This is a genomic window from Aeromonas sp. S8(2024) (assembly GCF_041403085.1).
Lineage (GTDB): Bacteria > Pseudomonadota > Gammaproteobacteria > Enterobacterales > Aeromonadaceae > Aeromonas > Aeromonas dhakensis.
Genome location: NZ_JBGLRF010000001.1, coordinates 1 through 230,686 on the forward strand (window position 1 = coordinate 1; position 230,686 = coordinate 230,686).

The following is a 230,686-nucleotide window of genomic DNA, read 5'->3' on the forward strand; positions in this document are numbered from 1 at the left end:
AGCGGGCAAGCACCGCATCGTGTTTGCCGACGACGCGGCTGCCCTGACTGCCGGCCCCGAGCTCTTCTTCAACCTCGGCAACCGCTCGCTGGAACAGGGGCCCTATGTGCGCCAGTTCCACTACCGGGAGGCGGTGCGCCCCTCGGATGTGGAGCTCAAAGACTACAGCTTCAAGACCCCTGCCTACGGTCTCTCCCACAAGAAACAGGGCGCAGAGCTCGAGCATCAACGGGATACCTACCAGCACTTCGATTTCCCGGGCCGTTACAAGCAGGATGGCAGCGGCAAGGCCTTTGCCCAACATCGGCTGGATGCGCTGCGCAACGATGCAGTGGCGGGCCAGGCTAAGTCCAACTGCGCGGCCTTGCAGCCGGGGCAGAGCTTCTCACTCACCGAACACCCCAACGGCAGCCTCAACACCGACTGGCAAATCGTACGCATCCAGCACACCGGTTTGCAGCCCCAGGCCTTGGAAGAAGAAGGCGGCAGCGGCCCGACTGTCTACCACAACGAATTTGGCGTAGTGAAGGCGAGCACCACCTGGCGGGCACGCATCGGCAGCCCGGAAGCCCCCCACAAGCCGATGGTGGATGGCCCGCAAATTGCCGTGGTGGTGGGACCCGAAGGGGAGGAGATTTACTGCGACGAACACGGCCGGGTGAAGCTGCAGTTCCCGTGGGACCGTTACGGCAGCTCCAACGACCAGAGCTCTTGCTGGGTGCGGGTGAGCCAGGGCTGGGCCGGCGGTCAATATGGCATGATGGCCATCCCGCGCATCGGCCACGAAGTCATCGTGAGCTTTTTGGAAGGTGACCCCGACCAGCCCATCGTGACCGGCCGAACCTATCACGCCACCAACCGCCCGCCCTACGAGTTGCCGGCCAACAAGACCCGCACCGTGCTGCGCACCGAGACCCACCAGGGGGAGGGTTTCAACGAACTGCGTTTCGAAGACCAGGCGGGGCAGGAAGAGATTTATATCCACGGTCAGAAAGATCTGAACGTGCTGATAGAGAACGATGCGGCCTGGCATATCAAACACGACGAGCATCGTGACATCGACAACGAGCGGGTGACTCGTGTCAGAAAGGTGCCGGGTGAGGAGGGGGCTCCGCCCAGTCTTGGCAACGATCATCTGACCGTTGAAGGAGAGAGGCGGGATCATATCAAGGCTGACTACTCGCTGACGGTGGATACCTCCATGCATCAAAAACTGGGTGACAGCTGGCTCACCCAGGCGGGGCAGGAGGTGCACGTCAAGGCCGGTGCCAAGGTGGTGCTGGAAGCGGGTTCTGAAATTACCGTCAAGGTCGGCGGCTGTTTTATCAAGGTCGATGGCGGGGGGGTCACCCTGGTGGGGCCCACCATCAAGATGAACTCGGGTGGCAATGCAGGCTCTGGATCCGGTTGGGCTGGCAAGGTACCCAAGAGTATTGAGGGTATGTTGGATAGCCCTCACACGCACTGGATGAAGTTCTATCACCTCGACTCCGAGCTGATGCCGCTGGCGGGCACTCCCTACAAGGCCGTATTGAGCGATGGTTCGGTGCGGGAAGGCACGCTGGATGGTGATGGCATGGCGCTGCTCGAGGATGTGCCTGCTGGCACCGCTTCAGTGACCTATGACCTGCAGGACAATTTTGTCGATCTGCCCCGTGAATCCATCTCGGCCCTCACCGGCCATCTCGACAGTCTGAGCGACGAGGGCTGATATGTTCGGTAACGATCTGTTTGAGCAGCTCTATGACCACCTGGATCAGGCTGTTTCCGGTGGGGCTGCCTATGTCAAACAAAGTGCTGAGGCCGTCAAAAAAGGGGTTGCCTCCAGCTTGCAGTGGATCTGGGAGGCCCTGCAGGGGGATTTCAACCCCAATCAAAGCGCAGGACAGATCGCCGCCAATGCGGTGCTGGGTCTTATTCCCGTAGTTGACCAGGTGCTGGATTGTCGCGATCTGATTGCCAATGCTCGGGATATTTCCCGTGATCCCAAGCAGCCGGATAAGTGGGTTTTCTTAAGCTTTACCCTGATAGGGCTGATCCCGTCGCTGGGTTCAGCCCTCAAGGGGGTGTTGAAAATCATCTTCCTGTTTGTCCGCAAGGCGGGTGGGGATGCCACCAAGGCGATCAGACCTGCAATGGCGCCCGTGCTGACGTTTCTCAGTGATCCCAAGGTCAAGAAAGTGCTGGGTATCTCGCGCCTCGACAAAGTGCTAAAAGAATTTGCCGGTCAGATCCGTGGGTTGAGGGGACAGATTGCGGTCAGTGTGTTGCTGGGTTATCTGAACGATGCCGTCAAGTCGCTGACCAGCTTGATCGGCAAGATAAAGGGATTGGCTCCTGCTTCAGTCAGGATCTGGCTTGAGCAATCCCAGCGTCTGGTGTTGCAGATGCAGTCACAGGCGGGTCAGATGCTGCCTGTCGCCATGGGGCCCGTGCTCAAGTCCCTCGATGAGATAGCCGCTGGATTGGAGAAAGAGGCGGTCAAGCATGCCCCTGGTTACAAGGCCATGCCCGGTGGTACCGTTATCCACTCGTTGCCGGACGATGTTGTCAAAGTGGATCTCAAGATCCTGAGCCGCTCCAAGAAAGGGATTTACGGCGAGATCATCAGTGACAACTGGATGGCGAATCACAAGTTCGAGAACCTGTTGCCAGAACATCGCCGGGTACGTAGCCTGAATGACAAGCCCAGAGGGCGGGGCATCGATGGTATCTACAAAAACACCAATCCTCCGCCTCCCTACGTGGTGACCGAGACCAAGTTTCGGACGGCAGGGGGGGAGTATATCGATGGGGATGGCACCAAGAGCACCCAGTTGTTGTCGATGACCAAGGGGTCGGGCAAGCAGATGAGCAATTTGTGGATAGAAAGGCGATTACCGGATGAAATAGCAGATAAAAAGCTATTGGCGGATATCAGAAAACAAAAATATGAATCTTGGTTGATGATCGTCGATGAGTCTGGTGAGGTGATTCAGATCACCAAGTTGAATAAGAATGCCGATGCTATCGGTACTATCCCGGTCAAGTAGGAGTAGAGAATGAGTTCGTTTATTGAGCAGCGTCGAGATCCACTATTATCTGAGGATTTCTTCTTGGTTCAGCTAGAAGACTACAAAGAATCGCTCTATTTTGACCAGGAGTGGTGGAGTTGGATAAATGATCCTCACCATGAACGCTGGAGTGACCCAGCAGGATTGCCTACTCGCTCTGGTGCCAGTGCGGGCATGTTTATGGATAATCTTGAACATCTGATCTTGCTTTATTCTGGCGGAGTCTCTCATGAAGAGGTTATTGCTCAGCTAGGCGTCGTCACTAAAGAGTTTTTACGCCATAAAAAAGAGTTTCCAGATGAACAGTTTTATTACTGGGAGCAAGATGCTTATCAATATCTGCTCTGGATGATCTCATTAAGCATCCTCTATGGCCAGGATGAGATATTGCCCGAGTTGGTGCGTTATATCAGTAAGAATCCGGAAGGGGACGACGACCCGCTGTGGAGCGTACTGTTGGCCCGCCTGGGTTATCCTGGCTTCCCTCGAGGTCCAGAATCCTATATTCCAGAGGTGTACCGCCCGCTATTTGATGCCATCAAGGGAGATGGTGTGAATCCCACCAAGGTTGAGCGTCAGGCGAGCATCAAGCAATATCTCAAAGGATGGTACAAGGGGTGTAAAGAGTGCTATTGGCACGACAGGCACAAGGCAAAGCATGCCATCTACTTTGGCTATTGGGCTTTTGAAGCGGCGCTGGTCACCCTGCTTTATGAGCTGGATGACAGCAGCTATCGAGACATGCGCTATTACCCCAAGGATCTGGTCGATTATGCCAGAGCCAATGGTATTGCAGAGAAATGGCAGGCATTGCGCGTGGTTCAACACCCCATTGCCATGCCGGGTTCCGTGGTGGAGCAGGATGGCAACTGGCGCTGCAACCTGACCGATGAGCAGTGGCAGCTTCGCAAAGGGCAGCGCTTACCTTCCCAATCTCATGTCAACAAGGATGACATGTTGTTCTGGATACAGGAGTAGTCCGCAGTGTATCGATCATGCATTGTCTGCGTGATCGATACATCGCGAACCGAACATCGTTTTGGTGCTGCCGTGGTATTGCTTGGCCCCTTTGGCTCTGTATGAAAAAATCGGGAAAGAAAGGTGAAGGCGATAAAAAAACTATTTCTGCTCCTATCCGTCATTATCTTGTCACCCCTGTTGATTCCCATGGTCTATGTCGAAAGACGAAGAAAGAAATGGCTTCTATCAATTTTACTATCTCCTCTGCCTGAAGAGATCAGAGTCGGCAGATTGAACGCGCTGATGAATACCCATACCGATGAGCTACAGGGTGGCATTGTGTCAGCACTTGTTGAATTCAACTCTGATGAGCATTGGGTGTGTCTCAATATTGACTGGCGAGACGTCGAGGAAGTTTAGTTGCAGGGCAACGCATTGGCGGATATTCACGGTATCAAGGAACATTTTATTTGCTCCGAACCGGGTGAGGATACATCGGTTTGGCGCCTGTTGGTGCTTTATGACTTATGGCTGCAAGCGCGAGGATATGAAGTCGTGCTTTGGTATATAGATGCAGACCAATATACAGGGTTTATTTGTCGAACGGATGTTCTCGATAAACTGTTAAACGAGGGGCGCAAGCTGGGTCTGCATCTGGTCAAGCTGGACCATGTGAACGAACAATAGCGCCTTGTATCAACCGAAAAAGCCCTATACCGGTATTTATTGAAACAGAGCCAACGTGAAATAGTAAATACAGAAAGTAGTTAGAAAATGTCATGTATGCAGTTCTCCCTCCCATCTTAATTAGTCGCAGATATCAATGATGACATACCGCACATTATGCTTGGTGCTGGCGAGCCATTGGCTGGCCGCTTGTACAACCACGACGTCACAGACGGAATCCGAACTCTTGCAAGCCGCACAACAAGGGCAGGGCAAGGCCCAATATGAATTGGCCAATCGTTTGGTGGCCAAGCCCGATTACCCGCAGGCGATGCGCTGGATGAAGCAGGCCGCCGATCAAGTCGGTCCGTTGGCGGCTGATGCCGGACTGCGGGGAAAGGCAGCCCTGCAAGTAGGGAGTTGGTATCAGGCAGGGTTGGGGGAACCAAAGAACCCGATGCTGGCCACGCAATGGTGGCAAAAATCAGCCAAGTTGGGCAATGCCGAAGCCAGCTATCAGTTGGGTCAGGATTGCCGGCAACGGCACAAGGACAAGCTGGTCAGTGAGTGCCTCGACTGGTTCGAGCAGGCAGCCAAGCGCGATCATGCGAATGCCCAGTTGGTTCTGGGGCAGTGGTATGCAGGCCAGGCTGGGGCCGATGAAGATGCCGTCAAGTGGCTGGAGAAGGCCGCGGAGCAGGGTAATCGCGATGCTCAATATCAGCTTGGTGCTCGCTATGAGCAAGGGAAAGGGGTGAGCAAGCGCTCCGATCTTGCTTTGCACTGGTATGAGAAAGCAGCCGCGCAGCAACAGCCGGATGCCTTGTTGGTGCTGGCCCGCAAGGCGCCTTCTGAAGAGGCATTCAGCCTTTATCTGCGAGCCGCCAATGCGGGCTCTGCACCGGCCCAGTTGTGGCTGGGGCAGGCCTATCTGGTCGGCAAACAGGTTCACCAGGATCTTGCACTTGGCCGCTATTGGCTGGAGCTGGCGGCAGGAAGTGGCTCCCATGAGGCCGAATATCAATTGAGCTTGCAGCAGAGTGGTGCCGCAGAACGAGAGTATTGGTTGACGCGTGCCGCAGAAGGGGGATTCAGTCAGGCTCAGTTTGCATTGGCTCAATGGCAGCAAGAGCAAGGGGACCTGGTGACCGCTCGCCACTATTTTGCACTGGCGGCAGCACAGGGCAATGTCAATGCGCGTTACGCCTATGGCGAGATGCTGCGGCTCGGGTTGGGTGGCAAGGAAGACTACCCGCAAGCACTCAAACAGTATCGGCTGGCGGCCAATGCCCGACACCGATTGGCCCAATATCGCATGGGGATCATGCGTGAACAGGGGTTGGGAGCTCCACGCAATAGAGTGCATGCTTATGCATGGTATCTGTTGGCGGCAACCGAGGGTAATCAAGAGTCAGCCAAAGCGCGTGATGAGCTGGAGAAAGGCATGACGGAAAAAGAGAAAAGTGTCGGACAGAAATTGGCGCAGCATTGGTTCTTACAGCAATCTAGTCAGAATTATGATCAGCCTGGCTGATCAATTGTATTATTTTTTAGAGGGTTAGCGTTTTTCATGTGAGGTTGATACAACAGAACTCTTATTAACTTTCTTATCTGTTATTCGCGTAGATGAAAACAACCTTTATCATGTTTTCATGTATGAACAATCCCTTTCTTCTTTCTCGCGTCATAACCTGGCGCATTACTATCTTGACTCAATCAGTCAATAATTGACGCACAACAGCTGGAGTTTGGCGTGATGGGGTATGATAACAGTTGAAAGTTATAGGTTTGTTTTTTGTTAATATATCAATCCTCACCTTTCAAGATTTAAGTGGTTGCAGTTAAACTGTTGTTTTAATTGGTTTTTTATTTTTGTAATTTCTTTTTCACGGATATTTCATTGACGGTAGCTCATCTATAAATATACCATTAATTATAAATGGCATTTAAGCCAATATGACCTCTAACGATAGAGTAGAGGCACTTCGGGTTGTTATGAATAAACAAGTGGGTATTGTGCTTTTGATAATTAGAGCTGTTGCTCTTTTTGGTCGAACGCATATCTGTTGGCCAGTGGATTGGTCTCTTGCCAACCGGCAATAGCGTCAACTGTCATTTTTGACAGTTGTTGGCTAAACCACCGGCTATAAGCTTTTGGGTCTGGATAGACCCACAACTTGGTATTTAGAGCATGGGAAAAAATATTGATGGGGCCACTGTTGCACCCAAGGAACGTATTAATATCAAATATGTACCGTCGACCGGAGGTCAACAGGGAGAAGTAGAACTTCCCTTGACCATGATGGTGGTCGGCAACATGAAGGGACGCACCGAAGACACCCCCATCGAGGAGCGTCAGACCGTCTCCATCGACAAGAATAATTTCTCTTCCGTCATGAAAGAATCTGCACTGGAACTGAATTTTTCCGTTCCCAATCGCCTGGAGGAAAACAGCCAGGACGAGTTGCCGGTTTCGATCAAGATCCAGTCTCTGGAAGACTTCACCCCTGACAGCGTGGCCCAGCAGGTGCCCGAGCTGCGCAAGCTGCTGGAGCTGCGTGAGGCCCTGGTTGCCTTGAAGGGGCCGCTCGGCAATATCCCCGCCTTCCGCAATCGTTTGCAGGAGCTGTTGTCCAGTGATGAAGCGCGTGAGCAACTGCTCAAAGAGCTGGATTTGATTAAACCTGCCGAGTGATCGCCGGGTTGGATTGATTGACGAGAAAAGGAAAAAACATGTCTTTGGTCGAAGAACAGGTTCAAGCGGGGGCGAGTGCCGCCTCCTCGTCCTTGCTGGACGAAATCATGGCGCAGGCTCGCATCACCCCGGTGGATGAGGGTTACAGTGTCGCCAAGCAGGGAGTAGCTGCCCTGATTGCCAACATCCTGGATAGCGGCACTGCCAGCAGTCCGGTCAACAAGGCCTTGGTGGACAGCATGATTGTCGAGCTCGACAAGAAGCTCGGCAAGCAGATGGACGTTATCCTGCATGCCAAGGAGCTGCAGGAGATGGAGTCCTCCTGGCGCTCCCTCAAGCTTTTGGTGGATCGCACCGATTTTCGCGAGAACATCAAGATCCAGGTGCTGCATGCCACCAAGGAAGAGCTGCTGGAAGATTTCGAGTTTTCACCCGAAATCACCCAGTCCGGTCTCTACAAACATGTTTATTCCAGCGGATATGGCCAGTTTGGTGGCCAGCCGGTGGGGGCCGTGATCGGTGATTACGCCTTCACCCACAGCTCTCCCGACATCAAGCTGATGCAGTATGTCAGCGCGGTAGGGGCCATGTCCCACGCCCCCTTCATCTCTTCCGTCGCACCCGCCTTCTTCGGGGTCGACAGCTTTACCGATCTGCCCTCCATCAAGGATCTCAAGTCCGTCTTCGAAGGTCCGGCCTACACCAAGTGGCGTGCGTTGCGTGAATCGGAAGATGCCCGCTATCTGGGGCTGACCGCACCGCGCTTCCTGGCGCGTCTGCCCTACGATCCGACCGAGAACCCCATCAAGGGCTTCAACTATCATGAAGATATCAGCTCGGATCACGACCACTATCTGTGGGGCAACACCGCCTATCTGATGGGCACCTCCCTGACCGACAGTTTCGCCAAGTATCGCTGGTGCCCGAACATCATAGGCCCGCAGAGTGGTGGTGCCATCCACGATCTGCCGGTACACGTCTATGAAGCCATGGGCCAGCTGCAGGCGAAGATCCCGACCGAGGTGCTCATCACCGATCGTCGTGAATACGAGCTGTCGGAAGAGGGCTTCATCACCCTGACCATGCGTAAAGACAGCGACAACGCCGCCTTCTTCTCCGCCAACTCGGTGCAAAAACCCAAGGTATTCCCGAATACCAAGGAAGGCCGGGAGGCGGAAACCAACTACAAGCTGGGTACCCAGCTGCCCTACATGTTCATCATCAACCGCCTGGCGCACTACATCAAAGTGCTGCAGCGCGAGCAGATCGGCTCCTGGAAGGAGCGTCAGGATCTGGAGCGTGAGCTGAACAGCTGGATCCGGCAGTTTGTTGCAGACCAGGAAAACCCGCCGGCAGAGGTGCGCAGTCGCCGCCCGCTGCGTGCCGCCCAGATCAAGGTGCTGGACGTGGAAGGGGAGCCGGGCTGGTATCAGGTGGCCATGTCGGTGCGCCCGCACTTCAAGTACATGGGGGCGAGCTTCGAGCTCTCTCTGGTAGGTCGTCTGGACAAGGAATAAGGCCCGATGCCGCATCTCTCTTCCTGGGATAGAGGAAATGCGGCCAGTCTGTTTGATCGCATCAGGGGGGAGGGGCTTGGCTCCTCCCCCCGTACGGAGTCTGAGGAACTGATCGCGTCTGTTAAACGGCAGCTCGAACAGGTACTCAACACCCGTCCCGGCAATTGTCGCAGCGCACCTGACCTCGGGGTCATCGATTTCAACGATGCCACCCAGGGCAGTGCCGACATCAAGGGGCGGATCCGGGAGGCGATCCGGCAATGCATCCGTCGTTATGAACCGCGGATCGTGCATGTGGATGTCCGTTCACCCGACCATCAGGCGAGTCCGCTTGAGATGTCGTTTCAGGTGACGGCCCACGTGCGGCTGGAGCATATCGAGCAAGTTACCTCGTTCAACGTCCATATGGACAGTCATCGTCACTACCGCATGGTCTGATCAATGTCGCTGGAACATTACTTCAGGGATGAACTGGCATTTTTGCGCCTGCAAGGGCGCGAATTTGCAGATAGCCATCCCGAGCTCACCCGCTTTCTGTCGGAGCAAAATAGCGATCCGGACGTGGAGCGCCTGCTGGAGGGATTCGCCTTCCTCACGGGCAACCTGCGCGCCAAGATTGAGGATGAGTTTCCCGAGCTGACCCACGGTCTGCTCAACATGCTCTGGCCCAACTACCTGCGTCCCGTGCCCAGCATGACCATCATGCAGTTTTCGGTCATTCCGGGGGCCATCGCCCAGCCGGCGCTGGTCAGGCAAGGCTGCCAGCTCGACAGCCTGCCCATGGACGAGGTGACCTGCCATTTCCAGACCTGTCACGATACCTGGGTCTATCCGGCCGATATCCGTCATATTGCCGCCCAGAGCGGCAACGATCTCTCCACCATCTCGCTGGATATCGCCCTGCATGCCCCTCTGCCGCTTTGCGAGTTGCAGCTGGACAAGCTGCGCTTCTTCCTCGGTGGCGACAGCTACACCGCCTATGAGCTCTACTTCTGGCTCTCCAACCAGCTCTCCCATATCGAGCTCGAGATCGACGGCAAGCGCTTTCGTCAGGAGGCCAAGGCCCTCAAACCGGTCGGCTTCGAGCGCGGTGATGCGCTCTTGCCCTATCCGAACAACGTCTATTCCGGCTACCGGATCCTGCAGGAGTATTTCTGCTTCCCGGAAAGCTTCCTCTTCTTCGAACTCGCCGGTGGCGACTGGCCCAAACAGCCGCTGCCGGTGAGCGAATTCAAGGTGCACTTCTGCTTCGACCGGCCGCTGCCGGCAGAGCTCAAGATCCGTCCCGACTCCTTCATGCTCAACTGCGTGCCGGCCATCAATCTGTTCCAGCACGACAGCGAGCCGGTCAATCTGAATGGCCGTCAGGCGGAGTACCCCCTCAAGGCGAGTTATCGCCATGCCGACAGCTTCGAGATCTTCTCGGTGGATCAGGTGGAAGGCTGGGTCGAGGGGAACCTGGGCCGCTCCCGCGGCACACCGCGCATCTATCAGCCGTTTGAGAGCTTCCAGCACCAGATTGAGCGGGCCAAGCAGCGGCTGGCGCTCTACTACCGGGTGCGGGTCAAGGAGGCGGTGAGCGGGGATGGTTTCGAGCACAGCCTCTCATTCGTGCGCGGGGATGAAACCACCACGGTCGAACTGGATGAATCCATCTCGGTGACGCTCACCTGTACCAACCGCTCCCGCGCCGCCCGCCTCAAGGTGGGCAGCGTCTGCGTGCCAACCGGCAGCTCACCCTCGTTTGCCACCTTCCGCAACCTGATCCGGCCGACCCGGCCGCTGCGCCCGGCGCTGGACGGCAGTCTGCACTGGACGCTGATCTCCAACCTCTCCCTCAACTATGTCTCCCTGCTGCGCCGCGATGCCCTGGTGCAGGTGCTGCGCACCTACGATTTTCCGGCGCTGCACGACAAGCAGGCGGAACAGGCCTCGCGCAAGCGGCTGGCGGGTATCGAGGAGATCGAAACCAAGCCGGTGGATCGGCTGGTGCGCGGCATGCCGGTGCGGGGGCTCAAGTCGGTGCTCTCCATCCGCCAGTCCGCCTTTGGCAGCGAAGGGGAGCTCTATCTGTTCAGCACCGTGCTGGCCCACTTCTTCTCGCTGTACGCCAGCGTCAACGCCTTCCACCTGCTTGAGGTGGTCAATCTCGACAACAAGGAGCGCTATCAGTGGCCAGTCCAGATCGGTCAGCACTCCCTGATGTGACGTCCGGCAAGGACGCGCCCCGTTTCAACTTCTTCCAGCTGGTTGAGCTGCTCAACCGGCTGGATGGTGCCGATCAGGAGCGAGGGCTCGACTACCTGCCCGGTGACGAGAACATCCGTTTCAAGGCGACCGCCTCCCTGGGGTTTCCCACCAGCGACGTGTTGCAGATTGGTCGGGATGGGCAGGGGCGCCACGAGCTGGAAGTGGCCTTTCTCGGCCTGCATGGCAGCCAGTCGCCGATGCCCGGCTATTACCTCGACTCGCTGGCATGGGAGTACGCCCAGGGGGAGCAGAAGCTCGGCCTGTTCCTGGACTTCTTCCATCACCGTCTGCTGACCCTGCTGCACCGGATCTGGCGCAAGTATCGCTACCACGTCCGGTTTCAGGACAACGGCGAGGATGGTTTCTCCCGCCTGATGTTCGCTCTGGTAGGGCTTGGCAACGAGGCGGTCTGCCAGAGCCTGCCGGTCAACCGGGCCAAGATGCTCTCCTATGCGGGCATGCTGGCCAGCCCCAGCCGCTCCCCCGAGGTGGTGGCCGGTCTGGTGGCCCACTGTTTCGATCTGACGGACGTGGAGGTGAGCGCCTGGCAGTGGCGCAAGGTGCCTATTCATCAGGATCAGCAAAACCGCCTCGGCGGCGCCGGTACCACCCTGGGGGATGACTTTGTCATCGGCGACAAGGTGAACGACTGTGCCGGCAAGTTCTTGTTGAAGATCAACAACCTGAGTTTTGGCCAGTTTCTCGGCTTTCTGCCGAACGGGGAACACTTCCATGCCCTGGTGACCTTCGTCTCCTTCATCCTGCGCGATCAGCTGGCCTGGGATCTGCGGCTGGGTTTCGGCCAGGAGCAGGCGAGGGGACTGAGACTCGGTGAAGAGCAGAGTGCCCGTCTGGGGTGGAGTACCTTTCTCGGTCAGCCGCCGAGCGATCCGTTCGTGACCATTTGTGTGCAGGAATAAGCGCAGAAATACGCTGCGCAGAACATTTAAGTACAGAGATCAGTGCAGGAGTAACCGTGGACGATTTTAACCAGCAACTTTCCCTGGTGGTGCTCAACAGCGAACAGCTCGACGGCAGCCAGCAGGTGCAGTACCGCTTCGACGAGATGGGGGGGACCCTGGGGGCCTCCGAGCAGGATGATTGGCAGCTGCGGGACAGGTTGGGGACCGTGCTGCCCGCCCACGCCCGCATCGAGCTCAACGACGGTCGCTTCTGCCTGTGCGATCTGAGCGGCCAGACCTATATCAATGGCGCCACCTCACCCATCGGGCGGGCCCGCAAGGTGCATCTGGAGCAGGGGGACGAGCTCATCGTCGGCCCGTTCCGGTTGCGTACCTACCTGGGGGCCATCACCCCCGAGCAGAGCCTGCAGCAGGTGCTGGGCAATCGTGCCACCGAGCAGCTCGACGAGTGGCTGACCGGTGATGAGCCCACCGCCCGGGCCGATGATCCGCGCACCCTGGCGGCCGATCCCCTGCTGGCACTGCAACAGGAGCGCCGGACCCCCAATTCGTTGATGGATGGCTTGCCAACTGCTGGCGTGCCGACGGATGGCCCGCTGACGGATAGTCGCCTGCAGGCTTCACCGCGTTCACAGCCGGATGTGGACGTTTCCCCTCTTGCCCCCTTTTCTGCTGTCGAGAACACCATGAACCAAGAATTTCTGGATATGCCCAGCATCGAGAACCACCCCGATTATCAGCTGTCGCTGGACGGCGTCGATCACGTGGCCCTGACCCCGCTGATGCGCGGCCTGGGTCAGCCCTTGCAACTGCAGGACACCCAACAGGCCCACGACATGCTCGAAGAGATGGGCAAGACGGTGCGGGCCATGGTGGAGGGGTTGCTGCAGTTGCAAACCGAACAGGCGGCGCTGGCGGACAAGCACCTGCGCCCCATCGAGGACAACCCGCTGCGCCTGGGCCTCGACTATGACGAGACCCTGGCGGTGCTGTTTGCCGAGCAGAAGAGCCCGGTCCACCTGAGTGCGCCGGCGGCGGTGGCCGAGAGCCTGCACAATGTGCGCATCCACCACGTGGCAAACCAGCAGGCCATCGGCGCGGCGCTGGACAGCATTCTGCAAGCCTTCTCGCCCGAGGCGCTGATCGGCCGGTTCGAACAATACCGCCGCAGTGGCGCGCCGGGCATGGCCGATGAAGGCTGGGCCTGGAACATGTACCAGCACTACTACCGCGAGCTCACCTCCGCCCGCCAGCAGGGGTTCGATAAGCTGTTCCACCAGGTGTATGCCCAGGCCTATGACCAGGCCGTTCGTCAGCAACAGGGACTGATTTGATGATACGTGCGCTGATGCTGGGGGCGGCTCTGCTGGCCCTGGCTGGCTGTACCACCATGGGCAAGATGGCCGACGTCGCCATGAACCCGGATATCCAGGTGGGCAGCAATGACAGTCAACCCTCCACCCTAGGGCTGAGCCTGCTGGCGGAGCCTGACGTCAATCCCAACGAGAGCGGGGAGGCGGCGCCCATCGAGTTTCAGGTGGTGCTGCTGGCCGAGGATTCCAAGCTGCTCGCCACCGACTACGACCAGGTGACGGCAGATGTCGAGAAGGCCCTTGGCAAGAACTACCTCGACCATCAGGACTACACCCTGCTGCCGGGCCAGTTCAAATACCTGCCCCCCGTCAAGCTCGACGAGAAGACCCGTTACATCGGCGTGATCGCACGCTACGCCGACCCGGACAGCGCCGAGTGGCGCAAGGTCATCAAGATCAAGAGCAAGGGTGCGGCTTATCAAATCCTGGTGCACCTGCGCCTGGATGAAGTGGAACTGCAAAAAGAAGAAGAATAACCATGTCGAGTCGAAATCGGGTTATCTGGCGTGAGGGGCTGTTCATCAAGCCCCAGCACTTCCAGCAACAACAAAGGCATTCGGATTACGCACTGCACGCTCGCCTGAGCGCGCTGTCCGACTATTTCTACGGCTTGCAGTCGCTCGCCATCAACGAGGATTACCTGGGCTTTGGTCGCATCGCCCTGGTGGGGGCAACCGGCATACTGCCGGACGGAACCGTGTTCAACATCCCCAACGACGACATGCTGCCGACCCCGCTGGAGATCACCGACGCCTCGGTGGCCAACCAGAAGGTCTATCTGGCGCTGCCGCTCTCGGTGAGTGGCGTCAACGAGGTGGGGCAAGGAGGCTTGGTGGCCACCCGGCTGCAGGCTCACCGCCACGACGTGCGTGACCTGCACAGCGAAGGAGGGGACGTGGTCTCCCTCGAAGTGGGGCGGGTCAGCCTGCGGCTGATGCTGGAGCGTGAAGATCGCAGCGCCTACGCCTCCTTGGCGATTGCCCGCATTCTGGACAAGCGTCCGGACGGCGGTCTGGTGCTGGATCCCAACTTCATGCCCTGCAGCATCAGCGTCTCCGCCATCCCGACCCTCAAGCGCTTCCTCGGCGAGTCGGCCGGCCTCGTGGCCGAACGGGCCCGCAGCCTCTCCCAGCGCATCGCGGCGCCCGGTCAGCAAGGGGTGGCCGACGTGGCCGAGTTCATGATGTTGCAGCTCCTGAACCGGGCTCAGCCCCAGCTCTCTCATCTGGCGCGCCTGGGTACCCTGCACCCGGAGCGGCTGCACGAGGCGCTGGTCCAGCTCTGTGGCGAGCTGATGACTTTTACCGACGAGTCCCGCCTGCCGCCGGAGTTTCCCGCCTATCGTCACGACGATCAGCAGGTGAGCTTCGAGCCGGTGATGCTGGCCCTGCGCCAGGCGCTCAGTACCGTGCTGTCGCCGCGCGCCGTCTCCATCCAGCTGCGCAAGCACCAGTACGGCATCATGGTGGCCATGGTGAACGAGAGCGAGCTGATGAAAAGTGCCGACTTCGTGCTGGCGGTGCGCGCCCGCATGCCGCAGGAGCAGCTGCGCAAGCAGCTGCTGCAGCAGACCAAGGTGGCCTCCAGCGACAAGATCCGCGAGCTCATCAGCCTGCAACTGCCCGGCATTCCGCTGCTGCCTCTGCCGGTGGCGCCGCGCCAGCTGCCCTATCACGCCGGTTACAGCTACTTCCAGCTCGACCGGCAGAGCCCGGCCTGGCAGATGCTGGCGGTCAGCAACACCCTTGCCTTCCACATCGCCGGCGACTTCCCCGAGCTCGACATGCAGCTCTGGGCCATTCGCAGCCAGTGATCGCACCAAGGAATAAGCAGAGATGACCACGGACATTATCAAGAACGAGCAACTCAGCGACCTGCTGTTCGATCACGCCGAGCAGCTGGACATGGATTCGGATTACTGGTTCCGCCTGCGCGGCCAGAGCATCAACCCGATGATCGATGCGGTGACCCCCTTGCTGGGGCTGGTGCAGCGGGTACGGCTGCTGTCGCGCTACGACCGGGTGCCCGAGCTCTATCAGCGGGTGGTGACCGAAATCCAGGCCATCGAACAGGAGCTGATGGCCCAGGGGTACGAGAACGGGGTGGTGCTGTCGTTTCGCTACATCCTCTGCACCTTCATCGACGAGGCCGTGATGGGGCGCGACTGGGGCAGCCAGAGCGAGTGGTCCCAGCACTCCCTGCTGGCCCGCTTCCACAACGAGACCTGGGGCGGCGAGAAGGTGTTCGTGCTGCTGGCGCGCCTGCAGGAAGACCCGGTGCGCTACCGCGACATTCTGGAGTTCATCTACCTCTGCCTCTGCCTCGGCTTCGAGGGGCGCTACAAGGTGATGAGCCAGGGGCGGGAAGAGTTCGAGCGCATCGTGCGCCAGCTGCACAAGCAGTTGGCGCACGAGGCAGGTGGTGAGGCGCCCAGCGTGTTTCACCTCGATCTGGGGCAGCAGGCCTCCCGCTATCAGCTGCGCAAGCAGGTTTCCCTGCGCAGCCTGTTCATGGGCGGGGCGCTGATCCTGGCGCTGATCTTCGGCCTCTATCACCACCAACTCAATAACCAGACCCAGGACGTTCTGCGTCAACTGGGCGAATTATTAAAATAAAATACTAAGGAGAGCACGCCTTGATTCGTATAGAGCTACCGGTACTGGTGGAAAGACTCAACCCCATCTGCCGTCACATGCTGGAGGAGGCTGCGGCCCTCTGTGTCAATCACCAGGGGGCCGAGATCCGCATCGAGCACCTGCTGCTCAAGATGCTGGAAACCCCGCTGAGCGACGTGCGCCAGATCCTGAAGGTGGCCGAGGTCGACGTTGAAGAGCTGAAGACCCTGCTGCAACCCTCGCCAACTGACAACGGTTATGGCCAGGGTTACCCCTCCTTTTCGCCCATGCTGGTGGAGTGGCTGCAAGACAGCTGGCTGCTCGCCTCCGCCGAACTGCAACACGCCCAGCTGCGCAGCGGCGTCATGCTGCTGGTGCTGCTGATGACCCCGCAGCGCTATTTGCCGGGCTCGGTGACCCGCCTGCTTGCCAAGGTCAATCGCGAGCTGCTGCGCCAGCAGTTTGACGAGTGGGTCAAGGAGTCTGCCGAGACGCAAGTGACCACTACCCCCGGCGGCAAGACGGCCCAGGTCGCGCTGCCGGCCGATGCCAGCCTGCTGGCCCGCTTTACCGTCAATGTGACCGAACAGGCCCGCCAGGGCAGCCTTGACCCCGTGCTCTGCCGGGATCACGAAATCGACCTGATGATCGACATCCTCTCCCGTCGTCGCAAGAACAACCCCATAGTCGTAGGGGAGGCGGGGGTCGGCAAGAGCGCCCTCATCGAGGGGCTGGCTCTGCGCATGGTGGCGGGCCAGGTGCCCGAGAAGCTGCGCGGGGTCGAGCTGATGACGCTGGATCTCGGTGCCATGCAGGCCGGCGCTTCGGTCAAGGGGGAGTTCGAGAAACGCTTTAAGGGGGTGATGCAGGAGGTCAAGGACGCCGTGCAGCCGGTCATCCTCTTCATCGACGAGGCGCACACCCTGATCGGGGCCGGCAACCAGGCCGGCGGGCTGGATGTCTCCAACCTCATCAAGCCGGCGCTGGCCCGGGGCGAGCTGCGCACCATCGCCGCCACCACCTGGGGCGAGTACAAGAAATACGTTGAAAAAGACGCGGCCCTGTCGCGCCGCTTCCAGCTGGTGAAAGTCGGTGAGCCCGATGCCGACGAGGCCACCGTGATCCTGCGCGGCCTGCGCAGCATCTACGAGAAGGCCCACGGGGTGCTGATCGACGAGGAGGCGCTGCAGGCCGCCGCCCAGCTCTCCGCCCGCTATATCTCCGGCCGTCAGTTGCCGGACAAGGCGATCGACGTGCTCGACACCGCCTGTGCCCGGGTGGCCATCAATCTCACCACGCCGCCGCGCGCGGTCAGCCACCTGCAAAACGCGCTGCGCCAGCGCGAGCTGGAGATCCGCCAGCTGGAGCGCCAGAGCCTGATCGGCCTCGGTGACAACGCAGAGCGCCTGGCAGAGTTGCAGACGGCCCAGCAGGCTTGCCGTGAAGAGCTGGCCGAGCAGGAGGCCCGCTGGCAGCAGCAGCAGGGGCTGGTACACCAGATTGTCGAGCTGCGCGCAGCCCTGCTGGCCGATCAGCAGGATGAGATGCTGGCCAGAGAGGCGCTGGATCTCGCCGATGCGCCGCTCGATCCGCAAGCCGCAGCCGAGCAGCTGGCCACCCTCGAGCGCGAACTGGCCGAGCTGCAGCAAGGAGAAGTGCTGGTCTCCGCCCACGTCGACAAGACCCAGATTGCCGCCGTCATCGCCGAGTGGACCGGGGTGCCCCTCAATCGCATCTCGCAAGGGGAGCTGGACGTGGTGACCCGATTGCCGGAATACCTCGGCGAGCTCATCAAGGGGCAGGATGTGGCGGTGGCCCACCTGCACAAGCATCTGCTGACTGCCCGCGCCGATCTGCGTCGCCCCGGCCGCCCGCTCGGTGCCTTTCTGCTGGTGGGGCCGAGCGGGGTCGGCAAGACCGAAACCGTGCTGCAGATCGCCGAGCTGATGTTCGGTGGCCGCCAGTATCTGACCACCATCAACATGTCCGAATATCAGGAGAAGCACACCGTTTCGCGCCTGATTGGCTCGCCGCCCGGCTACGTCGGTTTCGGCGAGGGGGGCGTGCTGACCGAGGCCATTCGGCAGAAACCTTACTCCGTGGTGCTGCTGGACGAGGTAGAGAAGGCCCACCCGGACGTGCTCAACCTCTTCTATCAGGCGTTCGACAAGGGCGAGCTGGCGGACGGGGAAGGGCGCATCATCGACTGCAAGAACGTGGTCTTCTTCCTCACCTCCAACCTCGGTTTCCAGACCATCGTCGATCATGCCGAGCAGCCCGACGTGCTGCTGGATGCCCTCTATCCGGAGCTCGCCGCCTTCTTCAAGCCAGCGCTGCTGGCACGGATGGAGGTGATCCCCTATCTGCCGCTCGGTCACGATACCCTGGTGCAGATCGTCGGCGGCAAGCTCAACCGGCTGGTCAAGTTGCTCAAGGAGCGTTTCGGCGCCGAGGTGGTGCTGGACGATGAGGTGGCCGAGGAGATCCTGCTGCGGGCCAATCGCAGCGAGAACGGCGCCCGGATGCTGGAATCCGTCATCGATGGGGCCCTGCTGCCGCCGGTCTCTCTGCAACTGCTGCAGCGCCTCTCGGCCGGTGAGCCCATCAAGCGCGTCCACTTTTCCGTGGCCGATCACCAGTTCGTGGCCGAGGTGGGGGCTTGAGTATGGAGCAAGCCCTCGCATTTGCCCTGGCCCTCACCGCCCAGCGCGATGAGCCGCATCTGTGCCACTGGTGGAGCTCGACCCTCCATGCCAGCTTCCAGCCCAGGGGGCTGCTGCTCGGCATGCTGGATGTGAGCGGCCGCCAGCTCGAATGCAAAGGCTGGGTCAGGGGGAAGGAAGTGGCGCTGGGGCTGGCGGTGGACGATTTTTCCCACCCGCTGGCCTATGTGCTGCACAAGGCCCAATCCCGCACCTGGGACTCCCTCTATGGCGGTGCCCGCATCGAGCACGCCGGTTTTCGCGCACTGCTGGCCGACCTTGGCCAGCAGTGCGGCCTGCACGCCTATCCGCTGCTGGATGGCAACGGCAAGCCGTTTGCCGTGCTGGCCCTGATGGATGAGGGGGAGGTGCTGCGGGCCTGGGCCGATGGCCCCGAGCTGGCCCAGCTCTCCCAGGTCTTTTGCAATCAGCTCACCCTCATTCGCGATCTCGGTCGCAGCCGACGGGATCAGGGGGTACTGCGTGACTCCCTGCGCCAGATGAAGGGAGAGGGGGAGCGGCTGCGTCAGCACGAGAAGCTGCTCGGCGATCAGCTGGTCGGCCAGTCGGCGGTGATCCGCGGGCTGCGCGAGCAGATCAATCAGGCCGGTCAACACAAACTGACCGTGCTGATCCAGGGTGAGACCGGCAGCGGCAAGGAGGTGGTGGCACGGCTGGTGCACCAGTGCTCCGATCGCGCCAACAAGCCGTTTGTCGCCATCAACTGCGCCGCCATCCCGGAGAACCTCATCGAGAGCGAGCTGTTCGGCTACCAGAAGGGGGCCTTCTCCGGCGCCCTAGCCAACAAGACCGGGCTGGTGGCCCAGGCCAACGGCGGTACCCTGTTTCTGGACGAGGTGGGCGACATGCCCGCCGCCATGCAGGCCAAGCTGCTGCGGGTGCTGGAAACCCGCAGTTACCGGCCGCTCGGGGCCGAGCAGGAGTATCACTCCGATTTTCGCCTCATCGCCGCGACCCATCAGCCGCTCACCCGTCATGTGGAGGAGGGGCGGTTTCGGGCCGACCTCTACCACCGTCTCTGTCAGTGCCTGCTGCTGATCGCCCCCCTGCGCGAGCATATCGAGGATGTGCCGCTGCTCTGCCAGCACTTCATGGCCCAGTTTGCCGCCCAGGATGGCAAGGCGCTCGCTGGCTTGCAGCGCAAGTTCTTGAAACAGCTGCAGACCTATGACTTCCCCGGCAACGTGCGCGAGCTGCGCAACCTGCTGGAGGTAGCCTGCGCCCATACCCGCACCGGGGAGGAGGTGGGGCTGGAGGCGTTGCCGCCAGAGCTGCGTGAGCGGGTCTGCGTCGAGCTGCCCGGCTACATGGACGATTACAACCACATCCGCGATCTGCGCCGGGCCATGCAGCAGTACGAGGCCTCCGTTATCGAGGCGCGGCTACGCCACTTCCACGGCAACCGGATGCTGGTGGCCGAGAGTCTCAACATTCCCAAGCGCACCCTGGATCACAAGTGCCAGAAACTGGAGGTGAACTGATGAGCCTCATCGCCCTATTGCCTCTGCTGCTGGCCACCAGTGCGGCTGAGGCACCGCTGGACATGGCGCGCTGGCAGGCCTGCCGGCAAGAGCCCTCGCCGCTGGTGCGACTCGCCTGCTACGACGCCATCGGCAATGGCGCGGCCAGTGCCACCGAAGGGGATTCCCCCAAATCGGCGGCCTGGCAGGCCATCTGGGCCCAGGAGCAGGCTCGCACACCAGCGAGCGCCCCCTTCCTGTTGCAAAGCGATGAGGCGCGCGGCAGTGAAACCCTGACCCGTCCGGCGCTGCGCGGGGCGACGCTCTCCATCGGCTGCGTCGACAGCATCACCCATATCCGGCTGCGGCTGGATCAGCCCTGGAGCGGCGAGAAAGTGCAGGTCGAACTGGATGGTCAGCCGAGTGCCGGCTCCCAGAGCTGGTTTATTCGGGATCAGGGATTGCTGCTCGAGTATGGCCGCGGTCTGCCCGCCATCGAAGAGCTCAAACGCTGGCTGGGCCATCGCGAGCTGCAGGTGCGGGCCGACAACGGTGCCCTCTTGCGGGTTGACTTGAGCGGCCTGAAAGAGGCGCTGGTACCGCTGCGTCAGCAGTGCCGCTGGTAGGGGGGAAGATGAGCTATCAACACCCCTGGTGTGCACGCCTGCTCACCAGCCTGCCGGATGAACAGATAAGAGGCGCGGTGCTGGCCGATGAGCCGCGCTGGGACTATGTGGAGACCGAGCTGGTCAAGCTGGGCTCCCTCGCTCACAGCCAGGTCGATCTCAATGCGGTGGCCGAGGCCTGCCTCGGCTTGCTGGAGAGCCGTACCAAGGACATGCGGGTGCTGGCCCAGCTGCTGCGCTGCCTGCAGCACCCAGCCAAGGCAACCCCGCTGGGGGCGGCGATCAGCCTGTTGGAGGCCTGGATCCAGGCTTACTGGCTGCTGGCCTGGCCCGGCAATGCCAGCCAGAAACAGCGGCTGATGGTGCAAATCGTCAAGCGATTCGAAGGGGCCCTGCCGCGCATTTGCGAGAGCGCCTCGGCGGCCGAGCTGGCCCAGTTGCTGGCCCAGGCCGAGCAGCTGGAGCGGGTCTGGCTGGCGCAGTGTCCCGACAAGGGGGAGCTGCTCGACCCGTTGGTAATGGGGCTGAAACGGGCCCAGCGCCAGCAGGTGGCACAGGCGCAGGCTGATGCTGCTGGGCAGCCTCAGAGCAGCGGCGCGGCGGCAACGGGCTCCCCGGCCTCGGTGGCGTCGACCGCCAGCGGTGCCGGCGCCATGGTGCTCAGCGGCGGTGGTGGCAGTGCCGGCATCGACGTCGACAGTTCCAACGATCGCGCCTGGCGCCAGACCCAGCTCAAGGTGGCTGAGCTCCTGATCGAGCGCCAGCCGGAGGTGGCTGTGGGCTATCGGCTGCGCCGTCATGCCGTCTGGGCCGGGATCACGGCGGTCCCCATGAGCGGGGCGGGCAATAAAACCCCGCTGGCACCCATGTCGGCGGACATGGTGGACGAGTATCGCGCCGCCATGAACGCCCCCGATCAGGGGCTCTGGCTGCGCATCGAGCAGAGCCTGACCCTGGCTCCTTACTGGTTCGAGGGGCACAGGCTTTCGGCCGAAGTGGCCCAAAAGCTCGGTTTCGGAGCGGTGGCCCTAGCGATCGCCGAGGAGCTCGGGACTTTTCTGCAGCGCCTGCCGGCCCTGCGGGAGCTCGCCTTCAGCGATGGCTCGCCGTTTCTCTCCCCTGAGTGCAGCCGCTGGCTGCAACCGGCCAAGGGCGGCAGTGCCGGCAGTGGCGAAACAGGGCTGGCCGAGGAGGTCGCCCAGCGTCACGGCGAGCAGGGGGTTGCAGCGGCGCTCGCCCTGCTCGATGAGCGGATTGCGCAGTTGAAAGAGCCAAGAGATCGCTTCCACGCCTTGCTGGTGCAGGCGGAGCTGTTGGCGCAGGAAGGCATGGAGGCGCTTGCGCGCCAGCACTATCAACACTTGTGGCAAGAGGCCAGTCGCCTCGGGTTGTCGCACTGGGAGCCCGGGCTGGTCAACCGCCTGGAGAGCCTGGCGGCGCCGTTGTCGACATGAGTGCCGAAATGAGTCATTGAGTCGGAGTTGGATCACATTTTATGTTCAAAACCATTTTTACTTTTCTGCGGCAACAGCTGCCGAAATTGAAACCCTCCTGGCCCCTGCTCGGTGCTGTGCTCTGGGGGCTCGCCCTCATCCTGGTGTGGTGGCTGGGCCCTCGTCTCGAGGTACGCGGTGCCAAGCCGTTCGAGCCGCTGTGGGGGCGGGTGGTGTTCACCCTGCTCTGGCTCTGGCTGCTGCTGGGGGTAGTCTCCTGGCGGGTGTGGCGCAAGATGCAGCAGTTCAAGGCCGAGCGTCAGCACGAGGTGGTGCTGGAGCAGGATCCGGTCAAGGGGCTCATCGACAGGCAGGCGATGTTCCTCGATCGCTGGCTGCAGGCGCTGAATACCCATCTGGGCAAGGGGGCGCTCTACGCCATGCCCTGGTATCTGGTGCTGGGGCTGCCCGGCAGCGGCAAGAGCAGCCTCATTCACCGCGCCAACCCGGCCAACAAGCTCAACCCGAGACTCGATACCGAACTGCGCGACGTGGCACAGGATCAGCTGGTGGATTGCTGGCTGGGGGAACAGGCGGTGATGCTGGATCCGGCCGGGGTGCTGCTCTCCCAGAGCGAGGCCGAACTGGATCCCCAGGCCCGCAAGCATGAGCGGCTCTGGCTGCACCTGCTCGGCTGGCTCAATGAACACCGCCGTCGCCAGCCCCTCAACGGCCTGGTGCTGACCGTGGATCTGGCCTGGCTCTCCCACGCCAGCGTGGCCGAGCGCAAGGCCTATGCCCAGCTGATGCGCTCGCGCCTGCAGGAGGTATCGGTCACCATGAATACCCGGTTGCCGCTCTATGTCACCTTCACCAAGCTCGATCTGCTGCGCGGCTTTGACGTGATCTACCAGCAGCTCGACAAGGAGGCCCGCGAGGCCGTGCTGGGGGTGACCTTCAAGCCGGGCGCCGACTGGCAGCAGGATCTGGCCCTGTTCTGGGATCAGTGGGTGGACAACCTCAACCAGAATCTGCCGGAACTGATGCTGAGCCGGCTCGATGCCGCCCAGCGCAACGCGCTGTTCTCGTTCGTGCGCCAACTGGCGGGCCTCAAGGATTACGTGACCAGCCTGCTGGCCGAGACCCTGGCCATCGAGGAGAGCAAGCCGCTCTTGGTACGCGGGGTCTATGTCAGCTCCGTCTATCAGCAGGGGGTGCCGTTCGATGCGTTTGCCCAGGCGGCCTCCCGTCGCTACAACCTGCCAGAGCCCATCCACTCGGCCCTGCGCGGGGAGTCCAACACCTATTTCGTGCGCCAGCTCTTCTCCTCCATCATCTTCCCGGAGGCCCATCTGGCGGGCGAAAACCGGCTGCACACCCTCTATCGCCGGCGCCGCATGGCCATTGGCATTGGCTGCCTGTCGCTCTTCTCGGCCGCTCTCATCGGTGGCTGGCACTACTTCTACCGGGTCAACGAGGAGGCGGGTCGCAACGTACTGACCAAGGCGCAGGCCTTCATGGAGACCAACGAGGTGGCCGACGCCCACGCCTTCGGGGTGAGCCAGCTGCCGCGCCTCAACCTCATTCGTGAGGCGACCCTCTCCTTTGGCAACTACCGCGAGCGGATGCCGCTGGTGGCCGACCTCGGTCTCTATCAGGGGGACGAAATTGGTCCCTATGTGGAAGGTTCCTACCTGCAACTGCTGAGCCTGCGCTTTCTGCCGGCCCAGATGCAGGGGTTGCTTGCGGATCTCAACCAGGCACCTGCGGGGAGCGAGGAGAAGCTCGCCATCCTGCGGGTGATGCGGATGCTGGACGATGCGTCCGGTCGCAACAAGGAGCTGGTGGCGCAGTACATGGCGAGCCGCTGGCAGAAGGCCTTTCCGGGGCAGGGGGCGGTGCAGGAGCAACTGATGGGGCACCTGGACTATGCCCTCGATCACACCAACTGGTATGGCGCCAGGGCAGAGCGGGATCAGGCCGCCATCACCGCCTTCGTGCCCTTCAAGGAGCCGGTCTACGGTGCCCAGCGCGAGCTCGGCAAGCTGCCCATGTATCAGCGGGTCTACCAGAACCTGGTGGTGAAGGCGAACGATGTGCTGGCGCCGGATCTCAACGTCCGTGACGAGGTGGGCCCCACCTTCGACACCGTGTTTGCCTTGCGCAGCGACAACGCCGGCCAGGTGCCGCGGCTGCTCACCTGGCCCGGTTTCAACGACTTCTTCCTCAAGCAAGACAAGGCCCTCATCGATCTCACCGCGATGGATGCCTGGGTGCTGGGCCAGCGCAAGCTGAGCCAGCTGAGCGAGGCGGATCGCAAGGAGATCACCCGTCAGGTCAACGACCGTTACGTCACCGATTACGTCAACCAGTGGCAAAAACTGCTGACCAATCTGGACGTGCAGACCCTGGAGAGCCCGGAGCAGGCGCTGGACGTGCTTGCTGCCATCACCGGCAACGATCAGCCGTTCCAGCGGGTACTGGCCTCGCTGGATGACAACACCCGCATTCGCAAGATCTCCGATGTGGAAGGGGATCCGGCCCAGGCCATCAGCGCCCGCATCGGTCGTCCCTTTATGGCCACTAATGGAGTATTGGCTGGACGTGGCGAGCAGGGGCCGCTCATTCAGGAGGTCAACCAGAAGCTGGTGGAGCTGCAGCACTACCTGGAGCTCATCGTCAATGCCACCGAGCCGGGCCAGTCCGCCTTGAAAGCGGTGCAGCTGCGCATGACCAACAAGTACGCCGATCCGGTGTTTGCGCTGCAGCAATATGCCCGCAGTCTGCCGGCCCCGCTCGATCGCTGGGTGGGTCAGCTCTCCGAGCAGAGCTCGCGACTGGTGATCGATCTTGCCATGTCTTCCCTCAATCAGGAGTGGCAGGACAAGGTGCTGGCCCCCTTCAACAGCCAGCTGGCCGGCCGTTATCCGTTTGACCCGAGCTCGAACAAGGATGTGCCCCTCTCCGAGATGGAGCGCTTCTTTGCGCCGGGCGGGACGCTGGACAGCTTCTATCAGGTCAACCTCAAACCCATGGTGGAGAGCGGCCTGATGGAAGGGGAGTTCAGCTCGCCCATCCAGGCCGAGCTGGTCAAGCAGCTGGAGCGTGCGGCCCGCATCCGCCAGATCTTCTTCAGCCAGCAGGGCAACCTGGAGGTGCAGTTCGCCCTCGAGCCCATCGAGCTCACCGCCAACAAGCGGCGCAGCGTGCTGAACCTGGATGGCCAGCTGCTGGAATACGCCCATGGCCGTCGTACCAAGATCCCGCTGGTGTGGCCCAACACCATGCGTGACGGGGCCGAAAGCAAGATCACCCTGGTGCCGGCCGCCCGCGAGCGTTCACCGCGCAGTGAAGGCTTCGTCGGCCCCTGGGCCATGTTCCGCCTGATGGACAAGGGGGAGCTGACCCAGGTCAATGACGCCACCTTCGATGTGCGCTTCCCGGTGGATCAGGGGGCCATGACCTATCGCGTCTACACCGACAGCGCGCAAAACCCCTTCACCGGCGGCCTGTTCAGCCAGTTCAGACTGCCCGAATCCCTCTATTGATCGCGTCGGGGGCACGTTGTGCCCCCTTCCTGCGTTGGAAGTTCATATGTCACAGAATCAACAAGGTCAGCAGGCCCTGAAAGTGGGGCGCGACCCCAGGATGTTGCCGGAGTACGAGGCGCTGCGGGCCGAGATCAACAAGCTCAGCCACGCTTCGCGCCCCGAGGTGGACTGGCAGCGGATCCATCAGCTGGCCAGCCTCATCTTCGAAAAACACGGGGTGGATCTGCAGACCGCCATCTATTTCACCCTGGCCCGTTCGCGCCTGCAGGGGCTGAGCGGTTTTACCGAAGGGTGTGAGTTTCTCGCCAACCTCATCGTCACCCAGTGGGAGAGCTTCTGGCCGCCGGTCCATCAGGAGCGGGCCCGCATCGAGATGCTCGACTGGTTTATCGCCCGCATCAGCGACGTCATTCGCCAGTACCAGATCAGCCACGAGGACAAGCGGCTGATCTATCGCTGCGAGCGGGCGCTGCAGCTCATCAGCGAGAAGTTGCACAACGCGGATCTGAGCCGCATTCCCCGGGTCGAGAATCTGGTGCACTTCATCGAGGGGTATACCCATCTGTTCGATGAGACCGAGATCGTCATCGTCTCCGACGAGCCGGGCCTCAAGGAGGATCTGCAGATCCCGCCCATGGTGTTCTTCAAGTCCGACATGGAGAGTGATCACGGCGGCACGGTTTCGGCATCGACCCCGCACCTGCCCCAGGGCAGCATTCTTGTGGGGCGCGAGAAGGGGCAGGTCAAGCCCACCGTGCTGAAGATTGAGCAGCACCGCCGGCAGCGCCCGGCCTGGTTCTGGTTTGGTTGCGGCCTGCTCAGCTGCGCTCTGCCGGTGATGGGCTGGCTCGGCTGGCAGCAACATCAGCAGGAGAAAACCGTGGCGGCCCAGCGTCTGGTGCAGCCGGCCGCCGAGCTGCCCCGAGCCCTCAGCTACGACGACATTCGCCAGGCACGCATCGTGCTGGGGGAGCAGACCCTGCAGAACATGGAGAGCGATCTGGTAGCCCGCTACCAGAACCAGTTGACCCGGCTCGAGCAGACGTCGCCGCTCTACTGGTATCGCTACGGCGAGGGACTGCGGAACTCGTTACAGATGCTCTATCCCGACTCGCTGGCGGTCAAGGCGCTGGACAAGCAGTGGCAGACGCAGCTTGGCGGTCAGCAGGGGGATGTCATCAGCGTGCCCACCTATCTGGATGCCCGCGCCGGGGTGGATGCCCTGCTTGATCAGCTGCTGGAGCTGGAGCGCCAGCGCAAGACGGTGACCATCTCCTACCTCAAATCCCAGCTCTACGAAGTGCAGAAGAACCTGATGCAGAACATCCCGTTCAGTCTGCGCCTGGATGAACTGGAGGCGAGAAAAGCCTCTCAGGAGCCCATCACGGCAGCGGAGCTCAAGAGCCTGGAAAATGATCTGAAAGCGCTCAACATCCGCCTCTATCAGCTGCAACAGGGCGCTTCTGGTAGCTGAAAATGCTGGTATGAGCAAAGAGTTGCGCAAGGCATGGTGAATTTGACTGGCAAGGCAAGGTTTGCCGGAAAACTTGCCCTGTCTTGCGCAATGGATTGCAGCAGATTTGTCAGACTCAACGAGATTGAATCGTAATTAGCTGATTTTTAATGTGATTGTGGGCGACCATGCCATGGCATGGAGGCTGCTGGGTCGCCATTCCAACTGTCTCTGCACCAGGCTGCGCTTGCACCATGGTTGCCCCACGGAGAATCCAGATGTGTCCTTCTATTGCATTGCTCGGTGATATCGGCACCGACCACGAGGGTTTCCACCCATCCCCCGTGATTGCCGCCAGCCCGGATGTGTTCCTCGATGGCAAGCCGGTGGCCCGCCAGGGTGATCCGCTGGCCCCCCACGACAAACCCAACAATCCACCCCATCCGCGCAGCATCTCGGGCGGCGTCGGCTCTGTGCTGGTCAACGGCAAGCCCATCGCCGTGACCGGCACCGCAGTCGGCTGCGGCGGCGTGGTGATTGGCTCGGGCAGCGGACAGGCAGGTTAAGGAGCGCTTCATGGCAGACAGCACAGGATTACAATTTACCGTCAAGGTGGGGGCCCTGCCCGAGAGCACCTTCGTGGTGGCCGAGTTTGCGCTTGATGAAGGGCTGAACCGGCCGTTCAACCTGCGCCTGGAGCTGGCAAGCAGCCAGCCCGACATCGACTTTGGCGCCGTGCTGGACCAACCCTGCGAGCTGCTGGTCTGGTACAACGGCGAGCTGCAGCGCCGGGTGTGCGGGGTGGTCAGTGACTTTGCGCAAGGCGACAGCGGCTTTCGCCGCACCCGTTATCAGCTGCTGGTGCAGCCGGCCCTGTGGCGACTGTCACTTCGCCAGAACTCCCGCATCTTTCAGACGCAAAAGCCCGATGAAATTCTCAGCATTCTTCTGCAAGAGCACGGCATCACCGACTACGCCTTTGCGCTCAAGAATGAGCATGCCAAACGGGAATATTGCGTTCAGTATCGGGAAACCGACCTCGATTTCGTGAACCGCCTCGCCGCCGAAGAGGGGATGTTCTACTTCCACGAGTTTGAAGTGGGCAAGCACCGTATCGTGTTTGCCGATGACGCAGCCGCCCTGACCGCCGGCCCCGAGCTCTTCTTCAACCTCGGCAACCGCTCGCTCGAGCAGGGGCCCTATGTCCGCCAGTTCCACTACCGGGAGGCGGTGCGCCCCTCAGATGTGGAGCTCAAGGACTACTGCTTCAAGACCCCGGCCTATGGTCTCTCCCATAAAAAGCAGGGCGCAGAGCTCGAGCATCAGCGCGACACCTACCAGCACTTCGACTACCCGGGTCGCTACAAAGAAGACCCGAGCGGCAAGGCCTTTGCCCAGCACCGGCTCGATGCGCTGCGCAACGATGCAGTGGCGGGCCAGGCTAAGTCCAACTGCGCGGCCTTGCAGCCGGGGCAGACCTTCTCGCTCACCGAACATCCCAATGGCAACCTCAACACCGACTGGCAAATTGTGCGTATCCAACACACCGGCTTGCAGCCACAGGCGCTGGAAGAGGAGGGGGGCAGCGGCCCGACTGTCTACCACAACGAATTTGGCGTGGTGAAAGCCAGCACCACCTGGCGGGCGTGCATCGGCAGCCCGGAAGCCCCCCACAAGCCCATGGTGGATGGCCCGCAAATTGCCGTGGTGGTGGGGCCCGAAGGGGAGGAGATTTACTGCGACGAGCATGGCCGGGTGAAGCTGCAGTTCCCGTGGGACCGCTATGGCTCGAGCAACGACCAAAGTTCCTGCTGGGTGCGGGTGAGCCAAGGCTGGGCCGGCGGCCAATATGGCATGATGGCGATTCCGCGCATTGGCCACGAGGTCATTGTCGAGTTCTTGGAAGGCGACCCCGACCAGCCCATCGTGACTGGCCGCACCTATCACGCCACCAATCGTCCGCCCTACGAGCTGCCTGCCAACAAGACCCGCACCGTGCTGCGCACCGAGACCCACCAGGGCGAGGGGTTCAACGAACTGCGCTTTGAAGACCAGGCGGGGCAGGAAGAGATTTACATCCACGGTCAGAAAGACCTGAACGTGCTTATCGAGAACGACGCAGCCTGGCATATTAAACACGACGAGCATCGTGACATCGACAATGAGCGGGTGACCCGCATCAAGGCCAACGACCACCTGACGGTGGAGGGCGAGAAGCGCGACCAAGTGAAGGCTGACTACTCGCTGACGGTGGATGCCAGCCTGCACCAGAAGTTGGGGCAGTCCCTGCTGGTGGAAGCCGGTCAGGAAGTGCATATCAAGGTGGGCGACAAGCTGGTGCTGGAGGCGGGTTCTGAAATAACTCTCAAAGGAGGCGGCAGCTTTGTGAAAGTGGACCCGAGCGGCATCAAGCTGGTCGGCCCTGCGATCAAGCTCAATGCCGGCGGCAGCGCAGGCTCAGGCTCTGGCTGGGGTGGCAAGGCCCCCGTGGTGCCCAAGGGAGTAGAAGTTGTCAAAGCTCCCGAACTGGTTGAACTGGTCAAGGCCATCCCCACCGAGAAGGCGATGGAGGCGTTGCTCAAGGTGCTGGAGCCCGATAGCGATTATCAGCCCTCTGCTTGATGTTCGACGAACAACTTAGGATTGAATGACAAAGATGAAAATCGTCTATCCCATGCAACTGGCGGGTGAAAATGGCTCCAGCGAGATTGCATCCCTCGATGAATTTATCAAGAAGATCAATGGTCTCAAGAGCGGTACCTTCCCGATAGGCCGCAACCGTATCTGGCACGGTGGTATCCACTTCAGTAAAAGCGGGGGCTGGCACCCGAGCGGCGCTGTGCGCGCGATTGCTGACGGGGAGATCGTGGCCTACCGACTGGCGACCAAACCAGCCAAGGCGATCCGTAGCTCCGAAGAGGGCAAGCCAGAGGGAAAGATTGACTTGTATACCTCCCCTTCGTTTTGTCTGGTACGCCATTGCTACGAAGCCGGTGAGCAGAGCAAGAATCAGCTGACCTTCTACAGCCTCTACATGCATATTGCGTGTGAGAACAGCTACAACAGTTCCGAGGCTGCGCGAGTAATGGTCAAGGGGACAGGTGTGTCCACCTATGAACCGGTGGTCGAGGGACATCCTCCCAAGCTGACACGTCGGCTGTCTGGCGATAAACCTATCTATGCGAAAAGAGGGGCTGACGTGAAGTTGGTCGGCCAGGAAGTGAAGAGCCTGCTTAACCACAAAGATGAGCCCCACGATTACTATTTGGTGCACTACGTTGATGACCCGGACAGCCTGTTCCATATTGCGGCAAGCCAATTACAGCAGGAATTTCCACAAAAGCCGAAGTGGATGACACCACCGGAAGGCAAACCGGCCCGCCATAAGATCCCTGGTAATACATGGCTACGTAAAACTGCTGGCACCACAGTGGGTAGCATGGGGCTACCTGCTGGCAGTGAGGTGGTGGTATCCAGTGAGCCACCACAGATGGTGAACCTCAATGGCGGCACGACTGAGTTTCGTAAAGTACAGGTGTTCAAGGCGGGTAGTGGTGCCGTCAAAGATAGCGCCAATCAGGTGATGATCAATGCCAGCAAAGGGGCTGTAGGCTGGCTGGCGAAAAGCAAAATGGGGGCTGAGCTGGCCGCCGAACCAAGTATCCCTGTCGAATTCAAAGAAGATGCGCCGGTTGTTAACCGCAGTGCAAATCCGATACCGGTGCAGGCCGGAGAGATCATCGGTCATTGGGGTGAGCATGAGCTAGCCACTGCCGGAGCCAGCGGTTTTGTGAAAGACGCAGACAGCAAAGCCGTGCATTTTGAGGTGTTTGTTGCAGAGAGCGACAAGCAGGCGCTTGAAGATTGCATCAATAACAAGGCGCGGGTAACCGGTGGCCAAGGCTACCTGCTAGTAAAGCAAGAGGTCACTACCTATCGTCTTATCAACGATAGCCAGCATGGTTTTCACGAGGTTGCCAATTTTGGGCCACAGGTCTTACCGTTAGCGGTGAAAGAGTCTGATATTGTCACTCACGGTGCCAACAACTTTGTGAAGGTGCGTGAACGGACGGCGGCGGACGGGGAGCTGGCGGGCGAGTTCGTATTGCAGGGTGGTGATGTCGAAGTGGTCAGTCAGCATGACTGGCACAAGCTGGGCGTCAAGCTGGTCGATGGCAGCAGTGATGACGATGGATTTTTGGACAAGGCTGATACCCAGAGTGAAGATCCGCAGCAGAAAGAGGCGAGCAAATTTTTTAGTACCCTCTATGACAAGCTGGTGACAGACAGAGACAACGATGGCACCCTGAGCGGCAATGACATCAAGGCCGCGATGGCCGATGAGGAGTTGGCGGGCAAGTTGCGCATGTTGTTTATCAAGCACAAAAGCGAATGGGTAAAGCCGGGAGATTGGCCGCGTCTCAAGCAGGAGTTGGCTGATCAACCGAAGCTCTATGAGTACGCAAAGCAGGTACACAACAATATGGCGTGGATGGAAGATGCCAGTAAGATATTGGGTGATATCAAGCCTTGGTTTATTCATCCTGCGGGGATGATGGTGCTGGTGGCTGACCCTATCTCTGATGATGAAATGGATAAAAAGTGGCTCACCGTACCCAAAGGACAACTCACATTTGATGCTGAAGGGAACGATGTTGATACGAGTATGTATTTTTCAAGACACCCACATGTCCCAAATAATAGAGGGGCTGTGATTGGTGCGTCTGGTGTTACTTATGGAAGAGGGCTTGATCTGGGCCAAATATCAATTGGCGAGCTGAATAAGTTAACAACAGCTATTTCTGATAATTGCAAACCGCTATCAAGTTCCATGTTGCAATGGCTCACTGGTGCAGTTGGTCTTCAGAGGCAGGCTGCATACGATTATACTATAGCAATAAATAACGTTGTCCCCAGAAATGAACAGACCCTTACGAGAAAACAGCAGCACTATTTGTTCAATGAAATCTATTTAAAGTTGGAAGCTATTGCTAAAATAACGATCGAAAATCCGAAAGGGACTCGCACAAGAGCTGCTCCAAATGGTATTGATTTAGATCCGGAAAGAATAATTTCATGGTCTGCACTTCCTCAAAACATACAAGATTTGCTCATTGACCTTACTTTTAGAGGTGATAATCGTCCTAGTACTAGAGAGTTTTTCATACCAGACCTCATCGAGAGCATAAAAAATAACGATGAGTTTTCAGCTTTAAAAGAAAATATAAAAAGTAACAGGTGGAAAGAAACTTATAATGTTCCACTCGATAGACATCAAAGAAGGTGTAACTATTTATGATTATGCTAGGATATTTTTTTGCTTCATCGATAGCAATGTTTGATGCAAGACAATGCGAAAACCTTGACTTAACAGCTAAATTTAAGTGTGTTGAAACTTTGTACAATAAATCAGATGCAGAGCTCAATAAGGTTTACAAAAACCTCTTTTCATATTTACAGAATGATTATGAAGGAATCGGTGAGCCTAGAACAAAATACTTGAAGTTGGCTCAACGTGATTGGATTAAGTTTCGTGATTCTAGTTGTAATTTTGAAAATCCACAAGGCATGGGCTCTGGAGGAGAGGGGTTTGGTGTGGAATACTTAACCTGTCAACTCAAAAAGACTGTAGACAGAATAGACTATTTAAATGGTTTTTTACCAGAATAAATACATCTATCTGCGATGTAATTTAACTTGACTAAATGCAGGGATGAATGGAGCTCCAGCCCTACTGATTATGAGTTACTTACAGTTTTCGTGGTGTAAAAATGGAAAAACATTCTATTTTATTTTTGAGTGTTTTTTTAGCTAACCAATATGCTGTTGCTAGTGGTGATTGTAACGATTCGTCAGGAGTGCATAAGGAGTGCATAAGGAAATGGTTTCCTGTATCCAAAAACAAACTGCTAAATATGAAGTAAATTTAAAAGACATCATTTCTTCAAAGTCTAGCGACTATGGTTTTTCGAAAATCTTTTACGACAAACAACGGCTTGCCATTCATTAAAAATGGATGCCTTATTCAAACGTTGGTGGTCAGCGTTGTGAGTTATTAATGGTTCAGTGTGAATTAGATAGTATCAAAAGTTTAAATGAGTACACCAGTCAACATATTAACTATGTGAACAATAGTTAACTCCTTTGTGTAAATTAAAGAGGGGCCTTTGAGAAAGGCTCCTTTGATTTCTTCATTAGAGACAAAAATATGCCGATTACATCCAAAACAACCCCTCCTTGAGCCAATATGAGCTAGGGCGTAAAAGAGCTAAATATCTAACTGGAGAATAACTTTGAAAAGACTGTCTTTTGCTCTTTTTTTTATATCATTGAATGTACTTTCAAGCACAGATAGTAATTGTGATATCTCTACGCCAGCTACCAATCTTGCTGCTTGTTATGAAAGTAAATCAAAACAAGCTGATGCTGAGTTAAACAAGATATATAATGATTTAAAATCTACATTGTTATCTAGCGGTTATGATAAGCAATCTAAAGAAAAATACTGGAGTCAACTGGTTCAATCCCAAAGATATTGGATTAATCTCAGAGATACTCAGTGTTACGCGAGGGGGGCTTTTTTTGAAGACAGTTCTATCGCTCAACTGATAGAAATTAAAAAATGCCTTATGAATGTAACCAAGGAAAGAGTGTTTTTTTTGAACAATGAGATTCAATTCATTCATGATTTACCTTGATAGGCAAGGTTGATGGCCAAGGAAGGCGCTGCATCAGCTTTGTGCCCATCAGATGGTTGTGTAGCATATTAGCTTTTTTACAAAACAACATATTAGGCAAAAAATATAGAAAGAAGTGGCCTGCTCAAGCCACTTCTCTTATTTTGTCGGTAGTTCTAAAGTAATAATTTCAGTCCAAAAAACCGTCATGGAGAGACGTAGAACAAGTAAGTCCTTGCGGTGGGGAAATTTGGGGCACCCAAGATTTTTGACCCTGCTAGAAGTATAACCATTTACTCCGCAGGAGACTGCTAAACATTGGTATGGACGGTTTTTAGAGATTGGCGAAAATTTGTTGAACTGAGTGTTGTTACTCTAGAGTAACTGAAATGAAAAAATATTTAGCCTTGATTTTTATTATGCTGTCTTCTGTCAGCCATGCTGAAGATGTCGGCGATAGACTATCGGTGCTTTGTTAGTACAGATGGTAAAATTAAAATGCGAATTATGTGGGCCTCCACTACAGGTTGGGTTGGAGGATATGTTCAATATGGGAAAAATAAAGATAAAATAACTATAGTCCAAGTAAACTATGAAGAAGAGGCGAGTGACGACGGTCGAGCATATGCTGTTAATAGTGACTGGGTTGAAATAATTGATGGCAAAGTTAATGGGCGGTGTCACTTCGGTTGCCAAGGTGCTAACTTTGACAAAGTTTTTATATAAATGTTTAAGGAAAGAAGTTTTATTTCTCTCAGGCATTGGGAAATTACGAGGGTTGTTTTTGATTGCGGTGGTTGTGAAATACTGAGGCGCCTTATTCATCGGGTCTACAGATCTAGTTATCACCTGACAGCGTTGTTGCCCAAATCAACCATCAAGTCATCACTTCCCCGGCCCCGAGTGATCGCTATACTCGGGGCTTTCTGATTGGCAGACCCTGGGTATTCATTTTTTTATGGCGCTTACATACTCTATGACTGGTCCCACTTGGCCGTTGTAGTTACGCAGACTAATTTTCCCGCCAGCAACAACTTGAACCGATATTACCCAGTAGGCATTGGTAATCGTGAATGGAAATTTGTGAGGTTATAATGAGGAAGTATGGTTTTTTCATTTTAAATTTAATTTTTCCCGCTTTTTTTGTGAATGCGGCTGATATTATTCAAAGACCCTATAGGATAAGTAATGATACAGTGAGCGTTAAAATTGAGAAAAAGGATGACATAAACTGTCCATTATCTATGGTCATATATGATAAATCATCACATTATGAGTTGGATAAAATATGTGAGAACGGTGATTACCCGAATCTCAGGAGCATTTTTTTCTTTACTCTGAAAGGTGTTAATTATATAGGAACTATAGTTTCATGGCATAATAAGCATCAGGCAGAAGGGATTGATGAGACTAATTTTGAAGTTAAAATTTATAAAAAGAACGCTGGTGGAGAATATACTGTTGATAAGACAAAGACTTTGGATCCAGTCTTAAGTGGCACAGAGGATGGGGCCGGTGATGGAACATATAAGTTTAACAATGCAATATCGGTAAAGAAGTATATGAAAGAAAGATATGGTTAAGAGTTTGGCAAGGTGCTATCAATCTCATTGAGAGAAGGTGTCGACCGCCACCAGTTCTTCGGTGTAGTGAATCTGATGTTCTCGAAACTCGGGGCTGAATCGCTCGAGCAGGCGCATTTGCTCGTCGTTGAGCTCAATCGTCTGCTCCCGGTGGGTTTTCTCGAGGCGCAACAAGCGGTCATGTTTGGAGAGCAAATCGTGACGTTGCCACACGTCACGCACGCTGCCGTTGATACCTTGCAGAGCAAGTTCTTGGCGCGACTCGGTTGGGATGAGCCCCTTTACTGCCGGGCAGTTTGCCGAGCAAGCCCTCGGCGCCATAGGTCTGGTAATTACGACGTGCTACTTTCTCGTTGGTGGTCATACGGTGACTCCAGATAACACGGTAGGGGTACCGTTTTGTTATCCGGTTTGAAGCCGTATAACCACTCCCTTTTGTGGGCAACTGTCAGGTGAATACCACCTCCATACAATCATATGCGATAGTATCACGTTATAGTAGTGTTGTTTTGATAAAAAAGAGCCTATATCTGTTTTGTTTAGTGATGGAACTAAATCAAAATATGGAACTTTTGATTTGGGAATTCTTGCTGATGATGACTATACCGATGTAATTAGCTACCATTGTCAATGGTGGGAAAAATGGGTTATTGGAGAGAAGAAAATATGTTGGTGCTCTCAAAGAGATATTTAAGTATGAACAATGTAAAAATAGAAAATAATAAAATTTATTTTTTATGGTTTCTTACATTATTGATACTGTCTCAGTCAGTGTTTTCCAATGTACTGACACCTGAAATTACTGACGGTAAATCATATTCAATAGATATCAAGAAGAATGGTGTTAGAGATAAAATAATTACAGAGGAAAATGGAGGGTTATTATATATAATAAGCGCTTCAGGAATGCCTCCTGTAAAGGGCTCTAATTTAACAGTTGACGGGTATTCTGTTTTTGATGACATTGCATCACTACCTGGTGATGAGAAAGGATTTATTATCATTAATAGGGGCGGGAATTTTGATGCGTATATTAAAAATAGAGTGTCACTAATCAATGGTAAATATTTTTTAACAGAGGTCACGGCAGAGACATCAAATAACATTGATGGAGTAGTATTTAGTGAAGTGAACTGTAAGTTAGATCTATACATTCCGTTTGATAACATTTCTTCCAGTGATGTCAAGCAGGTACTTCTCTCTCCAGATGAGAAAGATTTTTCAAAACAATGTCATGAAGTTAAAAAGTCTTATTTTATGTCCCAAGAGTTAGAAACTTTGACAAAATCAGGAAAAATATCATGGAGTCTTCAATCTGCCAAATTTTTCATAGAAAAAAATAACATCACAAAATATAATGTTGTGACATACAACAATATTGCATATTATATTTTCGAGTCGTCTCAAGATAACCCTGTTACTTTGTATGTTTTGGATGGAATTCTACGTAAGTTTCCCGATAGAGTTGTTGCTCATTTAAATAAAGCAGACTATTTAGCTGCACATTCTAAATGTAAAGAGGCTACAGAGTCGTATAATACATATATTATGTTGATGAAGAACAATGGGAAAGAGAGCAGAATACCGAAGAGAGTTATTGACTATCAAGCTAAAGGTGAGTGTGTATAATTTTTATGTACAGTTCTAGCAATCATTTGACACCGGTCTCAAGCCGGTGTTTTTATTACTTATCAACCATTATACCTTTGAATTTTACATTCGATTTTCTTGTTATTTTTAATAATATTAAGGTGAGAGTGTTAATGTAATTGAATGATGCTGTGATTTATAATGTTATTATATGGCCAATTATATATTCTGTATGCTATGGGTAATTAATGAAAAGTATTCTAGGTGTCGTATTTTTTATTTTCCCCTTTAGTGGGGTAACAGCATGTGAAAACATAAGGTTTAATGAAGTACAGAAGAATGAAGAAGTTTTTTATGATGTGTCAAATATTGTTGTTACAGCGAAAGATCGTACTTTTTTTAATGACCTTCCTCTTGATGAGTGTAAGTCGAAAAAATTCATTATTAATGGAGACAAGGCAATTTCATATGCATCATACAATGGATTTCAATATGTTAGTTATTTAGATCGAAAAGGTGAGGCTCATACAGGGTGGGTTGATTCAGCTCGTATCACCAAAAAAGAAAGACTACTTGAACATTTAAATGTACAAAGAAGTGACTTTGCCATCCACTTCAATGGTTATGACATAAAAGTTGGTGGTGATTACAGTGAAATTATCGAGGCCTTTAATGGGCTCACTGAAATGGATAGTGAAAATAGTTTTGTCGATATATTTAAAAACATTGACGGCATAGATTATAAATTTTTTCCTCATGACTTCGGTTTCATATATATAGAGTCGTCAAACTTTAACTACAATAAATTTAAAAGAGACTTTGATGATTATAGAATAGCTAAAATCATTCTTAAGAAAGATGTTGGGTTTAGTAGTAGAGGGATTTATGTGGGAAGCAAGATGCTTGATGTCATAAAAGTATATGGTGTACCTGCGTCTAAGAAAGATGGTGCTTTTACATATATAAGTGATAACTACATGATAAAATTCTCTGGTTCTGAGGTAGTCAATGAAATAGAGATATCTATCAATCCAATGTAAAAACCTTTAGTTAGTATGTCTGTACAGATCTAGTTATCACCTGACACCGGCCTCAAACCGGTATCTTTTTATGCGGCTTTAGTGTGCTCTTCTTTCGGTATCAAAATCAGAGTTTTCTTGAATATGTGGTAGGAGGGGAGGTTGTATTTCTATTATTCTGTTCTGATGTGGCCGCTGCTTGACAAGTCTTACTATATCAAGCTCCACCGATTCATGCCAAGTTGTCCTCCCTTTGATGCCCACAAGGTCTGGTACGGGTTACTGGCAACCGCCAGCACCAATGCTGATGCATTTTAGAGTGTCCCCTGTGCGACCCGTTGCGGGCATTTTTTCAGGAACAGGCAGGGCATTGGAGGGGCGGTTTATGTCTACCGGATTTAAATAGATAAGACTGGATGTCTTCTGAAAGGAGATATTGGGGTGGCTGATGGGGCTCGAACCCACGACAACCGGAATCACAATCCGGGACTCTACCAACTGAGCTACAGCCACCACTGAAGATAACCATCAATGCTTGCATCGGGGAGATGCATATCATCAATGGCGCGCCCTGCAGGATTCGAACTCTTATATGGTACACATAAAAGATCGAAAGTAAGGATTAACTTCCAGCAAGAAGCCAATAACCACTTATGCATTACGCGATAAAAATGCTAATTTTGTTTAAAATCAATACATTACCACTGTTAATGCATGACCTAACCAACTTACGCGAAGAGTAAAACATTCAGTCATGAATGTCAATCTTGTAATAAACTATTTGCGCACTAGAGTGCGCATGTAGATCGCTCAATCAGTGCGCATGAGTGTGTATGTGGGGCTATGAGCCCTTTTTCAGGAGCACTGATTATGCAAAATCAGCTGGCATCGCGCCCAAGGATAGAAGTCACGCACCAACACCGCGAAACTACATGACCTGCAAATGCCGGACATCTGGGGTCATGTAGTTGAAATCGACTTGTATAGAAGGGATGACATTAGCGGACTGACGCGGAACTCCCCAACGCCCTCAACACCTCCTCCACGGCTGCCAACCGTCCTCGTAAGGACAGAAATTCCTGACTGGTGTGCCTGAGCACACTATTAATGGTTGCCTCTAGCGCGGGGAAATCTGCTCGTAGCTCGTTGTATTCGGCGAACGTGGCCTGGTATTCCTGGAGCTCAAATCGATAAGAACGCGCCCTGGCCTCCAGTTCTTCCAACCCCTTTCGCACCTCATCCTTCACTTCCACGACAGGCTTATGCTCGACCTGAGTCACTGGAACCTGTGGGCCAAGTAGATCCTCCCGAAAGCTAACCTCATCAAACAGCTGCGCTTTGACGTAATTTGGACGAAACCATTTATTGCCCACACTGCGCCTATTCAAAAGACCCATACCGATCAACTTGTTCAGATGGCGGTATATGAGTCCATAGCATTTATGTTTTGATGGGCGCTTTAACTTGTCACCAAATACAGCGATTACGCACTCCTGTGCAGTGAAATCGTTCAGCTGTAACCGAATTAGTGCAGTGTAGAGTACGGTTGGAAGCCACACCGTTTGGGAGCCCATAGGTAACCCTCAGTCTCGAAAGACAACAATTAGTAGGAATCAAAATCAGGGTGAGGATTATAGTCCTCATCATTGGGTCAGACAACCTGAGAAATAATAGTAAGATCCTACGATGTTACTCATTGGCCCCATTGGGGCCATGGTTAAAGGAGGTAATATTTTTCGGGAAATTAATTGTTTGCCTAAACATAAATATATTTATATGCAAATTTGCTTATGTCTTTCTCTCTATCATATGGGTACAGGTCTCGATAAACAGAGGCTGCCAAGTCAGAAACTTCCTTGCTAAGAATCTCAAGAGCATCATCTTTTTCAAAATTATTGAAAATAGGCTGAACCTCATCTGGAGATTTTAGTGAATCTCTTAGAGTTTTATCATCTTTTAACTTTTGCAGCCAGAGATCAAGCCTGTGAAGAAGTAGCAGGGGAAAGTATTCAGGACATGTCAGTTGAGCATCCATGTGATACGCAATGCTAGTTAAGTCAAAGCTTGTAAGATTTTTGGCTACTTTCTTTTTATAATCTGGCATATCGGCCACAATATTCTTCATCAACCGAACGACTTTCTTAAGGCTTCCTCCATAAATAAAGTCCTTATCATCAACTTTCTTAATGTGGAGAAAAGGTTTGTTTTCGATAAACGCATGCTTTTCTTTATCATAAATTCTAACACCGCGATCATGTTGTTGACCTGAACGTTGATAATCATAAGTGTCATACCAACAACTTGGGACAATATCAACCTTTCGAGCAAGGCTGCCACCACTTATTGATATCGATTTTTTATTCGAGCAGTCAACAGTTGCTTGATGGTATCGGCTTGTCAGTTTAACTTCTGATGCCAAGCGGATTTCTTTAATTTTATCGAGCATAGGCCGCTTGTCAGAGGTATCTGTGTAGTTAGTTGATGGAAGTGCTGGTTGTTGGACAAGAACTACATCTCTTTTAAGAATCAACATATCGACATCGGAGTGTCCTTCAATATGAATATCTAAAGCGACAGAACCTTGAAGCCTGAATTCAGTATTTATATGGTCTGTTTCGAGCATGCCAACCAATGTATTAGCTACACGCTCCCCTTCATCTATTGAAACTTGAGTTGATTTAGCGCTCACTGGTGCCATCGCACCAATTACATACTTTATCGCATCACTGTCTTTGACCTTTTCATAGCTTTCTTGTGGGCGATAATCATATGCAGCAGATAATGCAGTATAACCTTGATCAAGTGCATAGCGCTGAGCCGTACCCTGACGCCTTTCCTTCAATTTTTTCAAACGGTCACTAAAGTTGATCATTTATCACCTCGCGTCAGGTACATTTTTCCGAAAGTTCGTCTTCCATTACTATTAAAATATGCAGCGTCACCAGAAGTTAGCTCCTTATCAAAGATAACTTCACAGTAACCTCTATGTGAGTTCAATTCGTGGAACTGAGATGCATCAGGAGAATTACTATAACTATAATGAAGAACCCAGCCACCACGGGTTCCTGATTTTTTAGCAAGAGTTGCCGTATAGCTTTCGCTGGAGCTTTGTTTGGTTTTTAAGTTTATAGATATCTTTTCCCAATTCTGCTCAATATCAATTTCAGCTGCCCAGTTATACTTTATCACACCGTCATCTTCGGAGAGCGTTTCACCTCTGACAGACCAAACACCATTTAAATCTGGAATTTTAAACAGTGGTACTTTCCATACATAGTTATTAAAAATCCAATGTAAGGAAAAATATACAACAGCAGTTGAAACTGTTGCTCCAGCCATAAAACTGAAACCATCTACTTGGTGCAACCATAGAATAACGCTTGATATCAAACCAGTAAGAATAACTGATGCTGTTCCGAGATATCGACCTATTGTCGCTCTACTATGACCAAAAACAGCGTAATCATGCATATGCCAATCCTTTCATGCGTAATAACATAATCCTGCTATTCATCGCTCTTTATTGGCTTGTGCCAAGATGCTGGCAGCCAGGGTCTTTGACGTTTCGCTGTACTTGCTGCTTTGTAGCACCATGGAGGCAAACGTCTCCATTTCAGCACCAGTTTGCTTCCCAGCCCTAGCCTGAGACAGCGCGGAAGCCGCAAGGGAGCGCGCAGTGGCAGAGGAGGTTGTATCGTTGAGCACCTGCCCAGCAAGTGTTGCGACTCTATCGGAAGTAGTTTTACTGTTCGTAGTCATGACTATATCCTGTATCAAATTACGTTATTCAACACTACATATGGTGCTGTATGTTTACACAGCATGAAGATATCCGATCCGATTGAGGCGATCAAGGAAAACGATTGATGTATCATCAAGGTTGTTTTTTGAACTGACTGGGGAGCTCAGCCACTGCCCATCAAGCCTTTGAGTTTTCTCATTTTTTATTGCCATTATCCTCAAATGGGGGCGTGTGATAACGTAATGTTCATGTATGGCGTAGTAAGCGCCATAGTTTCAGCGACCTGAAGATTGAGACAGGCTCCTGCTCATTCAGAATCAGTGTGAATGCATTTAGGGTTCTGGAACTTGGCTAGCGAAGCGAGCATTCGCTGAGAACTGAACGTGAACAACAACGGTGGATTGGCAATGGGTGGACACTACATCAACCTTTTCATGTGGGGATATCAAAGCCACTATAGGAACCAGATTCAGTGGTTAGCTCGCGATGTGCTTAAAAGACTGGGGGCTCCTTCAGAAGCGGAAGTGATTCTAGTTGGTGCTCGAAGCCCAAGCAGCGATAACCGGAATCCTGTGTGCATCGAGCCAGAAGATGGAAAATGGCCGCTGTCATTATTTGATAACCTAATTGATTCTATTGAATTTGCTTACAATAACCATGAAATGCAGAATTTGTGTTTTGGTGATGCTCCGAGTATGCGTGATAAGCCGGAGTGGATGCGCCAAGATTCAGTGCGTGCATCGGTAGAACAGGCATTAAAAAGCTTTGATGAAGAACATCATGTAACTTCGTTCTGCGGTGCAGTGAGGCGCATCGATGACCACTATGTAACTCCTGTTATACAGATCCCAAATAGCCTGTTCTTGCAGTATCCCCCGTTAGATCACCAGCCACTCAGAAAAGGCAATAATCAAAGTGGATATCGTAGTCTCATCCATTCAGCTATGGCGGCTGTTCTGCATGAGGCAACAGAGGGGTTAAACAAGCCTGAACCTGGACGTTATACACATCGCAGTATGAGAGATGCAGAAGAAATCGTCCGTATTGCTGCGAAAAATTTCATGCACACCCCAGGGTTATCAATCGAGCGGCAGTACATGCATGACGATCTGTTTGCTACATTAAATCTTGTTTCTTCCCTAATGTATGAAGGCTCGAAGGGAATTGGACATCTTATCCTTGTTGACCCCAAGAATGATGTAGTCGAATTTATGGTTAAGTTTGCTGAACCTGTGACGCTTCGTGAACCAAGGTGGGTTAGGAAAGTTTTACAGATGGCAACAACAGGTATTGGCATTATTGCGGACAGCCAGCGAATCTATGGACTGGGGAGGCTTAAGGAATGGTATGATCCCCGTAATCAAGATGCATTTTCAGTTGTGTTTATCGACCATTATCACTGGGAATTACGTTGTGGCAATCAAGCATTACTTCGCAGTCATTATGCTGAACCTAAATTACCTAAGGAACCTTTTGATAAGGCTGCATTCCTTGCAAATTATGCTCGACTCTTTCCTGAGACATCACATGAACATGGATTAAACCTGTGGCACCTGATGATGGCTCAAGTTCGCCAAGAACACGGGAGTATGATTATTGTTGCCAAAGATGCGGCTAGTGAAGCTCGTCGTCTTAGCAAGCAGGGTACATGTATTGAGCCAACACTTCTTTCTGAAGAATTACTCCGAAGTGTCAGTGGCATCGATGGAACCATAATTCTAGATCCTGCGGGTTTCTGTCATGCTATCGGGATCATTCTTGATGGCGAGGCGACCGAACAATGTACACCATCAAGAGGCTCTCGCTACAACTCTGGAGTACGTTATGTTCATAAAGGGAGTCATCGAAGACTAGCTATTGTCGTGTCTGATGACCGGACAGTTGATATCATCCCTATGCTCAGGCCATTGGTAAGTCGTAGCATGATTGAGCTGCATGTAACTCGGTTAGAAAATGCAACTATCGAAAATTTCCATGATCCTAGAAATTGGTTAGATAAACATCGTTTCTATTTAAGTCTAGACCAATGCTCTAGAGTAAATAATTCACTTGAACGACTAGATAATCTCCCGAAAGAATTTGGTCGTCTTTATTTTCCCACAGAGAGATTTGAAGTTCATCCCGAAATGGATGAAAGCTATTTAATTGATGTATAGCAAGAAAACAGTATTAAACAGTATTCTGTACATCATATGCTGACACATATTATATGTACTGCTAGGTATATGAATGAGCCGTGCTGTGTTAAACTACATGACCTAAAAATAACATACATCTGAGGTCATGTAGTTGAAATCGGCTTATACATAGAAGGGGTGATATTAGCGGCCAGACTCGGTGTTCCCCAAAGCCCTCATCACCTCCTCCACGGCAGCTAACCTGCCACGTAAGTCACTATATTCCTTATATCTATCCCTGAGAGCATGCTCAATAGCCATATCCAGAGCAGGGTAGTCTGCTTGCAGCTTATTGTATTCAGCAATTGCTGCCTGGCACTCCTGAATTTCGATGCGGTAGATATTTGCCTTCGTTTTTAACTCGTCTAAGAGAGCATCATTCGATACCTCTGTGTATTGCTGAGCCTCCTGAACCTCCGGAGTTTCCTGAACCTCTGGGTCACTCAATTCCTCCTGAAAGTTCACATCATGAAACAAAGGGGTTTTAACGAAACTTGGATACAATCGCACATCATCAACATTTCTCCGTTCCAGGAAACCTGCGTTGACCAGCTTCATCAGATTACGATAAACGAGGCCGTATCGCCTCTTATGGGCCTGATTGTACTCTGAGTCACCAAAGACTGCGTTCACGCACTCCGTTGTAGTGAAATCATCCATCTGCAATCGAATGAGTGCGGTGTAGAGTGCGGTTGGTAACCACACAGTCTGGGTGCTCATAAGCAATCCTTGGTCTCGAACGAAAACAATTAGTGGGGATCTAAACTCGATTGCGGATTATAGTCCGTGGCCGTAAGCCAGACAACCAGAGATAGTGCTCGCCAGAGAGAGGCGAGACATGCAAGAGCTAGCAAAAAAATTTGGTGATGCTGTACGTGATAGACGGCTTCAATTGGGCGTATCGCAAGATGCACTCGCACATGCGGCCGAAATTGATAGAAGCTACGTAGGACGAATTGAGCGTGGTGAGGTCAATGTCACCCTGGAAAAGGCTTATCGTCTTGCCAGGGTAATGGGATGTAACATTCGCGATTTGCTGCCATAGATATATTTGCCAAATAATTATCTCTTCATCCTGATAAAACTAAATTCCCCTATCATTATTCACAGTGATGGCAATTAGCATCATTGCCAGCTTAGCTATTAAGCCCCCCTGTTGCCTATTTATAGAAAGCGTCACAAACTGCCGTTTTCAGAAAATGCCTATATGGCCTCGATTGGCTCATTGATGATAAAGTGACCCTCTCACTACTCTTCATCGAGCCCTTTATACATGCAGAAACCAGACCTCAGAGACATCCACCAACTTACCAAGGACGAGTTCAAACGTATTCTAGGCCCTGTGGCTGGAAGCCTTGATGACGGTTCAAAAGTCGTATTGGGGATGCAATCTGATGTGTTTGCTTGCTGTACTATTCAGGGAGACCAAATCTCGGTGAGGGGGACGCCCAAGTTTGAGCAGGCCATCAAGTCGGCATATGCCCAGGCCAAGCCGACAATGTGGTTTGGTTCGGCAGAGAAAGAGCGCCCTAAGGCAGAAACCACTCCTCCTGCTCTCAAGCCAAAAACCGATACAACGTCAGCCACAACCTATCGTGTACCTGTGCTCATCTACAAGTCAAAGCGCGAGCCAGGTAAGAATGTTGACGGCAGCCCCGCTGAAGATATGACCTATGGCAGGATGGCGGCAGAGCAGATCAAGGCCATCCCCATGTTCGTGGGGAAGATGGGAGATGACGGCTTTATTGGCGATCTCGAAAAGACTGACCCCAAGGTGTTCTTTAGTAGCTTCCGCAACATGGCCACATTGTTTGCAACTGGCGACTTGAAGATGAACATTCTGGCCATGATCGCCAAATTCGAGAAATCGGAGGGTGGTGAATACCGGAACCAAGCGTTGACGAGAGCAGCGCGAGCTCACCCGACCACGATCAAGTTCTCAGATACCCTTATCAAGGAAGTGAAAGCAAAGCTGGCCGAACTTGATGGTGATGTGAACAAGCTTGTTCTGAGTGACTTGATGCAGCAATACAACAAGACCTCAGGCTTTCGGTTACCCATCTTCAACTCTGCGGCGGATAAGGTGCAGGGCCTCACAATTGCGGTTAACGATGTCTGGGCAGGCAAGGCGGAAATCACGACATATGAAAAGTTTGGCGATTTCTACAAGGGCACGATCAAAGTAACACTATATGACCACTTTGGTCTCGATTATCCTGACATTGGCCCTGACCCCACGACCGGAAGAGTCAAGTTCTACGGCCTGGCGTCCGGTTTCAGAAGCTGGTTTGTTCTTCAACACTACAAGCGTTTTGCCTACAAGCCATTTTTGACCGTCATTGAACTCAGCTATCCATTCCAAGGGGAACTAAAGTGAGCGCAGCCGTGAAGACAGAGAGAACATGGGTATTCGTGTTGTTCATGCTCTATCACCTCTTGAATGCATCGATCCTGTTCATTCAACCTGTCTATGATTGGTTCAACGATGAATACTCACTGACTGGCCTATATGTACTGCTCATGCCCTATCTCTGGGGTTTGATAACGATACTGGGGGCGATTTTGTTCTTGTCAGATCGCTCTTGGAAATACTTGGCAGGCAATCTACTCGGTGGTTCGATCCTTCTCTTCTGGTGGCTTAGACTGGCATCCCAATATTAGTGAGTATCGTCAGGCATATGAATGAGTAGACCTAATGGCATCTTCTTGGGCGTGGCTTCATGCAGCGCAAGCAGCAAGCTCACAAGGTCTATCCTAAACGGAAATGAGTTCCCGCCAGGTCTATCTACGAATTGCTATAGCGCATTCCAACAGCAATAAATCCAGTTTTTCGTCAGCTCCGGTCTGAGATTTTTCAGCCTGGAGCTGCCCCCCCCCTCATTACCGGCTCTTATGGTGAGCAGCATGTGATATATTCGGCTCTAAAAGTGAGCCGAATGATGGGCTGGTTCGGCTCATTATTGAAACCCTGGCACGTTGAATGAGGAAATAATGGAACCATTTTGGATTTGGCAACAAGCAGATTGGCCCCATTTTCGTTGGCAGGATAGCGAGATATTGCCCAGATTACGGCAGGTGCAACGCAGGTTGGGAATGCTAATAGGTAGTCATTCCAGATTGGGGAACTCCGACCAAACGTTGGATACGTTACTGGCTAACATCATCTCCTCATCCGCTATTGAGGGTGAGCGTCTCAATGCCCAATCCGTGCGTTCCTCCTTGGCTAGGCGGTTAGGGAGTTCACAAACTCAGTCCTATCCCGTGTCAGATCGCTCAGAGGGGCTCGCGGCCATGATGCTGGACGCCATCGACAACCATGAACAACAGTTGACGATTGAGAGGCTTTACCAATGGCATCGTTGGCTGTTCCCTGCCAACGAATGGTCGGTGCAGCCAGTGAATGTAGGACAGTTGCGAGGAGATGAGCCGATGCAGGTTGTCTCTGGGCGTGTTGATCGCCCCACCGTGCATTTTGAGGCACCGCCCAGAGCAGCTCTGGACGATCAACTGGCCGAGTTCATCCGCTGGTTTAACCAGACTCGGCATGACCCCACGATGGATCCACTGCTTCGTGCGGCGATCTGCCATCTCTGGTTTCTGACGCTGCACCCCGTTGATGATGGCAATGGGCGGTTAGCGCGGGCACTGACCGATCTTGCGCTGTCACAGGCTGACAGCCAAAGCATCCGTTTGTATACCATGTCAGTTGCTATGCTAGATCGGCGGGATCACTACTATCGGGCGCTTGAGTCAGCGCAGAGGGGCCCGCTAGATATTACCTCCTGGATCTGTTGGTTCCTCGACACACTGGATTACGCCATAGAGCTGGCATTACAGGTTATTGAGCGTTCTCTTGCCAAAAAACATTTCTGGTTGCAGCACTGTCATGATGGTCTGAGTCCAGAGCAAACCAAGGTTATTAACCGTTTATTGGATGGCGGCCAACAAGGTTTTGAAAATGGCATCAACGCCAGCCAATATCAAAAAGTCGCCGGAGTCAGCAAGGCGACGGCTACACGCCATCTGGCCGAATTGGTGGGTAGGGGGTGCATTGAGAAATTACCTGGTGGCGGACGCAATACACGCTATCAGATCCGCTTGCACACCGAGGGAGTTTGAAAAAGCATCGCCATGGGGCGTTAATTTCATCTGGTAGATGAAAGCTGCGATTGGTGTACAAATGACGCTATTTAGTTAAATGTTGACGCCATGATGTGTGCCGTCAGGCATATGAACGAATAGACTTAACCGACAGTCATGGCTCTCAACTAATCTTTTGAGTGATAACAAACTATCGAGAACATCGGGATCTATTGTAGGAACATCACCAGGCCCGAGATTTGAAAGCAGTTTGGTCACACTGAGACGTACCAGTTGCTCTTCGGCCAGAGCCTTGGCTCTCTGGACAACCTCGGGTGATTCGGATGAAATCATATCCTCCAATGTCCTCCCCATACGGTGCTCCTACTACAGATAGAATTAAAGGCCCACGCCGAGCTGGCATGGGCTCTCAGCACTAGATCAAAAACTCTTCCAATGCACGACCATTAGCCACTGCTTCTGCGATGGTCTTGGGCATGCGACCTTGGCCAGTCCAGGTTTTCTCCTGACCGTCTTCGGTGTATTTGTATTTTGCAGGACGAGGAGCGCGCTTGCTCTTTACTGTACCCTCTGCTTTTGCAGTGGTTGCAGTACCAACAAGCTCACTCGGATCTATGCCCGCTTGTTTCAGCAGCTCGGTAAACTCAGCCAGTTTTTGCAGGCGTTCAGCGGACTCTTCTCTCAATTTGCTCTCTTGCTGCTCACGCTCAGCAAAAATCTCTTCGAATTTTTCTCTGATTTCGACCAGCTGCTCGAAAGAGAGCTCGCGCAATGCAGCTCGCAGACTACGAATATTCATCAGTATTTTCAAAAAATCGTTCATTTTTATCCTCATGTATCACATTTTTATATCAGGAAAATTATCTCTCAATCCCAGCATCAGCTCCACTGTTTTTGGCACCAAGATGATTCGAAAAAGCATCATTTAAAAATCCTGAGCTAAATTGCGTTTGGATCTACTTATTGGCCTAGCTCCAATCTGCTATGAAAATATGTAGCTAAAAATTAAATCCAAGTGGCAGTGAGCGTTGAGACCACCTCACCAGATGAGCCGATGAAGGATCTTGTTCGGCTCACGAAATGAGCCGATAGGACAATATCATTGGCTCACAGAATGAGTCGATGATAAGAAATTTTAGATTTGCCCCTTGAGGATCCAGACACTTCGCCCCTCTTAACTTAAGAGGAAGTCTTGGATGACTAGGCCACTACACATCCATGTCTCCAGAAAGCAAAAAACCCCGCAACGAGGCAGGGTTTCAGCATTTTTTCAACTTCGCACTCAGGGTAGCGACTCTCCCTTGTTTCAACTTCGCACTTAGGGTAGCGAATCTCCCTGTGCCTTGATTCTATGAAAGGTGAAGCCGCTAGTCAACATTATTACTGGCATAACCAGCATTGAGCACTTATTTGATATGTTATTTTTGGATGCCTTTGCACTCAAATTTTGGAGGTGTTTTCCAACCTGTAACGCGCCCGCTGCGTTTGTTGATCCTGCGGTATTCATTCCCCAACAGGATTTCCCATTCAGAGCCGTTCTCCGATAGAACCTGAAAAGTAGTCCCCAGCTCAATGCCTAAACCTGGTTCAGTACAGACCAACTCGGTCATCAGCCCTCCTCAATGCAGGGGCATTTGGTTGTTAATTTTCCACTCAAAACGACAGTTTGGGGTAGGATAGCTCATGAGAGGTCGTGTTTGTACAATGAGGAGTGCTACATGATGCCCTATGCAACCTATCATCCTAGTAGTGACGCAGTTACTCCGAACCGTCTCCTAGAAGGTCTTGGTATTCCTCGTGACCCACTAGGAGCACATCTATGGATCGTGGCTGGCGTTGCTCCTGGCATCATTCATCGACTGGCTGAATTGATGAGTGCAGACATAGGTTTGATATGCCGCTTAGCAGGCATGAACCGGAGTACTGTTGCTCACAAGCTTAGGATTGGAGCTCTTCTATCAACCGCTCAGGGCGCCAGGGTATACGGCGTTGTGCAGGCCCTCGATGCGGCACTATCCCTCAACAAGAACGATACTGCCAAGGCGTTGTCATGGCTAAACAGACCAGCCTGGGGCCTCGGTGGCGTGGCTCCAGCCACATTGCTGAATACACCGATGGGGGTTCAGGCTGTTGTGAATTTGGTGGGACGGATTCAGCATGGGGTGTGCAACTAAATCGAGGGTTCTGATAGGCGAATCCCCACGGAATGCTTAAAAAACAATCAACCCCATCATTTTTTGAAATTTATTTCATTTACCCCACTTGAAAAATTCGGAAAACTGTCCATTTACTAATTATGAGAGCTTCAATGAAATTTAAGCAGCTCACCATTATTCCGCTGCTACGCAGCGAAGATAAACCAGTTTTGTACACCCACGGCTATTATTTCATCAACAAACACTCATAATTGAATGTCATAACAATCTAACAACGAATTCTATCGAAGGAGATACCCTTACAATAACTGGTTAAATTAGTGCCTAAGGCACTGAATAGTAAAACTTCAATTTAATTCTTGCACATATATCAATCATACGGGATTCACGCTACTTGGTGTCATGAACAGTGGTTATTGATATGCACTCGTAAATTCGATTCTTACCATCGCGTTTAGCGTTGTAAACCTGAATGTCAGCTGCATTTATAAGCTCTTTTGCACTAATATCTTTTTTACTAACAGCAACCCCACCACTGAGTGTTACTCGAAGAGCATCTTCACGCCAGTCCAGATGCTCAACACCATGCCTTAATGCCTCCAGTAAAGATATCGCCAAGTTCCCAGAGCCCACTTCAAACAATACAGCTAATTCTTCTCCACCATATCGACAGAACCAGCCATGCTCATAAAAAATTGAATTTCCAAGTTTCGCTACTCTTTTTAATACAGAGTCACCAGTTTGGTGTCCGAACGTATCGTTCACTTTTTTAAAGTCATCTAAATCTAACAGTGCTAAATAAAATGGCTCTTGCTTTTTTAATAGCTGAGAAAGCTTTATGTCAAAAAATCTACGGTTGTATAAACCTGTCAGTTGGTCAACATTAGCCTGTAAGCGAGCTTCTGATAATTCATGTGTCGATTTTGCCACTTCGTCATAACATGTGATAACTCAACCATTCTATTCTTAGGTGATTTTAATGAATTGTTACGACTTGACCTTATAACATTGTATAGCTCATTGAGCATGCGTTGAAAATAACGAGACCATGACAATGCGAGTAACAAATAAAGGATGCATGTTAGCGCGATGACACCTTGAACATTAAGCGACACACTCTCAATGACACCTTGTAATGTAGATTCTGGAACAACACTAACCAAGATCCAGTCTTGACCATCGACTTTGTTATATGCCACAAACATCCCAGATTCTTTATCATGGAATACGCCTTTTTCTTTTGTGAACTTTGAAAGCCAGGTCATATCTTTCATGGGAGTAAACATTAGTTCTTTATCAGGATGAACTAGCATCTTACCAGCCCCATTCACCAACATCTGATACCCAGCATCTTGCTTATAATTAAGCCACTTTGATATAGGTTGAAGTAATGTATCAATTGAAAAGACACCAACTAACTTCCCTGTCGGGTCTTCAATTGTTTTAGCTAATGAGAGTGATAGCGTTCCGTAAATGTAGTCGTAATATGGTTCAGTCCAAACCATCTTACCTTTATTTTTAACGGCAAGTTGATACCATGGCCTTATGCGTGGGTTAAAATTCGAGTCTGGTTGCCATTCAGGATGAACAAGTAATTGTCGATGCTCTGTGCCAACATAGATGTATTGTAGCCCAGCAGTTTCCTGATAACGCCGCCAGTCCTTTAAGTATTCAGACTGATGTTTGATCTTGTTATCTATAAAGTCTTTATAATCAACATTGCGATAGATAAGCTCAAACTGTGTTGTGAGGGTATCAATATATGGCTTAATCAAAACATTATGAAGTTGATCATTCTTGGATACTAACTGTTGCTGTAAATCACGTTGCAGAGTGACGGTCATATGATAGTAATAAATGGCCCCGAGAATTAATATGGGGACGAAAAGCAGAACTAACCCAAGACGCATGCGGGAAATCAATGACCATGTTTTCCACTGGGTTTTATCACTCATTACACCGACATCCTGTCTGAAAAAATCTGATGGGCTAACCATACCAGAAAGATTTAAATGAGCCCATCATTGTGATCACCCTCCTCGAACCTGAACGAGCCCCCTCAGGACGACTTGCTCGATAACTACTTACTACCGTTCATACAATCTGAACGTTAAGGTTTGTCTACGATGAAGACGATGGCCTGAGCTTTAAAGCCATAAGTGTCTGAATATATTATATTTTCAATGGTATGTGTCACACTGCATCAAATTTATAGTAACAATAGCCAAAGCCCCGAACACATCTACAGAGACACCTTCAGGCACAGTGTTCAGATCTAATCGCCTGGCCTCCCCAAACAACCTAGTGGTGTGCTGTTCGAGAATCTCATCCAGCTCTAAAGATGAGATGGATCTTCTCCAGCGAGGGTGAGCCTTAAAGTCCTCTATAACGCAGTGTTGCAAGCATAAATGTGGGACTTCGACCCACCCGCCTGAGTCAACGGAGGTATGTACCTTGGCTTGAAAAATGACTCTGACCATCGTGAAACATCCAGATGCAAAAACTGGGAGACTTGATGATATGAGGTTAGTTCATTAATGACAAACAAGTTAACTGCGGAATGACTTTTTGCTAGGATGGTCGAATAAAACTAGGGGGATTCTAGGCGAGCTCTTGTTTGTCGAGCGAGCGACAACCACGCTACCAAGAGTGCAAACACTGCTCCTGTCATCAAAGATGAGATGGCTCGAAATCATAGGTCTACCTACTGTAATATACTGTCAGTACATCAGATCTACAGATGCACAGTATATGTTGGCAGCGTACAGTGCCCACACAACAAGGAGATGTTGATGCAAAGCCCTGTAGTACCGGATAACGAACGGCTTCGCTTAGACGCATTGCGCCGTTTAGCGATACTTGATAGCCCCGCAGAGGAGCGTTTTGACCGGATTACCAGGATGGCTCGCAACATGTTTGATGTGCCCATCGCATTGGTTTCATTGGTGGATGAAAACAGACAGTGGTTCAAGTCATGTTGTGGGTTGCCGGTATTGGAGACACCGCGAGACATTTCTTTTTGTGGTCATGCAATTCTCGGTGAAGAACTGTTTGTAGTTGAAGACGCGGCCCAAGATCCACGATTTTCTGACAACCCCTTAGTCACGGGGGAACCACACATTCGCTTCTATGCAGGCCATCCACTAGAAGTTGGGAACGGTTTGAAGCTGGGTACATTGTGCATCATAGACTCTAAACCCAGGGGTTTTAGCCCACGAGACCAAGCGCTGTTAGCTGATTTGGCATCCATGGTTGAGAGTGAGTTACAAGCCGTTCAGAGAGCAACCATAGATGAATTGACGGGGATAACTAACCGTAGAGGATTCATGCTGCTCGCCGAAAAAAGTTTGAAATATGCATTTCGTGTAAAACACCCAGCGGCCTTACTTTTTTTAGATCTAAATCACTTCAAACTAATTAACGATAAGTTTGGTCATGACATTGGCGATGACGCGTTGCGATATATGGCCGAGTTGTTATGCCGAGTATTCCGCGATGCTGATATATTCGCTCGCCTTGGTGGGGATGAATTCGTTGTCCTTTTACCTGGCACTGGTAGTGAACATTGTCAGAGAATTAAAGAGCGGCTGAATCATGCAATAGATGACTTCAATAGTCATAGTGGTAAGCCATACCAGTTGTCATGCTCCTTAGGAATTGTGATTTACGATGCTAGTATGCCGCCTAATTTAGATCAACTACTGCGGCACGCAGATGAAGAGATGTATTCATGCAAAGTGAAACGATAAATAGCTGTCGCCAAAAATACAACTATCTGAGCATTTCTTAGAGAAATCATTATTATACTGGTAAAGAAGTAATTGACCGTATGAAACAAGATACCCTAATCATGGGGATCTTGTTTATTTTATTCAGTGTCTGTGTATAATTTTAATTACTTGTCTATGAATATGCATTGATGGCTTGCTACTCGAATTCCTATACATTAGCTTTCAGCAGAGCACACCATTTTGGAAGAAACACTATTTAAGTGGCGCGAGCCCATATCTCGTGAGAAATGTCACCAACAGTATTTTAATTTCATTTAGCATGGCTAATTTTTTAACGTGAGCTATATTAAAAGTGGGATGTGTCAATGTGGGGTATGTATGTTTTCACAATACAACATAAGAAACATATTGTTAATTTTCCTTGCGACACTTTCTTCATGCGCTATTGCTGTTGATACCAAAATTGTTCTAGTTAGTTCAGAGGACACTTATCATTCAAAGTATGGGTGCTGGTTATATAATATTTATAGCGAGGCATTTTCTAGATTGGGATATAAATTTCTATATCAGGGCGTTCCTGGTGGAAGAGCACCGATCCTCGCGGAGGATGGCAGTGTTGATGGTGAAATTCATCGGGCATTTGAATACCAACAGCAAACAACCAACTTGATCAGAGTGAATGAATCACATTTCAACGTGACTATTGAAGCTTATGTGTATGACAATAAATCAAAATATAATTCTTGGCATAGCCTAGATAAGGAAGGATTAAGAGTTGAATTCAGGCGAGGCTCAAAACGCGCCGAAGACGCACTTTCCAAGTTTATTACCTCCCCCCTGCCGACAGAGGTAAACACAACTGAGCAGGGATTGAAAAAACTGATAAAAGGACGCGTTGATGTATTTGTGGAGCAGACTCTGGTATTTGATAGGAGCAAGCAAGCATTGCTTGCGGAATCGACCGAGTATAATAAAATATATTCCGCAGGAATTGTTGATACCTTGGCAGGCTATGCGTATCTTAATAAAAAACACTCAAGGCTAGCGAAAGATTTGGCCTTAATGCTAAAAAAAATGAAAACCGAGGGTAGAGTAGAACAACTGCAAGAGCAGTTTTGCTATTATGATTAATTTAAAATCCAGTTCGTGCCACGGTGCTTTACAAGCGTCTGGGGTGCTCGACGATATCCTCGCCTTCATAGAACAACACGAATGAGTTTCGATTGCCTCCCCCTTAGTGATGGTCTCATTAGAAAACCAAATGTGTGTATTTTCGCATACCCGCGCTAAAAATCTGTCATCCGTAATCCAGCATTCTATTTAGTTATATCCAAATGAGTGTCATAATAGCATCGCTTCGGACACAACGTAAAAGGCCGCAAGGATGCAACCGTTCTCTGAAACCAGTGATCCCCACTTTCTTCGCTTAGATGCATTGCGCCGTCTCCAAGTGCTTGACTCCCCAACAGAGGAACGTTTCATTCGTATAACAAGAATGGCTCGCAACATGTTTGATGTGCCTATTGCCCTGATCTCATTCGAAGACAATGAACACGAGTGGGCCAAGCCTTGTTATGGCCTAAACATCCATGAACCTCTTCCTAATATCTCTTTTTGTAAAAATGGATTTCTCAAAGAACGCATGCTTGTTATTGAGGATGCAACCAAAGATCCTCTTTATTATAATAATCCAATGGTTCAAGGGGAGCCATACATCCGATTCTATGCTGGTCATTCATTAGTAATAACTGATGGATTGCATATCGGTTCGTTGTGCCTTATAGACCGTAAGGCTAGGTTTTTTGGAGACAAGGATAGAGCTTTATTTACTGACTTGGCATTAACAGTTGAAAGCGAGTTACGTGCAGTTCAAATGGCGACAATAGATGAGTTGACGGGGATAACCAACAGGAGAGGCTTTATTCTTCTGGCTGAAAGGTACTTGCAACATGCATACAGAACGAAAAGGGGCCTTTCATTATTGTTTATAGATTTGAATCATTTCAAATCTATAAACGATCGATTTGGTCATGATGTTGGAGATGATGCATTGTGCCAAGCCGCCAGCTTGATCAACTTGATTTTTAGAAATGCTGATATCTGTGCTCGATTAGGTGGTGATGAATACGTGGTTTTACTACCCGAGACCAATATGAACAATGTTGACTCTATCAATCAACGAGTAATTCAAACCTTCAATGAGTTCAATAAACATAGCGGTAAGGTATATACCCTTTCTTGTTCTATAGGCGTTGTGGAGTATGATGCAACTACACCACCAGACCTAAATATGTTACTCCGTTTGGCGGATGAGGCCATGTATCGTTGTAAGCATATTTGATAAATTATATGCACCCTATGGGAATATAATTAAAGAGTGTCGTTAACTAGAATTAGAATAAGATTCAACAATTAAAACATCCAGATAACTCATTATTAATGAAAATTTTGAAATTATCATCACTTAATGGTTAGATTATGTGCCCATACAGTAACTGCAACTCTAGACTTTAATTTTAGTTTTCTTAGGGAAGATGCGAACAAGTGGGGTAATTACCTCGACATAATGCTCAGGCAGATTTTTAACATGTCAAAAATCTCAAAACGCACCATTTCTCATCAATTATTTGCGTTATTGCTCAGACAGCGCCTCATTTCTGCTGTCATTCCCGGATTTTAGGCAGATCTCTCCTTCATTCGTATCAACTGATCCACTCGAAATAGGTTTGCCAAGGCAAATAGCATCGCCAGTTGGTTATCGTTTTTCATCAGCCCTTTGTACCGCGCTTTCACGAAACCAAATTGGCATTTGATGATCCGGAACGGATGCTCCACCTTTGCGCGCAGGCTGGCCTTGAGTCGTTCGAACTGGATGGTCGCCTTGTTTTTACGGGGGTGCTTCTTGAGTTCCTTGACCTTGCCAGGACGCTCGGCGATGTACCATTCGGCCTTCACATGGGCCAGCTCCTCCCGTTTCTCTGCCCCCTGATAACCGGCATCGGCCAGCACCAACTGCTCCTTGCCATGCAGCAAGTTTCCCATCTGGTTCAGGTCATGCTCATTGGCGGGCGTGGTGACCAGGCTGTGAGTCAGACCACTCTTGGCATCGACCCCGATGTGAGCCTTCATGCCGAAGTGCCACTGATTGCCTTTTTTGGTCTGGTGCATCTCGGGGTCACGTTGTTCACGCTTGTTTTTGGTCGAGCTCGGCGCCTCAATGATGGTGGCATCGACCAGCGTACCTTGGGTCATCATGATGCCCGCCTCGGATAGCCACTGGTTAATGGTCTCAAACAGCTGACGCGCCAGCTGGTGCTGCTCCAGCAGGTGGCGAAAGTTCATGATAGTGGTGCGGTCAGGGATGGGTTAGTCGAGTGAGAGTCGGGCAAACAGGCGCATGGAGGCGATTTCATAGAGAGCATCCTCCATGGCACCGTCGCTGAGGGTGTACCACTGCTGCAAACAGTGAATGCGCAGCATGGTCTCCAACGGGTAGGGGCGACGGCCATTGCCAACCTTGGGATAGAGGGGCTCAATGACGGCCAGCATTCTGGGCCAGGGGAGCAATTGCTCCATCCGTGACAGAAAAATTTCTTTGCGGGTCTGGCGGCGTTTGCCGTGGAACTCGCTGTCAGCGAATGTCAGTTGATGACTCACGTTGGAATTCGTCCCTGATACCAAGAGAGAGCTGATGATCTCACATCAAGGACTTGTTCGCACTTTCCTTAGGGTATATGTATTCAATGGATAGAATCACTATATACCTAACGCATATCATGGTTAGGTAAGTTACGCCACATATAGTTCTCGTTAATATATGCTGGATTAGATTTTAACTTTGATAGCGCTTCATTGATATCAGATATAACTCTATAACCCCACTCAGTTTTCGGTGCAGCAACATAAGTTGATATTTCTTTTGGCTGTCCAGCTATCGGAAGAACTTTGAACTTCCCTAGATAAGCCTTTTTATTTAAATCAGATACTGTTGATGAGCCATACCCAAACTTACTTTCTGTGTAATAGATAATTTCCTCTGGGTATGCGACGGTAAAACCATTTATATCTTTTAATAGCATATTCAGGACATTACCCATCGGAGCATTGAGAGAGTAGTTAACTCTCTTATTTGTTTTATCTTTAATTGCGAGGTCAAATTTACTTCCATATGAACGAGATGCTATGAAATAGCCAAGTTTATCCTTCGATTGAATCAACCGAAGCAAATCAACACCGTCTCCATCAATTATATACTGCTTATAAGTGTTAAGCTCACTGGATGGTATGATTACATGTGGTGCAGTTGATAGTGTTTTATGAAAAGTAGAAAATGTTTGATACTTCTCTCTTTCAGGTGTCTTTATCATATTTCCACAAACAACTTTCTGTCCTTGCTCCATCATATGCCGGATCCTGGCGATGTTAGCCCATATGATCACATGGTTATACTGGGGCAATTCAGCTCTGATCATAGCGTCAGTAACATCAACCACACCTCTACCTGAATAGCTACCATCCTTAATATAAAATGGAGGGATATCATATTGAACCCAATGGATTGTCTCTTTTGCAGTTACATCGACAGATATAATAAAAGAGATGAGTATTAGAAGAATCCTTTTCATGGCAATTTCACCTCTCTATTATACTGATATAAACCATAGTGCGGCGATTAGTCAGCAACACTAACATCTTCACAAGAAAATATTGGCATACGTATGCGCTTTCGTAAACCTACTAACGTAGAAATTTCTGGTTTTCTGTATCGTCAAGGATGGTGCTGAACGTTGATACGCCGAACTCTCCCGCTTGTCGCCATACACGGCAGCATGAGGCTTGATTGTTGCTGTCCCATAGAGCCCATAGAGCCCATAGAGCCCATAGAGCTTGTACGCTATGTGGCGTGCTCTTGAGATCAAGTGCTGTCAGTCAATGGTTAGATAAAAAATGGTTTTCAGGTGAGAACCACACCTACACAATCTGTATGGAGATGATTATCACCTGACATCTGCTCACTAAAGATTGTGGTCATACGGATTCAAGCTGGATGCCAAATGGTTCTCCTAGTGTGTTATCTGGGGTCACCGTATGACCACCGACAAGAAAGTGGCGCGTCTACTAGAGCTCGCCAAGGAACTCAATTGCGTCAGCCAAGCACGCAAACTCATCGGCTACAGCCGCCAGCAGTTCTACGAAATCTACCGCAATTATCAGACCTATGGAGCCCAATCCAGACAGATTGCTTGGTTGCAAAGGGAGTCCTCGATTACTCCCTCACCAGGCCAACTGATGGCGCTTTAGGGGACGCGTAGGAGCTGGCTGACCATCGAGTCAGGTTGATGGAGGACGCGTCCCTACAGCATGTTGAATAGGCTCTGGAATTGATACCAAAGGAAGGGCGCACAAACGTAGCGTAAGCAAGACACCGGTTTGAGGCCGGTGTCAGGTCATAACTAGATCTGTACACGCCTTTCTAGTCTCCTTATCTCTTGACTAAAAATGAACCCTGCAAGGCTATCACTAGGGGAGCCAGGCACTACGATAAATAAACCACAGTTTGGAGGATACAACAGACCATGTTTTTTACCTCGTTTATATATCCAGTTTCGTCTGATATATTCCCGCACAATATCATTTACTTCTTTAGAAGCTGAATATTTCATGACTCCCCCAATGAGGATGCGTTAGTTAAATCTACAGCTGTTTCTCCAGGTTTGGTTATTTCCTTAAAGTGAAGTTTTATTTGCTCATCATCAGAAACAAAATCTTCTGATGCCCATGTCCACTGTAATTGTCTTGTTATATTATTAGCGGCATCCTCAATGCCTTTTTTAGACCACGGTGCAGATCGATAGCTGCCATCAGGCATTAGTTCAACTAACGAAATAGTGTAACTTAAATTGTAAAAGCCAAGTTTTGCACGTTTTTCCGCAGATAACTTCCACGCGTCACAGGTTAAAGTAATTCTTCCATTATTAGCATCGACTTTCCATGAGACCTCTGGGAGATGAATGAGATGAGCACGCAACCCCTCTGCTAGACCACCAGTAAGCTTATTAACAATCCAGTAGTGAGCTCTACCACTAGCTAAAAAACTGTCAAACACCGAATCTTCTTGGTCAGTTAACCAACCCTCGGAATATGCAATCCTGCTCTTAGCATGATCAGTTATCTCAATGATTTTCAGTCTTAAATTTGTTATGTCTGATGGATAAAGAAAACCATCATTTAAGGTGACAAAATTAGCTTCATCAAATGCTATTCGGTCTAGCTCAGACAACATCCATTTATCAGCCTCACTGGGTGAGGCCCATTTTAGTCCATCAGGCTTCGGTAATGTCCTTGAGAAAATGAAGGTGGTTTTATGGAAGTCACTCATTCTGGGGTGGATAAGATCTACATGTATCCAGGGATATGCATGCTTAATGTTGACATGCATATCATCTGTATAGAAATGGCCCACCTTCTTGATGACATCTCGTACCTCCCACATAATCTCAGTAAGGCCATATTCCAAACTTGTACTTATTGAATCCATTACAGTCTTACGGATAAACCAGTGACCATGTACATTGGCAGGATTTAGAATTTGCTCGCTACTCCAACCTGTAATATCTCGAAGTTTTATTAACTCGTCAGGTTGTCCAATCAATTGAGCCAGTTCTATTTGGATGCCAAGATCTCTTGCAAAACCATAGATATTTTCGTTCATATCAGGACATTGACTATTATATTTGCTTTGCCACTCAGAAAACTCATTATTAAGTGCTTGGTTATTGCCAAGTTCCAGCTGTGCCTTTAGTTGCTTGACTAATTTATCTATATAGTGATAGGACTCGGGAGTGTCTTTTCCTTGTAATACCTCTACAGTTGTTTCAAGCGCTTGAGCTAGAGCATCAGCCAAAGCCTTGCTGGTATGTCCGTTCTTTTCTACTCGCTGGTAATGACCAATGAGGGTTTTTGGAGCGGCCTCTGGAGAGCGCCCCAAAATCTTGTAAGCCTTACTCATCAACATTTGTTGGGTCAGACCTGACTCAACGCGCAGACCTCTCAGTCTTTCAGGATTGATGACAAACGATGTTCTTCCCATATGAATGAGCTCCTAAGTGACGATGCACATATCATGGTGGAAATAATAAATGTTGTATATACATCATAAATACCACATCTATTTTTTTGCGTAAGCCGAGCAACAGGGTTCGCTGAGCTATACGCTTGGTCTTGGCCTTCGTAGGTGCGTGAGAGGTAACTGCGATAGTCAGCATCAGTTGCAATCTTCATCACTTGCTGTGAGCAGATAGAGCTTTACTTCGAGTGGTGAGAAGTAAGAGGTTTAGCCTGGTGTGCAGCCAGTTGGCTTCACAGGCGGCGTTGTTTCCCAAATAAGCCAGCAAGCCATGATTTCCCCAGCTCTGGGTGACCGCTACACTCGAGGCTTTCTGACAGGTAGGCCCAGGGTATTCAGTTTGTTTATGGCACTGACATACGCCATGACTTCTCCCACCTGGCCATTGTAGTTACGCAGACTGATTTTCCCCGTCAGCAACTGCTTGAACCGATACATCGCCGTCTCTGCCAGTGAGCGACGGTGATACCCCGATATCTTCTTCCAGTGCGCCAGCCCTTCCTTGCGTATCACCAGCACAGCGTCATTTCTTGGATGTCCTTTTTTCCATAACCCCGCGCTCTTGCGAGGTGGGATACAAGCTGTCGCCCCTTTGCGCGAGATAAGCTGATGGCTGGCTTTGCTGTCATAGGCGCCATCTGCATAAACTCGTCCCAGCTTGCGCCGCAGTGGATTGAGCAAGGTCGGCAACCCCTCGGCATCATGGACATTTTCCAATGACACCTCCGCCGCCACGATATCGTGGGTTACCGAGTCTACCGCCAGGTGCAACTTGCGCCAGACTCGCCGCTTCTCAGCGCCGTGTTTTCTGACTTTCCACTCGCCTTCACCAAACACCTTCAGCCCGGTTGAGTCGATAACCAAGTCGGTAATGCATCCCTTTGGGGGCTGTCGATAGGCCACTGTCACCGTGCGTGCTCGCTTGCTGACACAGCTATAGTCCGGTGCGCACAACGGCACATTCATCAATTCGAACAGGGAGTCGAGTAGTCCCTGGGTTGCTCGCAAAGTGAGGTTGAAAATCCCCTTGAGCATCAGGAAGGTGGCGATGGTTTGGTCGGTGTAGAGCTGGCTACGGCCCCGCCGTCCATGATGGTCGTGGTGAAACCAGTTGCTCATGGCCTCGGCATCAACCCAGAAGGTGAGTGAACCACGATTAATCAAAGACTTGTTGTATTTAGGCCAGTTGGTGATGGGGTGAAGCGACGTGCCCATAATGCAGACTTGAAGAGGATGGTGGTGATCAGATCACCAAGTCCTCAGTTAGTTCCATTCAAGCTGTATCGATTTGGGCAACAACGCCTTCACAGGCCCAAACCACAACTTAGATTCAGCTCGGTGTGATCGCCCTCTCATCTAGTTTTCTCTACTCATAGGTTTGTGACCAAACAACGCCTGTAATCTGTTACGATATCACTCATTTGGCACCACAACTTGTGGGCAAGTAAATAAGTCGCATGACGCATTAATTAGAGAGTTGTTAATGAATGATTCCATAGCCAAGCTCTCATTTAACTTCATTGGGAAAATCCTTGGCTCAGATACTATTGTTGTGCAGGGAGATAATTTAGTATCCTCAAAAAAAGATACTATTTTAGAAAATGACTCTGCATCCGATTTCAGGAGTTTTGCAACTTTTGAACGAAAACTCCTAGGCGGAATACTTACCTACAAAATTGGAAGTAAGACTAAGAAACACAAATTTATTAGATGCGCTGATTCAAATAGCTTCGTTGAGTCGCTAAATACTTTAATAGCAAAACACATTACAACAACAATAGAGCAGAAAGTTACTGAGTTTAATAGTCTTGCTTTTGACGAGTACCCAAGAGATTCTTGGGTGATCAATCTTGCTCAGATATGTATGTCATTGAGCCGCGACTATGAGGCCCAGAGCGAACAATGGGAAAGATATTTAAATCCTGAACTAATAGAGAAGGTAAAAAACCTAATATCATACCATCCTCTTAATATTGACTACATACGCGAGCAGCACGAAGAGTATCAACTTATAAAAAGAAAAGAGTTCTTTGATGTAGTAGAATCAAATCCATTAACTAATGAACAGCGTTTAGGCGTATTACGTTCAAATGATAGGAATATGGTACTTGCAGCAGCTGGTACTGGAAAAACATCCGTCATGGTTGCTAAGACCCTCGATTTGATAGACCGAGGATTAGCGAAGCCATCGGAGATCTTGGTTCTTGCATATAATAAGACTGCTGCGGGCGAACTAAGTGAACGCCTCGAAGATAAAGCTAAGAAGTCTAATATTGAGCTAGAATCGACACCAGAGATTGCTACTTTCCATGCGTTAGGCAGGATGATTCTACGTAATTCAAACGTTGATACCAACATATCTATTTTTACTGAGGATGACGTAAAGCTAAAACTATGGGTCACCTCATGGCTTGAAGAATATTTATCATCAGATATCGATAGAATTCATGACTTTATAAACATGTTCCCAGAACCCGTTAACCCTTTTGATTTTAAGTCAAAATCAGAATATGAAGCGTATATCAGGGACAACGAATTTAGAACCCTCAATAGTGATCTCGTTAAGGGCTATCAGGAACTCCTTATAGCAAATTTCCTCTATGAGAATGGTGTTGAGTATAAGTATGAGTCTCCATATGTGACCAAACGGCGTATTGATATTGGTTTTGACTATCGCCCAGACTTTAAAATCATAGAACCTGAACTTTATATTGAGCATTTTGGTATAGACCGTCATGGAAGAACCAGGCCAGATATAGATCGTGTTTCTTATAATCAGTCTATTAATAATAAAAGAATGCTTCATAATGAATGTGAAACTGTTTTAATTGAGACATTCCATTATGAATGGATAGAGGGTGTTTTACTGGAAAACCTCAAGAAAAAGCTGTTAGATAATGGTGTCATTCTTAATCCATTATCTCCTGATGAATTGTTCAGCAAGCTGCGTGATATGGGTCATATCACAGGCTGGGGTGAACTTTTGACAAAAGCCCTCCAATCAATTCGAGTTGAACGCCTCACGAAAGAGTCCATACAGAGTAGGTTCGATGCTACTGGTGTGCATCATTCCAAGAAGCTCTCAGAAATTTTGGATTTGCTTCATCATGCATATATCAGTGAGCTCAGAGAACAGAATGCAATTGACTTTGATGACATGATAATCAGAGCGATTCAGGAGGTGAATGCTGGAAAATATATTCCTGAATGGCGATACATACTGGTTGATGAGTTCCAGGATATATCAACAGCTCGAATGGAGTTCATTCAGACCATCATTAATAATGGGCCACAGCCATCACTAACTGTCGTTGGTGATGATTGGCAGTCAATTTATCGATTTAATGGTGGAAAGTTAGAGCTAACAACTCGCTTTGGTGAAATCGTTGGTAGCTACACGCTTACTAAACTACAAAAGACCTTCCGCTATAACAATAGCATTGCCGATACTGCTGGTCAGTTCATTATGGAAAATCCTGAACAGTATAAAAAGTATATAGAAACGCATACTGTGGTTGAAGATTCACAGATTTATCTGCTTGATGACAAATCCCCAGAAAAAGGAGGTTTGAATAAAAGAGTCGCTGAGGTTGTTCAAAAGATTAGAGAGAATGATGCGACTGGAAGCATTGCAGTTATTGCTCGTTATAACTATCTTTTAAATGAGGCTAAGAGTGCATTAAAACAGACTAATAGTTTGCGCAATGTTAACTTCTGGAGCTTTCATAAATCTAAGGGGTTAGAGGCAGACTATGTAATTTTAATCGGCTTCTTTCAAGGAAAGATGGGATTCCCTAATGAAAATAAAGACAACCTTATAGTTGAATCCCTGCTGCCATCTCTAGACCCATATCCTCATTCTGAGGAAAGGCGTCTCCTGTATGTAGGCATTACCCGAGCAAGGAAGAAAGTCTACATTATTGCCAATCCTACAGCACCATCCGATTTTGTGACGGAGTTACTTTCGCCAAAATACAAGATAAATGTTGTTTCAAAAGCATTCAGTGAGGAATCAAAAAAAAGGTTCAAGTGCCCATACTGTACAGATGGCTATCTAAGGTTGGTCAAGGGGCCGTATAGTGATTTCTATGCTTGTAGCACAGGTTTTGGCTGTCCTGTAGGAAAGGCTAGAGTGTGTGAAAAATGCCACTCACCATCAATTGATACAAGGAATGAGAGTGTTTGCAATAATTCTCTTTGTGGTTGCAAAATTAAAATATGCCCTGAGTGCGGACGACCAATGAAAATCCGTAATGGTCAGTATGGTGACTTTTGGGGATGTACTGGTTATGGGATTAAGGATGACCAGTGCAAGATTACCATCAAGGTCAAGGCAGGCTTATGATAGCTAATTTCGTGAGTTAAGGTAGAGGAACATATGGATACGTATTCCGAAATCATAAATGAATTTAATAGCACGTTTTCTACCAATACTAGCCTGTGTGAAGATTTAAAAATTGGGTGGGATCTGGGAAATTGTAGGTCTTTTGCTTTATACCAGTTAGTGGAAGACCAACGCAGCGCCCCCTTTGGTACGGTTCTATACCACCATATCGGCAGCTACAACACTGGTGAGGTATACGAGGCAGAGGGGACAGCTGGCTTCAGGCTCAGTTCACGACCTGATAGTATTGAAAAATTTTTCCCTTTGTCTTCAAACCAGGCGACTCGTAGATTAGATATTGGCTATCGATCACATTGGCTTGGCGGTAGTTGTGCATTTTCCTCTTTACCATTTAAGCGGTGGTGGGTCGATTCATTTAAAACCTTGTGTGCAAATGTTCCTGCCCAGGCAGAGCTGGTTAACTCATTCTTGACGCGAGAGATAGAGGTTCTTGCAGAGGCTGCCAGGAATAAAGGCCATAGGAGTGGCTGGGTTTACAATAGGTTCATTGATAAACTTGAATATCTCTCGATGCGAGTGAATCAAGAATTTCTTGAGCCAACACAATATTTATTTAAGCCTGTACTATTTTTCAATGAGTTTTCTCATAACTTGGTTAGTTTGAACGAGCAGGAGAAAAAAGAGTTAATGAACAAGGCTAGAATAGATAGCCATTTTGATGACCTATTTAGAAAGTGGTAACCACTTAGTTGATGATGGAGGTGATTTATTTTAACTTGGTAATTAAATCACCTTGCTTATGAATAAAGTGATATTTTTATTACATGGGAGCTGTATTAAATATATGGCTTCATCTTGATTTTTCTCTATACCAGCTAAAAAACAAAGGACATCTTGATTCATCCACTACAGTGATATCTCCACGGAGAGAAATTTGGGTGATTGAATCATTTTTTATCTCGAAACCGGAGGATGAGCGGCCTGCTTCAAACAATAACAGAATGGCTTTATAAGCCATGATCTCAGCATCAGAATATTTTGGTGTAACTCCCGATGCCGTGCGTGAGGTTATGCTATTTAATCGTTGTCGCTCTATTTCTTGATGAGCATTTTCTAGAGCAGCTTTTAGATTTTGGGATTCACTGCGCATTGCTGCTAACTCGCTGCGTAAGATTAAGTTTTCCTCGGCGAGTTGTGCCTCCTTAGAGCGTAGTTGGATTTTTATTCGCTCCTCCGTTTTATAAAATGATGCGACTAGCGTTCGGTAAGGACTGTTTTTTCGTCTTAATGTGGAGCCACTTAATAAATCTCTTCTAGGGTGGATCTCTGATGAGATATCCTGAGTTGAGTAAATCTCGTTATATCTTCTAGCTATTGCCTCAGTGAGGGCAGTTAGGGTGGGGTAGAGATCGCAATCGAGGCTTCTCAATATTTTCTCAATGCGATCTTTTCGAGTCTGAACCTTTCGCTCTTTCTCTATTAGCATTGGACTATATTTCATTCGCTCAAACAATTTTGAGTTCCTCTAGCAGGTTTATATCTAAGGTTTTCTGTTCCATACACAAATCTAGGAGCTTTTCTGGCGTCGTATTTTTTAACTCAGCCAATAAGGTCAGGTTTTGTACTACAAACCTCACAGGGTCATAATTCTGCATATTATCAAAACTAGGTAACGTCTCTCGCATAGCCATTACCTGAATTTTACCTGCGATCATGGAGGCCATGCGTTGTAAATAATTACTCTGCATTGAGGGTGCTCCATTGGTCTCCTGTAGTCGTGCAAATAGTTTATTGGATATATCGTCATTGGGGATTATCCTAAATTGTTCGATATTTTTAGCTCCTAATATCATGAATGAGCCTGGATTGTCCTCTATATGCCGTAATCTAACAAACCAACACGATGCTTTATATAAACTATTTGTTAACTGTATTCTTAGCGTATCTTGTTCTGCTTGATTAGTTGAATTCTTTAGCATTGCAGAAGCATCATTTATCTCATCTAGATTGCGTCTTATTACAGCCGAAATTGCCACTTTGTGATGCTCGCTAATACATGCTCGTGAACATTCATGACAGTTCATTCTACCATGTGTGTTAATTACTTCTTCTGGGCACTGGTTGTCATGCGGACAAATGTGAGTGTAGTTGAGAGCCAAACCACGGCCACCGGACTCTTTGAGTGCATTCAGCCCCACCTCAGAGCCTGCAAAAAATGGTGATGCATTACCATCGAGTCGAGTAACCGCATTAATGAGATCTTCTTCACGAACAACTGACTCAGTTACAGATGCTATTCTGTATTTTTCTCGAATTGGAGCCAGAACCTTATCTGTTTCAATGTCAAGTTTGGTATAAAAATTAATGGTGCCATCACTCTGCCCTGTAAACATCCTTACCGCCTCACTATCTCCAGTCGCGGCATGAATTACGGTTACAAGTTGTGTTCGCAGACTATGTATAGTTATTGCGGTTTTCTGGACGATTGGTGTAAACGGATGTGGTTCTGACTCATTACTATATTTTATTAAATAAGAAGGTGTATTGATTATTGAACCATGTTTTTTGGCGTGATCTAGGCTTCTAATCGTTGCATTTATTGGTGCGTAACTGAGTTTGCTGACAAATGGTATTCCAGTTTTTGTTAGCCAATCCTCAAACATTTTAATATAGGGAGATATAGAAAAATGATAATCTGAATTTTTTGATGTTGACTGTAGCAGAGGACGGAATTTTCCGTTCTTGGACTGCTCATTATCCTGATATGGGATCGGCTGTGTATATGCCTCCTCTGAGTAAAGCTGTCGAAGCGTTCTAGCAAAACGCAACATGACCATAACTTCTTCTGATATCATACTATCAAGGCCTGTTGGTTTGACCTTATCGGTTCGAATACGGAGTGGAACTAGTCTTTCACTGATCACTCCGTTGATGAGAGGTGTATAGTCAGAATCAAATGTATCAGCACATAAATATGCAGCGTTAGAGGCTCGTTGGCCTGCATAAGCAGCTATAACCAGGATCATAACATGGTGATAATTAGCTAACGGAACCATAGTAAGCGATTTACCCATTTTAATTTTTTTCGTTATGCCTTTACTATTGCTTGGGTATTCAATGGTTCCAATATCAAACTCCATACCACCTAGCGCAATAGTAGCTGGTATGAATATAGAGTTTGAGTCACTGTCTATAGTGTTCTGTAAATGTTCAAAACATGGAATTTGATGGATTTTATTTAATTCTAGCTTCAAAATATCAACATATTCTGACTCATCATTTTCTAGAAGTTTGCGTGCTCTCTTAGCGGAAATAATCAAAAGCGTTTTTGCTAGCTCTTTCAAAAAAACACGAAATATAACCCAATATCCCAAATGGAATATATCTTTGCTGCTTTTGCTTCTAGCTTTATATCCTACGTTTCGAAATGAACGGATAGGATTAGACTTTAGTTTATATCCATCGATTTCATGATATTCGTCAATTATTGTTTGAAAAAAACGCCTTAATGTTGCAATAGCTTCTCTTATCGTATTTCGTTCATTAAAATCCGTATCATCATCCCTGCTATTATTTTGTACTAAAGCGTCAATGAAATCGAAAAGTGAAACAGGATATATAACATCTTTTCCGCTGGCTTCAGCGGTTTTTTGATATTGATAGTCTATAACGGGATCCACGAGGAAAAACACAGAACCTATAAATTTACTCGGGGTGTCAGGATATTCAAATAAACAGTTTTCATTTTTTTCAAAAAACTTTGGCAAATAAGAATATAAATACGAATTCAGATATTGTAGTGCTCTTGCTCGATCTTTTGATGTGTTTTTCTCAATATGAGCGACATTACAGAATGCTAGCTGAGCTCGCTTCCATAGACCATCCATGATGTTGTTTGGAGCATATTCAGTGGTGCTTTTATTTATAGTAATATCTCCGAATTCAACAATGCCTTTGTTTACAATAGGGATTAGTACACGTTGGACGGTCGAGTTATGGCAGACCTCGCCTAATAACTTTATTTCCTCACTGCGACATACCTCTTTGTATTCAACATTTTTGTGTTGGGCATCCCTAGTGGAGAAAAGATTCTGGTCATTCAGCTTGGCTATTCGAGATTCTACAGGTCGTCTTGTAAAAAGTAACTCAACATCATTACACCACTCATGTGGAAGAACTCTGCCAACTTCTAATGCATAGCAGACCTGGCGCCATGCTATTGCGCTTGATGGCATGGCAATAGCGCTCTCAATCATAAACTGAGAAAACGACTCCGGTGTCATCTGTTTATATGAGGTAATACCATTGCAGAGTATATAACGGGCAATAAAGCTGACATTTGCTGTCAACGTTTTATGATTGAAATTTGTCCCTTTTAGAACTTCGTTTTTAATAAATGGTCTCAGTTCTGATTTTTTATCTGGGCGTTGTGATTCAGCAATTAAGTCTATAGCAATTCTAGGGAAATAGTGAAGCCATGTCCCATTGCCTAATAGCTCATTATGAATCTTTGCGTCTCCCCAACGGATTTCAGCAGGAAGTTTGCATCCGGACTGCGCAGCATTAGCCAGCAGAGCAAAAAAAATGAAGCGAACAGTTCCCTTGGCTTTACTATCAACAGCCAAATGCATTATGGATGGAAAGATACTATCAAAATTATCCTGCCACGCTCTTGCATCCGAGATTGTTTCAAGGATTTTTGTAACAAGTGATTCATTCCACTCAATTGGAACCAAGCTTAATTGATAGGCGAACCATTTTCTGGGGTCGTAGTTACGTGCTACACCCTTAAGATATGAGAAGGCATGAAGGTCTTCTGAGATTGACTGCCCAATGTCTCTGAGATTCTTATCATCTAACATAATTAACACACCTAAAAATTAGCGCCAAAGGACTCGGCTAGCATTTTCATATCCGTGGAATTTACAATGTTGGATGTGAGTAATCTCATTGCATCCTCAGCTTGAGTCCTGACCTTCTCTATGTCCGGCACAGCATAAACTAGAGTTGATTCGATAGATGAATGTCCCATTAATCTTTGGACAGTGTGCTCATTCAGCCCATGTTTAATATTTCCATTTTCTAACTGGATAGGAAGATAATTGAGACTGTACATGCCAAAAAAATGCCGTGTTGAATGAAGACCGAAATTTTTTGGCATTGGAGTCCCTCGTACTTTGTAAACTCTCTCAAGAGCAGCTCTGAAGGGATATAACCTAGTATTATGGTCTGAAAGAACCAAAGGGCGCCCTTCATAGGGTTTTTTAAGTACAACGAATAATAGCTGATGCCCACAGTGCAGGGGGGCTCGTTCCTCACGAAGATAACGTGGAAGAGTCTCAAAAAATATCGTACGAAAAGGTTCAATGAAAAACGTTTCTTCGGTATCACGTCCCTTGTATGCTGCTGATGAAAGTGCCTCTCCTGAAATCCTCTCAAATGTATTACCATATTCTAAGGGGCGTGTTATTGGATTGACACAACTAATCTTTTTTTCTTCTACGTTGATGTCTCTTAGCAAGAGAGCAAAGGCTTCAATACTTCTAAGACCAGTACCAAGCATCAGTGACCACAAACAGCGATCACGAAGGGTTTTAGCTGCATTGAGCAAGGGGAGGGTATCCTCAGGAGGAAGCCACTTTTCTCTACCACTTCCTTTTGCTGCATAATGAAATACTTTCTTGTACTTCAGAAGGCTGCCTTCAGCTAAACGAGGGCCATTGCATATTACCCCAGCAAACATGGATTTTTTAAATAGCTGTTTTCTTTCATACGGAGAGACTGCTTTGCTAAGCAATGCGTCTTTAAACATTGCTTCTGGAGCCAAATTAATATTGATCAGCCCCATATCTGCCACGGCTTGCATTTCTATGTGTTGTGTTGCTGATGCGCGGAGAAAGCCACGAACTGAAGAGATAATCCTTTCGTTTGTGTTGTTTTGAGTAGGACGCCTCTTTGTTGTAGCGGCAGCAAAGTAGGCCAGTGAGTCTTTGTTGTTTTCTGTGCCGCGAGCCAGGTAAAGCGGAAACTGCTTGATGATTTGAGTGAGTAGTGACGTTCCGGTGTACGTGCTCTCCAGACTGGAGATTTTGCTTAGGTCACTTAAAGCCTCTAGGTACACAAAAAAGGTTTTTAAGTCTGATGCAACGTTGACGGTTGTGCTCTTGGGGGCACTTCTAGCTAGATCGTTGACATAACAATTCAACGCTTCAATAGGCTTTCCATCGCTGTAGAAGGCGAACGATTTTTGACCAGTTGAGAGATGAAACGCAATCCTATCCAAGCTCGTCTCCATATGCACTGAATCCCTGTACATAAATCACACTATATTAGTGCATACGAGTGCGCAACTATTTCTTGAGAATAAAAAAAAGCCGCGACATTAAAATGTAGCGGCTTTCTTCTAACTTACTGAAAAGTATGGAAAATGGAGAGGATATCGGGGCTCGAACCCGAAACCTACGGCTTAGAAGGCCGTTGCTCTATCCGATTGAGCTATACCCTCAGAATCTCTTTTGCAGTGACTCTACGTATGCACTACAAATCTGTACCTTATAAGAACCTGCGACCCACGGCTTAGAAGGCCGTTGCTCTATCCGACTGAGCTAAGGGCGCATTGCCTCGACAAGCCTGGCGGCATGTCGAAAAACCTGGTCGGTGATAAAGGATTCGAACCTTTGACCCTCTGGTCCCAAACCAGATGCGCTACCGGGCTGCGCTAATCACCGAAAATCTCGTCTCCAGCATAGCGACAGCGGCTGTACTGGGCAACGGGCCGGCATCATACCCAAGCGGGAAAGCCAGCGTCAACGAATTTTTCCACCAATGAATTCAAATGCCTACTTATTGCCCTCCATGCGAGAGCCGCTAACACCCGTGGCAAAAAAATGCGACAATGCGCGGCAGTTGAACACATGGTGAGTGAAGAACGATGTCTGCCAAAATCATTGATGGAAAACAGGTTGCGCAAACGATTCGCAATCAGGTCGCAGCGCAAGTCCAACAGCGGTTGGCACAAGGAAAACGGGCGCCGGGTCTGGCGGTGATCCTGGTCGGGGTAGATCCTGCCTCTCAGGTCTATGTCGGCAGCAAGCGGCGTGCCTGTGAAGAGGTGGGCTTTATCTCCCGCTCTTACGATCTGGATGCGACGGCAAGCCAGGAAGAGTTGCTGGCACTGATCGATAAACTGAATGAAGACGCAGACGTTGACGGTATTCTGGTGCAGCTCCCCTTGCCGGCTCACTGCGATACGACTCAGGTATTGGAGCGTATTCGTCCTGACAAGGATGTGGATGGTTTCCACCCCTACAACGTGGGTCGGCTGGCACAGCGTATTCCGGCACTGCGTCCCTGCACGCCCAAGGGCATCATGACCTTGATTGAAACGACCGGGGTCAAGACACACGGCTTGCATGCGGTGGTGGTCGGTGCGTCCAACATCGTTGGCCGGCCGATGACGCTGGAGCTGCTGTTGGCCGGTTGCACTACCACTACCTGCCACCGTTTCACTCAGGATCTGGAAGAGCAGGTTCGCCGTGCCGACCTGCTGGTGGTCGCCGTTGGCAAACCCAATTTCATCCCGGGTGAGTGGGTCAAGCCGGGGGCACTGGTGATCGACGTGGGTATCAATCGGTTGGCGGATGGCTCTTTGGTCGGTGACGTGGAGTTTGAGACTGCCCGCAACCACGCATCCTTCATCACGCCCGTACCGGGTGGAGTAGGCCCCATGACGGTAGCCAGCCTGATGGAAAACACCCTGAGCGCCTGTCAGGACTATCACGACAACGCAAAATGATCTTTGCCTGACTGACCCGCCAGGAGAATGCACTTCTCCTCTGGCTCGCAGCAATAAAAAAACCGGCAAGCCGCAAGGTTGCCGGTTTTTTTATTTATCCAGTTCGACTCTTACATGTTCTGTGCTTCGTTTGGCACAATGACAGAGGCATGATTGCCTTTCGGCCCCTGCTGCAGCTCGAAGTTGACTGCTTGACCTGCTTTCAACGTCTTGTAGCCTTCCATTTGTATCGTGGAGTAGTGGGCGAAAATATCCTCGCCACCTCCTTCCGGACAGATAAACCCAAATCCTTTTGCGTTGTTAAACCACTTGACTGTTCCGGTTGCCATACATCTACATCCTTTTATTGATTACCTTGAAGTCGTTGAGTAACCTGCGCCAGCCCTTTATAACTAGTAACATAGCCCATAGCAGACGGGCGCCGATTAGCAAGTAACCAATCTAGTCTAACTTTTGAGCGAGTCAAGGAGTTGTTAACAACTGATGTGATCTGGTTAACAAGTCTATTGACCAATCTTGTGTTAGGCGGTAGTAATCTAGAGGTACCAAAGCGCGACTATGAGCAAGCAGAAAGAACTCTTTGCTAATGAAGAGATTGCAGAGGCAGAGAAAACCAAGCTGCAACCGCCACCCATGTACAAGGTCGTTCTGAACAACGACGACTACACACCGATGGAGTTCGTGGTGGAGGTGCTGCAAAAGTTCTTTGGTATGGATTTGGACAAGGCCACTCAGGTGATGCTGAGCGTGCATTATAGTGGTAAGGGAGTCTGTGGCACATTCACCGCTGAGATTGCCGAAACCAAAGTGGTCCAGGTCAACACCTATGCACGTAACAACGAACATCCACTGCTCTGTACCATGGAAAAGGCTTGAATCTGATGACTTGATGGCGATGACGACACCACATTGTTGCTGTACTAGGGGAGGTGCCTATGTTGAATAAAGATCTAGAAAAGACGCTGAACGAGGCTTTCAAACTGGCCCGTGACGAGCGCCACGAATTCATGACCGTCGAGCACCTGTTGTTAGCCCTGCTGGATAACAGCTCAGCCAATGAGGCGCTGAGTTCTTGTGGTGCTGACGTGGAGCAGATGCGCAAAGAGATCAGCGCATTCATCAGTCAAACAACCCCGCTTATTCCCCGTGATGATGAAGACCGCGAGACCCAGCCCACACTGGGCTTCCAGCGAGTGCTGCAACGCGCCGTGTTCCACGTTCAGTCCTCCGGCAACACCGAGGTCAGTGGAGCCAACGTGCTGGTTGCCATCTTCAGCGAGCAGGAGTCCCAAGCTGCTTACTTCCTGAAAAAGGCCGAGATCAGCCGGCTGGATGTGGTCAACTTCCTCTCCCATGGGGTACGTAAAGACAGCAAACCGGACAACAGCAACAACAACGTCGAGTCTGACGATGAGGTCTCTGCTGCCCAGATTGAGAGCTTTGCCACCAACCTCAATCAGCTGGTACTGGAAGGGCGTATCGATCCCCTCATCGGGCGCGACCAGGAGCTCAACCGTACGATTCAGGTGCTCTGCCGCCGTCGCAAGAACAACCCCTTGCTGGTGGGCGAAGCCGGGGTGGGCAAGACAGCCATCGCGGAAGGGCTGGCCTATCGTATCGTCAAGGGTGATGTGCCCGAGGTGATTGCGGGCAGTACCATCTACTCCCTGGATATGGGGTCGCTGCTGGCGGGGACCAAATATCGCGGTGACTTCGAGAAGCGCCTCAAGGTGCTGCTCAAGCAGATCGAGCGTCAGGAAGGGGCCATCCTGTTCATCGACGAGATCCACACCATCATTGGGGCGGGGGCTGCCTCCGGTGGTCAGCTGGATGCGGCCAACCTCATCAAGCCACTGCTCTCCAATGGCTTGCTGCGCTGCGTCGGCTCTACCACCTACCAAGAATACTCCCAGATCTTTGAAAAAGACCGCGCCCTGGCGCGTCGCTTCCAGAAGATCGACATCGTCGAGCCCAGCGTGGATGACACTACCCGCATCCTGATGGGCCTCAAGAGCCGCTATGAGGCGCACCACGGGGTACGTTACACCGTCAAGGCCATCCGTGCCGCGGTGGAGCTCTCCGCCAAGTACATCAATGACCGCCACCTGCCGGACAAGGCGATCGACGTGATCGACGAGGCCGGGGCGGGTCAACGCTTGCTGCCGGTGAGCAAGCGCAAGAAAGTGATCAATGTGCAGGAGATCGAAACCATTGTCGCCAAGATTGCCCGCATCCCGGAGAAATCAGTCTCCTCTTCCGACAAGGAAGTGCTGAAGAATCTGGAGCGCAATCTCAAGATGGTGGTCTTTGGTCAAGACAAAGCCATCGAGGTGCTGACAGACTCCATTCGCCTCTCCCGCTCGGGGCTGGGCAACGAGCGTCGCCCAGTGGGCTGCTTCCTGTTTGCCGGCCCGACCGGGGTAGGCAAGACCGAGGTCACCCAGCAGCTCGGCAAGGCGCTTGGCGTCGAGGTGCTGCGCTTTGATATGTCCGAGTACATGGAGCGCCACACCGTTTCTCGCCTGATCGGGGCGCCTCCCGGTTATGTGGGGTTCGAGCAGGGGGGCCTGCTGACCGACTCTGTTCTCAAGCATCCGCACTCAGTGGTGCTGCTGGACGAGATCGAAAAAGCGCATCCGGACGTGTTCAATCTGCTGTTGCAGGTGATGGACAACGGCACCCTGACTGACAACAACGGGCGCAAGGCGGATTTTCGCAACGTGATCTTGGTGATGACCACCAACGCGGGGGTACAGGAGACCCAGCGCAAGTCAATCGGCTTCCAGCAGCAGGATATGAGCCACGATGCTATGGCGGTGATCAACAAGACGTTCAGTCCGGAGTTTCGCAACCGGCTTGATCACATCATCTGGTTCAACCATCTGGACATGCAGATCATCCATCAGGTGGTCGACAAGTTCATCGTCGAGTTGCAGGTTCAGCTGGATGCGAAAGGGGTATCCCTTGAAGTGTCCGAGGGTGTCCGCCACTGGTTGGCCGAGAAAGGATATGACAGGGCCATGGGGGCAAGACCCATGGGGCGGGTTATCCAGGAACACCTCAAGAAACCCCTGGCCAACGAGATCCTGTTCGGGGCGCTGGTCGATGGGGGGGTTGTGAAGGTTGAGTTGATAAATGACAGCCTCAGCTTTGACTATCAGGTCAATGTTGAAGCCGTTTCCCACTAAGCATTGAACAGTTGAAAGACCACAAAAAACCCCAACCGAAAGGTTGGGGTTTTTTGCTGAATTCCTGGCTTAGCGAGAGCGGAAAACAATACGTCCCTTGGAGAGATCGTACGGAGTCAGAGCTACCGTTACTTTGTCTCCAGTCAGGATACGGATGTAGTTTTTGCGCATCTTGCCGGAAATATGAGCGATAACCACGTGACCATTTTCCAGTTCCACACGGAACATGGTATTGGGCAGGGTTTCGAGAATAGTGCCCTGCATCTCAATACTGTCTTCTTTAGCCATTGAATCCTCTTGATAAGCCACAACAAAAATCCGCTGGATCATGCCGGATTTAAGGCTATGTGTAAAGTTTACTCGGGCTTGCTGTCGATATTTTTCCATTCTCCCTGTATCAGACGCTCATGAGGCAGGTACTGGCTCTTGTAATTCATCTTGCGGCACTCCTCCACCAGGTAGCCCAGATACAGCCAGCTGCGGCCGGTACGCCTGGCCAGTTCCAACTGGCTCAGAATGGCAAAGGTACCGAGTGAGCGATCGGCATGGGCCGGGTCGAAGAAGGTGTACATTGCGCTGAGGGAATGGGGCAGCAGATCCGTAGTAGCAACCCCGATCAGCCGATTATCCTTGCGCATTTCCAGATAGAGGGGAGGCATCCAGTCGCAATGGAGAAACCCCTTGTACTGGGTGCGGCTGGGGGGATACATGCTGCCGTCATGGTGGCGTTCGCGAATGTAGCGCTCATAGAGCTGATAGTATTCGGGCTTGTCATCGTAGCTCAGCACCAGCTCGATATCCCGGTTGAGCTGGCGGATCCGCTTCTGGCTGCGGCTGGGCACGAAGCGTTCGCTGTGGATGCGCAGTGACTGGCAGGCATTGCAGGCCGGGCAGTGGGGGCGATAGATGTCGTTGCCACTGCGGCGGAAGCCGGCCGTCAGCAGGCGCTCGTAACCGCTGGCGTTGAGCAGGCTGTGATCCATCAATACCAACAGCTGTTCCTGTTCATGACCCAGATAGCTGCACTGATGCTTGGGGGTCAGTCCTACCTTGAGGATCACTTCTTCGGTCATAGTGTCATGCTCCCCGCCTGCCAGCAGCCGGCCGCCAGTGGTTGCCGACTCAGCTGGGTCAGCGTCGTCAGGAATTTGCTTCTCGGCCACTCCTCTATTCCCATGGTGGCCAGAAAGTCGTTCTGCATCTGGCAATCGATCAGGGCCCCGTCATGCCGGGCAAAGTGCTGGCAGAGGGCTACCATGGCCAGCTTGGCGCCGTTGTCGATGCGACTGAACATGGACTCGCCACAGAACACCCGGCCGAGGGAGAGGCCGTAGAGGCCGGCCTGCAGCCGGCCATCCTGCCAGATCTCGATGGAGTGGGCATGGCCAAGGCGGTGCAGCTGTCGATAGGCGTCGATCATGGGTGTGCTTATCCAGGTTCCACTGGCACTGCGACGGGGGGCGGCGCAGGCCGCTATCACCTCATTAAAGGCGCGATCGATGGAAATATCGAATGGGGTACGGCGGATAAATTTGCGCAGGCTGCGGCCGATGTGCAGTTGCGCCGGCTGCACTACGCCTCTGGGGTCGGGTGACCACCACAGCAGCGGCTGGTGGGGTTCGTTCCACGGGAAGATCCCCTTGTGGTAAGCTGCCAGCAAACGGGCGGGGGAGAGATCGCCACCGATCGCCAGCAGGCCGTTGGGTTCATCCAGGGCGTGCTCGGGGTCGGGAAACCAGCACAGCTCATCATCCAATTGGGTAAGATAGCGAGACATAAGGCAACGAGGTTCATAGATGAAGGCCATTATCCTGATAGTATCCAGCTTGTTCTGCTTTGTCACTGCGCCCGCCTGGGCCCAGGTCTACGAGCGCAATACCGCCAGGCCCGTGAATCAGGTGGTGTTTGGCCAGGTCGAAACGGTGCGCAACATCACCCAGCGTCAGATCCTGGAATCCGAGCGTTCAGGCTGGAAAACCTTGGGCGGCGCCGTGCTGGGTGGTCTGCTTGGCAACCAGTTCGGTGGCGGCCATGGTCGGGAAATCGCCACTGCTGTCGGGGCTCTGGCGGGCGCCGCTGCGGCGCAGCAGTATCAATCCGGCGGCACAGTGGTGGAGAACAAGCTGGTGGAACTGCTCATTCGCAACGAACAGAACGGGCTGATCAACGTCATTCAGGATTACGATCCGGCCATGGTATTCATGAACGGCGATAAGGTGCGCATCCTCTATTTTGACGATGGCGTGCGGGTCGACAAGACCTACTGAGCAGGGCTGTGACATGACGGGAGGTAACAGGAGGGGAACCCGACGTGTGCCCGGGGAGGGGCTGCGGTCGGGCGGTACTACACGACGAGCATCCGGGATGGTGCGATCAGGCCGCTGAGCCTTGAGACACTATCTTGTCACGACCGGTGTTCTTGGCCTGATAGAGCAGGCGATCCGCTTCGCTCAATGCCTCGTCCATGGAGACGCGCCCGACCTGGATCACCCCGAAACTGGCGCGAACGAACAGCGGCGTTTCCCGTGACAGCGGTTGCTGGCGCATCTGCTGGCGCAACCCTTCCAGCCGCTTGAGCAGCACGGGCACGGTGCAGTGAGGCACCATCAGGGCAAACTCCTCGCCGCCAAAGCGGGCGATCATGGCATCGGGGAAGAACTGGGTGAGCAGACGGGTGAGGTGACACAACAGCTGGTCACCGATAGCGTGACCCCAGTGATCGTTGACCTGCTTGAAGTGATCCACATCGAGCACGCACAGTGCAAGCGGCGTCTCCTGGCGCTGGTGTTCCTCGAACCATTTTTGACCCTCGTTGAACCAGTAGCGCCGGTTGTAGAGCCCGGTCAGGTAGTCGCGATTGGCCGACTCCTGGATGCTGTTGAACTGTTCCAGCGCCTCCAGATTGTGGCTGACCCGGCACTGTAGCTCTTCCGGCTCGAACGGCTGGTTGAGGAAGTCGTTGGCACCCTGTTTGAGGTAGCGGGCGGAGAGGCCGCGTTTGTCCGAAACCGAGATCCCGATGATGGCGAGCTGCTGCTTGCTGTAGCGCTCGCGCAACATGCGTACCAGGCTGATCCCGTCAATTTCTGGCATATAGTAGTCGACCAGTACCAGCCGGATGGCCGGGTTCTGTTCGAGCTGGGCCAGCGCTTCACGGGCATGGCTCGCCTCGTGCACCTGCAGCAGTTGCTTGCGCAGCTGGGCCATGGTGCGGTGGCGGGAGGTACGGGAATCATCGACCACCAGTACTTCGATGCGCTGGTTGAGGTAGAGGCGATGGACCAGGCTGACGGCATACTGCAGGGAGTGACGTGAATCTTTCATCACGTAATCGAGCACCCCGGCCTCAAGCCAGGCTTCCCGTTTCTCCTCGCTGATGTCGGCGGTGAGGATCACCACCGGCAGGCCGCGCTCCAGCAATACCTTGACCGCTTCTCCGCTGGGGGCATCCGGTAAGGTGAGATCCACCAGGGCAACCACATACTCTTCTCCCCGACAGTGTCGGGCCCCTTCCAGGGTTTCGAACGCATCGATTTCCAGCCCGGTTTGCTGGGCAATGGCCTGGATCAGCATGCGACGAATAGTCAGACTATCCTCGACAATCAATATTTTCTGTTTCATCCGGCTCCTTAAAGCAAAAAGGCATGCCTTGCGGCATGCCTTTTATATCCCTTGTGCTTATTGCGCGTCCAGATAACGCTCTGCATCGAGGGCGGCCATACAGCCAGTACCGGCGGAGGTGATGGCTTGACGGTAGGTGTGGTCAGCCACGTCACCGGCGGCAAAAACCCCTTCGATACTGGTCTGGGTGGCAAAGCCGTCGAGGCCGCCACGCACCTTAAGATAGCCGTTCTGCATCTCCAGCTGGTCGGCGAAGATCTGGGTGTTGGGCTGGTGACCGATGGCGATGAAGACGCCCATCAGTGGCAGGTCGGTGGTGGTGTCGTTCTGGGTGTTGCGCAGGCGCACACCGGTCACCCCCATGTCGTCACCCAGCACTTCGTCCAGGGTCTGGTGGGTGTGCAGCACGATGTTGCCGCTGGCAACCTTGTCGTGCAGGCGCTTGATCAGGATCTTCTCGGCGCGGAACTCGTCGCGGCGATGGATCAGGTGCACCTTCTTGGCGATGTTGGCCAGATAGAGTGCCTCTTCCACGGCGGTGTTGCCGCCGCCGACCACGGCCACTTCCTGGTTGCGATAGAAGAAGCCGTCACAGGTGGCGCAGGCGGAGACGCCGCGGCCCTTGAAGGCCTCTTCGGAAGGCAGGCCCAGGTACTTGGCGGAGGCACCGGTCGCGATGATCAGTGCATCACAGGTGTATTCGCCGTTGTCGCCCTTGAGGCGGAACGGACGCTGGGTCAGCTCCACTTCATTGATGTGATCGAACAGGATGCGGGTATCGAACTTCTCCGCATGCTCTTTCATGCGCTCCATCAGGGCCGGACCGGTCAGACCCTCGGGGTCACCGGGCCAGTTCTCCACTTCGGTGGTGGTAGTCAGCTGACCGCCTTGCTGCATGCCGGTGATGAGCAGCGGATTGAGGTTGGCACGGGCGGCGTAGACAGCAGCGGTGTAACCAGCCGGGCCGGAGCCCAGGATCAGCAGTTTGCTATGAGTGACTTGGCTCATGATGTGATTTCCGAGACGTGATGAGTTTGCGCGATTGTAGGTAATTCGTGATATGGGGTCAAAGGCCAGTGCGTCGATTGCATCAATCGGCCTCAAGGCCCTTCATGAAGGGGAAGCGCTCTCTTGTCACGGGTTGTTTCTGGCAGTCGTCATGGGCCCGGGCGAGCAATTTCTGGTGGCCCCACGGCCGACAACAAGGGGAGTGGTGCTCGTGCGTCCTGATTGCAGGCACAAGTGAACCGGACCCCGCTCACATGGAGACAAGCTCGCCAGGATTGACAGCTTCTGGCGCAATGGGGCCCGCTGTGGACGGGACGTACATCTATAAGAAGAAGGGAAGCGCGAGGGCGGCAGCCGGCTTGGCGGCCTTGGCTGATCGTTGTGGTGACTCTGCCCTGGCGAAAAGCTCGGCAACACAGGACAAAATAGCAGCAGTGGCAGCGTGATAATCTGCATTGGCAAACTCATTGCCGCTTCCTGCGCCGCTTTGGGCGAAAACGGTATGGTTTCGTGCTGTTAGTTAACGTACACTGGCCAGAACCATGCCTAAGCGGTATTCATGGTTTTTTATTTCTTCAGGTACACCGATAATCATGCTATCCCTCGACTATCGACTGGTGTTTTGTGTTGCGTTCGTTTTCCGCAACATTTGCGCCTAGCATATTCAGGTATTGACAGGATTTGTGACCATAATTATAAAATGACTGGTGATTCTTACCAAAAAATAGCCAAAGGATGGAATAAATGATGGAAGCTAAGAGTCGGCTAAAGGATTTGGACAGGATTGACCGCAACATTCTGAATGAGCTGCAAAAGGATGGCAGAATTTCGAACGTTGAGTTGTCCAAACGTGTTGGCCTGAGTCCCACACCGTGTCTGGAACGGGTTCGTCGCCTCGAGCGACAAGGGTATATCGAAGGATATGCCGCCATTCTGAACCCTCATTATCTGGATGCGTCTCTGCTGGTATTCGTGGAAATCACCCTCAATCGCGGTGCCCCGGATGTATTTGAACAGTTCAATAAGGCTGTTCAGGTGCTCGAAGAGATCCAGGAGTGCCATCTGGTCTCCGGCGATTTCGACTATCTGCTCAAGACCCGAGTCAGCGACATGTCGGCCTACCGCCGCCTGCTGGGGGAAACCCTGCTGCGTCTGCCCGGCGTCAACGACACCCGCACCTACGTGGTGATGGAAGAGGTCAAACAGAGCAGTCGGCTGGTGATCAGCACCCGTTGAGTTGGGTTATGCTGTGGCTTGCCAGCCTTGCGACAAGTCACGACATTCAGAAACGAGCGGCCGGTCCGCTCGTTTCTTCTTATCGTGCCGGTTGTGAATACGGTCGGCACATCGGGCACTGGCTGACAACCGGTGGGCTTTTCAGGGATACTAGGCCCCCTTATCCCCCTGCATTACATGTTTTCAGAAAGGAGCCGGAGTTTGGCCGATAAAAAGCTGTTTACTCCTTTATCAGGTACACAACGGATCTTCGAAGCCGTCTTGATCGCCATCACCCTGATGGCTGCCTATCTCTTGCTTGCCCTGTTGTCCTACCACCCCGCCGATCCCGGTTGGTCCCAGACCTCCTGGCAAGGGGAGGTGAAGAACCTCGCCGGCAGCGCGGGTGCCTGGCTCGCCGATATCACCATGTTTACCTTCGGGGCTTTCTCCTATCTGGTGCCCCCCCTGGTCGTGCTGCTTGGCTGGAGCCTGTTCTGGCGCCCGAGCCGCTTGCTCGATGTGGACTACCTCACCCTGTCGGTGCGCATCGTCGGTTTCATCCTGACCGTGCTCGGCATGTCCGCCATCGCCAGCATGAACTTCAATGATCTGCAGAATTTCTCCGCCGGCGGTCTGGTGGGGGACGTTATCTCCTCCGCCGTGGTGCCGCTGTTTGGCGGCGTCGGGGCCAACCTGCTGCTGCTCTGCTTCGTGGCCACCGGCATCACCCTGTTTACCGGCTGGTCCTGGCTCACCATCGTCGAGCGGATCGGTGCCGCCTGCACTGGCTCGGTCAGCGCCGTTTATCACTTTCCTGCCACCCTGGGCCGCTGGCTCACCGGTGGCTGGCGCCAGCCCCGTTACGAGGGGCCGGATCCCCTGCTGGAAGGGGGCGTGGGTGCCATCGAGCTGGGTGACGACGAGGAGGATGAGCCGCACACCGGCTGGACCCGTCGCCCGAAGGAGAAGGTGGCCGCCAAGGGCCAGAAGGCCAAGTCCGAGGAGTGGCTGCCCGAGCTCGACGAGGATACCTTCCAGTTCGATCCGCAGTTTGACGATGACGAAGATGACGCGCCTGCGCCGGTTACCCGCACCAAGCGGGCCGCCGCGTCCGGCGCCCGTCGTCAGCCCGCGCTGGTGACGGCCGATGACGAGGACGATGATCTCGACTTGCCCTGGGCCGAAGGGGATGAGGAGGCGCCGGTCCCGGCTGCTCCTACTCCTGGCAAGCCCAAGCGCCGTCTGCAACCAGGGCTGCCTCCCTTGCCGAGCATCGAGCTGCTGGACCGTCCGCCCGCCAAGACCCAGATGATGAGCAAGGACGAGCTGGAGCGCATGGGCCGGCTGGTGGAGGCGAAACTCGCCGACTACAACGTGCAGGCCAAGGTGGTGGGCGTCTATCCGGGCCCCGTCATCACCCGTTTCGAGCTGGATCTGGCACCCGGTATGAAGGCGAGCAAGATCACCAACCTCTCCCGCGACTTGGCCCGTTCTCTGTCGGCCAGCAGCGTGCGGGTGGTGGAGGTGATCCCGGGCAAGACTTATGTGGGGATCGAGCTGCCCAACCGGGTGCGTCAGACCGTCTACCTGCGCGAGACCCTCGACTGCGAGGCGTTCTCGGGCAGCCGTAACCCGCTCACCATGGGCCTGGGTCAGGACATCGCCGGCGAACCCGTGGTGGTGAACCTCGCCAAGATGCCCCACCTGCTGGTGGCCGGTACCACAGGTTCCGGCAAGTCGGTGGGGGTGAACACCATGATCATCTCCATGCTCTACAAGTCGACGCCGGACGATCTGCGCTTCATCATGATCGACCCCAAGATGCTGGAGCTGTCGGTCTACGAAGGGATCCCCCATCTGCTGACCGAGGTGGTGACCGACATGAAGGACGCCGCCAATGCCCTGCGCTGGTGCGTGGGCGAGATGGAGCGTCGCTACAAGCTGATGTCGGCGGTCGGGGTGCGCAACCTCAAGGGCTACAACGACAAGGTGCTGGCAGCCATCGAGGAGGGCGACCCCCTGCTGGATCCGCTGTGGCGTCCGGGCGACTCCATGGATCAGATGCCGCCTGAGCTGGAAAAACTGCCCCATATCGTGGTGGTGGTGGACGAGTTTGCCGACATGATGATGATCGTCGGCAAGAAGGTGGAGGAGCTCATCGCCCGTATCGCCCAGAAGGCGCGGGCGGCCGGTATTCACCTCATTCTCGCGACCCAGCGTCCGTCGGTGGATGTGATCACCGGTCTTATCAAGGCCAACATCCCGACCCGTATCTCGTTCCAGGTGTCGAGCAAGATCGACTCCCGTACCATCATCGACCAGGGCGGTGCGGAATCCCTGCTCGGCATGGGCGACATGCTCTACATGCCGGCCGGTACCTCCAACCCGACCCGGGTGCACGGCGCCTTCGTCGATGACCACGAGGTGCACAAGGTGGTGGCGGACTGGAAACTGCGCGGCGAGCCGAACTACATCGAGGAGATCCTCTCCGGTGAGTCGGGCGGCGAGGGCGGCAGCGGCGAATATGGCGGTGGTGACGACGAAGAGCTCGACCCCCTGTTCGACGAGGCGGTGGCCTTCGTGGTGGAGTCGCGCCGTGGTTCCACCTCCAGCGTGCAGCGCAAGTTCAAGATTGGTTACAACCGGGCGGCCCGTCTCATCGAACAGATGGAAAACCAGGGCATCGTCAGCGCCCCGGGCGGCAATGGTCAGCGCGACGTGCTGGCCCCGCCGCCGGTGCGGGACTAAGGCTCACCCCTCTATCATCCTGGCCATGCCCTCTGCGGGCATGGCCTTTTATCGAGATAGCCGTTATGAAAAGCGTGATGAAAAAACAACTCTTGATGGGCACTGTGCTGCTGGTGGCCAGCAGCCAGGCGTGGGCCGATGCGGCCAGCGATCTCAAGCAGAAACTGGCGGGGGTGAGTCTCTTCTCCGCCAAGTTTGCCCAGGTGGTCTATGACAGCAAGGGCAAGGAGCTGCAGCGTGCCGGCGGTACCCTGCTGGTGCAGCGTCCCAACCGTTTCAACTGGCATACCACCACGCCGGACGAGAGCCTGATCGTGGCCGATGGCAAGGATGTCTGGATCTACGATCCTTTCGTCGAGCAGGTGACGGCGCTCAAGCTCAAGGATGCGGTGCTCAACACCCCCTTCGTGCTGATCGCCGGCAACGACGATTCGCTCTGGAAGAACTACGACGTGACCCAGCAGGGGGATGTCTATACCGTCACCAGCCGCAACCAGGACGAGTTGATCGCCTCCTTTCGCATCACCTTCGACCGTCAGAACAACATCAACCGCTTCGACGTGAAAGAGGCCCAGGGGCAGTGGAGCGAGTTCACCCTGAGCAACTTCAACCGCAAGCCGGCGCTCAAGGGCAACGAATTTGTTTTCAAGACGCCTGCGGGGGTCGCACTGGACGATCAGCGCTGATGCGCAAGCAGGCGCTGGCTTTATTGGCAGGCCGCCCGGCAACGGCGGCCTGCACCCTTCCTGACGGTCAATGCAGATGAGCAATTTATCGCTGGATTTCTCGTCGGACTTTCGTCCGCTGGCGGCCCGGATGCGGCCGCAAACCCTCGAGCAGTACATAGGTCAGCAACATATCCTCGGGCCCGACAAACCGCTGCGCAAGGCGATCCTGGCGGGCCACTGCCACTCCATGATCCTGTGGGGCCCTCCTGGCACCGGCAAGACCACGCTGGCAGAACTGGTTGCTCACTACTGCCATGCCGAGGTGGAGCGGCTCTCGGCGGTGACCTCCGGCATCAAGGAGATCCGCGCCGCCATCGACAAGGCCAAGGAGAACAGCTGGCGCGGGGTGCGCACCATCCTCTTCGTGGACGAGGTGCACCGCTTCAACAAGAGCCAGCAGGATGTGTTCCTGCCCCACATCGAAGACGGCACCATCACCTTCATCGGCGCCACCACCGAGAACCCCTCGTTCGAACTCAACAACGCTCTGCTCTCCCGGGCCCGGGTCTATCTGCTCAAACGGCTGGAGGAGCTGGATATCCTCGCCATGATCGATCAGGCGATGCAGGACCCCCGTGGCCTCAATGACCCGAGCCTTGCCTTCGCCCCCGGGGTGAAGGAGGCGCTGGCGAAAGCCGTGGACGGGGATGGGCGCAAGTCCCTCAACTATCTGGAGCTGTTGGCCGACATGGCCGAAATCGACAGTGCCGGGGCGCGGGTGATCGACAGCACATTGCTCGCCGCCGTGGTGGGGGAACACGTGGCCCGTTTCGACAAGGGTGGCGATCACTTCTATGACCTCATCTCGGCGGTGCACAAATCCATTCGCGGCTCGGCGCCGGATGCGGCGCTCTACTGGTATGCCCGCATGGTGAGCGCCGGTTGCGATCCGCTCTATATTGCGCGCCGGCTGCTGGCGATTGCCTCCGAGGATGTGGGCAATGCCGACCCGCGTGCCATGCAGGTCGCCCTGTCGGCTTGGGATTGCTTCCATCGCATCGGACCGGCGGAAGGGGAGCGGGCCATCGCCCAGGCGATCGTCTATCTCGCCTGCGCCCCCAAGAGCAATGCGGTCTACACCGCCTGGAAGGCGGCGCTTCATGATGCCAAGAACCTGCCTGACTTCGAGGTGCCGCCGCACCTGCGCAACGCACCGACCAGGCTGATGAGCGAGCTGGGCTATGGCGCCGAGTATCGCTATGCCCACGACGAGCCGGGCGCCTATGCCGCCGGCGAGCAGTACTTCCCACCTGAGCTGGCTGGCAAGCAGTACTATCAGCCCACCGATCGCGGCCTTGAGAAGCAGATCGGCCAGAAGCTCGACTACCTGCACGAACTGGACAAGCAGAGCCCGCGCCAGCGTGAGAAATAACCGGCCGGGGCAGGGGAGTGGCCGCGCCTCTGCCTGACCAATTCGGGCCGATTGCACGTTAATTGGTCAGCCGATTTGATCCAGGTCGCCATCCCCCGGAAAACAGGGCAAAACGGGCGCAATAGTCCCTGTTCGGGCGGGGGGGCGGTCTGATACACTGCCCCTCTGACCCCGCTTGTCTTGGCCTGGTGCCATCTTCTTGATTTCGAAGGCTTGCTCTTGTTGGCCCGATGCAAAAAGACGACAGGGGTGTGCCAACCGATGTTAACTTCCGGATCTGTTTCCCAGCCCGTCATGATGACTCAGGCCCAGATCCCATTTTAAAAAAGTAGGTAAACCATGCTGGATCCCAAATATCTGCGCAGCGACATCGACGATGCCGCCGCTCGTCTGGCGACACGTGGCTACGCTCTGGACGTAGCGGCTGTCAATGCTCTGGAAGAGAAACGCAAGGATCTGCAGTCCCGTACCCAGGAGCTGCAGGCCGAGCGCAACGCCCGCTCCAAATCCATCGGTGAGGCTGCCCGTCGCGGCGAAGATGTTGCCCCGCTCAAGGCTGAAGTAACCAAGATCAACGAAGAGCTCGAGACCAGCAAGGTCGAGCTGGATGCCCTGCTGGCCGAGCTGAAGACCATCGCCGACGCCATCCCCAACCTGCCGAGCGACACCACTCCGGTCGGTCGTGACGAGAACGACAACGTGGAAGTGCGTCGCTGGGGTACCCCGCGCGAGTTCAGTTTCCAGGTGCGCGATCACATCGATCTGGGTGAAGCGGCCAAGGGCGTTGACTTCAAGAACGGCGTCAAGCTCTCCGGTTCCCGTTTCGTGGTGATGAAGGGCCAGATCGCCCGCCTGCACCGCGCCCTGGCCCAGTTCATGCTGGACCTGCACACCCTGCAGCACGGTTACACCGAGTGCTACGTGCCCTACCTGGTCAACCCGGACAGCCTGTACGGCACTGGTCAGCTGCCCAAGTTCTCTCAGGATCTCTTCAATACCGGCATCGAAGGGGAAGGGGAAGAAGAGGGCAAGGTACGCAAGTTCTCCCTGATCCCGACCTCCGAAGTGCCGCTCACCAACATGGCCCGCGACGAGATCTTCGACGAGCAGGAACTGCCCATCAAGATGACCGCCCACAGCCCCTGCTTCCGCTCCGAAGCGGGCTCCTACGGCCGTGACACCCGCGGTCTCATCCGCATGCACCAGTTCGACAAGGTCGAGATGGTACAGCTGGTGCACCCGGAAAAATCCTGGGACGCGCTGGAAGAGATGGTGGGTCACGCCGAGAAGGTACTGCAACTGCTGGAGCTGCCGTATCGTGTGATGGCACTCTCCACCGGTGACATGGGCTTCTGCGCTGCCAAGACCTACGATCTGGAAGTGTGGCTGCCGGCCCAGAACACCTATCGCGAGATCTCCTCCGTCTCCAACTGCACCGACTTCCAGGCGCGCCGCATGCAGGCTCGCGTGCGCATCGATGGCAAGCCGCAGCTGCTGCACACCCTGAACGGCTCTGGCCTGGCGGTGGGTCGCACCCTGGTGGCGGTGCTGGAGAACTACCAGCAGGAAGATGGCCGCATCGCCATCCCGACTGCGCTGCAATCCTACATGGGCGGCCTGACCCACATCGGGTAAGCGCTCATTGCAGACGACAACGCCATGGCATGCCATGGCGTTGTGCATTCTGGCGCCGGTCAACCGTTTTTATCGTGAATAAATCTGCGTTGCCGGCGTCTCTTTGAACATGTAACACAATTTTATCAAGCATTGCGCAATCGTTTTTGTTAGACTGCGCCGCAATTTCGCAGGACATCTTTTTCTATGGTCTGGATTGATTACGCCATCATCGGCATCGTCGGTTTCTCTGCTCTCATCAGCCTGGTGCGCGGCTTCGTCAAGGAGGCCATGTCTCTCGTCACCTGGTTCGTCGCCTTCTTCATCGCCAGTCATTTCTATCCCGATCTCGCCGTCTATTTCACCTCGTTCAGCGATCCCTTGGTGCGCAATGGCCTGGCCATCGCCGCCTTGTTCGTGGCGACCCTGATCCTGGGCAGCGTGGTCAACTACGTGGTGGGCCTGCTGGTGGACAAGACGGGGCTGTCCGGCACCGACCGGGTGCTCGGCATCTGTTTTGGCGCAATTCGCGGGGTACTGATCGTCAGTGCCCTGCTTTTTTTCATGGATACCTTCACCAGCCTCTCCCAGAGCGACTGGTGGGTGGCATCCAAGCTGGTGCCCGAGTTCAAGCCGGTCATCCAGTGGTTCTTCGGGTTCATGCTGAACTCATCGAGTTTTCTTAAACAGGTATAGTGACTTCGAGGTAGCAAAGACATGTGTGGTATTGTCGGTATAGTTGGCACCACCCCCGTCAATCAGGCCCTCTACGACGCCTTGACGGTGTTGCAGCACAGGGGACAGGATGCCGCCGGGATCGTGACCATTGACAGTGGAAACTTCCGGCAACGCAAGGCCAACGGCCTGGTGAAGGACGTGTTTGAAGTGCGTCACATGCAGCGCCTGAAAGGGCATATCGGCATAGGACATGTCAGATATCCCACCGCAGGCAGCTCCAGTGCCGCTGAAGCCCAGCCTTTTTACGTGAACTCTCCCTACGGCATGGTGCTGGCCCACAACGGCAACCTCACCAACGCCAAGGAGCTCAAGGAGCAGCAGTTCAAGGTGGCCCGTCGCCACATCAACACCACCTCGGATTCCGAAGTGCTGCTGAACGTGCTGGCCCACGAGCTGGATCGCTGCGACAAGATGGCCCTGCAACCGGAGGATATCTTCGCTGCGGTGCGCAAGGTGCATCAGCAGATCCGCGGCGCCTATGCGGTGGTCTCCCTGGTGATCGGCCACGGCCTCATCGGTTTTCGCGACCCCAACGGCATTCGCCCGCTGATCCTGGGTCGCCGGGTCGACGAGCAGGGGCAGGTGGAGTACATGCTCGCCTCCGAGAGCGTGGCGCTCGATGCCATCGGTTTCGAGACGGTGCGCGACATCGCCCCGGGCGAGGCCATCTACATCACCGAGCAGGGCCAGCTCTTCTCCGAGCAGTGTGCGGAGAACCCGCAGATGAGCTCCTGCATCTTCGAGTACGTCTACTTCGCTCGCCCTGATTCGTGCATCGACAAGGTGTCGGTCTATGCCGCCCGCCTCAACATGGGTCGCAAGCTGGGTCAGAAGATCGCCCGCGAATGGGAAGAACTCGACGTGGACGTGGTCATCCCCATCCCCGAGACCTCCTGCGATGTGGCGCTGGAGATCGCCCACACCCTGGATCTGCCGTACCGTCAGGGCTTCGTGAAGAACCGCTACATCGGCCGTACCTTCATCATGCCGGGCCAGACCCAGCGCAAGAAGTCGGTGCGTCGCAAGCTCAACGCCATCAGCTCCGAGTTCAAGGGCAAGAAGGTGTTGCTGGTGGACGACAGCATAGTGCGCGGTACCACCTCCGAGCAGATCATCCAGATGGCCCGTGAAGCGGGGGCGGCCAAGGTTTACTTCGCCTCGGCGGCACCGGAAATTCGCTTCCCCAACGTCTACGGCATCGACATGCCCACCGCCAACGAGCTGATCGCCCACGGCCGGGAAGTGGAAGAGGTATGCAAGCTGATTGGCGCCGACGGCCTCATCTTCCAGGATCTGGAAGATCTGGAAGCGGCGGTGCGGGAGATCAACCCCGAGCTGCGTCACTTCGAGACTTCGGTGTTCAACGGCCACTACGTCACTTCCGACGTGGATCAGTCCTACCTCGACCACCTCAACGCCATGCGCAGCGATGACAACAAGGCGGTGCGCGAGTGGCAGGAAGGCACCAGCAACCTGGAAATTTTTAACGAAGGCAGTTAAACGTTTTCCACGTTGAGGTGTTGCAACGAGATGGGGGCCAAGGCCCCCATTGTTGTTTCCGCTTGCCGAAAAGGGCCCTGCATCTGCTTGAAAAAACAGCGTTTGTCCCCGCAGCTATGGGCAGTGGCGGCGGGATCCGCTAGCATGGGCCGCCGCCGTATCAACCCGACCAGACGAGAGTTCAGATGGATGACCTGCTAGCCCCCGTGCGCCAGTTTTTGCACTGCGAGACCCCGGATGCGTGGATCGAGATGGCGCGGGATCCCGCCCAGCTGCCGACCCTGCTCATCGATCACGCCAACTGTGAGAACAAGGCTGCGCTCACCGCCCACAGCCTGGTGCGCCGCTACTGCCTGCCCAAGGGCAAGCGACATCTGTTGCCCAAGCTGGAGTTCTATCGGGAGCTGGACGCCATTCCGGAGAAGGCCGAGATCTTGGGCAAGCGGACCATGGGAGAGACCGATCGCACCGTGTTCGAGGAGCTCTCTCGCAATCCGCTGCTGTTTCCCATGGTGCGCCTCATTCAGGAGGAGCTGCACCACTTCGAGCAGGTGCTGGAGCTGATGGCCGCCCGCGACATCCCCTACGGCCCGGTGACCGCCTCCCGCTACGCGCGCAACCTGATGCAGCACGTGCGCACCCACGAGCCCGCCACCATAGTCGACAAGCTGATCATCGGCGCCTATATCGAGGCGCGCTCCTGCGAGCGTTTTGCCAAGCTGGCACCCCATCTGGACGAGGAGCTGGGTCGCTTTTACGTCTCCCTGCTGCGCTCAGAGGCGCGCCACTATCAGGATTATCTGGCGCTGGCCGAGCAATATGCGGGGGAGGACATCAGCGAGCGGGTGGCCTTCTTCGGCCAGGTGGAGGCGGAGCTGATCCGCTCGCCGGATCCGCAGTTCAGGTTCCATAGCGGTCTTCCTGTCAGATCTGACAGTTGTTGACGCGAAGGGGGCTGCCTACCATTGCAGCGTTCCTACTACGAGCGACGCATTTACTTTTGAGCGCAATTCCCGGCCCCTGAGCCGGGATTTTTTTGTCTCATTTTCGGGGCGGCGGGAAAGAGCCGGCGGCAGGCCGCCGGGCAGGGCTCAGCGGCGGTATTCGTTGTCGTAGTTCTGGATGAGGCGGCGGGTCACCTCGTGCTGGGGATCGGCGAACACCTTGAGGGTCTTGCCGCGCTCCACCACCCGCCCTTCGTGCATCACCAGCACCTCGTCGCTGATGTGGCTCACCACCCCCAGATCGTTGGCCACCAGCACATAGCTGAGCCCCATGGTCTCCTGCATCTCCAGCAGCAGGTTGATGATCTGGGAGCGCACCGAGATATCCAGGGTAGAGAGCGCCTCGTCGGCCACCACTATCTTGGGGTTGAGGATCAGCGCCCGCGCCAGCGCCACCCGTTGCTGCTGGCCGGCGGAGAGCATCTGCGGGTAGAAGAGGGCGTGATCCGCCAGCATGCCCACCATGCGCAGGGTCTGTATCACCTTGTCGCGGCGCTCCTCCTCGGTCATCTCGGTGTTGAGGCGCAGCGGCGTCTCCAGGATCTGGCCGACCCGGATCTTGCGATTGAGGGAGGAGTTGGGGTCCTGGAAGATCATCCGCAGCAGCTTGCAGCGGGTCTGATAGTCGCCGTGGATCATCGGCTGCCCCTCGATGGCGATCTCGCCACCGCTCGGCTCTATCATGCCCGCCAGAATGCGGGCCAGGGTGCTCTTGCCGGAGCCGGCCTCGCCGACGATGGCCAGGGTCTGGCCCACCTCGAGATCAAAGGAGAGCGGCTTGATGGCTTCCACCGCCCGGCGTCGAAACAGGCCGGTGCGGTTCTGATAGGTCTTGCACAGGCCCCTGACCTGCAGCAGAGAGGGTTCGATCACTGTCCTGACTCCTTGGTGACAGGGCTCGCTGTCACGCACTGATACGAAATTGACGTCACTTCTTGGGCTCTTCCATGTTCAACGGGAAGTGGCAGCTGAACTGGTGCCCCTTGATCTTGCTCATCAGCGGCGTCTGCACGCACTGCTTCTGGGCGTAGGGGCAGCGGGGGCCGAGCCGGCAACCGATGGGCAGGTGCTGCAGCGGCGGAATGACGCCGGGCAGGGTCTCGAGGCGCGACTTGTGGCGCACCAGCTTGTCAAAGTCGGGGATCGACTTGAGCAGCGCATCGGTATAGGGGTGGTGCGGGGTCTCCAGGATCTGCTCCCGGGTGCCCACCTCCACCATCTGGCCGCAATACATCACGTTGATGGTGTCGGTCAGGTTGGCGATGGCGGCTATGTCGTTGCTGATGATGAGGATGGTGGTGTTGCCCAGCTTGTTCATCTTGTCCAGCAGCCGCAGGATCTGGGAATGGGTGGTGGACTCCATGGCGCTGGTGGGCTCGTCCGCCACCAGCAGGCGCGGCTGGTTGGCGATGGCCATGGCGATCATCACCTTCTGGCACATGCCGTCCGACAGCTCGTGAGGGTAGGCCCGCATCACCTTGCGGTGATCCTTGACGCCGACCCGGTGCAGCAAGGCGATGGCCTTCTTCTTGCGCCACTGGAAGCGCTGCCAGAACTGCCCCTCGAAGGAGTCGGTCGGGATCGCCTCTTCCAGCTGGGTGCCGATCTCCTCGGAGGGGTCGAGACAGCTGATGGGGTCCTGGAAGATCATGGCGATCTCGCGGCCCATGATGCGGCGCCGCTCGCGGGGGGCCATGGTCAGCAGGTCCATGTCGTTGAAGCGCATCCGGTCGGCGCGCACCGTCCAGTTGTCCTTCTGGATGCCGACGATCACCTTGGCCACCAGGCTCTTGCCGGAGCCGGATTCCCCCACCAGGCCGCGGATCTCCCCCTCGGCCAGGGTCAGGCTCACCTTGTCCACCGCCTTGACCTTGCCCTGCGGGGTGTCGATCTCGATGGTGAGGTTGCGTATGTCGAGCAGCGGCATCAGTCATTCCCCTCTTTGAGCGCTTCGCGAATGCCTTCGCCAACCAGCGATGGGTTGACCTGCACGCCGTACAGGAATTGGCGGGGGACAAGGGTGAGCATGCCTATCTTGGGCACAGAGCATTGCATCAGTCATTCCCTTCTTTGAGTGCTTCGCGAATGCCTTCACCAACCAGGTTGGTCACCAGCACGCTGAACAGGATGGCCATGCCCGGCAGGGTCACGGTCCAGGGGGCGAGATAGATGAGATCGCTGGAGTCCGCCAGCATGGCGCCCCATTCCGGTTGCGGTGACTGGGCGCCGAGGCCGAGAAAGCCCACCGCCGAGATGTCGAGGATGGCCGCCGACAGGGTGCGGGTAGTCTGGGCCACCAGGGTTTCGACGATGTTCGGCAAAATGGCGAGGCGCATGATCCGCAAGGGGGGCGAGCCGTCGAGCCGGCTGGCGATGATGTACTCCTTCTGCATCTCGGTATGGACTGCGTTGTAGGTGGCCCGGATGAAGGGAGGGATCAGCGCCAGGGTGATGGCGATCAGGGTGTTGAACAGACCCGGCCCCAGGATGGCGACCATGATGATGGCCAGCAGCAGGGAGGGGATGGAGAGCAGGGTATCGAGCAGGTGGTGCAGCACGCTCGACTTGAGCCCCTTGCTCATGCCGCCGAGGATGCCGATGGCGGTGCCCACCACCATGGCGATCACCACCACCAGCAGGGCGTTGCCAAAGGTGAGCCTGGCGCCCACCACCAGCCGGGAGAGGATGTCGCGGCCCAGATCGTCGGTGCCGAGGAAGTAGTCGATGTTGCCACTGTTGGCCCAGGAGGGGGCCAGCAGCAGGCGGGAGCTGTGCTGCTCGTCGATGCCGTAGGGCACCACCAGCGGGCCGAGCAGGGTGATCAGCAGCAGGATCACGAAGCACCAGAGCCCTGCCATCGCCAGCGGATTGCGGCGATAGGAGGCCCAGGTCTGCTCCAGCGGCGAGAGGATCTTGAGCTCGGGGTAGAGGCTAGTCTTGTCTTGCATAGGATTCCTGGCTCCGGGTCATGCCATGAGCACGTTCAGTCTTGTTTTGCATAGAGTTCTTTGCGCCGCGCCGGGTAGATGATGGTGGTGAGCAGCTCGGTGCTGACGCTGATGAAGATGACGAAGCTGGCCACCACCAGGGTGGCGCCGCGGATGGCGGCGTAGTCCTGCAGGGCGATGCTGTTGATGAGCCAGCGGCCGATGCCGTGCCACTCGAACACCACCTCGGTGATCATGGCGGAGGTGAGCACGCTGCCCAGCTGCAGGCCCAGCAGCGGCAGCACCGGCGGCAGGGCATTCTTGAGACCGTGGCGCCAGACGATCTGGCGGCGGGAGAGACCGCGGCTGGCCGCCGCCTTGATGTAGTTCTGCTTCATCACGTCGATGAGGGAGCTGCGCACGTGGCGGATCACCTCGGTAGTGGGCACCACCGCCAGCACCAGCGAGGGCAGGATCAGGTGGCGCAGGGCGTCGTGCAGGGCGGCCTGGCGCCAGGGCTCGTGGCTCATCAAGACGTCGATGAGGGCGATGCCGGTGATGGAGGGCACGTCATAGAGCAGGCTGATCTGGCCGGAGGCGGGCAGCCAGCCCAGCTCCAGCGAGAAGAACATCACCACCAGCAGCGCCAGCCAGAACACTGGCACCGCGTAACCGATGAGGCCGGCGGTCATGATGGTGAGATCGAGCGGCTTGCCCTGGGAGAGGGCCGCCAGGGTGCCGAGCGGAATGCCCACCAGCAGCGAGATGGCGAAGGCCGCCCCGCAGAGGATCAGGGTGGCGGGGAAGTAGTGACGGATCTCGTCCAGCACCGGCAGGCCGGAGACGCTGGAGAGCCCCAGATCCCCGTCCAGAATGCGGTGCAGGAAGTCGGGGTAACCGCTCCAGAAGCTGGCCTGCTGGCCGATGAGGCGCACGTCCAGCAGGTAGGCGACGAAGGTCAGCGCCAGCAGGGTGATGAGCAGCAGATTGATGCGACGCAGGATATAGAGAAACATGCTTACTCCCGATAGGCCTGGTTGAAGACGGTGCCGCCAAAGGGCATCAGGGAGAGCCCCTCGATGTCGCTGCGGCTGACCTGGGTACGCAGGGCATGGGCCAGCGGAATGAGCGGCATCTGCTCGTTGAGCAGGGTCTGGGCGTAATAGTAGTTGCGCAGCCGGAACGCCAGCTGGGGCGTGGTCACCGCGTCGTCCAGCAGCTGATCAAATGCCGGGCTGCACCAGCGGCTGTAGTTGTTGCCGCGCTCGACGGCGGCGCAGCTCAGCAGCTGGCGAAAGAAGTTGTCCGGGTCTGCGTTGTCGGCAATCCAGCCGCTGAGCAGACTGTCGTACTGACCCTGGGCGAGGCGGGCCTCGATGACCGGCCACTCCTGCTGCACGATCTTGAGCTTGATGCCGATCTTGGCCAGATCGCTTCGCATCAGCTGGGCGGTCTTGAGGGCATCCGGGTTGTAGGCGCGCGAGCCCGGCTGCACCAGCACCTGCATTTCGAAGCCTTGCGCCAGTCCCGCCTCCTTGAGCAGCTGGCGCGCCCGCTTGAGATCCGGCTGGCGCATCGGCAGGGAGGGGTTGTAACCCCAGGAGAGCGGCGGCAGCAGGCTGTTGGCGGGCTGACCCGTCTCGAAATAGACCGCCTGCAGCAGGTTGTCGATGTTGATGGCGCTGGCGATGGCCTGGCGCACTTGCACCTTGTTGAACGGTGCCTTGCGGGTGTTGAGGGCGAGGAAGGCGACGTTCATGCCGGACTGTACCGCCAGGCTGAGGTCAGGATCCTTGTCGATCACCGACAGCTGGCTGGCGGAGGGGGTGCTCATCACGTCGCACTCGCCGGTCAGCAGCTTGGCCAGCCGCTTGGAGGACTTGGGAGTGATGTCGTAGATGAGCTGCTCAATCTTGGCCTCGCCGCCCCAGTAACCGGGGTGGCGCAGGTAGCGCACGTATTCGTTGTGGCGATACTCCTTGAAGCTGAACGGCCCTGTGCCCACCGGGCGGCTGTCGATGAGCCCCGGGGTACCGGCCTTTTGCAACTGCTCGGCATACTCGGCGGAGAGCACGATGGCGTAGTCGCTGGCCAGGGTGGCGAGGAAGGAAGCATCCGGCCGGTTGAGCTCGAACACGACTTTATCGGCTCCCTTCCGGTAGACCCGCTTGATCAGCTGATCCAGCCCCAGGCTGTAGAAGTAGGGGTATTCGCCGCCGGACACCTCGTGATAGGGGTGCAGCTTGTTGAGCAGCCGCTGCCAGGTGAACACCACGTCGTCGGCGTTGAGGGGGCGGGAGGGGTTGAACCAGGGCGTGTGGTGAAAGGTCACCCCCTGGCGCAGGGTCAGGGTATAGGAGAGGCCATCCTCGCTCACCTGCCAGCGGGTGGCGAGCCCGCCCTCCAGCGCCAGGGTATTGGGGTTCACCTCCAGCAGGCGGTCATAGAGGGGGCGCGAGCTGGCATCCAGGGTCACCCCCGAGTTGGAGACCTGGGGATTGAAGGTCTGGGGCGAGCCTTCCGCACAATAGATGAGTCCCGTTCTGGACGCGTCATCCTGTTTGTGACAACCGGTGAGCAGCACCAGCACACCAAGCAGCAGGGGTTTGAGCATTCTCATTGTCGAACCATGTTTTTATACGAAGTTGCCGGCGACGGGGCCGGCAAGGGGTGGGAGCCGCTCTGGCACGGGCTGCCCGGGTTATTAATCCGCATCGTTGTCACTGTCCAGCAGCTGGTATTTGCGCAGCATGCCGCGGAACTGGTGATAGCTCAGGGCCAGCAGTTGGGCGGCTTTGCGCTGATTATACTGGGATTGCTGCAGTGCTTGCTTGAGTAAATTAATCTCGTAGCCCGCCACCGCCTGTTTGAGGTCCAGCGGCAGGGTGGCAGTGGCCGCGACGGGCGCCGGTTGCGCCTCGCTCGGCAGCGCCGCGGCGGTGTCGGTGCGAGCCAAGGGACGCCAGGGGGAATCGAACGGATTGAGCACCAGCTCGGCCAGCGGCAACTGGGGGTTGCCCTGGCGGTAGATGCTGCGCTCCACCACGTTTTTCAGCTCCCGCACGTTGCCGGGCCAGGGGTAGTCCAGCAGCAGCTGGGTCGCCTTGCGCGAGAAGCCGGCAAACAGCGGATAGCCGAGCTCCCGGGTCATGCCGTGAGCGAAGTGCTCCGCCAGCATCAGAATATCGTCGCGCCGCTCCCGCAGGGGGGGCAGGGTGATGACGTCGAAAGCGAGCCGGTCGAGCAGGTCGTGGCGAAATTGCCCCTTGTCGGCCAGCGCCGGCAGATCCTCGTTGGTGGCGCACACCAGCCGCACATCCACCTTGAGTGCCTTGGCGCCGCCCACCCGTTCAAACTCCCCGTATTCGATGACCCGCAGCAGTTTCTCCTGCACCCGGGCGCTGGTGGTGGCCAGCTCGTCAAGGAAGAGCGTGCCGCCATCGGCCCGCTCGAAGCGACCCTGGTGACGTTTGGCGGCACCGGTGAAGGAGCCCGCCTCGTGGCCGAACAGCTCGGTCTCCAGCAGGCTCTCGCTCAGGGTGGCGCAGTTGACGGTGACAAAGCTTTGATCCCAGCGCGCCGAGAGATAATGTAGGCGGTGGGCGATCAGCTCCTTGCCGGTACCCCGTTCGCCGATGATCAGCACGGGCTTGCGCAGCGGCGCCAGGCGGGAGGCCTGCTCAATGATCTCGAGAAATGCGTTGGATTCCCCCAACAGGCTTTCCGTGGCCGTGGTCATAGTCATCCCCGTGAGTCGGTGAAAGCTGGTCAATCTTACCAAAAATTGGTGATTCTAATCATTACTTGTGTGGCGCCTCTTGAAATGCGATCGAGCAGCCCCATATAAATCAACAAGTTAAATTCTGTTCCAGATTGGCACACAAGTTGCCATTGTCAATGGAGAAACAACGTATGCCAACCACAGGAGTACAATCATGAGTATTTTTTCCCGCCTGGCCGACATCATCAATTCCAACCTGACGGCCCTGCTCGACAAGGCAGAAGATCCCCAGAAGATGGTGCGCCTGATCATCCAGGAGATGGAAGATGAACTGGTGAAGGAGCGCTCCAACTTGGCCCGCTTCCTCGCCAACCAGAAAGAGATCGGCCGCCAGGTCGCCCGCCATCAGGAGCGGGTCGCCGAGTGGCAGGGCAAGGCCGAGCTGGCCCTGAGCAAGGAGCGGGAAGACCTGGCCCGCGCGGCGCTCATCGAGAAGAAGAAGCAGGCCGAGCTGGCCGACTCCCTGTTGCGTGAGCAGCAGGCGGTGGACAGCGGCATCGAGAAGCTGGGGGAGGAGATCCGTCAGCTGGAAGCCAAGCTGGAAGATGCCCGTGCCCGCCAGAAAGCGATGGCCATTCGCACCGAAGCGGCCAGCAGCCGTCTCAACGTGCAGAGCCAGGTTGCCCGTGGCGACAGCCAGGCGGTGGTGAGCAAGTTCGAGCGCATGGAGCGCCGCATCGACGAGATGGAGGCCCGCGCCGATCTGGGGCAGTCCGACAAGGCGCTGGCCCAGCAGTTTGCCGAGCTGGAAGCCGACGATCAGATAAGCAAAGAGCTGGAAGCCATGCGCCAGAAGCTGGGCCAGAGCGACACCACGCCGAAACAGGGAGAGTAACAGATGGAAGATCTGCTGGGTGTGTTGATGGTTCCCATGGTGGTCTTCATGGTAGTGGTGGCCCCCATCTGGCTGGTGCTGCACTACCGCGCCAAGGGGCGCATTGGCGCCGGTCTTGCCGATGGCGAGCGTGAACAGCTGCAGGGCCTGCTGGTGCGTGCCGAGAAGATGCAGGAGCGGGTCGGCGCCCTGGAGTCGATTCTGGATGCGGAAGTCCCGGGTTGGAGGAACAAGGTATGAGCAGCATCAGTCGTGAAGGTCGCAATCTGTACCGGGATCCACAGCGCGGCAAGATAGCCGGGGTCTGTGCCGGTCTGGCAGAGTACTTCGGGGTGGAGACCTGGATCGTGCGACTGCTGGCCATCAGCGGCCTCATCTTCGCCGGTTTCATCACCTTCACCGCCTACGTCGCCGCCTGGTTTCTGCTCGACAAGAAGCCGGTCACCCTCTACGCCCAGGAGGATGCCGACTTTGCCGAGGTGCGGATGAAGGCTCGCAGCTGGCAGGCAGGTGTCACGCCTCATCAGGCCCTTGCCCGCATCGGCCAGGAGCTGGATGCGCTGGAGCCCAGGGTGCAGCGCATCGAGAAGCTGGTGACCTCCAAGGAGTTCACCCTGCAGCGTGAGTTTCGCAACTTGTAAAGCCTGAGCGGTACGATGGCCCCGCCGGCCTGGACTTGCCTCTGATGGCAGGGGAGGCGGGCGGGGATCATGACGAGGGTGGTGCTGCCTGCCACCCGCTTCGCAGGGCAGCTACGGGAGAACAGAACAAGCCTTGATACTCAATAAACTGGAACAGCAATTCAATCGCCTGCAGCACAAGGCAAGCGACGTGGTGAACCGGGTCCGGGATCGCCACATCCGGCTGGCAGTGACCGGCCTCTCTCGCAGCGGCAAGACCGCCTTCATCACGGCGCTGGTCAACCAGCTGGAACACGCGGCCATCGATGGCAGGCTGCCCCTGTGGGATGCCCTGCGCCAGGGGCGCATCCTCGGTGCTCGCCGGGTACCCCAGCAAAATGCCCACATTCCCACCTTCCCCTACGAGCGCGGCCTCGACTCTCTGTTTGGCGATCCGCCGGCCTGGCCGGAGCCGACCCGCGGGGTGGCCGAGGTGCGCCTGGAAATCCGCTATCGCACCCGTCATCCGCTGCGCAAGCACCTGGGGGAGATCTCCACCCTCTACGTGGATCTGGTGGACTACCCCGGGGAGTGGCTGCTCGACTTGCCGCTGCTGGAGATGAGCTACGAGCAGTGGAGCGAGCAGGTGCGCGAGCAGCTGCGCCGCCCCGAGCTGCAGACCCTGGCCGCCGGCTGGCTGGCACCCGAGTGGCAGGCGGATCAGGGTTTCGAGGAGCGGCCGGTGGCCCAGCTCGCCGAGCGCTATACCGATTACCTGCACGCTTGCAAGCGGGAGCTGGGGTTGCACCTGATCCAGCCCGGCCGCTTCGTGCTGCCGGGGGAGTATGTCGGCGCCCCCATGCTGCAGTTCGTGCCCTGGGTGTGGGACAAACCTGCCGGCGAGCCCGCCGAGGGGACTCTCTACGCCACCCTCAAACAGCGCTTCGAGCAGTACAAGCAGCATCTGGTGCAGGGGTTTTATGAGCAGCACTTCGCCGGTTTCGATCGCCAAATCGTGCTGGTGGACTGTCTGCAGCCCCTCAACGCCGGGGCGGCCAGCTTTGGCGACATGCAGCAGGCCATCGCCCGCATCATGGAGAGCTTTGCCTACGGCAAGAGCAACTGGTGGCGGCGGCTCTTCTCACCGCGCATCGACAAGCTGCTGTTCGTGGCGAGCAAGGCCGATCACGTCACCCCGGAGCAGCATGGCTCCATGGTCTCCCTGCTGCAGCACCTGGTGCGCAGCGGCCGCGGCCAGGCCCGTTTTGAAGGGATTGCCACCGAGTGTCTGGCGCTGGCCGCCATCAAGGCGACCGAGGTGGGCAAGGGGGTGGCCGATGGCCGCGAGTTCCCCGCCATCCGTGGCACCAGCCTCTCGGGTGAGCCGCTGTTGCTGTTTCCGGGTGAGGTGCCCTCCCATATTCCGCCAGCGCAGTGGTGGAACAAGCAGGGCTTTGATTTTCAGGCCTTTCGCCCGCTGCCCATGAGCGCCCATCAGGCGCTGCCCCATATCCGGCTCGATGCGGCGCTGGAGTTTCTGCTCAGGGATCACCTCGAATAAGGGTGTGCGGCACAGGTTTGTTGCCTGTGCCGCACCCAGAAGACGGTTTTCAGGAGAAGCGATGAACGATCAGACAAAAGCGCAGCCGCCGCTGCAAGGCAAGGTGATCCTGGAGCCCACCTTGACGACAGCTGACGACCAGCGAGCGCCGGCACCCGCCCAACGGCTGGAGGAGGCGAGCTTCGAGCGCCTCGATGAGCTGGAAGAGCTCACCGAGGTGGAGAGCTCCCTCGTCATCAAGCCGCGCCGCCGTCATCGGCTGCTGGCCTGGGGGCTGGGGGCGGTCGGCCTGCTCTCTCTGGGCCAGTACGGCGCCTTTCTCTACGAGCAGTTTCTCACCACCCCGCTCTGGGGTGGTGCCTGGTTGGCGGCCTCGGCACTGGTGGCGGCGGGCACCGCCGGGGTGGTGGGGCGCGAGTGGCTGCGCCTGCGCACCCTCAAGCGGCGCCAGGATGTGCGCTCGCGGGCCGAGGATCTGCTGGCCCATCAGGGGGTCGGTCAGGGGCAGGGGTTTTGCGAAGGGCTGGCCGAGCGCAGCGGCGACAAGGGGCGCGAGGGATATCAAACCTGGCTGGCCCAGCTCGACGAGAGCCACAACGATCGGGAGGTGTTGACCCTCTACAGCCAGCTGGTGCTCGGTGAGCGCGACAAGCTGGCCCAGGCGCGGGTGGCCAAATGGTCGGGAGAGGCTGCCGTGCTGGTGGCCCTGAGCCCGCTCGCCACCGTCGACATGATGCTGATGCTGTGGCGCAACCTGCGGATGATCGAGGACATCGCCGACGTCTACGCCATCGAGCTCGGCTACTGGAGCCGCATTCGCCTCATCCGTCAGGTGTTTCGCAACATGCTCTACGCCGGCGCCACCGAGCTGGTGACCGAGGTGGGGATGGATTTGCTGGGGGCCGAGCTCACCGCCAAGCTCTCCGCCCGCGCCGCGCAAGGGGTGGGGGCCGGGCTGCTCACTGCCCGCCTCGGCCTGCGCACCATAGAGGCGTGCCGCCCGCTGCCCTGGTGTGCGGACGAGAAACCCAGGCTCGGCGAGCTGCGCAAGCGGCTGATCGGTCAGCTGGCGGGCTACCTCAACAAGGGGTGAGCACCAGGCCAGGGGCTCGATTGTGGTTGTCACAAATTATTTACAATTGTCCACGGCAGCCGACCCCTGGGTCGGCTGCTTTTTTGGGAGGCAAACCGTTACAGTGATCTCATCGCGCAATGGCGCCACACCGCCCGGATGGCGGGTTGCAACCCAGAGGATGGAGTCACCCATGGCAAGTCTCTACACCGCCCACCAGCCGGACGAAGCGGGCACGATCCACTACTCGGACGAGGAGCACGGCACCTGGCAGATCCTGATCGCACGCCAGTTGGCGGCGCTCGAAGGCAAGGCCTGTGACGAGTACCAGGCCGGGCTGGCGCGGCTCGACCTGCCCCGGGATCGGATCCCCCAGCTGGCCCAGGTCAACGCCGTGCTGCAACCGGCCACCGGCTGGTCGGTGGCGGCGGTGCCGGCCCTCATCTCCTTTGACCACTTCTTTGCCCTGCTGGCCAACCGCCAGTTTCCGGTGGCCACCTTCATTCGCCGCCGGGACGAGCTCGACTACCTGCAGGAGCCCGACATCTTTCACGAGATCTTCGGCCATTGCGCCATGCTGACCAACCCCGCCTTCGCCCACTTCACCCATGTTTATGGCCAGCTCGGCCAGCGGGCCGGCAAGGAGGATCGGGTCTTTCTGGCGCGGCTCTACTGGTTCACGGTGGAGTTTGGCCTCCTGGCCACGCCGGAGGGGCTTCGCATCTACGGTGGCGGCATTCTCTCCTCCATCGGCGAGACCGCCTATGCCCTCGGCAGCCAACCTGTGTTGCAACCCTTTGATCCCATCGAGGTGCTGCGCACCCCGTATCGCATCGACATCATGCAGCCCACCTATTTCGTGCTGCCCGAGCTTGACGAGCTCTATCGTCTGGCGGAGCAGGACATCATGGCCATGGTGGCCGAGGCGCGCCGTCTGGGGCTGCGTCCCCCCCGTTTTGCACCGGCCGGCGGCAAGCAGGCGAGCTGAGTCGCCCGCCGGTGTTGATCACCCCTTTCATCGATACACAAGGAGAATCCCATGTCCGAACTGGCCAGCCAGCAGTGTGAAGCGTGCCGCGCCGATGCCCCCAAGGTGAGCGAACAGGAGCTGAGCGAACTGATGCGCCTCATCCCCGACTGGCAGCCGCTGGTGGTAAAAGGTGAGCTGCAGCTGCGGCGCGAATTCACCTTCCGCAACTTCAAGGAGGCGCTCGCCTTCACCAACCGCCTGGGCGAGCTGGCGGAGGCGGAGTTTCATCATCCCGCCATTCTCACCGAGTGGGGGAAGGTGACCGTCAGCTGGTGGACCCACAAAATTGGCGGATTACACCGCAACGACTTCATCATGGCGGCGCGTACGGATGAGCTGCTGAAGTGAAGACGCCCTCACTCACCGAGTGGGCGAGATGGTGACCGCCAGCTGGTGGCCCCGCAAGATAGGTGGCTTGCATCGCAACAACTTCATCATGGCGGCGCGCACGGATGAGCTGCTGAAGTGAAGAGGCCATCACTCACCGACAAGTCGTTCAAATAAACGCCTGTAGATGACGCGGGCCTGCCCGGTGAAAACGGGGCGGGCCCGCATTTTTATGGGCTGGCGCTCGCACTGGCGGGATCGAGTCTGTATTATCCGGTCATTCATAGAGTTAGCTAGGAAGTGTGTCCCGAATGCGTCTTGAAGTCAGCTGTGAAGACCGCCTGGGCCTGACCCGGGAACTGCTCGACCGCCTGGTGGAGCACAACATCGATCTGCGCGGCATCGAAATCGATACCTCAGGCATCATCTATCTCAACTTTCCCGAGCTGGAGTTTCGTGATTTCCAGCACCTGATGCCGGAGATCCGCCGCATTCCCGGCGTCTATGACGTCAAGACCATCCCCTACATGCCCTCCGAGCGGGAGCACCACGAGATTGAGGCGCTGCTCAAGGCGCTGCCGGATCTGGTCTTTTCCCTCGATGCCAAGGGCAAGGTGACCCAGGCCAACCAGTCCGCCCTCACCACCCTGGCCCTGCCGGTGGAGGAGGTGCGCGGCGCGGCGCTCGGCTCCCTGGTCAAGGGCTTCTCCTTCAGCCGCTGGCTGGAGGCGAGCGAGATCCGCCCGCAGACCTGCAAGCTCAGCATCGGCGGCGAGGAGTATCTGGCGGATCTGATGCCGCTGTTCGTTGCCGAGGAGAAGGGCAAGCAGGCCCTGGCCGGCGCCGTGGTGGTGCTCAAGTCCGCCCGCCGGGTTGGCATGCACTTCAGCGCGCTGCACGCGGTGGAAGTGGGGGGCTTTGAACACCTGCAGGCCGAGAGCCAGAAGATGAAACAGGTGCTGGCCCAGGCGAGCAAACTGGCGATGCAGGATGCGCCGCTGCTGATCGTCGGCGAGACCGGCACCGGCAAGGAGCTGCTGGCCCGCGCCTGCCACGGTGCCAGCCTGCGCTCCAGCCACCCCTTCATGGCGCTCAACTGTGCGGCCATGCCAGACAACGTGGCCGAGAGCGAGCTGTTCGGTTACGCCCCCGGCGCCTTTGGCAACAACACCGAGGGCAAGCGTGGGGTACTGGAGCTGGCCAGCGGCGGCACCCTGATGCTGGACGAGATCGGCGACATGTCCCCCCATCTGCAGACCAAGTTCCTGCGGGTGCTGCAGGATGGCGTGTTCCGCCGGGTCGGTGACGAGCAGGAAGTGAAGGTCAACGTGCGCTTCATCTGCACCACCCAGAAGCAGCTGCTGGATCTGGTGCACGAGGGCAAGTTCCGGGAAGATCTCTACTACCGCCTCAACGTGCTGAGTCTGGCGCTGCCGCCGCTGCGCGAGCGCAAGGCGGACATCATGGCGCTGGCCCAACAGTTCGTCTCCCGCTTTGCCAGCGAACTGCAGCGTCCGCGCCCGCGCTTTACCCGCAACATGGCCGAGTACCTGACCGCCTATCGCTGGCCGGGCAACGTGCGCCAGCTGCGCAACTGCCTCTATCGCGCCATGACCTTGCTGGAAGGGGACGAGATTGGCCCTGAGCACGTGGACTTGCCGGTGGCGGCCGACGCCATGCCGCTCATCGACGAGTGGTTCGAAGGGGGGTTGGACGAGGCGGTGAAACGCTTCGAGAGCAGGCTGCTGGAGCGGCTCTACCCGGCGTTCCCCTCCACCCGTCAGCTGGCCAAACGGCTGGGGGTGTCGCACACCGCCATCGCCAACAAACTGCGGGAATACGGGATCAGCAAGAAGTAACCCCATGAATGTAACTTATCGCAGGGCTCACGCCGGGGTGGGCCCTTTTCATTATTGTGACACCAGCCCGGCCAACCCCTTGCTCTGCGGGCTGCGCCTTGTCATGCTGCTGACAAGTTCCATACTATCTCCTGCCGGCTCACCCCCTTCGGGTCTGTGCCCTGTGTGGTTGCTGAGGCGGGTATAAGCGCAGGCATGATGCACTCTTTTTCACTGTTCAGGATCCTTGTCTGGCTGGCGCCCCTGTTTTGCTCGCTGGCCCTCTCCGGCGAGTCGCCCCCGCTCACCGCGGCCGAGCTGCGGTCCGAGCAGGTACGCCAGACCGTGCTCGACATTCTCAGCTATACCCGCTGGCCGAATGAACCGAGCGAGCTGCGCCTGTGCGTGGCGGCGCCGACGGAATACGCCACCGCGCTCTTTTCCATCAAGCAGCAGGCCAACGGCCGACCGGTCAGCGTCCATCGCTACGAAATCGATGACGAGGCGATCGGCCCCCAGTGCGACGTGCTCTATCTGGGGGTGCTCTCCTCCGAGCGGCGCTTGCCGTTGTTTGAACGGCTGCGTGGCTACCCCATCCTCAGCATCAGCGAATCCAGCTCCGAGTGCGTGGCCGACGCCGTCTTCTGCCTGCAGATCGGCAAGGAGCGGATCCGGTTCAGGGTCAATCTGGATGCCCTGGCCAGGAGCGGAGTGCGGGTGCATCCGGCGGTGCTCAAACTGGCCAAGGCCGATGAGGGGGGGTCATGATAGGTCTGTTCCGCCCCCCCTCCCAGCGCCTCACCTTGCGACAGAGTCTGGGACGCACCCACTTGGTGACGTCCCTGACCGCGGTCTGCATGGCCGGTCTGCTGCTGACCGGCATCGCCCTGCTGGCGCTGCGGCTCTATGCGGATCACAACCTGGAGCTGGTCGCCCGCGCCATCGGCTATACCAGCGAAGCGGCCGTGGTGTTCCACGACGAGGAGGCGGCCCGGGAGGCGCTGGAGGCCATCCTCACGCACGAAGACGTGGCGCAGGCCAGCATCTATCTGCCGAGCGGCCAGCTGCTGGCGAGCTGGAGCCGGGCCATGAGCACCCCCTGGTCCGGCCTTGAGCAGTATCTGGCGCGGATCATACTGCCGGGGCCGGTGGATCAGCCCATGATGCGGGGGGGCATGGAGATCGCCCACATCCACCTGGTGGGGCACGGCCAGTATCTGTTGTTGTTCCTGCTGCAAACCCTGCTGGCCATGCTGCTCTGCCTGGTGCTCAGCACCCTGGGGGCCCTCTATGTGGCGCACCGGATGCAACACTCCCTCACGGCGCCACTCAAGGAGCTGGCCCAGGTGGCCCACAGCGTGAGCCGCCAGCGGATCCTCGCCATGCGGGTGCCGGAGGCCAACATCGCCGAGCTGCACGAGCTGGGTCAGGATTTCAACTCCCTGCTCGACGAGCTGGAGGCCTGGCAGGCCCACCAGCGGCGGGAGAATGCCAGCCTGCTGCACCAGGCCACCCACGATGCCTTGACCGGCTTGCCCAATCGTGCTCTGTTTGAGGCTCGTCTGGATCAGGCGGTCATTACGGGCCGGCTGCATGACGAGCGCTTCGCGCTGCTCTACCTCGATTGTGATCGCTTCAAGCAGATCAACGACACCCTGGGCCATGCCGCCGGGGATGACGTGCTGATCGCGCTGGCCAGACGGGTACAACATCAGCTGCGGCCGATGGATCTGGTATGCCGTCTGGGGGGCGACGAGTTTGCCATCCTGCTCACCCCCCTCTCCCTGGTGGAGGAGGCAGAGGATGTGGTTGCCCGCATCCAGCAGGCCATGGCGGACCCCGTGGTACTGGGGGACGGCAGCCAGCTGGTGGCGGCCGTCAGCATTGGCGTCGCGCTGTATCCGGATCAGGGGCAGAGTGCCGCCGATCTGCTGCAGCAGGCGGACCATGCCATGTACCAAGCCAAACGGCTGCGTCGGGAGCTTGCACTCCATGAGCAGCTGGAATTTGATGTCTCTGCTGAGGAAAAATAACAATGAAGATCCATGTCCTGATGAAAACCGGCTTGATCGGTCTGCTGTTGAGCGTGCTGATGGGTTGCCAGAGTGCTCCCCACGGCCTCACGGCAGAGCAGATCGCCGTACTCAAGGAACAAGGCTTTCGCCTGACCGACGAGGGTTGGACTCTGGACTTCTCCAACCGTGTGCTGTTTGCCAACAACGCGGATGCCCTGACCCCCAAGACGCGCGTCGTGGTGGAAAAACTGGGGACGACGCTGCTGGAAGTGGGCTTGAACCGGGCGCGGATCGATGGTCATACCGACTCCAACGGGGCGGCGGACTACAACGATCAGCTCTCCTACAAGCGGGCGCAGTCGGTGGCCGACGTGCTGGTTTCGGTCGGCATGCCGCAGGCCAACCTGGACATCCGGGGCCGTGGCGAGCGCGATCCGATAGCCGACAACAAGACGGCTGCCGGTCGGGCCGAGAACCGCCGCGTGGCGATTGTCATCAGCAATGAATGACACGGTTGTGTAGATACAAAAAGAGCGCCATCAGGCGCTCTTTTTTGTGGCTCGCCGTTATTGCTGCTTGAGCTTCTCGCGGTCGTGATGACTGCGCAGGCGGATGTTGATCATCTCCACCGTCAGCGAGAAGGCCATGGCGAAGTAGATGTAGCCCTTCGGAATGTGCAGATCCATCCCCTCGGCCATCAGTGCAAAGCCCACCAGGGTGAGGAAGGAGAGGGCCAGCATCTTGATGGTGGGGTGGTTGTCGACGAAGTCGCCGATGGCCTTGGCGGCGAACATCATGATGAAGACGGCGATCATGATGGCCAGCACCATGACCGGCACGTGATCCGCCATGCCCACCGCCGTGATGACCGAGTCCAGGCTGAAGACGATGTCGAGGATGGCGATCTGGATCAGGGTGCTGATGAAACCGGAAGCGGCCGTGCTCACGCTCTCGGGCTCGGCGGCCCCCTCCAGGGTAGCGTGGATCTCGTGGGCACTCTTGCCGATGAGGAACAGGCCCCCCAGCAACAGGATGAGATCGCGGCCCGAGATGGCCTCGCCCAGCACGGTGAACAGCGGCTCGGTGAGGCGCATCACCCAGGCCAAGGAGAGCAGCAGCAGGATGCGGGTGCCCATGGCAAGCGCCAGCCCCAGGATCCGCGCCTTCTGGCGCTGGGCTTCCGGCAGACGGCCGACCAGGATGGAGATGAAGATGATGTTGTCGATGCCGAGCACGATCTCGAGCAGGGTCAGGGTGGCGAGCGCGACCCAGGCGGAGGGGTCTGCAATCCATTCCAGCATGATGAAACCTTGGTTGAACTTTGGTTGAGGGTTGAAACCGCGCATTCTAGCAGGGGGTTATGGCTTGTCCCAGTGGCTGGAAAAGATAAAAATGGCGACCATCCAACGGGAGGGACATATGTTTCGTTTAGGACTCATCATCAATCCGGTCGCCGGCATCGGCGGCTCGGTCGGTCTCAAGGGCAGTGACGGCATGGTGGCCGAGGCGCTGGCCCGTGGCGCCGTGCCCAAGGCTTGCGAGCGGGCTCGTCAGGCGCTGCTGCCACTGTGTGAACTGGCGGAGCGCTTCGAGCTGCTGACGGTGGCGGGGGAGATGGGGGCCGGGCTTGCCGGCGAGCTCGGTCTGCCCTGTCGCATCGTCTACCAGCCCGCCACTGTGCCCACCACGGCGGCCGATACCCGCGCGGCGGCGCTGGCGCTGCGCGAGGCCGGCGTCGATCTGCTGCTGTTTGCCGGCGGTGACGGCACGGCGCGCGACATCTGTGCGGCGGTGGGGGAGTCGTGCCATGTGCTGGGGATCCCGGCCGGCTGCAAGATCCACTCAGGGGTGTACGGGGTGACCCCCGCCGCCAGCGGCCGGGTGGCGGCCAGAATGATCGCAGGCGAACTGCTGAGCCTGGTGGATGCCGAGGTGATGGACATCGACGAGGAGGCGTTTCGCGCCGGCAAGGTGCGTGCCCGCCACTATGGCCAGCTGCAGGTGCCCGGCGATCTGCGCTACGTGCAGGCGGTCAAGCAGGGGGGACGGGAGTCCGAAGAGCTGGTGCTGGCGGACATCGCCGCCGGTGTGGTCGAGCAGATGGAGCCCGATACCCTCTATCTGATGGGCTCCGGCAGCACGGTGGCGGCCTGCATGACAGAGCTGGGTCTGGAAAATACCCTGCTCGGTGTGGATCTGGTGGAAAATGGCCAGCTTATCGGGCAGGATCTCTGCGCCGCCGAGATCCTGACCCGGATCCGCGGTCGTCGCTGCCGGCTGATCATCACCCTGATCGGCGGTCAGGGACATCTGTTCGGGCGCGGAAATCAGCAACTGAGTCCAGAGGTGATCCGGGCCGTCGGGCGGGACCAGATCCAGGTCCTGGCCACCAAAGCCAAGCTGGCAGCCCTCGCTGGCCGTCCGCTGCTGGTGGATACCGATGATCCGGCGCTGAACCGGTCGTTAAGTGGTTATCTGCGGATCACCACGGGATACAAGGATCAGGTCATCTACCCGGTGGCCAACCCGGAATAGGACATCAAGGATGCGGCTGGCCTGGCGCCAGAGAGCCGCGATCAACCGGATCGCGGTTCCACTCCCCCGAATTATTTTGCCGGCAATCCCGGAAAATGAGGCTGCGTTAAATGACGATTCATGAATTTGAGCACAAGTTGTTGGGACTGATAGACAGCATGGTGGCCACGGCGACCGATGACGAGCTGTTTGCCGGGGGCTACCTGCGCGGCCACATCTCGCTGGCGGTGGCGCGGGCCGAGCTGGAAGGCAAGACCCTGGTGCGGGATGTAAAGAGCTATGTGCTGCGCAGCCTGAACGAGGCCATTTTGCAGGGTGAACTCTCGGAAGAGGATGAGAAGCTGGTGCAGGCGATGTGGATTCGTTTGCAACAACAGGCAGAAGCTTGATCGGTTACACAGTTCAAACAGAAGTTTAAGTTTATTCTTCCCTGAGGTTAGTGAAAGGTTAATAATAAGTTTCGCCTTTTGTTTCAGGGATTAAACTATGGCTTCCTCCTCGCGTATTGCCAATAAACTGCCGCTCGAAATGCTCTATCACTGGGAGCGGCAGTCTCCTGACAGAGTCTATCTGCGTCAAACCATCAACCGAGAATACGTGGACTTCACCTGGGGCGAAGTGGCCGATGAGGCCCGCCGCATGGTGACGGCACTGCGTCAACTGGGGCTGGTGGCCGGCGACAAGGTGGCGCTGCTCTCCAAGAACTGCGCCCAGTGGTTCATCGCCGATCTCGCCATGCAGATGGGGCAGTACGTGAGCGTCCCCATCTACCCCACCGCCAACGTCGACACCATCGAATACGTGCTGCGCCACAGCGAGGCCAAGGCCATTTTCGTCGGCAAGCTCGATGACTGGAAGAGCCAGGAGGCGGGGGTGCCTGCCGATCTGCTGCGCATCGCCTTTCCCTATGACACCATGCCGGCGGCCCACCAGTGGGACGAACTGCTGGATCGCCACGAGCCGATCCCGGACAGCCCGGTGCAGGCGCCGGACGCCCTGCTGAGCCTGGTCTACACCTCCGGCAGCACCGGCAAGCCGAAAGGGGCCATGCTGAGCGTCGAACGTTACGCCTGGTCGTGCGAGAAGCTGGTGGAGACGGTGGGCCTGACCCAGTCCGACCGCGGTTTCTCCTATCTGCCGCTTGCCCACATCACAGAGCGGGTCTACATCTACGGCGGCAGCCTCTACGGCGGCGCCACCATCGCCTTCCCCGAGTCCCTCGATACCTTCATCGAGGACGTCAAACGCTGCCGTCCCACCGTGTTCATCTCGGTGCCGCGGCTGTGGGCCATGTTCCGTATCAAGATCCTCGAGAAGCTGCCCCAGCAGAAGCTGGCGCTGCTGCTCAAGATCCCCTTAGTCTCGGGCCTCATCAAGCGCAAGCTGCAAAAGGGGTTGGGGCTGGATCAGGCGCGGGTGCTGGGCTGCGGCTCGGCGCCGGTGTCGCCGGCCCTGCTTGAGTGGTACCTGAGCATCGGCCTTCAGGTGACCGAAGCCTGGGGCATGACCGAAAACCACGCTTACTCCACCATCAACTACCCGTTCAGGGCCGACAAGATAGGCACGGTCGGCAAGGCGGGGATCGGGGTCAACATCAAGATCTCAGACGAGGGGGAGATCCTCTGTCGCTGCGAGGGCATGATGCTGGGCTACTACAAGGATCCCGAGCACAGCCGCGAGGCCATCGATGAAGAGGGCTGGCTGCACACCGGCGATATGGGCAAGCTGGATCGGGAGGGTTACCTCACCATCACCGGCCGCATGAAGGACGTGTTCAAGACCGCCAAGGGCAAGTATGTGGCGCCGGTGCCCATCGAAGGGCTGCTGGGCCAGGAGCCCATCATCGAGCAGCTGTGCGTGATCGGCTACGGCATGCCGCAGCCGGTGGCGCTGGTACAGCTGGCGGAGAGCGCCATGAAGGGGGATCGCAATCAGGTCAATGCCCAGCTGGAGGCGGCCCGCAACCGGGTCAACGAGCAGCTGGAGTCCCATGCCAGAATTCGCGGCATCCTGGTGGTGAAGACCCCCTGGAACATCGAGAACGGGGTGCTGACGCCCACCATGAAGATCCGCCGCCACCTGCTGGAGCAGAAGTACGCGAACTTGGGTGATGCCTGGTCCTCCTCCCAGAGCATCGTCTGGGAGTCATGACAGGGGATCAGCTGATCACCACAAAACAACAAGGGGAGCCACTGGCTCCCCTTGTTGTTTCAGGCCATGGCCGATCAGACCGCCTGATACTCCAGTTCGACCGAACCGAGCGCCTTGAGGGTGGCGCGGGCGGAGTCCTGCTGGCTGATCTGGCCATCCTTGCTCTCCAGCAGCACGGCGCGGCGGATGGTGGCGAGATCCTCGCCGCCCAGCACCGCATGGGCACAGGCCATCTGCATCGGTGGCAGGCTGGGGTTGAAGGCGGCGTTTTCGGCGTAGCGGCCGCAGAAGATGCGCCCGTCGGCGAACTGCAGTGCCACTGCGGCATAACCCTGGCTGTAGGGGGCGTAGCTCTGGCGGGCGGCGGCCAGCGCGGCCTGCCACAGCGGATCCTCGCTCTCAAGCTGGAGCTCGTCGTGGGACTGCGGGCTCATCAGGGCGTCCGTGATGTCCAGATCCGCCGGGCCGAACGAGTGGGGCAGGAAGGATTGCAGCGCGCTCAAGTCGTCCGGCAGGGAGACCTTGAGGGTCTTGGCGGTGCTCAGCTCGTTCATGAACTGGCGGCAGTGACCGCAGGGGGTGTAGTTGACGGTGATCTCGGAGATGCCGGTCTCGCCGCCCAGCCAGGCGTTGGAGATGGCGGACTGCTCGGCATGCACCGAGTGGAACAGTCCCTGGCCGGCGAACTCCATGTTGGCGCCGAAATACCAGTTGCCGCTCAGGCCGCAGGCGATGGCGCCGACGAAGAACTTGGAGATGGGCGCCACCGAGCAGGCGGCGGCCAGCGGCAGCAGGGCCAGGCGCAGGGCGCGATCGTCAAGACCGGTAGCGGCTTTCAGGGTCGCGACCTGATCAGCGGTGAAGCGGGCCTGGAAATCATCACCCAGCATGGGCAGCAGGGCTGCCTTGAGCGGAGCGGACAGGGTATCGAGTGGCTTGGCAAAACGGGGATGCATAGTGTGTCCTCAAAGGCCAATTGGGGGGCCATTGTAGGGAGCAAGCTCGGCTAAATGTGTGAGCGTGCTCACGCCCTGACGGGCAAACGGAGGGGGATGTTAATGGAAACGTTTGTCTTGTGCAAATTGTGCGGCAGGTCGCACATCGGCGGGCCCGCAGGCCCGCCGCAGCGGAAAAGGGTGCGCTTCAGCTCAACCAGTGGTAAATGGCAAACAGCAGGGGCGCCACGGCGGCGGTGAGGATGCCGCACACCACCATGGCCAGCGAGGCAAAGGCACCCTGGGTGATGCCCTGCTCGGCGGAGGTGGCGGTGCCGATGGCGTGGGCGCAGGCCCCCATGGCCAGCCCCTGTGCTTCGGGGTCGGTGACCCGCATCAGCCTGAGCAGGGGGAAGCCCACCAGGGCGCCGACGATCCCGACTACCACCACCACGGCGGCGGCGATGGCAGGAATGCCGCCGAGGGACTGGCTGACGCTCATGGCGAGCGGGGTGGTGATGGATTTGGTGGCGAGCGAGGCCAGCAGTGCCGGATCGGCGCCCATGAAATGACCGACTGCCAGGGTAGTGCAGACCGAGATCAGGACCGAGCTCAGGGTGCAGATCAGGATGGGTTTGAGCCTGGCCTGGATCTGGCGGGCCTGCTGATAGAGGGGCAGCGCCAGCGCCACCACCGCCGGCTCCAGCAGCGCCGTGATGGGGCGGGTGCCGCTCTCGTACTGCTCTAGCGGCAGATCGAACCAGAGCAGCAGGCCGATGATGACGGCGGTGGGCACCAGCACCGGGTTGATGATGGGCCAGGGCAGCTTGCGATAGAGGGCCCGGGTGGCGAAGTAGAGCGCCAGGGTCAAGGGAATGGCCAGCCAGAAGATCATCTGTTCATCCTCTGGTAGAGACGGCCGACGGTGCCGAGGATCAGCACGATCCCGAGCACGATGCAGAGCATGATGAGACCGAAGGATTGGCGCAGCGGCTCCAGCCAGGCCACCAGCCCGACCGCCACCGGCACGAACAAGACCCCCATGTGGCGCAGCAGCAGGCCGGCGCCCTGCTCGACCCAGTGCAGTTTCACCAGTTGCAGGGAGAGCAGCACGAACAGCAGCAGCATGCCGATGATGCTGCCGGGAAAGGTGAACGGCAGGATGGCTGCCAGGGTTTTGCCCGCCAGCAGGCAGGCGACGATGACCAGAAAGTCACGAAGGTACAGCAAGGCACGTTGCGCGATCACAGGAGCCCCATCTTGGTAACGGTGAAGTAAGGAATACGCCAGTCTACCAGAGAGACAGGGTCGCGGCATTAAAACAATAACAGCTGAAATCAGTTCGTTTGAGGCTGATTTCATTGAAGATTTTCAGATAGAACCCTTTTCGAACCACAAGGAGTCGCCATGACATCTCTCTTGTCCCGCCTGCGTCAGCTGGCGGACGACCACCATCTCCCCCCTTCGTTGCTGCAAACCCGCCAGTGGGAAGGCCCCCTGTGCCGGGTGCGGCTCGACAACACCGGCAGCGGTGAGGCCCGGGTCGGGCACTGGACGCTGTTTGACGGCAAGCTCGGCCTCTCGCCTGCGAGCGCCATCTACGGCGAAGGCTTCCAGATGCTGGCCCAGACCATGGGCAGCTGGCAAGCGCCGCAGCCGGTCGGTCGCTGCCCCGATGCCGGCGTCTATCGCATCACCGACGATCAGGGCTATCACACGGTGCACAACCTGCTGCTGGTGGAGCATGACAGGGGCTGGTTGCTGCTCGCCTTTGCCAGCTGCCAGCGCTTTGGCGGGGAGTTTCGGCTCTACCCCGATGGCCGGTTGCAGATCCTGATGAACGGCGAGGGGCGTGCACTCCCTGCCGGCCAGTTCTGGCAGAGCGAGGCGCTGCTCTGCCTCGAGGGAAAAGATCGGGAGGCGCTGCTGGCCGAACTGGCGCAGCGGATCGAGGCCGAGCATGGCTCGCTGATCGGTCAGGTCGGCGAGCGCCCCAGCGGCTGGTGCTCCTGGTATCACTACTATGCGGACGTGAGCGCCGCCGACATTCGCGAGAACCTGCAGGTGCGTGCCGAGCGTTTCCCGGCGCTGCGCTACGTGCAGCTTGACGACGGTTATCAGGCCAAGATGGGTGACTGGCTCACCCCGTCGGCCAAGTTCGAGCAGGGGGTGGCATCCCTGGCCACCGAGATCAAAGACGCTGGCTGCGAGCCGGCGCTCTGGGTGGCCCCCTTTATCGCCGAGCCCGGCTCCCAGGTGTTTCAGGATCACCCCGACTGGTTCGTGAAGGGGGAGGACGGGCTGCCGCTGCCCTCAGAGCGGGTTACCTACGGCGGCTGGCGCTGTACCCCCTGGTACGTGCTGGATGGCACCCACCCCGAGGTGCAGGCTCACCTCGAGCGGGTGTTCCGCACCCTGCGCGAGCAGTGGGGCATCCACTACTTCAAGCTTGACGCCAACTTCTGGGGGGCCATCCACGGCGGTTGCTTCCACGACCCGGCTGCCACCCGGGTCGAGGCCTACCGGCGCGGCATGGCCGCCATCCTGCGCGGGGCGGGCGAGGGGGCCTTCCTGCTCGGTTGCAATGCGCCCATCTGGCCAAGCCTTGGCCTGGTGCACGGTATGCGGGTGAGCGATGACGTGGAGCGCAATGGCCAGCGCTATCGCCAGATCGCTCGCGAGGCTTTCTGCCGCGCCTGGCAGAGCGACCGGCTGTGGGCCCTCGATCCTGACTGCATCTGTTTGCGGGATCTGCCGAGCCAGCAGGCGAGCCCTGCCGAGTACCGTTTTCATCTGGCGGCGCTGGTGGCAAGCGGCGGCATGATGCTGGCCGGGGACAGGCTGCAGGATCTCGACGAGGAACAGGCGGCGCAACTGCGCAAGCTGCTCGAGCTCTGTGCGGCGCGGGCCCCTTGCGCCCGTTTCGAGTCGATGGACTTTGCCTGCGGCGAGGTGAGCCTGCCCGAGGGCGGTACCCTGCTCTGTCTCTTCAACTGGGAGGCGCAGCCTCAGGAGTTTTTGCTGCCAGCGGGTGGCGAGGATTTTTGGGAAGAGGGGGCCGTCGGTACCGCGCTCACCCTGCAGGGGGGCGAGGGGCGGGTGATCCGCTACCGCTGAGCGGTCTGGCAGTCATGATTCAGGCTCCCACGGGAGCCTGAATTTATTGTGAAAGGCGCTGCTATAGCGGAGTCAGTAACGCCACTCGAAGCCGATGGCGTAGTTGGCGGCGCCATAGCCCGGGATCTCGTTGCTGGAGAGCAGGGCCTTGAAGGTGAGCTGCGCCGTGAGCGGAATGCCGAGCCCCATGCCGAGGGCCACCTCGTCGTTGGTGTTGCCCATCATGTCGGCCCGGATCATCCGATAGAGCGACATGTCCTGGCTCATGTGCACATAGCTCTGGGAGGCGCGGTTGTAGAGCTGGCCGAATACCTCCAGCTGAAAACCGGCCTGGGGGGTGATGGCCAACGGCACGCCGACGAAGTTGTAGAGATCGGAGCGGTTGAAATAGCTGTTGGTGATCTGGGGGGTGAAATCGGTCTGCCGATAGAGGCGACTGAAGTTGCTCTCGATCAGCTCATAGGTCTGCTGCGGCAACTGCAGCAGGTAGTCGGGGATATCAAAGCGCACGCCCGCCATGCTGGTCGATGGCAGCAGGGCGCAGATGAGCAAACCAAAACCGGATAATCCTGAACGCATCGGATGAGGCATCCCCAAGGGTCGATAGGCCTACCGGCCGTTAGTGCAATGTTAGCGCACAAATAATTGAAACATCAGGAGTCTTTGCTCCCCTTCCCATTATGTCGCGGGGCGGGGGAGCGTACAGTCATTTAACCGTGAGGCGGGTCACATCTTACAGATCTTCGAGATAGTGATAGAGGCTCTTGAGGATGGCAAAGTTCCGTTCGTTCCCCTGATTCTGCTCGGCCAGCGCTTCCAGGCGTGGCACATAGTCGGGCAGACGACGGCTGAAGTAGTCGCTGCAGTGCAGGCGCCAGCGCTTCTGCTCCGTTTCGCTCAAGGTGTGCGGCCAGTTGCGAGCGCGGTAGCGGAACAGCATCTCCGGCAGACGGGGATCCGTGAAGGCAAACTCCCGCTCGCCCAGCAGATCCGCCGGGGTGGCGCGCACCAGATCCATGGTGGACTTGTCGCCGTGACCGAAGAAGCCGGCGTAGAGCTGGGTATCCGGATCGCCGTCATTGTTGCCGGCAAACTCCTGATTGAATACCTCCACCAGTTTTTCCCGCACTTCGGGGTGGGCGCGCAGCAGATCCAGGCTCTTGCGGCACTGAGCCCGGTCGATGCCAAGCTGGTCGGCGCGCTCCGGCGTCAGGGTGGCAGCCGGCGCCAGCACCGGGCACTTGTTGATGTGCACCAGCTTCACCGGAATGCCGGCCAGGTCCCCCAGCTCCTCTTTCTTGGTGTAGAGGCGCTCGCGTATCTCCTCGCTGGTGAGTTCGATGAGCGGGGTGGGGTCGCGGGTGAGATCCACCATGATCACCGCGTTCTGGTTGGTCGGGTGCCAGGCGAGCGGCGACACCCAGCTTGCACATCCCTGCCAGGGGGAGAACATGCCGGAGACGTGCACCAGGGGTTTCATGGTCACCACGTCGATGAGGGCCTTCACCTTGTTCTTGCTGCGAAGATCAAAGAGATAATCGAACAGCTTGGGTTGAGCCTTTTTCACCAGCCTGGCCATCTCGATGGTGGCCAGCACGTCGGAGAGCGCATCGTGGGCGTTGGCGTGGGCCACGCTGTTGGCGACGGTGAGCTTCTCCAGCTTGAAGCTCGGCTTGCCCTCTTCGTCAAACGCCCACTCGATCCCCTCAGGGCGCAGGGCGTAGCAGGCCCGCAGCATGTCGAGGATGTCCCAGCGGGAGTTGCCGTTCTGCCAGCTGTAGGCATAGGGGTCATAGAAGTTGCGATAGAGGGTGTAGCGGGTCACCTCGTCATCGAAGCGGATGCTGTTGTAGCCAAGTACGCAGGTGCCCGGGGTGGCGAACTGCTCGTGGATCTGACGGATGAAATCCGCCTCGCACAGGCCGTCCTTCATCGCTTTTTGTGGCGTGATGCCGGTGATGAGGCACGCCTCCGGCTCCGGCAGATAGTCAGCGGGCGGCTTGCAATAGATGACCAGCGGCTCACCGATGAGGTTGAAATCCCCGTCGGTACGAATGCCGGCAAACTGCGCCGGTCTGTCCTTGGCCGGGCTGATGCCGAAAGTCTCGTAATCGTGGAAGTAGAAGGTCGGCTCGCTGCCGGCGTGTGCTGTTTTACTCATGTTGCTCGAGAGGGATATCCGATGACGGCGGCGTCTGGCGCCTGGGTGGGGGTGCCATGCACCTCGGTTGCCTGCATGGTAAACCATAGCGCAGGCAGAGCGAAGGGCAGTCGTCGTGGTTGGCGGTTTATTGGCCGCGGCAGGTTGGCCAGCCAGGTGAGATGAGCAACGCCATGATCTTCTAAGACAAAGGCATGGCTCAACGGCTTCTCTGGCCGCGCCCGCCAGTGTGCCGGACATCGAGGATGGATGCCCGGCCTGGCGATCCCGGCCGGGCATGGCAGGTTACTCCTCATCGATGGCGGCGAATCGAGCCACCAGATAGTCGATCAGCGCCCGCACAGAGGGGAGCAGGCCGCGCCGGGAGGGGAACACGGCGTGGATGAGTTCGGGCTTTGGCTCCCAGGCGGGCACCACCTTGATCAGGGTGGCGGCATCGAGCTGCTCCCGCACCATCAACAGCGGCAACTGCACCACGCCGATACCGGCCAGCGCGGCACTGCGCAGGGCCACCATGTCGGTGGTGACGAAACGGGGTTGGTGGGCGAGCTCGACATGGGCCCCCTGCGGCCCGAACAGCGACCAGACATAGTGCTGCCGTGGCGCTCCCAGCCCCATGCTGGGCCAGCCGTGCAGATCCGCCGGCGCGGCGGGCAAGCCCCGTTGTGCTATCAGTGCCGGGCTGGCCACCAGGCACTGGCGACGCTGCGCCAGTGTCCGGATCACCAGTTCGCTGTCCTGCAGCGGTGGCGGTCTGACCCGGATCGCCACATCGACGCCTTCGGCGATGGGGTCGACCCGCCGATTGGTCCCCTCCAGCTCGACTCTGATCTGCGGGTGACGTGCCATGAAATCCGCCAGCATGGGGCCGATATGGGTGTGCAGCAGGGCGATGGGGCAGCTCATGCGGATGAGACCACAGGGCTCGGTTCGGGTCATCTCGATGGCAGCCTGCGCCGCCTCGGCCTCCACCAGCATCCCCTTGCAGTGTTCGTAATAGGTACGGCCCAGCTCGGTCACCGCAAACTGGCGGGTCGAGCGCTGGATCAGCCGCACGCCGAGCCGCTCTTCAAGTTGTGCTATCCGGCGGCTGAGGCGAGATTTGGGCATGCCGATGGCGCGGCCGGCGGGGGCAAAACCGCCGTGATCCACCACCTGGACGAAGTAGTAGAGATCATTCAGATCCTGCATTAGGGTGCTCTCATCGTTCCAAAAATAGGACGCTGATGCTTAATTTAGCAGTCTACCCACCTGTTCGTCTCGAAACTATGCTGTCTCCAGTGTTCAATTCCACCGGATATGTCAGGAGCGACAGATGAAAAAGATCCTCGGTGTTTACAGCGCCCCCCGTCCTCACTGGGTAGGCGACGGCTTTCCCGTACGCTCCCTCTTCTCCTACAGCAGCCACGGCAAGCAGTTGAGCCCGTTTCTGCTGCTCGACTATGCCGGCCTGGCCAACTTCACGCCGACCAGCCGGCCGCGCGGGGTGGGTGAACATCCCCATCGCGGTTTCGAGACGGTGACCATCGTCTACAAGGGCGAAGTGGCGCACCGGGATTCGACCGGTCGGGGCGGCGTGATAGGCCCGGGCGACGTGCAGTGGATGACCGCCGGCGCGGGTATCTTGCACGAGGAGTTCCATGCCCCGGCCTTCAGCGCGTCGGGCGGTGAACTCGAGATGGTGCAGCTGTGGGTGAATCTGCCGAGCAGCCACAAGATGACGCCGCCCGGTTACCAGCCCATCCTGGCACGCGACATTCCGACGGTGGCACTGGCCAGCGACGCGGGGTCGGTACGGGTCATCGCCGGCGAGTTTGAGGGGGTCCGTGGTCCGGCCCATACCTTCAGTCCGCTGCATGTCTGGGATCTACGGCTGGTGCAGGGCAGCCTCAGCACACTCGAGTTGCCCGAAGGCTGGACCGGCGCGCTCATCGTGTTGAAGGGTTCGGTGCAGGTCAACGGCAGTGCCATCGCCCGGGAGGCACAGATGGTGGTGTTAGAGAGAGCGGGGCAGCAGGTGCTGATCGAGGCAAACAGTGACGCCACTGTGTTGCTGCTGAGCGGTGAGCCCATCGAGGAGCCCATCGTGGGGCACGGCCCCTTCGTGATGAACAGCCATGAGGAGATAGTGCAGGCCATCGATGACTTCAACAGCGGCAGATTCGGCGTGATGCCGGAGTGATAAATGGACAAGGCCCTCGTATGAGGGCCTTGTTTTTATGATGCTGTGGATCAGCGCTGACGGGCCTTGAACCTGGGGTTGCTCTTGCAGATCACGAACAGTTTGCCGCGGCGGCGGACAATCTGGCAATCGGGGTGGCGCGACTTGGCTGATTTGAGGGAAGAGAGGACTTTCATGACTGCGCTTTTCCTTTGTTGAAGAACTGACCGAAACGCTGGCCGAAGCGGGCGACCTGACCTTCCTTGCTGACCTGCTTCTGCTTGCCGGTATAGAAGGGGTGTGACGCACTGGAGACATCCAGCGTCACATAGGGGTAGGTGTTGCCGTCTTCCCACAGCTTGGTGCGATCGGTCTTGAGGGTGGAACCCACCAGAAAATAGGTGTTGGCGGTCAGGTCGTGGAACAGAACCTGACGGTACTCGGGGTGAATGTCTGGACGCATGATGGTTCGCTCTGTATGATTTGGTGTTATGTTATAACAATAAAATCATGCCTCCGTTGAGAATCAATATCAACAACTTTTTGCACGGCATCAGGGTTGAGCGAGGAGAATGAAGTTGCCGCGTTGCGTCGTTTGCTCGGTTGACCGCTTGATTAGGCAGCCAATTGCATCAGAGGAGAAGGTCTGGCAGGAAAGAGTTTTTGGTCAGCCGCTGGCGCCCTCTTTACTTTTGATTTTTACTGTATAAAAATACAGTAAAAATCATGGAGAAGTATCCTATGCGTCTGGAAATCATCATCGACAAGAAACATCAGGTGCCCACCTCGACCATGGAGGCGCTGCGCCAGGAGCTGCTCAAGCAGTTGGGCGAGAAATTCCCCGACCTGCATGTTCGCGTCGCCCCCGGCAGTGCCATGGCGTTGACCGTCAGCCGGGCCAGCAAGGAAGAGAAGGAGCTGGCGGAAGCCATGGTGCAGGAGGTGTGGGAGAACGCCGACAGCTGGATGCCGGAGAGTGCAGCCTCCTGAGCCAGGCGGGGCGGGCGTCGAGCATATGAAAATTGGATAGACAGAAAAAACGCGGCCATGGCTGCGTTTTTTGTTTTCGCGGGATGGAGCCCGTGCTTGTCGTGCTCTCTGCCCTTAATCCTCAAAACTCAGAACTGGCAGCAAGTGTTAGAGCCCGGCCCAGCGTTTGAGGCTGTTGACCTGTACCCGCTGATCGGCCTGGGCAATGTCACCGCTGGCCCGCAGCGCCTTGAGGGCGATGGGCAGAACGGCGCGCACTTCGCTGGCCGTCATGCCGGCCTGCAGGGCCGGGTGATAGGCGAGCTTGAGCAGCACGTAATCGAGCCCGGTCGGGAAGCTGTCGATGCTGTTGTCGTTGAAGATAGAGGGAAACACCTTGTCCGAATCGTTGGGCAGTCCCATCACCTGGGTGAGCTCCTCCACCACGCAGTCGAGAAAGCGCCCCTTGGCCCGGCTGTAATCCACCGGAATGATGATGGTGGCGCGGGCCATCTCGCGGCGGGTATTGGTGGTGAAGTTGGCCATGCAGAGTCCCTCCTTGAGCGCCGTCTTGACGGAGGCATCCTGCCCCATGGTGCGCTTGGCCCAGCTCGCCATCTTGGCGCGCTCGGTCATGATCAGGGTGATGTTGGGCCGCTCGTCTACCAGCGTAATGGGGCGGCCTATGATGCCGGCCAGATGCTGGCTCTGCACCCTGACCACCTCGCTTTGCAGCGCCTTGTCGCCAAACTCGTTGACCAGCTTGAGCCGGATGGGCTGCTCCCAGCGGGAGAAGCGCACGTTCTGTTCGTGGCCATACTCCCGCTTCATGGCGATCTCAAAGAAGCTTGCGGTGAGATAGGCATCGCTCTGCCAGCGTTCAGCTGCCGAGAGGGAAGGGCTCAGCAAGAGTGCCGCCATCAACCAGCGGGCAAGTGGTCGGCGCAACGGGATCATCTCTCCTCCTTGAAACCTGCGATGGATCAGCGTGTGGCACGCTCGAGATCGCGCCAGGTGAGCCAGAGCCTCAGGTCAAACTCCAGTTGATGATAGTCCGGCTCCATATGCTGACAGAGCTGATAGAAGCTCTTGTTGTGATCCTTCTCTTTCAGGTGGGCCAGCTCGTGCACCACGATCATCTTCAGGAAGGCCGGGTGGGCCTCCTTGAACAGGGCGGCGATGCGGATCTCGTTCTTTGCCTTGAGCTTGCTACCTTGCACCCGGCTCACATAGGTGTGCAGGCCGAGGGCATCCTTGATCACGTTGATCTTGCCGTCGAAGATCACCTTGGAAAGCGGCGCCGAGCTCTTGAGATAGCGGTTCTTCAGCTCCATGGTGTAGGCGAGCAGCGCCTTGTCGCTCTGGATGAGGTGGGTCTCAGGATAGCGCCTGGCCAGCACCTCCCCGAGCTTGCCCGCCGCGATCAGCTGTTGCACCTGGGCCTTGAGGGGCTCGGGGTAGCCACCGAGATAGGTCAGTTCCGCCATGTCTGCATTACTCAATACATCAAAAGAGCGCCATTGTAGTCAGCGCGTCGCCGCTTGCCTACCGTTTCGGGCCGGGCCTGCCTCACCGCAATGAAAAGGCCGTCATCGCGGGATGACGGCCCTGTTCGCTCAAGGGGGCTCAGCGTCTGCGATAGAGACCCGGCTCCACCTCTTCATACTGGCTCACCAGATATTGATAGAAGGCGAGACTGGAGGGGGAGCTGGGCTTCTTGAGCTCATCGGCAACCCGATCCGGCTTGGCGATGATGAACTTGGGACTCTGGCGCTTGAGGTCGGCCAGCACCCGCTCACGCACGTCATAGGGCGGGTTGACGTTGGCGAAGAAGAGGTAGGCGGAGGCCGGCTGGCGATCGGTCCAGAGGTAATATTGGGGCTGGATGCCATCTACCCAGATCTTGTCGGCGGGGGTGCTTTCGGCCAGGATCCGGTCGACCCGTACCTGGGCCGGCGGGTTGAAGGGCCTGCCTTTCTGGCTGCCTTCCCAGGCGTTGTTGAGCATCAGGGCCAACATGGCCAGCGAGGCGAGCCAGGGGGTGGTGCTGCGCACGTCCCAGGCGCGCCACAGGGGTACCAGAATGAGCACCGGCAGGGCCCACAGCAGGCTGTTGCCGAGCACTTCACGTACCCGTTCCAGTGACCACTCCTTGGTGCTCCAGCCGTAGCCGAGCTGCTGGGCCAGCAGCCAGCTGGCGGTCAGCACCACCAGCGAGATGCAGAGCAGACCGAGGGCATCGGCTTGCTGTTCGCTGCGATCCAGCAGGCAGGCCAGCGGCAGCAGGGCCAGCTGCAGATAGAGCACGTCGTAGTGATCGAACACGTGGCCGGAGACCGAGTTGGCGATCAGGGTGAAGATGACCCCAAACAGGGTGGCGCACAGCACCGGCAGGTACCACTCCTGACGACGGCTCATCATCAGCACGATGAAGGCGGGCAGCAGCATGATGAGGCCGGTACGCAGCAGGCCGACGCTGCCCACATCCGGCGAGAAGCCGTTGCCGTAGCTCCCCTCGAAGAAGATGTCGAAGGCGTAGTACTTGAACTCGGCCAGCAGGTTGTGGTGCTGGAAGTAGGCCAGCAGTGGACCGCCGACGAGCGCCAGCCCCAGCAGGCTGGAGCAGAGCAGGGAGAGGGCGCAGCGCCACTGCTCGCGCAGGCACCAGTGGCAGAACAGCACCAGATACCAGGCCCCCCAGAAGGCGCCGTTGTTGGTGCGCATCCAGGCGACGATGGCAAAGGTGAGCGCGGCCACCAGCGCCGGTCCCCAGCTGCAGCGCTTGTCCAGCAACATGGTGATGAAGGCCCACTGGGCGATGAAAGCCAGATGGAACGTCCAGTCCTCGGTCATGTTGCCGTAGTAGTAGCGGGTGCCATAGAGCGCCAGCACCGCCAACATGCTGCCGAGTCGGGCCCGCAATGAGAGGCCGAGCTGACCGAAGGCCTGCCAGCTGGCCATCAGTCCCAGCCAGCAGAGCGCCCATTCCAGCAACCAGATCCCGAAGAAGCCGCCGAGGCCGTAGCCGAAGGCATCGAGGGCGAAGATCATGGGGCCCTTGATGTCGATCATGTCCCGATAGAGCACGCCCCCCTCGCTCCACATCTTGCCCATCACGGCAAACAGCGAGGCGTCGAAGCCCGGCGCCATGCCGTGGAACAGCGGGTTGCGCAGGCAGAACAGCAAGGCCAGCAAACCGGTGAGCAGGATCACCAGCGGCCGCAGGCCCGGATTGACGCGAGGAGGAGTAAAACGGATGGCATGATTCATGGGTGACCTGTTCCTGCTGGGAAGTCTCGAAAGCGGGCCTATCTTGCCGAGCCTGACCACACGATGCAATGGGCCAGGGGAATGTGCTTGAAATAATTTGCAAAAGTGCCGCTTTACGACAAGAAAGCGGCACGTTTTATGGCGTACGGGGACAAAGGGCGAAGCCGAGTCCGGCTTTCGCCCCGGCTGGCGAGGGATCAGCCGGCGGTCGGCCCCTGATATTCCACCCGCGCCGGCATGGCGGTGAGCGCCGGCAGATAGCGGGCCCAACGAATGAAGGCATCCGCCAGAGTGATGCCGAGCTCCTGATTGTGCTGGGTCAGGGTGCGGGCCAGCGCTGTGTAGCCCTCCTTGCCGGAGGCGGTGTAGGCGCTGGAGACCCCCCGATAGATGGCGTCGGCGTCGACCGCTTGCCACTCATCAGGCGCACGCTCCCACTCCAGCCGGGTGATCCGGCGCCCCTTGGGCTGATCCGCCTGATAACAGAAGCGCACTCCGGCGGTGTAGGGGAAGCTGCCGCTGCCATTGCCCGTCACCCCGTTGTTGGTGGCGTTGTCGATGGCCCCCTCCAGCGCCTCGGCCAATTCGTGACCGTGCACCCGATAGAGGGTGAGCGGGATGGCGAAGGGCAGCAGGCGGCCGGCGATATCTGCTTCGCTGAGCGGCCCGGGTTCGAGGGAGCAGCGCACCCCGCCGGCGTTGTGCAGGGCGAAGTCCACCTGACCGACCTGCTCGCGGGCGCTGGCCAGCATGGCGCTCGCCACCAGGGGGGCGACCTGGCTGCCGGCCGGCAGGTTGGCATCGGGCAGCCGCTGGTGGTGCAGCGGCTCGTCAAGGCGGGTCACGATGCGCTGGGTCATGGTCTCCAGCTCGGGCCGGTAGCGCCTGGCCAGATGCTGTTCCAGTTCGGGATCGGGGTCGCAGAAGGTGAGCCCGGCCGGCGGATTGCCGGCAAAGGGCCAGGGCTGCCAGGGCAGCCACTCCAGCTGGCCGCGGCTGCGCGCTACCCGGCCGCGCTGGTCAAAGGTCAGCTCGCACACCCCGAGGCAGAGGGCGCTGTGGGCGGCGTGCAGGACAGCCACCCCGTTCACCATCAGCGGGTAGCTGCCTTCGCTGTCGAGCCCGAGCGGCGCCAGCTCCCCCAGCAGGCTGTGGGTGTGGCCGCCGATGATGAGGCTGAGCTCGGGGAAACGCTCGGCCAGCCGTTTGTCCTGCTCGAGCCCCAGGTGGCTGAGCAGGATGATGTGCTGAATGCCGGCGGCCTTGATCTCTGCCAGCGCGGCTTGCAGGGTCTGCTCGATGCCGTGGAAGTGGGTGTGGCCATCCGGGTTGGCGATGGCGGCCATCTGCGGCAAGGTGATGCCAAGCAGGGCGAAGGGCACGCCGCCGAGCAGGCGCCGCTGCCAGGGACGGCTGGCATCGTGCAGATTGGGCAGGCCGCGCAAGGGGAGTGGGGTATCGGCCGGCTCCTGGCTGCTGTCGAGGTTGGCGGCCAGCACCGGAAAATCGAGCTGGCGCAAAAACTCCACCAGAGGACCGTTGCCCAGATCGAATTCGTGATTGCCGATCACCATGGCGTCCGGTCGCAACAGGCTCAGCAGATCGGCGTTGGCCCGCCCCTTGAAGCGGTTGAAATAGAGCGAGCCCTGGAAGGTGTCGCCACCGTGCAGAAACAGGCAGGACTGGCCCGCCTCGTCCGCCTGCCGACGCAGGGCGTTGAGCCGGGTCAGGATACGGGCATAGCCTCCGCACTGGGTGCGCCACTCGGACTCGCCTGCGGGGGCGAAGCGCATGGGGGCGCCGTCGAAATGGGAGTGGCAGTCACTGAAATGGGCAAGTTGAACCGTAATACTCATCTCGGTCCTCCTTCGAGAAAAAAGAGCACCGAGTCTACTCCAATGGCGGGGGGAGATACCAGCCCGGCGGCAGGCCGGGCTGGTAGAGCGGGGAGAGGCGGGGCATCCGCTCAGGGAGCCCCGACCACGTCAGGCGGGCACCATGATCTGGGTGGCGAGGATCACCACCAGCAGGCCGACGGCCACCGGCAGCGAGGTACGCTTGACCACCTCGAACGGAGAGAGATTGCCCATCCCCGCACAGGCGACCACCACCCCGGAGACCGGTGAAATGGTGCGGCCCAGGTTGGAGGCCTGCAGCATGGGGATCACCAGGTAGGCCGGGTTGACGCCGAGGCTGGTAGCCAGATGGGGAATGAGCTCCACGAAGGCGTAGAAGGGGGCGTTGCCGGAGCCCGTGGTAAAGGCGGCCAGGGTGGTGATGACCACCAGCACCAGCATGATGACGATGCCGCCGGTGCCAAAGCTCTGGGCCAGATCCAGGAGGTTGGCGATGAAGCCGAGCCCCATCAGGCCCTGGGCAAACACCCCGGCCCCCACCAGCAGCATTACCACGCCGGCGAAGGCATCGGCCATGCTGCGCCAGCACACCTGCAACCCGTCCAGCAGCTCTTTGCCGTTGCGCTTGCGTACCAGCTCCAGCAGGGCGGCCAGCACCAGGCAGATGACGATGATGGTGACGATGTCGAGCTTGGGACCCAGTTTGCCGTCAAACAGCAGCACCCCGATGATGGGGGTGAAGGGCAGGATGGCGTAGAAGCCGGGCGCGTCGGTGATGAGATCGCTCGGGGCGACGGCGGCGTTGTGCTCACCGGCTTTCTGATCCAGATAGCGCTGCCAGAAGAAGTGGGTCACCGCCATGGCGGCGATGGCCACCAGCGAGATGGGCAGGGTCAGCTTGAAGGCAAACTCGATGAGCTCCATGTTGGCGGCCTGGGCGGCCATCACCACGTCCCCCGAGGTGGGGGCCAGGATAATGGCGGCCGGTGAGGCGCACACCGCTGCCGCGGCGCCGCGGGAGATCCCCATGTTGACCATCAGCGGGAACAGGGTAGCCATCAAGAGCACGCCCAGACCGGTGGCTGAGCTCACCGCCAGCGACATGGCGCAGGCCACCAGGTAGGCGGCCACCAGCAGGATGTAGGGGGACTTGATGACGCCGAGCGGCTTGCTCGCGAGCTTCACCAGAATGGTGTTGGCCCCGATGTGGCTCATGTAGCCGGCGAAGCCGCACAGCACCATGATCAGCATGCCAAGGCCACCGCCCCGGTCCACCAGCAGGAAGCGCACGTATTCGAACACGTCGGTGGCCACGTGGCCGGTGGAGGTGACGCTGGCGGGCAGCACCGCCTTGCCCATCAGGGCGGTGATCGCCAGCAGCAGCAGGCCGCCGCTGAGCAGCACCCCGGTGGCCGAGTAGCCCTTGAAGATGTAGCGGCCCACGGCAAGGGTGACCAGGGTACCGATAAGGAGTTCCATCATAGAGTGAGTTCCTGAGTACGAATGGGAGTGGATGCATTATTGGCGTCAACTTGGAGGTTAATCTGGCCAATCCCGAAATGCATCGACATAAAACTCGGCGATTATTATCCAATAAGGGGTAACCCACCATGATGTAGCGCATCACTTGTGATCTCGCTTGCAAATCAATACGGGCGCGGGGTTGCGACTTGTCAAGCTGACACTTAGGCTTTGTGACGGGAGTAGGTGACAGTCGCTGGGATCGCGGTTAATCTCCTGCTTTGAATATTAATGCGTTGATTATTAATTAAAATAACAACCCCGCCAGCAACGAGGTCAAGGCAGCAGAGATGGGAATGGTCAGCAAACTTTTCATGGTGGCACTGATGTTGTTCGCCGCCACCGCAGGGGCCGAGAGTTCCCATTACACCGGCATCAAGGCGGTGCCTGACATCAAGGTAGACTTCCAGTTTTATCGGGTTTCCGGGCCGGATGTGGCGAGCCTGGCCCGCCAGATGACCAATGCGGGCACAGCCCGGGCCAATGGCCACATCGGCATGGCCAGCTATCAACTCTCCTGGCAGTTGCAGACTAGCCCCGGGGCGCAGCGCTGTGAGCTGGAGCAGGTCAAGGTCACCACCCGCATCAAGGTGATGGTGCCGAACTGGATGGACAAGGCCAAGGCCTCCGCCGCCGAGCGCCAGAAGTGGGACAAGCTGGTGGCCGCCATGTTCGATTACGAGAGCCGCCACAAGGACATCTTGCTGGAGAGCGTGAGCCAGCTCGGCATCCAGCTGGCCCAGCTGCCGGTGGAGCGTGACTGCGCCGCCCTGCAGTATCAGGCCTGGCAGCGTGGGCAGGGGGGACTAGCCAGCTTGCGCGAGCGTTTTGCCCAGTTGCAGCAGCAGACTGACCATGGCCGCAAGCTGGGGCTCAACTGGCCTAAGGGCATCTGACACCACATACCATCCATGAAAAACGGGCTCCCCAAGGGAGCCCGTTTTGTTGTTGTGCCTTGCCGAGCCTTCAGCTGAGCATCTGAGGCTTACTGCAACGGCTTGCCCTTGAGCAGCTTGCGTACCCAGTAGCGGGCCGGATGGAGCGCCTCCAGCAGATCGGCGGCCAGCGGCAGCGGATCGCCGCAGATCTCGCTGGCGAGCAGCTCGCTGCAAAGGGGGGCCGAGCACAGACCCCGTGAGCCGAGCGCTCCCAGCACATAGAGGCCGGGGTAGAGGGGCAATGGACTCTGCTGATCAACGGGTGCCTTCATATTGTAATCCGCCAGCGCCGCCAATCTGACGACCGGCCCCGCCACCGGCAGATGATCCCGGCTGGCACTGCGCACGCCGACCCGGGCCTGGTTGCCGCTCACGTCCACCTCGGCAGGCCAGCGCTGCTGCGGCAGGCAGGCCTGCAGGCGCGCCTGGTTCTGGGCCTGCTCCTCGGCGCGAAACGCGAGCTCGGTCTGGTTGCGGCCATAGCTGGCGCCGATGCAGTGTTGGCCTTCGTTGGCTGGGGTGAGGTAGCCGTCATAACAGAGCACGGTATTGAGCCGGCTCAGGCTGGCGGAGGTGGGCACATGGCTCACCTGGCCGCGCACCGGATAGAGCGGCAACTCGGCAAAGGGGATGAGTGCCGGCAACTGGTGTCCGGCGGCCACCACTAGGGTGGGGCTCTGCCAGCGGCGACCTTCACAGCTTTCGACTTGCCAGCCATCCGCCTGTTCGGTCACGGTAGCGACCTGGGTATTTAAGAGCACCTCAAGCAGCCCGCTGGCCTGCGCCTCCTTGATGGCGGCGCGGGTGAGATCGGCCGGGCAGAGCCAGCCCCCCAGCGGATAGCTGACGCCGCCGTGGCCGCAAGGCAGGCCGACCACCTGCTCAACCTCTGGCTCGGAAAGCACCTGCATCAGCTCGGGCGGGAAGGGGCCTTGCGCCATCTTGGTCAGCTTGGCGGCGGACTTGTCGTCATAACCGAGCTGGGTGACGCCGCACAGGGAAAAGGCGACGGGGTGGCGCTCGGCCAGGGCCAGCAGTCGGCTTCTGGCAAAGCCGAAGGCCAGCGAATAGAAGCGTGACAGGGCATCGTGCTCACCGTTGAGCAGCGGATAGAGCGCCCCCTGGCGATTGCCGGAGGCGCCGCCGGCCGGCTCGTCATCCTGGCACAAGAGGGTGACCTTGCGGCCTCGCTCCACCAGCGAGAGCGCCGTCATGGCCGAGGAGATGCCGCCGCCGATGATCAGCACCTCCCCCTCACGGCCGGCGGGTCTGGCATAGCAGGGGGCTATGGTCTGCTGCGGCAGTTTGTCTGCGCGCTCGCCTGCCAGCATCTCCCGCTTGCTGCCGTGGCCCTTCACTTTCTGCATGGCAAAGCCGGCGGCAATCAGGCCGCGGCGCACGAAGCCGGCGCAGGTAAAGGTGGCGATGGTCGCCTGGGGGCGGGCGAGACGGGCCAGCCCGTCGAACAGATCCTGGGTCCACATCTCGGGGTTCTTGGCCGGCGAGAAGCCATCCAGATACCAGGCATCCACCAGCCCTGTTGCCGGGTGGGGCACCTGGGGCAGCATCTCCTTGATGTCGCCAAGCCAGAGATCGAGCCGGATGCGGCCGCCGGCAAAGATGAGGCGATGACAGCCGCAGACCGGCAGCGGCCACTGGGCAATCAGATCCTGGCTCAGGTGGGCAAGCTCGGGCCAGGCCGCCAGCGCCTTGCGCAGATCGGCCTGGGTGAGCGGGTACTTTTCGAAACTGATGAAGTGCAGCCGGGAACCGTTGCCGGTTTGGGGCGCCTGTTCCAGAAAGGCGGCCATTGTCGCCAGAAAGTTAAGACCTGTGCCGAAACCTGTCTCACCTATCACGAAAATGTCACTATCGTGGTGCGAAAATCGCGCTGGCAGCCGATTTTGCTGCAAAAAGACGTAGCGGGTTTCACTTAGACCGTTATCATTGGAAAAGTACACATCCCCGAACTCACTGGAGACTGGAGTTCCCGCTTCATTCCAGTCCAATCGGGCATGATGTAAGGATGTTTGACTCACGTTTTCCTCGGCTCGCGTCACAAAATCGCGGGCATTCTACGTGAAAGCAGACCAGTTTGGCAGCCGAAAGCGGGTAGACTCGGTGCCAGTTTTTCCAGACGAGATGAATTAATGAGAAGAGCAGTGATCACCGGTATCGGCGTCATCTCCAGTATCGGCAACAACAAGGAAGAAGTGCTGGCCTCCCTGAAAGCAGGCAAATCTGGCATCACCTATTCCGAGCAGTTCGAGCAGCACAACCTGCGCAGCCGTGTCTGGGGTAACATCAAACTCGATCCGTCTGAACTGATCGACCGTAAAGTCATGCGTTTCATGGGTGACGCTGCGGCCTACGCCTACCTCTCCATGCAGCAGGCCATTGAAGATGCCGGCCTGGCGGAAGACCAGGTCTCCAACGAGCGTACCGGCCTGGTGGTCGGTTCGGGTGGTGCTTCCGGCAAGAACACCTCCGAGTCTGTGGACATCGCTCGCGAGAAAGGGGTCAAGCGTGTGGGTCCCTACATGGTGCCGCGCACCATGTCCTCCACCACCTCTGCCTGCCTGGCTACCCCGTTCCAGATCAAGGGCGTGAACTACTCCATCAGCTCCGCCTGCGCGACCTCCGCTCACTGCATCGGTCACGCCATGGAGCTGATCCAGCTTGGCAAACAGGATGTGGTCTTCGCCGGTGGCGGTGAAGAGCTGGACTGGTCCTCTACCATCCAGTTTGATGCCATGGGCGCGCTGTCTACCAAATACAATGACACGCCGGAAAAGGCGTCCCGTACCTATGATGCGAACCGCGATGGTTTCGTCATCTCCGGTGGCGGCGGCATCCTGGTGATCGAAGAGCTGGAGCACGCGCTGGCTCGTGGTGCTCACATCTATGCCGAGCTGACCGGCTACGGCGCCACTTCCGACGGTTACGACATGGTCGCCCCGAGCGGTGAAGGCGCGGTGCGCTGCATGAAGATGGCGATGCAAGGTGTTGGCAAGGTTGACTACATCAACACCCACGGCACCTCCACCCCGGTCGGTGATACCAAAGAGCTGGAAGCTATCCAGACCCTGTTTGGTGCCAACGGTCCCAAGATCTCTGCCACCAAGGCGATGACCGGCCATGCGCTGGGCGCCGCCGGCGTGCACGAGGCTGTCTACTCCCTGCTGATGATGGAACACGGCTTCATCGCCCCCAGCATCAACATCGAGACCCTGGACGAGAAGGCTGAAGGTCTGCCCATCGTGCGCGAGTACGAAGAGGCCGAGCTCAACACCGTCATGTCCAACAGCTTCGGCTTTGGCGGTACCAACGCCTCCCTGGTGTTCAGCAAGTTCAAGGCTTGATGAGCCCGTCATGAGTTGCAAAAAAGGCGCCGCAAGGCGCCTTTTTTATTGGGTGTTCGTCAGGCCCGCGCCTGCAGTGGCAGTCGCATGTAGGTGGCGCCCTCGCCGTATTCAGCCAGGGACTTCTGGGTGCTGGCAGGCTTGAATCCCTGCTTGCGCCAGAAGGCCGGCGCATCCTGCACCGCCACCAGACCGGCGTGCTCGAACCCTTCGTCGGTGGCAAACGCGAGGGCGGTGGCGAGCAGCCGCTGGCCGATCCCCTTGCCGCGAGCCTGTCTGGAGACGGCGAGATCGTGCAGATAGAACTCGTCGTTGCCGGCCAGGCGTTGCACGGACACGGAGAGGGGCGGTGGCTGGTGGGCGCGCCAGGGGTGGCAGAGCAGGTAACCCAGCACCTGGCCCTGATATTCGGCGACCCAGCAGCAGTCGGGCGCCAGTTCGGCCTTGTTGCTCATGACGTCGATGGGTTCAGGATCCAGCTGGTGATAACACTCGTCCTGAATGGCCATGATGGCGGGCCAGTCGTTGGCCCGGGTCGTGCGGATCCTGATCATAATGACAGGGCATGGCTGCCCGAAAACGCTGATTAAATAGTGAATGCGTCAGCCAGCCTACCAGAAGCGGGTCACCAACTGAACAGGCATCTTCAAATGATGCCTTTTTTGATCAGCGCGCCGCCTGTTTGCTGACGACCTTGATGAGCTGGTAGCGCAGGGAAGGGGCATCTGCCGGCACATCGGTGAGCGGCTCCTTGCTGACGCTCAGCTGGTAGCGGTAGCCGGGTTCAAACTGGAAGCCTTCAATCTGCTGATAAAACAGGGTCCAGGGCTGCTGCTCGTCGCTGCGCACCTGCATGCACTGCATGGGGCCGACACCGACGCAGTGCACCAGCTGACTGTTGACGTAGAGAGTCTCGCCGGCGGTCGGGGCAGGGGCGCTCTGGCAGGCGCTGAGCAGCAGGGCGGCGCCGGCGCTGATGAATAATGGTCTCATGATGGACTCCTTGGCTAAAAGGGGGGCATTAGAGCGGCAAATGAAAAGGCGGTCAATGACCGCCTTTGTAACAAAATATCTGAAACCTGCGACTCAACGCTGGTCGAGCGGAGTGAACTCGCGCTGCGGCTGACCGGTGTAGAGCTGGCGCGGACGGCCAATCTTCTGATCCGGATCCGAGTGCATTTCGTTCCAGTGGGCAATCCAGCCGATGGTACGGGAGATGGCGAAGATCACGGTGAACATGGACATGGGGATGCCGATGGCCTTCATGATGATGCCGGAGTAGAAGTCCACGTTCGGGTAGAGCTTCTTCTCGATGAAGTAGGGGTCGGACAGCGCGATGCGCTCCAGCTCCATGGCCACGTCCAGCAGCGGATCCTTGATCTGCAGCTCGGTCAGTACTTCGTGACAGGTTTCGCGCATCACGGTGGCACGGGGGTCGTGGTTCTTGTAGACCCGGTGACCGAAGCCCATCAGACGGAACGGATCGTTCTTGTCCTTGGCCTTGGCGATGTACTCGGGGATGCGATCCACTGAGCCGATCTCCTCGAGCATCTTGAGGCAGGCTTCGTTGGCACCGCCGTGGGCTGGACCCCACAGGGAGGCGATCCCCGCGGCGATACAGGCGAACGGGTTGGCACCGGAGGAGCCCGCCAGACGCACGGTGGAGGTGGAGGCATTCTGCTCGTGGTCCGCATGCAGGGTAAAGATGCGGTCCATGGCGCGTTCGACGATGGGGTTGACCTTGTACTCTTCGGTCGGCACGCCAAACATCATGTGCAGGAAGTTGCCGGCATAGGAGAGGGCGTTGCGCGGCTGCATGAACGGCTGGCCGATGGAGTACTTGTAGCACATGGCGGCCAGGGTCGGCATCTTGGAGAGCAGACGGAAGGCGCAGATCTCGCGGTGCTCTTCGTTGTTGATGTCGAGGGCGTCGTGATAGAAGGCGGAAAGCGCGCTGACCACGCCGCACATGACGGCCATGGGGTGAGCGTCGCGGCGGAAGCCGCGGAAGAAGAAGGCGATCTGCTCATGCACCATGGTGTGGCGGGTGACCAGACGTTCGAATTCCGTGTATTGCGCCTTGGTGGGCGCCTCGCCGTACAGCAGGATATAGCAGACTTCGAGGTAGCTGGCCTGGGTGGCCAACTGGGCGATGGGGTAACCACGGTGCAGCAAGACACCCTGATCGCCATCTATGTAAGTGATGGATGATTTGCAAGAACCGGTGGCCATGAAACCGGGGTCGAAGGTGAAGTACCCTTGCGCGCCCAGCTTTCTGACATCGATCACGTCAGGTCCGACAGTTCCTGACAGGATCGGGAGTTCTACCGGGTCTTTGCCGGGCAGATGTAGGGTGGCTATCTTATCAGCCATAGCACGTCTCCTTTGCTCTTTTATAATTTGATTCCAGCTCTACTTTATTACGAGTTTGATGACGCTGGCAAAGGTTCTGACCCGTACCAGGGCGGCTGGAGCGCCTTATTTGAAACAGAGTTCAGGCCTGTTGTCAATTTTGCTGGATGATCATTAATGTTTTGTTAAATCAGTTGTGAGATCTGGTTTACGGTTTTGGGTTTTCTTTGTAGCTAATTGATTGTCATTGGTTAAGCCCGCCGATATACTGCGCCTCGTGGGTGATGGCTGTCGGTGTTTGAAACGCTTTCGCAAAGCCAGATGTGATATTGAAAATGTCGTTTTTGGCTTTCCCGAGTTGTTTTGGTAACAAAAACCTAACAAATGCCACTCCATGCCCTCATAAGCGTGAAAAAACAATAACTAACGTGCTCAATGGAGCTGAGTGGGCAAAGCCGTGAAAAATAAACAGAGACCTGTAAACCTCGACCTACAGACGATCAGCTTTCCTGTCACCGCCATCGCTTCCATCTTGCATCGTGTCTCAGGGGTCATCACCTTTGTGGCGCTCTCAATCTTGCTGTGGATGCTTGGTACTTCACTCGCCTCTCCCGAAGGATTTGAGACCGTGGTGTCCATCATGGACAACTTCCTGGTCAAATTCGTGCTGTGGGGGATCCTGACCGCGCTGGCTTACCACATTGTGGGCGGGCTGCGTCACCTGGTCATGGACATGGGCTATTGGGAAGAGCTGGAATCCGGTAATCAAAGTGCCCGTGTGGCCTTCGTGATCACTGCGATTTTGGCGGTATTGGCGGGGGTTCTGGTATGGTAACCAATTCTGCAACATTCGGGCGCAGCGGTGTTCACGATTACATCCTGATCCGCGCCACCGCCCTCATCATGACCTGTTATGTCCTCTATCTGGTGGGTTTCGTTGCGTGCAACGACATCAGCTACGAGGTGTGGACCGGTTTCTTCGCGAAAACCTTCACCAAGGTGTTCACCCTGTTGGCGCTGCTGTGTGTGCTGATCCATGCCTGGATCGGTCTGTGGCAGGTGCTGACCGACTATATCAAGCCGGTCGGGCTGCGCGGTGCGCTGCAGTTTGCACTGGTGGTGGTGCTGTTTGTCTATCTGATGACGGGTTTCGTCGTGCTGTGGGGTGTGTAAGGTGACTATTCCAACTCGTGAATTTGATGCGGTCGTGATCGGCGCCGGCGGTGCCGGCATGCGCGCCGCGCTGCAGATTGCCCAATCCGGCAAGAGCTGCGCACTGCTTTCCAAGGTTTTCCCGACTCGTTCCCACACGGTTTCCGCCCAGGGCGGCATCACGGTTGCGCTGGGCAACGCCCACGACGACAACTGGCAGTGGCACATGTATGACACCGTGAAAGGCTCCGATTACATCGGTGATCAGGAAGCCATCGAGTACATGTGCAAGACAGGCCCCGAGGCCGTCTATGAGCTGGAGAACATGGGTCTGCCCTTCTCCCGCTTCGACAACGGCCGTGTCTATCAGCGTCCGTTTGGCGGTCAGTCCAAGAACTTTGGTGGCGAGCAGGCTGCCCGTACCGCGGCGGCTGCCGACCGTACCGGCCACGCCCTGCTGCACACCCTGTATCAGCAAAACGTCAAGAACAAGACCACCGTCTTCTCCGAGTGGTATGCGCTGGATCTGGTGAAGAACCAGGACGGCCACATCGTCGGCTGTACCGCCATCGACATGGAGAGCGGTGAAGTCGTCTACTTCAAGGCCAAGGCCACCGTACTCGCCACTGGCGGCGCCGGTCGCATCTACCAGTCCACCACCAACGCCCACATCAACACCGGTGACGGTGTCGGCATGGCGCTGCGTGCCGGGGTCGGCGTGCAGGACATGGAGTTCTGGCAGTTCCACCCCACCGGCATCGCCGGGGCAGGGGTACTGGTCACCGAAGGTTGCCGCGGTGAAGGCGGCTACCTGCTGAACAAAGACGGCGAGCGCTTCATGGAGCGTTATGCGCCGAACGCCAAGGACCTGGCCGGTCGCGACGTGGTGGCCCGTTCCATCATGATCGAGATCCGCGAAGGCCGTGGCTGCGACGGTCCCTGGGGCCCGCACATCAAGCTCAAGCTGGATCACCTCGGCAAAGAGGTACTGGAATCCCGTCTGCCGGGCATCTGCGAGCTCTCTCGCACCTTCGCCCACGTGGATCCGGTCAAGGAACCCATCCCCATCATCCCGACCTGCCACTACATGATGGGCGGCGTGCCGACCAGCGTGAACGGCCAGTGCCTGACCCAAGACAAGGATGGCAACGACGTGCCGGTGGTCGGTCTGTTCGCGGTGGGCGAGATCGCCTGCGTCTCCGTGCACGGCGCCAACCGTCTGGGCGGCAACTCCCTGCTGGATCTGGTGGTGTTTGGTCGTGCCGCCGGCATGCACCTGGTGGAGACCCTGGGCTCGATGGAGCACGGCGTGGAAGCCACCGAAGCCGACATCGCCAAGGCGCTCGAGCGCCTCAACCGCTGGGAAAGCAACCGTAACGGTGAAGACCCGGCCCAGATCCGCAAGGATCTGCAGCGCTGCATGCAGAACAACTTCTCCGTGTTCCGCGAAGGGGATGCCATGGCGGAAGGGCTGGCCGAGCTGAAACTCATCCGCGAGCGCCTCAAGAACGCCCGTCTGGACGACACCTCCAGGGAGTTCAACACCCAGCGCATCGAGTGCCTGGAGCTGGACAACCTGATGGAGACCGCCTATGCCACCGCGGTGGCCGCCAACTTCCGTACCGAGAGCCGGGGCGCCCACAGCCGCTTCGATTTCCCGGAGCGTGACGATGAGAGCTGGCTGTGCCACAGCCTTTATCATCCGGACACCGAGTCCATGACCCGTCGCGCTGTCAACATGTCACCCAAGACCCGTGAGGCGTTCCCGCCCAAGGTCCGGACTTACTGATTGCGGAGCCAAGCACAATGAACGTCACATTCTCTGTCTACAGATACAATCCGGATGTTGATAACGTCCCCCATATGAAGGAATATCGTCTTGATATTCCTGAAGGTTCCGACATGATGGTGCTCGACGCACTGATCCAGCTCAAAGAGCTGGATCCCACGCTCGCCTTCCGCCGCTCCTGCCGCGAAGGGGTCTGTGGATCAGACGGTCTCAACATGAATGGCAAGAACGGTCTTGCCTGCATCACCCCGCTCTCCGATCTGCTGAAGAAGGGCAATAACGTCGTTATCCGCCCCTTGCCAGGCCTGCCGGTGATCCGCGATCTGGTGATCGACATGACCCAGTTCTACACCCAGTGGGAGAAGGTCAAACCCTTCCTCATCAACGACGAAAAATTGCCGCCCGTGCGTGAGCACCTGCAATCCCCCGAAGAGCGCGCCAAGCTGGATGGCCTGTACGAGTGCATACTCTGTGCCTGCTGCTCCACCTCTTGCCCCTCCTTCTGGTGGAACCCGGACAAGTTCATCGGCCCGGCCGGGCTGCTCGCCGCCTACCGCTGGTTGGCGGATAGCCGCGACACCGCCGCGACCGAGCGACTGGGTAATCTGGATGACGCCTTCAGTGTGTTCCGTTGCCACGGCATCATGAACTGCGTGAACGTCTGTCCCAAGGGATTGAACCCGACCAAGGCCATCGGCCACATCAAGTCGATGCTGCTCAACCGGGCTGTTTGATATCAGGGCCAGGGCGTCACGCGCCAGGCCCGACCTCTGGATAGCCATCCAGCCTGGATGGCTATTTGACCCCTACAAGCTGCGCTGCAGTGAACAAGATGTACAAGGGATAGAAATGCATAACGGCGTGATGAAGGCCTGGTTGGAGTCATCTCACCTGGCTGGTGCGAATGCAAGCTATATCGAGGATTTGTACGAATCCTTCCTGGAAGACCCCGAATCCGTAGCCGAAGAGTGGCGCAGCCTGTTTAGCTCGCTGCCCCAGGTTAATGGCCATGCGATAGAACAACCCCATTCCCGGGTCCGCGATTATTTCCGTCGCCTGGCCAAGGAGCCCTCCCGTTACAGTGCCCCCGTCTCCGATCCGCAAGTGGATGCCAAGCAGGTGCGGGTACTGCAGCTGATCAACGCCTTCCGCTTCCGCGGCCATCAAAACGCCAATCTGGATCCGCTCGGCCTGTGGGCGCGTGAAACCGTTGCCGAACTGGACCCTGCGTTTCACAACCTGCAAGGCGCGGACATGGAGGCCACCTTCAACGTGGGCTCCTACGCCATCGGTCGCGAGACCATGGTGCTCTCCGATCTCTATGCCTCGCTGAAGAAGACCTACTGCGGCAGCATCGGCGCCGACTACATGCACCTCACCTCCACCGAGGAGAAGCGCTGGCTGCAAGACAGGCTCGAATCCATCGAAGGGAAGGGGAGCTATACCCTCGAAGAGAAGACCCGCTTCCTCGAGAGCCTGACCGCCGCCGAAGGGCTGGAAAAATACCTGGGCGCCAAGTTCCCGGGGGCCAAGCGTTTCTCCCTGGAAGGGGGCGATGCCATGGTACCCATGCTCAAAGAATTGATCCGTCGCGCCGGTGAGCAGGGCTGCAAAGAGGCTGTCATCGGCATGGCTCACCGCGGTCGCCTCAACGTGCTGATCAACGTGTTGGGCAAGCGCGCCCAGGACCTGTTCGACGAGTTTGCCGGCAAGCACGGCGAATCTTGGGGCACGGGTGACGTGAAGTACCACATGGGCTTCTCGTCCGACTTCGCCACCCCGGGCGGCAACGTCCATCTGGCGCTCGCCTTCAACCCGTCTCACCTCGAGATCGTCAACCCCGTGGTCATCGGCTCGGTGCGTGCCCGCATGGACCGCCGCGGTGACAAGGACGGCTCGACCGTACTGCCCATCACCATCCACGGTGACTCCGCCATGGCCGGTCAGGGCGTGGTGGCCGAGACCTTCAACATGTCCCAGACCCGAGCCTATGGCGTCGGCGGGACGGTGCGCATCGTCATCAACAACCAGGTGGGCTTCACCACCTCCTATATTCGTGACCTGCGCTCCACCGAATATTGCACCGACATCGCCAAGGCGGTGCAGGCCCCCGTGCTGCACGTCAACGGTGACGATCCGGAAGCCGTGGTGCTGGTGACCCAGATTGCCCTGGATTATCGCAACACCTTCAAGCGCGACGTGGTGATCGAGCTGGTCTGCTACCGTCGTCACGGTCACAACGAGGCCGACGAGCCGAGTGCCACCCAGCCCTTGATGTACCAGAAGATCAAGCAGCACCCGACCCCGCGCAAGATCTACGCCGATCAGCTGGTGGCGGATGGCGTCATCAGCCAGGAGCTGGCTACCTCCCTGGTCAACGAGTATCGCGACACCCTGGATCGCGGTGAGCGGGTGAGCAAGGAGTGGCGTCCGATGGAGCTGCACTCCGTCGACTGGACCCCCTACCTGGGCCACGACTGGGCCATGGCCTATGACAGCACTGTGCCCATGGATCACCTGAAGGCCCTGGGCGAGCGGGTGAGCCAGTATCCGGCCACCCACGTGCTGCAGCGCCAGGTCGAGAAGATCTACGAAGACCGCCGCCTGATGGCCGCCGGCGAGAAGCTGGTGGACTGGGGCTTTGCCGAGACCCTGGCCTACGCCACCCTGGTGGACAAGGGTTCCCGCATCCGCTTCACCGGGGAAGACTCCGGCCGCGGCACCTTCTTCCACCGCCACGCCGTCCTGCACAACCAGACCGATGCCAGCACCTACACCCCGCTGTGCAACCTGCACGACGAGCAAGGTCCGTTTGAAGTCTACGACTCGGTGCTGACCGAGAACGCGGTACTGGCGTTTGAATATGGCTACGCCAGTGCCGAGCCGGCCGGCCTCACCATCTGGGAAGCCCAGTTCGGCGACTTCGCCAACTGCGCCCAGGTAGTGGTAGACCAGTTCCTCTCCTCCGGCGAGCAGAAGTGGGGCCGGATGTGCGGCCTGACCATGCTGCTGCCGCACGGCTACGAAGGGCAGGGCCCGGAGCACTCCTCCGCCCGTCTGGAGCGCTATCTGCAGATGTGCGCCCAGCACAACATGCAGGTGTGCGTGCCGTCCAACCCGGCCCAGGTGTTCCACATGCTGCGCCGTCAGGTGGTACGTCCGATGCGCCGTCCGCTCATCGTGATGACGCCCAAATCCCTGCTGCGCCACCCGCTGGCGGTAAGCAAGCTCGAAGAGCTGGCCGAAGGCACCTTCCAGAACGCCATCGGCGAGATCGATGCGTTGGATCCGAAGGGCGTCAAGCGCGTGGTGTTCTGCTCCGGCAAGGTCTACTACGACCTGCTCGATGCCCGTCGCAAGGCCGAGCAGCAAGATGTGGCGCTGGTGCGGATCGAGCAGCTCTACCCCTTCCCGGAAGAGGAAGTGCGCGCCATCCTGGCCGACTACAGCCATGTCACCGATTTTGTCTGGTGTCAGGAAGAGCCGCAGAACCAGGGCGCCTGGTACTGCACCCGTCATCACTACGACAGCGTGCTGCCAAGCCATGCCCGTCTGCGTTATGCCGGTCGTCCGGCCTCGGCCTCGCCGGCCGTCGGTTACATGTCCGTCCACGCCAAGCAGCAAAAAGCCCTGGTGGAAGACGCACTTACCCTGGAATAACGAGTTGTGAAGGAGAGGGCGCTCCCCGGGAGCGTCCTCTTCGACCAAGAACAAGCCCGCTGGCCAAGAAGTAAACAAGGAACTGATTAGATGACTATCGAGATCAAAGTACCGGACCTGCCGGAATCAGTGGCGGATGCCACCATCGCGACCTGGCACAAGAAGCCGGGTGATCTGGTTGCCCGTGACGAAGTGCTGGTTGACATCGAGACCGACAAGGTCGTGCTGGAAGTGCCGGCGCCGGAAGCTGGCGTGCTGGGGGACATCCTGCAAAGCGAAGGGGCCACCGTGCTCTCCCGCCAGCTGATCGCCATGCTCAAACCGGCCCCGGTGGCCGGTGAAGAGACCAAGGAGAAGCCGGTGGAAGCGGTAGCCGATGACGCCGCCGATGGCCTGAGCCCCTCCGTGCGCCGCCTGGTGGCCGAGCATGACATCGACGTTGCCAAGCTGACCGGTACCGGCAAGGGCGGTCGCGTCACCAAGGAAGACGTGGAAGCCTTCATCAAGGGTGGCAACAAGCCTGCCGCCACGCCGGTTGCCGCTGCAGCCCCTGCTGCACCGGTCGCCCCGCTGGCCGGTCGCACTGAAAAACGCGTGCCCATGACCCGTCTGCGCAAGCGTATCGCCGAGCGTCTGCTGGAGGCCAAGAACACCACCGCCATGCTGACCACCTTCAACGAGATCAACATGGCGCCCATCATGAAGCTGCGCAAGCAGTACGGCGAGATCTTCGAGAAGAAGCACGGTATCAAGCTCGGTTTCATGTCCTTCTACGTGAAGGCGGTAGTGGAATCCCTCAAGCGCTACCCGGAAGTGAACGCGGCGCTGGACGGTGACGACATCGTCTACCACAACTACTTCGACGTCAGCATTGCCGTCTCCACCCCCCGTGGTCTGGTGACTCCGGTGCTGCGTGACTGCGACAGCATGAGCCTGGCCGACATCGAGAAGGCCATCAAGGATCTGGCCGGCAAGGGCCGTGACGGCAAGCTAACCGTGGACGAACTGACCGGCGGCAACTTCACCATCACCAACGGTGGCGTGTTCGGCTCCCTGATGTCCACCCCGATCATCAACCCGCCCCAGAGCGCCATTCTGGGCATGCACAAGATCCAGGACCGCCCCATGGCCGTCGACGGCAAGGTCGAGATCTTGCCGATGATGTACCTGGCGCTCTCCTACGATCACCGCATCATCGACGGCCGCGAGTCGGTGGGCTTCCTAGTCTCCATCAAGGAGCTGCTGGAAGATCCGACCCGTCTGCTGCTGGACGTCTAAAGAAATCGGCAGGAGTGGCAAGCCTGTGGGCCTGCCAAGCCGCGCCACAAGCTTGCCGCCGGGTCTGTCACCCGGCGGCAAGCGGGGGCCCTCGCGGCCCTGACGGAACGTCTGAGTGAAAGTGAAATTAGAAAGATAACGAGGGGCCACCCTGGCCTCTTTCACAGGGGATTGAGAAACACGAGCCCCGGACGGAAATACCTACAACACGGATAGAGCATCTATGAATCTGCATGAATATCAGGCAAAACAGCTGTTTGCCGAGTATGGCCTGCCGGTCTCCGAAGGTTATGCCTGTGCCACCCCGCAGGAAGCGGCCGAAGCGGCCGACAAAATTGGCGGCAACACCTGGGTCGTCAAGTGCCAGGTCCACGCCGGCGGCCGCGGTAAAGCGGGCGGCGTCAAGCTGGCCAAGAGCAAGGACGAGATCCGTGCCTTCGCCCAGAACTGGCTCGGCAAGAATCTGGTGACCTACCAGACTGACGCCAACGGTCAGCCGGTCACCAAGATCCTGGTGGAATCTTGCACCGACATCGCCAAGGAGCTCTACCTGGGCGCCGTGGTTGACCGTGGCAGCCGTCGCGTGGTCTTCATGGCCTCTACCGAAGGTGGCGTGGAGATCGAAAAAGTCGCCCACGAAACCCCGGAACTCATTCACAAAGCCGCCATCGATCCGCTGGTAGGCCCGCAGCCTTATCAAGCCCGCGAGCTGGCCTTCAAACTGGGTCTGGTCGGCGATCAGATCAAGCAGTTCACCAAGATCTTCATGGGTCTGGGCCAGATGTTCCTGGACTGCGACTTCGCCCTGCTGGAAATCAACCCGCTGGTCATCACCGACAAGGGCAACCTGCACTGCCTGGATGGCAAGATCAACATCGACGCCAACGCCCTGTACCGCCAGCCCAAGCTGCGCGAGATGCACGACCCGTCCCAGGATGACCCCCGTGAAGCGCACGCCGCCCAGTGGGAGCTGAACTACGTGGCCCTCGATGGCAACATCGGCTGCATGGTCAACGGCGCGGGCCTGGCCATGGGTACCATGGACATCGTCAACCTGCACGGCGGTTCACCGGCCAACTTCCTGGACGTCGGCGGCGGCGCCACCAAGGAGCGGGTGACCGAGGCGTTCAAGATCATCCTCTCCGACAGCAAGGTACAAGCCGTGCTGGTCAACATCTTCGGCGGCATCGTGCGCTGCGACATGATCGCGGAAGGCATCATCGGTGCCGTGAAGGAAGTCGGGGTGAAAGTGCCCGTGGTGGTGCGTCTGGAAGGCAACAACGCCGAACTGGGTGCCCGTAAACTGGCCGACAGCGGCCTCAATATCATCGCCGCAACGAGTCTGACTGACGCAGCTCAGCAAGTGGTAAAAGCAGCGGAGGCCAAATAATGAGCGTTCTGATCAACAAAGACACCAAGGTGATCTGCCAGGGCTTTACCGGCGGTCAGGGCACTTTCCACTCCGAACAGGCCATTGCCTACGGTACCCAAATGGTCGGCGGCGTGTCGCCGGGCAAGGGCGGCACCACCCACCTGGGCCTGCCGGTGTTCAACACCGTCCGTGACGCCGTGGAAGCCACCGGCGCCACCGCCTCCGTCATCTATGTACCGGCCCCGTTCTGCAAGGACGCGATCCTGGAAGCGATCGATGCCGGCATCAAGCTCATCGTCACCATCACCGAAGGCATCCCGACCCTGGACATGCTGGACGTCAAGGTGAAGCTGCAGGAAACCGGCGTGCGGATGATCGGCCCCAACTGCCCGGGCGTCATCACCCCGGGTGAGTGCAAGATCGGCATCATGCCCGGCCACATCCACAAGCCGGGCAAGGTGGGCATCGTCTCCCGCTCCGGCACCCTGACCTATGAAGCGGTCAAGCAGACCACGGACGAGGGCTTCGGCCAGTCCACCTGCGTCGGTATCGGTGGTGACCCCATCCCGGGTTCCAATTTCATCGACATCCTCGAGATGTTCCAGAACGATCCGCAGACCGAAGCCATCGTGATGATCGGCGAGATCGGCGGCAACGCCGAGGAAGACGCGGCGGCCTACATCAAGGCCCACGTCACCAAGCCGGTGGTCTCCTACATCGCGGGCGTCACCGCTCCGGCTGGCAAGCGCATGGGTCATGCGGGCGCCATCATCGCCGGTGGTAAAGGCACCGCGGCAGAGAAATTTGCCGCCCTGGAAGATGCTGGCGTGAAAACCGTGCGCTCCCTGGCCGATATCGGCAAGGCACTGCGTGAAGTGACCGGCTGGTAAGTTAGCCTGTTATCTCAGATAGCAAAATGCCGCCCTTTGGGGCGGCATTTTTATTTCTAATGATTTGACATCATTATTCATTCTCGCGAATCTAAAGATATTTTGTATCTTGTCACAGGGGATATATGGAAATTTCATTGCTTGCGGATCATCCGCATGATGTATCGACGATAGTTGGCTGGTATTTCGATGAGTGGGCCTCTCAGGTGCCCGGCGTTACGAAAGAGATGGTACGTAAAAAGGTTGATGTAAAAGCCTTGAATAGAAATATCCCATTTAGCTTGGTCGCGCATGACGATAGCGAACTGGTTGGAACATTGGAACTGAAAATCCAAGAAAATAAAAACTACCCTGAATATGAGTTCTGGATTGGTGGTATCTATGTTCCAGCGCCGCACCGCAGAAAAGGCATCGCCAAAAAAATGATTAATGTCGCCAAGGATATGGCCGTTTCCCGTGGTGTTGCGACACTATACTTGCAGTGTGAAACACATAACGTTGACTTCTATCGTCAGCAAGGCTTCAACGCAATACATAAATCAACCCACGGTCACTGGGAAACGACCATCATGGTATGGCACGCGCCTGTATAACAATCTTGTCAGTGTATTGAGTGAGCCTGTCTTCATGCAGCAAAACGCGCAGAAAACAGACCCCGTGCAGAGCGCCCCCTTCTGGCTGGCAAAAAAGTCTGCAACAGATGACCACGACCGAGTGGGAGTCCCTGTGCGACGGCTGCGGCAAGTGCTGCCTGAACAAGCAGGTCGACGAGGACACCAGTGCTCCGACTAAGGCAACCGCTTTAAAAAGAGCCGGGCTGTCCTTTCAGATTTCAGTGCTGAGCATTATTATCATTGACTTCTCTTGTTGCCCTGTAATTAATCATGCAACAAATTATGCTGAACCAAACTACTATAAGTAGGCAGGGCAGGAAAACTGTCTGGAGTTCTAATCTATTCATCCCCCTCAACAAATGGATACATAGTTCATAACAAGCGAAGCTATGGGTAAGATGGCCATTCTTGATATTCTAAAAGGGTTGGTGTTAGTGTTGCAGGCCATATACATTAGCCATTTTTTCAATGCACATCAGCCAAGACAAACCTGTTGAAGAGTGGATGCACACAGCTTTGGGGAACATATGACGGCTAAATTATCGATTCGCTCATATACTTTTGTGTCACATACCCACGCACATGACCATCACCAATTGGTGTTTCCTTTAATCGGTGCGGTTGACATGCATACAGGCCGGCATGCAGGAAGAGGGGTTCCTGGACAATGTATCATAACTCTTGCTGGGGATGAGCACACATTTGCACCAGAAAAAGGGTCATATTTTCTGGTTGCAGATTTAAGTGAACTTCCTGCAAATATAGAGAAGTTACAAGAGTCTTTTGTGAAAATCTCCGAGCCTGTTCAAGCTTTCTGCTTCTTTGTTCAAAAGCAACTTGAGTACCGAACCAGTCCGACACTGGAAAGTAGTATGGGGAATTGGTTTTTTCAGCTTCTGAGCGAACAACCATTTTTGCTGAATACAGATAAGAGGATCTCCCGAGCAATAGAACACTTGGAAAATGATATCCGAATGTCGCCTTCACTGGATGAATTAGCCTCTGTCGCTTGCCTGAGCATAAGTCAATTCAAAACACTGTTTAAAAATGAGACAGGGAAAACACCAGGACAATATCTGCTGCATTTAAGGATGGAAAAAGCAAGGGCATTGCTGGTCAATACTGACTACCCTGTCAACGTCATAGCGGGCGAGGTCGGGTATCAGGATTCATCTGCATTCAGCTCTAGATTTAGTCATTACTACGGCTATCAACCTAGAAAGCTACGAGCGAGATAATGCACGAATCAGCTTTTGGCAATACTAAATCGGCTTTTGAACAAACTGTAAGTGAGAGTTTAATGGTAACTTTCAGGGACAAGATAAATAACCAAAGGTAATTGTCCGTGATTGACTCGACACTCTTTATTTTCATCACTACATCATTGTTGATCGTCTTGGCTCCAGGGCAAGATATGGTGTTAGTACTATCCAGTTCTATAGCAAGAGGCCCGAAAGCTGGAGTGATTACAGCGTCTGGGGTCGCGACTGGATTGTTGGGTCATACATTTCTGGTAGCTTTAGGCTTAGGTGCCTTGTTACAAGCATCAGAGTTAGCCTTTGATATAATGAAGTATGTTGGTGCGGCTTACCTTTTTTATCTTGGAGTAAAATTATTTAAAGCGTCAGCTATTGGCTTTGATAATGTGGGAGACGTCGATGGGAGTATGAGTTCCTTCTTCTTTAAAGGAATGATCTCTAACATAAGCAATCCAAAAATAGCAGTATTTTATTTTGCCTATCTACCTCAGTTTGTCAGTGTTGATAGTGCGTCATCGACACAAGAATTATTGTTTTTAGGGGCATCATTTGCGTTCCTTACCTTTTTAGTAAAATTACCAATAGGTTACTTGGCTGGAGTGTTATCTCCTTGGATACAGTCTAAACCTGCTGTTCAGATTGGATTAAACCGTTCTTGCAGTGTTATCTTGATAGGTATGGCTGTAAATCTATTATTCTTAAGTCAACTGTGAGTTTATAAAATAGGTGGCAATTGAGATTTAGTTGATTTTTAATAGATGTAAGGTCCTTGTATTTTAATAGCGGCGACCTTGAATCATCCTCTGTTACACCGAGATACCTCCTGTACCTCTTCTCCTGTTAGCTGTATCTATTTGGTCGTGATGTCAAAGCTGCCAACCTTGAAAAATCGTTCCATAGCGCGTATAACCACGCGCTTGTCAGTGTATTGAGTGAGCCTATCTTCATGCAGCAAAACGCGCAGCAAACAGAACCCGTGCAGAACGCCCCCTTTTGGCAGGCGAAGAGCCTGCAGCAGATGACCATGACGGAGTGGGAGTCTCTGTGCGACGGCTGCGGCAAGTGCTGCCTGAACAAGCTGATCGACGAGGACACCGAGGAGCTGGTGTTCACCAACGTGGCCTGCAACCTGCTCAATACCAAGACCTGCCAGTGCTCCGACTACGGCAACCGCTTTAAGAAAGAGCCGGACTGCCTGCAGATCACCCACGACAAGATTGCCGAATATGACTGGCTGCCGTCGACTTGCGCCTACCGCCTGCTGGCGGAGGGGCAGAGCCTGCCAGAGTGGCATCCGCTTATCACCGGCAGCCGCAGCGCCATGCACCAGGCCGGCCAGTCGGTGCGCGGCAAGGTGGTGCACGAGGTGGATGCCGGCGACTGGATCGATCACATCATTACCTGGGCCAGCTAACGCCAGGCCCGCCTATCGGGCCAGCCGCGAGCCGTACCAACTGCGAAGGGGCAGGGGAGCCATCACTCTCCTGCCCCTTCGGCTTTCTGGCTTCTTCCGAAGCGATGCGAAGGCGTCTATTTGTCCGCCTTGCCCGCCGCATCGGCCAGTTTGGCCAGCTGTTTGTCATACCAGGCCACCGGGCGATTTTCATCTTCTGCTCGCTCCTTGCGCCGGATGGCGTTGCGCACCACCATGGCGCCCAGCCAGCGAAACGGCTCTGGCGGAAAATAGCCGCGCGGGCCGCTGACCAGCGCGCAGTCGCGCCACGGCTTGTCTTCTTCCCGTACCTCATCTCTCACCAACGCTGCCAGGATCTGGCCACCCATCCAGCTCTGTGCCACCCCGTTGCCGGAATAGCCGAGGCCATAGACAACGTTGGGCTGCCCTCGCCAGTGGCCGAAGAAGGGGAGGCCATCTACCGAGCGGTCGGATGCGCCACACCAGCTGGCGGCGATGGGCACCTCTTTGAGCGCCGGAAAGAAGCGGTGCAGGGTGCGGGTGAGGGGGGCAAGATAGCGGCTCGGTTCGTCGAACTCGGCCAGATGGCGGTTGGCAAAGGCGAAGGTGTTGCCCCCCTTGCCCAGCATCAGCCGCCCTTGCGGGGTCGAGCGGTAGTAATGGACAAAGGTGCGGCCATCCACCACGGTGCGGCCGTGCGCAAGCTGCTGGGCGGCCAGTGCATCCGGCGCGGGGTCGGTTATCACCATATCGGAGGAGACCAGCACGATACTGCGGCGAAACTCGCGAAAGTGCTGCACCATGGCGCTGCTGAGGGCCAGCACCACCTTGCGGGCACGCACCTCACCCTGCGGCGTTTGCACCCGCGCTGGCTGGCCCGCCTCAAGGCGCTGCATGGGAGAGTGCTCATAGACCTCGACCCCCAGCTCCCGCGCCACCCGCAGCAGGCCACGAACCAAGAGCGCTGGTTGCACCGAACCGGCGTGGGGGCTGTAGAGCCCTTCCAGATGAACGTGGGAGCCGCTCTGGCTCGCCAGTTCACCCTCCGCAATCGCCTGCCACTGATTAAGGTCGGCTCGCTGTAGCTCACGTAATACCGGCTCCATCAGGCCGCGCTGCGCCTCGCTGGTGGCGGTGTAGCAGGTGCCCTCGACCCTCAGCTCTGCCTCTATCTGGTGCTTTTCGCAGAAGCGGGCAATCTCGTGCACCGCCTGCTCGGATTTTTGCACCAGCCAGGCGGCCTGCTGCTCGCCAAACAGGCGCTTTAACGTCAGGTATTTGGCCGACCAGGTGAGCAGGCAGCCGCCGTTGCGCCCCGAGGCGCCGCTGCCGCAGCGATCTTTTTCCAGCACCATGATGCGCAAGTGTGGCTCGGCCTGTTTAAGGGCGATGGCGCTCCACAGCCCGGTAAAGCCGCCGCCGACGATGCAGACATCGGCCTCGTGGTGGCCGACGAGGGGCGTGGGTGGCGCGGGTTGTTCGGCGGCGAGCGCTTCGGCCAGCCAGAAGGGGAGAGTGGGCATGATGACTCCTCGATAAGGTTATGGGTGGCGCCAGCGCTGGGTGCGATCCAGCAGGGTGCGGCTCAAAAAGAGCTGGAGCAGCTTGACGGTGGCGGCGGCCAGCAGGATCAGGGTGGCCATGGCGGCGGCCGCGGCGGTATCGCCGGAATCCTCCATATTCAGCACGGCGATGGAGGCGAGCACGCTGTCGCTCGAGTAGAGGAAGATCACCGCCGAGGTGGTGGTCATGGCGTTGACGAACAGATAGATAAAGATTTCCAAGAGCGCTGGCAGGGAGGCGGGTAGGGTGACGCGCCAGAACGCCTTCCAGAGCGGAATGCGCAATGAGATGGCCACCAGCTCCAGCTCTTTGGGCAGTTGCTTGAGGCTGGTCAGCGCAGTCATATGACCCACGGTGTAGTAGTGGATGACGCAGGAGAGCACCATCAGCGGCAGAGTGCCATAGAGGCTGCCAAAGAGCGGATTGCCGTTGAAAAAGAAGATGTAACCCAGCCCCAGCACCATGCCGGGCACCGCCAGCGACAGCATGGCAAGCAGATGCAGCAACTGGCGTAGCCATGCAAAGTGGCGCCCCTTCTCCTGCGCCCAGGCCAGCACCATCACCAGCACTGTGCCCACAAGGGCGGTAAAAAGACCCAACTGCAAGGTATTGGTAAAGGGCTGCCAGCCGTAGACGCTGTTGCTGTCAAAGGCGTAGTGATCCAGCGTCAGCCCGAGGTTATAGGGCCAGAACTGCACCAGGGAGCCATAAACCGCCATCCCGACCAGCGCCAGAAACAGCAGGGCCCAGAGGGTGCACCAGCCGAGCGCCAGCAGATCCCGTAGCCGATGGGGTTTGGGCTGATAGGGCACCGCCTTGGTGCTGCTCTGCTCCTGCATCTTGCTACGCACCCTGTGTTCCAGTGCAAAGCTCAAGAGTGCCGGCAGCAGCAGGGTGACGCTGGCAACAGCGCCCAGCGAGAAGTTCTGCATCCCGATCACCTGCCGGTAGATGTCGGTAGCCAGCACGCTGTACTGGCCGCCAATCACCTTGGCCACCCCGAAGTCGCAGATGGTGAGGGTGAAGACCGCTATGGCGGCGCTCAAAAGGCCATAGCGGGCGGTAGGCAGAGTGACGGTGACAAAGGTGCGCCAGCCGCTGCTGCCGAGCACCCGGGAGGCTTCATAGAGGCGGGCATCGCTCTGACCGAGCGCCGTGATGAGGATCATCAGGGCGTGGGGAAAGCACCAGAAGCCAAGGCCAATGACGATACCGATGGGGCCGTAGATGCTCTCGCCGCCGAGCAGCCCCTTGGCGATCCCCTGATTGCCAAACCAGTAGACCAGACTGATGGCGGGCAGCAGGGAGGGCATCAAGAGCGGGATAAGGCCGATGAGGCGAAACAGCCCCTTGCCCGGCATGCAGGTGCGGGTGAGGGCATAGGCGTAGCCAAAGGCGATGGTCACCACCAGCGCGGTGATCAGCACCCCGAGCCAGAGGGTGTTGCCGATGGTGCGCCCCAGATGAGGGGAGTCGAAGTAGGCGCTGAAGTTGGCAAGGCCCACCCAGAGGCCGTTTTCATCCTGCAGGCTCTTTTGCAGCATGGTGAGCAGCGGCAGCAGCAGACCGCCGGTGAGCAGGGCGATGCCAAGCAGAAGCAGGATCAGTTGCAGCAGCTGATCCCGGCTCCAGCCGCGACAGAGCCGCTGCCAGCGGCCGTCTTGCCGGGCTGTCGCGGGCGGCAACAGGGAGGAGGTCGCAAGGGGGGCTGTCATGGGCGCTCTCCTTCAAACAGCTGCATCGCCCCGGCGGGCCAGTGCAGTGAGCAGCGCATGCCGCTGCGCCAGCCACCCTGTTCGTGGCGGGGCAGCTCGTGGGTCGGGCGCTCCACCAGGATCTGCTGCGGGCCCAGATAGGTGTCTGCGGTGCAGATAAGGCGCTGGGCGGCGCCGAGAAACTCCACCTGATCGATCTGCGCGTCGATGCCGTGCTGCCCAAGAGACAGCTCGCTCGGCGCACTCAGGGTGATCGCCTCGGGGCGGATCGCCACCTGCAATTTGCTGCCGGCTGCGGCCCGGTTGGCCAGTGTCAGTGGCTGCTCGTTAAGGCGCACCTGAGTGGGGCCGAGCACCAGGGTGTCGAGGAAGTTCATGGTGCCGACAAAGCTTGCCACGAAACGGCTGGCAGGCTGGTGGTAGATCGCCTGCGGGGTGCCCACCTGCACGATACGGCCGCCCTCCATCACCACGATGCGATCGGCCATGGTCAGCGCCTCTTCCTGATCGTGGGTCACCATGATGGTGGTGATGCCAAGGCGCTGCTGCAGGGCGCGGATCTCGCTGCGAAGGTGGGTGCGTACCAGTGCATCCAGCGCGCTGAGCGGTTCGTCCAGCAGCAATAGGCCGGGGGAGAGAGCCAGGGCCCGGGCCAGCGCCACTCGCTGCTGCTGGCCGCCGGAGATCTGGCTCGGGTATTTGTGGGACTGGGCCGTGAGATCCACCAGCCCCAGCCAGTGATCGACCCGCTCCTTGATGAGATCCCGCGCCAGCCCCTGATTCTCAAGGCCGAAGGCGATGTTCTGGGCCACCGTCAGGTTGGGGAAGAGGGCGTAGGATTGAAACACGATGCCAAAGTCGCGCTGCTGGGGCGGCAGCTGGGAGATATTGCGCCCCCCTTGCCAGATCTCGCCGCTGTCCGGCAGTTCCAGCTCCAGCCCGGCGATGGCTCTGAGCAAGGTTGTTTTGCCGCAGCCGGAGGGGCCGAGAAAGCAGATAAACTCCCCCGGCTCAATGGTCAGAGAGATCCCCTTGAGGGCCTGAAAAGCACCGAACTGCTTGTTGAGATGTTGAATGTCCAGATAGGGCTGGGTCATGGTTCGACTCGCTACTGATTTGGTATATACCAGTTTGCGGGTGAAGTGTGACGGTCAGGTGATCGAGGGATGACGGCTTGATGACAGTCAGATGACGAGGGGGCGCCAGCAGGTGGCTTGGCCGCTTGTGGGTGGGCTAGGTGCCACCCATTGAAGGCGACACAAACAGGGGAGGCGATGCCAAAAAAGCGAAGGCCAACCTGGGTTGACCTTCGGCAATGAATTGGTCGATGGCGACGTGTTGCCATCGTACAAAGCAGCCCTCAGCGGGACTACTGCTTGGCTTCGGTTTTGCCGTCGAAGCTGGCGCTCCACTGGGCCAGGATGGTGTTGCGCTCGCGGGCAGCCCAGCCAAAGTCGTTGTCGATCATCTGGCCCTTGATGTTGGCGGGATAGCCGGCTCTGGGCTTGGCCACATCCGGAATGGCAACCACGGCGAACGACTTGTTGTAGAGGGCGTTGGCCTGTTCGGTGGCGGCAAAGTCGAGCAGCTGTTTGGCGGCCTCCAGCTTGGGGGTGCCCTTGATGATGGCGGCAGCTTCCATGTCCCAGCCTGATCCCTCTTTCGGGAACACCACCTCGATGGGGGCCCCCTTGGCCTTGAGGCTGGTGGCCGGGAAGTCGAAGGAGATGCCGATCACCGTCTCGCCGCTGGCGGCCAGCTTGCAGGGGGCGGAGCCCGAGTGGGTGTAACGGTCGATGTTCTGGTGCAGGCCGTTCATAAATTGCCAGCCCTGTTGCTCACCCATGGTCTGCAGCCAGCCGGCGACGCTCAGATAACCGGTGCCGGAGGAGCTGGGGTTGGGCATGATCACCTTGCCCTTGTAGACGGGCTTGGTGAGGTCGGCCCAGCTGGTCGGCGCCGGGATCCCCTGTTTCTCCGCCTCTACCTTGTTGAAGCAGATGGCGCTGAAGAAGGCGTCCAGACCGATCCAGTGCGGCTCGGCCTTGCTGTCGCGAAAGCGGCTGTCGAGCTTCTCCAGCCCCTTGGGCGCATAGGCATTGAGCATCTGCTGCTGATCGAGCTGCATCAGGCTGGTGGCCGCCAGCCCCCACACCACATCTGCCTTGGGCTGGGCTTTTTCCGCCAGCAAGCGGGCGGTGACCACGCCGGTGGAGTCGCGCACCCACTTGATGTTGATGTCCGGATGCTGGCGCTCGAACGCGGTTTTCAGCTCGCTGAGCTGTTCCGGTTCGAAGGCGGTGTAGACGGTGAGATCGGTCGCGGCCAGTGCCGGGGCTGTCGTGGCAGCCAGCACGGCGGCGGCCAGCAAATGGGTTCCCTGTTTCATCCTCTTCTCCATATGAATTGGTTTGGTATAAACCAGATTGGTCGAGAGAGAGGCTAGGGGATTTTTATGACGTGACCGTGACAGCCCCGTGACGTTTTGCCGCGCACAAGTTGCGGCAATCAATCCTGGGTATCCACCTCGATCTCCAGACTGTCGTGGCGCCAGTACTCCAGATCGAAGTCAAGCACCCGGCCGTGCTGATCGAAGTTGAGTCGCTCGAGGCGCAGGGCGGGCAGACCGGCGGTGGCCCCCAGTGCCTTGGCCACCTCGTCCGGCAGGGCGGTGGGGAAGAAGCGCACCTGCATGCGGGCGTAGTGAAGATCGTAATGGGCCTGATAGATCTCGGTCAGGCTGCCGTTGAGATCCAGCTCCAGCAGGCCGGGTACCCGCTCTGGCAGGCAGTGGTTCTCGCAATAGCAGATGGCGCGCCCGTTGGCGTAGCGCAGCCGCTTGAGCAGAAACAGGCTGTCGAACGGCTTGAGCTGCAACTGCGCCATCAACGCGGGTGGCACCGCCTGGCGGCTTTTCTCCAGCAGCTCGGTGCGCGGCTCCCCCCCTTGCTCCCGCACTATCTGGTGAAAGTTGGAGGTGCGTCTGGGGTTCAAGCGAAAGCGCGGCGGGGTGACGAACCAGCCGCGGCGATCCTCCCGATAGATAAGGCCATTGGCCTCCAGCTGCACCAGGGCCTCGCGGATGGTGACCCGGGTAGTGGCGTAGAGTTCCCCCAGCAACCGCTCGGAGGGAAGCTTGTCGTTGGGGGCCAGGCCCCCCGCCAGGATCTGGTTGGCGAGGGCATCCTTGATCTGCAGGTATTGGGGTTTGCTCATGAAAATCCCTGGTTGTGCAATGAGTTGGGCAATGGGCTGGGCAATGGGCAGGTTATCTGCCCGGTCGTTAAACGGCGGCATCAACATATGTTGGTAGATACCAGTTTGCCCCCTGTTGTTCAGGCTTCCTAGATTATCGCGATCCAGGCGCCGTAAATGAATTTTTTATTGCACATGGTGCCACCCCTTTGACCTTGGTGGGGCAGTTACCCACAATGCGCTCATTCTGGTATATACCAAAAGGAGCGAAGTCATGACCCATATTCCTGCGGCCCCTGCCGCCGTCGATTACCTGCTGCTGACCCCGGGCCCCCTCTCGACCACTGCCACTGTGCGCGCCGCCATGCTGCAAGACAGCTGCACCTGGGATGCGGACTACAACCAGGGCGTGGTGGAGCCCATCCGCCGCGAGCTGGTGCGCCTCGCCACCGGCCCGGAATATCAAAGCGACTACAGCGCCGTATTGCTGCAGGGGAGCGGCAGCTATGTGGTGGAGAGCGTGCTGGGCTCGGCCATCGGCGCCGACGAGTGTCTGCTGATCATCAACAACGGTGCCTACGGTGCCCGCATGGGGGAGATGGCCCGCTGTCTTGGCCTGCGCCACCATGAGCTCGACTGCGGCGAGACAACCCGCCCCGAATCCGCCGCCATCGAGGCGATGCTGGCGCGCCACCCCGAGATCACCCATCTGGCCATGGTGCACTGCGAGACCACCACCGGCATGCTCAACCCGTTGGAGGAAGTGGCTGAGCTCTGCCTGTGCCACGGCATTCGCCTGATCGTCGATGCCATGAGCAGCTTTGGCGGCATCCCCATCGACATGGGCCGCCTTGGCATCGAATTTCTCATCAGCTCCGCCAACAAGTGCATCCAGGGGGTGCCGGGCTTTGGTTTCGTCATCGCCCGCCGCGCCGCGCTGATGGCCTGTGCCGGTCGCGCCCGCTCGGTCTCCCTCGACCTGCATGCCCAGTGGCAGACCATGGAGCAGCAGGGTGGCAAGTGGCGCTTTACTTCGCCCACCCACACCGTGCTCGCCTTTGCCCAGGCACTGCGCGAGCTGGATGAAGAGGGGGGCATCGCCGCCCGCCATCAGCGCTACCGCGACAATCAGCGCACCCTGGTAGCGGGCATGGCGGCGTTTGGCTTTGAACCGCTGCTGCCAGAGAAATGGCAATCCCCCATCATCACCGCCTTCTACTCCCCGGCCCACCCGGGCTACCGCTTCGCCGACTTCTACCAGCGGCTCAAGGGGCAGGGTTTTGTCATCTATCCGGGCAAGGTCTCGCAAGCCGATTGCTTTCGCATCGGCAATATCGGCGACGTGACCTCGGCGCGAGTGCGCTGCTTGCTCGCCGCCATGGCCAGCGCCTGCTACTGGCAGGGGGATGTGCGATGACGAGCCAAGCGCTTCACGGTCGCGATCTGCGTGGCCACGATTTACAGGACAATAAGCTGCACGGTAGCGGCCGCGCCGACAGTGAAGGGGATATCAACCTCGGCGAGGGGCGCTCACGCTGGTGGGCGGCTCAGAGCGAAGATGTACAGGCCGGATTGGCAGAAGATAGCCGCTACTTTCTCCATCAGGCGCTCTCCACCCCCTGTCTCGATCTGCTTGAGGGAGCGCAGGGGAGCTGGTTGACCAGCGTATCTGGTGTGCGTTACCTCGATTTTCACGGCAACAGCGTCCATCAGTTGGGCCACGGTCACCCCAAGGTGGTGGCCGCGGTGCAGCAGCAACTCGCCGACTTGCCGTTCGCGCCCCGCCGCTACACCCACCGGGTTGCCATCGACTGCGCCCGCACTCTGGCCGAGCTGGCCCCCGGCGATCTCAACCGGGTGCTGTTCGCCCCCGGCGGCAGCGAGGTGGTGGGCATTGCCTTGAAGCTTGCCCGCTTCATTACCGGCAACAGCAAGGTGGTGTCCCTGTGGGATGCCTTTCACGGCGCCTCCCTCGATGCCATCTCGGTCGGCGGCGAGGCCTGTTTTCGCACCGGTATGGGCCCGCTGATGGCCGGGGTGGAGCGCATCCCGCCCCCCACCCGTTATCGCGGCGTCTGGTATCGCGGGGAGGGGGATGACCTGCACTACGCCGATTATCTGGAGTACGTCATCGAGAAGGAGGGGGGAATAGGCGCCTTTATCGCCGAGCCCATTCGCAACACCGACGTGCAGGTGCCCTCAAGGGCCTACTGGCAGCGGGTACGGGAGATCTGCGATCGCCACAAGGTGCTGCTGATCGTCGACGAGATCCCCAATGCCCTGGGGCGCACCGGCCACTGGTTCAGCTTCGAGGAGTTTGGCATCGAGCCCGACATCATCTGCCTGGGCAAGGGGCTGGGGGGCGGGGTGGTACCGTTTGCCGCGCTCATCACCCGGGATCGTTTCAATCAGGCGGCGGCCATCTCGCTCGGTCACTACACCCACGAAAAGAGCCCCATCGGTTGCGCGGCGGCCCTCGCCACCATCAGTACCATCCGTGAAGAGGGGCTGCTGGCCAAGGTGCAGGAGGATGGCCGCTTTATGGCGTGCGAGCTCGGCAAGTTGGCTGATCGTCACCCGCTGATCGGGCAGGTGCGCGGTATCGGTTTGCTCTGGGCGCTCGATCTGGTGGTCGATCACCAGAGTCGAGCTCGAAACAGCCATGCCGCCGAGCAGCTGCTCTACCGCTGTCTGGAGCTTGGGCTCAGCTTCAAGGTCTCTCAGGGCAACGTCATCCAGCTCTCGCCCCCGCTCAACATTGCCCGCGCCGAGCTGGTGCGCGCCATCACCATTCTCGATCGCGCCCTCGGCGAGATCGCGTCTTCACCGAAACAGGAACATCACCATGACTGACTTGCAGACTGCCATCCACCCGACCACAGACGTGGAGGCGCTGATCCTCGACTGGGCCGGTACCGTGGTCGATTTCGGCTCCTTTGCCCCCACCTCCATCTTCGTCGAGGCCTTTGCTCGCGCCTATGACTTCCCCGTGACCCTGGATGAGGCGAGCCAGCCCATGGGGCTGGGCAAGTGGGATCATATCGCGGCGCTCGGCCGGCAGCCCTCGGTGGATGCCCGCTGGCAGACCCGCTTTGGCCACCCCATGAGTCACGCCGAGGTGGACCACCTCTATCACACCTTTATGCCGCTGCAGATTGCCGCCGTGACCCGCTTCGCCGTCCCCATCCCAGGTGTGCTGCCGGTGCTGGACGCCTTGCGGGAGCAGGGGCTGAGCATCGGCTCCTGCTCCGGTTACCCCCGTCCGGTGATGGAGGCGCTGGTGCCGGCGGCGGCCGATCACGGCTATCGCCCGGATCACTGGGTTGCCACCGATGACCTCAAGGCGGGTGGCCGTCCCGGTCCCTGGATGGCGCTGGCCAATGTGATTGAGCTGGGAATAAGCGCCGTGCATCGCTGCATCAAGGTGGATGATGCGGTGCCGGGCATCAGCGAAGGGTTGAACGCGGGCATGTGGACCGTGGGATTGTCGGTTTCCGGCAACGAGTTCGGCGCCACTTGGGAGGAGTTCGTCGCCATGAGCGAGGCGGAGATCGCCACTAGGCGCGCACCGGCCGAGGCCAAACTGCGGGCGGCGGGGGCCCACTATGTCATCGACACCCTGGCGGATATCGCCCCGGTCATTGCCGATATCAACCGCCGTCTGGCGGCAGGGGAGCGACCCTGAACAAGGCGGGGTGAGAGAAGGGGAGTGCCGGCCTTGCCGGCAGATTTTCAGGCCTATATTCCCTGACTATCAGGCATAAAAAAACCGGCGCCTGGGCGCCGGTTTTTGTTCACCGAGACTCTATTACAGAGAGGCGGTGAAGGTACGGGTGATGACGTCTTGCTGTTGCTCCTTGGTCAAAGAGTTGAAGCGAACGGCATAACCGGATACGCGGATGGTCAACTGCGGATATTTTTCCGGGTTTTCCATGGCGTCCAGCAGCATTTCACGGTTCATCACGTTGACGTTCAGGTGCTGACCACCTTCCAGGTTGGACTCGTGGTGGAAGTAACCATCCATCAGACCGGCCAGGTTGGCTTTCTGGGCTTCCATGTCTTTACCCAGCGCGTTCGGCACGATGGAGAAGGTATAGGAGATACCATCTTTGGCGTAAGCGAACGGCAGCTTGGCGACGGAAGTCAGGGAAGCAACGGCACCCTTCTGGTCACGACCGTGCATCGGGTTGGCACCCGGGCCAAACGGCGCACCGGCGCGACGGCCATCCGGGGTGTTACCGGTCTTCTTGCCGTACACCACGTTGGAGGTGATGGTCAGCACGGACTGGGTAGCCACGGCACCACGGTAGGTGTTCAGCTTCTGAATTTTCTTCATGAAGCGCTCGACCAGGTCACAGGCGATGTCATCGACGCGAGCGTCGTTGTTACCGAACTGCGGGTACTCGCCTTCGATTTCGAAGTCGATGGCCACGCCATCTTCGTCACGAACCGGCTTGACCTTGGCGTACTTGATGGCAGACAGGGAGTCAGCCGCAACGGACAGACCGGCGATGCCGCAAGCCATGGTGCGATAGACGTCACGGTCGTGCAGCGCCATCAGAGAGGCTTCGTAGCTGTACTTGTCGTGCATGTAGTGGATGATGTTCAGCGCGGCAACGTACTGCTTGGCCAGCCAGTCCATGAAGTGATCCAGACGATCCATGACGTCGTTGTACTCGAGGTACTCGGAGGTGATCATGTCGGTCTTCGGACCCACCTGCAGCTTCATCTTCTCGTCCATACCGCCGTTGATGGCGTACAGCATGGTCTTGGCCAGGTTGGCACGAGCACCGAAGAACTGCATCTGTTTGCCGACGATCATCGGGGACACACAGCAAGCGATGGCGTAGTCATCGTTGTTGAAGTCCGGACGCATCAGGTCATCGTTCTCGTACTGAACGGAAGAGGTCTCGATGGATACCTTGGCACAGTACTTCTTGAAACCGACCGGCAGCTTCTCGGACCACAGGATGGTCAGGTTCGGCTCAGGGGACGGGCCCATGGTGTACAGGGTGTTCAGCATACGGAAGCTGTTCTTGGTGACCAGGGTACGGCCGTCAACGCCCATACCAGCCAGGGTCTCGGTAGCCCACATCGGGTCGCCGGAGAACAGTGAATCGTATTCCGGGGTACGCAGGAAGCGAACCATACGCAGCTTCATGACCATGTGGTCCATCAGCTCCTGGGCTTCTTGCTCGGTGATCAGGCCTTTTTGCAGGTCACGCTCGATGTAGATGTCCAGGAAGCTGGAGGTACGACCGAAGGACATGGCCGCGCCGTTCTGGGACTTGACGGCCGCCAGGTAGGCGAAGTAGGTCCACTGTACGGCTTCTTTGGCGGTCTTGGCCGGAACGGAGATGTCGCAACCATATTTGGCAGCCATCACCTTCATCTGGGCCAGGGCACGGTGCTGCTCGGAGATCTCTTCGCGCAGACGGATGGTGGCTTCCAGGTTGACACCGTTTTCCAGGTCAGCCTGCAGGGACTTGAACTGGGCCAGTTTGTCGGCCATCAGGAAGTCGATACCGTACAGGGCAACACGACGGTAGTCACCGATGATACGGCCACGGCCGTAGGCATCCGGCAGACCGGTGATGACGCCGGACTTGCGGCAGTTCAGGATGTCTTTGGTGTAGACGTCAAACACGCCCTGGTTGTGAGTCTTGCGGTACTCGGTGAAGATCTTCTCGACCATGGGGTCCAGCTGACGACCGTACACTTCGCAAGAGGTCTTGACCATCTTGATGCCGCCGTTGGCGATGATGGCGCGCTTGAGCGGCTTGTCGGTCTGCAGACCAACGATTTGCTCCAGGCTCTGATCGATATAGCCGGCATCGTGAGCGGTAATGGTGGAGGGCAGGTCGGTATCAAAATCGACCGGCGCGTGGGTGCGATTCTCGATCTTGATGCCTTCCATGACCTTGTCCCACAGCTTGGTGGTAGCTTCGGTCGCGCCAGCCAGGAAGGACTCGTCACCTTCATACGGGGTGTAGTTCTTCTGGATGAAGTCACGGGTGTTGACAGAGGTCTGCCATTCACCGGCCGCGAAGCCTTCCCATGCTTTTTGGAACTGTTCGTTAAGTTCTGCCATTTTCATTACCTCTCAAGGTATTTATGTGTCTGCCGCCATCCTTAATGATGGCGACGGAAGATAAACCAGTAAGTCAGCCCAACCATGACGCCACCACCAATGATATTACCTATGGTGACAGGAATGAGGTTGTGCAGGACGAAGTTGGATACGGTCAGGTCGGCAAAGGTCGCCGGGTCCTGGCCGATGGCCTGCCAGAATTCCGGGCCTGCGACGCTGTGAATGGCGATGCCGACCGGGATCATAAACATGTTTGCGATGCTGTGCTCAAAACCGGAGGCCACGAACATGGCGACGGGGAGCAGCATGACCATCACCTTGTCGGTGGCACTGCGGGCGCCGAACGCCATCCACACGGCGAGACACACCATGAGGTTGCAGAGGATGCCAAGCGCCACGGCTTCGAAGAAGGTGTGGTGGATCTTGTGCTGGGCCACCTTGAGGGCGTTGAGGCCCCACTGACCATCTGCCGCCATGTATTCGGCCGACATGATGATGAGCCCGACGATGATGAGACCGCCGATGAGGTTGCCGAAGTAGACCAGTCCCCAGTTCTTGAACAGCTGGGCCCAAGTGATGCGGTTGGCTGCCTTGGCCACCAGGGTGAGGGTGGTGGAGGTGAACAGCTCGGCGCCGAGCAGCACGCAGAGGATCAGGCCAAGAGCGAAACAGAGACCGCCGACCAGCTTGCTGAGGCCCCAGGCCACATTGCCGGCACCCGTGGTGACTGTGATGTAGAAGACGAAAGCGATGGCGATGAAGGCGCCAGCTGTGATGGCCAGGGGGATGACCTTGTATGCGGGCTTGGTGGCCTTGGCATAGGTTATATCTTCTGCCAGTGCAGCGATGGCTTCTGGCTTGAGACAATCAAAGGGAGATTCTGCTTTCAATTCTCATGTACCTGATGTTTTGCCTGTGGAAATCATAACAAAGGGCCAGATCGTCAAAATTGACTCCGATCAAGAATTGCAGATTGTGAATGTAATTTTACTACAAATATTTGAGTCCCCCGGCAGCGATTCTTTACACCAGGTTTCAGCTGAAACAGAAATGTGGTTTTTTTAATGTCATGATTTTAAACAATTTATTTTTCATCCCTGAAAAAGTGTGCCGGCAAGGCATCTTTGCGTCTCCCCAGCACTCGCTACTCCTTGTTGGCAACCCCCTAAGAGGTATTTTTTGTTTTTTATTTCATCTTTGAATAACAAATGGCCGTTTGGCTGACCATAAAAGAGAAGGGGCCATCAGGGCCCCTTCGGAATGTTACCACATCAACCCCATGAATGGGCTCGTTTGGCCTTCTGCAGCTTCTCGTAGGCAGCCAGCAGCTTCTGATGCAGCGGGAACTGGCTGAGGGAGAGATCGGCGGCAGTCAGTCCGTGGAAGCGCGCTTCACCGCTGGCGTGGGCCCAGGCCTGTGCCAGCGTCTCTTCGCCATACATGCGGGCAAACACGGCGCGGTACTGCTCGGGGTCACGATCCTCGTCCAGGAACAGCTCGACACAGGCGCGCAGGGCGCGATAGAAGTTGGCGCGATCGGCCGGGAACACCGACTGGTTGAACTCCATGGTCCAGTCGATGAGATCGAGCGCCGTGTCGAGTTCGCCGGCGGCCAGTGCCAGCATGGCTTTGAGCTCGCCCACCCGCAGGGTGTGCAGGGCGGAGCCCTTGGCGGCGGCGATGCCGAGCAGCTCGCGTACCCGGGTACGCTCGTCGTGACCCTCTTCATCCAGCTGGTCGAACAGCGCCATGTACTGCTCCGCGTCCCACTCCAGCGCCGGCAGTGCCAGTATGGTTTCCCGCAGGTGGGCACCCATGGTGTTGTTGGCCAGCAGCAGATCTTCGGCCGGATAGATGTCGGACATGCCGGGCACCAGGATGCGGCAGGCGTAGACGCCCAGGTGCTCGTAGTCGGCGATGTAGACCGGCTGCTCCAGCTCGTGGAAGATGCCGATCAGGTGGTCGAACTCCTCCTGGGAGGTGCCGCGGAAGTCCCAGTCTGCAAACTCGAAGTCCGCATCCTGCTTGAACAGGTCCCAGCTGATGAGGCCTGATGAGTCGATGAAGTGGGTCTCCAGGTTGTGGTGATCCGCCACCTGCTCGTTGTCAAACGAGGGCGGTACGAACACATCCAGATCCTTGAGGCTGCGGCCTTGCAGCAGCTCGGTGACGGTACGCTCGAACGCCACTTCGAAGCGCGGGTGGGCGCCGAAGGAGGCAAAGCAGGTACCGTTGCTCGGGTTGAGCAGCACCACGCAGATGACCGGGTAGCGACCGCCGAGCGACGCATCGAAGCTGTAGATGGGGAAGCCTTCGGCTTCCAGCGCCTCGATGGAGGCCTTGATGCCGGGGTAACGGGCAATGACCTCGGCCGGGATCTCCGGCAGGCTCAGAGCTTCTGCGATGATCTTGTTTTTGACGTGGCGCTCGAACACCTCGGACAAGCCCTGGGTGCGGGCCTCGGTCTTGGTGTTGCCGGCGCTCATGCCGTTGGAGACATAGAGGTTGCCGATGATGTTCATCGGGATGTAGACGGTCTGGTGATCAGACTGGCGCTCGAAGGGCAAGGCGACGATGCCGCGCTCCTCGTTGCCGGATTGCAGGTCCACCAGCATGTCGGCGGTCACTTCACCGTCCGGGTTGTAGAACTTGCGGGTGAAGCTGTCGAGCAGACCGGCGGGCAGCTGATCCCCCTCGATGGGGAACCACTTCTCGTTCGGGTAGTGCACGAAGTCGCCATTGGCAACCTGCTCGCCCAGATAGAAGTCGGCGAAGAAGTAGTTGGTGGAGAGACGCTCGAAATATTCGCCAAGGGCGGAGGCGAGCGCCGCCTTCTTGCTGGCCCCCTTGCCGTTGGTGAAACAGAGGGAGCACTCCTTGTCCCGGATGTGCACGGACCAGACGTTGGGCACGGGGTTGAGCCAGGAGGCCTCTTCGATATCAAACCCCAGGGCTTGCAGCTTGGTCTGGAAGCGTTCGATGGAGTCTTCCAGCGCCGCGTCCTTGCCGGGAATAAAAGTGTGGTCGGTCATCACGATATCCTGATTTTTATTGGCTCATGTTTGGCCGCAGATAATAGCAGGGGTCGGCGCGTTTGGCAGGCAAAAAACGGGGCCCATGCCCCGTTTTGCTCTCCTTTCAACCGCCTAGGGTCACGGCTCATCCGATGAATTTCAGACCCAGGATCCCGCCGATGATCAGCAGCAGGCAGAGCACCCGGGCGAGGGTGGCCGGTTCGTTGAACAGCCAGATCCCCATCAGCACGGTGCCGACCGCGCCGATGCCGGTCCAGACCGCGTAGGCGGTGCCAAGGGGCAGCTGTTTGACCGCCATGGCGAGCAGCAGCACGCTCACCCCCATGGCAGAGAGAGTCAGCAGGGTGGGCAGGGGACGGCTGAAACCGTCGGTGTATTTGAGGCCGATGGCCCAGGCGACCTCGAACAGGCCGGCCAGCAGCAGGAGCAACCAGGACATAAGGCAGATTCCGCAGGAAGCAGGGTCGTCCCTGCGCATCAGGAGGCCTCGGGGTCGTCCCCGAGGGGCAGCGGGGCTGCCGGTCGGTCTCAATGATGCCCCAAGTCGTGGCGGGATGCCAACCGGCTGGCCGCAGGTCGGCCAGGCTGACGGATATTGCAGCGAACGGCACAGAATATTGCGCAATTCGACTTGCGCCCGCCGTCACAATCCGTAATGTGGACAGACGCATTTTTCGCAACCCATATTTTGTGAACCGCTTGTAAACGGCCCGCGCCGGACAAGGGATCACGGTTATCACACTCGGTTTCTATAAGCAGCTATCCAGGGTAGGACATTATGAAAAAAGTAGGTTTGGTCGGTTGGCGTGGCATGGTGGGTTCGGTGTTGATGAGCCGGATGCAGGAAGAGAAGGATTTTGCCCGCATTCAGCCCACCTTCTTCACCACCTCCCAGGCCGGTGAGGCCGCCCCCAATTTCGGCGTCGATGCCGGCACCCTGCAGGATGCCTTCGACATCGCGGCGCTGGCCGCACAGGACGTCATCATCACCGCCCAGGGCGGCGACTACACCAAGGATGTCTATCCGCGCCTGAAAGCCGCCGGCTGGCAGGGTTACTGGATTGATGCCGCCTCCTCCCTGCGCATGGAGAAAGACGCGGTCATCATCCTGGATCCGGTCAACGGCGACGTCATCGAACATGCCCTGAACGACGGCATCAAGACTTTCGTCGGCGGCAACTGCACCGTCAGCCTGATGCTGCTGGCCCTGGGTGGCCTGTTCAAGGCCGATCTGGTGGAGTGGGTCAGCGTGGCCACCTATCAGGCCGCCTCCGGTGGCGGTGCGCGCCACATGCGTGAGCTGGTTACCCAGATGGGGCTGCTGCGTGATGAAGTGGCGGTGGAGCTGGCGGATCCCGCCTCCGCCATCCTCGACATCGAGCGCAAGATCACCGAGAAGACCCGCTCCGGCACCCTGCCGGTGGACAACTTCGGCGTACCGCTGGCCGGTGGCCTCATCCCCTGGATCGACACCAAGCTCGACAACGGCCAGAGCCGCGAAGAGTGGAAGGGCCAGGCCGAGACCAACAAGATCCTGGGCATCGAGAACTCCGCCATTCCGGTGGATGGTCTGTGCGTGCGCATCGGCGCCCTGCGCTGCCACAGCCAGGCCTTCACCATCAAGCTGAAAAAGGATGTGCCGCTGGCCGAGATCGAAGCCCTGCTGGCCGCCCACAACGACTGGGTCAAGGTGATCCCCAACGATCGCGACATCACCGCCCGCGAGCTGACCCCGGCCGCCGTCACCGGCACCCTCAGCATCCCGGTCGGTCGTCTGCGCAAGCTCAACATGGGTCCGGAGTACCTGGCCGCCTTTACCGTGGGCGATCAGCTGCTGTGGGGCGCCGCCGAGCCGCTGCGCCGCATGCTCAACATCCTGCTGGACCGCGGGTGATGGCAATCGGGAACGACGACAGGGGGCTCAGGCCCCCTGTTTTTTTGGCAGGAACAGGGCAGGCTAGACGCCATTGACGCTGCAAGGCATGGGGTCTTGGTTTTGTAATGCAGTGGCACTGTTATTAACTAAATAGATATTAACTGTGGCGCATCGATTATTTCCTGACTGATCAATCAGTGCCGGAAATATATTCCCGCCGCCGCCCTGGTAGCCGACTCGTTCTATTCCATCTGTACCACAAAATAGGGGGCGGTGGGCTCGCGGGATGGGCGGGATATATGCCTTGTTACAAATGAATATCCATTCAAGATATCCACTGCGAGCCCGATTGATTACACTGACCGCCTGGCCAGGCCGATACCACGAGGCCGTGGCGCCAGGTGATCCGACGCGGCGTGGCGGCCGGCTCGCGGCAGCCCCGTGGGGGGCGAAAATAATATTTATATGCTCAATAGTGCGCGTTACGCCCATGGCGTGCCGTCGCCGTTTTCCCCTTGCTGCGAGACCAATGAAGGGCAGCAACGGTGACCCATAATAATGTTCAGGTTCGAGAATTGGGAAATTACATGAGAGTCGTGTGGAGTTTGCTCTATTTCTTCAGTGTCTTGGCCGTGGCCGGCCCCGTGCTGGTCAAGGAGCAGAAAAAAGTGGCCGATCCCTTGATCGTGCCCTATCAGCAATATCGGCTCGACAATGGCCTGACGGTGATCCTGACCCAGGATCACTCCGATCCCCTGGTGCACGTGGCGGTCCACTACCGGGTGGGGCTGGAAGAAGAGGCGCCGGGCCAGTCCGGGCTGGCCCACCTGTTCGAGCACATGATGTTTCAGGGCTCGGCTCACGCGGGGGAGGAGGGCCATAACCGCCTGCTGCAACAGATGGGATCAAAGGATGTGAACGGCTGGACCCAGGAGGATCAGACCCGCTATTTCCAGACGCTGCCGGCCAATCAGCTGGAGAAGGTGCTCTGGCTGGAGGCGGATCGCATGGGGTTTCTGCTCGATACCCTCTATCAGCAGAAGCTGGACGTGCAGCGCGACATCATCAAGAACGAGCGCGCCAACCTGGTCGAAGATCAACCCTATGGGCGCTTCTATGAGGCGCTTAATCGCACGCTTTACCCGCCCAATCATCCCTACTTCAACACGCCGTTTGGCCGGGCAGCGGATCTGGATCGCCTCACCCTGGAGGATGTGCGCCAATTCTTCCTGCGCTGGTATGGGCCCAACAACGCCACCTTGGTGATCGGCGGTGACATTCAACCGGCCCAGACCCTGGCCTGGGTCGAGCGCTATTTCGGGGCCTTGCCCGCCACACCGGCCCAGACTCGGCCGCTGGTGCGTCCGGTGACGCTGAAGAAGAGCCGCTATCGCACCCTGACCGATCGGGTGGCCGAACCCCTGCTGGTGCTGGCCTATCCGACCGTCTCTGCCAGTGATCCCGGGGTCGAGGCTCTCGATCTGCTGGCGGATCAGCTGGGGGGCTCGGCCAGCGGCCTTCTGCAGCGAGAGCTGCAGCAAAGCGGCAGGCTGGTCTCCGTCTTTGCCAGCCATGAATGCAATGTGCTGGCATGCAAGTTGATGATCCATGCCATTCCTAATCTGGCCAAAGGGGCCGAGCTTGGCCCCATCAAGGCGGAGATCGATCGGGTCATCGGCCAGCTCGCCAGCGACGGGGTCACCCGCGAGCAGCTGGCCCACTCGGTCAATGCCCTGCGCGCCAAACGGATTTGGCCGCTGGACAGCGTGGCCGGCAAGGTGGAGCAGCTGGGCACAGGTTATACCCTGTTTCAGGATCCCAACTTCCAGTACCGCAACCTCAAGCGCCTTGCCCGGGTGACGCCGGCCGATCTGCAGCGGGCATTGACGCGCTATGTGTTGAACAAGCCCAGGGTGGTGCTGAGCGTGGTGCCGGCCGAGCATCCCGAGTGGCAGGCGGGCAACCCCAACTTCGTCGAGCCGCCCCCCTTGCCGCTGGCCCGGCCGCAGCAGACGCTGGCTCCCAGACAGATCGAGGAGACCCTGGATCGACGCCAGGAGCCGGCCAGTGGCGGTGCCTTGCCGGTGCCCATGCCGACCCTGTGGCATGCCAAGCTGGGTGAGCGGGTCTCTCTGCTCGGTCACTACAGCGACGAAGTGCCGGCCTTTGCCATGAGCATCAACTGGCCGGGCGGTGAGCGGGCCGAGCCGGAGGGCAAGGGCGGGGTCGCCACCCTGACTGACGCCATGCTCTCCCTTGGCAGCGAACAGCTGCAGGAGGCGAGCATCGAGGAGCGGGCGCGCCAGCTGGGAGCCAGCATCAGATTCGAACATGGTGAGGAGCGCAGCTCCATCGAGGTCCAGGGGCTCACCTCCCATTTCGAGGAGGTGCTGGCGCTGGTACGGGAATTGGTGCTGCAGCCCGCCATGCGCAGCGCCGATTTCGAGCGCAGCCAGTTTGACTACAGCCAGTGGCTGCAACAGCTGGCTCGCGATCCCCAGTGGCAGGCGGACTGGCAGTTCGGCGCCCTGCTCAAGGGGAACAAGCCGCTGGATCCCGTGGCCAGCCTGCGGGCGCTGACCCTGGACGATGTGCGCAACTTTTATCAGTCGGTCCATCGCAGCGGGGAAGCCCAGGTGGTGGTGAGCGGGGATCTGGCCCAGGAGCGGGTGATGAAAGCCCTCGGCTTTCTGGTCGAGCCAGCGGGTCAGCCGGCGGCCCTGCGCTCTCTGGAGTGGCGTGGGCAGCAGGCCAAACGGGCCATCTATCTGCTGGACAATCCCGGGGCTGCGCTTAGCCAGATCCGGGTGGGGCGGCGCGCCATGGCGGAGGATGCCTTCGGCGAGCAGTACCTGACCCGGCTGATGAATGTCTCCCTCGCCGAGCGGTTGAACATCCGGCTGCGTGAGGAGCTGGGTTACACCTACTTTATCGGCGCCACCTTCGAGGGCAACGTCGATGCGGGTTATTTCCTGCTGCAAAGCAGCGTGCGCAGCGCAGTGACCGGGGCGGCGCTGCGGCAGATCCTGCAGGAGCTCGACAAGTATCAGCGGCTGGGGCCGACCCGGCTGGAGGTGCGTACCCTGCGGGATCGGGTGCTCAATGGCCAGGCGCTCGACTACGAGACGCTGCCGCAGGAGGTGGCCTACATGCAACCCATCCTGCTCAAAGGGTGGCCGCAGGATTATGTGGAGCAGCAGGTGCAGCAGGTGAGCCAGCTTTCCCCCTTTACCCTGCGCGAGCTGGCCCGCCGCTGGCTCGATCCCGACGACATGGTGATCCTGGTGGTGGGGGATGCCAAGACGCTGGCCCCTGAGCTGGCCGGGTTGGGCTGGCCGGTGCAGCGCCTCTCCGTCACACCCTAGCGGGTTGCCCCTATCGGGCGACGGCCGCAAGCAAAACAGCCCGCCCCCTGGCAGGGGGCGGGCTGTTTTTTTGCGTTCAAAAGCGGCTGACAGTCAGATCAGGGCCAGGGCGGCGGCCAGATCGGCGATCAGATCGTCGGCGTCCTCCACCCCGATGCTGAAGCGGATGAGATCGTCATTGACCCCGGCGGCGAGGCGGCTCGCCTCGTCCATGGCGGCGTGGGTGGTGCTGGCTGGATGGCAGGCCAGGCTCTCGAGATCCCCCAGGCTCACCGCCTGCACGAACAGCTGCAGGTTGTCGAGCAGGGTGGCGCAACGGGCAAAGCCGCCTTCCAGCTCGATGCTCACCATGCCGCCAAAACCGCTGGCGAAGGCGCCGAGGGCATCGTGGCCCGGATGGTTGGCAAGCCCCGGGTAGATCACCTTCTTCACCGCCGGGTGGGCGGCCAGGAAGTCGGCCACCTGCTGGGCGTTGTGCAGGTGGGCATCCATGCGCAGGGGCAGGGTCTTGACCCCGCGCTGCAGCAGGTAGGCCTCCTGAGGGCCTATGGGGGAGCCGATGTGCTTGAGGGCCACGGTACGGATCGACTTCATCAGTGCGTGAGAGCCCGCCACCACCCCGGCGATGATGTCGCCGTGACCGCCCAGGTACTTGGTGCCGCTGTGCATGACGATGTCGATGCCAAGCTCGAGCGGGCGCAGCAGGTAGGGGGTAAGGAAGGTGTTGTCACACACAGTAATGGCGCCCACCTTGCGGGCCGCTTCCACCACCACCCGCGGATCCACCACCTTGAGGGTGGGGTTGGTCAGGGTTTCGAACAGTACCACCTTGGTGGCGGGGCGGATGTTGGCCAGCAGATCCTGATCGCTCTCGTAGGCGGTGACCTTGATGCCGGCGCGGCTGAAGGTCTGCTTGAGGAAGGCATCGGTACCGCCGTAGAGGGGGCCGATATAGGCAACTTCATCGCCGCTGTCGGCCAGGGCATACATGATGGCGCTCACCGCCGCCATGCCGCTCGCCACCACCAGCGCTTCGTCGGCCCCTTCCAGCGCCGCCAGCTTCTGCTCCAGTTCGGCGGTGGTGGGGTTGCCAAAGCGGCTGTAGATGAAGCCGGGGGCTTGACCTGCGAAGCGCTCCTTGCCCGCCTGGGCGTTGAAGTAGCTGAAGGTGCTGCTCTGGTAGAGCGGGGTGGTGAGGGCACCGGTCTGGGGATCGATCCGCTGGCCGCTGTGCACGCTCATGGTTTTGAATTTCATTGTATTGCTCCGTCATTGCCAGGCTGTGGCCCAACTGCTTGTGTCATCTGCTTGTGTCGTTTGAAGGGGGCGCCGCGGCGCCCCCCGTCTATTAGGTATGGCAGCGTCAGGCGAGTTGTGGCTCGCGCCGTTCGCGCTTTGTAGTTTGCCCGTTCGTCATCTGCGGGTTGGCCGACGGCGGGGCGACGCCATAGTGGCGGACCGCCACATCCGGGTGGGAGCGCAGCCTCCCTTTGAGTACGTTCTCCCCCACCTGATAAAAGAGCGGGTTGGTCGGGTCGCTCTCGGGCCCCAGCGCCTGGGCTGCCAGCGCGGGGGAGAGGCTGAGCAGCGGCACGGTGGCATCCAGCCGCGCCGCCATGAAGAAGGCGCAGGAGAGGCGCGAGACGCCGGGCGGCGGGCTTGCCACCCGGTGCAGGGTGGCCTTGAGGTAGCCGTTGGAGGCGAGCTCCAGCAGCTCGCCGATATTGACCACCAAGGCGCCCGGCAGGGGCGGCGCCGAGATCCAGCCATTCGCTGTCTCCACCTCGAGTCCGGAGTGATGATCCTGCATCACCAGGGTCAGGTAGCCGGGATCCTTGTGGGCACCCACCCCCTGACCGCTGCCACCCTCGGCTTGCCCCGGGTAGTGAATGAGTTTCATGTGCTGATAGGGGGCGCCGCGAATACTGTCGTCAAACACCCCGGCCGGTTGTTCCAGCACCTCGGCGAAGGCGGCCAGCAGGGTGAGGCTGATGGCGCTCAACTTCTCCTGCCACGCCAGCAGCTGCGCCTGCATGTCGGGCAGGGCGGCAGGCCACTGATTGGGGCCGATCAGCCGCTGCCAGGGTTCACGGATCTGCGCTGAAGGCAGGGCCTGCGCCTCGTTCATGATATCGAACTGCTCGCGCAGATCCGGCCGCGCCCGGGTGAGCTCGGCCCCCACCTGGTTGTAGCCGCGAAAGTGGGGGGAGTGCACCATCTGCACCGCCAGCTTCTCCTGCTGCGGCAGGGCGAAGAAGCGGGCCGCCAGCGCCAGGGTTTCCTGCTGCTCTTGCTCGCTCAGGCCATGGCCGACCAGATAGAAAAAGCCCACCTCGCGGGCCGCCCGGCCAAGGGTGGCCAGCATCTGGCGACGGGTCTCGGGGGCGCCATCGAGGGCGGCGAGATCGATGATCGGCAGTGGTGAATGTTCCATGTGCACCTCCTCACTGACCAGGGGCGGGATGTTACCCGCACACCTGACATGAAAACGACGACGCCCTGACCGATAAACCGGCCGCGTCCCTGTTGCCAGGGATGGCGCCATTTGGATTGAGGGAGATGCTACTGTTCGGAGTTATAAGACGGAAACAACAAATTATTCTTAGTTATATACAAAAATCGAAATAGAATTCGCCACCCATCCGGGTGGCTGCGGATTGAGCGGCGATAATGGCAATATACCGGCGCACTTGGCACCCATGTTGGCCTGACCCGACATGCACCGGCTTGTGTGCAATGTGAGCGCGACTTGAGCCAAAAAGAGGCGAGCATCGCTGGCAGCACAGAGATGCGCAAATACAGAGATGCAAAAAGGGAGGCTGATGCCTCCCTTTTTGTGACGGGCGCTGCGGCCCGGTATTGTGCCTGGCTCAGGTTCAGTAACCCAGGGTGAAACGCTGGCGCAGGTGGGCCGGTTTTTCCGCTTCGTTGAGCACGCCATCGGCCAGGTCGCCGACCGTGATCCCGGCCGGTTGTTCACCGCTGAACAGCACCTGATCGGCACCGAGCCGGTAGCCGCCACGCTTCTCGCCGGGTTCCAGGAACACGGGCGGGGAGACGAAACGCCAGTCGAGGGTGGTTTCACGGCGCAGGGCGGTGAGGCCGTCGCGGGCGGCCAGGGCCCCCTGTTTCCACTCGGCCGGGAATTCCGGGGTATCCACCAGTTGCACGCCAGGGGCAATTTCCAGACTGCCGGCGCCGCCGACCACCAGCAGCCAGCTGTTGGCCGCGACGGCGGCAGCCACGATGGCGCTGGCCCCCTTGAGGTACTGGTCGTAGATGTCCGGGGTGGTCCAGCCCGGGTTGTAGGCGCTGATCACCCGATCGTGCCCCTTGAGCACCTTGGCCAGCGCCTGGCTGTCCTGGGCATCCACCGCCACGGCGGTGACTTGCGGGTGAGCGGCGACCTTGTTCACGTCACGCACGATGGCGGTGACGTGATGGCCGCGGCTGACGGCTTCATTGAGGATGGCTGTACCGACAAAACCGCTGGCACCGATCAGGGCAATTTTCATGGGAGATTCTCCTTCACTGTTGGAATGAGGCTATCCTACGCCCCCGAATGTGATTTAATAATCCGTTGTAAATTGCATTCACTTATAAGCTGGATTTAATAATGGAACAGCTCAAGCGTTACGCCATCTTCGCCGCCGTGGTCGAGGCGGGCAGCATGACCGGCGCCGCCAAGGCCCTCGGCATGACACCCTCCGCCGTCAGTCAGCATATCAGCCAGCTGGAGAGCCTGCTCGGCCTCACCCTGCTGCACCGCTCCACCCGCCGCCTCAACCTGACCGAGGCGGGGGAGGTGGTGTGGCAGGGGTGCCAGTCTCTGCAGCAGACCCTCAACCAGACCGAGCTGCGCCTCTCGGAGGTGCGCGACAGCCTGCTGGGGGAGGTGCGGATCACCGCCCCGGTGGGGATGGCCGGCCAGCCGCTGGCACGGGCGCTCTCGCCGTTGCTGCAGGCCCACCCCGGCCTGTGCATCCAGATCATCGCCGACGACGAGAAGCGGGATCTCATTGCCGAGCGCATCGACGTGGCGCTGCGGGTCGGCACGCTCTCGGACTCCACCCTGGTGGCGCGCAAGCTGGGCCAGACCCGGATGCTGCTGTGCGCCTCGCCCGCCTATCTGGCGCGCAAGGGCACCCCGCGCAGCCCGGAGGCACTGCTGGATCATGACTGGCTGGCCGCCGACATGCTGAGCGGCGGCCTGACCTTCTTCGACGAGAAGGGGCAGGGGCACAGGGTCAAGCCCAAGCCGCGGGTGGTGTGCAACAACGTGCTGCCGCTGCGCCAGTTCACCCTGGCGGGGCAGGGGGTGTCGCTGCAGCCGGAGGGGGAGATTGCCGAAGATCTCGCCTCGGGTCGCCTGCTGGAATTGCTGCCGGGCTTTCGGGTGCCGCCCATGGAGATCCACGCCATCACCCCGCAGCGGGAGATCCCGGAGAAGGTGCGCCGGGTGATCGCCGCCCTGCGCAGCCACTTCGCCGAGCCGGTGGGGGCCGCGGCGACACGTCCGTAGTCCGGGCAAGGAAGAAGGCCGTTCCGGTTGGCCGGATCAAAAAAGAGGGCAGCCCGCGGGCTGCCCTCTGTCGATGTAATGCCGGTGAAAACAGGCCCGGCCTCACTTCATGTAGAGGCCGCCGTTGATGGCCAGGGTCTCGCCGGTGATATAGGCACCCGCCTCGCTGGCAAGAAACACCACGGCGGCGGCGATCTCTTCCGGCTTGGCCAGCCGGCGCATGGGGATGTCGGCCTTGATGCTGTCGAGGATGTCGGTGCGGATCGCCTCCACCATGGGGGTGGCGGTGTAGCCGGGGGCGATGGCGTTGACCGTCACCCCGAAGCGGGCTCCTTCCGCCGCCAGCGCCTTGGTGAAGCCCAGCATGCCCGCCTTGGCGGCCGAGTAGTTGACCTGGCCGAACTGCCCCTTCTGGCCGTTGACCGAGGAGATGTTGATGATGCGAGCATCGCGCTGCTCGCACATGGCGTCGAACAGCGGCTGGGTGACGTTGTAGAGGCTGCACAGGTTGGTGTGGATCACCTCGAACCACTGCTCCGGGGTCATCCGCTTGAAGGCCCCGTCCCGGGTGATGCCGGCATTGTTGACCAGCACGTCCACCCGCCCTTCATCCTGCAGCAGGCGGCCCAGGGCCTCGCGGCACATGGCGGTGTCTGCTACGTCCAGCGCCAGCAGCCGCACCTGATCCGGCCGAAAACCCTGCTCTGCATACCAGTCGTGCGCCGCCCCCCCGTTGGCGCTGGAGTGGGTGGCGATGATGCGATACCCCTGGGCCAGCAAGGCGGTGGTGATGGCGGATCCGATGCCGCCACGGGCTCCGGTGATCAAGGCAACTTTCTTCATCTAGGCTCTCCCTGCATAAAAGATTCGAACGAGGACTTTATGGGCTTTTTGAGGTAATTGATATATTTGTTTTCAAACAATCTGACAGGGAAACGCGTCACTTTTGTGACAGCCTGCCAAGCTGGCTTGACGGACCAGCACTCGAGCCACCTGGCAAGAGGGCGGACGTGACCATATCGCCAGCCCTTGCCGCCAAGGTGGCGGCCATGTTTAATGGGGCCCTTGCGCGCAGCGCCTTGCCGATAGCCAGATCCGATCTCGTCATGACCATCTTGTCCACCATCCCTGACGCCGTGCCTCAGCCGCACAGCCAGCTGACCCGCATCGAGCGGGTGCTCGACTACATCCATGCCAACCTGGATCAGCCGCTGGCGCTGGCCGAGCTGGCGGAGCAGAGCTGCTGGTCGCGCTGGCAGTTGCAGCGGGTGTTCCTCCATGAGACGGGGCTGACGGTGGCCCACTATGTGCGCGAGCTCAAGCTGAGCCAGGCGGCAGAGGCGCTGCTTTCTGGTCGCCAACGGGTGCTGGATCTGGCGCTCTGTTACGGTTTCGGCTCCGAGGTGAGTTTCAGCCGCGCCTTCAAGCAGCAGTTCGGTTGCTCGCCGCTGGCCTATCGCAAGCGGGGCCTGCGGCTGGGACTGCGTACCCCTCTGGTGCGGGCTACCCTGCCGCAGCCCATGCCTGCCAGGCTGGTACAGGTGCGGATCGAGAGCCAGTCGGGCTTTATCCTGCACGGGGTGAAGGGGCTGATCCACGGGCTGTTTGCCGCTGCCCCCGACTTTCAGCAGACGGTGCCCGCTATCTGGCGCGCCCTGCGCGCGGCGGGTGGTTTGCCACCCGGGCAGGAGCGGGTGGGGGTGGTGGATGTTTCTGGTGCCGGCGAGTCGCTCCCCTACTGGGCGGGTAGCGTGATGGAGGAGGGGGGCAGCCTGCCAGACGGTCTGGCACGCCTCCCGGTGCCGGCCCAGACCTACGCGGTGCTGAGTCACGTGGGCCCCGTCAGTCAGCTGGGGCAGACCCTCAACTGGTTCATCCTGCACTGGTTGCCGAGCTCCGGTTATCGCGGGGTGGACGGCTTCGAGCTGGAGCGTTACGCCCCCGATTTTGACGGCAACCAGCCGGATGCCCGCATGGAGTACTGGCTGCCCGTCGTCCCTCTCTGACAGGGCTATTCCCTTGCCCGGCGGATGCCGGGTGCTGCTATCCCTCTTTCCCTTTTTAGTGCGCCAGGCTTTGCTATCCATTCGACATCGCCTGCGTGTCTGCCGTCAGTTGAGGTTGCCGGATGGGGCCAGAGTGGCCGCATTTTCTCCCTCTTTCGCGCCAACATGCCCCAAATTGTTAATTCAAGGGCAAAATGACCCAATAAAATGCAAATGAGATTTGTTACTATTCACTCATTGCATTCGAGGATCAGATGTACGCCACTCACCCCCCTTTGACCCTGGTCGCCGCGACCCTCTCCGCTCTGTTGGCTGGCCCTGTGCAGGCAGCCGCTGCCGAGCGCCCGACACAGACCCGGGCAGACGAGACCCTGACCGTGCTCGGCGAGACCTATCGCAACACCGCGACCAAGACCCGGCTCGACCCCCTGGAGACGCCCCAGGCCATCTCGGTGGTGGAGGGTGACACCCTGGAGCAGCGCGGCGTCAGCTCGGTGAGCGAGGCGCTACGCTACGTGCCCGGCGTCAACACCGAGCTGCGGGGCGGGGCGGTCAACCGGCTGGATCTGTTTAACATCCGCGGCTTTGACAACTACCAGAACTTTTACGACGGTCTGCTGCTGCAGTACAACGACTGGAACCTGCAGCCCCAGATCGATCCGGTGGCCATCGAGCAGCTGGAGGTGTTCAAGGGGCCCACCTCCGTGCTTTACGGCAGCATGCCCCCCGGCGGCATGGTGAACCTCATCGCCAAGCGCCCCCAGCGGGAAGCTAGGCACAGCGTCAGCGTGGCGAGCGGGACGGGCACCTTCAAGGAGCTGACCCTCGACAGCACCGGCGCCCTCAACGATCAGTTTGCCTATCGGCTGGTGGGGCTGGCTCGCCAGAAAGACGGCCAGGCGGTGACCTCAGAGGAGGAGCGCTACGTGCTGGCGCCCTCTCTCGACTGGCAGTTGAGTGACCGCACCCTGCTGAACCTCAACCTCTATTACCAGAAAGACCCGCAAGCCGGCATCTACACCACTGTGCCGGCCAGCGGCTCGGTCAAATCCAACCCGCTGGGCCAGCTGGGCAGCGATACCTTCCTTGGCGATGAACACTGGAACCACTACAGCCGGGAGGTGACCCTGCTCGGCTACAAGCTGAGCCACGACTTCAACGCCAACTGGCAACTGCTGCAAAACGCCCGCTACATGGATGCCTCGGCCAACCAGCAGAACACCTACAACGCGGCGCTGGCGGCCGACCACCGCACCCTGGCCCGCAACGCCTACCTGACCGATGAAGAGTCTCGCGGCTTTGTCATCGACAACCAGCTGGCGGGCCAGGTGCAGACCGGCAAGGCCCAGCACAACCTGCTGCTGGGGGTGGATTACCAGTATCTGGATGCGCGCATTCTCTACCGGGATACCCTCGACTACTCTGCCCCCGCCATCGACATCTTCAACCCGAACCATCAGCAGATTGTGCCGGCAGACCTGGTCTTCAACTATCAGGACAACCGAACCATCCGCCAGTATCAGAGCGGCCTCTACCTGCAGGATCAGGTGCGCTTCGATCGGCTGGTAGCCATCGGCGGCGCCCGCTACGACCGCTACCGGATGGACACCGACAGCCGGACCCTCTATCAGGGGGCGGCGAGCAACAGCCTGGCCCAGATTGATCAGGACAACCTCTCGCTGCGCCTCGGCGCCCTCTACGAGTTGGATCACGGCCTCTCGCCCTATGTGAGTTATGCCGAGAGTTTCGAGCCGGTGGCGGGGGCGGACAAGCAAGGCCAGGCGTTCAAACCGGCCACCGGCCGGCAGTGGGAGGGGGGGCTCAAGTTCCTCTCCGAAGACATGAGCAAGACCGCCACTCTCTCGGCGTTCCACATCACCAAGCAAAATGCCCTGGTGACGGATCCGGACAACGTCTACGGGCCCAAGTTGCAGACCGGCGAGATGGTCTCCAAGGGGGTCGAGCTGGAGGGGCGACTCGATCTCACCAGCCGCTGGGATCTGGCGCTGAGCTATACCCGTCAGGAGATGGAGATCACCCGCGACACCACCAGCCTGCAGGGCAAGACCCCGGTCTGGGTACCCAAGCAAATGGCTTCGCTGTGGAGCAACTACCTGCCGGCCGGCCCGCTGGCAGGGGCGCGCCTGGGGGCTGGCTTGCGCTACGTGGGGGAGGCCCAGCTGGATGCCGCCAACACCGATACGGTGCCGGATTACCTGCTGATGGACATGGCCGCCTCCTACGATCTGGCCCGGCTCAGCCAGCGCCTGCAAGGGGTGGCGGTGTCACTCAGCGCCAGCAACCTGTTCAACAAGACCTACTACTCCTGCTACGACCAGAACAACTGCTGGTTCGGCGCAGAGCGCAGCGTGGAGGCGCGACTCAAATACGTATTCTGACCCTGCGTCCCGGGCCGCGCCCGGGACTCTCTCACCCCATGACAGGCGCCGGCCGTCGTGCCCGCAGCCCGGGGACGCGGCGCGAGCCGGATCTGCAGGCACTGGCGGATCACGGCGCCCTGTTCGCGGCCGCCGCCGGGCTTATCCCATCCCTCAAGGGGAGGCTGGTGGCGACCGGTTCGGCCGCGGCGCTGTTGATGGCGACCAAGCAGGCCACGCCGGCCGAGGTGGCTGCCGCATTGCACGAGTATTGGCGGCTGGCCCATCCGGAGGCGGGTCCCGCCTACTGGCTCACCCGCAGCTGGGGCATGCTCTGCTGGCAGTCCATCTATCTGGCCATGGTGGCCGTCTATCGGCTGCGGGCCGTGCCGGCGCTGGAGAGGCTGGGGCAGGGCTATCAGGATGGGCTGGTATCGGGTTTTACTTTGCCGGCCGAACCCATGATCAAGGGGAAGCAGGAGGTGTTGATCAAGGCGGCGGGCGAGCGGCTGCAGGCCCATTGGCAGGCGCTGTTCGCACAGCTCGGGCAGGTGCAGCGACTGCGGCCCGGTTTCGTGCGACCGCTCTTGGCGGACGATCTGCTGGCGGCGCTGGTGCGGGTGCCCGCGTTCTTTGACGAGATAAGCCCCGCCGAGGTGGCGGCCCATGCGCCGCACTGGCTTGCCGCCTGCGGCCTGCCGGCCGAGCATCTGGCGGGCTGGCAGCCGGCGGCCGGCTTGGTCGGTTATGTGCGCCAGCGCTGCTGCCTGCACTACAAGCGCCGCGATGGCGAGCTGTGTGCCAACTGCCCGCGGCGGCAGGGGGCGGCGAGCTGTGAAGAGGGTGTTTGAATAAGAAGCCCCGCGTGATGACAAGCCGCCCACAGGCGGCTTTTTACTGCGCCTCGCCGTATGGATGACTGCGCTTTTACGTCGCCTATCTTGATACGAATGAGCTCGAACAGGATCTGCCGTCTGAAGCTACAGCTGATCCTGGTCGGCGCCGCGTCCCTTCTCTTGCAAGTTACTGCGCTTTTACGTCGCCCATCTTGCTGCGAATGCGCTCGAACAGGCTCTGCCGTTTGCAGGTTCAGATGATCCTGGTCGGCGTAGCGCCCTTCTCTTGCAAGTTACTGCGTTTTTACATCGCCCATCTTGGTGCAAATACGTTCAAACAGGCTCTGCAGGCAGGCTTGATCCCGGTCGGCGGCGCGCACCGCGCCATACATGTGGCGGCGCACCCCCTCGGCGAGCGGGCGCGCCTCGAGCAGCCCCTGGCGGACAAACTCCTCGCAGGCCCAGCGCGGCAGGGCGGCGACGCCAAGGCCGGCGGCGGCCATCTGCAGCATCACTGAGGTGTTGTCCACCGGCTTGCAGCGGGCGGGCTCGATGCCGGCCGGCTGCAGGAAGCGGCTGAACACGTCCATCCGTGCACGCTCCACCGGGTAGACCAGCAGCACCTCGGGGCGCAGATCCTCAGGCTTGATGGTTTGCTGGCCACAGAGGGGGTGGTCCGGCGCCATCACCAGCACCAGCTCGAAGGCGAACAGCGGCTCGAAGTGGAGATCGCCGCGCGCCTGCACGTCCGAGGTGAGCAGCAGGTCGAGCTGGCCGCCAAGCAGGGCGCTGATGGCATCAAAGCCCGGCACCGACTCCACTTCCAGATCCACCCCCGGCCACTGGCGGCGAAAATCGGGCAACAGCGGCAGCAGCCACTGGATGCAGCTGTGGCAATCGAGCGCCAGGTGAAGGCGACCGGCGTCGCCGCTGTGCAGGGCCTGCAGCTGTTTCTCGGTCTGCGCCAGCGCCGGCAGCACCTGGCGGGCCAGCCCCAGCAGCTGGTTGCCGGCCGCGGTCAGCACCAGCGGCCGGCTCTTGCGCAGATAGAGCTCCAGATTGAGGCGGGTCTCCAGCTCCTTGAGCTGGTGGGAGAGGGCGGACTGGGTGAGGTTGAGGGTCAGCGCCGCCCCGGCCAGCGAGCCCTGCTCGGCCAGCGCGCTCACCGTTTTCAGGTGCTTGATGTCGATCCCCGGGTTGTTTGACACCGCCATGGTATCCCTCCTTGTTGTGCCTGGGCGGCGGCTTGTTGCCCGCCTTGAGAATTTCTTGAGAGCCAGTTGAAAAGGATTCAATAGCCAACGTCACCTTATCTTGTCATTTTGGATGTGTAAACATCTGGATGGCTAAATCATCCAGTTCACCATCAGATGAATGAGCATAAGGAATGGAACCTATGACCTGCGCACACACCCTGGGCTTTCCCCGTATCGGCGCCAAGCGCGAGCTGAAATTTGCCCTCGAATCCTACTGGCGCGGCGAGACCAGCCAGGCCGAACTCATCGCCACCGGCAAGAGCCTGCGTGAGCGTCACTGGCAGGCCCAGCAGCAGGCTGGTGTGACCCTGCTGCCGGTGGGTGACTTCGCCTGGTACGATCAGGTGCTTGGCACCAGCCTGCTGGTGGATGCCATCCCCGCCCGCCACCGTCATGGCGACACCGACCTCGATACCCTGTTCCGGGTCGCCCGTGGCCGTGCGCCGAGCGGCCCGGCCGCCGCCGCCGCCGAGATGACCAAGTGGTTCAACACCAACTATCACTACCTGGTGCCCGAGTTCAGCCGCGACCAGCGTTTCAAACTGGGCTGGAGCCAGCTGTTTGACGAAGTGGAAGAGGCCAAGGCGCTGGGGCTGCCGATCAAGGCGGTGCTGCTGGGCCCCGTCTCCTACCTCTGGCTTGGCAAGGAGAAAGAGAGCGGCTTCTCCCGTCTCGAGCTGCTCGACCGCCTGCTCATCGTCTACCAGGAGATCCTGGCAAAACTGGCCGCCCAGGGGGTGGAGTGGGTGCAGATCGACGAGCCGGCGCTGGCGCTGGACCTGCCGGACGAGTGGCGCCTCGCCTACCTCAACGCCTATGAGCGTCTGGCCGGTCCCTGCAAACTGCTGCTCACCACCTACTTCGGTTCGGTGGCTCATCAGCGCGACATCATCACTAGCCTGAAGGTGGATGGCCTGCACCTGGACCTGGTGGCGGCCCCCGAGCAGCTGGAGACCCTGGTCCCGCACCTGCCGGCCCAGTGGGTCATCTCGGCCGGGGTCATCAACGGTCGCAACGTCTGGCGTGCCAATCTGGCCAAGCTGGTACCGACCCTGAAAGCACTGAAAGCCAAGCTTGGCGAGCGGCTCTGGGTCGGTTCTTCCTGCTCCTTGCTGCACAGCCCGGTGGACTTGACCCTGGAGCACGAGCTGGATCCCCAGACCCGCAGCTGGTTCGCCTTTGCCCTGCAAAAATGCTACGAGCTGGGGCTGCTGGCCGACCATCTCAATGGCGGGGAGCTGGACAAGATCACTGCCTACAGCCAGCCCATCGTGGATCGGGAGTCTGACAGCCGGGTGCACAAGAAGGCGGTGCAGTCACGCCTCGCCAGCCTCACCAACAGCGATTTCGAACGCCACAGCGCCTATCCGGTGCGGGCCGAGGCACAGCGCGCGGATCTCAAGTTGCCGCTGCTGCCGACCACCACTATCGGCTCCTTCCCGCAGACCTCGGAAATTCGGGTGCTGCGCCAGGATTGGCGAGCCGGTCGCATCGACGATGGCGCCTACGAGGCGGGCATTCAGGCCCAGATCAAGGATGCCATCGAGCGTCAGGAGGCCATCGGGCTGGATGTGTTGGTGCACGGCGAAGCCGAGCGCAACGACATGGTGGAGTATTTCGGTGAGCTGCTGGATGGCTTTGCCATCACCCGCTTCGGCTGGGTACAGAGCTATGGCTCCCGCTGCGTCAAGCCGCCGGTGATCACCCGCGACATCGACCGGCCGACCCCCATGACCCTGGCGTGGACGAAGTTTGCCCAGAGCCTGACCGACAAGCCGGTCAAGGGTATGCTGACTGGCCCTGTGACCATCCTCTGCTGGTCCTTCCCGCGGGAAGATGTGAGCCGCGAACAGTCCGCCCTGCAAATTGGCCTGGCCATTCGCGACGAGGTGGCAGACCTGGAAGCCGCCGGCATCAAGATCATCCAGATCGACGAACCGGCGATCCGTGAAGGGCTGCCGCTGCGCAAGCAGGATCACCAGGCCTACCTCGACTGGGCGGTGCGCGCCTTCCGCCTGAGCGCAAGCCCGGTAGTGGACAGCACCCAGATCCACACCCACATGTGCTACAGCGACTTCAACCTCATTATCGAGGCGGTGGCGGCGCTCGATGCGGACGTGATCACCATCGAGACCAGCCGTAGCCAGATGCAGCTGCTGGGTGCGTTCGAGCGCTTCAACTACCCCAACGAAATCGGCCCGGGCGTCTATGACATCCACTCGCCGAACGTGCCGAGCCAGGGCTGGATTGAGGATCTGATCCGCAAGGCCGCCAAGCAGATCCCGGCAGAGCGGCTGTGGGTCAACCCGGATTGCGGCCTCAAGACCCGCGGCTGGGAAGAGACCGAGGCCGCCCTCAAGGTGATGGTCGATGCCACCAAGGCGCTGCGTGCCGAGCTGGCCTGAAGAACATCTGCAAACAACAAGAGAGTACGGGCATAACGAACGAGGGGAGGCGCAAGCCTTCCCTCTCTCTTTTTATGCCGGATCAGCCGTTGATGTTGGCCTGGGGGAGGGGCTGTAGCAATGACGGCGCGGGCAGGCCGGGTGGCACGTCGGTCCCCGAACACTGGACGCCCCCCCCCATAACCCCCGCCATGTTCCCCCTGTTTTGCAAGGCTGGATCCTAGGCCAGCAAGCGTGGCTGCTTGACGATATCACCCAGCCTGCGCCGGCGAGGCCTCGCCCATTTTTGCATTCGATGCGCTTGCGCTAGGCTCAGGGCAGGGTGATGACGGCGGGGCTGACATGATGAAAGCGGGTCTCTGGTTTTGGTGTTTATGGGGGCTGCTGTTGGCGGCATCTCCCCAGGCGGTTGCCGTCTCTTCGCTCAACATGGTCTATTTCGATGATTTTGCCCCCTACTCATGGCGTGACGAGGAGGGCAAGATGCGCGGCCTCATGGTGGATGTGATGGACAGGGTCGGGCTCGAGCTTGGGGTTCAGGTGCATCATGAGGGATATCCCTGGTTGCGGGCGCAGAAACTGGTTCGTGCCGGTCAAGCCGACGGCTTCGTCACCGTGCCGACCCGGGAGCGGCGAGTCTATACCCGGGTGGTCGAGGCCCCGGTGGCCTTCTCACCCTTGACCCTGTTCACGCAAACCGGCCATCCGGCCCTGGCCCGTCTCAACCAGGCCCGCGCCTTGAGCGATCTCAAGGCGTTCACCATTCTCGACTATATCGGCAATGGCTGGGGCAAGGAGAATCTGGTCGGTTTCAAGGTGCATCTCACCAGCAATGTGGACAATGTCTTCAAGTTGCTGGCGGCCGGTCGGGGGGATCTGATGATCACGGATCCTCTGGTGGCGCGCTTCAAGCTGGCTCAACTGGGATTGGCTGGGACGATCACGGAAGTCCCCCTACAACTGGAGCTGACGCCGCTCCACCTCTGTATTGCCAACTCATCCCCCTTCGCCGCCAGGGTGGACGAGTTGACTCGCATCTTGGCGCGATTGCGGCAAAGTGGTGAGCTGGCCAGGATGGAGGCTCGCTATCGTTGAAGCTGATGATGAGAAGAGGAGTGGACCGGCAGGACGAGCTGAATCGCCCTGCCGGTGTGGGCGCTGGCTGGATCAGCCCGCAGCAGGGAGCGGCAAGGGCGCACCTGGCAAGCAAGGGGCCGGAGTTGGCGCAGGTAACCTCTCCTGATTGAGCGGGGGGCGTGCCATGACCCCGGCCAGCCAGTGATGATCGAGGGGGATGGCATTGCGATCGCCGATCACCAGATTGAGGTGCTGGGCACCGAGGCAGCCGTAGCGGGCGGGATCGGTCTGGGTAAAGAGGCCGAGGCAGGGCACGCCGCTGGCGGCGGCCAGGTGCAATGGCCCGGTGTCACCGCTGACGAAGAGGGAGAGGCCGCCGGCAAAGCGGGCCAGCTCGCTCAGGCTGCTGAGGGCAACCTGCACGTCGCCGAGCTGGGGCTGGGGATCGGCGGGATCCTCGAGCTGGATCAGCAGGGCGGCGGGATAGTGGCGGCGCAGATCCCCGAGCAGCCGCTGCCACTGGGGCAGGGAGAGCCCCTTGCCCTTGCGGGCGCCGGTGAAAAAGCCGATGAGCGGCCGCTCCGGGTAGTCCTGCCTGAGTGCCAGCAGCCGCGGGCTGGCGCTGTGCAGCAAGCTGCCGAGCTCAATCTGATCGGCGAGATGACCGTGCATGCCGAGCAGTTGCAGCGGCTGGTGGGCGTAGTGGCAGTGATCGTTGGGAGTGAGGGGCTGGGGGAACAGGGCATCCCCCTTGGCATCGTCAAAGCCCAGCTTCTCGCGGGCCTTTACCCAGCCGGCGATGAGGTGATCGGTGCTGGAGGCAAAGGGCACATAGACCCGATCGTAATGCTGACGGCGCAGTCGCCACAGCACCGACAGGGAGGCCAGCAGCCGCTTGCCCTGCAATCTGACCGGGTGAATGCGCTGCAGTTGCAGATCGGCCAGGAAGGGGAGCAGCTGGCCGCCGATGCACACCAGCTCTATCTCGGCATGGGGGTGGGCACTGCGTACCTTTTGCAAGAAGGGCAGCAGAAACAGGTTGTTGCCGATGCGGCAGGTGCTGCGAATGACCAGGATCCGCTGGGGAGGCTGGCTGCCGGCCGGCAGTCGGCCTTGACGCGCGAGCCAGGCGAGGGCGGCCCGCTCCAGCCCGGCGGTCCAGCAGCGGCGCTGACTGTCGAAGCGGCGCAGGGCATCTCTGATAGTGCTCATAAGTAGTGGCTCCGTGCATGAATATGGCCTCAAGGTGACACGACATTTCTTAAGCCGAGGTTAAGAAAAGAGAAAAATGAGGGGGGGGCGCCATTTTTTGTAAGAATTTGTTGCTGAGTCACAGTTTCAGAGTGCTCGGATGGAACAGGGGTGTTTCCGTATGATTCCTGTTTTTCTGGGGCGGGATGGCTGAGCGGAGTAGATCGCATCTCCTGGTGGCATTTGGCGGCGGTATGTCGTTAAAATCGCGCATTTGAAATGAATGTTATCCTCGCAGGAGCCCCATGCAGTTCAGGGATTTCTTTCCGGTATCCACCAATACCAGTCTCAAAGAGAGTTGTTACGGCGCCCTTGGCGCCTTCGTCGGGCTGTTGGGCACCGCCCTCTTGTGCCGCTGGGGGCTGGGGCTTGAGGCCCATTGGCTGATCGCCCCCATGGGGGCCTCCGCTGTGCTGCTGTTTGCGGCGCCAGCCAGCCCGTTGGCCCAGCCCTGGTCCATCCTGGTGGGCAACGGGGTCTCGGCGCTGATGGGGGTGCTGAGTGCCAGCCTGGTGGCGGATCCGGCGCAGGCCGCCGCCCTCGCCGTGATGCTGGCCATCGCCGCCATGTTTCTCACCCGCAGCCTGCATCCCCCCGGCGGCGCCGTGGCCCTGACCGCGGTCATCGGCGGCGAGGGGATCCGCCAGCTCGGGGGCGGTTATGTGTTGCTGCCGGTGTTGCTCAATTCGCTGTTGTTGCTGCTACTGGCGCTCTGCTACAACCGGCTGCTGGGGCGGCGTTATCCCAACAGCGGTCAGGCCCGACCCAACCGCCATCAGACCGCCGATCCCCAGCCGAGCGAGCGGGTGGCGACCCAGGCGGCGGACATCGATTTTGCGCTGGAGAAGCACGGCGAGCTGCTCGACATCAGCCGTCAGGATCTGCAAGCGCTGCTGCAGGAGGCCCAGCTGCACGCCCTGCGGGCCAGGGTGGGCACGGTGCGGGTGCAGGAGGTGATGTCGCGGGATCTGATCCTGATAGCGGCGCAGCAGCCGGCCATGGCGGCCTGGCAACTGCTCTCCCACCATCAGGTCAAGGCGCTGCCGGTGGTGGACGAGGCCGGTCGGCTGACCGGCATCATCACCCTGCACGACCTGATGATCGACCGGGCACTACAACAGCCGCGGGGCGCCGCGGATCTGGCTGAGCTGCGGGTCGCAGACCTGATGACCCGCAACGTGTCGACCGCCCGCCACGATCAGCCGCTCTACGATCTGGTGGGTGCCTTCTCTGATGGCGGCCTGCACCACATGCCGGTGGTGGATGGCGAGCAGCTGGTGGGGATCCTGACCCAGTCAGACATGGTCGCTGCGCTGTTCAACCTGGCGCTGCACCCGGCGCAGGGTGAAACCGGTGCACCGGTCAGTACATAAGAAAGGCCCCTCGCGGGGCCTTTTTGTTGTCTGTGCCTTGGCACTGCATGGCTGAACAAACCGAACAAGGTCAAAACAAGAGGGAGTGCCAGGCACTCCCTCGTTGGGATAAGAGAGACGGAGGACAAGGCTCAGCCGTAGCGGGCCAGGGTGAGCCCTTCGTCGCTGATGGCGGTGTCGCTGCCGCTGATGAGATCGCACAGCAGCTGACCCGAGCCCGCCGCCATGGTCCAGCCCAGGGTGCCATGGCCGGTGTTGAGCCAGAGGCCGGGGATGGGGCTCGGACCCACCAGCGGGGTGCCGTCCGGCGTCATGGGACGTAGCCCGGTCCAGAAGTCGGCGCGGCTGATGTCGCCCCCCTCGGGGAAGAGATCACCGACCACCATGGCCAGGGTGTCGTGCCGTTTCGGGTTGAGGGCCAGGTTGTAGCCCGACAGCTCCGCCATGCCGCCGACCCGGATCCGCTCATCGAAACGGGTGATGGCTACCTTGTAGGTTTCGTCCAGTACGGTGCTGCGCGGCGCGGCCTCGGCGTTGATCATCGGCAGGGTGAGGGAGTAGCCCTTGACCGGGTAGACCGGCAGATCGAGCCCGAGCGGGCGCAGGAAGCCGGTGGCATAACTGCCGAGGGCACAGACGATGGCATCGGCCTTGAAGCGCTGCTCGCCGGCCCGCACCGCCACGGCGCGTCCCTGTGCCAGCTCGATCTCGTCGATAGCGCAGTTGAACACGAATTTGACCCCCAGTCGCTGCGCTTCCGCAGCCATTGCCTTGGTGAAGCGGAAGCAGTCGCCGGTCTCGTCCCCCGGCAGGCGCAGACCGCCCACTATCTTGCCGCGTACCCGGGCCAGCGCCGGCTCTGCCCCTTCACACCCAGCGGCATCGAGGGACTGATAGGGCACGCCGTACTCTTCCAGCACCTCGATGTCGCGTTTGCTGGCATCGAGCTGGGCCTGACTGCGGAACAGCTGCAGGGTGCCGAGCTGGCGCCCCTCGTAGTCCAGCGCCAGCTCGTCGCGCAGCAGCTTCATGCAGTCGCGGCTGTATTCGGCCAGCCGCACCATGCGCCCCTTGTTGACCGCATAGGCTGCCGGGGTGCAGTTGGCAAACATCTTCAGCATCCAGCGCAGCTGGAAGGGATCCGAGGTCGGCCGCACCGTGAAGGGGGCATGTTTTTGCAGCAGCCACTTGGCGGCCTTGAGGGGAATGCCGGGGGCCGCCCAGGGGGCCGCGTAACCGGGGGAGATCTGGCCGGCATTGGCGTGGCTGGTTTCAAGGGCCACCCCGTCACGCCGCTCCAGCAGGGTCACCTTGTGACCCGCCTTGGCCAGATACCAGGCGCTGGTCACGCCGACCACGCCACCACCGAGTACCACTATGTCCATCTTGTCTCTCCTTGACTGGGGCCCTCACATTAATCAGCCGCCACAGGATATTCAACTGGTGTAGATATAATTGGGATATATATCTATTTACAATTATTTAACTGGTTTTCAATGTTGAAATTTGTGGACTTGCTGGCATTAGATGTGGCAGTCAGAGCTGCTCCAGCTGGATCAGGTACTGCTCCGCCGTCGCCAGGATGGCGTGCTGCTGTTCGGCGGCCTGGCCATCCCAGTTGGCATAGGGCAGGGCGAGGCGAGGATTGCTGCCAAGTTTGTCCCGGTTGCGCCATAAAAAATGCCAGTAGAGGCTGTTGAAGGGGCAACTCCCGTCGCCGCTGCGGGCCTTCACCTGATAGTGGCACCCCTTGCAGTAGTGGCCCATCCGCTCGAGATAGGCGCCGCTGCTGGCGTAGGGCTTGCTGCCCATCAGGCCGCCATCGGCAAACTGGCTCATGCCGCGGGTGTTGGGCAGCTCGACCCACTCGATGGCATCCACATAGATACCGAGATACCAGGCATCCACCTCGTCAGGATGGATCCCCGCCAGTAGGGCAAAGTTGCCGGTCACCATCAGCCGCTGGATATGGTGGGCGTAGGCGTGATCCAGAGACTGGCGAATGGCGTGACGCACGCAGGCCATGTTTGTTTCGCCGCTCCAGAAAAAACCGGGCAGCGGCCGCTCGGCCCCGAGAAAATTGGTGCGCTGATAGTCGGGCATCTTCTCCCAGTAGAGGGCGCGCACGAACTCGCGCCAGCCGAGGATCTGGCGAATAAAGCCCTCCACTTGCGCTAGGGTGATGGTGGCCTGATTGGCCTGCCAGTGGGCTTCGGCTGCGCGGATCACCTCAAGCGGGTGGAGCATCTTGCTGTTGAGGGAAAACGACAGGCGGCTATGAAACAGGCTCCAGCTCCGCTCGCTCAGGGCATCCTGATAGCGGCCAAAGTGGGGCAGGCAGTGGGCCAGAAAATGGGCCAGCAGCTCGCGGCTCTGACGCCGGGTGATGGGCCACGGCAGTTTGCTGGCATCCGCCTTACCGATGGTGCTGACCCCGTGGCGGGTCAGCATGGCGTCAATCTCGCTCACCTGGTTGGCAAAGGTGAGGGGCGCCGGGATGGGCTGGCTCGCCGGCAGTTTGGCGCGGTTCTCGTCATCAAAGTTCCAGCGCCCACCAAGGGGCTGGCCGCGCTCATCGAGCAACACCCTGTATTGCTTGCGCAGGGCGCGGTAGAAGAACTCCATCCGGCTGTGGGGATAGCGCTGCCAGCCATCGCGGGGGGTGAGAAAATGTTCGCTCTCCACCTCAGTGGCAGGGATGGCGAGGCCCGCCGCCCAGCTTTTCAACTGGCTGGCGAGGCGCCACTCGTCCGGGCTCTGCCAGGCGAAGCTGTCGGCCTGATGCGCTTCGAGCTGGGCCTCCAGCAAGCTGGGCAAGTCGGGCCAGCGGGCGCTCTCATCGAGGGTCAGGTAACAGACGTGATGGCCCGCCTTGCCGAGGGCCGCCGCGAAGGCGCGCATGGCGGCAAAGAAGGCCAGCACCTTCTGGCGGTGGTGGCGGCAGTAGTCGGTCTCCTGGCGCAGCTCCGCCATCAGGTAGCAGACCGCCGGATCCGGCGTGCGAAACCAGCTGTGAGCGGCGTTGAGCTGATCGCCGAGCACAAGGCGTAGCTCCATCAGGCTGGTTCCCCATTATGTTGACGGTTGTTGTGGCGAGCGTAGCGACAGCGCTCGCTGCAGTAGCGCACAGCCTCCCAGCTGCGCGCCCACTTGTGCCGCCAGCTAAAGGGGCGCTGGCAGACGGGGCAGATCTTCTCGGGCAGATGGGCTTTGCGATGCATGGGACTTCCGATGGTTGGCAAGGGGCGGCGTGAACAGGGTCAAGTCACCGGGATAACAGCTTAACGAAGCTGGGTGCTGGGGGGATCACTGTCGCCTGTATCGAGTCAGCTGAATGGGCGCTTTGTGAGCAGACGCACAACCCGTCGATACTCGGATTGTTTGCATGGCAACCAGTTGTTAACTTGGCGAGGCTGCCTGCTGGCAGCACCCATCAATGGATCTTATTGGCCACCGACTGGTTACAACCGACATGGAGGGGAGTGATGCCAATCGTGACAGCTACGCCCCGGGCAGCCTGCCTGCTCGCCCACTGGTACACCCGGGATCCCATTCTGACCCTCGACTTTCCTCACCGCTGATTGGCGGCACCCGCCGTTTGAATTTGTCAGCCGGACGACCCTGATCGCCCCGGCCTCTTTGCCAATTCCAATTTCAAACACACTGGCCTTGCGCCGGTGAGGAGTCTTATATGCGTCGTATACCCGAGCCGTTTCGTATCAAGATGGTCGAGCCCATCAAACAGACCACTGGCGCCGAGCGCCGCACCGCCCTCGAGGCCGCTGGCTGGAACCCCTTCCTGCTGCTGGCCGAGGATGTCTATATCGATCTGCTGACCGACAGCGGCACAGGTGCCATGTCCGACCGTCAGTGGGCCGGCATCATGATGGGGGACGAGGCCTATGCGGGCAGCCGCAACTTCGTCGAGCTGGAGCGCACGGTGCGCGAGATCTTTGGCTACCAGCATGTGATGCCCACCCACCAGGGGCGCGGGGCCGAGCAGATCCTCTTCCCCGAGCTGGTCAAGCGCTGCCAGGGCAAGGCGCCGGTCTTCATCTCCAACTACCACTTCGACACCACCAAGGCCCACGTGGAGTTGGCCGGCGCGCGGGCCATCAACCTGCTCACCCCGAAAGCTCTCGACACCACGGCCCCTTACCCCTGGAAGGGGGATTTTGATCTCCCTCGCCTGAGTGACACCATCGACACCCTGGGGGCCGCCAACGTGGCCGGCATCATCATCACGGTGACCTGCAACAGCGCAGGCGGCCAGCCGGTCTCCATGGCCAATATGGAGGCGGTCTCCGAGTTGGCCCATCGCCACCATATCCCGGTGGTGATCGATGCCGCCCGCTTTGCCGAGAACGCCTGGTTTATCAAGGCGCGGGACCCGGCCTATGCCAAGTGCAGCATCAAGGAGATAGTGCGCCAGATGTTTGCGCTGGGGGACATCTTCACCATGTCGGCCAAGAAGGACGGGTTGGTCAATATCGGCGGGCTCTGCTGTTTCAAAGAAGATCTCGAGCTGTTTCGCGCGGTGCAGGTGCGCTGCGTGGCGATGGAGGGGTTTGTCACCTATGGCGGCCTTGCCGGGCGGGACATGGCGGCGCTCGCCATCGGCCTGCGCGAGGGGATGGATGAGGAGTATCTGACCTATCGCATCAGTCAGGTGGCTTATCTGGGCGAACGACTGGCCGAGGCAGGCATCCCCATCCAGACTCCCACCGGCGGTCATGCGGTGTTTGTGGACGCCAAGAAGCTGCTGCCCCATATTCCGGCCGGGCAGTTCCCGGCCCATGCGCTCGCCTGCGAGCTCTATCTGGAAGGGGGTGTGCGCGGGGTGGAGATAGGCTCCCTGCTGCTGGGGCGCGATCCCGTCACCGGCAAGCAGGAGGCGGCGGACTTTGAGCTGTTGCGGCTCACCATTCCGCGCCGGGTCTACACCCGGGATCACATGGACTATGTGGCCGACTGCCTGATCGCGGTCAAGGTGCGGGCCAGCGACATTCGCGGGCTCACCTTCGACTACGAGCCGCCGCTGCTGCGCCACTTCACCGCGCGGCTCAAGCCGCTCTGATCGCCAGCACTTCGGCGCCGTAGCCAGCAGGCTTGACCACAAGGCTCAATAATAAAAGCCCCCGCACCTTGGTGCGGGGGCTTTTTTGGCGATGATCGCCGGGAGCCTTACTGGCTGCTGAACAGCTTGGTCTGTGGGCTGGACTGGGCGGTCAGGCTCATGCGACCGGAGGTCTCCAGCCAGGATTTGATCCGCTTGGCATCGGCCACCCGGGCGTTGGGAGTGTCGGCGTTGAGCAGCACCATGATCACCGGCTCGCGGTTGATCTGGGTGGCCATCACCAGGCAGCGCCCCGCCTCGCGGATGTAACCGGTCTTGGAGAGGGAGATGGGCCAGCTCCCTTCGCGCACCAGCCGGTTGGAGTTGAGGTAGTGCAGCTGGCGCTTGCCGTTGCGCACCATGCGCTCCTCGGTGGAGGAGTATTGGCGAATGAGCGGATAAGTGGAGGCCGCCGCCACCAGTTTGGCGAGATCGTGGGCGCTGGAGACGTTGCGAGGGGTGAGCCCGGTACTGTCGGAGAACTGGGTGCTCCACATGCCGAGCATGCGGGCCTTGGCATTCATCGCCTCGATGAAGGCGCGCTGGCCACCCGGGTAGTTTCTAGCCAGGGCCGAGGCGGCGCGGTTTTCCGACGACATCAGGGCGATGTGCAGCATGTCGGCCCGGCTCAGGCGCGAGCCCACCGCCAGCCGCGACCCGGTGCCCTTGAGTCTGTCCACGTCGGCCATGGTAACGGTCAGCATCTCGGAGAGACGCTGGTTGGCATCGAGCACCACCAGTGCCGTCATCAGCTTGGTGATGGAGGCTATCGGCATCACCCGGTTGGCGTTGCGCTCCGACAGCACTTCACCGGTGCGCGGGTTGGCCACCACGAAGGCGGCGGAGCTCAGCGCCAGATCGTTGCGCTGCTCCAGAAAGCTGTTGGGGGAGTGGGACTGGGCTGAAAACGGATTGGCCTGGGCGCTCTCCATGCTGACGGGAACGAGGAAGGCACCGAGCAACAGGGTAAGAAAAGGGCGAGTAATCATGATTTGACGCTACCGTACGGCTGACAGGGATATTTGGCTAAGTTATATGACGGTAATTGACGCTTCACAACGTCTAATGGCCCGATATTTCAATTTTATGGGATGGCGCACCTTGAAATAACGGTAATGGGCGCTATGAGCGGCTTCATACGAGTAATAATGGGGCTGGTCGGCGTGAGAAACATGGCTGCAGTGTGCGGCTGGTGGCGCCCTCTTGCCGTCAGATGATCGATCTTTTAGCCGTCTCTATTGCCTGCGTCCCTATCTTCACTCATTCCTGGTGATCATCTCTGTTGAAAACGGCCTGATCAGGGGCGGCAACATGTGCTGATGGCGGCCATGGCCGGCAGCGGATCACCGCAGGATCAAGAAGATAACGAGAGGGCTCCTGGCATTCACGCGCTATGGCGTCATGGCTACCCGCATCAGCGCCGAGGGGCTGTTTTCGACAAAGTAGTGCCAGAGATGATCATAGAGTGCCTGCTGGCCGGGGAAACTCACCAGTGCCTTGGCCTCGGCCAAGGTGCACCAGCGATATTCGGTATGCTCATCATTGAGGGTGACCACCTGATTGGGCGGGCAATAGACCACAAAGACCGGCACTACCTCCACCGTATTTGAAGCGCTTTCGTAAAATTGTTCCAGATAATGGGCTGTGTATAATTCGCAAACCCTGATACCCGTCTCTTCGCCAAACTCGCGAATAATGGTCTGCCAGCCAGTTTCCCCCGCCTCGACCGTGCCCGCCACATGGCACCAGAAACCACCCTTTACGCGTTTCATCACCAGCAGCTTTGTTTCACCATCAATCGTTGAGAGGGCGACACCGGAGACGGTTTTACAGCGAATGGGGATCATGGGATAGGCTCCAATAACAGGTTCAATGGACGCCTATTGTTCGGCCGCCGACGGGAGGTTGGCAAGTGATTTCCCTGCCGGCGGCGTTTGTGCGGGCCCAACGTGACAGGGGCATTCAGCCCCTGTCACGCGTGCGGTCAGCCTCCCATCATACGGGCGGTCTGGATCGCTTCGATCAGCGCTGCGCGGTTGATGCGGGGTCGCTCTTCATCGAGCAATTGTTGCCAGAGGGCGATGGCCTGGGAGTAGCGGCCGTGCAGGAAGTGATCGGAGGCGAGCAGCATCAGGGCGCTCACCTCGCCCTTGTCCTGCTTGAGCGCGCTACCCAGCAGGTGTTGCGCCTCCGGGGTGAGTTGCTGGCCCGCCTGGTAGTAGAGCACGGTGGCTTGCGCGGCCTGGGTCGCGGCGCTGGCGCCCCCTTCTTGCAGGGCGAGGCGCTGGTAGGCGAGCAGGGCGTTGTCGTACTCGTCCCGGTAGAGATAGAGCTGACCGAGCGCCGCCCAGCCGTCGAGATCGGCGGGGTTGGTTTGCAGGCGCTGGTGCAGGGCGCCCAGCTCCTTGTCCTGTAGATCCCGCGGGCTCAATCCCGCCAGCGGATCGGGGCGCGACTGATAAGCCTGCCACGCCTGATAGCGGCCGGTGCCGGCATAAATGCCGGCCATCAGCGCCAGCAGCAGGGTCCCAACTAGTATCCATGGCCGAAACCTAAGCTGCGGATGGGCGGTGCTATCTCTTATCAGCCGGTCGCGCAGGGCCTGCTCGGCGGTGGGGGTGGCGTTGGCGAGGCGAGCCAGCTCCAGCTCCCGGTAGAGGCGGCTGTGGGGGGCAAGCCCCGCCTGCTGTTCGGCCATGATCAGCCGGTTCAGCTCGGCCCTGGGGTCGTGGAGACGGGTCCCCTCGGCTCTGTCGCCGACAAGCGGCACCCACGCCGGTTGCCGGCGATACAGGCTCCTGCGCAGGCGACTGAGCGCCAGTAACAGCAAGAGGGCGGGGCCGCCCCACAGCAGCGCCGTGCTGGCTTTGAAGGGGGGATCGTAGCGCACGAAATCGCCGAAGCGCTCCGTCATGCGGGCGATCACCTGCTCATCAGACTGCCCCTCGTCCACCCAGCGGTAGACCTCGAGCCGCAGATCCCGGGCGATGGGGGAGTTGGACTCCACCAGGTTCTGGTTCTGGCACTGGGGGCAGCGCAGGGCGCGGGCCAGCTCCTGAGCGCGGGCCTGCCGCTCTGGGTGGCGAAACTCATAGGTGTCGACCCCGCTGGCAAGGGCCCCGAGGCTCAATGCCAGCAAGAGTGGCGCGATCAAGACGTGGCCGAGACTGCTCATGGCTTGCTCTCCTGCACTTGTCTCTCCACTTCTCTTTCCGCTTCGGGCTGGCTGGCGGTGTTGCTGCGGGCCTTTGCCAGCAGGGGGGTAAACTGGTGTTGCCAGACTTCCCGGGTGAGCTCACCCGTGTGGCGGGTCAGCAGGGTGCCGTCGCCGGCGAAGAGATAGGTCTCCGGCGTGCCGTAGACGCCGAGCTCCAGTGCGAGTCGGCCGTCGGGGTCGGCCAGCACGGCGCGATAGGGGTTGCCCGCCTCGGTGAGCCAGGCGCGAGCAGCGTCTCCCTTGTCCCGGTAGTTGAGGCCGTAAAGGGGCACGGAGCCCGCAAGCTCACCCAGCAGCGGATGCTCGGCGCGGCAGTTGGGGCACCAGCTGGCCCAGACGTTGAGCACGAAGGGTTCGCCCTTGAGCGCCGCGGTGTGGATGGGGGCGCCACCAAACAGATCGTCACTCTGCCAGGCAGGCAGGGTGCGCCCTGCGACGGCCTCATCCTGGCTGTAGGGGTTGTTGCCAAGGCCGAGCCAGAGCAGGGCACCGAGCCCCAGGGTGAGCAGGAGTGGCACGAACAGGCGCAGACGGGCGTTCATAAGGTCTCCTGTTCAAGCTGGGGATAGGGGGCGGCAGCTGGCGCAGGATGGTTAGCCAGCAGCGGCCGGCGGGCAAGCAGGCGCAGGGCACCGCCCGCCATCATCAACAGGCCACCGAGCCAGATCCAGCGCACCAGCGGCTTGTAGTGCAGCCGCATGGCATAGGCGCCGGGTCCCATCTTCTCGCCAAGCACCACGTAGAGATCGCCAAGCATTCCCCACGCGATGCCGGGTTCGTTCATGTTCATGGTGCGCACACTGTAGTGACGTCGCTCTGGGGTGAGCCTGGCCACCTCTTTACCGTCCTTATGCACGCTAAGCGTGATGCGCTCGGCGGTGTAGTTGGGGCCGATGATCGGCTCGCTCCCCTCATAGCGAAATTCGAAGGCGCCGAGCCGATAGGGCTTGTCGGCGGCGAGTACGGCGCCCCCCTCCTGGCTGTGGTGACTCACCTGCGCGATGCCGAGGGCGCACACCGCCACCCCGAGGTGGGCCAGCAGGCTGCCGAACCGATTGAGGGTGAGCTCGCGCAGGGCGACCGGCTGCAAGAGCGGGAGCAGCAGGCTGGCCATCAGCCAGAGGCTCAGCACGTTGGCCGCGAGCCCCAGCCAGCTTGCCCGCAGCGGCTCGGGATAGGCGAGGCTCAGCAAGGCGCCCCCCAGCAGGCCGAACAGGCATGGGAGCAGCACCTTGATGCGGCGCTGGGCCGCCAGATGCTGCCAGCGCAGGCGCGGCAGCTGGGTCATCAGCGCCATCAGGCAGAGGGCCAGCGGCACGAAGATGGTATTGAAATAGGGGGCGCCCACCGAGAGCGAGCCCAGATGGAGCGATTGGAACACCATGGGGTAGAAGGTGCCGAGCAGCACGCTGGCGCAGGCCACGCAGAGCAGCAGGATGGCGGCGCCGAGCAGCCCCTCTTTTGACAGCAAGCCAAAGCGGGCATAGGGGGCGCGAATGTCCGCCCGCAGGGCAAACAGGGTGAGGGCGCAGGTCAATAGCAAGCCGAGCAGCAACAAGAGGGTGAGGCCGCGGCTGGGGTCGACCGCAAAGGCGTGCACCGAGGTGAGCACCCCGGAGCGCACCACGAAGGTGCCAAGCAGGCTTAAGGCAAAGGTAAAGATGGAGAGCAGCAGTACGGCGTGGCCGTAAGCGCCGCGCTTCTCGCACACCACCAGGGCGTGCAGCAGGGCGGTGCCGAGCAGCCAGGGCAAGAGAGAGGCATTTTCCACCGGATCCCAGAACCACCAGCCGCCCCAGCCGAGCTCGTAATAAGCCCACCAGGAGCCGAGCACTATGCCGGCGGTGAGAAACACCCAGGAGCCGAGCGCCCAGGGTCGGCTCCAGTGGGCCACGGCGCCATCGAGCCGACCCGAGTGCAGCGCCGCCATGGCGAAGGCGAAGTTGACCGCAAAGCCGACATAACCGAGATAGAGCAGGGGCGGGTGGATGATGAGGCCGATGTCCTGCAGCATGGGGTTGAGATCGCGCCCCTCCAGCGGCCCCGGGAACTGGCGGTCAAACGGGCTGGAGAAGATCAGGGTATAGAGGCCGAACAACCCGACGATCAGCCCCATGATGGCCAGTACCCGGGTTGTGATCAGCGGATCGACCCGCCTGGAGCAAAGGGCCACCAGCGCACCCCACAGCCCCAGCGCAAAGACGAAGAACAGCATGGAGCCCTCGTGACCGCCCCACACGGCCGCCAGTTTGAAGCCAAGGGGCAGGGCGCTGTTGGCGTGCTGGGCCACATAGACCAGGGTGAAATCATCCTGGCCAAAACAGCCGGCGAGCAGCAGCAGGGCGGCCCCGAGCAGGAGCGCGACCAGGAGGGCCAGCGGTGTTGCGCAGCCGAGCAGCGGGCGTGAGGCGAGCCGCAGCCCCAGCCCCAGCCAGGGCAGCAGCCCTTGCAGCAGGGCGAGCCCGGTCGCCAGCAACAGTGAGAGATAGCCGAGCTCCGCCAGCACACAACCTCCAGTCAATCATTCGTCTATGTTATGCCGCAGCGTCTGCACCGTACCGGCGCTGGGGGATAACATCCACATTTCTGGCAACAATCAATCGCAACAACTCATCGCAACAAATAAGCGCCAGTCACCCGAGGGTGGCTGGCGCTGGTGATCATACCGTTATACGACAGTCATTTGACCGGCATAAAGCACGAAGTAGCGCAGCAGCAGGATCCCTACCAGAGTCAGGCTGCAGACCAGCACCAGATAGCCGTTTTTGGCCCGCAGCGGCGCGGGGGCCAGCAGGGTCAGCAACTGGGGCAGCAGCATGCCGATGCCCACCACCCCGAGCCAGAACACCTGAGCCCAGAAGCCGCTGCCGATGGCGGCCCACATGGCAGCCTCCTTCTGGCCACCACCGAAGTAGAGGCCGGTAAAGAAGCAGACCAGCAGCAACACCTCCACCGCCAGCACCGGCCGCTCGAAGCGGTGAACAAAGCTCACCCCCTGGCTGTGATGGTTCTCCTTGAACAGGGTGACCGCCAGCAAGATGGTGGAGGCGATGCCAGAGCTGACGCCGGAGATGAGGAACAGCACCGGCAGTACCGGGTTGTTCAACAGCGGATAGGTCTTGAGCGCCGACAGCAGAAAGCCGGTGTAGGCCCCCAACAGCACGGCAAGCAGCAGCAAGAGCGGCGCCAGCAGCTGCTCGAAGCGGGCGAGCCAAGCGATGAGATCATCCACAAAGGCGAACTTCTCTTGCAGCAGGTGCCTGCGCAAGGTCTCGATCTCGGCCCGAAACACCACCGCCAGCCAGGCGAACAGCACCGCCATGTAGATCTGAAACAACATGACCCCCATCGACATCACGGAGTCGAACTGGTAGTGGAACATCAACTTCCAGAAGGTCCAGGGGCGGGCCAGATGGAAGATGAGGATCAGTAACCCCAGCACTACGCTCACCGGCGCCAGAATGGCGGTCGCCTTGATGATGCCGCTCTCGCTGCCGGCCCCCTTGCGGCGCAGCAGCACCGAGAGGGTGGTGGCCCCGGCGGAGATGCCGAGCAGAAAGAGATAGATGGCTATGGGCCAGTCCCACACCAGCGAGGAGAAGTGAAATGCGTCATGCCACATGGTCATTCCCTCCATCGGTTATTGCCGTGGTAGATGGCGATGGGGCAAATCCCCACACCAGGGAGGGGAAGTGAAATGCCTCTTGCATGGTCATGACTTTATCTCCCCTTTGGGCACGCGGTACATCTTGGGCGAAGTGCCGAGTACCTGCTTGTAGCGATAGGTGGTCTCCTTCACCAGCCGTTTGGCGATGGGGCTGTCCGGGTCATCCAGATTGCCGAACACCAGTGCCTTGGTGGGGCAGGATTCCACGCAGGCCGGCTCCTTGCCCGCCGCCAGGTTGGTCTTGCGGCAAAAGTCGCACTTGTCGGCAACCTTGGTCACAGGGTTGATAAAGCGCACCTGATAGGGGCAGGCAGCCAGACAGTACATGCAGCCAACGCAGAGATCCGGGTTGACGTCGACGATGCCATCCTCCTTGCGGATATGGGAGGCACCGGTGGGGCAGACGTGCACGCAGGGGGCGTTGTCGCAGTGCTGGCAGGACTTGCGAAAGAAGTGGTACTCGGCATCGGGAAATTCACCGATGGGGCCGGAGCGGATGATCTCGAGGCGCGAGACCCCCTCTGGCACCTGATTCACCTCCCGGCAGGCATCCATGCAGGCGGTACAGCCGATGCAGGCCGTCTCGTCGTGGATCATGCCAAAGCGGACCCCGTCGATGGTCTGGCTGTGGGCGAGGGTGGTGGCACGAGCAGCCCCCGTCATCATGATGAGGGCCCCCGCGCTCATCCCCGCCATGAAGTGACGGCGAGAGCAGCTCATGGTGCCTCCTTGCCCGAGGTGGTGTTCGCCTTGGCCGCCTTGGCCGCCTTGACGGCCTCATGCTGCTTGCTGTGGCAGTCGACGCAGAGCTTGATGCGGGACTTCTCCGGAATTGCCACCATGGGCTCCTTGGCCGGGTGCAGCTGGTGGCAGCTGGTGCAGGTGAGCTTGGTGGCGTGCACGTCGTGGGCCCAGAGCGCCTCGCGCAGCACTTTGGGCTCGTGACAGCTCATGCAGACCCCGTTCTGCTCGGCGATGGGGTAGCTCTCGGTGCTCTGTTTGTTGTTGAAGCTGTCGCTAAAGCGCATCACGTCCTTGACCCCTTCCCTGTGTTTGGGGGAGGGCTGACCATGGCAGTTGGTGCAGGTGACCGGCGCCAGGTTGTTGGGGTTGGTCGCCTGGCCATGCTTGCCGTGCATGCCGTACTCCTGCTCCTTGTGGCAGTCGGTACAGGCCTTGTCGGCACTGCGCAGAAATTCCACTTCATGTGTAGTCGGTGCCGGGGCGGTTGCCGCATCGGCGGCCTGGCCCTGCAGGCTGGTCAGCAGCATGGCTGCCATCAGCATCAGTCGTAAGAAATCCATCGTTAAATCACCCATAGGAAGCCTCCTTCCGGCGGCAGGCCCGACACTGCGGGCCCGCCTGCCTCGTCATTGTGCGAGCCGTCCGGCCGCTTTGGCCTCGGCATCCCAGGCGGGGACTGTGGTCTTGAGGAACTGGGCCTTGTCGCTGTTCATCTGCTGCATGTCCATGCCAAGAGCGGCCTGGGCCTTCTCTTTGCTGGAGATGTCAGGAATGGCGATCTCCTGGCTGAGCCCCTTGGCGGCCAGCAGGCGTGCCAGCTTTGTGCGGGCATCGGCGGCCTTGTCCAGGGCGGTCCCCAGCATGCGTAGCGCCACTTCCGGGGCGTGCATCTGCACCCCGTGGGAGGCGATGGAGAAATCCCAGCGCCATTGGGCGTGACGGATGTCCTGCAGAATGTCCTTCATCTCGGCCTCGGTGGCGCCGGCATCCCAGGCGGCCTTGGCTTCAAAGTGGGCGTGCACCAGCTGCTTCTCGACTCTGAGCTTGAGATCGTGAATGGCATCCTTGCGCTGCTTGACCACCCCTTGCAGCATCTCCTTGCTCTGGGTGTGGCAGTTTCGGCAGGTCTGGTCGAAGCGATCGAAGGGGTTGCCCACCTTGTGATCCGTGTAGACCTTGCCCTGTTCGTTCTGCACCTTGGGCATGTGGCAGTCGACGCAGGCGACGTTGTTCTGGCCGTGAATGCCGGCGCGCCAGGTCTCGTACTCGGGGTGCTGGGCTTTGAGCATGGGGGTCTTGGAGAGGGCATGGGTCCAGTCGGCGAAGCCTATCTCGTCGTAGTACTGCTCCATCTGCTCCACTGTGGTGCCCTTGTCCCAGGGGAATTTCACCGCCTTGGTGGGGCCGGTGAAGTAGTACTCCACGTGGCACTGGCCACACACCTGGGACTGCTGATCGAAGCGCCCCTGCGCCTTGAACGGCTTGCCAATGGCGGTCATGGCGCGATCGGCATAGGGACGGGAGAGGTGCAGGGCGGGTTTGCCCTCCTTGAACTCTTTCGAGGCGGTGTCGTGGCAGTCGGCGCAGCCGATGGTGTTGACGATTTCCGGCCCGCCTTTTGCCCACATCCCCTTGAAGTAGCCATCCTCACCCTTCTCGTCGATGACGCGGGCCACGTCCGGGCCCTTGCAGCTCCAGCAGGCCATGGGCAGCGGACCGTCTTCGGCGCTCTTGGGGGCGCCGGTGCGCAGGGTCTCCCGCACGTCGGTCAGCGCATAGAAGTGGCCGCGCGGCTTGTTGTAATCCTTGGCGAAGGCGTAGCCGGCCCAGAGCACCACCATGTTGGGGTCCTCGGCCAGGGCATCGGTGCGCTCGCGGCTCTCGCCGGTCGCCTTCCAGCTGCTGAACTGATCGGCGTGAGCCTTGGCGAACAGCTCGCTGCGCGCCTCTACTTTGCCCTTGATTTGTGCCTCGTCGGCCGCCTGTGCCCAGCCGCTGGTGCCAAGGCAGGTGGTAAGCAGCAAGGCGGCGAGGCCCAGCCTGGTCTGTCTGTTGTGTGAACTCACGATCATCACTCCCAAATCGATCTCATTGCCAAGCCTGACCGTTCCATCCTGGAGCTGGGCATCAGCCCCCGCACAAGGCAGGAGCAGGCAGGCCGATTAATTGTTATTAGTGAATAAAACCCATGTATTTATGCGATTGCTCGAGCTGGATATTACCAAATGGGTAAAACGAATGATGATTTATCGGGGGCGGGATTGCGCTAGATCAATTGGCGGAGCAGGCAACAAGCGGAAATGAGATCCCGGTTAAATTATGAGGAAACTCAACTTATTGCACCATTGTTAACGCTGCTGTCTGGCGACAGTGGGCTCAGTTGCCCGCCAGCCCGCGTCAGGCAAGGGGACGTCTTCAACGCGGCCGGTTTTCTATCCATTTGGGGATAATAAAATCAATATGAATAAATATGCTGTATGAGCGGCGCGGAAGAGGGCGTCAAGGTTCCCGTTGGCAGTCCGATTCAATCAGGGGGTGTGGGGGAAGATGCGTCAGCCTTTGCCATACTGGATCCGGCAGGAGAGAGGCAGATCCTGCCTAGTGGTCTTCAATTGGGATCTTGTTTCGATATTGAAACGTTTTACGTGCAAAAAAGCGGATGGATCCGCTACGTGAGCGCATTTTCTATCGAAATTATGGGGAGATCCGCAAGTGACATGCTTATAAAATAAGCGCTCAAAATTTGACTCGAATTGGCATCCGGGGCCCGCTCACTATTTGCTGGAGGTTGTATGGCAGAGCTGCGTATCGAAAAACCCACCGTCATGACCCAATTGGAGGGAACCGTCTTCGTCATTCATGACGATGGCACCGTGGTGCGCGCCAGGGCCGGCGTCTTGTTGCAACCGGGCGACCGGATCCTCAGTGGTGAAGGCAGCTACCAGCTGACCGACGCCATCGAGCTCTCCCATCAGGAGGAAGCTGCGGTTGGTGAGGCTGCGCCGCCCGCCGATACCACAGCAGCGGCTGACGGCGAGCTGGCCGCCCTGCAGGCGGCGATCCGCGCAGGCACCGACCCCACCGCCCAGTTCGAGGCGAGCGCCGCCGGCAACCCGGCGGCGGGCGGCACCATAGGCGGCGTGGCCGGCTCCAGTTCGGGGGGCTTCGTGGTGGTCGATCGCACCAATGACGCCACCCTGGCCGAGGCCGGTTTCGATACGGATCACGCTGACTTGCCCCGGGCCGACGAGCCGTTGCTGGAGGGGGAGCGGGATCTCTTTGCCGCCATCACCATCACCGAGCCGCAGACCGACGACAACATCATCAATGCCGACGAGGCGACCGGCGTCATCATCCGCGGCACCGTGGAGGATGTGGAGGTTGGCCAGCCGGTCACCGTTACCCTGCTGGATCAGGATGGCAACCGGCTCACCGTCACTACTGTGGTATTGCCCGGCCTGGTCTGGGAGGCCAATTTTGGCAACCTTACCGGCAAGCTGGTGGATGGCCCCCTCATCATTCAGGCCGATACCCAGGATGCCGCCGGCAACCGCGCCAGCGATCTGGGCCAGACCCTGCTCGACACCATCACCACCATCACCCTGGATCTCGCCGATGAGAGCGACACCGGCGCCAGCCAAACCGATGACCTGACCCGCGACAATACCCCGCTGCTGCAGGGCAAGGGGGAGCCCGGCGCCACCGTCACCCTGTCCCTTGGCGGCAAGGTGCTCACCACTCTCACCGTCGATGGCAACGGCAACTGGCAATATCAGCTGCCCGATACACTGGCAGACGGGGCGCATGATTTTCGGGTCGATTCGGTGGATATCGCCGGCAACCGGGCCAGCGATACCCTCACCATCGAGGTCGATACCCAGGCCGCCATCGATATCGATGATCTCGACGCCGCCACCCTCTTTGGCAACAACAATGCCACCCTGAGCGGCACCACCGCCAACGTGGAAACAGGCCAGAGCGTGACCATCACCCTGGTTGGCAGCAACGGGCAGGCGCTGCTCACAACCTCCGCACTGGTGGGGGCCGATGGCCGCTGGCAGGTATCAGATCTTGATCTCTCTGGCATCACGCAACCTTTTGAGGTGCGCGCCAGTGTCACCGATCTGGCGGGCAACTCGGCCTTGGACGGGGCGCCGCTGATCGGCCAGAGCGAGACGCTCACGCTCTCCGAAGCCGGACTGGCCGATGGCCCGATCGGCGCGACCGGCAGCCTCAATACCGGTGCCGGCATCGATGGCGATCTGCAGGTCACCTTTGCCGCCGATCAGAGTGCATTGGAGGGGCTGGGGCTCGCCAGTCAGGGTGTGGCACTGGATTATGTCTGGGGTGGCCAGACCCTGACCGCCAGCGCCGCTGGCGTCACCGTCTTTAGCCTGACCCTTGGCAATGACGGCAGCTATCGCATCGTCTGGCACCAGAGTCTGGATCACACTCAGGATGATGCTCTGCGTCTGCCGTTCAACCTCGAATACCGAGACGGTGACGGTGATCTGGTCAAAGCGCCGCTGGTGATCACTCTGCTGGACAGCAACCCGCCGAGCTTCGAGATCCCGGCCATTACCCTCACCGAGGATGATTTCACCAATGGCGCCGCCGTAGTCGGGGAGAGCCGTTTCGTGGTTGGCCACACCGCCGATCCCCTGCTGGCTGACTCGCTGGTGTTCAGCAACCAGAGTGACACCCTGGCCAGTCTCAACAGTGCAGGCCTTGCCAGCGATGGTCATCCGCTTGCCTTCGAATTTGCCGATGATCGTACCCTGCTGGGTTACTACCCGGGCAGCAATGGTCAACGGGTTGAAGTATTGCGTGCCCAACTGCTGGCCGACCAGCAGGGGAGCGATGTGGGCGGCCGGGTGGTGGTCACCCTCACAGGTCCGCTCGATCATCAGAGCAGCGACAGCCTCTCGCTGGGGTTGCAGGTGAGCTCCAGCGAGATTGATGGTGACACCACCAGTGCCAACCTGACCCTGACCATCGACGACGGCCGCGATCCTGCCCTCGGTCTGGACAAGGGGATCTCGCTGCAAGAGGGGGGCCAGCAGAGCATCGATGGTCAGCTGCCGGTCACGGTGGGCAGCGATCGCCTGGTCTCCCTCAGCTTTGAGGCGAGCCAGCCGGCTCTGGCGGGCCTCACCAGCGGTGGCAAGCCGACCAGCTATCAGGTGAACGGCAACCTCATCACCCTGCTGGACGCAGACGGCCAGCGCATTCTGACCGTTACCCTGGATCTCGATGGCAAGTACCATCTTGAACTCGACGGCGTGCTGGATCAGCCGGTGGCCACCGACAGCGTCAATCTGGGGCTGCAGGTGGTGGGCCGCGACTTTGACGGCGATCGGAGCAACCTCGGCACCCTCAACATCACCATCACCGACGGCGCCTTGCCGCAAGTTGACCCTGTTTCCCTGACCCTCACCGAGGACAGCGACTGGCAGCAAGGTCAGACCCTTGGCGGCGAGCTTGCCATCACGGCGGGCAGCGACCCGCTGGTGAGCATCGCGTTTGATGCCAATCAGCCGGGCCTGCAGGGGTTCAGCTCGGGCCAGCAGAGCGTGACGGTGACGGTGGCCGATCACCTCATTGAGGGGCGTACTCCCGATGGCCAGCTGGTCTTTACCCTGACTCTGGGGAACGACGGCAAGTACAGCTTTACCCTCCATCAGCCGCTGGATCAGGGCAGTGCGGATGCACTGCTGACGGCGGTGCTGACCCTGACCGACAGCGACGGTGACAAGGTGGCCACAACCATCAGGGTGGCGGTAGGCGATGGTGCTAATCCGACCATCTCCGCCGCCACCGGCACCGCCATCACCGAGATGGCGCAAGGGGAGGCGGCAGCGGTCAGCACCATGAGTTTCGTGGTGACCCACGGCAGTGATGCACTCGATCCTGCCTCCCTCGGTTTTGACATTGCCACCATCCAGCGCACCCTGACCGGGCTCACCAGCCAGGGTAGTCCGGTAAGCTTCTCCCTCGCGGCCGATGGCCAGCTGGTGGGCATCACGGCGGATGGACGCGAGATCCTGCGCGCCGAGTTGAGCCTGGTCGAGCAAAGCGGCAACTGGAGCGTGAGCGCCAGGGTCACCCTCGCGGGTGAGCTGGATCATCTGGGGAGCGATGCCCTCTCGCTGCCGCTGGCGGTGACACTGGCCGACCAGGATGGCGACGAGATCGGCACCACGCTGCCGCTCACCATTCACGATGGCCGCGCCCCCACCTTTGTGGCAGGCAGCGGCGTCACCCTGAATGAAGGGGAGCTCACCGGCAACAACAACCTGAGCCAGACCGGCCATTTCGATGTGCAGGCAGGGTCGGATCGGGTAGTCGAAGTGGCCTTTGCCGATGCCGGCCAGCAGCCGGCGCTCACCGCGCTCGGTCAGCCGGTGCAATATCAGCTGGTGGATGGGGATCCGAAGATCCCGGGCAGCCAGCTGCTCAAGGGCTTCGTGATGGTGGATGGCCAGCGGGTCGAGGTGTTTGAGGTGCGGCTGGTCGGCACGCTGGATCAGGCGGACAAGAACGGCTTTGACTATCAGGTGACCCTCTATCAGGGGCTCCATCAGGGCGCCAACGCCGTGACCGAGCTGCCCATCAAGGTGATCGTCAACGACTACGACAAGGCGGGCGGCAACAATGACAGCACCAGTGGCACCCTCACCATCCGGATTGGCGAGGGGGAGAAACCGACGCTGACGCTGACCGGCGTGACTCTCGGTGAAGGGCGCTTCGATAGCGCCGCCAATAACCAGAGTGCGGACGATCAGCAGGCCACCGGCAAGATCACCATCACCGCCGACTCCGACCCCGTGGTCGATGTGCGTCTGACCTTGGTGGGCCAGGTAGTGGATGCCAATGGCAACCCCATCACCCATAATGGCGAAGCCTTGACCTGGCAGCCGGTGGGCAGCGATGGCCACAGCTTCCAGGCTGTCACGGCCGGCGGACTGGTGGTGATGACGGTGACCCTGGTGCAGGTGCCGGCGACTATCGGCGCTCACACCACTGCGACCCTCGACTATCAGGTGACGGTGCATACCAACCTGGATCACGGCGCCGATGACCAGCTTGAGCTGACACTGCCGGTGCAGGTCACCGACAGCGACGGCAGCCAGAGCCAGGGGTCTGCCACCATCAGAGTGACGGACGGCGTGGATCCCCTCATCTCGGCCATCGACGCGGTCGCGGTGAAGGAGTCTGCCCTCGATGGTTCCGCCAGCCAGCATCCGGGCACCACGCCGGCGGATCAGGGCGAGGTGGCCAGCGGCAAGGTGACCATCAGCGCTGGCTCGGATCGGGTCGCCTCCCTCGAGCTTGACGTGGCGGCCTTCAATCAGGCAAACCACCTCACCTCGGGTGGCAAGGAGGTAACCCTGGCGGCCCACAGCCCGGGCTGGTATCTGGCCACGGCAGAGGGTGGCAAACCGGTCTTCTGGGTTCACCTCGACGTCACCGGCAGCTACAGCGTCTATCTGGTGGGTCAGTTCGATCACGGCGTGCAGGGTAAAGATGATCTTGCCATCGAGGTGCCGCTCTTTGTCACCGATCACGATGGCGATCGCAGCCCCAATGTCAGCGTGACCGTGACGGTAGAGGATGACATGCCCATCGGTACCGTGCTGGCGCATACCCTGAACGAGGGGAGTTCCCCCGTCAGCGGCGACCTGCTGCCGGCCGCCAACGAAGGCGCCGATGGTGCCCGGGTCGAGTCGATCACCATCAACGGCCAGACCTATGCCGTCAATGACACCCTCACTCAGGAGGTGATGAGCCCGGATGGCAAGCAGGTGATGGGCTCTCTCACCATTTCGGCCGATGGCAGCTACCGTTTCACCCCGGCGGCCGGGTTTGATCACGACAATGCACAGCTGAGCCAGGTCATCACCGCCCATCTGGTGGATGGCGACGGTGACAGGGCCGACAGCACCCTGACCCTTCATCTGCAGGATGAGCCGGTGAGCTTCACCGTCACTGCGGCCCTGGGCAACGAAGATCAGGGAGCGCAGGATCCGAGCGCCGGTATCCCCATCCAGATGCAGCTCGACATCGGCGATTTCGACCGGGGCGAGCATGTGGAGCAGCTCCTTGTTCAGGCGCCCGCCAATGCCCACGGCAGCTTCTATTACAACGGAGTGGCGCTCACCACCACGGCCGATGGCAAGTGGTTTATCGTGCCGCCCGAGGCCATGGTCACCAGCGATAACGTGCACTACAGCGCCCAGGGAGTGACCTTTGTGCCAGCGGCCGACTGGTCCAGCTGGAGCAACCAGGGCCAGCCGCTCCACTTCCAGGTGCAGTTGCAGGTGGGGGTGACCGAGGGGGATGCCCCTGCGCCAGTCACCGGCGATCTCGCCATCACGGTACGCGGCGTGGCCGACAAGCCGCTGTGGGATACCGGCCATACCAGCCAGCACTACGACACCCATGAAGACAGCAGCGGCATCAGGCTCAATGTGCAGGCGGGGCTCACCGATACGGATGGCTCAGAGACCCTGAGCTACCAGATCCGGTGGGAGGCAGGTCAGGGCTCCCTGATGCTCAACGGGGCCGAGCTCAAGCCAAACGCCAGCGGCCTCTACAGCGTCTCGGCCGGCAACATCAACAAGGTGAGCGTGGTCCCTGCCAAGGATTTCAGCGGCGACATCAAGCTCTCCATCACCCCGGTCAGTACCGAGAAGGCGCCGGTCGCCAGCGGCCAGAACAAGGCGTTTGGGGATGCCATCGAGCTGGTGATCAATGTCAATCCGCTGGCGGATGATGCCAAGCTGACCGTGCGCGACATTCAGGGCAAGGAGGACACCCTGATCGATCTGGGCAGCAAGATTGGCCTGGCCCACCTGGGGGACACCACAGATGGCTCCGAGCAGCTGTTCGTGCGCATCGGCGGCCTGCCTGCCGGGGCGACCCTGTGGCTCGGCGGGGTGGCGGTCACCCTGGATGCCAACGGTTACTACGAGGTGCCCTTCGATCGCATCAATGACCTCAAGCTGCTGCCGCCAAAAAACAGCAACGTCGACTTCGATCTCACCATCAAGGGGGTAGTGAAGGACACGGCCACCCTGACCGATGCCAATGGCCAGCCCCACATCGTGGTGAACGAGAAAGAGACCGGCTCCCAGACCATTCATGTGGATCTGGTGGGGGTGGTGGACGAGCCCCATTTCGACCTCAATACCTCCGGCTGGAGCCAGGATGGCAACGGCTACACCATCACCATCCAGGAGGATGGTCGGGCACCGCTGGACTTCAAGCTCACCTCCGGGGAGTGGACCGACACCCCGCTGGATCACTCGGAAACCTTGAACCTGGTGCTGGAAGGGCTGCCGGCAGGGGCCAAGGTGTTCGACGGCAATGGCAAGGCGCTGACCCTCACCTTCGCCGGGTTAGACGGCAAGGGCAACCCCCTCTATCAGGTGGATGTGTCGAGCCTTGGCAACCTGCAGATCCAGCCGCCGGCCAACAGCACCGCCGATCTGCACCTCATTGGTCATGTTGTGGTGACCGAGAACGACGGCGACAGCAAGAGCTTCGAGGTGCCGCTCACCATCAAGGTGGAGCCGGCCATCGACGCCACCGACTACGCCAAGACCAGCCATGGCCTAGAGGATCAGTTCATCGTCCTCGACTGGCAGCCTGACCTGACCGACGGCGCCGAGCAGGTGACGCACCTCGGCCTCTCCGGTATCGAGCCCGGGTATGAAGTCTGGATCCGTGCGGGCGGGGTCGAGACCCAGCTGACCGTGAGCGGCGGCGCCGTGGAGTTGAGCGATGCCGAGCTGCAGAGCCTGCTCGGCGGCGGCCAGCTGCTGGTGAAAGGGCCCGAAGACAGCGACAAGGACACCACACTCCATAGCCATGTCACGGTGACACAGGTGGATGTGGACTCCAGCGCCACCGCCCAGAAGGTGATCGAGGGCACTCTGCATCTGGATATCCAGGCGGTGGTGGAGCCCGATGGCAACCTGGTGCAGACCGGTCAGCTGGAGAGTCCGGACGGGCACGACATCCCGCTGGACGGCGTCTTCGTGTTCGAGGATCTGGACCCCAGCAGCGTCGAGACCATCGATTATCTGGTGATCAGCGACCTGCCGCCGGGCTTCGTGGTGGTGGGCGGGATCAACGACGGTCAGGGCAACTGGACCATCCCCCACGACGCCCTCGACAGCTATGCCCTGCGCTCGCCGGATGGCTTCACCGGCACCGTCACCTTCAAGGTCAGCGCCAGGGTGATCGACCTTGGTGACAACAACGAGGGGGATGTGAGCGCACCGGCCTATCGGGAGCTCACCGCCAGCGCCGACTTTAATGGCGCGACCCACTCGGGCCAGGTGGCCGCCGACGTCGATTTCGACAACAGTGCCCCCATCACAGGGGTGGAGGATCAGAGCGTCAATTTCGGCAGTCAGCTCAAGCAGATGGTGACCCTGGGCACGGCAGACCGCGGTGACGACGAGCTCAGCATCGTCATCACCGGACTGCCCGCCGGCGTCAATGTGCAGGGGCTCACCTTCGACTTCGTCAACGGCGAGTACCTGATCAAGTTGCCGGGTGGCCTCGATGATCTCGACCGGCTCACCCTGACCTTGCCTGAGGATTACGCCGGCGACGGCCTGGGCTTCAAGGTGCGTCTGGTCAACACCGACACTGTCAGCGGTGACACCAGGATGGTAGAGAAAGAGATCACCCTCTCCATCACCCCGGAGGTGGACATCAATGGCGGGGCGGATGGCCTGCCCGAGCTGCAACTGAACGTGAAGGATATGAACGGCGACGGCCAGCCGGACAACCTGGAAGACACCGAGACCCACCTCGATCTGTCGGTGAAACTGGCCGATATCAGCCCCTCGGTCGCCAACGGCGGTCTGGAAACGGTGGAACGGGTGGTCGTGACCGTGGATCCCCAATATGGTCACTTCCTCGACAAGCACGGCCAGCCGGTCTCCACCCTCACGGTGAACGACCCGGCGGATCTCAAGGATCTGGTGTTCGTGCCCAAAGAGCACTTCAGCGGTCAGGTGCCGCTCGACGTGACGGTGGATATTCTCGACACCGCCACCACGGGTACGGATCGCGGCAGCTGGAGCGGGCAGGTCGGCTTTGAGGTGCGACCGGTCAACGATCCGGCCGTACTCACGCTGCACGATGTGGCGGGCGACGAGGATGGCGCCATCAGCCTGGCGGGCCTCGGGGCTGCCCTCATCGACACCGATGGCTCCGAGCAGATAGTGGCGCTGCAGATAAAAGGAGTGCCGGACGGTTTCACCCTCTCGGCCCCGGCGGTCAACAATGGGGGCGGTGTCTGGCAGGTACCGGTAGGCACCGATTTTGCCAAGCTGATCCTGATCCCGCCGGCTGATTTCAGCGGCACCGTGGATCTCACCCTGAGCGCCTTTACCCTCGACCAGGGGTTGACCTTGCCGCTCGAAACCAGCGGTAGCTTCACCGTGACCGTCAATCCGGTGGGGGATGCGCTCATCAGCGATCTGGTGCCCACCGCCAGCGGGGTGGAGGGCGACAGGATCCTGCTCAATCTGGGGCTGGAGACCCGCGATACCCAGGCCACCGGCGGCAGTGCGAGCAATGTGCATGAAAATGGCGCCGAGCAGGTGCGGGTGACCATTCGCAACGTGCCGGAGGGGGCCGCCATCGCCCTGCCTGACGGGGTGGCCGGTGAGGCCATCAGACTGCCGAACGGCGACTGGCAGGTGACCACGGTGGGCGGCAACCTGGCGAGCCTGCTGCTGGTGACCAACGACGTCAATGGCACCCTGAGCCTCGAGGTGATCGCCCAGAGCCTGGACAACGGCGCGCTGGGACCAGAGGTGAATGGCAGCATCGATGTCACCATAGCGGCGGTCAACGACGCGCCCGAGAACATTTTGCCCACGACGCCGCTGGTGGCCGAAGAGGATGTGCCCTATCGCATTGACGGTCTGCAGGTCAAAGACGTGGATGCGGGCAACAGCACCATAGAGGTACGCCTGTCGGTGGAGCACGGCACCCTCACCCTGGCGGATGGCAGCGGCGTGACCCTGACCGGCAACGGTACGGGAACCCTGGTGCTGAGCGGGCCGCTCGATGCCATCAATGCATTGTTGGCGGGCGGCGTGACCTATCTGGGTGAGCAGGACTTCAACGGCCAGGATCGGCTCACCATGGTGACCGATGATCGCGGCAACACCGGCAGCGGCGGCCCCTTGAGCGACACCGACGTAGTGCCCATCGAGGTGCTGGCGGTCAACGATGCGCCGGTCAATCAGCTGCCGGGCAGCATGACGGTGAAAGAGGATAGCTCTCTGTCGCTATCCGGCATCAGCGTGAAGGATGTGGATGCCGGCAGTGCGCCCATGGCCATGGTACTGCGGGTCGAGCACGGGGTGCTGACCCTGCTGGGAGCGGCGGGCGCGGTCTCGGTACAGGGGGCGGGCAGCAACGAGATGACCCTGGTGGGGTCGCTTGCCGATCTCAACCAGCTGCTGGCCGGCAACCTGCACTATGAACCGGCCAGGGATTTCTGGGGTGAGGACAACCTCACCATCACCACCTCGGATCAGGGCAACAGCGGTGCGGGCGGGCCCTTGAGCGACACCGATCAAGTGATCATCACGGTGACGGCCGAACCGGATCTGCCGAGCCTGACGGTGGGGCCCCACGAGCTCCATGCCCTGCAGGGGGCCATGGTGCCGCTCAATCTGACCGCCAGCGTGGTCAATCCGGCACCGGGCGAGCTGTCGCTGCGCATCAGTGGTCTGGCGGGGGCCCAGGTGCTGGATGAACTGGGGCAGCAGGTCGGTCATGCCGATAGCAACGGTGACTGGCTCATTCCGGGTGGCCACTCGCTGCCGCTTTATCTGGACGGCCTGACGGCGGGAGACCATGTGCTGGGACTGAGCGCAGAGTCGAGTCTGGGGGGCACTACCATCAGCTCCTCCCTCGATACCGTGACCATCCATACCCAGGCCGGTCATACGCTGACGGGGTCGGATCAGGGGGATTGGCTGTTTGGCAGCACGGGTGATGATCGCCTGCTGGGCGGTAAGGGCGATGACATCCTGACCGGCGGCGCCGGCAGCGATCTCTTCGTCTGGCAGCAGGGGGATGCGGGGAGCGCAGGCCAGCCCGCCATCGACACCATCACCGATTTCAGCCCGCAGGCGGGTGACAGGATCGATCTGGCGGACCTGCTCAAGGGGGTGACCGACAGTAGCGTGGACGGCCTGCTGGGCCATCTGCAGGCGTCGGTGACCAGCGCGAGCAACGGCCTGAGCGATGTGAACCTCTCTGTGTCGCCGGCGGGGGATGGCCAGGTGACCCAGCAGATCACCCTGAAGGGGGTGGACTTGAGCAGCTGGCAGCTTGGCGGCACCTCGTCCCACGACATCCTGCAGAGCATGCTGGATCAGCACAGCCTGATCGTCCAGCACCCTTGATGGGGCGGATGTGAATAAAAAGAGCCGGCGCTTGCCGGCTCTTTTTCCATTTGATGTTTGCTTGTCGGCTTTTTTGCCGAGCGGGCCGTCTGGCCGGGCGTGGCAAGGGGATCAAGCCAGAGCCCGGGCCAACAGGTGGATGGGGTGTTCGCAGCGGAACGCCGTGCTCATCTCGATCTGCCATTTGCAGGTTTCGCAGTCGGTGATGACCAGATCGGGCTTGAGCCGGTTTATCTGATCAAACAGCCCCTCGCCGATGGCCTGACTGGTCTGGTAGTTCTCCGACTTGAAGCCGTAGGTGCCGGCGATGCCGCAGCACTGGGAGTCCAGCACCGTCACCTTGACCCCTGGGATGGCGCGCAGCAATTCGAGGGTATAGATGACGCCCCCCATCTTCTCCATGTGGCAGGGGGTGTGGTAGGCGATGTGCAGATTGAGCGGTTTCATCGCCGGCTTGTTGCCCTGGTAGAACTCGTTCCACAGGAAGCGGGTCACCAGCGAGATGCGATCGCGCACCTTGTGGTTGTCCTGCTCCAGCAGGTGGGGATATTCGTCGCGCAGGGTGAAGCCGCAGGTGGAGGAGGTGGCCAGCAGCGGCATCTCGTTGCCGAGCAGGGTGTTCTCCAGCTGCTGGATGTTGAAGGCTGCCTGCTGCTTGGCCTTGTCCATGAAGCCGTTGGCAATCAACGGCACGCCGCAGCACTTCTCCCGCTCCAGCAGCTGGACGCCGATGTTCATGGCGTTGAGCACCTGCACCAGCTCCTTGCCAAGCTGCGGGTGGTTGTAGTTGACGTAGCAGCCGTGGAAGTAGGCGATTTGACGCGCAAAGCGGGCCTGACTCGCTTTCTGCTTCTTGTACCAGCCGCGGAAAGTGCCCTGGGAGTACTTGGGCAGGTCGCGATGGGAGGAGACCCCCAGCGCCTTGTCCAGCACCAGCTTCATCGGCTTGAGGCCGGTGGTGAAGTTGACCACCGGGGCCATCAGGGTGGACATGCTGCCCATCAGATCGGTGTGGGAGAGCACGAACTCGCGGATCCCCGGTTTGAAGCCGCTGTACTGGTGCTTGGCCTTGGCGATGATGTCGCCGATGCGCACTCCGCTCGGGCAGGCCACCTCGCAGCGCTTGCAGTTGGTGCAGTACTTGAGGGCGCTGTCAAAGAGATCCGGGCTCTTGATGCGCAGCCGCTCACCATCCGGGCCCGCCTGCTTGGGGCCTGGGTAGGCCGGATTGGCCTTGGCCACCGGGCAGTAGGCGGTACAGACGGTGCATTTGATGCACTGATCGAAGGTTTGGTTGGCATGATCCAGTAGCATGTCAGTTCTCCTCCCGTTGGGTGTGAAGGCACGGGATATGGGTCGAAATCATCATTGGGCTGAACTCAAAATGTGACCGGCAGCCTGCCAGCCGGTGGCAACCGCGACACCTGAGCCTGACCCTTCTTTTATGGGGTCATAGTGCGCCAGCACGCTGCCGGCCCCATAGAGGTTGACCAGCGGTTTACCGCCGCGCAGTACCCGTAGCTTGTCGTCGGTCTTGACCCCGAAGCCCATGAAGGGGTGGTGGTCGAACAGGCGGCGGCCGGCCCAGGCGTCGCGCTCGGGCAGGCTCAGCACGTCGGCGTTGAAGATGGGCTCGCGAATGCCGCGCAGGCGCGACTCCAGCCCGCGGCTGAAGAAGCTGCCGGAGGCGAGTACAAAGTTATCCGCTTCAAAGAGTTGATCGTCGCCATTCTGGCTGTGCACGCCGATGACCCGATCGCCGTCGTAGCGGGCGCCCAGCACCCGCTCGCTGGTGAGGAAGGTGCCGCCAAGGGCCATGAAGCGGCGCTTGAGGGCTTCCTGCATCCGCATGCCGATGAGTGACGGCGGCATGGTGGCCACCTCCTTGATGATGCAGCCGGTGCGCTGCTCCAGCTCCGTCAGGCGCGGGCCGACCAGCCCCAGTGACAGGCAGGCGGGCAGCACCAGGTGGCGGCATCGCGGCTCGCCGCTCTCCTGCACCATGCGGCTGATCTCGCGGGCCAGATCTGTCAGCAGGTCATGCTGGCCATTGCCCTGCTTGTCAAACAGGCGGGCGATGTCGGCAGAGCGAAACTCGTGGGGATTGCGGCTGAACTCGGCCAGCTGTGGCAGGCGAATTTCCCCGGTCAGGATACGGCAGTGGGCGAAGCGCGCGTGGGTCGCGAGATTCGCTGCCGCGAGCTCGGGGTGAAAGTCGCGAAATCCCTCCAGGGTGGCCAGCAGGATGGCGTCGGGGGCCGGCGCATCGGTCACGCAGGCGCAGGTGTCGGGGGAGAGCCAGGTAGATTTCAGGGTGCCGATGGGGGTCAGCCGCTGGTGGTTGCGCTCCTGGCGAAACAGCGGCAAGCCCTGGGCGGCGCAGTGGCGTTGCAGATCATCGAGGCTCGCCGCGATATGGGCCAGTCCCACCTTGCTGTAGGGGTGTTCGGGGTTGGCGGCCATAAAGGCGGACAGGGCGGCGCGGGGATCTCCCTCGCTCTCCAGCAGATCCACCGAGCCGGAGGAGAAGTGCAGGGCGCTCTGGCCGGAGGCCATCAGCAGGGTTTTCTGGCCGGCCTCGGCCAGGCGCAGGGCCGCGGAGAGGCCCGCCATGCCGCCGCCGATAACGATGCTGTCAAATTTCATGGCTGCGCTCCTTGGTGGGATTGGCGGTGCTGGCGTCTTGCGGGAAGGGGGGCTCGGCCACCAGGTGGGGGGCCGTCCACTCACCAAGGCCGAACAGCCCCTCGTAGATCCAGTAGGTAAATTCGGCTTCGCGTAGGGCATCGCCCCACAGCACCGGCCGGGTGCCCTTGTAGCGCTCCTCTAGGAACTGGCGCAGCATGACGCAGGCCTGGCGGCCGTCGGCCTTGCCGTATTCCTGCATCAGGCCGGCGGCGCGATAGGCACACAGCTCCCCCTGACAGGGGCCCATGCCCAGACGAGTGCGGCGGCGCAGATCCACCAGGTTGTCCACATCCAGCTCGCGCAGGGCGTATTCGATTTCACCTGCGGTCACCATCTCGCACTCGCAGATGAGGGCGTTGGCCTTGGGATTGTCGCGGAAAAAGGCGATGACCCGCTCGCCGTGACGGTACTGGGCCGAGCCTTCGGCCGGGACCGAAAGACCGGGGGCGGAGACCTTCTCCGGATCCCGCGAGCCGGGCAGGCTCAGCTCGGCGGTGCGACAGGGTTTGCTGTTGCCAAGCTTCTTGGCCAGCAGATCGGTGGCCCATTCGGCCATCAGCCGGTAGGTCATCAGCTTGCCGCCGGTGATGGTGTTGAATCCCTGCAGGCCGTCACGCTCGGCGTGATCCAGCAAGACGATGCCGCGGCTGATGTTGCGGCCCGACTCGTCGCCATCCACCGCCACCAGCGGGCGAACCCCGGCATAGGCGCGCAGCAGACGGGTGCGGGCCATGATGGGGGCCAGTTTTATCCCTTCGCGCAGCAGCACCTCCACCTCTTCGGGCTCGACGGTGAGCTGGTCAATCTTGTGGTAATCGATGCGACTCGACGTGGTGCCGATGAGGGAGATGGTATCGCCCGGCACCAGGATGTCCGCGTCCGCCGGTTTGCGGGCGCGGTTGAGCACCAGCTGGTTGATGCGGTAATCCATGATGAGCAGGGAACCCTTGGCCGGGAACATGCGGATGCCGAGATCGGCGTATTCGCAGATCTGCTGGCCCCAGATGCCGGCGGCGTTGATCACCTCCTGGCACTCCACCTCGAACGCCTCGCCGGTGCGGGTGTTGATGGCCTTGACGCCGTGCACTCTGTCCTGGGTGCGCAGCAGCCCCAGCACCTTGCTGTGGGTGAAGATGCGGGCGCCGTGCTCCTTGGCATCCAGCACGTTGGCGGCGGCCAGGCGGAAGGGGTCCACCGTGCCGTCCGGCACCTGGATGGCACCGATCAGCGCGGGGTTGACGTTGGGTTCGAGGCGCAGCGCATCGGCGGGATCCAGCTGGCGGGCGTCGATGCCCGCCAGGGCGCAGGCGTCCATGAAGGTATTTTGAAAATGGATGTCATCTTCCGGCAGGGTGATGAAGAGGCCGCCGGTGTCCTCGACGCAGTGGCTGGCGATCCGCTTGAGGATGCGGTTCTCCTGAATGCACTCGCGGGCGGACTCCTGATCCGTCACCGCGTAGCGGGCGCCGGAGTGAAGCAGGCCATGGTTGCGGCCCGTGGTGCCGGCGGCGATATCGTCCCGCTCAAGCAGGATGCAGTCGATGCCGCGCAGTGCGCAATCGCGCATGATGCCGGCTCCGGTGGCGCCACCCCCTATGATGACGACTTGTGTGGTTATTCTTTTCATTCTTGCCCGTCTCATCTCTTCCAGATGGTGTCAGTGTGGCCTGTCTCTGGGCAAAAATGTTTGATATGGGCCAAGTTAATGTTCGCAAACGCTCATTGGTAGGGGTGTTAATGAGCAAATCGTGATTGTTGTCACACTCTCATAACAGCAGAGGGGGCCACCGGGGCCCCCTCTGTCGACATGGCACTCAGCCGCAGCACTTCTTGAACTTCTTGCCGCTGCCACAGGGACAGGGATCGTTGCGCCCCACCCGCAGCGGCGCCGGATCCTGCTCGCCATCGGTATAGACCCAGCGCCCCTGATGGCGCACGAAACGGGATCGCTCATGGAGGCAGTGGCGCTCTTCACCCTCTATGAACCAGGCCTTGAACTCCACCATGCCAAGGGTGTCAGCGGGGCCGCCCTGGCTGGCGAGGATCTCGAGCCCGTCCCATTGGGTGTCGGTCTGGGAGAGCTGCTCCGCGGTCAGTCCGTTCAGATAGTCAGGGTGCCAGCTGTGCACCAGGTACTCCCCCAATCCCAGCACAAAGGCGCTGTAGCGCGAGCGCATCAGCTGCTCCGGGGTCTGGGGGGCGGCCCCCTGGTGCAGTGATCCACAGCACAAATCGAGAGAAAGAGTTGAACCGCAAGGGCATTTGTTCATGTGACTGGCCATCTGAGTCGATAGAGATAGAGGGCGGGGATTGTAGCGAAAGCGGGTCCCCGTCGACCAGCATCCTATACTGGTCTGGTAGGAACGGAACACTCATAAAAACAGCTGCAAGGATGTAAAAGATGACGCTAAAGCAGAAAATCCTGTTGTTGGGAGCCGTCCCCGTGCTCCTGATGGCCCTGGTGGTCAATCTCAGCAACTACATGATTGCAAAGAGTGATCTGGAAGCCGATCTGGTGGTGGCGCGGGAGAATGCGATCAAGGATCGCAAGGAACTGCTCAGCAGCTATCTGATGCTGGCCAAGACGGCCATCGATGCCGTCTACAGTCAGCCGGACACTCCGGCGGTGCGCAAGCAGGTGATCGAGATGCTGCGTCCGCTGCGCTACAGCAGCGACGGCTACTTCTTCGTCTACGACTTTCAGGGCACGGCGATACTCTTGCCCCCCCGTCCCGAGATGGAGGGCAAGAACCGCTGGCAGGACAAGGATGCCAAGGGCAAGCTGCTGATCCAGGAGATCGTCAAGGCGGCGCGTCAGGGGGATGGCTTCTCCGAATACTGGACCGCCAAGCCCTCCATCGGTCGGGACGCCCCCAAGCTCTCCTTCAACCTGGTACTCGACAAGTACCAGTGGATCATCGGCACCGGTTTTTATATCGACGACATCGACAACGAGCTGGCGGCGCTGCGCACCGTACGCGAGAGCAACATGCGTGACTCGCTGCAGAGTAGCGTGCTGCTCATCCTGGTCATTCTGGGGGTGACCCTGGCCGCCACCGTGGTGATCGGCAACCGGATTACCCGGCCGCTGGCGGACGCGGTATCGGCCCTCAACGACATCGCCGACGGGGAGGGGGATCTGACCCAGCGCCTCAAGGTACAGAGCCACGACGAGATTGGTCAGCTGGCCACCGCCTTCAACCGTTTCGTGGCACGGATCCAGTCGGTGGTGAGCCAGGTGGGGGAGACCAGCAACCATCTGTTCAGCGCGGTGGAGAAGCTGCACCACCTGAGCGAGCACTATGACCATCAGATGCACGGCCACAGCCGGGAGACGGATCAGGTGGTTACCGCGGTGACCGAGATGAGCTCCACCGCCCAGGAAGTGGCGGCCAGCGCCTCCAACGCCGCCACCGCCACCAGCGATGCGGCGCGCGAATCCGATGCTGCCCGCGGTGTGGTGGGCACCGCCATCAACAGCATCAACCGGCTGGTGGGCGAGGTGCACACCGCCTCCGGCGTCATCGAGCAGCTGGCGCAGGAGACCGCCAAGATAGGATCCGTGGTGGAGGTCATTCGCGGCATTGCCGAGCAGACCAACCTGCTGGCGCTCAACGCCGCCATCGAGGCGGCCCGGGCCGGCGAGCAGGGGCGCGGCTTTGCGGTGGTGGCGGATGAAGTCCGTTCGCTGGCCGGTCGCACCCAGCAGAGCACCAAGGAGATCAACGAGATGCTGCAGCGCCTGCAGGGCGGGGTGAAACAGGCGGTTGACGTGATGCAGGCCAGCGAGGATCGCAGCCAGGAGACGGTGCAGGAGGCGAGCCACATCGCCACCTCCCTCGACAGCATGGTGATGGCGGTCAGCACCATCAACGACATGAACATCCAGATCGCCACCGCCGCCGAGGAGCAGCATGCTGTCTCCGAGGAGATCAACAAGAACCTGGTGGCCATTCAGCAGATCGTCAGCGAGCTGACCGATGCGGCGGTCGAATCCAACAGCACCACCCGCGATCTCGCCAGCACCGGGGACAAGCTGCGCAAGCTGGTCTCCCAGTTCCGCTACTGATGGGGTGACAAGAGGGGATATCCCTCACAAGATGCGGCCTGGCCCCCGGTTCAGGCCGCACTTTATTTGGGGATTGATCAATAATGTGTGAAAATTGTCGCCCTCTGTGTCAGCTGTTGCCCCTTACCCTATGAATGAGATCGTGAAAGGCAGTATCGATTTGATCCGTCAGCTCAACTATGGCCTGGTCTACGCCAGCCTGGAGGAGCACAAGGAGCTGTCCCGTACCGATCTCTCCCGCCTGACTGGTCTCTCGCCTGCCAGCATCACCAAGATCACCCGCGAGCTGCTGGACGGCGGTCTGGTGGTCACCTGCGGCGAGAGCTCGGTGGGGCGCGGTCGCCGCCAGACCCTGCTGCGCATCAACGAGCGCCGCTTCCAGTTTCTCTCCATGCGCCTGGGGCGCGGTTATGTGGACATGGCGCTGTTCAATCTGGCCGGTCGCTCCCTCGCCCGCCATCGCCATGTGTTCAGCGAAGGGGAGCGAGCCGACCTGCTGGCCAGCCTGGTGCGGGCCATCGAGGGCTTCTTGCCCAAAAAAGCGCTGCGTCTGGCCTGCATCGCCCTCTGTCTGCCGGGGCAGGTGGAGCGCCACTCCGGCATGGTCAAGCACTTCCCCTTCTACGATCTGCGCAACTGGCCGCTCGGCCCGACCCTGCAGGAGGCCTTCGCGGTGCCGGTGCTGGTGAGCGGCGACGTGCGCACCTGGATCCAGGCCGAGCGTGAGTGGGGTGCCGCCAAGAACTGCGCCGATGCGGTGCTGGTGTTCGTGCACAACGACATCGGGGTCGGCATGGTGGTTAATGGCCAGCTTATCGAGAGCGAGAACGCGCTGCTCGGCGATCTCAGCCACCTACAGCTCGAACCCTACGGTCAGCGCTGCTACTGCGGCGGCTTCGGCTGTGCCTGCACCCTGGTGACCAATCAGGCGCTGGAGGCGCAATACCGGGATCTGCGCGAGCGGATGCAGGAGCACGATCTGCCCGAGAGCGTCACCATTCGCGAGCTGTGCGAGCTGGCGCTGGCGGGCAACAGCCTCTGTCAGGACATTCTCCATCAGGCGGCGGGGCGGCTCTCCCGGGTGCTCTCCAACCTCATCTGTCTGCTCAATCCGGGCAAGTTGCTGCTGGGGGGGGAGATCACCCGCGCCGATCGGCTGCTGTTCCCCATGCTGCACCAGTCGCTGGCCAGCCAATTGCCGGCCGAGTACCTGGTGCGCCTGCAGATCGAGTCCACCCACTTCTATGAAGATCCCACCAAGCCCACCTCGGTGCAGGTGCACAAGGCCCTGCGCGACGGCAGCCTGCTGCTCGACTTGTTGCGAGGCGACAAGGAGGCATGAGGCTGGGGTTGCAAGGACGCATCCTGCTCATGCTCTGTCTGGTCAGTCTGCTGCAGCTGGTGCTGCTGAGCGGGGCCAGTTACTACTATGTGTCCGAGCAGCGCTACCGCGAGGTAGGGGATCAGGCCCTCGACGTGGCGCGGCTGGTGGCGCGAGAGTCCGGCGTCATCGCCGGGGTGAAACGGGCCGACACCGCCCGCCTCAATGTGTTGGTGGAGCGGATCCGCGCCGAGGTCGGCGCCAGCTACATCGTCGTCGGCGATAAGGACGCGCGCCGGCTGGTGCACCCCAATGCGGATCGCATCGGCCAGCCCATGATGGGGGATGACCCGCAACGGGCCTTGCAGGGGGAGTCCTACATCTCCCGCGCTCAAGGATCCCTCGGGGTTTCGGTGCGTGGCAAGAGCCCCATCCGCGATGAGCTCGGCCAGGTCATCGGGGTAGTCTCGGTGGGTTATCTGGTGCGGGATATCGAGGCGGATCTGCAGGGTTTTCTGCATTTCGGTCTCGCCATGACCTTGCTCATCGTGCTGCTCAACAGCCTGGCCGCCACCTGGCTGGCCCGCCGTTACAAACGGGCGCTGCTCGGCTTCGAGCCCGAGCAGATGGGGCGTCTCTACACCGAACTCGACTGCACCCTGCGCACCGTGCGCGAGGGGATCCTCACCATCGACGAGCAGGGGCGGCTCACCTCCCTCAACCCCAATGGCATCCGCTTGCTGCGTCTGGACGAGGCTACCGCCCGGGCCGCCATCGGCCAGCCGGTTACCCGGCTGCTGCCGGAGAGCCGCATGCTCTCCCTCATTCAGGATCCGCGCCCCCAGTTTGACGAGGAGATAGTGCTCAACGGCCAGTCCCTCATCGTCAACCGGTTGCCGCTGGTGCGGGACGGCAAGCTGATCGGCGCGGTGTCGAGCTTTCGGCGCAAGGACGAGCTGGAAGAGCTCAGTGCCCAGCTCTCTCAGGTGCAGGCCTACAGCGATCTGCTGCGGGTGCAGACCCACGAACACCACAACCAGCTCGGCACCATCGCCGGGCTCATCGAGCTGGGTGCCACCGGCGAGGCGCTCGCCTTCATCGGACGGGAGGCGGCCACCGAGCAGAGCCTGCTCAACTTCCTGATGATGGCCATCGCCAAGCCCAAGGTGGCCGGCCTGCTGCTCGGCAAGTACCACAGGGCCCACGAGCTGGGGCTGGTGCTGGAGGTGGACCCGGATTCTCGCCTGCACGACATCCCCCTTCGCGTCAGCGGCTCCCAGCTGGTGACTGTGCTGGGCAACCTTATCGACAATGCCTTCGAGGCGACCCGCCGTCACGGCGCCCCCTACCAGCCGGTGCGGGTGGCCCTGAGCGATCTCGGCCAGGATCTCATTCTGGAGGTAGAAGACGGGGCCGGCGGCATCGATCCTGCGCTGGTGGATCGGCTGTTCGAGCGGGGGGTGAGCAGCAAGGCGGAGCCCGGTCACGGCATCGGCCTCTCTCTGGTGCGCAAGACCCTGGATGCCCTGCAGGGGCAGATCACCATCGAAGCCACGGCGCAGGGAAGTTGCGTCGTCTGTTACATTCCCAAGGAGGTGTGAGTGATCAAGATCCTGATCGTCGAGGACGATCCGGCCATCGCCGAGATCCACCGCCGCTTCGTGCAGCGGCTGGCAGGTTTCGAAATATTGGGGGTGGCGCTCACCCTGTTTGATGCTAGGGAGCAAATCGCCATCCTCAAGCCCGATCTGGTGCTGCTGGATGTCTGGCTGCCCGATGGCGAGGGGTTTGCCCTGTTGCGCGAGCTGCGCCAGGCCGGGGCCTGTCTGGACGTCATCCTGCTCACCGCGGCGCGGGAGGCCGGCGCCCTGCAGGAGGCGATGCGGCTCGGGGTGGTGGATTTCATCTTGAAACCCGTGGTGTTCGAGCGGCTGCGCGACACCCTCGACAAATATTGCCAGAGCCGCGCCGCCCTGGCGGCCCTGGCGGACATCGATCAGCAGGCGGTGGACGCCCTGTTTGGCACGCCGTTGCAGCAGGTGGCGGCGGGTGGCCTGCCCAAGGGGATCGACGGCCTCACCCTGCAGCGGGTGCTGGCGGCCTTGACCCAGCAAGGAGCCAGCGCCGAGGAGATCGGTGGCCGGGTCGGGGTGAGCCGCACCACGGCGCGCCGCTATCTGGAGTTTCTGGTGGGCCAGCAACTGGCGAGTCCGGAGCTGGAGTACGGCACCGTTGGCCGGCCGGAGCGGCGTTATCGCCAGCCCTGACTGGCGTAACTCCCCATCCACTCTTGCCAATAAAAAGAGCGCCTGTCGGCGCTCTTTTGCTGTGTGGGATCCGCCAACTCAGCTTGGCTCGGATTGCAGTGTGGCGGCCGGTGCGCGGCGCGCCTGCCACCACTGCCACAGCGGTAACAGCAGCATGGTCAGGGTGATCACCGTGAAGGCCAGGGTGATGGGGCGCTCCCACAGGAAGCTCAGGCTGCCGTCGTTGATCACCAGGGCCCGGCGCAGGTTGTCCTCCAGCATGCCCCCCAGGATAAAGCCGAGCAGCATGGGGGCCATGGGGAAGGTGAGCAGGCGCAGGCCGATGGCGATGAGCGCCACTATGGTCATCACGTGGATGTCCATGGTGTTGAAGGAGACCAGATAGACCCCGGTCAGGGAGAACAGCAGCACCATGGGGATCAGCACGGGGCGAGGCACCGCCAGCACCCTGGCCAGATAGGGGATGAGGGGGAGGTTCAGGATCAACAGCACCACGTTGCCCAGATACATGGAGATGATCACCGACCAGAAGACGTCCGGATGCTCCATGAAGAGGCGCGGGCCGGGCTGGATGCCGTAGGCCACCAGGGCGCCCAGGATGAGGGCCGTGGTGCCCGAGCCCGGGATCCCCAGGGTCAGCAGGGGCACGAAGGAGCCGGTGGAGGCGGCGTTGTTGGCCGCTTCCGGGGCGGCCAGGCCGCGCAGGCTGCCCTTGCCGAACTGCTCCTGGCGCTGCTTGCCGGCGATGTTGCGCTCGGCGCCGTAGGCCATGAAGGCGGCGATGGTGGCGCCGGCCCCCGGCAGCACGCCGATGAGAAAGCCCAGCACCGAGGAGCGGGCGATGGGAGGGGCGATCTCCCTGACCTCCTCCTTGCTCAGCTTGAGGCTGCCGAGCTGCTGCATCTGCCTGGCTTCTTCCTCGCTGTTGTCCTTGCCGGGGCGCAATACCGCCATCAGGATCTCCGCCAGAGCAAAGGTGGCCATGGCCAGCAGCAGGAAGGAGAAGCCGTCGCGCAGGTCCGGCAGGCCGAAGGTGAACCTGTCCACCCCGACGCTGCGGTCGATGCCGATGGTGGAGATCATGATGCCAAACAGCGCCATGATCAGCGCCTTGAGCACCTGCCCCTTGCCGGCAAAGGCCGCCACGGCGGAGAGCCCCAGCACCATGAGGGCGAAGTAGTCCGCCGACTGGAAGGAGAGGGAGACCTTGGCCAGCAGGGGCGCCGCCACCATCAGCATGATGGCGGAGAGGGTGCCGCCGGTGAAGGAGGCGTAGGCGGCGATGGCCAGCGCCTTGCCCGCCTGTCCCTTGCAGGCCAGGGGGTAGCCGTCGAAGGCGGTGACCACGGTGGCGGAGCAGCCGGGGGCGTTGATCAGGATGGAGGAGGTGGAGCCCCCGAAGATGGCGCCGTAATAGACGCCGGCCATCAGGATGATGCCGGAGGAGGGATCCAGGCCATAGGTGATGGGGATCATCAGGGCGATGGCGGTGACCGGGCCCAGGCCCGGCAGCATGCCGATAAAGGTGCCGATGAAGCAGCCAAGCACCACCATCATCAGGTTGACCGGCAGCAGTGCGGTGCCGAGTCCTTGCAAGATTCCGTCTAGCATGGTGACTCCTTAGAAACCGAGCAGGGTGAACAGGCGACCCGGCTCCAGATAGACGTTGAGCCCCTTGGTGAGCAGGGCCCAGAAACCGATGGAGAAGGGGACGCTGATCATCAGGCCGTAGCGCAGGCTGGGCTCACCCAGTACCCGAATGCCCACGCTCAGGAAGGCGATGGTCGAGAGCACGAAGCCAAACCAGGTGAGCCCCAGTCCGTAAATGACCATGAGCCCGAGCAGGATGAAGACCCGGCGCCAATCCCCCTCTTCCCGGCGCAGGGGCTCGCCCCCGGGAAAGAGCACCAGCAGCAGGGAGAGCAGCGCCCCGATCCCGGCCAGGGCATAGGGCAGGGTACTGGCGGTGAAGGGTTCGTATTCGTCGCCGGGGTAGCCCGGTATCTCGGTAGCGTAGTAGCCATAGGCGAGGGAGAGCAGCAGAAACAGCAGGCCCCCCAGTCGCTCCTTGGTGATGTTCATCTCTTGACTCCAACATGAGCGGCGGGCCTGCGCCCGCCTGCGATGTGACAACGAGGGTTACTTGATGAAGCCGAGCTCGCGCATCAGGCCGCCGATCTGCTGTTCCTGGCCGTCGAGGAAGGCGGTGAACTCGGGACCGGACTTGTAGAGGTTGGTCCAGCTGTTGCGGCTGCGGACCACTTCCCACTCCGGCTTGTCGTACATCTGCTTGAGCAGGGCGGCAAACTCGGCGGATTTCTCCGGGCTGATGGTGGGGGAGGCGAAGTAACCGCGCCAGTTGGCGAAGACGGTGGGGTTGTTCTGCTCGCTGAAGGTGGGGATCTGCTCCGCCCCCGGCAGGCGCTTGTCGGAAGTGACCCCGAGGATCCGCATCTGGCCCGACTTGACCGCTTCCATCGCCTCGCCAAAGCCGGTGGAGATGGCCTGGGTCTCCCCGGCCAGCACGGCGGCCATGGCGCTGCCGCCAGCATCGTAGGCGACGTAGCGCAGCTTGCTGGCGTCGGCACCGGCGTTCTTGAAGGTCAGGGCGGCGACCAGGTGATCCAGACTGCCACGGGCCGAGCCACCGGCGATCTTCACCTTGGCCGGGTTCTCCTCGTAGGCGGCCAGCAGCTGGGCCCAGTTCTGATAAGGGGAGTCCGCCTTGACCGCCAGCGCCTGGTAGTCGGCGATGATGGCGGCTACCGGGGTCAGATCACGGAAGGACTGGGGCAGTTCCTTGGAGAGGGATTTGACGATGATGGGGGTGGAGTTGACCATCAGAGTCTTGTCGGACTGGGCCGAGGTCTCGATGAGGTGGGCGATGGCCTTGGCGCCGCCACCGGCGGACATGTTCTGGTAGGAGACGGTCTTGACCAGACCGGACTTGGCCAGCACTTCACCGGTGCCACGGGCCGTGGTATCCCAGCCGCCGCCGGCTCCGCCCGGGATCAGGAAGTGGACTTCGTTGATCTGGGCGTGGGCGCCGAAGCTCAGTGCGAGCAGGCTACCGATCAGGGTGCGCTTGAAGGTTCCTTGCAACATGGTGCTCTCCTTGTGATTGTTGCGGGAAGGTTAATTAATCATGTCTGGCTGGAAAACAATCTGACCGTAATGGCTATTAAGGCTGTTGTGGCCATTTTGTTCATTCTGGTCACGACAGGGAGAACGGCCCGCTCATGGCAGGCAGGAAGGGGGGCAGGCTGCACTGCGCCGCCGGCTGAAAAGGTGCGAGGCTCCCCCGTCAGAAGGGGAGCCTCGCGAAAGAGGGAGCTGACTTATCCCTGTGATGCGGGGGCGGCGGAGACCTGGTCGCCGCTGGCACCCTGCTGCTTGATGGCCTCGCTCGCCTGCTGCTTGCGCTGCAACTGCTCCACCACCAGCTTGTAGGCGATGTAGTACTTGTAGATGTTGCCCACGTAGGTCACGGTCTCGGGCCCTATCTTCTCCGCCGCCACGTACTCGACGTTGTGAAACCAGACGTTGGGATCCAGTCCTCGTTTCTTGGCCTCGGTGCGCAGCCGTGCCACCCGGGCGGGGCCGGCATTGTAGGAGGCGAACGAGAAGAGCGCCTTGTCGAGGGCGGTCATGGGCTCGTCCGCATAGTAGTGGTCGATCATCCAGCGCATGTATTTGACGCCGCCGTGGATGTTGGGCTCAAGCTGGCGGATGTCGCCCACCTTCAGGCCCTTGCCGGTGGCGGGCATGATCTGCATGATGCCGATGGCGCCGACGTGGCTGCGCGCCTGATGGTTGAGGGCCGACTCCTGATAACCCTGGGCAGCCATCAGCAGCCAGTCCACCTCGTATTTCTCGCCATACGCGCGAAACAGATCCACCACCTGCAGAAACTTCTTGCGCTCGGCCTCGGCGGCGGCGCTTTTGACGAACTTGTTCTGCTTGAAATAGCGGGCGAGGAGCTCGTCCCCGGTGGCCTTGCCGCGCAGCGCCTTGATCTGTTCGTTGAGCATGGCCAGCAGTTGCGAGCTCTCCTTGCGCACCGCCCAGGCGATGACGCCCCCTTGCCGGAACACCGGCTGTTCATGGATCCGGATGGCGGGAAAGATTTTCCGCCAGAAGCGCGCCTTGTGCTCGTCCATGACGATGAAAGGGAGCAGGCCAGCGTTGACCATCTCCACCAGATCTTCGTCCTCCAGTGCCTCGGGGGCCGGTTGAATGTCGATGAGCGGCTCTCCCGCCGCCTTGCGTGCCTGGTTGTAGGCCATGAGGCTCTCGAAGTAGCTGGAGGAGGGGCGCACGTAGATGCGCTGGCCGGCCAGGTCGGCGGCACTTTCCACCTTGGGGGAGAGGGGGCCGGAGATGAGCAGCTCCCGCACGTTGTCGAGCAGGGGAGCGGTGAATGCCACGCCCTGCTCCTTGCGCTTGTCCGTGATGGTGAGGTTGGCGGCGGCGATGTCACCCTTGCCCGCGATGAGGGCATCCAGCAGGGCCTCACGCGCCACCGGGATGAAGATCAGGTGCAGCTTGAGATGGCGCTTGAGGTTCTTTTGCTTGCGCAACTGCTCGTTGAGCCGCTTCTCCAGCAACATGAAGGCGTCATAGGTGACGCCCCGCTGTATCCCCTTGTCGATGAAGTAACCTGTCTTGTTGTAGGTGGTGAGCACCCTGATGGAGCGCCGTGCCAGCATGGCATCGAGATCGCCAAGCTGGGGCTGGGCCAGCTGGTCGCTGTTGAACGTCAGTGCGGCCGGCTCGGCGTCGGTCTGCGCTGGCGTTGCGGCCTGCAGCGGGCCGCACAGCAGTCCGCACAGGAGGAGGATCCATAACCGCGTCATGATACTGCCCTCGTCTGTTTCATTGAGTGTAAGCGGCATGGGGCGGGCGCTTTAGCTCATTGGGTTTGCTCGGTGGGGGGTGGATAGCACCATAGGCCCTATCCGATGAAGGGGCCGGCGAGCGGGGGAAGTGGTGAACAGAGCAGAGAATAAAAAGGGGAGCCTCGGTGGCTCCCCTTTGACGACACTTGGTCGGCGTTAGAACCAGAAGCCGATGATGAAGGAGCCTGCCAGGGTCAGCATGACGTTGGCCACCGCATAGGTGCCGGCATAGCCGAGCGCCGGGATGGAGCTGTTGGCCGCCTCGTTCACCACGTCCATTGCCGGGGCGCAGGTACGTGCCCCGGTGATGGCGCCGAGGAGCAGGGCCGGGTTCATCTTCAGCACCCAGACGCCGAACAGGTAGCCCACCAGCACCGGCAAGGTGGTCACCAGCATGCCGGAGAAGAGCACCACCATCCCCACTTCGCTCAGGTGATCGAGGATGCCGCCACCGGCTTTGAGGCCGGTGCTCACCATGAAGACGGCAAGGCCGAGATCCTTGGCCAGTCGCAGGGCGCCCGGCGGCACATAACCCACTGTGGGGTGGTTGGCGCGCAGGTAGCCCATCAGGATCCCCGCCAGCAGCAGGCCGACGGCGTTGCCGAGGCCAAACTCCAGCTGGCCGAACACTAGGGAGACGGAGCCAATCAGCAGGCCCAGCACGAAGAAGGTGGTGAAGGCCACCAGATCCGTGGTCTGGCTGTGAATGCTGATGAAGCCGATCTTGTTGGCCAGCAGCTTGACCCGCTGCTTCTCGCCGCTGATCTGCAGCACGTCGCCCTTTTGCAGCATGATGTTGCGATCGAACGGCATCTCGATCTGGGAGCGCACCACCCGGTTGAGGAAGCAGCCCTTCTCGGTGAGGTTGAGCTCCACCAGGTGGCGACCCACCACAGCGTCGTTTTTCACCACTATCTCTTCGGTGACGATCTGCAGGTCAAGCAGGTTGCGGTCGAACACCTCCTTGCCGTTGCGGTAGTTGACGTCGAGCTTCTCGTGACTCTCGGGGTAGCCCACCAGGGCGATCTCGTCCCCTTCCTGGATGACGGCGTCACCATCCGGACTCGCCAGGATGCCGTTGCGGCGGATCCGCTCCACGTAGCAGCCGGTGTGAGGATAGATGCCGGTCTCGCGCAGGGTGCGACCGCCGATCCAGGCCGCTAGCTCGGGGCCGACCCGGTAGGCGCGGATGATGGGCAGGTAGGTCTTGCGGCTCTCGTTGTCGGAGAGACCGCGCTCGCGGGCGATCTTCTGCGCCTCGGTGTTGAGGTCGAGCCGCGCCAGCGAGGGGAGGTAGCGCACCACCATCATCAGGCCCACCAGCCCTACCAGATAGGTCAGGGCATAGCCGATGCCCATGTTGTCGAGCACCGACTGCATGTCGGTCTGATGGGGGAGGTTGAGCAGGCCGCTGCGCAGGGCATCCTGGGCCCCCACCAGCGCCGGGGTCGAGGTGAGCGAACCGGCCAGGATGCCGGCGGCCATGCCCGGCCCCAGGTTGAAGAACTTGGCCAGTCCCACGGTAAGGAAGAGGGCGGTCAGCAGGATCACCAGGGTCAGGGTGATGTAGTGGATGCCGTCGCGCAGGAAGACGCTGAAGAAGTGCGGCCCCGCTTCGATCCCCACGCAGAAGATGAACAGCATGAAGCCGACGTTCTCCGTGGTGGTGCTGAATTCGAAGCCCATCTGGCCAAACAGCAGGGCGGTGAACAACACGCCTATGGTGTTGCCTATCTGGAAGTTGCCGACCCTGACTTTGCCGAGCAGCAGGCCGAAGGCCAGTACCACGAACAGCAGCAGGGAGTCGCTTTGATGTAGCAGTGTCACGAAATCTATGGTCATGCCCGGAAAAACCGAGGAAAAAAGTGGGGCCGACATTGTGCCGGATCCCTCACCAATAAAGAAGCGTCAAAGGCGCATTAATCGGTACTAACCCGCCATCGCCCTCGGGGTCATGAGGGTAACTGGGGGGCACCTGCGGCAATGACCTCTATTTCCCTCTGCCAGCCCCGCTGTCAATTAGTGATTCCTGCTATCTGTGATCCTCGTCTTTGGGGGCCGCTTGAAATTTTACGCTCTGCTGTTTGGTCGGCTGATTTGGCTCTCTGGCAGCATTTTTGACTGATGGGGATGGGATGAGTCTGGCGGTTGGTCGCGACCCGCCCGTGCAGGGTGACCCATCTGTGGCGGGATGGCGAAAAGATATCTGTAAAAAGCATCTGATGGGGGCATTGGCGACCCATTCGGGGGGCGCGGCAAAAACAGCAGAAAATGAGGTTGGCGAGTCAAACGTGCCGGCCTTGCCGGCAATGGCCTGCCAGCCTAGGCCGTCATTGGCTTTGGCCTACTTACCCACAGAAACTGTGGATAACCCTGTTCATGAAACTTGGTGATCAGGCTGTAGCCCGCGCCAATACTGGGCTGCAATGGCTGTTCAAAAAATACCGGATAAAGATTGTTTCTATA

General features: G+C 58.7%; 180 protein-coding genes, 4 tRNA genes and 7 pseudogenes. 102 read left to right on the top strand and 89 right to left on the bottom strand.

Going from position 1 to position 230,686, the window contains the following annotated elements:
* From vgrG to ACB031_RS00130, 26 genes and pseudogenes are all read left to right on the top strand, one after another.
* Positions 1-1,711, top strand: a 1,711-nt coding sequence (gene vgrG / locus ACB031_RS00005; RefSeq protein ID WP_371138780.1) for a type VI secretion system effector VgrG, incomplete at its 5' end; no start/stop codon positions are given.
* Between the two features lies 1 nt (position 1,712).
* Positions 1,713-3,032, top strand: a complete 1,320-nt coding sequence (locus ACB031_RS00010) for a type VI secretion system polymorphic nuclease effector (protein WP_195879201.1) — start codon at positions 1,713-1,715, stop codon at positions 3,030-3,032.
* Between the two features lie 9 nt (positions 3,033-3,041).
* On the top strand, positions 3,042-4,031 hold the full coding sequence (locus ACB031_RS00015; RefSeq protein ID WP_211050749.1) for a PoNi-like cognate immunity protein: 990 nt from the start codon (positions 3,042-3,044) through the stop codon (positions 4,029-4,031).
* 402 nt (positions 4,032-4,433) lie between these two features.
* Positions 4,434-4,700, top strand: coding sequence for a hypothetical protein (locus tag ACB031_RS00020; protein WP_371138781.1), 267 nt, complete (start codon positions 4,434-4,436; stop codon positions 4,698-4,700).
* Between the two features lie 136 nt (positions 4,701-4,836).
* Positions 4,837-6,213: a tetratricopeptide repeat protein gene (locus ACB031_RS00025; RefSeq protein WP_201889298.1), complete on the top strand. Its 1,377-nt coding sequence runs from the start codon at positions 4,837-4,839 to the stop codon at positions 6,211-6,213.
* Between the two features lie 657 nt (positions 6,214-6,870).
* Positions 6,871-7,374 carry a type VI secretion system contractile sheath small subunit gene (gene tssB, locus ACB031_RS00030; RefSeq protein ID WP_017764287.1) on the top strand — a complete coding sequence of 168 codons (504 nt, stop codon included), beginning with the start codon at positions 6,871-6,873 and terminating at the stop codon, positions 7,372-7,374.
* A 38-nt stretch (positions 7,375-7,412) separates the two neighbouring features.
* Positions 7,413-8,891, top strand: a complete 1,479-nt coding sequence (gene tssC / locus ACB031_RS00035; protein ID WP_371138782.1) for a type VI secretion system contractile sheath large subunit — start codon at positions 7,413-7,415, stop codon at positions 8,889-8,891.
* Between the two features lie 6 nt (positions 8,892-8,897).
* Complete coding sequence (gene tssE / locus ACB031_RS00040) at positions 8,898-9,329, top strand: type VI secretion system baseplate subunit TssE (protein WP_010634233.1); 432 nt, start codon at positions 8,898-8,900, stop codon at positions 9,327-9,329.
* A 3-nt stretch (positions 9,330-9,332) separates the two neighbouring features.
* Positions 9,333-11,099, top strand: a complete 1,767-nt coding sequence (gene tssF / locus ACB031_RS00045) for a type VI secretion system baseplate subunit TssF (RefSeq protein ID WP_010634232.1) — start codon at positions 9,333-9,335, stop codon at positions 11,097-11,099.
* Positions 11,063-12,061, top strand: a complete 999-nt coding sequence (gene tssG, locus ACB031_RS00050; RefSeq protein ID WP_139398358.1) for a type VI secretion system baseplate subunit TssG — start codon at positions 11,063-11,065, stop codon at positions 12,059-12,061. The genes tssF and tssG overlap by 37 nt, the downstream gene beginning before the upstream one ends.
* Positions 12,062-12,117: 56 nt before the next feature.
* Entirely contained in the window at positions 12,118-13,398 is a 1,281-nt protein-coding gene (gene tagH / locus ACB031_RS00055) for a type VI secretion system-associated FHA domain protein TagH (protein WP_139398357.1), read from the top strand.
* Positions 13,398-13,913 carry a type VI secretion system lipoprotein TssJ gene (gene tssJ, locus ACB031_RS00060; RefSeq protein WP_005299990.1) on the top strand — a complete coding sequence of 172 codons (516 nt, stop codon included), beginning with the start codon at positions 13,398-13,400 and terminating at the stop codon, positions 13,911-13,913. Before tagH ends, tssJ begins: the two co-directional genes overlap by 1 nt.
* A gap of 2 nt (positions 13,914-13,915) precedes the next feature.
* On the top strand, positions 13,916-15,250 hold the full coding sequence (gene tssK / locus ACB031_RS00065; protein WP_195879195.1) for a type VI secretion system baseplate subunit TssK: 1,335 nt from the start codon (positions 13,916-13,918) through the stop codon (positions 15,248-15,250).
* A gap of 22 nt (positions 15,251-15,272) precedes the next feature.
* The gene (gene icmH, locus ACB031_RS00070; RefSeq protein WP_192897189.1) at positions 15,273-16,052 is read left to right on the top strand and encodes a type IVB secretion system protein IcmH/DotU; all 780 of its coding nucleotides are present in this window, start codon (positions 15,273-15,275) and stop codon (positions 16,050-16,052) included.
* A gap of 20 nt (positions 16,053-16,072) precedes the next feature.
* Positions 16,073-18,715, top strand: a complete 2,643-nt coding sequence (gene tssH, locus ACB031_RS00075; RefSeq protein WP_371138783.1) for a type VI secretion system ATPase TssH — start codon at positions 16,073-16,075, stop codon at positions 18,713-18,715.
* A 2-nt stretch (positions 18,716-18,717) separates the two neighbouring features.
* On the top strand, positions 18,718-20,256 hold the full coding sequence (gene vasH, locus ACB031_RS00080; protein WP_371138784.1) for a sigma-54-dependent transcriptional regulator VasH: 1,539 nt from the start codon (positions 18,718-18,720) through the stop codon (positions 20,254-20,256).
* Positions 20,256-20,861, top strand: a complete 606-nt coding sequence (vasI, locus tag ACB031_RS00085) for a type VI secretion system-associated protein VasI (RefSeq protein ID WP_371138785.1) — start codon at positions 20,256-20,258, stop codon at positions 20,859-20,861. Before vasH ends, vasI begins: the two co-directional genes overlap by 1 nt.
* A gap of 8 nt (positions 20,862-20,869) precedes the next feature.
* Positions 20,870-22,315: a type VI secretion system protein TssA gene (gene tssA / locus ACB031_RS00090; RefSeq protein WP_371138786.1), complete on the top strand. Its 1,446-nt coding sequence runs from the start codon at positions 20,870-20,872 to the stop codon at positions 22,313-22,315.
* 41 nt (positions 22,316-22,356) lie between these two features.
* A complete protein-coding gene (tssM, locus tag ACB031_RS00095) occupies positions 22,357-25,842 on the top strand; it encodes a type VI secretion system membrane subunit TssM (protein ID WP_371138787.1) in 3,486 nt (1,161 codons plus the stop codon).
* Between the two features lie 46 nt (positions 25,843-25,888).
* Positions 25,889-27,319 carry a VasL domain-containing protein gene (locus tag ACB031_RS00100; protein ID WP_324039128.1) on the top strand — a complete coding sequence of 477 codons (1,431 nt, stop codon included), beginning with the start codon at positions 25,889-25,891 and terminating at the stop codon, positions 27,317-27,319.
* A 257-nt stretch (positions 27,320-27,576) separates the two neighbouring features.
* Complete coding sequence (locus ACB031_RS00105) at positions 27,577-27,864, top strand: type VI secretion system PAAR protein (RefSeq protein ID WP_005300007.1); 288 nt, start codon at positions 27,577-27,579, stop codon at positions 27,862-27,864.
* 10 nt (positions 27,865-27,874) lie between these two features.
* Positions 27,875-29,920 (top strand): type VI secretion system tip protein TssI/VgrG, encoded by a 2,046-nt coding sequence (gene tssI / locus ACB031_RS00110; protein ID WP_371138788.1) that lies wholly within the window; start codon positions 27,875-27,877, stop codon positions 29,918-29,920.
* A gap of 34 nt (positions 29,921-29,954) precedes the next feature.
* Positions 29,955-32,597, top strand: coding sequence for a pesticin C-terminus-like muramidase (locus ACB031_RS00115; protein ID WP_117404272.1), 2,643 nt, complete (start codon positions 29,955-29,957; stop codon positions 32,595-32,597).
* The gene (locus tag ACB031_RS00120) at positions 32,594-32,968 is read left to right on the top strand and encodes a lysozyme inhibitor LprI family protein (RefSeq protein ID WP_124250506.1); all 375 of its coding nucleotides are present in this window, start codon (positions 32,594-32,596) and stop codon (positions 32,966-32,968) included. The genes ACB031_RS00115 and ACB031_RS00120 overlap by 4 nt, the downstream gene beginning before the upstream one ends.
* Positions 32,969-33,167: 199 nt before the next feature.
* Positions 33,168-33,437, top strand: a pseudogene (locus tag ACB031_RS00125) (hypothetical protein).
* A 154-nt stretch (positions 33,438-33,591) separates the two neighbouring features.
* The gene (locus ACB031_RS00130; RefSeq protein ID WP_117404276.1) at positions 33,592-33,996 is read left to right on the top strand and encodes a lysozyme inhibitor LprI family protein; all 405 of its coding nucleotides are present in this window, start codon (positions 33,592-33,594) and stop codon (positions 33,994-33,996) included.
* Positions 33,997-34,885: 889 nt separating this feature from the next.
* Here the strand turns inward: ACB031_RS00130 and ACB031_RS00135 are convergent.
* Positions 34,886-35,021: pseudogene (locus tag ACB031_RS00135) on the bottom strand (IS5/IS1182 family transposase); the annotation flags it as partial.
* 27 nt (positions 35,022-35,048) lie between these two features.
* Here ACB031_RS00135 and ACB031_RS00140 point away from each other — a divergent pair.
* Positions 35,049-35,558: a hypothetical protein gene (locus tag ACB031_RS00140; protein WP_147323365.1), complete on the top strand. Its 510-nt coding sequence runs from the start codon at positions 35,049-35,051 to the stop codon at positions 35,556-35,558.
* A 33-nt stretch (positions 35,559-35,591) separates the two neighbouring features.
* On the opposite strand, the pseudogene ACB031_RS00145 reads toward ACB031_RS00140, so the two are convergent.
* Positions 35,592-35,898, bottom strand: a pseudogene (locus ACB031_RS00145) (IS481 family transposase); the annotation flags it as partial.
* Between the two features lie 356 nt (positions 35,899-36,254).
* On the opposite strand from ACB031_RS00145, the gene ACB031_RS00150 reads away from it, so the two are divergent.
* Positions 36,255-37,187 (top strand): hypothetical protein, encoded by a 933-nt coding sequence (locus tag ACB031_RS00150; RefSeq protein ID WP_371138789.1) that lies wholly within the window; start codon positions 36,255-36,257, stop codon positions 37,185-37,187.
* Between the two features lie 209 nt (positions 37,188-37,396).
* A complete protein-coding gene (locus ACB031_RS00155; protein ID WP_371138790.1) occupies positions 37,397-38,188 on the top strand; it encodes a hypothetical protein in 792 nt (263 codons plus the stop codon).
* A gap of 68 nt (positions 38,189-38,256) precedes the next feature.
* Here the strand turns inward: ACB031_RS00155 and ACB031_RS00160 are convergent.
* From ACB031_RS00160 to ACB031_RS00180, 5 genes and pseudogenes are all read right to left on the bottom strand, one after another.
* A pseudogene (locus ACB031_RS00160) lies at positions 38,257-38,425 on the bottom strand (IS481 family transposase); the annotation flags it as partial.
* A gap of 179 nt (positions 38,426-38,604) precedes the next feature.
* Positions 38,605-38,680: transfer RNA gene (locus ACB031_RS00165), tRNA-His, on the bottom strand.
* Between the two features lie 1,243 nt (positions 38,681-39,923).
* The gene (locus ACB031_RS00170) at positions 39,924-41,039 is read right to left on the bottom strand and encodes a hypothetical protein (protein ID WP_252410905.1); all 1,116 of its coding nucleotides are present in this window, start codon (positions 41,037-41,039) and stop codon (positions 39,924-39,926) included.
* Positions 41,036-41,638, bottom strand: coding sequence for a hypothetical protein (locus ACB031_RS00175; protein ID WP_252410903.1), 603 nt, complete (start codon positions 41,636-41,638; stop codon positions 41,036-41,038). The genes ACB031_RS00170 and ACB031_RS00175 overlap by 4 nt, the downstream gene beginning before the upstream one ends.
* A gap of 39 nt (positions 41,639-41,677) precedes the next feature.
* Positions 41,678-41,926 (bottom strand): hypothetical protein, encoded by a 249-nt coding sequence (locus ACB031_RS00180; protein ID WP_203132605.1) that lies wholly within the window; start codon positions 41,924-41,926, stop codon positions 41,678-41,680.
* A gap of 366 nt (positions 41,927-42,292) precedes the next feature.
* Between ACB031_RS00180 and ACB031_RS00185 the strand changes: the two genes are divergently transcribed.
* Positions 42,293-44,065 (top strand): hypothetical protein, encoded by a 1,773-nt coding sequence (locus ACB031_RS00185; RefSeq protein WP_371138791.1) that lies wholly within the window; start codon positions 42,293-42,295, stop codon positions 44,063-44,065.
* 165 nt (positions 44,066-44,230) lie between these two features.
* Here the strand turns inward: ACB031_RS00185 and ACB031_RS00190 are convergent, their stop codons facing one another.
* Positions 44,231-44,806, bottom strand: coding sequence for a hypothetical protein (locus ACB031_RS00190; protein ID WP_252410900.1), 576 nt, complete (start codon positions 44,804-44,806; stop codon positions 44,231-44,233).
* A 118-nt stretch (positions 44,807-44,924) separates the two neighbouring features.
* Here ACB031_RS00190 and ACB031_RS00195 point away from each other — a divergent pair, with 118 nt between their 5' ends.
* From ACB031_RS00195 to ACB031_RS00210, 4 genes and pseudogenes are all read left to right on the top strand, one after another.
* A complete protein-coding gene (locus tag ACB031_RS00195; protein WP_371138792.1) occupies positions 44,925-45,131 on the top strand; it encodes a helix-turn-helix domain-containing protein in 207 nt (68 codons plus the stop codon).
* Between the two features lie 228 nt (positions 45,132-45,359).
* On the top strand, positions 45,360-46,463 hold the full coding sequence (locus ACB031_RS00200; RefSeq protein WP_371138793.1) for a DUF3289 family protein: 1,104 nt from the start codon (positions 45,360-45,362) through the stop codon (positions 46,461-46,463).
* A 614-nt stretch (positions 46,464-47,077) separates the two neighbouring features.
* A pseudogene (locus ACB031_RS00205) lies at positions 47,078-47,311 on the top strand (DUF4172 domain-containing protein); the annotation flags it as partial.
* Between the two features lie 66 nt (positions 47,312-47,377).
* Positions 47,378-48,205, top strand: a complete 828-nt coding sequence (locus tag ACB031_RS00210; RefSeq protein ID WP_371139110.1) for a Fic family protein — start codon at positions 47,378-47,380, stop codon at positions 48,203-48,205.
* A gap of 397 nt (positions 48,206-48,602) precedes the next feature.
* Here ACB031_RS00210 and ACB031_RS00215 read toward each other — a convergent pair whose 3' ends face one another.
* Positions 48,603-49,010 (bottom strand): H-NS family nucleoid-associated regulatory protein, encoded by a 408-nt coding sequence (locus tag ACB031_RS00215; RefSeq protein ID WP_042024860.1) that lies wholly within the window; start codon positions 49,008-49,010, stop codon positions 48,603-48,605.
* Between the two features lie 595 nt (positions 49,011-49,605).
* The gene (locus ACB031_RS00220; protein ID WP_058059819.1) at positions 49,606-49,797 is read right to left on the bottom strand and encodes a hypothetical protein; all 192 of its coding nucleotides are present in this window, start codon (positions 49,795-49,797) and stop codon (positions 49,606-49,608) included.
* A 111-nt stretch (positions 49,798-49,908) separates the two neighbouring features.
* Between ACB031_RS00220 and ACB031_RS00225 the strand changes: the two genes are divergently transcribed.
* Positions 49,909-50,361: an antitoxin Xre/MbcA/ParS toxin-binding domain-containing protein gene (locus tag ACB031_RS00225; RefSeq protein ID WP_058059824.1), complete on the top strand. Its 453-nt coding sequence runs from the start codon at positions 49,909-49,911 to the stop codon at positions 50,359-50,361.
* A 372-nt stretch (positions 50,362-50,733) separates the two neighbouring features.
* On the opposite strand, the gene ACB031_RS00230 is transcribed toward ACB031_RS00225, so the two are convergent.
* The gene (locus tag ACB031_RS00230; protein WP_252410890.1) at positions 50,734-51,273 is read right to left on the bottom strand and encodes a GGDEF domain-containing protein; all 540 of its coding nucleotides are present in this window, start codon (positions 51,271-51,273) and stop codon (positions 50,734-50,736) included.
* Entirely contained in the window at positions 51,213-52,298 is a 1,086-nt protein-coding gene (locus tag ACB031_RS00235) for a cache domain-containing protein (RefSeq protein WP_252410889.1), read from the bottom strand. The genes ACB031_RS00230 and ACB031_RS00235 overlap by 61 nt, the downstream gene beginning before the upstream one ends.
* 837 nt (positions 52,299-53,135) lie before the next feature.
* On the opposite strand from ACB031_RS00235, the gene ACB031_RS00240 reads away from it, so the two are divergent.
* From ACB031_RS00240 to ACB031_RS00250, 3 genes are all read left to right on the top strand, one after another.
* Positions 53,136-54,092, top strand: coding sequence for a sensor domain-containing diguanylate cyclase (locus ACB031_RS00240; RefSeq protein ID WP_065476124.1), 957 nt, complete (start codon positions 53,136-53,138; stop codon positions 54,090-54,092).
* Positions 54,093-54,452: 360 nt separating this feature from the next.
* On the top strand, positions 54,453-55,205 hold the full coding sequence (locus ACB031_RS00245) for a transporter substrate-binding domain-containing protein (RefSeq protein ID WP_158513270.1): 753 nt from the start codon (positions 54,453-54,455) through the stop codon (positions 55,203-55,205).
* 253 nt (positions 55,206-55,458) lie between these two features.
* The gene (locus ACB031_RS00250) at positions 55,459-56,415 is read left to right on the top strand and encodes a sensor domain-containing diguanylate cyclase (RefSeq protein WP_224968209.1); all 957 of its coding nucleotides are present in this window, start codon (positions 55,459-55,461) and stop codon (positions 56,413-56,415) included.
* A 335-nt stretch (positions 56,416-56,750) separates the two neighbouring features.
* On the opposite strand, the pseudogene ACB031_RS00255 reads toward ACB031_RS00250, so the two are convergent.
* Both ACB031_RS00255 and ACB031_RS00260 read right to left on the bottom strand, forming a co-directional pair.
* Positions 56,751-57,731, bottom strand: a pseudogene (locus tag ACB031_RS00255) (IS5 family transposase).
* A gap of 107 nt (positions 57,732-57,838) precedes the next feature.
* Positions 57,839-58,699: a TIGR02285 family protein gene (locus ACB031_RS00260; protein WP_252410886.1), complete on the bottom strand. Its 861-nt coding sequence runs from the start codon at positions 58,697-58,699 to the stop codon at positions 57,839-57,841.
* 463 nt (positions 58,700-59,162) lie between these two features.
* Here ACB031_RS00260 and ACB031_RS00265 point away from each other — a divergent pair.
* Positions 59,163-59,303, top strand: a pseudogene (locus ACB031_RS00265) (IS481 family transposase); the annotation flags it as partial.
* A 430-nt stretch (positions 59,304-59,733) separates the two neighbouring features.
* Here ACB031_RS00265 and ACB031_RS00270 read toward each other — a convergent pair.
* On the bottom strand, positions 59,734-61,164 hold the full coding sequence (locus ACB031_RS00270; RefSeq protein WP_252410884.1) for a hypothetical protein: 1,431 nt from the start codon (positions 61,162-61,164) through the stop codon (positions 59,734-59,736).
* A 333-nt stretch (positions 61,165-61,497) separates the two neighbouring features.
* Positions 61,498-62,415 carry an IS5 family transposase gene (locus tag ACB031_RS00275; protein ID WP_252410883.1) on the bottom strand — a complete coding sequence of 306 codons (918 nt, stop codon included), beginning with the start codon at positions 62,413-62,415 and terminating at the stop codon, positions 61,498-61,500.
* 268 nt (positions 62,416-62,683) lie between these two features.
* Between ACB031_RS00275 and ACB031_RS00280 the strand changes: the two genes are divergently transcribed.
* Entirely contained in the window at positions 62,684-65,545 is a 2,862-nt protein-coding gene (locus ACB031_RS00280) for a UvrD-helicase domain-containing protein (RefSeq protein WP_252410882.1), read from the top strand.
* 33 nt (positions 65,546-65,578) lie between these two features.
* Positions 65,579-66,286 (top strand): hypothetical protein, encoded by a 708-nt coding sequence (locus ACB031_RS00285; protein ID WP_252410881.1) that lies wholly within the window; start codon positions 65,579-65,581, stop codon positions 66,284-66,286.
* 109 nt (positions 66,287-66,395) lie between these two features.
* On the opposite strand, the gene ACB031_RS00290 is transcribed toward ACB031_RS00285, so the two are convergent.
* The 6 genes from ACB031_RS00290 to ACB031_RS00315 all read right to left on the bottom strand — a co-directional run bounded on the left by ACB031_RS00290 (position 66,396) and on the right by ACB031_RS00315 (position 72,273).
* Positions 66,396-67,058: a hypothetical protein gene (locus ACB031_RS00290; protein ID WP_252410880.1), complete on the bottom strand. Its 663-nt coding sequence runs from the start codon at positions 67,056-67,058 to the stop codon at positions 66,396-66,398.
* Positions 67,051-70,407 (bottom strand): hypothetical protein, encoded by a 3,357-nt coding sequence (locus ACB031_RS00295; RefSeq protein ID WP_371138794.1) that lies wholly within the window; start codon positions 70,405-70,407, stop codon positions 67,051-67,053. The genes ACB031_RS00290 and ACB031_RS00295 overlap by 8 nt, the downstream gene beginning before the upstream one ends.
* An 11-nt stretch (positions 70,408-70,418) precedes the next feature.
* Entirely contained in the window at positions 70,419-71,828 is a 1,410-nt protein-coding gene (locus ACB031_RS00300) for a site-specific integrase (RefSeq protein ID WP_323061582.1), read from the bottom strand.
* Between the two features lie 145 nt (positions 71,829-71,973).
* Positions 71,974-72,050, bottom strand: a tRNA-Arg gene (locus tag ACB031_RS00305).
* An 11-nt stretch (positions 72,051-72,061) separates the two neighbouring features.
* A tRNA-Arg gene (locus ACB031_RS00310) sits at positions 72,062-72,152 on the bottom strand.
* 44 nt (positions 72,153-72,196) lie between these two features.
* Positions 72,197-72,273, bottom strand: a tRNA-Pro gene (locus ACB031_RS00315).
* Positions 72,274-72,476: 203 nt separating this feature from the next.
* On the opposite strand from ACB031_RS00315, the gene folD reads away from it, so the two are divergent.
* Positions 72,477-73,340 (top strand): bifunctional methylenetetrahydrofolate dehydrogenase/methenyltetrahydrofolate cyclohydrolase FolD, encoded by an 864-nt coding sequence (gene folD / locus ACB031_RS00320; RefSeq protein ID WP_005300012.1) that lies wholly within the window; start codon positions 72,477-72,479, stop codon positions 73,338-73,340.
* A 110-nt stretch (positions 73,341-73,450) separates the two neighbouring features.
* Here folD and cspD read toward each other — a convergent pair whose 3' ends face one another.
* Positions 73,451-73,669 (bottom strand): cold shock-like protein CspD, encoded by a 219-nt coding sequence (gene cspD, locus ACB031_RS00325; protein WP_005300025.1) that lies wholly within the window; start codon positions 73,667-73,669, stop codon positions 73,451-73,453.
* A gap of 229 nt (positions 73,670-73,898) precedes the next feature.
* Between cspD and clpS the strand changes: the two genes are divergently transcribed.
* Both clpS and clpA read left to right on the top strand, forming a co-directional pair.
* Positions 73,899-74,216, top strand: a complete 318-nt coding sequence (gene clpS / locus ACB031_RS00330; RefSeq protein ID WP_005300028.1) for an ATP-dependent Clp protease adapter ClpS — start codon at positions 73,899-73,901, stop codon at positions 74,214-74,216.
* Between the two features lie 59 nt (positions 74,217-74,275).
* Complete coding sequence (gene clpA, locus ACB031_RS00335; RefSeq protein ID WP_017787132.1) at positions 74,276-76,528, top strand: ATP-dependent Clp protease ATP-binding subunit ClpA; 2,253 nt, start codon at positions 74,276-74,278, stop codon at positions 76,526-76,528.
* Positions 76,529-76,597: 69 nt separating this feature from the next.
* On the opposite strand, the gene infA is transcribed toward clpA, so the two are convergent.
* The 3 genes from infA to aat all read right to left on the bottom strand — a co-directional run bounded on the left by infA (position 76,598) and on the right by aat (position 78,305).
* Positions 76,598-76,816 (bottom strand): translation initiation factor IF-1, encoded by a 219-nt coding sequence (gene infA, locus ACB031_RS00340; RefSeq protein WP_005300033.1) that lies wholly within the window; start codon positions 76,814-76,816, stop codon positions 76,598-76,600.
* A gap of 68 nt (positions 76,817-76,884) precedes the next feature.
* A complete protein-coding gene (locus ACB031_RS00345) occupies positions 76,885-77,601 on the bottom strand; it encodes an arginyltransferase (protein ID WP_005300035.1) in 717 nt (238 codons plus the stop codon).
* On the bottom strand, positions 77,598-78,305 hold the full coding sequence (gene aat, locus ACB031_RS00350) for a leucyl/phenylalanyl-tRNA--protein transferase (protein WP_274437133.1): 708 nt from the start codon (positions 78,303-78,305) through the stop codon (positions 77,598-77,600). The genes ACB031_RS00345 and aat overlap by 4 nt, the downstream gene beginning before the upstream one ends.
* A gap of 19 nt (positions 78,306-78,324) precedes the next feature.
* On the opposite strand from aat, the gene ACB031_RS00355 reads away from it, so the two are divergent.
* Positions 78,325-78,795 (top strand): glycine zipper 2TM domain-containing protein, encoded by a 471-nt coding sequence (locus ACB031_RS00355; protein ID WP_017765515.1) that lies wholly within the window; start codon positions 78,325-78,327, stop codon positions 78,793-78,795.
* 106 nt (positions 78,796-78,901) lie between these two features.
* Here the strand turns inward: ACB031_RS00355 and ACB031_RS00360 are convergent, their stop codons facing one another.
* Together ACB031_RS00360 and trxB are read right to left on the bottom strand one after the other, a co-directional pair.
* Positions 78,902-80,149, bottom strand: coding sequence for a diguanylate cyclase (locus ACB031_RS00360; RefSeq protein WP_017779995.1), 1,248 nt, complete (start codon positions 80,147-80,149; stop codon positions 78,902-78,904).
* A gap of 57 nt (positions 80,150-80,206) precedes the next feature.
* Entirely contained in the window at positions 80,207-81,157 is a 951-nt protein-coding gene (gene trxB, locus ACB031_RS00365; RefSeq protein ID WP_054545048.1) for a thioredoxin-disulfide reductase, read from the bottom strand.
* Between the two features lie 744 nt (positions 81,158-81,901).
* Here trxB and lrp point away from each other — a divergent pair.
* The 8 genes from lrp (at position 81,902) to ACB031_RS00405 (ending at position 92,019) form a co-directional block, all read left to right on the top strand.
* The gene (gene lrp / locus ACB031_RS00370; RefSeq protein ID WP_005300047.1) at positions 81,902-82,393 is read left to right on the top strand and encodes a leucine-responsive transcriptional regulator Lrp; all 492 of its coding nucleotides are present in this window, start codon (positions 81,902-81,904) and stop codon (positions 82,391-82,393) included.
* Positions 82,394-82,594: 201 nt separating this feature from the next.
* The gene (locus ACB031_RS00375; protein ID WP_371138795.1) at positions 82,595-85,123 is read left to right on the top strand and encodes a DNA translocase FtsK 4TM domain-containing protein; all 2,529 of its coding nucleotides are present in this window, start codon (positions 82,595-82,597) and stop codon (positions 85,121-85,123) included.
* A gap of 77 nt (positions 85,124-85,200) precedes the next feature.
* Positions 85,201-85,809 (top strand): outer membrane lipoprotein chaperone LolA, encoded by a 609-nt coding sequence (gene lolA / locus ACB031_RS00380; protein ID WP_041207241.1) that lies wholly within the window; start codon positions 85,201-85,203, stop codon positions 85,807-85,809.
* Positions 85,810-85,879: 70 nt separating this feature from the next.
* Positions 85,880-87,223 carry a replication-associated recombination protein A gene (locus ACB031_RS00385; protein ID WP_054545047.1) on the top strand — a complete coding sequence of 448 codons (1,344 nt, stop codon included), beginning with the start codon at positions 85,880-85,882 and terminating at the stop codon, positions 87,221-87,223.
* Between the two features lie 339 nt (positions 87,224-87,562).
* A complete protein-coding gene (gene serS / locus ACB031_RS00390) occupies positions 87,563-88,858 on the top strand; it encodes a serine--tRNA ligase (protein WP_017782742.1) in 1,296 nt (431 codons plus the stop codon).
* A 186-nt stretch (positions 88,859-89,044) separates the two neighbouring features.
* Positions 89,045-89,533, top strand: coding sequence for a CvpA family protein (locus ACB031_RS00395; protein WP_005300057.1), 489 nt, complete (start codon positions 89,045-89,047; stop codon positions 89,531-89,533).
* Between the two features lie 21 nt (positions 89,534-89,554).
* Positions 89,555-91,075 (top strand): amidophosphoribosyltransferase, encoded by a 1,521-nt coding sequence (gene purF / locus ACB031_RS00400; RefSeq protein WP_279461051.1) that lies wholly within the window; start codon positions 89,555-89,557, stop codon positions 91,073-91,075.
* Positions 91,076-91,260: 185 nt separating this feature from the next.
* The gene (locus ACB031_RS00405) at positions 91,261-92,019 is read left to right on the top strand and encodes a tRNA-(ms[2]io[6]A)-hydroxylase (protein ID WP_005300062.1); all 759 of its coding nucleotides are present in this window, start codon (positions 91,261-91,263) and stop codon (positions 92,017-92,019) included.
* A gap of 147 nt (positions 92,020-92,166) precedes the next feature.
* On the opposite strand, the gene ACB031_RS00410 is transcribed toward ACB031_RS00405, so the two are convergent.
* The 7 genes from ACB031_RS00410 to pspF form a co-directional block, all read right to left on the bottom strand.
* A complete protein-coding gene (locus ACB031_RS00410; RefSeq protein WP_005300064.1) occupies positions 92,167-92,952 on the bottom strand; it encodes an ATP-binding cassette domain-containing protein in 786 nt (261 codons plus the stop codon).
* 55 nt (positions 92,953-93,007) lie between these two features.
* Positions 93,008-94,006 carry an oligopeptide/dipeptide ABC transporter ATP-binding protein gene (locus ACB031_RS00415; RefSeq protein ID WP_005300065.1) on the bottom strand — a complete coding sequence of 333 codons (999 nt, stop codon included), beginning with the start codon at positions 94,004-94,006 and terminating at the stop codon, positions 93,008-93,010.
* Entirely contained in the window at positions 94,006-94,134 is a 129-nt protein-coding gene (locus ACB031_RS00420) for a hypothetical protein (RefSeq protein ID WP_005300067.1), read from the bottom strand. The genes ACB031_RS00415 and ACB031_RS00420 overlap by 1 nt, the downstream gene beginning before the upstream one ends.
* Complete coding sequence (locus ACB031_RS00425) at positions 94,134-95,027, bottom strand: ABC transporter permease subunit (protein WP_005300069.1); 894 nt, start codon at positions 95,025-95,027, stop codon at positions 94,134-94,136. The genes ACB031_RS00420 and ACB031_RS00425 overlap by 1 nt, the downstream gene beginning before the upstream one ends.
* 35 nt (positions 95,028-95,062) lie before the next feature.
* Positions 95,063-96,022, bottom strand: coding sequence for an ABC transporter permease (locus ACB031_RS00430; protein ID WP_371138796.1), 960 nt, complete (start codon positions 96,020-96,022; stop codon positions 95,063-95,065).
* A 2-nt stretch (positions 96,023-96,024) separates the two neighbouring features.
* On the bottom strand, positions 96,025-97,620 hold the full coding sequence (gene sapA, locus ACB031_RS00435; RefSeq protein WP_017782738.1) for an ABC transporter substrate-binding protein SapA: 1,596 nt from the start codon (positions 97,618-97,620) through the stop codon (positions 96,025-96,027).
* 90 nt (positions 97,621-97,710) lie between these two features.
* Positions 97,711-98,745, bottom strand: coding sequence for a phage shock protein operon transcriptional activator (pspF, locus tag ACB031_RS00440; RefSeq protein ID WP_042050964.1), 1,035 nt, complete (start codon positions 98,743-98,745; stop codon positions 97,711-97,713).
* Between the two features lie 196 nt (positions 98,746-98,941).
* On the opposite strand from pspF, the gene pspA reads away from it, so the two are divergent.
* From pspA to ACB031_RS00495, 11 genes are all read left to right on the top strand, one after another.
* Positions 98,942-99,622: a phage shock protein PspA gene (gene pspA, locus ACB031_RS00445; RefSeq protein ID WP_005300077.1), complete on the top strand. Its 681-nt coding sequence runs from the start codon at positions 98,942-98,944 to the stop codon at positions 99,620-99,622.
* Positions 99,623-99,625: 3 nt separating this feature from the next.
* Positions 99,626-99,862, top strand: a complete 237-nt coding sequence (pspB, locus tag ACB031_RS00450; RefSeq protein WP_005300084.1) for an envelope stress response membrane protein PspB — start codon at positions 99,626-99,628, stop codon at positions 99,860-99,862.
* Entirely contained in the window at positions 99,859-100,263 is a 405-nt protein-coding gene (pspC, locus tag ACB031_RS00455; protein ID WP_024941345.1) for an envelope stress response membrane protein PspC, read from the top strand. The genes pspB and pspC overlap by 4 nt, the downstream gene beginning before the upstream one ends.
* A gap of 133 nt (positions 100,264-100,396) precedes the next feature.
* The gene (locus ACB031_RS00460; protein ID WP_371138797.1) at positions 100,397-101,803 is read left to right on the top strand and encodes a YcjX family protein; all 1,407 of its coding nucleotides are present in this window, start codon (positions 100,397-100,399) and stop codon (positions 101,801-101,803) included.
* A gap of 61 nt (positions 101,804-101,864) precedes the next feature.
* On the top strand, positions 101,865-102,896 hold the full coding sequence (locus ACB031_RS00465; RefSeq protein ID WP_139752648.1) for a YcjF family protein: 1,032 nt from the start codon (positions 101,865-101,867) through the stop codon (positions 102,894-102,896).
* Between the two features lie 172 nt (positions 102,897-103,068).
* Positions 103,069-103,863, top strand: a complete 795-nt coding sequence (phhA, locus tag ACB031_RS00470) for a phenylalanine 4-monooxygenase (protein WP_371138798.1) — start codon at positions 103,069-103,071, stop codon at positions 103,861-103,863.
* A 51-nt stretch (positions 103,864-103,914) separates the two neighbouring features.
* Positions 103,915-104,253: a 4a-hydroxytetrahydrobiopterin dehydratase gene (locus ACB031_RS00475; RefSeq protein ID WP_005300093.1), complete on the top strand. Its 339-nt coding sequence runs from the start codon at positions 103,915-103,917 to the stop codon at positions 104,251-104,253.
* Positions 104,254-104,543: 290 nt separating this feature from the next.
* Positions 104,544-106,091, top strand: a complete 1,548-nt coding sequence (tyrR, locus tag ACB031_RS00480) for a transcriptional regulator TyrR (protein WP_010634201.1) — start codon at positions 104,544-104,546, stop codon at positions 106,089-106,091.
* Between the two features lie 195 nt (positions 106,092-106,286).
* On the top strand, positions 106,287-106,838 hold the full coding sequence (locus ACB031_RS00485) for a YfiR family protein (RefSeq protein WP_371138799.1): 552 nt from the start codon (positions 106,287-106,289) through the stop codon (positions 106,836-106,838).
* The gene (locus ACB031_RS00490) at positions 106,835-108,103 is read left to right on the top strand and encodes a diguanylate cyclase domain-containing protein (RefSeq protein ID WP_274437140.1); all 1,269 of its coding nucleotides are present in this window, start codon (positions 106,835-106,837) and stop codon (positions 108,101-108,103) included. The genes ACB031_RS00485 and ACB031_RS00490 overlap by 4 nt, the downstream gene beginning before the upstream one ends.
* Positions 108,104-108,105: 2 nt before the next feature.
* On the top strand, positions 108,106-108,594 hold the full coding sequence (locus ACB031_RS00495) for an OmpA family protein (RefSeq protein ID WP_005300102.1): 489 nt from the start codon (positions 108,106-108,108) through the stop codon (positions 108,592-108,594).
* Between the two features lie 57 nt (positions 108,595-108,651).
* Here ACB031_RS00495 and ACB031_RS00500 read toward each other — a convergent pair whose 3' ends face one another.
* Positions 108,652-109,386 carry a TerC family protein gene (locus tag ACB031_RS00500; RefSeq protein WP_371138800.1) on the bottom strand — a complete coding sequence of 245 codons (735 nt, stop codon included), beginning with the start codon at positions 109,384-109,386 and terminating at the stop codon, positions 108,652-108,654.
* 118 nt (positions 109,387-109,504) lie between these two features.
* On the opposite strand from ACB031_RS00500, the gene ACB031_RS00505 reads away from it, so the two are divergent.
* The 3 genes from ACB031_RS00505 to ACB031_RS00515 all read left to right on the top strand — a co-directional run bounded on the left by ACB031_RS00505 (position 109,505) and on the right by ACB031_RS00515 (position 112,771).
* Positions 109,505-110,620, top strand: coding sequence for an ATP-NAD kinase family protein (locus ACB031_RS00505; protein ID WP_371138801.1), 1,116 nt, complete (start codon positions 109,505-109,507; stop codon positions 110,618-110,620).
* 110 nt (positions 110,621-110,730) lie between these two features.
* The gene (locus ACB031_RS00510; protein WP_005300108.1) at positions 110,731-111,009 is read left to right on the top strand and encodes a YfcL family protein; all 279 of its coding nucleotides are present in this window, start codon (positions 110,731-110,733) and stop codon (positions 111,007-111,009) included.
* Between the two features lie 97 nt (positions 111,010-111,106).
* Positions 111,107-112,771, top strand: a complete 1,665-nt coding sequence (locus tag ACB031_RS00515) for an AMP-binding protein (RefSeq protein ID WP_268028804.1) — start codon at positions 111,107-111,109, stop codon at positions 112,769-112,771.
* A 74-nt stretch (positions 112,772-112,845) separates the two neighbouring features.
* Here ACB031_RS00515 and cdd read toward each other — a convergent pair whose 3' ends face one another.
* The 3 genes from cdd to ACB031_RS00530 form a co-directional block, all read right to left on the bottom strand.
* A complete protein-coding gene (cdd, locus tag ACB031_RS00520) occupies positions 112,846-113,727 on the bottom strand; it encodes a cytidine deaminase (protein ID WP_042007764.1) in 882 nt (293 codons plus the stop codon).
* 187 nt (positions 113,728-113,914) lie between these two features.
* Complete coding sequence (locus ACB031_RS00525; protein ID WP_010634194.1) at positions 113,915-114,601, bottom strand: LrgB family protein; 687 nt, start codon at positions 114,599-114,601, stop codon at positions 113,915-113,917.
* Positions 114,598-114,954: a CidA/LrgA family protein gene (locus tag ACB031_RS00530; protein ID WP_211050716.1), complete on the bottom strand. Its 357-nt coding sequence runs from the start codon at positions 114,952-114,954 to the stop codon at positions 114,598-114,600. Before ACB031_RS00530 ends, ACB031_RS00525 begins: the two co-directional genes overlap by 4 nt.
* A 159-nt stretch (positions 114,955-115,113) precedes the next feature.
* Between ACB031_RS00530 and ACB031_RS00535 the strand changes: the two genes are divergently transcribed.
* Positions 115,114-116,823 carry a glycoside hydrolase family 36 protein gene (locus tag ACB031_RS00535; RefSeq protein WP_371138802.1) on the top strand — a complete coding sequence of 570 codons (1,710 nt, stop codon included), beginning with the start codon at positions 115,114-115,116 and terminating at the stop codon, positions 116,821-116,823.
* Positions 116,824-116,895: 72 nt separating this feature from the next.
* Here the strand turns inward: ACB031_RS00535 and ACB031_RS00540 are convergent, their stop codons facing one another.
* The 3 genes from ACB031_RS00540 to ACB031_RS00550 all read right to left on the bottom strand — a co-directional run bounded on the left by ACB031_RS00540 (position 116,896) and on the right by ACB031_RS00550 (position 120,175).
* The gene (locus tag ACB031_RS00540) at positions 116,896-117,402 is read right to left on the bottom strand and encodes a hypothetical protein (RefSeq protein WP_005300120.1); all 507 of its coding nucleotides are present in this window, start codon (positions 117,400-117,402) and stop codon (positions 116,896-116,898) included.
* Positions 117,403-117,556: 154 nt separating this feature from the next.
* Positions 117,557-118,984: an exodeoxyribonuclease I gene (gene sbcB, locus ACB031_RS00545; RefSeq protein WP_371138803.1), complete on the bottom strand. Its 1,428-nt coding sequence runs from the start codon at positions 118,982-118,984 to the stop codon at positions 117,557-117,559.
* A gap of 285 nt (positions 118,985-119,269) precedes the next feature.
* Positions 119,270-120,175 carry a LysR family transcriptional regulator gene (locus tag ACB031_RS00550; RefSeq protein ID WP_371138804.1) on the bottom strand — a complete coding sequence of 302 codons (906 nt, stop codon included), beginning with the start codon at positions 120,173-120,175 and terminating at the stop codon, positions 119,270-119,272.
* Positions 120,176-120,299: 124 nt separating this feature from the next.
* Between ACB031_RS00550 and ACB031_RS00555 the strand changes: the two genes are divergently transcribed.
* Positions 120,300-121,166 carry a pirin family protein gene (locus tag ACB031_RS00555; RefSeq protein WP_371138805.1) on the top strand — a complete coding sequence of 289 codons (867 nt, stop codon included), beginning with the start codon at positions 120,300-120,302 and terminating at the stop codon, positions 121,164-121,166.
* A gap of 50 nt (positions 121,167-121,216) precedes the next feature.
* Here the strand turns inward: ACB031_RS00555 and ykgO are convergent, their stop codons facing one another.
* Positions 121,217-121,342 (bottom strand): type B 50S ribosomal protein L36, encoded by a 126-nt coding sequence (gene ykgO / locus ACB031_RS00560; RefSeq protein ID WP_005300174.1) that lies wholly within the window; start codon positions 121,340-121,342, stop codon positions 121,217-121,219.
* Entirely contained in the window at positions 121,339-121,608 is a 270-nt protein-coding gene (locus ACB031_RS00565; RefSeq protein ID WP_010634187.1) for a type B 50S ribosomal protein L31, read from the bottom strand. Before ACB031_RS00565 ends, ykgO begins: the two co-directional genes overlap by 4 nt.
* Before the next feature lie 278 nt (positions 121,609-121,886).
* Here ACB031_RS00565 and ACB031_RS00570 point away from each other — a divergent pair, with 278 nt between their 5' ends.
* Positions 121,887-122,135 (top strand): DinI family protein, encoded by a 249-nt coding sequence (locus ACB031_RS00570; protein WP_005300177.1) that lies wholly within the window; start codon positions 121,887-121,889, stop codon positions 122,133-122,135.
* 147 nt (positions 122,136-122,282) lie between these two features.
* Here ACB031_RS00570 and ACB031_RS00575 read toward each other — a convergent pair whose 3' ends face one another.
* From ACB031_RS00575 to dcuC, 5 genes are all read right to left on the bottom strand, one after another.
* The gene (locus tag ACB031_RS00575; protein WP_139752641.1) at positions 122,283-123,071 is read right to left on the bottom strand and encodes a DUF2927 domain-containing protein; all 789 of its coding nucleotides are present in this window, start codon (positions 123,069-123,071) and stop codon (positions 122,283-122,285) included.
* A gap of 26 nt (positions 123,072-123,097) precedes the next feature.
* Positions 123,098-123,601 carry a M48 family metallopeptidase gene (locus tag ACB031_RS00580; protein ID WP_139724198.1) on the bottom strand — a complete coding sequence of 168 codons (504 nt, stop codon included), beginning with the start codon at positions 123,599-123,601 and terminating at the stop codon, positions 123,098-123,100.
* Between the two features lie 139 nt (positions 123,602-123,740).
* Positions 123,741-125,384: a hypothetical protein gene (locus ACB031_RS00585; RefSeq protein ID WP_371138806.1), complete on the bottom strand. Its 1,644-nt coding sequence runs from the start codon at positions 125,382-125,384 to the stop codon at positions 123,741-123,743.
* A gap of 197 nt (positions 125,385-125,581) precedes the next feature.
* Positions 125,582-127,240: a bifunctional UDP-sugar hydrolase/5'-nucleotidase gene (locus tag ACB031_RS00590; RefSeq protein WP_371138807.1), complete on the bottom strand. Its 1,659-nt coding sequence runs from the start codon at positions 127,238-127,240 to the stop codon at positions 125,582-125,584.
* Positions 127,241-127,369: 129 nt separating this feature from the next.
* The gene (dcuC, locus tag ACB031_RS00595; protein WP_005300187.1) at positions 127,370-128,722 is read right to left on the bottom strand and encodes an anaerobic C4-dicarboxylate transporter DcuC; all 1,353 of its coding nucleotides are present in this window, start codon (positions 128,720-128,722) and stop codon (positions 127,370-127,372) included.
* A 335-nt stretch (positions 128,723-129,057) separates the two neighbouring features.
* On the opposite strand from dcuC, the gene ACB031_RS00600 reads away from it, so the two are divergent.
* Positions 129,058-129,657 carry a DUF922 domain-containing Zn-dependent protease gene (locus ACB031_RS00600; RefSeq protein WP_201891639.1) on the top strand — a complete coding sequence of 200 codons (600 nt, stop codon included), beginning with the start codon at positions 129,058-129,060 and terminating at the stop codon, positions 129,655-129,657.
* Between the two features lie 89 nt (positions 129,658-129,746).
* On the opposite strand, the gene mnmC is transcribed toward ACB031_RS00600, so the two are convergent.
* Positions 129,747-131,759 carry a bifunctional tRNA (5-methylaminomethyl-2-thiouridine)(34)-methyltransferase MnmD/FAD-dependent 5-carboxymethylaminomethyl-2-thiouridine(34) oxidoreductase MnmC gene (gene mnmC, locus ACB031_RS00605; protein WP_371138808.1) on the bottom strand — a complete coding sequence of 671 codons (2,013 nt, stop codon included), beginning with the start codon at positions 131,757-131,759 and terminating at the stop codon, positions 129,747-129,749.
* 90 nt (positions 131,760-131,849) lie between these two features.
* Here mnmC and fabB point away from each other — a divergent pair, with 90 nt between their 5' ends.
* Entirely contained in the window at positions 131,850-133,061 is a 1,212-nt protein-coding gene (gene fabB / locus ACB031_RS00610) for a beta-ketoacyl-ACP synthase I (protein WP_010634180.1), read from the top strand.
* A 59-nt stretch (positions 133,062-133,120) separates the two neighbouring features.
* On the opposite strand, the gene ACB031_RS00615 is transcribed toward fabB, so the two are convergent.
* The 3 genes from ACB031_RS00615 to ACB031_RS00625 all read right to left on the bottom strand — a co-directional run bounded on the left by ACB031_RS00615 (position 133,121) and on the right by ACB031_RS00625 (position 135,434).
* The gene (locus ACB031_RS00615) at positions 133,121-133,615 is read right to left on the bottom strand and encodes a GNAT family N-acetyltransferase (RefSeq protein ID WP_042049270.1); all 495 of its coding nucleotides are present in this window, start codon (positions 133,613-133,615) and stop codon (positions 133,121-133,123) included.
* A 112-nt stretch (positions 133,616-133,727) separates the two neighbouring features.
* On the bottom strand, positions 133,728-134,054 hold the full coding sequence (locus ACB031_RS00620) for a DUF4377 domain-containing protein (RefSeq protein ID WP_371138809.1): 327 nt from the start codon (positions 134,052-134,054) through the stop codon (positions 133,728-133,730).
* A gap of 93 nt (positions 134,055-134,147) precedes the next feature.
* Positions 134,148-135,434, bottom strand: a complete 1,287-nt coding sequence (locus tag ACB031_RS00625; protein WP_005300205.1) for a citrate synthase — start codon at positions 135,432-135,434, stop codon at positions 134,148-134,150.
* A 424-nt stretch (positions 135,435-135,858) separates the two neighbouring features.
* Between ACB031_RS00625 and sdhC the strand changes: the two genes are divergently transcribed.
* The 12 genes from sdhC to ACB031_RS00685 all read left to right on the top strand — a co-directional run bounded on the left by sdhC (position 135,859) and on the right by ACB031_RS00685 (position 148,841).
* Positions 135,859-136,248, top strand: coding sequence for a succinate dehydrogenase cytochrome b556 subunit (gene sdhC, locus ACB031_RS00630; RefSeq protein ID WP_005300207.1), 390 nt, complete (start codon positions 135,859-135,861; stop codon positions 136,246-136,248).
* Complete coding sequence (sdhD, locus tag ACB031_RS00635) at positions 136,242-136,586, top strand: succinate dehydrogenase, hydrophobic membrane anchor protein (protein WP_213343523.1); 345 nt, start codon at positions 136,242-136,244, stop codon at positions 136,584-136,586. The genes sdhC and sdhD overlap by 7 nt, the downstream gene beginning before the upstream one ends.
* Position 136,587: 1 nt before the next feature.
* Entirely contained in the window at positions 136,588-138,354 is a 1,767-nt protein-coding gene (gene sdhA, locus ACB031_RS00640; RefSeq protein WP_017779962.1) for a succinate dehydrogenase flavoprotein subunit, read from the top strand.
* A 17-nt stretch (positions 138,355-138,371) separates the two neighbouring features.
* Positions 138,372-139,088 carry a succinate dehydrogenase iron-sulfur subunit gene (locus ACB031_RS00645; protein ID WP_010634177.1) on the top strand — a complete coding sequence of 239 codons (717 nt, stop codon included), beginning with the start codon at positions 138,372-138,374 and terminating at the stop codon, positions 139,086-139,088.
* A gap of 115 nt (positions 139,089-139,203) precedes the next feature.
* On the top strand, positions 139,204-142,014 hold the full coding sequence (gene sucA, locus ACB031_RS00650) for a 2-oxoglutarate dehydrogenase E1 component (protein WP_371138810.1): 2,811 nt from the start codon (positions 139,204-139,206) through the stop codon (positions 142,012-142,014).
* Between the two features lie 90 nt (positions 142,015-142,104).
* The gene (gene odhB, locus ACB031_RS00655) at positions 142,105-143,292 is read left to right on the top strand and encodes a 2-oxoglutarate dehydrogenase complex dihydrolipoyllysine-residue succinyltransferase (protein ID WP_371138811.1); all 1,188 of its coding nucleotides are present in this window, start codon (positions 142,105-142,107) and stop codon (positions 143,290-143,292) included.
* 223 nt (positions 143,293-143,515) lie between these two features.
* Entirely contained in the window at positions 143,516-144,682 is a 1,167-nt protein-coding gene (gene sucC / locus ACB031_RS00660) for an ADP-forming succinate--CoA ligase subunit beta (protein ID WP_005300220.1), read from the top strand.
* The gene (gene sucD, locus ACB031_RS00665) at positions 144,682-145,554 is read left to right on the top strand and encodes a succinate--CoA ligase subunit alpha (protein WP_005300222.1); all 873 of its coding nucleotides are present in this window, start codon (positions 144,682-144,684) and stop codon (positions 145,552-145,554) included. Before sucC ends, sucD begins: the two co-directional genes overlap by 1 nt.
* A 125-nt stretch (positions 145,555-145,679) precedes the next feature.
* Positions 145,680-146,147 (top strand): GNAT family N-acetyltransferase, encoded by a 468-nt coding sequence (locus ACB031_RS00670; RefSeq protein ID WP_371138812.1) that lies wholly within the window; start codon positions 145,680-145,682, stop codon positions 146,145-146,147.
* Between the two features lie 548 nt (positions 146,148-146,695).
* Entirely contained in the window at positions 146,696-147,406 is a 711-nt protein-coding gene (locus tag ACB031_RS00675) for an AraC family transcriptional regulator (protein ID WP_254202117.1), read from the top strand.
* Between the two features lie 107 nt (positions 147,407-147,513).
* Positions 147,514-148,140, top strand: a complete 627-nt coding sequence (locus ACB031_RS00680; RefSeq protein ID WP_279700169.1) for a LysE family translocator — start codon at positions 147,514-147,516, stop codon at positions 148,138-148,140.
* A gap of 233 nt (positions 148,141-148,373) precedes the next feature.
* Positions 148,374-148,841 (top strand): YcgN family cysteine cluster protein, encoded by a 468-nt coding sequence (locus ACB031_RS00685; protein ID WP_017787165.1) that lies wholly within the window; start codon positions 148,374-148,376, stop codon positions 148,839-148,841.
* A gap of 116 nt (positions 148,842-148,957) precedes the next feature.
* Here ACB031_RS00685 and ACB031_RS00690 read toward each other — a convergent pair whose 3' ends face one another.
* The 5 genes from ACB031_RS00690 to phnR all read right to left on the bottom strand — a co-directional run bounded on the left by ACB031_RS00690 (position 148,958) and on the right by phnR (position 155,335).
* Positions 148,958-150,364, bottom strand: a complete 1,407-nt coding sequence (locus ACB031_RS00690; RefSeq protein WP_371138813.1) for an FAD-dependent oxidoreductase — start codon at positions 150,362-150,364, stop codon at positions 148,958-148,960.
* Positions 150,365-150,382: 18 nt separating this feature from the next.
* Positions 150,383-152,119, bottom strand: a complete 1,737-nt coding sequence (locus ACB031_RS00695) for a putative 2-aminoethylphosphonate ABC transporter permease subunit (RefSeq protein WP_371138814.1) — start codon at positions 152,117-152,119, stop codon at positions 150,383-150,385.
* Positions 152,116-153,216: a putative 2-aminoethylphosphonate ABC transporter ATP-binding protein gene (locus ACB031_RS00700; protein WP_371138815.1), complete on the bottom strand. Its 1,101-nt coding sequence runs from the start codon at positions 153,214-153,216 to the stop codon at positions 152,116-152,118. The genes ACB031_RS00695 and ACB031_RS00700 overlap by 4 nt, the downstream gene beginning before the upstream one ends.
* A gap of 272 nt (positions 153,217-153,488) precedes the next feature.
* Positions 153,489-154,508 carry a putative 2-aminoethylphosphonate ABC transporter substrate-binding protein gene (locus ACB031_RS00705; RefSeq protein ID WP_043171590.1) on the bottom strand — a complete coding sequence of 340 codons (1,020 nt, stop codon included), beginning with the start codon at positions 154,506-154,508 and terminating at the stop codon, positions 153,489-153,491.
* Positions 154,509-154,627: 119 nt separating this feature from the next.
* Positions 154,628-155,335: a phosphonate utilization transcriptional regulator PhnR gene (gene phnR, locus ACB031_RS00710; protein WP_172442655.1), complete on the bottom strand. Its 708-nt coding sequence runs from the start codon at positions 155,333-155,335 to the stop codon at positions 154,628-154,630.
* Positions 155,336-155,588: 253 nt separating this feature from the next.
* On the opposite strand from phnR, the gene phnW reads away from it, so the two are divergent.
* Genes phnW through phnX form a run of 3 tightly spaced genes read left to right on the top strand, consistent with a single transcriptional unit; the run spans position 155,589 to position 158,999 of the window.
* Positions 155,589-156,731 carry a 2-aminoethylphosphonate--pyruvate transaminase gene (gene phnW / locus ACB031_RS00715; protein WP_371138816.1) on the top strand — a complete coding sequence of 381 codons (1,143 nt, stop codon included), beginning with the start codon at positions 155,589-155,591 and terminating at the stop codon, positions 156,729-156,731.
* Positions 156,728-158,167 carry an aspartate aminotransferase family protein gene (locus ACB031_RS00720; RefSeq protein WP_371138817.1) on the top strand — a complete coding sequence of 480 codons (1,440 nt, stop codon included), beginning with the start codon at positions 156,728-156,730 and terminating at the stop codon, positions 158,165-158,167. Before phnW ends, ACB031_RS00720 begins: the two co-directional genes overlap by 4 nt.
* Complete coding sequence (gene phnX, locus ACB031_RS00725; RefSeq protein ID WP_371138818.1) at positions 158,160-158,999, top strand: phosphonoacetaldehyde hydrolase; 840 nt, start codon at positions 158,160-158,162, stop codon at positions 158,997-158,999. Before ACB031_RS00720 ends, phnX begins: the two co-directional genes overlap by 8 nt.
* A gap of 123 nt (positions 159,000-159,122) precedes the next feature.
* Here phnX and pflB read toward each other — a convergent pair whose 3' ends face one another.
* From pflB to sugE, 4 genes are all read right to left on the bottom strand, one after another.
* Positions 159,123-161,405: a formate C-acetyltransferase gene (gene pflB / locus ACB031_RS00730; RefSeq protein WP_005300244.1), complete on the bottom strand. Its 2,283-nt coding sequence runs from the start codon at positions 161,403-161,405 to the stop codon at positions 159,123-159,125.
* Between the two features lie 41 nt (positions 161,406-161,446).
* Positions 161,447-162,295: a formate transporter FocA gene (gene focA / locus ACB031_RS00735; protein ID WP_005300246.1), complete on the bottom strand. Its 849-nt coding sequence runs from the start codon at positions 162,293-162,295 to the stop codon at positions 161,447-161,449.
* A gap of 381 nt (positions 162,296-162,676) precedes the next feature.
* Positions 162,677-164,437: a 30S ribosomal protein S12 methylthiotransferase accessory factor YcaO gene (gene ycaO, locus ACB031_RS00740; protein WP_279973099.1), complete on the bottom strand. Its 1,761-nt coding sequence runs from the start codon at positions 164,435-164,437 to the stop codon at positions 162,677-162,679.
* Between the two features lie 127 nt (positions 164,438-164,564).
* Positions 164,565-164,879 (bottom strand): quaternary ammonium compound efflux SMR transporter SugE, encoded by a 315-nt coding sequence (gene sugE / locus ACB031_RS00745; protein ID WP_017765470.1) that lies wholly within the window; start codon positions 164,877-164,879, stop codon positions 164,565-164,567.
* Positions 164,880-165,218: 339 nt separating this feature from the next.
* Here sugE and asd point away from each other — a divergent pair, with 339 nt between their 5' ends.
* Both asd and ACB031_RS00755 read left to right on the top strand, forming a co-directional pair.
* Positions 165,219-166,334 (top strand): aspartate-semialdehyde dehydrogenase, encoded by a 1,116-nt coding sequence (asd, locus tag ACB031_RS00750; protein ID WP_371138819.1) that lies wholly within the window; start codon positions 165,219-165,221, stop codon positions 166,332-166,334.
* Positions 166,335-166,903: 569 nt separating this feature from the next.
* On the top strand, positions 166,904-169,681 hold the full coding sequence (locus ACB031_RS00755; RefSeq protein WP_371138820.1) for a M16 family metallopeptidase: 2,778 nt from the start codon (positions 166,904-166,906) through the stop codon (positions 169,679-169,681).
* A gap of 93 nt (positions 169,682-169,774) precedes the next feature.
* Here ACB031_RS00755 and ACB031_RS00760 read toward each other — a convergent pair whose 3' ends face one another.
* From ACB031_RS00760 to ACB031_RS00770, 3 genes are all read right to left on the bottom strand, one after another.
* Positions 169,775-170,938 (bottom strand): PLP-dependent aspartate aminotransferase family protein, encoded by a 1,164-nt coding sequence (locus ACB031_RS00760; RefSeq protein WP_139397861.1) that lies wholly within the window; start codon positions 170,936-170,938, stop codon positions 169,775-169,777.
* 106 nt (positions 170,939-171,044) lie between these two features.
* Positions 171,045-172,115 (bottom strand): isopenicillin N synthase family dioxygenase, encoded by a 1,071-nt coding sequence (locus tag ACB031_RS00765; RefSeq protein ID WP_371138821.1) that lies wholly within the window; start codon positions 172,113-172,115, stop codon positions 171,045-171,047.
* Between the two features lie 442 nt (positions 172,116-172,557).
* On the bottom strand, positions 172,558-173,196 hold the full coding sequence (locus tag ACB031_RS00770) for an NAD(P)-dependent oxidoreductase (RefSeq protein ID WP_017765465.1): 639 nt from the start codon (positions 173,194-173,196) through the stop codon (positions 172,558-172,560).
* Positions 173,197-173,297: 101 nt separating this feature from the next.
* Here ACB031_RS00770 and ACB031_RS00775 point away from each other — a divergent pair, with 101 nt between their 5' ends.
* A complete protein-coding gene (locus ACB031_RS00775) occupies positions 173,298-174,203 on the top strand; it encodes a LysR family transcriptional regulator (protein WP_005300262.1) in 906 nt (301 codons plus the stop codon).
* Positions 174,204-174,305: 102 nt separating this feature from the next.
* On the opposite strand, the gene ACB031_RS00780 is transcribed toward ACB031_RS00775, so the two are convergent.
* Positions 174,306-175,046, bottom strand: a complete 741-nt coding sequence (locus ACB031_RS00780) for an SDR family oxidoreductase (protein WP_017765464.1) — start codon at positions 175,044-175,046, stop codon at positions 174,306-174,308.
* Between the two features lie 263 nt (positions 175,047-175,309).
* Here ACB031_RS00780 and ACB031_RS00785 point away from each other — a divergent pair, with 263 nt between their 5' ends.
* From ACB031_RS00785 to ACB031_RS00795, 3 genes are all read left to right on the top strand, one after another.
* On the top strand, positions 175,310-176,209 hold the full coding sequence (locus ACB031_RS00785) for a helix-turn-helix domain-containing protein (protein WP_371138822.1): 900 nt from the start codon (positions 175,310-175,312) through the stop codon (positions 176,207-176,209).
* A gap of 254 nt (positions 176,210-176,463) precedes the next feature.
* Positions 176,464-178,608, top strand: a complete 2,145-nt coding sequence (locus tag ACB031_RS00790; protein ID WP_371138823.1) for a TonB-dependent siderophore receptor — start codon at positions 176,464-176,466, stop codon at positions 178,606-178,608.
* Positions 178,609-178,646: 38 nt separating this feature from the next.
* Positions 178,647-179,438 carry a siderophore ferric iron reductase gene (locus ACB031_RS00795; protein WP_371138824.1) on the top strand — a complete coding sequence of 264 codons (792 nt, stop codon included), beginning with the start codon at positions 178,647-178,649 and terminating at the stop codon, positions 179,436-179,438.
* 278 nt (positions 179,439-179,716) lie between these two features.
* Here ACB031_RS00795 and ACB031_RS00800 read toward each other — a convergent pair whose 3' ends face one another.
* Positions 179,717-180,637 (bottom strand): LysR substrate-binding domain-containing protein, encoded by a 921-nt coding sequence (locus ACB031_RS00800; RefSeq protein ID WP_319906913.1) that lies wholly within the window; start codon positions 180,635-180,637, stop codon positions 179,717-179,719.
* 182 nt (positions 180,638-180,819) lie between these two features.
* Here ACB031_RS00800 and metE point away from each other — a divergent pair, with 182 nt between their 5' ends.
* Both metE and ACB031_RS00810 read left to right on the top strand, forming a co-directional pair.
* Entirely contained in the window at positions 180,820-183,084 is a 2,265-nt protein-coding gene (gene metE / locus ACB031_RS00805) for a 5-methyltetrahydropteroyltriglutamate--homocysteine S-methyltransferase (RefSeq protein WP_319906912.1), read from the top strand.
* Between the two features lie 429 nt (positions 183,085-183,513).
* Positions 183,514-184,179, top strand: a complete 666-nt coding sequence (locus ACB031_RS00810; RefSeq protein ID WP_126881980.1) for an ABC transporter substrate-binding protein — start codon at positions 183,514-183,516, stop codon at positions 184,177-184,179.
* Between the two features lie 72 nt (positions 184,180-184,251).
* Here the strand turns inward: ACB031_RS00810 and ACB031_RS00815 are convergent, their stop codons facing one another.
* On the bottom strand, positions 184,252-185,373 hold the full coding sequence (locus ACB031_RS00815) for a glycosyltransferase family 9 protein (RefSeq protein WP_371138825.1): 1,122 nt from the start codon (positions 185,371-185,373) through the stop codon (positions 184,252-184,254).
* Positions 185,374-185,657: 284 nt separating this feature from the next.
* Here ACB031_RS00815 and ACB031_RS00820 point away from each other — a divergent pair, with 284 nt between their 5' ends.
* The gene (locus ACB031_RS00820) at positions 185,658-186,785 is read left to right on the top strand and encodes an HPP family protein (RefSeq protein ID WP_371138826.1); all 1,128 of its coding nucleotides are present in this window, start codon (positions 185,658-185,660) and stop codon (positions 186,783-186,785) included.
* 131 nt (positions 186,786-186,916) lie between these two features.
* Here the strand turns inward: ACB031_RS00820 and ACB031_RS00825 are convergent, their stop codons facing one another.
* From ACB031_RS00825 to ACB031_RS00835, 3 genes are all read right to left on the bottom strand, one after another.
* Entirely contained in the window at positions 186,917-188,170 is a 1,254-nt protein-coding gene (locus ACB031_RS00825) for a D-amino acid dehydrogenase (RefSeq protein ID WP_042049389.1), read from the bottom strand.
* Positions 188,171-188,321: 151 nt separating this feature from the next.
* The gene (locus ACB031_RS00830) at positions 188,322-189,842 is read right to left on the bottom strand and encodes a cryptochrome/photolyase family protein (RefSeq protein ID WP_371138827.1); all 1,521 of its coding nucleotides are present in this window, start codon (positions 189,840-189,842) and stop codon (positions 188,322-188,324) included.
* Positions 189,842-190,006, bottom strand: a complete 165-nt coding sequence (locus ACB031_RS00835; RefSeq protein ID WP_260753984.1) for a DUF2256 domain-containing protein — start codon at positions 190,004-190,006, stop codon at positions 189,842-189,844. The genes ACB031_RS00830 and ACB031_RS00835 overlap by 1 nt, the downstream gene beginning before the upstream one ends.
* Before the next feature lie 470 nt (positions 190,007-190,476).
* On the opposite strand from ACB031_RS00835, the gene ACB031_RS00840 reads away from it, so the two are divergent.
* Positions 190,477-191,862: a tryptophanase gene (locus ACB031_RS00840; RefSeq protein WP_371138828.1), complete on the top strand. Its 1,386-nt coding sequence runs from the start codon at positions 190,477-190,479 to the stop codon at positions 191,860-191,862.
* A gap of 107 nt (positions 191,863-191,969) precedes the next feature.
* On the opposite strand, the gene pbpG is transcribed toward ACB031_RS00840, so the two are convergent.
* From pbpG to nrfA, 9 genes are all read right to left on the bottom strand, one after another.
* Positions 191,970-192,890: a D-alanyl-D-alanine endopeptidase gene (gene pbpG, locus ACB031_RS00845; protein WP_005300287.1), complete on the bottom strand. Its 921-nt coding sequence runs from the start codon at positions 192,888-192,890 to the stop codon at positions 191,970-191,972.
* Between the two features lie 402 nt (positions 192,891-193,292).
* Positions 193,293-193,748: an NUDIX pyrophosphatase gene (locus ACB031_RS00850; protein WP_005300289.1), complete on the bottom strand. Its 456-nt coding sequence runs from the start codon at positions 193,746-193,748 to the stop codon at positions 193,293-193,295.
* Between the two features lie 137 nt (positions 193,749-193,885).
* Positions 193,886-195,076 carry a heme lyase NrfEFG subunit NrfF gene (nrfF, locus tag ACB031_RS00855; protein ID WP_139752611.1) on the bottom strand — a complete coding sequence of 397 codons (1,191 nt, stop codon included), beginning with the start codon at positions 195,074-195,076 and terminating at the stop codon, positions 193,886-193,888.
* Complete coding sequence (locus tag ACB031_RS00860; protein ID WP_139752610.1) at positions 195,073-195,660, bottom strand: DsbE family thiol:disulfide interchange protein; 588 nt, start codon at positions 195,658-195,660, stop codon at positions 195,073-195,075. The genes nrfF and ACB031_RS00860 overlap by 4 nt, the downstream gene beginning before the upstream one ends.
* Positions 195,657-197,624 (bottom strand): heme lyase NrfEFG subunit NrfE, encoded by a 1,968-nt coding sequence (nrfE, locus tag ACB031_RS00865; protein ID WP_139752609.1) that lies wholly within the window; start codon positions 197,622-197,624, stop codon positions 195,657-195,659. Before nrfE ends, ACB031_RS00860 begins: the two co-directional genes overlap by 4 nt.
* A 162-nt stretch (positions 197,625-197,786) precedes the next feature.
* A complete protein-coding gene (nrfD, locus tag ACB031_RS00870) occupies positions 197,787-198,740 on the bottom strand; it encodes a cytochrome c nitrite reductase subunit NrfD (RefSeq protein ID WP_371138829.1) in 954 nt (317 codons plus the stop codon).
* Positions 198,741-198,830: 90 nt separating this feature from the next.
* Positions 198,831-199,505: a cytochrome c nitrite reductase Fe-S protein gene (nrfC, locus tag ACB031_RS00875; protein ID WP_371138830.1), complete on the bottom strand. Its 675-nt coding sequence runs from the start codon at positions 199,503-199,505 to the stop codon at positions 198,831-198,833.
* Complete coding sequence (gene nrfB, locus ACB031_RS00880; RefSeq protein ID WP_371138831.1) at positions 199,502-200,104, bottom strand: cytochrome c nitrite reductase pentaheme subunit; 603 nt, start codon at positions 200,102-200,104, stop codon at positions 199,502-199,504. The genes nrfC and nrfB overlap by 4 nt, the downstream gene beginning before the upstream one ends.
* A gap of 51 nt (positions 200,105-200,155) precedes the next feature.
* Positions 200,156-201,601: an ammonia-forming nitrite reductase cytochrome c552 subunit gene (nrfA, locus tag ACB031_RS00885; RefSeq protein ID WP_371138832.1), complete on the bottom strand. Its 1,446-nt coding sequence runs from the start codon at positions 201,599-201,601 to the stop codon at positions 200,156-200,158.
* 720 nt (positions 201,602-202,321) lie between these two features.
* On the opposite strand from nrfA, the gene ACB031_RS00890 reads away from it, so the two are divergent.
* The gene (locus tag ACB031_RS00890; RefSeq protein WP_371138833.1) at positions 202,322-212,977 is read left to right on the top strand and encodes a retention module-containing protein; all 10,656 of its coding nucleotides are present in this window, start codon (positions 202,322-202,324) and stop codon (positions 212,975-212,977) included.
* 111 nt (positions 212,978-213,088) lie between these two features.
* On the opposite strand, the gene glpC is transcribed toward ACB031_RS00890, so the two are convergent.
* The 4 genes from glpC to ACB031_RS00910 all read right to left on the bottom strand — a co-directional run bounded on the left by glpC (position 213,089) and on the right by ACB031_RS00910 (position 217,947).
* Positions 213,089-214,291: an anaerobic glycerol-3-phosphate dehydrogenase subunit GlpC gene (glpC, locus tag ACB031_RS00895; RefSeq protein ID WP_371138834.1), complete on the bottom strand. Its 1,203-nt coding sequence runs from the start codon at positions 214,289-214,291 to the stop codon at positions 213,089-213,091.
* A 51-nt stretch (positions 214,292-214,342) separates the two neighbouring features.
* Positions 214,343-215,623, bottom strand: coding sequence for a glycerol-3-phosphate dehydrogenase subunit GlpB (gene glpB / locus ACB031_RS00900; protein ID WP_201891606.1), 1,281 nt, complete (start codon positions 215,621-215,623; stop codon positions 214,343-214,345).
* A complete protein-coding gene (gene glpA, locus ACB031_RS00905; RefSeq protein WP_371138835.1) occupies positions 215,613-217,292 on the bottom strand; it encodes an anaerobic glycerol-3-phosphate dehydrogenase subunit A in 1,680 nt (559 codons plus the stop codon). Before glpA ends, glpB begins: the two co-directional genes overlap by 11 nt.
* 187 nt (positions 217,293-217,479) lie before the next feature.
* Positions 217,480-217,947, bottom strand: a complete 468-nt coding sequence (locus ACB031_RS00910) for a YchJ family protein (protein ID WP_319871500.1) — start codon at positions 217,945-217,947, stop codon at positions 217,480-217,482.
* Between the two features lie 119 nt (positions 217,948-218,066).
* Between ACB031_RS00910 and ACB031_RS00915 the strand changes: the two genes are divergently transcribed.
* The 4 genes from ACB031_RS00915 to ACB031_RS00930 all read left to right on the top strand — a co-directional run bounded on the left by ACB031_RS00915 (position 218,067) and on the right by ACB031_RS00930 (position 223,322).
* The gene (locus ACB031_RS00915; protein WP_139397882.1) at positions 218,067-219,734 is read left to right on the top strand and encodes a methyl-accepting chemotaxis protein; all 1,668 of its coding nucleotides are present in this window, start codon (positions 218,067-218,069) and stop codon (positions 219,732-219,734) included.
* 130 nt (positions 219,735-219,864) lie between these two features.
* Positions 219,865-221,076, top strand: a complete 1,212-nt coding sequence (locus ACB031_RS00920; RefSeq protein WP_162518676.1) for an ROK family transcriptional regulator — start codon at positions 219,865-219,867, stop codon at positions 221,074-221,076.
* Positions 221,073-222,656 (top strand): sensor histidine kinase, encoded by a 1,584-nt coding sequence (locus tag ACB031_RS00925; RefSeq protein WP_139397884.1) that lies wholly within the window; start codon positions 221,073-221,075, stop codon positions 222,654-222,656. The genes ACB031_RS00920 and ACB031_RS00925 overlap by 4 nt, the downstream gene beginning before the upstream one ends.
* Complete coding sequence (locus ACB031_RS00930) at positions 222,657-223,322, top strand: response regulator (protein ID WP_117404424.1); 666 nt, start codon at positions 222,657-222,659, stop codon at positions 223,320-223,322.
* A 78-nt stretch (positions 223,323-223,400) separates the two neighbouring features.
* Here ACB031_RS00930 and ACB031_RS00935 read toward each other — a convergent pair whose 3' ends face one another.
* From ACB031_RS00935 to ACB031_RS00955, 5 genes are all read right to left on the bottom strand, one after another.
* Positions 223,401-224,933, bottom strand: coding sequence for a tripartite tricarboxylate transporter permease (locus tag ACB031_RS00935; protein WP_117404426.1), 1,533 nt, complete (start codon positions 224,931-224,933; stop codon positions 223,401-223,403).
* Positions 224,934-224,942: 9 nt separating this feature from the next.
* Positions 224,943-225,404 carry a tripartite tricarboxylate transporter TctB family protein gene (locus ACB031_RS00940; protein ID WP_005300329.1) on the bottom strand — a complete coding sequence of 154 codons (462 nt, stop codon included), beginning with the start codon at positions 225,402-225,404 and terminating at the stop codon, positions 224,943-224,945.
* Between the two features lie 57 nt (positions 225,405-225,461).
* A complete protein-coding gene (locus ACB031_RS00945; RefSeq protein WP_005300332.1) occupies positions 225,462-226,427 on the bottom strand; it encodes a tripartite tricarboxylate transporter substrate binding protein in 966 nt (321 codons plus the stop codon).
* A 233-nt stretch (positions 226,428-226,660) separates the two neighbouring features.
* Positions 226,661-228,178: a lytic transglycosylase F gene (locus ACB031_RS00950; RefSeq protein ID WP_139397885.1), complete on the bottom strand. Its 1,518-nt coding sequence runs from the start codon at positions 228,176-228,178 to the stop codon at positions 226,661-226,663.
* Between the two features lie 198 nt (positions 228,179-228,376).
* On the bottom strand, positions 228,377-230,062 hold the full coding sequence (locus ACB031_RS00955; protein WP_010634129.1) for an aspartate:alanine antiporter: 1,686 nt from the start codon (positions 230,060-230,062) through the stop codon (positions 228,377-228,379).
* Between the last annotated feature and the right edge of the window lie 624 nt (positions 230,063-230,686).

Excerpts from the sequence above, each read along its gene's own strand:
- ACB031_RS00285 (WP_252410881.1), top strand. The coding sequence starts at position 65,579 with ATGGATACGTATTCCGAAATCATAAATGAATTTAATAGCACGTTTTCT.
- ACB031_RS00150 (WP_371138789.1), top strand. The coding sequence starts at position 36,255 with ATGAACAATGTAAAAATAGAAAATAATAAAATTTATTTTTTATGGTTT.
- nrfC (WP_371138830.1), bottom strand. The coding sequence starts at position 199,505 with ATGAGCTGCTCTCGCCGTCACTTCATGGCGGGGATGAGCGCGGGGGCC.
- tssK (WP_195879195.1), top strand. The coding sequence starts at position 13,916 with ATGTCGAGTCGAAATCGGGTTATCTGGCGTGAGGGGCTGTTCATCAAG.
- ACB031_RS00250 (WP_224968209.1), top strand. The coding sequence starts at position 55,459 with ATGCAACCGTTCTCTGAAACCAGTGATCCCCACTTTCTTCGCTTAGAT.
- ACB031_RS00295 (WP_371138794.1), bottom strand. The coding sequence starts at position 70,407 with ATGTTAGATGATAAGAATCTCAGAGACATTGGGCAGTCAATCTCAGAA.
- ACB031_RS00260 (WP_252410886.1), bottom strand. The coding sequence starts at position 58,699 with ATGAAAAGGATTCTTCTAATACTCATCTCTTTTATTATATCTGTCGAT.
- clpS (WP_005300028.1), top strand. The coding sequence starts at position 73,899 with ATGAGCAAGCAGAAAGAACTCTTTGCTAATGAAGAGATTGCAGAGGCA.
- ACB031_RS00425 (WP_005300069.1), bottom strand. The coding sequence starts at position 95,027 with ATGCAAGACAAGACTAGCCTCTACCCCGAGCTCAAGATCCTCTCGCCG.
- ycaO (WP_279973099.1), bottom strand. The coding sequence starts at position 164,437 with ATGACCGACCACACTTTTATTCCCGGCAAGGACGCGGCGCTGGAAGAC.
- ACB031_RS00405 (WP_005300062.1), top strand. The coding sequence starts at position 91,261 with ATGGATGACCTGCTAGCCCCCGTGCGCCAGTTTTTGCACTGCGAGACC.
- ACB031_RS00780 (WP_017765464.1), bottom strand. The coding sequence starts at position 175,046 with ATGAAGAAAGTTGCCTTGATCACCGGAGCCCGTGGCGGCATCGGATCC.
- pspC (WP_024941345.1), top strand. The coding sequence starts at position 99,859 with ATGAGCAGCATCAGTCGTGAAGGTCGCAATCTGTACCGGGATCCACAG.
- ACB031_RS00825 (WP_042049389.1), bottom strand. The coding sequence starts at position 188,170 with ATGGACATAGTGGTACTCGGTGGTGGCGTGGTCGGCGTGACCAGCGCC.
- ACB031_RS00015 (WP_211050749.1), top strand. The coding sequence starts at position 3,042 with ATGAGTTCGTTTATTGAGCAGCGTCGAGATCCACTATTATCTGAGGAT.
- icmH (WP_192897189.1), top strand. The coding sequence starts at position 15,273 with ATGACCACGGACATTATCAAGAACGAGCAACTCAGCGACCTGCTGTTC.
- fabB (WP_010634180.1), top strand. The coding sequence starts at position 131,850 with ATGAGAAGAGCAGTGATCACCGGTATCGGCGTCATCTCCAGTATCGGC.
- ACB031_RS00190 (WP_252410900.1), bottom strand. The coding sequence starts at position 44,806 with ATGAGCACCCAGACTGTGTGGTTACCAACCGCACTCTACACCGCACTC.
- ACB031_RS00915 (WP_139397882.1), top strand. The coding sequence starts at position 218,067 with ATGACGCTAAAGCAGAAAATCCTGTTGTTGGGAGCCGTCCCCGTGCTC.
- pflB (WP_005300244.1), bottom strand. The coding sequence starts at position 161,405 with ATGGCAGAACTTAACGAACAGTTCCAAAAAGCATGGGAAGGCTTCGCG.
- ACB031_RS00955 (WP_010634129.1), bottom strand. The coding sequence starts at position 230,062 with ATGACCATAGATTTCGTGACACTGCTACATCAAAGCGACTCCCTGCTG.
- lolA (WP_041207241.1), top strand. The coding sequence starts at position 85,201 with ATGAAAAAACAACTCTTGATGGGCACTGTGCTGCTGGTGGCCAGCAGC.
- glpC (WP_371138834.1), bottom strand. The coding sequence starts at position 214,291 with ATGCTACTGGATCATGCCAACCAAACCTTCGATCAGTGCATCAAATGC.
- ACB031_RS00505 (WP_371138801.1), top strand. The coding sequence starts at position 109,505 with ATGTTTCGTTTAGGACTCATCATCAATCCGGTCGCCGGCATCGGCGGC.
- ACB031_RS00815 (WP_371138825.1), bottom strand. The coding sequence starts at position 185,373 with ATGAGCACTATCAGAGATGCCCTGCGCCGCTTCGACAGTCAGCGCCGC.
- ACB031_RS00515 (WP_268028804.1), top strand. The coding sequence starts at position 111,107 with ATGGCTTCCTCCTCGCGTATTGCCAATAAACTGCCGCTCGAAATGCTC.
- ACB031_RS00580 (WP_139724198.1), bottom strand. The coding sequence starts at position 123,601 with ATGGCGGAACTGACCTATCTCGGTGGCTACCCCGAGCCCCTCAAGGCC.
- ACB031_RS00275 (WP_252410883.1), bottom strand. The coding sequence starts at position 62,415 with ATGGGCACGTCGCTTCACCCCATCACCAACTGGCCTAAATACAACAAG.
- ACB031_RS00100 (WP_324039128.1), top strand. The coding sequence starts at position 25,889 with ATGTCACAGAATCAACAAGGTCAGCAGGCCCTGAAAGTGGGGCGCGAC.
- sucD (WP_005300222.1), top strand. The coding sequence starts at position 144,682 with ATGAGCGTTCTGATCAACAAAGACACCAAGGTGATCTGCCAGGGCTTT.
- ACB031_RS00695 (WP_371138814.1), bottom strand. The coding sequence starts at position 152,119 with ATGACAGCCCCCCTTGCGACCTCCTCCCTGTTGCCGCCCGCGACAGCC.
- ACB031_RS00920 (WP_162518676.1), top strand. The coding sequence starts at position 219,865 with ATGAATGAGATCGTGAAAGGCAGTATCGATTTGATCCGTCAGCTCAAC.
- ACB031_RS00625 (WP_005300205.1), bottom strand. The coding sequence starts at position 135,434 with ATGGCTGATAAGATAGCCACCCTACATCTGCCCGGCAAAGACCCGGTA.
- ACB031_RS00670 (WP_371138812.1), top strand. The coding sequence starts at position 145,680 with ATGGAAATTTCATTGCTTGCGGATCATCCGCATGATGTATCGACGATA.
- tssM (WP_371138787.1), top strand. The coding sequence starts at position 22,357 with ATGTTCAAAACCATTTTTACTTTTCTGCGGCAACAGCTGCCGAAATTG.
- ACB031_RS00685 (WP_017787165.1), top strand. The coding sequence starts at position 148,374 with ATGCAGCAAAACGCGCAGCAAACAGAACCCGTGCAGAACGCCCCCTTT.
- ACB031_RS00925 (WP_139397884.1), top strand. The coding sequence starts at position 221,073 with ATGAGGCTGGGGTTGCAAGGACGCATCCTGCTCATGCTCTGTCTGGTC.
- ACB031_RS00770 (WP_017765465.1), bottom strand. The coding sequence starts at position 173,196 with ATGAAAATTGCCCTGATCGGTGCCAGCGGTTTTGTCGGTACAGCCATC.
- ACB031_RS00550 (WP_371138804.1), bottom strand. The coding sequence starts at position 120,175 with ATGCAGGATCTGAATGATCTCTACTACTTCGTCCAGGTGGTGGATCAC.
- ACB031_RS00475 (WP_005300093.1), top strand. The coding sequence starts at position 103,915 with ATGTCCGAACTGGCCAGCCAGCAGTGTGAAGCGTGCCGCGCCGATGCC.
- ACB031_RS00935 (WP_117404426.1), bottom strand. The coding sequence starts at position 224,933 with ATGCTAGACGGAATCTTGCAAGGACTCGGCACCGCACTGCTGCCGGTC.
- ACB031_RS00235 (WP_252410889.1), bottom strand. The coding sequence starts at position 52,298 with ATGAGTGATAAAACCCAGTGGAAAACATGGTCATTGATTTCCCGCATG.
- ACB031_RS00850 (WP_005300289.1), bottom strand. The coding sequence starts at position 193,748 with ATGATCCCCATTCGCTGTAAAACCGTCTCCGGTGTCGCCCTCTCAACG.
- ACB031_RS00840 (WP_371138828.1), top strand. The coding sequence starts at position 190,477 with ATGCGTCGTATACCCGAGCCGTTTCGTATCAAGATGGTCGAGCCCATC.
- tssI (WP_371138788.1), top strand. The coding sequence starts at position 27,875 with ATGGCAGACAGCACAGGATTACAATTTACCGTCAAGGTGGGGGCCCTG.
- ACB031_RS00385 (WP_054545047.1), top strand. The coding sequence starts at position 85,880 with ATGCAGATGAGCAATTTATCGCTGGATTTCTCGTCGGACTTTCGTCCG.
- ACB031_RS00360 (WP_017779995.1), bottom strand. The coding sequence starts at position 80,149 with ATGAAACAGAAAATATTGATTGTCGAGGATAGTCTGACTATTCGTCGC.
- ACB031_RS00940 (WP_005300329.1), bottom strand. The coding sequence starts at position 225,404 with ATGAACATCACCAAGGAGCGACTGGGGGGCCTGCTGTTTCTGCTGCTC.
- ACB031_RS00860 (WP_139752610.1), bottom strand. The coding sequence starts at position 195,660 with ATGAACGCCCGTCTGCGCCTGTTCGTGCCACTCCTGCTCACCCTGGGG.
- nrfB (WP_371138831.1), bottom strand. The coding sequence starts at position 200,104 with ATGGGTGATTTAACGATGGATTTCTTACGACTGATGCTGATGGCAGCC.
- ACB031_RS00760 (WP_139397861.1), bottom strand. The coding sequence starts at position 170,938 with ATGAAATTCAAAACCATGAGCGTGCACAGCGGCCAGCGGATCGATCCC.
- pspF (WP_042050964.1), bottom strand. The coding sequence starts at position 98,745 with ATGACCACGGCCACGGAAAGCCTGTTGGGGGAATCCAACGCATTTCTC.
- ACB031_RS00810 (WP_126881980.1), top strand. The coding sequence starts at position 183,514 with ATGGTCTATTTCGATGATTTTGCCCCCTACTCATGGCGTGACGAGGAG.
- lrp (WP_005300047.1), top strand. The coding sequence starts at position 81,902 with ATGATGGAAGCTAAGAGTCGGCTAAAGGATTTGGACAGGATTGACCGC.
- ACB031_RS00170 (WP_252410905.1), bottom strand. The coding sequence starts at position 41,039 with ATGATCAACTTTAGTGACCGTTTGAAAAAATTGAAGGAAAGGCGTCAG.
- ACB031_RS00355 (WP_017765515.1), top strand. The coding sequence starts at position 78,325 with ATGAAGGCCATTATCCTGATAGTATCCAGCTTGTTCTGCTTTGTCACT.
- nrfD (WP_371138829.1), bottom strand. The coding sequence starts at position 198,740 with ATGTGGCATGACGCATTTCACTTCTCCTCGCTGGTGTGGGACTGGCCC.
- ACB031_RS00510 (WP_005300108.1), top strand. The coding sequence starts at position 110,731 with ATGACGATTCATGAATTTGAGCACAAGTTGTTGGGACTGATAGACAGC.
- ACB031_RS00800 (WP_319906913.1), bottom strand. The coding sequence starts at position 180,637 with ATGGCGGTGTCAAACAACCCGGGGATCGACATCAAGCACCTGAAAACG.
- ACB031_RS00765 (WP_371138821.1), bottom strand. The coding sequence starts at position 172,115 with ATGGAACATTCACCACTGCCGATCATCGATCTCGCCGCCCTCGATGGC.
- tssF (WP_010634232.1), top strand. The coding sequence starts at position 9,333 with ATGTCGCTGGAACATTACTTCAGGGATGAACTGGCATTTTTGCGCCTG.
- ACB031_RS00210 (WP_371139110.1), top strand. The coding sequence starts at position 47,378 with ATGATGCTGGACGCCATCGACAACCATGAACAACAGTTGACGATTGAG.
- sugE (WP_017765470.1), bottom strand. The coding sequence starts at position 164,879 with ATGTCCTGGTTGCTCCTGCTGCTGGCCGGCCTGTTCGAGGTCGCCTGG.
- ACB031_RS00565 (WP_010634187.1), bottom strand. The coding sequence starts at position 121,608 with ATGCGTCCAGACATTCACCCCGAGTACCGTCAGGTTCTGTTCCACGAC.
- cspD (WP_005300025.1), bottom strand. The coding sequence starts at position 73,669 with ATGGCAACCGGAACAGTCAAGTGGTTTAACAACGCAAAAGGATTTGGG.
- ACB031_RS00280 (WP_252410882.1), top strand. The coding sequence starts at position 62,684 with ATGAATGATTCCATAGCCAAGCTCTCATTTAACTTCATTGGGAAAATC.
- ACB031_RS00240 (WP_065476124.1), top strand. The coding sequence starts at position 53,136 with ATGCAAAGCCCTGTAGTACCGGATAACGAACGGCTTCGCTTAGACGCA.
- ACB031_RS00535 (WP_371138802.1), top strand. The coding sequence starts at position 115,114 with ATGACATCTCTCTTGTCCCGCCTGCGTCAGCTGGCGGACGACCACCAT.
- folD (WP_005300012.1), top strand. The coding sequence starts at position 72,477 with ATGTCTGCCAAAATCATTGATGGAAAACAGGTTGCGCAAACGATTCGC.
- vasI (WP_371138785.1), top strand. The coding sequence starts at position 20,256 with ATGAGCCTCATCGCCCTATTGCCTCTGCTGCTGGCCACCAGTGCGGCT.
- ACB031_RS00645 (WP_010634177.1), top strand. The coding sequence starts at position 138,372 with ATGAACGTCACATTCTCTGTCTACAGATACAATCCGGATGTTGATAAC.
- ACB031_RS00430 (WP_371138796.1), bottom strand. The coding sequence starts at position 96,022 with ATGTTTCTCTATATCCTGCGTCGCATCAATCTGCTGCTCATCACCCTG.
- ACB031_RS00600 (WP_201891639.1), top strand. The coding sequence starts at position 129,058 with ATGGTCAGCAAACTTTTCATGGTGGCACTGATGTTGTTCGCCGCCACC.
- ACB031_RS00540 (WP_005300120.1), bottom strand. The coding sequence starts at position 117,402 with ATGCGTTCAGGATTATCCGGTTTTGGTTTGCTCATCTGCGCCCTGCTG.
- ACB031_RS00585 (WP_371138806.1), bottom strand. The coding sequence starts at position 125,384 with ATGAATCATGCCATCCGTTTTACTCCTCCTCGCGTCAATCCGGGCCTG.
- tssJ (WP_005299990.1), top strand. The coding sequence starts at position 13,398 with ATGATACGTGCGCTGATGCTGGGGGCGGCTCTGCTGGCCCTGGCTGGC.
- ACB031_RS00790 (WP_371138823.1), top strand. The coding sequence starts at position 176,464 with ATGTACGCCACTCACCCCCCTTTGACCCTGGTCGCCGCGACCCTCTCC.
- ACB031_RS00200 (WP_371138793.1), top strand. The coding sequence starts at position 45,360 with ATGCAGAAACCAGACCTCAGAGACATCCACCAACTTACCAAGGACGAG.
- ACB031_RS00490 (WP_274437140.1), top strand. The coding sequence starts at position 106,835 with ATGATAGGTCTGTTCCGCCCCCCCTCCCAGCGCCTCACCTTGCGACAG.
- ACB031_RS00395 (WP_005300057.1), top strand. The coding sequence starts at position 89,045 with ATGGTCTGGATTGATTACGCCATCATCGGCATCGTCGGTTTCTCTGCT.
- tssB (WP_017764287.1), top strand. The coding sequence starts at position 6,871 with ATGGGAAAAAATATTGATGGGGCCACTGTTGCACCCAAGGAACGTATT.
- glpB (WP_201891606.1), bottom strand. The coding sequence starts at position 215,623 with ATGAAATTTGACAGCATCGTTATCGGCGGCGGCATGGCGGGCCTCTCC.
- trxB (WP_054545048.1), bottom strand. The coding sequence starts at position 81,157 with ATGAGCCAAGTCACTCATAGCAAACTGCTGATCCTGGGCTCCGGCCCG.
- aat (WP_274437133.1), bottom strand. The coding sequence starts at position 78,305 with ATGTCTCGCTATCTTACCCAATTGGATGATGAGCTGTGCTGGTTTCCC.
- ACB031_RS00140 (WP_147323365.1), top strand. The coding sequence starts at position 35,049 with ATGGAAATTTGTGAGGTTATAATGAGGAAGTATGGTTTTTTCATTTTA.
- ACB031_RS00245 (WP_158513270.1), top strand. The coding sequence starts at position 54,453 with ATGTTTTCACAATACAACATAAGAAACATATTGTTAATTTTCCTTGCG.
- ACB031_RS00420 (WP_005300067.1), bottom strand. The coding sequence starts at position 94,134 with ATGCAATGCTCTGTGCCCAAGATAGGCATGCTCACCCTTGTCCCCCGC.
- ACB031_RS00910 (WP_319871500.1), bottom strand. The coding sequence starts at position 217,947 with ATGGCCAGTCACATGAACAAATGCCCTTGCGGTTCAACTCTTTCTCTC.
- ACB031_RS00700 (WP_371138815.1), bottom strand. The coding sequence starts at position 153,216 with ATGACCCAGCCCTATCTGGACATTCAACATCTCAACAAGCAGTTCGGT.
- nrfA (WP_371138832.1), bottom strand. The coding sequence starts at position 201,601 with ATGATCGTGAGTTCACACAACAGACAGACCAGGCTGGGCCTCGCCGCC.
- infA (WP_005300033.1), bottom strand. The coding sequence starts at position 76,816 with ATGGCTAAAGAAGACAGTATTGAGATGCAGGGCACTATTCTCGAAACC.
- odhB (WP_371138811.1), top strand. The coding sequence starts at position 142,105 with ATGACTATCGAGATCAAAGTACCGGACCTGCCGGAATCAGTGGCGGAT.
- sucA (WP_371138810.1), top strand. The coding sequence starts at position 139,204 with ATGCATAACGGCGTGATGAAGGCCTGGTTGGAGTCATCTCACCTGGCT.
- ACB031_RS00615 (WP_042049270.1), bottom strand. The coding sequence starts at position 133,615 with ATGATCAGGATCCGCACGACCCGGGCCAACGACTGGCCCGCCATCATG.
- pspA (WP_005300077.1), top strand. The coding sequence starts at position 98,942 with ATGAGTATTTTTTCCCGCCTGGCCGACATCATCAATTCCAACCTGACG.
- ACB031_RS00835 (WP_260753984.1), bottom strand. The coding sequence starts at position 190,006 with ATGCATCGCAAAGCCCATCTGCCCGAGAAGATCTGCCCCGTCTGCCAG.
- ACB031_RS00675 (WP_254202117.1), top strand. The coding sequence starts at position 146,696 with ATGACGGCTAAATTATCGATTCGCTCATATACTTTTGTGTCACATACC.
- ACB031_RS00195 (WP_371138792.1), top strand. The coding sequence starts at position 44,925 with ATGCAAGAGCTAGCAAAAAAATTTGGTGATGCTGTACGTGATAGACGG.
- asd (WP_371138819.1), top strand. The coding sequence starts at position 165,219 with ATGAAAAAAGTAGGTTTGGTCGGTTGGCGTGGCATGGTGGGTTCGGTG.
- ACB031_RS00820 (WP_371138826.1), top strand. The coding sequence starts at position 185,658 with ATGCAGTTCAGGGATTTCTTTCCGGTATCCACCAATACCAGTCTCAAA.
- ACB031_RS00705 (WP_043171590.1), bottom strand. The coding sequence starts at position 154,508 with ATGAAACAGGGAACCCATTTGCTGGCCGCCGCCGTGCTGGCTGCCACG.
- ACB031_RS00345 (WP_005300035.1), bottom strand. The coding sequence starts at position 77,601 with ATGACCGAAGAAGTGATCCTCAAGGTAGGACTGACCCCCAAGCATCAG.
- ACB031_RS00225 (WP_058059824.1), top strand. The coding sequence starts at position 49,909 with ATGCCCTATGCAACCTATCATCCTAGTAGTGACGCAGTTACTCCGAAC.
- sbcB (WP_371138803.1), bottom strand. The coding sequence starts at position 118,984 with ATGAGTAAAACAGCACACGCCGGCAGCGAGCCGACCTTCTACTTCCAC.
- ACB031_RS00590 (WP_371138807.1), bottom strand. The coding sequence starts at position 127,240 with ATGAGTATTACGGTTCAACTTGCCCATTTCAGTGACTGCCACTCCCAT.
- ACB031_RS00415 (WP_005300065.1), bottom strand. The coding sequence starts at position 94,006 with ATGCCGCTGCTCGACATACGCAACCTCACCATCGAGATCGACACCCCG.
- ACB031_RS00620 (WP_371138809.1), bottom strand. The coding sequence starts at position 134,054 with ATGAGACCATTATTCATCAGCGCCGGCGCCGCCCTGCTGCTCAGCGCC.
- ACB031_RS00720 (WP_371138817.1), top strand. The coding sequence starts at position 156,728 with ATGACGAGCCAAGCGCTTCACGGTCGCGATCTGCGTGGCCACGATTTA.
- ACB031_RS00690 (WP_371138813.1), bottom strand. The coding sequence starts at position 150,364 with ATGCCCACTCTCCCCTTCTGGCTGGCCGAAGCGCTCGCCGCCGAACAA.
- ACB031_RS00500 (WP_371138800.1), bottom strand. The coding sequence starts at position 109,386 with ATGCTGGAATGGATTGCAGACCCCTCCGCCTGGGTCGCGCTCGCCACC.
- ACB031_RS00830 (WP_371138827.1), bottom strand. The coding sequence starts at position 189,842 with ATGGAGCTACGCCTTGTGCTCGGCGATCAGCTCAACGCCGCTCACAGC.
- phnX (WP_371138818.1), top strand. The coding sequence starts at position 158,160 with ATGACTGACTTGCAGACTGCCATCCACCCGACCACAGACGTGGAGGCG.
- ACB031_RS00755 (WP_371138820.1), top strand. The coding sequence starts at position 166,904 with ATGAGAGTCGTGTGGAGTTTGCTCTATTTCTTCAGTGTCTTGGCCGTG.
- ACB031_RS00570 (WP_005300177.1), top strand. The coding sequence starts at position 121,887 with ATGCGTCTGGAAATCATCATCGACAAGAAACATCAGGTGCCCACCTCG.
- serS (WP_017782742.1), top strand. The coding sequence starts at position 87,563 with ATGCTGGATCCCAAATATCTGCGCAGCGACATCGACGATGCCGCCGCT.
- ACB031_RS00795 (WP_371138824.1), top strand. The coding sequence starts at position 178,647 with ATGACAGGCGCCGGCCGTCGTGCCCGCAGCCCGGGGACGCGGCGCGAG.
- ACB031_RS00890 (WP_371138833.1), top strand. The coding sequence starts at position 202,322 with ATGGCAGAGCTGCGTATCGAAAAACCCACCGTCATGACCCAATTGGAG.
- tyrR (WP_010634201.1), top strand. The coding sequence starts at position 104,544 with ATGCGTCTTGAAGTCAGCTGTGAAGACCGCCTGGGCCTGACCCGGGAA.
- sucC (WP_005300220.1), top strand. The coding sequence starts at position 143,516 with ATGAATCTGCATGAATATCAGGCAAAACAGCTGTTTGCCGAGTATGGC.
- phhA (WP_371138798.1), top strand. The coding sequence starts at position 103,069 with ATGGCAAGTCTCTACACCGCCCACCAGCCGGACGAAGCGGGCACGATC.
- pbpG (WP_005300287.1), bottom strand. The coding sequence starts at position 192,890 with ATGATTACTCGCCCTTTTCTTACCCTGTTGCTCGGTGCCTTCCTCGTT.
- ACB031_RS00105 (WP_005300007.1), top strand. The coding sequence starts at position 27,577 with ATGTGTCCTTCTATTGCATTGCTCGGTGATATCGGCACCGACCACGAG.
- sdhD (WP_213343523.1), top strand. The coding sequence starts at position 136,242 with ATGGTAACCAATTCTGCAACATTCGGGCGCAGCGGTGTTCACGATTAC.
- ACB031_RS00180 (WP_203132605.1), bottom strand. The coding sequence starts at position 41,926 with ATGACTACGAACAGTAAAACTACTTCCGATAGAGTCGCAACACTTGCT.
- ACB031_RS00025 (WP_201889298.1), top strand. The coding sequence starts at position 4,837 with ATGATGACATACCGCACATTATGCTTGGTGCTGGCGAGCCATTGGCTG.
- phnR (WP_172442655.1), bottom strand. The coding sequence starts at position 155,335 with ATGAGCAAACCCCAATACCTGCAGATCAAGGATGCCCTCGCCAACCAG.
- ACB031_RS00465 (WP_139752648.1), top strand. The coding sequence starts at position 101,865 with ATGAACGATCAGACAAAAGCGCAGCCGCCGCTGCAAGGCAAGGTGATC.
- ACB031_RS00220 (WP_058059819.1), bottom strand. The coding sequence starts at position 49,797 with ATGACCGAGTTGGTCTGTACTGAACCAGGTTTAGGCATTGAGCTGGGG.
- tssC (WP_371138782.1), top strand. The coding sequence starts at position 7,413 with ATGTCTTTGGTCGAAGAACAGGTTCAAGCGGGGGCGAGTGCCGCCTCC.
- ACB031_RS00495 (WP_005300102.1), top strand. The coding sequence starts at position 108,106 with ATGAAGATCCATGTCCTGATGAAAACCGGCTTGATCGGTCTGCTGTTG.
- clpA (WP_017787132.1), top strand. The coding sequence starts at position 74,276 with ATGTTGAATAAAGATCTAGAAAAGACGCTGAACGAGGCTTTCAAACTG.
- ACB031_RS00950 (WP_139397885.1), bottom strand. The coding sequence starts at position 228,178 with ATGACGCGGTTATGGATCCTCCTCCTGTGCGGACTGCTGTGCGGCCCG.
- ACB031_RS00525 (WP_010634194.1), bottom strand. The coding sequence starts at position 114,601 with ATGATCTTCTGGCTGGCCATTCCCTTGACCCTGGCGCTCTACTTCGCC.
- sapA (WP_017782738.1), bottom strand. The coding sequence starts at position 97,620 with ATGCTCAAACCCCTGCTGCTTGGTGTGCTGGTGCTGCTCACCGGTTGT.
- tssE (WP_010634233.1), top strand. The coding sequence starts at position 8,898 with ATGCCGCATCTCTCTTCCTGGGATAGAGGAAATGCGGCCAGTCTGTTT.
- ACB031_RS00115 (WP_117404272.1), top strand. The coding sequence starts at position 29,955 with ATGAAAATCGTCTATCCCATGCAACTGGCGGGTGAAAATGGCTCCAGC.
- ACB031_RS00120 (WP_124250506.1), top strand. The coding sequence starts at position 32,594 with ATGATTATGCTAGGATATTTTTTTGCTTCATCGATAGCAATGTTTGAT.
- ACB031_RS00575 (WP_139752641.1), bottom strand. The coding sequence starts at position 123,071 with ATGATCCCGTTGCGCCGACCACTTGCCCGCTGGTTGATGGCGGCACTC.
- purF (WP_279461051.1), top strand. The coding sequence starts at position 89,555 with ATGTGTGGTATTGTCGGTATAGTTGGCACCACCCCCGTCAATCAGGCC.
- glpA (WP_371138835.1), bottom strand. The coding sequence starts at position 217,292 with ATGAAAAGAATAACCACACAAGTCGTCATCATAGGGGGTGGCGCCACC.
- dcuC (WP_005300187.1), bottom strand. The coding sequence starts at position 128,722 with ATGATGGAACTCCTTATCGGTACCCTGGTCACCCTTGCCGTGGGCCGC.
- ACB031_RS00775 (WP_005300262.1), top strand. The coding sequence starts at position 173,298 with ATGGAACAGCTCAAGCGTTACGCCATCTTCGCCGCCGTGGTCGAGGCG.
- nrfF (WP_139752611.1), bottom strand. The coding sequence starts at position 195,076 with ATGAGCAGTCTCGGCCACGTCTTGATCGCGCCACTCTTGCTGGCATTG.
- vasH (WP_371138784.1), top strand. The coding sequence starts at position 18,718 with ATGGAGCAAGCCCTCGCATTTGCCCTGGCCCTCACCGCCCAGCGCGAT.
- metE (WP_319906912.1), top strand. The coding sequence starts at position 180,820 with ATGACCTGCGCACACACCCTGGGCTTTCCCCGTATCGGCGCCAAGCGC.
- ACB031_RS00175 (WP_252410903.1), bottom strand. The coding sequence starts at position 41,638 with ATGCATGATTACGCTGTTTTTGGTCATAGTAGAGCGACAATAGGTCGA.
- ACB031_RS00555 (WP_371138805.1), top strand. The coding sequence starts at position 120,300 with ATGAAAAAGATCCTCGGTGTTTACAGCGCCCCCCGTCCTCACTGGGTA.
- ACB031_RS00485 (WP_371138799.1), top strand. The coding sequence starts at position 106,287 with ATGATGCACTCTTTTTCACTGTTCAGGATCCTTGTCTGGCTGGCGCCC.
- ACB031_RS00270 (WP_252410884.1), bottom strand. The coding sequence starts at position 61,164 with ATGGGAAGAACATCGTTTGTCATCAATCCTGAAAGACTGAGAGGTCTG.
- ykgO (WP_005300174.1), bottom strand. The coding sequence starts at position 121,342 with ATGAAAGTCCTCTCTTCCCTCAAATCAGCCAAGTCGCGCCACCCCGAT.
- ACB031_RS00785 (WP_371138822.1), top strand. The coding sequence starts at position 175,310 with ATGACCATCTTGTCCACCATCCCTGACGCCGTGCCTCAGCCGCACAGC.
- phnW (WP_371138816.1), top strand. The coding sequence starts at position 155,589 with ATGACCCATATTCCTGCGGCCCCTGCCGCCGTCGATTACCTGCTGCTG.
- ACB031_RS00155 (WP_371138790.1), top strand. The coding sequence starts at position 37,397 with ATGAAAAGTATTCTAGGTGTCGTATTTTTTATTTTCCCCTTTAGTGGG.
- ACB031_RS00010 (WP_195879201.1), top strand. The coding sequence starts at position 1,713 with ATGTTCGGTAACGATCTGTTTGAGCAGCTCTATGACCACCTGGATCAG.
- tssA (WP_371138786.1), top strand. The coding sequence starts at position 20,870 with ATGAGCTATCAACACCCCTGGTGTGCACGCCTGCTCACCAGCCTGCCG.
- ACB031_RS00945 (WP_005300332.1), bottom strand. The coding sequence starts at position 226,427 with ATGTTGCAAGGAACCTTCAAGCGCACCCTGATCGGTAGCCTGCTCGCA.
- ACB031_RS00215 (WP_042024860.1), bottom strand. The coding sequence starts at position 49,010 with ATGAACGATTTTTTGAAAATACTGATGAATATTCGTAGTCTGCGAGCT.
- cdd (WP_042007764.1), bottom strand. The coding sequence starts at position 113,727 with ATGCATCCCCGTTTTGCCAAGCCACTCGATACCCTGTCCGCTCCGCTC.
- pspB (WP_005300084.1), top strand. The coding sequence starts at position 99,626 with ATGGAAGATCTGCTGGGTGTGTTGATGGTTCCCATGGTGGTCTTCATG.